200 protein-coding genes and 1 riboswitch (1 of these 201 running past the window's edge) are annotated in these 228,097 nt (G+C 63.2%); of the genes, 83 read left to right on the top strand and 117 right to left on the bottom strand.

From position 1 onward, the window contains the following. Nucleotides 1-83: 83 nt before the first annotated feature. From U5A65_RS05495 to U5A65_RS05460, 8 genes are all read left to right on the top strand, one after another. Entirely contained in the window at nucleotides 84-869 is a 786-nt protein-coding gene (locus U5A65_RS05495) for an enoyl-CoA hydratase/isomerase family protein (protein WP_321911206.1), read from the top strand. A 50-nt stretch (nucleotides 870-919) separates the two neighbouring features. Then, the gene (locus U5A65_RS05490) at nucleotides 920-2,161 is read left to right on the top strand and encodes a thiolase family protein (RefSeq protein ID WP_321945688.1); all 1,242 of its coding nucleotides are present in this window, start codon (nucleotides 920-922) and stop codon (nucleotides 2,159-2,161) included. Nucleotides 2,162-2,171: 10 nt separating this feature from the next. Beyond that, nucleotides 2,172-3,329 carry an acyl-CoA dehydrogenase family protein gene (locus U5A65_RS05485; protein ID WP_321945687.1) on the top strand — a complete coding sequence of 386 codons (1,158 nt, stop codon included), beginning with the start codon at nucleotides 2,172-2,174 and terminating at the stop codon, nucleotides 3,327-3,329. Between the two features lie 36 nt (nucleotides 3,330-3,365). Beyond that, the gene (locus U5A65_RS05480) at nucleotides 3,366-4,142 is read left to right on the top strand and encodes an SDR family NAD(P)-dependent oxidoreductase (protein ID WP_321945686.1); all 777 of its coding nucleotides are present in this window, start codon (nucleotides 3,366-3,368) and stop codon (nucleotides 4,140-4,142) included. Between the two features lie 73 nt (nucleotides 4,143-4,215). Then, complete coding sequence (locus U5A65_RS05475; RefSeq protein ID WP_321945685.1) at nucleotides 4,216-5,814, top strand: class I adenylate-forming enzyme family protein; 1,599 nt, start codon at nucleotides 4,216-4,218, stop codon at nucleotides 5,812-5,814. 82 nt (nucleotides 5,815-5,896) lie between these two features. Continuing rightward, nucleotides 5,897-6,280, top strand: a complete 384-nt coding sequence (locus tag U5A65_RS05470) for a BON domain-containing protein (protein WP_321911214.1) — start codon at nucleotides 5,897-5,899, stop codon at nucleotides 6,278-6,280. A gap of 144 nt (nucleotides 6,281-6,424) precedes the next feature. Further along, a complete protein-coding gene (locus tag U5A65_RS05465) occupies nucleotides 6,425-6,841 on the top strand; it encodes a hypothetical protein (RefSeq protein ID WP_321911216.1) in 417 nt (138 codons plus the stop codon). Between the two features lie 173 nt (nucleotides 6,842-7,014). After that, nucleotides 7,015-8,139 (top strand): porin, encoded by a 1,125-nt coding sequence (locus tag U5A65_RS05460; protein ID WP_321945684.1) that lies wholly within the window; start codon nucleotides 7,015-7,017, stop codon nucleotides 8,137-8,139. A gap of 396 nt (nucleotides 8,140-8,535) precedes the next feature. Here the strand turns inward: U5A65_RS05460 and U5A65_RS05455 are convergent, their stop codons facing one another. Next, entirely contained in the window at nucleotides 8,536-8,931 is a 396-nt protein-coding gene (locus U5A65_RS05455; RefSeq protein WP_321911220.1) for a BON domain-containing protein, read from the bottom strand. 213 nt (nucleotides 8,932-9,144) lie between these two features. Here U5A65_RS05455 and U5A65_RS05450 point away from each other — a divergent pair, with 213 nt between their 5' ends. Beyond that, nucleotides 9,145-9,660 (top strand): Rrf2 family transcriptional regulator, encoded by a 516-nt coding sequence (locus U5A65_RS05450; RefSeq protein ID WP_321911222.1) that lies wholly within the window; start codon nucleotides 9,145-9,147, stop codon nucleotides 9,658-9,660. Nucleotides 9,661-9,759: 99 nt separating this feature from the next. Here U5A65_RS05450 and U5A65_RS05445 read toward each other — a convergent pair whose 3' ends face one another. After that, nucleotides 9,760-10,965 (bottom strand): NAD(P)/FAD-dependent oxidoreductase, encoded by a 1,206-nt coding sequence (locus U5A65_RS05445; protein WP_321945683.1) that lies wholly within the window; start codon nucleotides 10,963-10,965, stop codon nucleotides 9,760-9,762. A 190-nt stretch (nucleotides 10,966-11,155) separates the two neighbouring features. After that, complete coding sequence (locus U5A65_RS05440) at nucleotides 11,156-12,238, bottom strand: NAD(P)/FAD-dependent oxidoreductase (protein ID WP_321945682.1); 1,083 nt, start codon at nucleotides 12,236-12,238, stop codon at nucleotides 11,156-11,158. Between U5A65_RS05440 and U5A65_RS05435 the strand changes: the two genes are divergently transcribed. After that, nucleotides 12,137-13,030 (top strand): TetR/AcrR family transcriptional regulator, encoded by an 894-nt coding sequence (locus U5A65_RS05435; RefSeq protein ID WP_321945681.1) that lies wholly within the window; start codon nucleotides 12,137-12,139, stop codon nucleotides 13,028-13,030. The two genes, U5A65_RS05440 and U5A65_RS05435, sit on opposite strands and share 102 nt — an antisense overlap. A gap of 3 nt (nucleotides 13,031-13,033) precedes the next feature. Here the strand turns inward: U5A65_RS05435 and U5A65_RS05430 are convergent, their stop codons facing one another. The 10 genes from U5A65_RS05430 to U5A65_RS05385 all read right to left on the bottom strand — a co-directional run bounded on the left by U5A65_RS05430 (nucleotide 13,034) and on the right by U5A65_RS05385 (nucleotide 26,937). Beyond that, entirely contained in the window at nucleotides 13,034-14,212 is a 1,179-nt protein-coding gene (locus U5A65_RS05430; protein ID WP_321945680.1) for a TIGR03118 family protein, read from the bottom strand. Nucleotides 14,213-14,359: 147 nt separating this feature from the next. After that, nucleotides 14,360-15,676: a tetratricopeptide repeat protein gene (locus U5A65_RS05425; protein WP_321945679.1), complete on the bottom strand. Its 1,317-nt coding sequence runs from the start codon at nucleotides 15,674-15,676 to the stop codon at nucleotides 14,360-14,362. A gap of 200 nt (nucleotides 15,677-15,876) precedes the next feature. Beyond that, nucleotides 15,877-18,606, bottom strand: coding sequence for an MGH1-like glycoside hydrolase domain-containing protein (locus tag U5A65_RS05420; protein WP_321945678.1), 2,730 nt, complete (start codon nucleotides 18,604-18,606; stop codon nucleotides 15,877-15,879). 133 nt (nucleotides 18,607-18,739) lie between these two features. Next, the gene (locus tag U5A65_RS05415) at nucleotides 18,740-20,701 is read right to left on the bottom strand and encodes an amylo-alpha-1,6-glucosidase (protein WP_321945677.1); all 1,962 of its coding nucleotides are present in this window, start codon (nucleotides 20,699-20,701) and stop codon (nucleotides 18,740-18,742) included. A gap of 69 nt (nucleotides 20,702-20,770) precedes the next feature. Further along, the gene (locus U5A65_RS05410) at nucleotides 20,771-21,802 is read right to left on the bottom strand and encodes a substrate-binding domain-containing protein (RefSeq protein WP_321911239.1); all 1,032 of its coding nucleotides are present in this window, start codon (nucleotides 21,800-21,802) and stop codon (nucleotides 20,771-20,773) included. 195 nt (nucleotides 21,803-21,997) lie between these two features. Continuing rightward, a complete protein-coding gene (gene rbsB, locus U5A65_RS05405) occupies nucleotides 21,998-22,969 on the bottom strand; it encodes a ribose ABC transporter substrate-binding protein RbsB (RefSeq protein WP_321911241.1) in 972 nt (323 codons plus the stop codon). Nucleotides 22,970-23,075: 106 nt separating this feature from the next. Next, nucleotides 23,076-24,035: an ABC transporter permease gene (locus U5A65_RS05400; protein ID WP_158762149.1), complete on the bottom strand. Its 960-nt coding sequence runs from the start codon at nucleotides 24,033-24,035 to the stop codon at nucleotides 23,076-23,078. A 43-nt stretch (nucleotides 24,036-24,078) separates the two neighbouring features. Continuing rightward, nucleotides 24,079-25,578: a sugar ABC transporter ATP-binding protein gene (locus U5A65_RS05395; RefSeq protein WP_321945676.1), complete on the bottom strand. Its 1,500-nt coding sequence runs from the start codon at nucleotides 25,576-25,578 to the stop codon at nucleotides 24,079-24,081. Nucleotides 25,579-25,597: 19 nt separating this feature from the next. Continuing rightward, a complete protein-coding gene (rbsD, locus tag U5A65_RS05390; protein WP_321911245.1) occupies nucleotides 25,598-25,996 on the bottom strand; it encodes a D-ribose pyranase in 399 nt (132 codons plus the stop codon). A gap of 8 nt (nucleotides 25,997-26,004) precedes the next feature. Continuing rightward, nucleotides 26,005-26,937 (bottom strand): ribokinase, encoded by a 933-nt coding sequence (locus U5A65_RS05385; RefSeq protein WP_321945675.1) that lies wholly within the window; start codon nucleotides 26,935-26,937, stop codon nucleotides 26,005-26,007. Between the two features lie 290 nt (nucleotides 26,938-27,227). Here U5A65_RS05385 and U5A65_RS05380 point away from each other — a divergent pair, with 290 nt between their 5' ends. Further along, a complete protein-coding gene (locus tag U5A65_RS05380; RefSeq protein WP_321945674.1) occupies nucleotides 27,228-27,737 on the top strand; it encodes a cache domain-containing protein in 510 nt (169 codons plus the stop codon). 61 nt (nucleotides 27,738-27,798) lie between these two features. Here U5A65_RS05380 and U5A65_RS05375 read toward each other — a convergent pair whose 3' ends face one another. The 3 genes from U5A65_RS05375 to U5A65_RS05365 all read right to left on the bottom strand — a co-directional run bounded on the left by U5A65_RS05375 (nucleotide 27,799) and on the right by U5A65_RS05365 (nucleotide 30,969). After that, nucleotides 27,799-28,491, bottom strand: coding sequence for an MgtC/SapB family protein (locus U5A65_RS05375; RefSeq protein WP_321911251.1), 693 nt, complete (start codon nucleotides 28,489-28,491; stop codon nucleotides 27,799-27,801). Nucleotides 28,492-28,788: 297 nt separating this feature from the next. After that, the gene (locus tag U5A65_RS05370; RefSeq protein ID WP_321911253.1) at nucleotides 28,789-29,238 is read right to left on the bottom strand and encodes a hypothetical protein; all 450 of its coding nucleotides are present in this window, start codon (nucleotides 29,236-29,238) and stop codon (nucleotides 28,789-28,791) included. Nucleotides 29,239-29,481: 243 nt separating this feature from the next. Continuing rightward, nucleotides 29,482-30,969 carry a sigma-54 interaction domain-containing protein gene (locus tag U5A65_RS05365; protein ID WP_321945673.1) on the bottom strand — a complete coding sequence of 496 codons (1,488 nt, stop codon included), beginning with the start codon at nucleotides 30,967-30,969 and terminating at the stop codon, nucleotides 29,482-29,484. 375 nt (nucleotides 30,970-31,344) lie between these two features. On the opposite strand from U5A65_RS05365, the gene U5A65_RS05360 reads away from it, so the two are divergent. Further along, nucleotides 31,345-32,745, top strand: a complete 1,401-nt coding sequence (locus tag U5A65_RS05360; protein WP_321911255.1) for a GntP family permease — start codon at nucleotides 31,345-31,347, stop codon at nucleotides 32,743-32,745. A 24-nt stretch (nucleotides 32,746-32,769) separates the two neighbouring features. Further along, nucleotides 32,770-33,561, top strand: a complete 792-nt coding sequence (locus U5A65_RS05355) for a 3-hydroxybutyrate dehydrogenase (protein WP_321945672.1) — start codon at nucleotides 32,770-32,772, stop codon at nucleotides 33,559-33,561. A 21-nt stretch (nucleotides 33,562-33,582) separates the two neighbouring features. Here the strand turns inward: U5A65_RS05355 and U5A65_RS05350 are convergent, their stop codons facing one another. From U5A65_RS05350 to U5A65_RS05290, 13 genes are all read right to left on the bottom strand, one after another. After that, nucleotides 33,583-34,362 carry a hypothetical protein gene (locus tag U5A65_RS05350; protein ID WP_321945671.1) on the bottom strand — a complete coding sequence of 260 codons (780 nt, stop codon included), beginning with the start codon at nucleotides 34,360-34,362 and terminating at the stop codon, nucleotides 33,583-33,585. Between the two features lie 196 nt (nucleotides 34,363-34,558). Next, the gene (locus U5A65_RS05345) at nucleotides 34,559-37,519 is read right to left on the bottom strand and encodes an EAL domain-containing protein (protein ID WP_321936019.1); all 2,961 of its coding nucleotides are present in this window, start codon (nucleotides 37,517-37,519) and stop codon (nucleotides 34,559-34,561) included. Then, a complete protein-coding gene (locus tag U5A65_RS05340) occupies nucleotides 37,516-38,760 on the bottom strand; it encodes an ABC transporter substrate-binding protein (protein ID WP_321936034.1) in 1,245 nt (414 codons plus the stop codon). Before U5A65_RS05340 ends, U5A65_RS05345 begins: the two co-directional genes overlap by 4 nt. Nucleotides 38,761-39,126: 366 nt before the next feature. After that, complete coding sequence (locus U5A65_RS05335; RefSeq protein ID WP_321911262.1) at nucleotides 39,127-40,362, bottom strand: MFS transporter; 1,236 nt, start codon at nucleotides 40,360-40,362, stop codon at nucleotides 39,127-39,129. Nucleotides 40,363-40,896: 534 nt separating this feature from the next. Continuing rightward, nucleotides 40,897-42,045: a GGDEF domain-containing protein gene (locus tag U5A65_RS05330; RefSeq protein ID WP_321911263.1), complete on the bottom strand. Its 1,149-nt coding sequence runs from the start codon at nucleotides 42,043-42,045 to the stop codon at nucleotides 40,897-40,899. A gap of 513 nt (nucleotides 42,046-42,558) precedes the next feature. Continuing rightward, the gene (locus U5A65_RS05325) at nucleotides 42,559-43,161 is read right to left on the bottom strand and encodes a hypothetical protein (protein WP_321911265.1); all 603 of its coding nucleotides are present in this window, start codon (nucleotides 43,159-43,161) and stop codon (nucleotides 42,559-42,561) included. 198 nt (nucleotides 43,162-43,359) lie between these two features. Beyond that, a complete protein-coding gene (locus U5A65_RS05320; protein ID WP_321945670.1) occupies nucleotides 43,360-44,244 on the bottom strand; it encodes an SMP-30/gluconolactonase/LRE family protein in 885 nt (294 codons plus the stop codon). After that, nucleotides 44,241-45,008: an SDR family oxidoreductase gene (locus U5A65_RS05315; protein ID WP_321945669.1), complete on the bottom strand. Its 768-nt coding sequence runs from the start codon at nucleotides 45,006-45,008 to the stop codon at nucleotides 44,241-44,243. Before U5A65_RS05315 ends, U5A65_RS05320 begins: the two co-directional genes overlap by 4 nt. A gap of 88 nt (nucleotides 45,009-45,096) precedes the next feature. After that, the gene (locus U5A65_RS05310; protein WP_321945668.1) at nucleotides 45,097-47,505 is read right to left on the bottom strand and encodes a glycoside hydrolase family 3 N-terminal domain-containing protein; all 2,409 of its coding nucleotides are present in this window, start codon (nucleotides 47,503-47,505) and stop codon (nucleotides 45,097-45,099) included. Nucleotides 47,506-47,611: 106 nt separating this feature from the next. Next, the gene (locus U5A65_RS05305; RefSeq protein WP_321911271.1) at nucleotides 47,612-48,742 is read right to left on the bottom strand and encodes a sn-glycerol-3-phosphate ABC transporter ATP-binding protein UgpC; all 1,131 of its coding nucleotides are present in this window, start codon (nucleotides 48,740-48,742) and stop codon (nucleotides 47,612-47,614) included. 34 nt (nucleotides 48,743-48,776) lie between these two features. Beyond that, nucleotides 48,777-49,607, bottom strand: coding sequence for a carbohydrate ABC transporter permease (locus U5A65_RS05300; protein ID WP_321911273.1), 831 nt, complete (start codon nucleotides 49,605-49,607; stop codon nucleotides 48,777-48,779). 3 nt (nucleotides 49,608-49,610) lie between these two features. After that, on the bottom strand, nucleotides 49,611-50,528 hold the full coding sequence (locus U5A65_RS05295) for a sugar ABC transporter permease (RefSeq protein WP_321945667.1): 918 nt from the start codon (nucleotides 50,526-50,528) through the stop codon (nucleotides 49,611-49,613). Between the two features lie 89 nt (nucleotides 50,529-50,617). Further along, nucleotides 50,618-51,913, bottom strand: coding sequence for an extracellular solute-binding protein (locus tag U5A65_RS05290; protein ID WP_321911276.1), 1,296 nt, complete (start codon nucleotides 51,911-51,913; stop codon nucleotides 50,618-50,620). Between the two features lie 286 nt (nucleotides 51,914-52,199). Between U5A65_RS05290 and U5A65_RS05285 the strand changes: the two genes are divergently transcribed. Next, entirely contained in the window at nucleotides 52,200-53,276 is a 1,077-nt protein-coding gene (locus tag U5A65_RS05285; protein WP_321945666.1) for a LacI family DNA-binding transcriptional regulator, read from the top strand. On the opposite strand, the gene U5A65_RS05280 is transcribed toward U5A65_RS05285, so the two are convergent. The 10 genes from U5A65_RS05280 to U5A65_RS05235 all read right to left on the bottom strand — a co-directional run bounded on the left by U5A65_RS05280 (nucleotide 53,255) and on the right by U5A65_RS05235 (nucleotide 63,328). After that, nucleotides 53,255-53,644, bottom strand: a complete 390-nt coding sequence (locus U5A65_RS05280; protein ID WP_042267575.1) for a type II toxin-antitoxin system VapC family toxin — start codon at nucleotides 53,642-53,644, stop codon at nucleotides 53,255-53,257. The genes U5A65_RS05285 and U5A65_RS05280 overlap by 22 nt on opposite strands. Then, nucleotides 53,644-53,874, bottom strand: a complete 231-nt coding sequence (locus tag U5A65_RS05275) for a type II toxin-antitoxin system Phd/YefM family antitoxin (RefSeq protein WP_069262207.1) — start codon at nucleotides 53,872-53,874, stop codon at nucleotides 53,644-53,646. The genes U5A65_RS05280 and U5A65_RS05275 overlap by 1 nt, the downstream gene beginning before the upstream one ends. A 692-nt stretch (nucleotides 53,875-54,566) precedes the next feature. After that, nucleotides 54,567-54,809: a hypothetical protein gene (locus U5A65_RS05270; RefSeq protein ID WP_321945665.1), complete on the bottom strand. Its 243-nt coding sequence runs from the start codon at nucleotides 54,807-54,809 to the stop codon at nucleotides 54,567-54,569. 35 nt (nucleotides 54,810-54,844) lie between these two features. After that, nucleotides 54,845-55,975, bottom strand: coding sequence for a sn-glycerol-3-phosphate ABC transporter ATP-binding protein UgpC (locus U5A65_RS05265; RefSeq protein WP_321911282.1), 1,131 nt, complete (start codon nucleotides 55,973-55,975; stop codon nucleotides 54,845-54,847). Between the two features lie 98 nt (nucleotides 55,976-56,073). Then, a complete protein-coding gene (locus U5A65_RS05260; RefSeq protein WP_321945664.1) occupies nucleotides 56,074-57,411 on the bottom strand; it encodes a GH1 family beta-glucosidase in 1,338 nt (445 codons plus the stop codon). 67 nt (nucleotides 57,412-57,478) lie between these two features. After that, the gene (locus U5A65_RS05255; protein ID WP_321911287.1) at nucleotides 57,479-58,309 is read right to left on the bottom strand and encodes a carbohydrate ABC transporter permease; all 831 of its coding nucleotides are present in this window, start codon (nucleotides 58,307-58,309) and stop codon (nucleotides 57,479-57,481) included. Continuing rightward, entirely contained in the window at nucleotides 58,306-59,331 is a 1,026-nt protein-coding gene (locus U5A65_RS05250) for a sugar ABC transporter permease (RefSeq protein ID WP_321911288.1), read from the bottom strand. The genes U5A65_RS05255 and U5A65_RS05250 overlap by 4 nt, the downstream gene beginning before the upstream one ends. A 104-nt stretch (nucleotides 59,332-59,435) precedes the next feature. After that, nucleotides 59,436-60,683, bottom strand: a complete 1,248-nt coding sequence (locus U5A65_RS05245) for an ABC transporter substrate-binding protein (protein ID WP_321911290.1) — start codon at nucleotides 60,681-60,683, stop codon at nucleotides 59,436-59,438. 186 nt (nucleotides 60,684-60,869) lie between these two features. Next, nucleotides 60,870-61,961 (bottom strand): LacI family DNA-binding transcriptional regulator, encoded by a 1,092-nt coding sequence (locus tag U5A65_RS05240; protein WP_321945663.1) that lies wholly within the window; start codon nucleotides 61,959-61,961, stop codon nucleotides 60,870-60,872. A gap of 215 nt (nucleotides 61,962-62,176) precedes the next feature. Next, nucleotides 62,177-63,328 carry a porin gene (locus tag U5A65_RS05235; RefSeq protein WP_321911294.1) on the bottom strand — a complete coding sequence of 384 codons (1,152 nt, stop codon included), beginning with the start codon at nucleotides 63,326-63,328 and terminating at the stop codon, nucleotides 62,177-62,179. An 825-nt stretch (nucleotides 63,329-64,153) separates the two neighbouring features. On the opposite strand from U5A65_RS05235, the gene U5A65_RS05230 reads away from it, so the two are divergent. Continuing rightward, entirely contained in the window at nucleotides 64,154-64,447 is a 294-nt protein-coding gene (locus U5A65_RS05230) for a BON domain-containing protein (protein WP_321945662.1), read from the top strand. Nucleotides 64,448-64,514: 67 nt separating this feature from the next. On the opposite strand, the gene U5A65_RS05225 is transcribed toward U5A65_RS05230, so the two are convergent. The 9 genes from U5A65_RS05225 to U5A65_RS05185 all read right to left on the bottom strand — a co-directional run bounded on the left by U5A65_RS05225 (nucleotide 64,515) and on the right by U5A65_RS05185 (nucleotide 73,828). Continuing rightward, nucleotides 64,515-65,789, bottom strand: a complete 1,275-nt coding sequence (locus tag U5A65_RS05225; protein WP_321945661.1) for an ABC transporter permease — start codon at nucleotides 65,787-65,789, stop codon at nucleotides 64,515-64,517. 35 nt (nucleotides 65,790-65,824) lie between these two features. Continuing rightward, entirely contained in the window at nucleotides 65,825-67,351 is a 1,527-nt protein-coding gene (locus U5A65_RS05220; protein WP_321945660.1) for a sugar ABC transporter ATP-binding protein, read from the bottom strand. After that, the gene (locus U5A65_RS05215; RefSeq protein ID WP_321911302.1) at nucleotides 67,352-68,326 is read right to left on the bottom strand and encodes a substrate-binding domain-containing protein; all 975 of its coding nucleotides are present in this window, start codon (nucleotides 68,324-68,326) and stop codon (nucleotides 67,352-67,354) included. 71 nt (nucleotides 68,327-68,397) lie between these two features. Beyond that, nucleotides 68,398-69,465 carry a LacI family DNA-binding transcriptional regulator gene (locus tag U5A65_RS05210; protein WP_321911303.1) on the bottom strand — a complete coding sequence of 356 codons (1,068 nt, stop codon included), beginning with the start codon at nucleotides 69,463-69,465 and terminating at the stop codon, nucleotides 68,398-68,400. A 127-nt stretch (nucleotides 69,466-69,592) separates the two neighbouring features. Next, the gene (locus U5A65_RS05205; protein ID WP_321911304.1) at nucleotides 69,593-69,826 is read right to left on the bottom strand and encodes a hypothetical protein; all 234 of its coding nucleotides are present in this window, start codon (nucleotides 69,824-69,826) and stop codon (nucleotides 69,593-69,595) included. 261 nt (nucleotides 69,827-70,087) lie between these two features. Further along, nucleotides 70,088-70,657: a hypothetical protein gene (locus tag U5A65_RS05200; protein WP_321911308.1), complete on the bottom strand. Its 570-nt coding sequence runs from the start codon at nucleotides 70,655-70,657 to the stop codon at nucleotides 70,088-70,090. Between the two features lie 213 nt (nucleotides 70,658-70,870). Then, nucleotides 70,871-71,530 (bottom strand): hypothetical protein, encoded by a 660-nt coding sequence (locus U5A65_RS05195; RefSeq protein WP_321945659.1) that lies wholly within the window; start codon nucleotides 71,528-71,530, stop codon nucleotides 70,871-70,873. Then, the gene (locus tag U5A65_RS05190) at nucleotides 71,527-71,886 is read right to left on the bottom strand and encodes a 2-oxoglutarate dehydrogenase (RefSeq protein ID WP_415764309.1); all 360 of its coding nucleotides are present in this window, start codon (nucleotides 71,884-71,886) and stop codon (nucleotides 71,527-71,529) included. Before U5A65_RS05190 ends, U5A65_RS05195 begins: the two co-directional genes overlap by 4 nt. A gap of 124 nt (nucleotides 71,887-72,010) precedes the next feature. Beyond that, nucleotides 72,011-73,828 (bottom strand): S10 family serine carboxypeptidase-like protein, encoded by a 1,818-nt coding sequence (locus U5A65_RS05185; protein ID WP_415764178.1) that lies wholly within the window; start codon nucleotides 73,826-73,828, stop codon nucleotides 72,011-72,013. A gap of 859 nt (nucleotides 73,829-74,687) precedes the next feature. On the opposite strand from U5A65_RS05185, the gene U5A65_RS05180 reads away from it, so the two are divergent. From U5A65_RS05180 to U5A65_RS05170, 3 genes are all read left to right on the top strand, one after another. Next, a complete protein-coding gene (locus tag U5A65_RS05180; protein WP_321945657.1) occupies nucleotides 74,688-75,902 on the top strand; it encodes a zinc ribbon domain-containing protein in 1,215 nt (404 codons plus the stop codon). 60 nt (nucleotides 75,903-75,962) lie between these two features. Next, complete coding sequence (locus U5A65_RS05175; RefSeq protein WP_321945656.1) at nucleotides 75,963-77,057, top strand: TAXI family TRAP transporter solute-binding subunit; 1,095 nt, start codon at nucleotides 75,963-75,965, stop codon at nucleotides 77,055-77,057. Nucleotides 77,058-77,303: 246 nt separating this feature from the next. Further along, the gene (locus U5A65_RS05170; protein ID WP_321945655.1) at nucleotides 77,304-79,430 is read left to right on the top strand and encodes a D-(-)-3-hydroxybutyrate oligomer hydrolase; all 2,127 of its coding nucleotides are present in this window, start codon (nucleotides 77,304-77,306) and stop codon (nucleotides 79,428-79,430) included. Between the two features lie 30 nt (nucleotides 79,431-79,460). Here U5A65_RS05170 and U5A65_RS05165 read toward each other — a convergent pair whose 3' ends face one another. Continuing rightward, the gene (locus tag U5A65_RS05165) at nucleotides 79,461-80,339 is read right to left on the bottom strand and encodes a LysR family transcriptional regulator (RefSeq protein WP_321911806.1); all 879 of its coding nucleotides are present in this window, start codon (nucleotides 80,337-80,339) and stop codon (nucleotides 79,461-79,463) included. 158 nt (nucleotides 80,340-80,497) lie between these two features. On the opposite strand from U5A65_RS05165, the gene U5A65_RS05160 reads away from it, so the two are divergent. Further along, complete coding sequence (locus U5A65_RS05160; RefSeq protein ID WP_321945654.1) at nucleotides 80,498-81,988, top strand: MFS transporter; 1,491 nt, start codon at nucleotides 80,498-80,500, stop codon at nucleotides 81,986-81,988. Between the two features lie 21 nt (nucleotides 81,989-82,009). Here the strand turns inward: U5A65_RS05160 and U5A65_RS05155 are convergent, their stop codons facing one another. The 4 genes from U5A65_RS05155 to U5A65_RS05140 form a co-directional block, all read right to left on the bottom strand. Next, a complete protein-coding gene (locus tag U5A65_RS05155; protein WP_321911809.1) occupies nucleotides 82,010-84,250 on the bottom strand; it encodes a TonB-dependent siderophore receptor in 2,241 nt (746 codons plus the stop codon). Between the two features lie 267 nt (nucleotides 84,251-84,517). Next, nucleotides 84,518-84,865 carry a BON domain-containing protein gene (locus U5A65_RS05150; RefSeq protein ID WP_321945653.1) on the bottom strand — a complete coding sequence of 116 codons (348 nt, stop codon included), beginning with the start codon at nucleotides 84,863-84,865 and terminating at the stop codon, nucleotides 84,518-84,520. A gap of 16 nt (nucleotides 84,866-84,881) precedes the next feature. Beyond that, nucleotides 84,882-86,090 (bottom strand): porin, encoded by a 1,209-nt coding sequence (locus U5A65_RS05145; protein ID WP_321945652.1) that lies wholly within the window; start codon nucleotides 86,088-86,090, stop codon nucleotides 84,882-84,884. A gap of 168 nt (nucleotides 86,091-86,258) precedes the next feature. Continuing rightward, nucleotides 86,259-87,362 carry a M14 family metallopeptidase gene (locus tag U5A65_RS05140; RefSeq protein WP_321911814.1) on the bottom strand — a complete coding sequence of 368 codons (1,104 nt, stop codon included), beginning with the start codon at nucleotides 87,360-87,362 and terminating at the stop codon, nucleotides 86,259-86,261. A 123-nt stretch (nucleotides 87,363-87,485) separates the two neighbouring features. Here U5A65_RS05140 and U5A65_RS05135 point away from each other — a divergent pair, with 123 nt between their 5' ends. Beyond that, on the top strand, nucleotides 87,486-88,382 hold the full coding sequence (locus U5A65_RS05135; RefSeq protein WP_321911816.1) for a LysR substrate-binding domain-containing protein: 897 nt from the start codon (nucleotides 87,486-87,488) through the stop codon (nucleotides 88,380-88,382). 42 nt (nucleotides 88,383-88,424) lie between these two features. Here the strand turns inward: U5A65_RS05135 and U5A65_RS05130 are convergent, their stop codons facing one another. Both U5A65_RS05130 and U5A65_RS05125 read right to left on the bottom strand, forming a co-directional pair. After that, nucleotides 88,425-88,646: a hypothetical protein gene (locus U5A65_RS05130; protein WP_321945651.1), complete on the bottom strand. Its 222-nt coding sequence runs from the start codon at nucleotides 88,644-88,646 to the stop codon at nucleotides 88,425-88,427. Nucleotides 88,647-88,910: 264 nt separating this feature from the next. Next, a complete protein-coding gene (locus U5A65_RS05125) occupies nucleotides 88,911-90,185 on the bottom strand; it encodes an NRAMP family divalent metal transporter (RefSeq protein WP_321934793.1) in 1,275 nt (424 codons plus the stop codon). 100 nt (nucleotides 90,186-90,285) lie between these two features. Here U5A65_RS05125 and U5A65_RS05120 point away from each other — a divergent pair, with 100 nt between their 5' ends. Further along, on the top strand, nucleotides 90,286-92,184 hold the full coding sequence (locus U5A65_RS05120; protein WP_321945650.1) for a potassium transporter Kup: 1,899 nt from the start codon (nucleotides 90,286-90,288) through the stop codon (nucleotides 92,182-92,184). Nucleotides 92,185-92,330: 146 nt separating this feature from the next. Here U5A65_RS05120 and U5A65_RS05115 read toward each other — a convergent pair whose 3' ends face one another. Further along, nucleotides 92,331-94,124, bottom strand: a complete 1,794-nt coding sequence (locus U5A65_RS05115) for a radical SAM protein (RefSeq protein WP_321945649.1) — start codon at nucleotides 94,122-94,124, stop codon at nucleotides 92,331-92,333. A 446-nt stretch (nucleotides 94,125-94,570) separates the two neighbouring features. On the opposite strand from U5A65_RS05115, the gene U5A65_RS05110 reads away from it, so the two are divergent. Continuing rightward, nucleotides 94,571-94,696 carry a hypothetical protein gene (locus U5A65_RS05110; RefSeq protein WP_321911823.1) on the top strand — a complete coding sequence of 42 codons (126 nt, stop codon included), beginning with the start codon at nucleotides 94,571-94,573 and terminating at the stop codon, nucleotides 94,694-94,696. A gap of 85 nt (nucleotides 94,697-94,781) precedes the next feature. Beyond that, nucleotides 94,782-96,155 carry an LLM class flavin-dependent oxidoreductase gene (locus U5A65_RS05105; protein ID WP_321934790.1) on the top strand — a complete coding sequence of 458 codons (1,374 nt, stop codon included), beginning with the start codon at nucleotides 94,782-94,784 and terminating at the stop codon, nucleotides 96,153-96,155. A gap of 82 nt (nucleotides 96,156-96,237) precedes the next feature. Here the strand turns inward: U5A65_RS05105 and U5A65_RS05100 are convergent, their stop codons facing one another. Beyond that, entirely contained in the window at nucleotides 96,238-97,239 is a 1,002-nt protein-coding gene (locus U5A65_RS05100) for an alpha/beta fold hydrolase (RefSeq protein ID WP_321934789.1), read from the bottom strand. A gap of 95 nt (nucleotides 97,240-97,334) precedes the next feature. Between U5A65_RS05100 and U5A65_RS05095 the strand changes: the two genes are divergently transcribed. Together U5A65_RS05095 and U5A65_RS05090 are read left to right on the top strand one after the other, a co-directional pair. After that, nucleotides 97,335-98,255, top strand: a complete 921-nt coding sequence (locus U5A65_RS05095) for a LysR substrate-binding domain-containing protein (protein ID WP_321945648.1) — start codon at nucleotides 97,335-97,337, stop codon at nucleotides 98,253-98,255. A gap of 112 nt (nucleotides 98,256-98,367) precedes the next feature. Continuing rightward, entirely contained in the window at nucleotides 98,368-99,597 is a 1,230-nt protein-coding gene (locus U5A65_RS05090; RefSeq protein WP_321934787.1) for an MFS transporter, read from the top strand. A 155-nt stretch (nucleotides 99,598-99,752) separates the two neighbouring features. On the opposite strand, the gene U5A65_RS05085 is transcribed toward U5A65_RS05090, so the two are convergent. Next, entirely contained in the window at nucleotides 99,753-100,283 is a 531-nt protein-coding gene (locus U5A65_RS05085) for an isochorismatase family protein (protein ID WP_321934786.1), read from the bottom strand. Between the two features lie 121 nt (nucleotides 100,284-100,404). Between U5A65_RS05085 and U5A65_RS05080 the strand changes: the two genes are divergently transcribed. Further along, on the top strand, nucleotides 100,405-100,671 hold the full coding sequence (locus U5A65_RS05080; RefSeq protein WP_321945647.1) for a hypothetical protein: 267 nt from the start codon (nucleotides 100,405-100,407) through the stop codon (nucleotides 100,669-100,671). Between the two features lie 238 nt (nucleotides 100,672-100,909). On the opposite strand, the gene U5A65_RS05075 is transcribed toward U5A65_RS05080, so the two are convergent. Beyond that, a complete protein-coding gene (locus U5A65_RS05075; RefSeq protein ID WP_321945646.1) occupies nucleotides 100,910-101,533 on the bottom strand; it encodes an ABC transporter ATP-binding protein in 624 nt (207 codons plus the stop codon). 11 nt (nucleotides 101,534-101,544) lie between these two features. Continuing rightward, nucleotides 101,545-102,762, bottom strand: a complete 1,218-nt coding sequence (locus tag U5A65_RS05070; protein WP_321945892.1) for a DUF6136 family protein — start codon at nucleotides 102,760-102,762, stop codon at nucleotides 101,545-101,547. 276 nt (nucleotides 102,763-103,038) lie between these two features. On the opposite strand from U5A65_RS05070, the gene U5A65_RS05065 reads away from it, so the two are divergent. The 6 genes from U5A65_RS05065 (at nucleotide 103,039) to U5A65_RS05045 (ending at nucleotide 108,311) form a co-directional block, all read left to right on the top strand. Beyond that, complete coding sequence (locus U5A65_RS05065; RefSeq protein ID WP_321911837.1) at nucleotides 103,039-103,848, top strand: AraC family transcriptional regulator; 810 nt, start codon at nucleotides 103,039-103,041, stop codon at nucleotides 103,846-103,848. Between the two features lie 126 nt (nucleotides 103,849-103,974). Beyond that, nucleotides 103,975-104,901, top strand: a complete 927-nt coding sequence (locus U5A65_RS05060) for a pyridoxal-phosphate dependent enzyme (RefSeq protein ID WP_321945645.1) — start codon at nucleotides 103,975-103,977, stop codon at nucleotides 104,899-104,901. A gap of 185 nt (nucleotides 104,902-105,086) precedes the next feature. Further along, nucleotides 105,087-105,803: a pentapeptide repeat-containing protein gene (locus U5A65_RS05055; protein WP_321945644.1), complete on the top strand. Its 717-nt coding sequence runs from the start codon at nucleotides 105,087-105,089 to the stop codon at nucleotides 105,801-105,803. Nucleotides 105,804-106,316: 513 nt separating this feature from the next. Continuing rightward, nucleotides 106,317-106,814: a hypothetical protein gene (locus tag U5A65_RS05050; RefSeq protein ID WP_321911840.1), complete on the top strand. Its 498-nt coding sequence runs from the start codon at nucleotides 106,317-106,319 to the stop codon at nucleotides 106,812-106,814. A 147-nt stretch (nucleotides 106,815-106,961) separates the two neighbouring features. Further along, nucleotides 106,962-107,363 carry a DUF1488 family protein gene (locus tag U5A65_RS40925; RefSeq protein ID WP_415764167.1) on the top strand — a complete coding sequence of 134 codons (402 nt, stop codon included), beginning with the start codon at nucleotides 106,962-106,964 and terminating at the stop codon, nucleotides 107,361-107,363. Between the two features lie 252 nt (nucleotides 107,364-107,615). Further along, entirely contained in the window at nucleotides 107,616-108,311 is a 696-nt protein-coding gene (locus tag U5A65_RS05045; protein WP_321912246.1) for a phosphatase PAP2 family protein, read from the top strand. 72 nt (nucleotides 108,312-108,383) lie between these two features. Here U5A65_RS05045 and U5A65_RS05040 read toward each other — a convergent pair whose 3' ends face one another. Next, complete coding sequence (locus U5A65_RS05040; protein WP_321934782.1) at nucleotides 108,384-110,501, bottom strand: serine/threonine protein kinase; 2,118 nt, start codon at nucleotides 110,499-110,501, stop codon at nucleotides 108,384-108,386. A 530-nt stretch (nucleotides 110,502-111,031) separates the two neighbouring features. Here U5A65_RS05040 and U5A65_RS05035 point away from each other — a divergent pair. The 3 genes from U5A65_RS05035 (at nucleotide 111,032) to U5A65_RS05025 (ending at nucleotide 112,020) form a co-directional block, all read left to right on the top strand. Then, nucleotides 111,032-111,307 carry a hypothetical protein gene (locus U5A65_RS05035; RefSeq protein WP_233887843.1) on the top strand — a complete coding sequence of 92 codons (276 nt, stop codon included), beginning with the start codon at nucleotides 111,032-111,034 and terminating at the stop codon, nucleotides 111,305-111,307. Nucleotides 111,308-111,403: 96 nt separating this feature from the next. Further along, nucleotides 111,404-111,673, top strand: a complete 270-nt coding sequence (locus U5A65_RS05030) for a hypothetical protein (RefSeq protein ID WP_321911846.1) — start codon at nucleotides 111,404-111,406, stop codon at nucleotides 111,671-111,673. 131 nt (nucleotides 111,674-111,804) lie between these two features. Next, nucleotides 111,805-112,020, top strand: coding sequence for a hypothetical protein (locus U5A65_RS05025; RefSeq protein WP_321911848.1), 216 nt, complete (start codon nucleotides 111,805-111,807; stop codon nucleotides 112,018-112,020). A 2-nt stretch (nucleotides 112,021-112,022) separates the two neighbouring features. Here the strand turns inward: U5A65_RS05025 and U5A65_RS05020 are convergent, their stop codons facing one another. Together U5A65_RS05020 and U5A65_RS05015 are read right to left on the bottom strand one after the other, a co-directional pair. Further along, nucleotides 112,023-112,265: a hypothetical protein gene (locus tag U5A65_RS05020; RefSeq protein WP_321911850.1), complete on the bottom strand. Its 243-nt coding sequence runs from the start codon at nucleotides 112,263-112,265 to the stop codon at nucleotides 112,023-112,025. Nucleotides 112,266-112,323: 58 nt separating this feature from the next. Continuing rightward, nucleotides 112,324-112,788, bottom strand: coding sequence for a lecithin retinol acyltransferase family protein (locus tag U5A65_RS05015; RefSeq protein WP_321911852.1), 465 nt, complete (start codon nucleotides 112,786-112,788; stop codon nucleotides 112,324-112,326). 477 nt (nucleotides 112,789-113,265) lie between these two features. On the opposite strand from U5A65_RS05015, the gene U5A65_RS05010 reads away from it, so the two are divergent. Together U5A65_RS05010 and U5A65_RS05005 are read left to right on the top strand one after the other, a co-directional pair. Further along, nucleotides 113,266-113,559 (top strand): hypothetical protein, encoded by a 294-nt coding sequence (locus tag U5A65_RS05010; protein ID WP_321911853.1) that lies wholly within the window; start codon nucleotides 113,266-113,268, stop codon nucleotides 113,557-113,559. A 17-nt stretch (nucleotides 113,560-113,576) separates the two neighbouring features. Continuing rightward, nucleotides 113,577-114,347: a PP2C family protein-serine/threonine phosphatase gene (locus tag U5A65_RS05005; protein ID WP_321945643.1), complete on the top strand. Its 771-nt coding sequence runs from the start codon at nucleotides 113,577-113,579 to the stop codon at nucleotides 114,345-114,347. A gap of 613 nt (nucleotides 114,348-114,960) precedes the next feature. On the opposite strand, the gene U5A65_RS05000 is transcribed toward U5A65_RS05005, so the two are convergent. From U5A65_RS05000 to U5A65_RS04960, 9 genes are all read right to left on the bottom strand, one after another. After that, nucleotides 114,961-116,280 carry a sigma-54 dependent transcriptional regulator gene (locus U5A65_RS05000; RefSeq protein ID WP_321934779.1) on the bottom strand — a complete coding sequence of 440 codons (1,320 nt, stop codon included), beginning with the start codon at nucleotides 116,278-116,280 and terminating at the stop codon, nucleotides 114,961-114,963. After that, complete coding sequence (locus U5A65_RS04995) at nucleotides 116,277-119,348, bottom strand: peptidase domain-containing ABC transporter (protein ID WP_321911858.1); 3,072 nt, start codon at nucleotides 119,346-119,348, stop codon at nucleotides 116,277-116,279. Before U5A65_RS04995 ends, U5A65_RS05000 begins: the two co-directional genes overlap by 4 nt. 18 nt (nucleotides 119,349-119,366) lie before the next feature. Next, nucleotides 119,367-120,119 (bottom strand): peptidylprolyl isomerase, encoded by a 753-nt coding sequence (locus U5A65_RS04990; protein WP_321945642.1) that lies wholly within the window; start codon nucleotides 120,117-120,119, stop codon nucleotides 119,367-119,369. Between the two features lie 48 nt (nucleotides 120,120-120,167). Next, the gene (locus tag U5A65_RS04985; protein ID WP_321934808.1) at nucleotides 120,168-121,553 is read right to left on the bottom strand and encodes an HlyD family efflux transporter periplasmic adaptor subunit; all 1,386 of its coding nucleotides are present in this window, start codon (nucleotides 121,551-121,553) and stop codon (nucleotides 120,168-120,170) included. A gap of 22 nt (nucleotides 121,554-121,575) precedes the next feature. Next, nucleotides 121,576-123,438, bottom strand: a complete 1,863-nt coding sequence (locus U5A65_RS04980; RefSeq protein ID WP_321945641.1) for an FHA domain-containing protein — start codon at nucleotides 123,436-123,438, stop codon at nucleotides 121,576-121,578. A gap of 177 nt (nucleotides 123,439-123,615) precedes the next feature. Further along, nucleotides 123,616-125,088, bottom strand: coding sequence for an efflux transporter outer membrane subunit (locus tag U5A65_RS04975; RefSeq protein ID WP_415764306.1), 1,473 nt, complete (start codon nucleotides 125,086-125,088; stop codon nucleotides 123,616-123,618). Between the two features lie 125 nt (nucleotides 125,089-125,213). Beyond that, entirely contained in the window at nucleotides 125,214-125,492 is a 279-nt protein-coding gene (locus U5A65_RS04970; protein WP_321911862.1) for a hypothetical protein, read from the bottom strand. A gap of 325 nt (nucleotides 125,493-125,817) precedes the next feature. Beyond that, nucleotides 125,818-126,243, bottom strand: coding sequence for a DUF4399 domain-containing protein (locus U5A65_RS04965; RefSeq protein WP_028204268.1), 426 nt, complete (start codon nucleotides 126,241-126,243; stop codon nucleotides 125,818-125,820). 51 nt (nucleotides 126,244-126,294) lie between these two features. Then, on the bottom strand, nucleotides 126,295-126,720 hold the full coding sequence (locus tag U5A65_RS04960; RefSeq protein ID WP_321945640.1) for a DUF4399 domain-containing protein: 426 nt from the start codon (nucleotides 126,718-126,720) through the stop codon (nucleotides 126,295-126,297). Between the two features lie 325 nt (nucleotides 126,721-127,045). Here U5A65_RS04960 and U5A65_RS04955 point away from each other — a divergent pair, with 325 nt between their 5' ends. From U5A65_RS04955 to U5A65_RS04935, 5 genes are all read left to right on the top strand, one after another. Continuing rightward, nucleotides 127,046-128,398: a formylglycine-generating enzyme family protein gene (locus U5A65_RS04955; protein ID WP_321911865.1), complete on the top strand. Its 1,353-nt coding sequence runs from the start codon at nucleotides 127,046-127,048 to the stop codon at nucleotides 128,396-128,398. 142 nt (nucleotides 128,399-128,540) lie between these two features. Further along, entirely contained in the window at nucleotides 128,541-131,321 is a 2,781-nt protein-coding gene (locus U5A65_RS04950) for a xanthine dehydrogenase family protein molybdopterin-binding subunit (RefSeq protein WP_321945639.1), read from the top strand. After that, a complete protein-coding gene (locus U5A65_RS04945) occupies nucleotides 131,318-131,839 on the top strand; it encodes a (2Fe-2S)-binding protein (RefSeq protein WP_321945638.1) in 522 nt (173 codons plus the stop codon). Before U5A65_RS04950 ends, U5A65_RS04945 begins: the two co-directional genes overlap by 4 nt. Next, nucleotides 131,767-132,864, top strand: coding sequence for a hypothetical protein (locus U5A65_RS04940; RefSeq protein ID WP_415764304.1), 1,098 nt, complete (start codon nucleotides 131,767-131,769; stop codon nucleotides 132,862-132,864). The genes U5A65_RS04945 and U5A65_RS04940 overlap by 73 nt, the downstream gene beginning before the upstream one ends. Nucleotides 132,865-132,884: 20 nt before the next feature. After that, a complete protein-coding gene (locus U5A65_RS04935; protein WP_321945636.1) occupies nucleotides 132,885-133,637 on the top strand; it encodes a hypothetical protein in 753 nt (250 codons plus the stop codon). Nucleotides 133,638-133,666: 29 nt separating this feature from the next. On the opposite strand, the gene U5A65_RS04930 is transcribed toward U5A65_RS04935, so the two are convergent. After that, nucleotides 133,667-134,497 (bottom strand): flagellar brake protein, encoded by an 831-nt coding sequence (locus U5A65_RS04930; protein WP_321945635.1) that lies wholly within the window; start codon nucleotides 134,495-134,497, stop codon nucleotides 133,667-133,669. A gap of 297 nt (nucleotides 134,498-134,794) precedes the next feature. Between U5A65_RS04930 and U5A65_RS04925 the strand changes: the two genes are divergently transcribed. The 4 genes from U5A65_RS04925 (at nucleotide 134,795) to U5A65_RS04910 (ending at nucleotide 139,236) form a co-directional block, all read left to right on the top strand. Continuing rightward, nucleotides 134,795-135,364, top strand: coding sequence for a sigma-70 family RNA polymerase sigma factor (locus tag U5A65_RS04925; RefSeq protein ID WP_321945634.1), 570 nt, complete (start codon nucleotides 134,795-134,797; stop codon nucleotides 135,362-135,364). Between the two features lie 16 nt (nucleotides 135,365-135,380). After that, nucleotides 135,381-135,671, top strand: a complete 291-nt coding sequence (locus U5A65_RS04920) for a hypothetical protein (RefSeq protein ID WP_321945633.1) — start codon at nucleotides 135,381-135,383, stop codon at nucleotides 135,669-135,671. A gap of 96 nt (nucleotides 135,672-135,767) precedes the next feature. Continuing rightward, nucleotides 135,768-137,546 (top strand): ABC transporter transmembrane domain-containing protein, encoded by a 1,779-nt coding sequence (locus U5A65_RS04915; RefSeq protein WP_321934770.1) that lies wholly within the window; start codon nucleotides 135,768-135,770, stop codon nucleotides 137,544-137,546. A 319-nt stretch (nucleotides 137,547-137,865) separates the two neighbouring features. Then, nucleotides 137,866-139,236 carry an MFS transporter gene (locus U5A65_RS04910; protein WP_321911881.1) on the top strand — a complete coding sequence of 457 codons (1,371 nt, stop codon included), beginning with the start codon at nucleotides 137,866-137,868 and terminating at the stop codon, nucleotides 139,234-139,236. A gap of 94 nt (nucleotides 139,237-139,330) precedes the next feature. Here the strand turns inward: U5A65_RS04910 and U5A65_RS04905 are convergent, their stop codons facing one another. From U5A65_RS04905 to sufB, 10 genes are all read right to left on the bottom strand, one after another. Further along, a complete protein-coding gene (locus tag U5A65_RS04905) occupies nucleotides 139,331-141,001 on the bottom strand; it encodes a phospholipase C (protein ID WP_415764158.1) in 1,671 nt (556 codons plus the stop codon). 313 nt (nucleotides 141,002-141,314) lie between these two features. Then, nucleotides 141,315-142,061: a 3-oxoacyl-ACP reductase family protein gene (locus U5A65_RS04900; protein WP_321945632.1), complete on the bottom strand. Its 747-nt coding sequence runs from the start codon at nucleotides 142,059-142,061 to the stop codon at nucleotides 141,315-141,317. 6 nt (nucleotides 142,062-142,067) lie between these two features. Beyond that, the gene (locus U5A65_RS04895) at nucleotides 142,068-142,283 is read right to left on the bottom strand and encodes a hypothetical protein (RefSeq protein WP_321911884.1); all 216 of its coding nucleotides are present in this window, start codon (nucleotides 142,281-142,283) and stop codon (nucleotides 142,068-142,070) included. Nucleotides 142,284-142,417: 134 nt separating this feature from the next. Beyond that, nucleotides 142,418-142,750, bottom strand: a complete 333-nt coding sequence (locus tag U5A65_RS04890) for a non-heme iron oxygenase ferredoxin subunit (protein ID WP_321911886.1) — start codon at nucleotides 142,748-142,750, stop codon at nucleotides 142,418-142,420. A 1-nt stretch (nucleotide 142,751) separates the two neighbouring features. After that, nucleotides 142,752-143,078 carry an SUF system Fe-S cluster assembly protein gene (locus tag U5A65_RS04885; protein ID WP_321911887.1) on the bottom strand — a complete coding sequence of 109 codons (327 nt, stop codon included), beginning with the start codon at nucleotides 143,076-143,078 and terminating at the stop codon, nucleotides 142,752-142,754. A 28-nt stretch (nucleotides 143,079-143,106) separates the two neighbouring features. After that, nucleotides 143,107-143,559, bottom strand: a complete 453-nt coding sequence (gene sufU, locus U5A65_RS04880; protein WP_321911889.1) for a Fe-S cluster assembly sulfur transfer protein SufU — start codon at nucleotides 143,557-143,559, stop codon at nucleotides 143,107-143,109. Beyond that, the gene (locus U5A65_RS04875; protein ID WP_321945631.1) at nucleotides 143,556-144,809 is read right to left on the bottom strand and encodes a cysteine desulfurase; all 1,254 of its coding nucleotides are present in this window, start codon (nucleotides 144,807-144,809) and stop codon (nucleotides 143,556-143,558) included. Before U5A65_RS04875 ends, sufU begins: the two co-directional genes overlap by 4 nt. Then, a complete protein-coding gene (gene sufD / locus U5A65_RS04870; RefSeq protein ID WP_321911892.1) occupies nucleotides 144,806-146,131 on the bottom strand; it encodes a Fe-S cluster assembly protein SufD in 1,326 nt (441 codons plus the stop codon). Before sufD ends, U5A65_RS04875 begins: the two co-directional genes overlap by 4 nt. Continuing rightward, complete coding sequence (sufC, locus tag U5A65_RS04865) at nucleotides 146,128-146,940, bottom strand: Fe-S cluster assembly ATPase SufC (protein ID WP_321911893.1); 813 nt, start codon at nucleotides 146,938-146,940, stop codon at nucleotides 146,128-146,130. Before sufC ends, sufD begins: the two co-directional genes overlap by 4 nt. A 13-nt stretch (nucleotides 146,941-146,953) precedes the next feature. Next, nucleotides 146,954-148,402, bottom strand: coding sequence for a Fe-S cluster assembly protein SufB (gene sufB, locus U5A65_RS04860; RefSeq protein WP_321911895.1), 1,449 nt, complete (start codon nucleotides 148,400-148,402; stop codon nucleotides 146,954-146,956). A 277-nt stretch (nucleotides 148,403-148,679) separates the two neighbouring features. Here sufB and U5A65_RS04855 point away from each other — a divergent pair, with 277 nt between their 5' ends. Further along, complete coding sequence (locus U5A65_RS04855) at nucleotides 148,680-148,940, top strand: DUF1488 domain-containing protein (protein ID WP_028204289.1); 261 nt, start codon at nucleotides 148,680-148,682, stop codon at nucleotides 148,938-148,940. 154 nt (nucleotides 148,941-149,094) lie between these two features. Here the strand turns inward: U5A65_RS04855 and hpnJ are convergent, their stop codons facing one another. After that, complete coding sequence (hpnJ, locus tag U5A65_RS04850; protein WP_321945630.1) at nucleotides 149,095-150,516, bottom strand: hopanoid biosynthesis associated radical SAM protein HpnJ; 1,422 nt, start codon at nucleotides 150,514-150,516, stop codon at nucleotides 149,095-149,097. 272 nt (nucleotides 150,517-150,788) lie between these two features. On the opposite strand from hpnJ, the gene U5A65_RS04845 reads away from it, so the two are divergent. Beyond that, a complete protein-coding gene (locus U5A65_RS04845) occupies nucleotides 150,789-151,145 on the top strand; it encodes a hypothetical protein (RefSeq protein WP_321934764.1) in 357 nt (118 codons plus the stop codon). 38 nt (nucleotides 151,146-151,183) lie between these two features. Here U5A65_RS04845 and U5A65_RS04840 read toward each other — a convergent pair whose 3' ends face one another. The 4 genes from U5A65_RS04840 to U5A65_RS04825 form a co-directional block, all read right to left on the bottom strand. After that, complete coding sequence (locus U5A65_RS04840; protein WP_321911905.1) at nucleotides 151,184-151,855, bottom strand: hypothetical protein; 672 nt, start codon at nucleotides 151,853-151,855, stop codon at nucleotides 151,184-151,186. An 86-nt stretch (nucleotides 151,856-151,941) separates the two neighbouring features. After that, nucleotides 151,942-152,910 carry an ROK family protein gene (locus tag U5A65_RS04835; protein ID WP_321945629.1) on the bottom strand — a complete coding sequence of 323 codons (969 nt, stop codon included), beginning with the start codon at nucleotides 152,908-152,910 and terminating at the stop codon, nucleotides 151,942-151,944. 44 nt (nucleotides 152,911-152,954) lie between these two features. After that, a complete protein-coding gene (locus U5A65_RS04830; protein ID WP_321945628.1) occupies nucleotides 152,955-153,182 on the bottom strand; it encodes a hypothetical protein in 228 nt (75 codons plus the stop codon). Between the two features lie 144 nt (nucleotides 153,183-153,326). Further along, nucleotides 153,327-153,430, bottom strand: a riboswitch (SAM-I-IV-variant riboswitch). A 106-nt stretch (nucleotides 153,431-153,536) separates the two neighbouring features. After that, nucleotides 153,537-155,291 (bottom strand): IlvD/Edd family dehydratase, encoded by a 1,755-nt coding sequence (locus U5A65_RS04825; protein ID WP_321945627.1) that lies wholly within the window; start codon nucleotides 155,289-155,291, stop codon nucleotides 153,537-153,539. A gap of 224 nt (nucleotides 155,292-155,515) precedes the next feature. Here U5A65_RS04825 and zwf point away from each other — a divergent pair, with 224 nt between their 5' ends. Together zwf and U5A65_RS04815 are read left to right on the top strand one after the other, a co-directional pair. Continuing rightward, the gene (gene zwf / locus U5A65_RS04820; RefSeq protein WP_321945626.1) at nucleotides 155,516-157,138 is read left to right on the top strand and encodes a glucose-6-phosphate dehydrogenase; all 1,623 of its coding nucleotides are present in this window, start codon (nucleotides 155,516-155,518) and stop codon (nucleotides 157,136-157,138) included. A 22-nt stretch (nucleotides 157,139-157,160) separates the two neighbouring features. Then, nucleotides 157,161-158,000 (top strand): ROK family protein, encoded by an 840-nt coding sequence (locus U5A65_RS04815; RefSeq protein WP_321945625.1) that lies wholly within the window; start codon nucleotides 157,161-157,163, stop codon nucleotides 157,998-158,000. A gap of 31 nt (nucleotides 158,001-158,031) precedes the next feature. On the opposite strand, the gene U5A65_RS04810 is transcribed toward U5A65_RS04815, so the two are convergent. Further along, nucleotides 158,032-158,955 carry a LysR family transcriptional regulator gene (locus U5A65_RS04810; protein WP_321945624.1) on the bottom strand — a complete coding sequence of 308 codons (924 nt, stop codon included), beginning with the start codon at nucleotides 158,953-158,955 and terminating at the stop codon, nucleotides 158,032-158,034. A gap of 138 nt (nucleotides 158,956-159,093) precedes the next feature. Here U5A65_RS04810 and U5A65_RS04805 point away from each other — a divergent pair, with 138 nt between their 5' ends. Together U5A65_RS04805 and U5A65_RS04800 are read left to right on the top strand one after the other, a co-directional pair. Continuing rightward, complete coding sequence (locus U5A65_RS04805) at nucleotides 159,094-160,311, top strand: FAD-dependent monooxygenase (protein WP_321945623.1); 1,218 nt, start codon at nucleotides 159,094-159,096, stop codon at nucleotides 160,309-160,311. 92 nt (nucleotides 160,312-160,403) lie between these two features. Continuing rightward, nucleotides 160,404-160,934 carry a cytochrome b gene (locus tag U5A65_RS04800; protein WP_321945622.1) on the top strand — a complete coding sequence of 177 codons (531 nt, stop codon included), beginning with the start codon at nucleotides 160,404-160,406 and terminating at the stop codon, nucleotides 160,932-160,934. A 14-nt stretch (nucleotides 160,935-160,948) separates the two neighbouring features. Here the strand turns inward: U5A65_RS04800 and U5A65_RS04795 are convergent, their stop codons facing one another. The 10 genes from U5A65_RS04795 to U5A65_RS04750 all read right to left on the bottom strand — a co-directional run bounded on the left by U5A65_RS04795 (nucleotide 160,949) and on the right by U5A65_RS04750 (nucleotide 170,810). After that, complete coding sequence (locus U5A65_RS04795) at nucleotides 160,949-161,374, bottom strand: biopolymer transporter ExbD (RefSeq protein ID WP_321934758.1); 426 nt, start codon at nucleotides 161,372-161,374, stop codon at nucleotides 160,949-160,951. After that, nucleotides 161,371-162,063 (bottom strand): MotA/TolQ/ExbB proton channel family protein, encoded by a 693-nt coding sequence (locus U5A65_RS04790; protein ID WP_321945621.1) that lies wholly within the window; start codon nucleotides 162,061-162,063, stop codon nucleotides 161,371-161,373. Before U5A65_RS04790 ends, U5A65_RS04795 begins: the two co-directional genes overlap by 4 nt. A gap of 13 nt (nucleotides 162,064-162,076) precedes the next feature. Next, on the bottom strand, nucleotides 162,077-162,427 hold the full coding sequence (locus U5A65_RS04785; RefSeq protein WP_321934756.1) for a TonB family protein: 351 nt from the start codon (nucleotides 162,425-162,427) through the stop codon (nucleotides 162,077-162,079). 418 nt (nucleotides 162,428-162,845) lie between these two features. Continuing rightward, the gene (pqqE, locus tag U5A65_RS04780) at nucleotides 162,846-163,964 is read right to left on the bottom strand and encodes a pyrroloquinoline quinone biosynthesis protein PqqE (protein ID WP_321945620.1); all 1,119 of its coding nucleotides are present in this window, start codon (nucleotides 163,962-163,964) and stop codon (nucleotides 162,846-162,848) included. Nucleotide 163,965: 1 nt separating this feature from the next. Continuing rightward, nucleotides 163,966-164,253, bottom strand: coding sequence for a pyrroloquinoline quinone biosynthesis peptide chaperone PqqD (gene pqqD, locus U5A65_RS04775; protein WP_321911932.1), 288 nt, complete (start codon nucleotides 164,251-164,253; stop codon nucleotides 163,966-163,968). Beyond that, nucleotides 164,250-164,969 (bottom strand): pyrroloquinoline-quinone synthase PqqC, encoded by a 720-nt coding sequence (pqqC, locus tag U5A65_RS04770; protein ID WP_321945619.1) that lies wholly within the window; start codon nucleotides 164,967-164,969, stop codon nucleotides 164,250-164,252. The genes pqqD and pqqC overlap by 4 nt, the downstream gene beginning before the upstream one ends. Before the next feature lie 2 nt (nucleotides 164,970-164,971). After that, nucleotides 164,972-165,895, bottom strand: coding sequence for a pyrroloquinoline quinone biosynthesis protein PqqB (gene pqqB / locus U5A65_RS04765; RefSeq protein ID WP_321945618.1), 924 nt, complete (start codon nucleotides 165,893-165,895; stop codon nucleotides 164,972-164,974). Between the two features lie 66 nt (nucleotides 165,896-165,961). Further along, complete coding sequence (gene pqqA / locus U5A65_RS04760) at nucleotides 165,962-166,036, bottom strand: pyrroloquinoline quinone precursor peptide PqqA (RefSeq protein ID WP_006410019.1); 75 nt, start codon at nucleotides 166,034-166,036, stop codon at nucleotides 165,962-165,964. Nucleotides 166,037-166,264: 228 nt separating this feature from the next. Beyond that, nucleotides 166,265-168,253 (bottom strand): sigma-54-dependent Fis family transcriptional regulator, encoded by a 1,989-nt coding sequence (locus U5A65_RS04755; RefSeq protein WP_321911938.1) that lies wholly within the window; start codon nucleotides 168,251-168,253, stop codon nucleotides 166,265-166,267. A gap of 277 nt (nucleotides 168,254-168,530) precedes the next feature. Beyond that, nucleotides 168,531-170,810 carry a TonB-dependent receptor gene (locus U5A65_RS04750; RefSeq protein WP_321945890.1) on the bottom strand — a complete coding sequence of 760 codons (2,280 nt, stop codon included), beginning with the start codon at nucleotides 170,808-170,810 and terminating at the stop codon, nucleotides 168,531-168,533. A 486-nt stretch (nucleotides 170,811-171,296) separates the two neighbouring features. Here U5A65_RS04750 and U5A65_RS04745 point away from each other — a divergent pair, with 486 nt between their 5' ends. The 3 genes from U5A65_RS04745 (at nucleotide 171,297) to U5A65_RS04735 (ending at nucleotide 174,668) form a co-directional block, all read left to right on the top strand. Then, complete coding sequence (locus tag U5A65_RS04745; protein WP_321945617.1) at nucleotides 171,297-173,024, top strand: methanol/ethanol family PQQ-dependent dehydrogenase; 1,728 nt, start codon at nucleotides 171,297-171,299, stop codon at nucleotides 173,022-173,024. An 89-nt stretch (nucleotides 173,025-173,113) separates the two neighbouring features. Then, nucleotides 173,114-174,334 (top strand): c-type cytochrome, encoded by a 1,221-nt coding sequence (locus U5A65_RS04740; protein ID WP_321934748.1) that lies wholly within the window; start codon nucleotides 173,114-173,116, stop codon nucleotides 174,332-174,334. Between the two features lie 19 nt (nucleotides 174,335-174,353). Next, the gene (locus U5A65_RS04735; protein ID WP_321945616.1) at nucleotides 174,354-174,668 is read left to right on the top strand and encodes a high-potential iron-sulfur protein; all 315 of its coding nucleotides are present in this window, start codon (nucleotides 174,354-174,356) and stop codon (nucleotides 174,666-174,668) included. Between the two features lie 29 nt (nucleotides 174,669-174,697). Here U5A65_RS04735 and U5A65_RS04730 read toward each other — a convergent pair whose 3' ends face one another. Next, complete coding sequence (locus tag U5A65_RS04730) at nucleotides 174,698-174,883, bottom strand: SDR family oxidoreductase (protein ID WP_415764301.1); 186 nt, start codon at nucleotides 174,881-174,883, stop codon at nucleotides 174,698-174,700. Nucleotides 174,884-174,970: 87 nt separating this feature from the next. On the opposite strand from U5A65_RS04730, the gene U5A65_RS04725 reads away from it, so the two are divergent. Continuing rightward, nucleotides 174,971-175,705: a metallophosphoesterase family protein gene (locus U5A65_RS04725; RefSeq protein ID WP_321911949.1), complete on the top strand. Its 735-nt coding sequence runs from the start codon at nucleotides 174,971-174,973 to the stop codon at nucleotides 175,703-175,705. Between the two features lie 33 nt (nucleotides 175,706-175,738). Here U5A65_RS04725 and U5A65_RS04720 read toward each other — a convergent pair whose 3' ends face one another. Together U5A65_RS04720 and U5A65_RS04715 are read right to left on the bottom strand one after the other, a co-directional pair. Beyond that, entirely contained in the window at nucleotides 175,739-176,728 is a 990-nt protein-coding gene (locus U5A65_RS04720; RefSeq protein WP_321945615.1) for a zinc-dependent alcohol dehydrogenase family protein, read from the bottom strand. A gap of 220 nt (nucleotides 176,729-176,948) precedes the next feature. Beyond that, the gene (locus U5A65_RS04715; protein ID WP_321945614.1) at nucleotides 176,949-177,830 is read right to left on the bottom strand and encodes a LysR family transcriptional regulator; all 882 of its coding nucleotides are present in this window, start codon (nucleotides 177,828-177,830) and stop codon (nucleotides 176,949-176,951) included. 205 nt (nucleotides 177,831-178,035) lie between these two features. Between U5A65_RS04715 and U5A65_RS04710 the strand changes: the two genes are divergently transcribed. The 4 genes from U5A65_RS04710 to U5A65_RS04695 all read left to right on the top strand — a co-directional run bounded on the left by U5A65_RS04710 (nucleotide 178,036) and on the right by U5A65_RS04695 (nucleotide 181,323). Continuing rightward, entirely contained in the window at nucleotides 178,036-178,782 is a 747-nt protein-coding gene (locus U5A65_RS04710) for a glucose 1-dehydrogenase (RefSeq protein ID WP_321945613.1), read from the top strand. Nucleotides 178,783-178,836: 54 nt separating this feature from the next. Then, complete coding sequence (locus U5A65_RS04705; RefSeq protein WP_321911956.1) at nucleotides 178,837-179,955, top strand: alkene reductase; 1,119 nt, start codon at nucleotides 178,837-178,839, stop codon at nucleotides 179,953-179,955. A 59-nt stretch (nucleotides 179,956-180,014) separates the two neighbouring features. Further along, nucleotides 180,015-180,764, top strand: a complete 750-nt coding sequence (locus U5A65_RS04700; protein ID WP_321945612.1) for a glucose 1-dehydrogenase — start codon at nucleotides 180,015-180,017, stop codon at nucleotides 180,762-180,764. Between the two features lie 64 nt (nucleotides 180,765-180,828). Continuing rightward, nucleotides 180,829-181,323 carry a DUF3237 domain-containing protein gene (locus U5A65_RS04695; protein WP_321911960.1) on the top strand — a complete coding sequence of 165 codons (495 nt, stop codon included), beginning with the start codon at nucleotides 180,829-180,831 and terminating at the stop codon, nucleotides 181,321-181,323. A 26-nt stretch (nucleotides 181,324-181,349) separates the two neighbouring features. Here the strand turns inward: U5A65_RS04695 and U5A65_RS04690 are convergent, their stop codons facing one another. Beyond that, on the bottom strand, nucleotides 181,350-183,074 hold the full coding sequence (locus U5A65_RS04690; RefSeq protein ID WP_321945611.1) for a dihydroxyacetone kinase family protein: 1,725 nt from the start codon (nucleotides 183,072-183,074) through the stop codon (nucleotides 181,350-181,352). Nucleotides 183,075-183,441: 367 nt separating this feature from the next. Between U5A65_RS04690 and U5A65_RS04685 the strand changes: the two genes are divergently transcribed. Both U5A65_RS04685 and U5A65_RS04680 read left to right on the top strand, forming a co-directional pair. Continuing rightward, the gene (locus U5A65_RS04685) at nucleotides 183,442-186,192 is read left to right on the top strand and encodes a putative bifunctional diguanylate cyclase/phosphodiesterase (RefSeq protein ID WP_321945610.1); all 2,751 of its coding nucleotides are present in this window, start codon (nucleotides 183,442-183,444) and stop codon (nucleotides 186,190-186,192) included. Continuing rightward, entirely contained in the window at nucleotides 186,167-187,666 is a 1,500-nt protein-coding gene (locus tag U5A65_RS04680) for a diguanylate cyclase (protein ID WP_321945609.1), read from the top strand. The genes U5A65_RS04685 and U5A65_RS04680 overlap by 26 nt, the downstream gene beginning before the upstream one ends. A 31-nt stretch (nucleotides 187,667-187,697) precedes the next feature. On the opposite strand, the gene U5A65_RS04675 is transcribed toward U5A65_RS04680, so the two are convergent. Genes U5A65_RS04675 through U5A65_RS04665 form a run of 3 tightly spaced genes read right to left on the bottom strand, consistent with a single transcriptional unit; the run spans nucleotide 187,698 to nucleotide 193,491 of the window. Beyond that, nucleotides 187,698-189,170 (bottom strand): efflux transporter outer membrane subunit, encoded by a 1,473-nt coding sequence (locus U5A65_RS04675; RefSeq protein WP_321945608.1) that lies wholly within the window; start codon nucleotides 189,168-189,170, stop codon nucleotides 187,698-187,700. After that, nucleotides 189,163-192,351: a multidrug efflux RND transporter permease subunit gene (locus tag U5A65_RS04670; protein WP_321945607.1), complete on the bottom strand. Its 3,189-nt coding sequence runs from the start codon at nucleotides 192,349-192,351 to the stop codon at nucleotides 189,163-189,165. Before U5A65_RS04670 ends, U5A65_RS04675 begins: the two co-directional genes overlap by 8 nt. A 12-nt stretch (nucleotides 192,352-192,363) precedes the next feature. Beyond that, on the bottom strand, nucleotides 192,364-193,491 hold the full coding sequence (locus U5A65_RS04665; protein ID WP_321945606.1) for an efflux RND transporter periplasmic adaptor subunit: 1,128 nt from the start codon (nucleotides 193,489-193,491) through the stop codon (nucleotides 192,364-192,366). 485 nt (nucleotides 193,492-193,976) lie between these two features. Between U5A65_RS04665 and U5A65_RS04660 the strand changes: the two genes are divergently transcribed. Further along, complete coding sequence (locus U5A65_RS04660) at nucleotides 193,977-194,300, top strand: RcnB family protein (protein WP_321911974.1); 324 nt, start codon at nucleotides 193,977-193,979, stop codon at nucleotides 194,298-194,300. Between the two features lie 88 nt (nucleotides 194,301-194,388). On the opposite strand, the gene U5A65_RS04655 is transcribed toward U5A65_RS04660, so the two are convergent. Together U5A65_RS04655 and U5A65_RS04650 are read right to left on the bottom strand one after the other, a co-directional pair. Next, nucleotides 194,389-194,769 carry a PLDc N-terminal domain-containing protein gene (locus tag U5A65_RS04655; RefSeq protein ID WP_158762316.1) on the bottom strand — a complete coding sequence of 127 codons (381 nt, stop codon included), beginning with the start codon at nucleotides 194,767-194,769 and terminating at the stop codon, nucleotides 194,389-194,391. Nucleotides 194,770-194,898: 129 nt separating this feature from the next. Then, a complete protein-coding gene (locus tag U5A65_RS04650; protein WP_321945605.1) occupies nucleotides 194,899-195,459 on the bottom strand; it encodes a DUF308 domain-containing protein in 561 nt (186 codons plus the stop codon). Between the two features lie 113 nt (nucleotides 195,460-195,572). Between U5A65_RS04650 and U5A65_RS04645 the strand changes: the two genes are divergently transcribed. Beyond that, a complete protein-coding gene (locus tag U5A65_RS04645; RefSeq protein ID WP_321945604.1) occupies nucleotides 195,573-197,402 on the top strand; it encodes a beta-galactosidase in 1,830 nt (609 codons plus the stop codon). Here the strand turns inward: U5A65_RS04645 and U5A65_RS04640 are convergent. After that, entirely contained in the window at nucleotides 197,399-199,321 is a 1,923-nt protein-coding gene (locus U5A65_RS04640; protein ID WP_321945603.1) for an enterotoxin, read from the bottom strand. The genes U5A65_RS04645 and U5A65_RS04640 overlap by 4 nt on opposite strands. Nucleotides 199,322-199,643: 322 nt before the next feature. On the opposite strand from U5A65_RS04640, the gene U5A65_RS04635 reads away from it, so the two are divergent. The 4 genes from U5A65_RS04635 (at nucleotide 199,644) to U5A65_RS04620 (ending at nucleotide 203,251) form a co-directional block, all read left to right on the top strand. Then, the gene (locus U5A65_RS04635) at nucleotides 199,644-199,943 is read left to right on the top strand and encodes a hypothetical protein (protein ID WP_321911983.1); all 300 of its coding nucleotides are present in this window, start codon (nucleotides 199,644-199,646) and stop codon (nucleotides 199,941-199,943) included. 339 nt (nucleotides 199,944-200,282) lie between these two features. Beyond that, entirely contained in the window at nucleotides 200,283-201,059 is a 777-nt protein-coding gene (locus tag U5A65_RS04630) for an ABC transporter substrate-binding protein (RefSeq protein ID WP_321911985.1), read from the top strand. Between the two features lie 94 nt (nucleotides 201,060-201,153). Beyond that, entirely contained in the window at nucleotides 201,154-202,269 is a 1,116-nt protein-coding gene (locus U5A65_RS04625; protein ID WP_321945602.1) for a succinylglutamate desuccinylase/aspartoacylase family protein, read from the top strand. Between the two features lie 286 nt (nucleotides 202,270-202,555). Next, nucleotides 202,556-203,251 (top strand): phosphatase PAP2 family protein, encoded by a 696-nt coding sequence (locus U5A65_RS04620; RefSeq protein WP_321945601.1) that lies wholly within the window; start codon nucleotides 202,556-202,558, stop codon nucleotides 203,249-203,251. Between the two features lie 43 nt (nucleotides 203,252-203,294). Here the strand turns inward: U5A65_RS04620 and U5A65_RS04615 are convergent, their stop codons facing one another. The 3 genes from U5A65_RS04615 to U5A65_RS04605 are packed head-to-tail and all read right to left on the bottom strand — an operon-like array spanning nucleotide 203,295 to nucleotide 207,750. Beyond that, nucleotides 203,295-204,737 (bottom strand): aldehyde dehydrogenase family protein, encoded by a 1,443-nt coding sequence (locus U5A65_RS04615; protein WP_321945600.1) that lies wholly within the window; start codon nucleotides 204,735-204,737, stop codon nucleotides 203,295-203,297. Nucleotides 204,738-204,760: 23 nt separating this feature from the next. Continuing rightward, nucleotides 204,761-205,939: a fumarylacetoacetate hydrolase family protein gene (locus U5A65_RS04610; protein ID WP_321934734.1), complete on the bottom strand. Its 1,179-nt coding sequence runs from the start codon at nucleotides 205,937-205,939 to the stop codon at nucleotides 204,761-204,763. Nucleotides 205,940-205,965: 26 nt separating this feature from the next. Continuing rightward, nucleotides 205,966-207,750: an IlvD/Edd family dehydratase gene (locus U5A65_RS04605; protein WP_321911996.1), complete on the bottom strand. Its 1,785-nt coding sequence runs from the start codon at nucleotides 207,748-207,750 to the stop codon at nucleotides 205,966-205,968. 354 nt (nucleotides 207,751-208,104) lie between these two features. On the opposite strand from U5A65_RS04605, the gene U5A65_RS04600 reads away from it, so the two are divergent. The 3 genes from U5A65_RS04600 to U5A65_RS04590 all read left to right on the top strand — a co-directional run bounded on the left by U5A65_RS04600 (nucleotide 208,105) and on the right by U5A65_RS04590 (nucleotide 213,295). Beyond that, nucleotides 208,105-209,457 (top strand): MFS transporter, encoded by a 1,353-nt coding sequence (locus U5A65_RS04600; RefSeq protein WP_321945599.1) that lies wholly within the window; start codon nucleotides 208,105-208,107, stop codon nucleotides 209,455-209,457. Nucleotides 209,458-209,753: 296 nt separating this feature from the next. Then, nucleotides 209,754-210,536 (top strand): substrate-binding periplasmic protein, encoded by a 783-nt coding sequence (locus U5A65_RS04595; RefSeq protein WP_321912001.1) that lies wholly within the window; start codon nucleotides 209,754-209,756, stop codon nucleotides 210,534-210,536. 8 nt (nucleotides 210,537-210,544) lie between these two features. Beyond that, nucleotides 210,545-213,295 (top strand): EAL domain-containing protein, encoded by a 2,751-nt coding sequence (locus U5A65_RS04590; protein ID WP_321945598.1) that lies wholly within the window; start codon nucleotides 210,545-210,547, stop codon nucleotides 213,293-213,295. 22 nt (nucleotides 213,296-213,317) lie between these two features. On the opposite strand, the gene U5A65_RS04585 is transcribed toward U5A65_RS04590, so the two are convergent. Together U5A65_RS04585 and U5A65_RS04580 are read right to left on the bottom strand one after the other, a co-directional pair. Then, nucleotides 213,318-214,223 (bottom strand): SDR family oxidoreductase, encoded by a 906-nt coding sequence (locus U5A65_RS04585; RefSeq protein WP_321945597.1) that lies wholly within the window; start codon nucleotides 214,221-214,223, stop codon nucleotides 213,318-213,320. A 40-nt stretch (nucleotides 214,224-214,263) separates the two neighbouring features. Continuing rightward, nucleotides 214,264-215,016, bottom strand: coding sequence for an SDR family oxidoreductase (locus tag U5A65_RS04580; protein WP_321934729.1), 753 nt, complete (start codon nucleotides 215,014-215,016; stop codon nucleotides 214,264-214,266). Nucleotides 215,017-215,141: 125 nt separating this feature from the next. Between U5A65_RS04580 and U5A65_RS04575 the strand changes: the two genes are divergently transcribed. Continuing rightward, complete coding sequence (locus U5A65_RS04575; protein ID WP_321945596.1) at nucleotides 215,142-216,056, top strand: LysR family transcriptional regulator; 915 nt, start codon at nucleotides 215,142-215,144, stop codon at nucleotides 216,054-216,056. Between the two features lie 13 nt (nucleotides 216,057-216,069). On the opposite strand, the gene U5A65_RS04570 is transcribed toward U5A65_RS04575, so the two are convergent. After that, nucleotides 216,070-216,993, bottom strand: coding sequence for a LysR substrate-binding domain-containing protein (locus U5A65_RS04570; RefSeq protein WP_321912012.1), 924 nt, complete (start codon nucleotides 216,991-216,993; stop codon nucleotides 216,070-216,072). A gap of 110 nt (nucleotides 216,994-217,103) precedes the next feature. On the opposite strand from U5A65_RS04570, the gene U5A65_RS04565 reads away from it, so the two are divergent. From U5A65_RS04565 to U5A65_RS04550, 4 genes are read left to right on the top strand one after another with little or no spacing between them, the layout of a single operon-like run. Beyond that, nucleotides 217,104-218,327: an MFS transporter gene (locus U5A65_RS04565; protein ID WP_321945595.1), complete on the top strand. Its 1,224-nt coding sequence runs from the start codon at nucleotides 217,104-217,106 to the stop codon at nucleotides 218,325-218,327. Between the two features lie 53 nt (nucleotides 218,328-218,380). After that, nucleotides 218,381-219,187, top strand: coding sequence for a 2,5-didehydrogluconate reductase DkgB (gene dkgB, locus U5A65_RS04560; RefSeq protein ID WP_321945594.1), 807 nt, complete (start codon nucleotides 218,381-218,383; stop codon nucleotides 219,185-219,187). Between the two features lie 43 nt (nucleotides 219,188-219,230). Then, nucleotides 219,231-220,229 (top strand): aldo/keto reductase, encoded by a 999-nt coding sequence (locus tag U5A65_RS04555; protein ID WP_321945593.1) that lies wholly within the window; start codon nucleotides 219,231-219,233, stop codon nucleotides 220,227-220,229. Nucleotides 220,230-220,247: 18 nt separating this feature from the next. Beyond that, the gene (locus U5A65_RS04550) at nucleotides 220,248-220,670 is read left to right on the top strand and encodes an SRPBCC family protein (RefSeq protein ID WP_321945592.1); all 423 of its coding nucleotides are present in this window, start codon (nucleotides 220,248-220,250) and stop codon (nucleotides 220,668-220,670) included. A 22-nt stretch (nucleotides 220,671-220,692) separates the two neighbouring features. Here U5A65_RS04550 and U5A65_RS04545 read toward each other — a convergent pair whose 3' ends face one another. Then, the gene (locus U5A65_RS04545; protein ID WP_321934724.1) at nucleotides 220,693-221,832 is read right to left on the bottom strand and encodes an iron-containing alcohol dehydrogenase; all 1,140 of its coding nucleotides are present in this window, start codon (nucleotides 221,830-221,832) and stop codon (nucleotides 220,693-220,695) included. Between the two features lie 174 nt (nucleotides 221,833-222,006). Here U5A65_RS04545 and U5A65_RS04540 point away from each other — a divergent pair, with 174 nt between their 5' ends. The 7 genes from U5A65_RS04540 (at nucleotide 222,007) to gspG (ending at nucleotide 227,979) form a co-directional block, all read left to right on the top strand. Further along, nucleotides 222,007-222,942, top strand: a complete 936-nt coding sequence (locus tag U5A65_RS04540) for a LysR family transcriptional regulator (RefSeq protein WP_321945591.1) — start codon at nucleotides 222,007-222,009, stop codon at nucleotides 222,940-222,942. A gap of 127 nt (nucleotides 222,943-223,069) precedes the next feature. Beyond that, nucleotides 223,070-223,591, top strand: coding sequence for a 2,4'-dihydroxyacetophenone dioxygenase family protein (locus U5A65_RS04535; protein WP_133181145.1), 522 nt, complete (start codon nucleotides 223,070-223,072; stop codon nucleotides 223,589-223,591). Next, nucleotides 223,588-224,325 carry an SDR family NAD(P)-dependent oxidoreductase gene (locus U5A65_RS04530; protein WP_321945590.1) on the top strand — a complete coding sequence of 246 codons (738 nt, stop codon included), beginning with the start codon at nucleotides 223,588-223,590 and terminating at the stop codon, nucleotides 224,323-224,325. The genes U5A65_RS04535 and U5A65_RS04530 overlap by 4 nt, the downstream gene beginning before the upstream one ends. 52 nt (nucleotides 224,326-224,377) lie before the next feature. Then, entirely contained in the window at nucleotides 224,378-225,679 is a 1,302-nt protein-coding gene (locus tag U5A65_RS04525; protein WP_321945589.1) for an MFS transporter, read from the top strand. A 27-nt stretch (nucleotides 225,680-225,706) separates the two neighbouring features. Next, entirely contained in the window at nucleotides 225,707-226,435 is a 729-nt protein-coding gene (locus U5A65_RS04520) for an SDR family NAD(P)-dependent oxidoreductase (protein WP_321912026.1), read from the top strand. A 54-nt stretch (nucleotides 226,436-226,489) separates the two neighbouring features. Beyond that, nucleotides 226,490-227,305, top strand: coding sequence for an IclR family transcriptional regulator (locus tag U5A65_RS04515; RefSeq protein ID WP_321912027.1), 816 nt, complete (start codon nucleotides 226,490-226,492; stop codon nucleotides 227,303-227,305). A gap of 209 nt (nucleotides 227,306-227,514) precedes the next feature. After that, nucleotides 227,515-227,979, top strand: coding sequence for a type II secretion system major pseudopilin GspG (gspG, locus tag U5A65_RS04510; RefSeq protein WP_321945588.1), 465 nt, complete (start codon nucleotides 227,515-227,517; stop codon nucleotides 227,977-227,979). A gap of 75 nt (nucleotides 227,980-228,054) precedes the next feature. On the opposite strand, the gene U5A65_RS04505 is transcribed toward gspG, so the two are convergent. After that, on the bottom strand, nucleotides 228,055-228,097 hold the end of the coding sequence (locus U5A65_RS04505) for an OsmC family protein (protein ID WP_321945587.1). The gene runs 530 nt beyond the window's last position; 43 of the gene's 573 nt are visible here — the last part of the coding sequence; the start codon falls outside the window, past its right edge — the gene reads right to left on this strand; the stop codon is at nucleotides 228,055-228,057.

The raw sequence follows: 228,097 nt of genomic DNA, 5'->3' as shown, positions 1-228,097 counted from the left end.
CCCCCTGCCTAATATCACTTCCTGCTGCGGACAGGTTTGTGCCTCGCCGCCACGACAACATTCATGCATCACCCGGAGACGTTATGACCGAAGAAACCTTGCTGTTTGAACCAACCGGTGCGGTTGCGCGTTTGACACTGAATCGCCCCAAGGCGATGAACGCGATGAATATGGCGCTGCTGGCCGAACTGGACCGCCGGCTGGCACAGATCGCCGCTGACGATGACATTCGCGTCCTGGTCTTGACCGGCGCTGGCCACGCATTCTGCGCCGGCGCAGATTTGAAGGAAGTGTTGGCCAGTCAGAACACAGAGGCCGGCGAAGCGGATTTCCTCGACCGTGCCGACGCAACGCTTGCGCGCCTGCGCAATTTCCCCAAGCCGGTGATCGCAGCACTCAACGGCATAACCATGGCCGGGGGGCTGGAGATGGCCATGTGCGCCGACATCGTCATCGCTGCGCAAAGCGCTGCCATCGGGGACGCTCATGCCAACTTTGGCGTCTATCCCGGCGCCGGCGGCGCAGCGGTTTTGCCGCGCCTCATTCCTCAGAACGTCGCCATGTATCTGCTGTTCACCGGCAAGACGCTTTCGGCAGCCGAGATGAAGGCTTACGGCTTCGTATCCGAAGTCCATCCCGATGGCGAACTGGCCGATGCAGCGATGAAACTCGCCGGGCAGATTGCCGGAAAGAGCCCTGTCGTGTTGCGGCGCATGAAGCAAGTCGCGCGCGTGTCCGCAGACAAGAGCCGGGACGACGCGTTGCTGCATGAGCAAGTCATGTTGCGTCGCCATCTGCGCAGCTTTGATCTGCAGGAGGGCTTGCAGGCATTCGCCGAAAAGCGCGCGCCGCAATTCCAGGGCCGTTGAGCCGCCCCACTCCTTCATCCTGCACTTCTCATCCCTCTTTCCGGAATGACATGAACGATATCTATGTTGCCGGTGTCGGCATGACCCCGTTCGGGCGCTTGCTCGAACGCAGCGTATACGACATGGTCGGTGAGGCCGTCACCCTGGCCTTGAAAGATGCCGGCGCAGAGGCTGCCGACATCGGCTCGGCATTCTATGCCACGCTGACCAACGGTCAGTTCCAGGGGCAGACCGCGATTCCTGGGCCCATCGCCATGCGCCGCATCGGCATCGAAGGCATTCCGGTGTTCACCGTTGAAAATGCCTGTGCCGCCGGCTCTTCCGCATTCAACCTGGCTGTTCAGGCGCTGCGGGCTGGAGCCTGCGACGTAGCCCTCGCCGTCGGCGCGGAAAAAATGCACATCGCCGACAAGGCCAGGATGTTTGCCGCGTTCGATGGCGGCTGGGACGTCTCGACTGTCGAGGACAACAAGAAGACGCTGATGGCATTGGGCGAAGGCGTGGAGCCCCCGCCCGGCACGATGTCCGATCGTCCATACAGCGTGTTCATGGACGTCTACGCCGCCATCTGCCGCAATCATATGAAGCGATACGGCACCACGCAGCAGCAGCTCGCCGCGGTCGCGGCCAAGAACCACCAGCACTCGGTGCATAACCCTCTGGCGCAATTCCAGCAGCCCATGACGATCGACGAGGTGCTGGCTTCGCCGCCGATCACCTACCCGCTGACCACGGCCATGTGCTCGCCGATCAGCGACGGCGCCGCCGCCGCTCTCCTGTGCACCGCCGCCGGCCTGAAGCGCCTGCGGGGCGCCTCCGGCCGCGCCGTGCGCGTGCTGGCCAGCGTGATTCAGACCGGCACGACGCGCAGTGTCGAGGAGCCGCAAAAAATCATCGCGCACCTCGCGGCGAAGAAGGCCTACGCACAGGCCGGCGTCGCGCCCGAGGACGTTGACGTTGCCGAAGTGCACGACGCCTCGGCGATTGGCGAAATCCTCAACGCCGAATCGCTGATGCTCGTGCCGTTCGGTGAAGGCGGCCCCGCGGCCGCACGTGGCGAATTCACAGTCGGAGGGCGCATCCCGGTCAATCCGTCCGGCGGGCTCGAATCGAAAGGCCATCCGATCGGCGCTACCGGTCTAGGCCAGATTCACGAACTGGTGACGCAGTTGCGCGGCGAAGCTGGACAGCGTCAGGTTCGAGACGCACGCATCGCCATTCAGGAAAACGGCGGCGGCCTGTATGGCATCGAAGAGGCCGTAGTCGGCGTCAACATACTGGCGAAACAATAAGGATACCAAAATGGGACACGTATTTCGCACTGGAGAGCAACAGGCTGCCATCGACGGACTGAGGCGCTTCCTCGACGCCGAGATCGATCCGATCTTCAGCAAGCAATACCGCGACAAGTTCGTGCCGCGCGACAAGATGGCCGAAATCATGCGTCGGTTGACGGAATTCGGGCTGGTGTCGGGCATCGCAAGCGAAGCCAACGGCGGCATGGGCCTGGATTGGCTGACTTCGCTGATGCTGTTCGAGGAGGTCGCTACCACTTCGGCGGACCTGTCGGTGCCGGTGCTGATCAATTCGTTTGGCGTAGTGCTGCTCGAGAAGGTTGCCCCACCGCATTTGCGTGAACGCTACCTGCCCGGCCTGTTGAGCGGAGACAGTTTCGTCTCGATGGGCATTTCGGAACCGGACGTCGGCTCGAACGTACTGGAGATCAGAACGCGGGCGCGCCGCGATGGCGATCATTTCATCATCAACGGCGAAAAGACCTGGATCAGCAATGGCGAGTACTCGGACTTCCTGATCTGCACTTGCCGCACTAGCGACGACCCGCGCAAGGGGCTCACCCACTTTCTGCTCGACCGCAAAGAACACCCCTACGAAGTCCGCGGCATCCATAAGATCGGCTTCAACAGCCAGTCCACCGCACAGATCTTCCTGACCGACGTGCGCGTGCCGGCCTCCAACATGATCGGCAATGAAGGCGAGGGACTGCGCAATACGCTCTCGCTGTTCGAACGGTCGCGCGTATTCGTCGCCGCCCAGGGGCTGGGCATCGGTCGCCGCGCGCTCGAAGAGGCGATTCGTTATGCGAAGGATCGCCGCCAGCACGGCAAGGTTATCGCGGGTCACCAGTTGATTGCGGCGATGCTGGCCGAAATGGCGACCAACGTCGACGCAGCGCGCCTGTTGACCTACCGCGCAGCGTCGATGATCGAAGCCGGCGTACCGGCCGAAATGGAAGCGGCAATGGCCAAGTATTTCGCCTGCGAGGCAGCCGTGAAAATCGCCCGCCAGGCCGTGCAGATCCACGGGGGTAACGGCGTCACGACCGAATTCCTCGTCGAGAAGCTCGCGCGCGAGGCGATCGTCGCACCGATTCCGGAAGGCACGACCCAGATTCAGCAACTCATCATCGGCCGCGCCTTGACTGGCGTGCCTGCGTTCTAAGGCGCTGAGGCGCATTCAAAATCCACAGGACATGTCATGCGTATTGAAGGAAAAGTCATTGTCATTACCGGCGGCGCTTCGGGCCTCGGCCTCGCCACGGCACGCTATCTGGTACAGGAAAAAGGCGCGCGCGTTGCCATCTTCGATCTGAACGCCGAGTCCGGCGCCAAGGCGCTCGAGGATGTCGGCACCGACCAGGCGATGTTCGTGCAAACCGACGTGGCCAGCGAGGAATCGGTCCAGAACGCGGTCGCCGCTGTGACTGCCCGCTTCGGCACGGTTCACGTCTGCATCAATTGCGCGGCGTTGCCCACACCGTGCAAGGTGCTCGGCAGGGACGGCAAGGCCACGCCGCTGGCGAAGTTCGCACAAGTGACGGCCGTCAACGTCAACGGCGTGTTCAACGTCATGTCGAAATGCGCCGAGCAGATGGTCACGAACGAAGCAGAGGCCGGCGAGGAACGTGGCGTGATCATCAACATCTCTTCGGGTGCCGCCTACGAGGCACAGATCGGACAAGTCGCCTATGCCGCCTCCAAGGCGGCGCTGCTCGGCATGAACATGCCGGCTGCGCGGGAACTCGGTGACGTTGGCATCCGTGTCAACGCCATTGCGCCCGGCCTGTTCCTGACACCCATGGTGCAGACATTCGATGAAAAGATCGTAGCCGCGCTGAAGACGCAGATCGAAGCCCCGAGGCGCCTGGGCGACATGCGCGAGTTCGCGCACTGCTGCGCTTTCATCATCGAAAACGCCTACCTCAACGCGCACACGATCCGCCTGGACGCAGCGTCACGCCTGCGCGCGCGCTAATCGCGCTGCACTAGCGACAGAGCTGCCCTTCCTCTAAAAAGAGGGAGGGCAAAAGAACCAAGGAGACAAGTCCATGAAGATGAACTTTTGCCGCATCATGCGACTGATGACGCTGCGCTTTCGCGACCGGCAAGCGATCGTCAATGTGGAGCGCGGCCGCAGCTACAGCTACCACGAATACCATCTGCTGACCAACCGCATAGCGGATGTGCTGCGCAACACGCTCGGGGTCGGCAAAGGCGACAAGTTTCTGCTCATCCTGGATAACGACAACCTGAGCCTGATGTTGTTGCCAACCGTCCTCAAGCAGGAAGGCACGGTGGTCATGACCAACCTGCGCGACGCGCCGCAAGAACATGCGCGTCAGATCGAACTGGTCAAGCCGAAGGTCGTATTCATCGAAACGCGCCTGCTCGATGGCTACTACGCCATGTTGCGCGCGGCTGGCTGCGAGATCGTCGTCATGGACGACCCGGCGCCGGAACAGGCCGCGCGCCCCGGCGTGCGTGCGTTCTGGAGCCTGGTCGACACGGCCTCCGAACTCGACGCCAACGTCGAACTGGACGACGACGAGCACATCTTCATGTTGCGCTTCACCGGCGGCACGACTGGCCAGGGCAAATGCGCGATGTACTCGATCGACAATCTGATGGCTTGCCGCGACGGCGGTTTCAGCAACCCGGATTTCGGCTTCGATTACCGCACACGCACGTTGCATGTGGCGCCGCTCTCGCATGGCACGTTGGTCGTTTTCTTACCGACTTTTTATGCCGGCGGCACCAACCTGACGCTCAATCAGCTCGATCTCGAGCAATGGCGGCAAACGGTCGAACAGCAGCGCGTGACACATTCGTTCCTGGTGCCGACCGTGCTATACCGTCTGCTCGAATTGCAGCACCACAACCCGCGCGATCTCTCATCGCTGAACACCCTGATCTACGGTGCAGCACCGATGAGTCCCACCCGGCTCGAAGACCTGATCAAGTGCTTCGGTCCCATCTTCGCGCAAGTCTACGCCGCCACCGAAGTCCCCATGTTTGTGTCGACGCTCGACAAGCACGAGCACGAGCACGAGACCGGACAGCAGACTGAGAGCGGCATCCAACGTCTATCCTCGGCTGGCCGGCCGACGCCAGGCGTCGAAATTTACGTGACCGATGAGCACGGCAACCCGCTGCCAACCGGCCAGTCAGGCGAAATCCACATCCGCAGCCGTGCCGTCATCAAGGGGTACTACAACAATTCGGAAACGACGGCCGCCGAGTTTGCCGACGGGGCGTGGAAGTCGGGCGACCTCGGCTACATCGACGAGGACGGCTACCTGTACATCGTCGATCGGTTGAAGGACATGATCATCAGCGGCGGCTTCAACGTCTACGCGATCGAAGTCGAAGCGGCACTGGCCTCCCATCCGGCCGTCATGATGTCCGCTGTGGTCGGCGTTCCCCATCCTGAGTGGGGAGAGGCTGTGCATGCGGAAGTGTTGCTGCGTCCCGGCGCCTCGGTCGAGGCCGCCGAACTGATCGCGCATGCGAAGGAAAAGCTCGGCAGCTACAAGGCGCCGAAGTCGCTGGTGTTCGTCGAGCAACTGCCGACCTCGGTGGTCGGCAAAGTACTGCGGCGCGCGGTCAAGGAAAAGTACTGGCAAAACTTGCAGCGCAAGGTCAGCTAGCCATTTCTGGAAATGGCACGCGTGCCTTGATCGGTATCCACCACGCCTGCTGATTCCGTCTGTCACAACAATAGGAGTATTGATGAAAAGTATTCAGGCACGCGCGTTGACGATTGCCGCATTGACGCTGGCCGCGTCCAGCAGCGCATGGTCGCAGCCAGGCCAGACGGCCAGTGTACCTGCGGGTCTGCCGGCTGCATCCGTTACGCAAAGCGCAGCGCCCCCCGTCAGCGCAAGGAAAGCCGATCGTGCGCTGCGCCGGCAGGTGTATGCCGCCATCGGCAAGCACAAGGCGATCAGCGCCGGCAATATCAGCATCGTCGCAAGAGGCGGCGCGGTGACGCTGAGCGGCACAGTCGCGGACGCTTCGCAGGTCAATGAGGTTGCGCAGATCGCGAAGGGCGTTGCGGGGGTGACCTCCGTGACCAACAAGCTGACCGTGCAGAAACCGTTTGGCGGTGCGTAAAACGCTCGCACAACGGGGGAAGTATGCGAGAGAGTTCGCAAATAGCCGGAGGCGCCTGCTGCACAGGAACAGTGTTTTGGCCGACGCCATGCATTGGCGGCATGCACCAACCGCTGCGTACGTGCACACCGTGAAGGATGGAACATGAATTTGCAGGTACTGCATGGCGTTGCCGTCGCCGCATGGCTTGTTGTTCTAGCGGTGAAAGCAGCTAACGAGGCGCAAGCGAGAGCACCCGATTCGCGCCCCATCGTCGCCGCCATGCGTGGAAGGATCGGTCTCTTTGTGGAGGCACCGCTGATCGCGACCACTATGGTCACGGGGGTGCTGCTGCTGATGCGCATGTGGCCGGCTCCAACGCTCGTTCTCGTCAAGGCTGCATTGGGACTCGCCGCCGTTGCGGCCAACACGTTCCGCGTTTTTCTGGTCGCGACGCGCGATTGCGTAGACCACGACATGAAGCGTGTTCAGCCGACACGCCGGATCACGTTAGCCCGAACGGCGATCCCGATTGGTGCCGTCGCCTGGATTATTGGGTACCTCTATTTGCACGGACAGTAGGCGCGGCAACTCTGCTTTTTTATTCATTTTTTATTTTTTTAGTATACCGAACCAATAAGAACGTAGCTAGAAAACCTTCGACGCGCGCAGTTGGCATGGAAGCGAAGCATCCAACGTGTTCAGCACGTACAGCAGTCGCAAGACTGTTTTAGAGCAAAAAAACCGGAGACGCAATGAAAGTGAAATGGATAGCCGCGGCCGCTTTAGCGGCAACAAGTGGTGCGGCACACGCACAATCGTCAGTGACGCTGTACGGTGTCGTCGATGCCGGGATGTTGTATCAAAGCACTTCGGCGGCCACGTTGAGCCCGACGGCGACCAACCTCGGCAAGGTCTTTCGCTACAAGGATGGCGGCATCTATGCAAGCTACTGGGGACTCAAGGGATCAGAGGACATCGGCGGCGGGTATCGCGTCAATTTCAGATTGCAAGGTGAGTTCGACAGCGGCACTGGCAAATTCAACCTGGGCGATACGCCGGGCGTGGCCGCACTGTTCAACCAGATCGCGACCGTAGGTGTATCGGGACCGTTCGGCACAGTGAACTTCGGTCGCCAGATCGTACCGATTACCTATGCAATGGCCGAGACCGACGTACGGGGGGCTCAGTATTTCGGCAGCATTCTGACTGCATGGCTCGGCATGAACCAGGCTGCGGGCTGGCAGGGCATCAGCACCAACGGGCCAATCGGCGCGTTGTACGACAGCAATGCAATTGTCTACGAATCGCCAAAGTTCGCCGGCCTGTCCGCCGCGCTCGAGTATGCACCCGGAGGCGTACCGGGCAGCTTCCAGGGGAACACGCGGGAGTCCGCCGTACTGAAATACTCGAACTATGGCCTTCGTTTTGCGGTTGGCTACTACCTTGGCCACGATACGAATCCCGGCCCGACAACGGTGCCTGCCGGACTCGCCAATAACCGCCTTTTCTACGTGGGAGCGCTCTATACGTTCCACGCATTCTCGGTTTCCGCATCATATTCGAACGGCAGGAATCCGGCGCAGTCTGAGCAGGTCAATCTCGATCTGTATTCGGGCGGCCTCGGCTACCAGTTCTCGCCTGCCTTCAAGGTTACCGGCGGCGTGTACTACCTGAAAGACCGCAACAACTCGGCCAACAAGTCGACCGCAGTGGCAGCCGGCGCGGAGTACAGCCTGTCGAAAGCTACGCTCGTCTACGGCCAGGTGGGGCACGTGAACAACCGGGGAACAATGACCCAGCCACTTACCTATGGCCAGCCCGTGGCGCCCGGCATGGCCACGACAGCGGTCATGCTGGGTATCCGTCACGTTTTCTAGCAACTGCGTCATCGTCATGTTCGACGAATGGGTACCGAATTCGTCCGTCAGGCAAGGGAATCGGCCTCGCCTGACAACTCAACCAGGCGGGAAATCTCCACTTCCGACCGGGACCCGGTCTGGTTCAGGGTCACCGGAGCCACACCTTCAGAAGGAGTCATCCCCCTATGCCTCATCCCATTTTCGCTTTGGGCGCGGGTCACACCATGGTCAGCCTGGGCCATTTCTCCTCGCATTCTTTCGCTCTGCTTACTCAAAACCGTCCTGAAGTACAAATTCCGCCATCACATCCCCGCGCATTCAATCGCCGAGGGCGCTTCACGACGGTTTGTTAACTAACGTACCGATCAAAGAGCGTGATTTCCAGGTACAGTTGCCAGGAAGCACTGCGAGACGCTACTCGCTGGCCGCCCCCTCTTTCTGTGCCTTCAATTGGTTCCTCACGGCCGTCACGCCCAGTACCGGTCTTGCCGCATTGGCGGCTCGGGAGATTTGCCAGGTCTCCGGCACCGAGCCCGTGAGCGTGACGACGCCATGGCTAACCCGAATGTGAATGTCCGAATCGTCGAGATCCGGCACGCGCCTGATGGCGCGGCGCACGTCACGCACGATCGAAGTATCGGGCCGGGTACCGGGCGTCGATGCCGAGACTCTTTGCACGGCCACACCTGGCGGGTCGTTCATGCCGGTTTGCGCGTACGCACTGCCAGCACTGGCAGCGCAGCTTGCGATGGCAACGAACGCTATCGCGCCGAGGGTGCCCAATGGGCCGCTCGCACCGTTTCTGTTCATGCTGCCTCCTTCGGGTCGTGTCTACCGAGGAAAAGCGCCACTTGCACGCATATGTTCGCACAGGATTTTGCGCGTCGCGTCCACGGTGGCCTGGAACCGCCACAATGCCCGCGCACAACCACCGCAGATGAAGTAACGGACGACGCAGGAGGTGACTTCGGCGCCGCACTACGCTACCCTAACAACTCCGATACACAAAGTCGTCGTATAACCATGTCACACATCAGCACGGGCGTCGAATACGGACTGCATTGCCTGCTTTATCTTGCCGGCACGTCTGCCGGCGTGCGCGAGGCGAGCGTGCGCGACCTCGCGGAAATGCAGGGGGTGCCGGTCGACTACGCCGCCAAGCTCTTCACGCGCCTTGCCAAGGCCGGCATCGTCGAGTCGACCGAAGGCATACGCGGCGGCTTCAGGCTCGCGAAACCCGCACGAAACATTTCGGTGCTGGACGTGGTCGACGCCATCGACGGCGAGAAGGCGCTCTTCGACTGCCGCGAGGTGCGCAGCCAATGTGCGGTGTTCAACGACGAGCCGCCCGCGTGGGCCACGCGCGGCACCTGCTCGATACACGCCGTGATGCAGGGCGCCGAGCGCGCCATGCGCGCGGAGCTCAAGCAACACTCGCTTGCCGATCTCGCCACCCGCGCGTATTCCAAGGCGCCTGCCAGCTATCACCATCACGTGGTGGACTGGTTCACGGAACGCGCCGCCAATCGTCGCGGATAGCCAGCGCCGCTTTGCGAACCCTTCTGGCGTGCAAGAAAAAACGCGAAAGCCTTCACCGAGGCTTCCGCGTTTGACCCAATCCGTCGCTTTCCTAACGGATCACGCAACCACGATGCGAAGCGGATCTGCTGCGGCGAGCGCCTGCTCACGGTCCGCACGCGGCGGATAGATCCACTCGGAGTTGATCTGGTGCTTGAGCTTCTTCGCCTCGGTGCCCTGCAACTTCACTTCGCGCTCCCACCCTTCCGTATAGACCGCGCCCCACGGGCCCAGATCGAGACACGTCACGTACTTCGGCTGACTATACGGAATTTGCTCGAGGCCGAGCAAATCGGCGGCGACGTTATGGCCTGCCGAGCGCCCCAGATTCATCGCGTGCTGGCACGACATCATCGTGTGATTGCCTTCGTCGTCGGTGGCCGCGCGAGCGACGTCGCCCGTTGCGTAGACACCGGGCACGCCCTCCACCGCGAGGTTGCGATCGACGTGAAGACGCCCCATGGCGTCGAGCTGGCCCGGAATCTGTGCGGTCAACGCGCTTGCGCGCAGGCCCGCGGTCCAGATCACCGTGTTCGATTCGATGCGCTCGCCGTCCGTTGTCGTGACGCCGCCGGCATCCACTGAAGCGACGCCCGCGCCGAGCTTCCAGGTCACGCCGAGCGAGCCCAATGCCTCTTCGATAACGGGGCGCGGGCCTGCGCCCAGGTCCGGACCGATCTCATTGTTACGCTCGACGATGACCACCTTCACGTTTGCGTGCTCGCCCAGCGCCGCGCGAAGGCGTGCCGGCATTTCCGCCGCGGTCTCGATGCCGGTGAATCCGCCGCCCGCCACCACTACCGTATTGCGCGCGAGCGTTTCCGGCTGGCTGGACAGACTGCTGATGTGCGCTTCCAGTTCGACCGCTTCGTCGGTCTGGTCCACGCTGAAGCTGTGTTCGGCGAGGCCCGGAATCGACGGGCGGAACAGCCGGCTGCCGGTCGCCAGCACGAGGCGGTCGTAGCCGAGCGTAGTGTGCTGGCCGTCTGCGCCGGTCAGATCCACTGCGCGACGCTCCACGTGAATGCGCTCGACCGTGCCCTGGATGAACTTGACGCCAGTCGCTTCGAAGATCTCTGTGAGCGGCGCCCTGAAATTCGCAGGACCTTCTTCGTACAGACGCGGACGGACATGCAGATGCGGGTCGGGTGCGACCAGCGTGATTTCCACGTCCGTGCGCCCCGCTTCATCGAGCAGCCGCGCTGCGCTGAGTGCGCTCCACATGCCGGCGAAGCCGGCCCCAATAACAAGAATACGCTTCGACATTTTTGCTTCTCCAATGCAGGGATACGTGAATTCGGGCGTGGCTCGCGCCGCTATCTCCGGTCGTGTGATCGGCGTCGCGCCTGCGCAACGCATAACTCGGATTCTATGAGTCGGAGTTTAAAGACGCAAGTGCCCTATTTGGGACACTCTGTTGACGAATCAGGCAACGAGGCCGCGAAGCGGCATGCGGCTACGGTTGATGGGACTTGAAGAAGTCGACCAGACTCCGCGGCGAATCGCCGCCGAGACAGACATCGAGCACCGCTTTTGCCGCCGCCGCTTCGCACGCACTGCGAGGGAAAAGCGCTGTCTCGTACGCAAGGAGCGCGGCTTCCACGTCGCCCCGATGCGCGGCAATGGCCTTTGCGAGTTCTGCACCGTCGAGCATGGCCAGGTTGGCCCCTTCGCCAGACGGGATCATCAGGTGCGCCGCATCGCCAAGCAATGTCGCGCCAGGCGTGCGCGGCCAGTTGTGCGCCACGGGGAGCGCATGAATCGGGCGAAACACGGGGGCCGTTTCGCCATCGGTGATGAGTGCAGTCAGCGCCGGCGCCCAGCCATCGAACGCATTCGCAACCGTGGCCAGAACGGCTGCCCGGTCGGACCGTTCAATGCTGTCGATCCAGTCTTGAGACTGGTTCAGCTGTACGTACGTGTGCAGCACGCCGCCCGGCTCGCGGTGTGCGACGATGCCTTTGCCCGGCGCGAGCGCAAACATGGAACCTTCGCCAACCGCTTCGGCACTCGCCTTGTGATGCGTGTCGCAGTTGAACAGATACGTCTCGATGAATGCCGTGCCGACATAGGCCGGTTTCGCGTCCGATAAAAGCAGGCGGACTTTCGACCACGCGCCATCGGCCCCCACCAGGAGATCGGTTGTCACTGTCGAGCCGTTAGCAAAGGTCAGAACGTGCCGGCCACCGCCGAGAGGAGACACCGTGTTGACTTTCTGTCCCCACCGCACCGCGCCGGCAGGCAGCGATTCGAGCAGAATCCGCCGCAGCTCTCCACGCGGGACTTCGGGTCGCCCGCCTGTTCCGTCGTCCGGCTGCTCATAAAGGACCCGGCCACCCTTGTCGAGAACCCGCGTCGCCTGCCCGCCGGGATGGATGATTTCGAGGAACCGGTCGAAGAGTCCGGCTGCCTTCAGCGCGAGCTGCCCATTGTTCTCGTGAATGTCGAGCATGCCGCCCTGCGCTCGCGCATTCGCCGAGGCTTCCGCCTCATAGATCGTCGAAGCAATACCGTGAACGTGGAGGACCCGAGCGAGCATGAGCCCGCCGAGTCCCGCGCCGATGATTGCAATCGATGTCTTCATCCTGCTCCTCTGGAACAATGTTCCATAGTAATATGGAACATTGTTCCAGAGACGTCAAGAGGATGCATGGTCAAGAAGGCGCGGAGCGTTCAACGGCGTGAGGACTCGCTCTCGCGCGAGCGGATCATCGAGGTGTCGATCGAGCTTCTGGATAGCAGCGGCGAAAGCGGCCTGACGTTTCGCGCGCTGGCCGAGCGGCTTGCCACCGGTCCCGGCGCGATTTACTGGCATGTCGAAAACAAGAGCGATCTGCTGAACGCCGCCTGCGACGCCATCGTGGCTCTCACAATGGACGCGCCATTGCCGGGCGCCACGCCACGAGAGGCAATGCGCGCCCTCGCGCTGGGTCTGTTCGACGCGATCGACGGCCACCCGTGGGTGGGTTCGGTGCTCGCGCGAAACCCGGCGCAATCGGCAATGGTTCGGATTCTTGAACGTTTGGGCCAGCAGATTCGCGCACTCGACGTGCCTGACGACGCGCAGTGGGCAACGGCGTCCGCATTGCTGAGCTATATCCTCGGCGTGAGCGGCCAGAACGCGGCGAATGCGCAGATCGCTCGCGCGCAAGATGCCAATCGAACCCACTTTCTGGACGAGGTCGCCTCGGTGTGGTCGCAGCTCGATCCCGAAGACTATCCGTTCACCCGCAGCGTGGCCAGACAGTTGCGCGAGCACGACGACCGTGCCGACTTTCTCGCTGGAATCGACCTCATCCTGCTTGGCATCGAGTCAGCGCACGGACGTTGAGCGCTACATGCCCATGCTGGTCCCTGCGCCCGTGCTCGTGCCGGTGCCCGTAGCCGTGCCTGTGCTCGGCGCTGCGTTCAGATCGATCCTTCCATACACACCATCGGCCTCGTCATTCGGCCCCGCCGCGAAAAACAGCGTATTGGAGGGCTGATTGCTCAGGTCGTTGCCGAACGCAATGCCCCACAGACCGGGCTCGACAATCGCGCTGCCGTTCGACGCAACGAGCGGCCCCATCGACTGGCCGCTCGCTGCATTGAACGCGTTGATCGTGCCATCGCCGAAATTGCCGATCAGTATCGCGCCACTCATCGTGCCGAAGTTCGAAGGCGCTTGCGCGATGCCCCAAGGCGCGTTCAACGCGCCGCCCGACGCGAAGCGTTGCTTCAGGTTGCCGGACGTGTCGTACACGTCGACCATGCCGAGCCCCGCGCCGGCGACATCGTCGTGTTTGGCCGCGTCCTGCTTCGCGTAGGTGACGAACAGATTCGAGCCGATCGCCCGAATGCCGAACGGCGCGAAGCCGGCCGGGATGAGCGGGTCCGTGAAGGCGCCGGGCGTCGTGACCTTGCTGAACGAGGTATTGAACACATCGATCTTGTTGTTGTGGAAGTCGGTCGCGTAGAGGAAGTTGGCGTTGTTCATCGTCGCGAGCGCGAGCCCCTTGTACACGGCGCCGCCCGTGCCATCGTCATACATGACGAACGCATTGGTGGGCCCGACTGCTGGCGCCCACGCGGTGATCGTGCCGCCTTCGCCCGCAAAGATGAACGCAGCGACGCCAGACTTGCCGTTTTCCGTGACCGTGAAGCTCTGCGTGCCGTTGAAGACGATGCCCGTGGGCGAAGCCGAACCGTTGTTGCCGGCGGGAATCGCGACCACCAGCGATTGCGGCACCCCGTTGCCGTCATACAGCGTCGCGACATTGGTACCGTTGTCCGCAACCCAGACAAAACCGTTCGGATTGAAGGCGACCCCCCAAGGGTTCTTCAAATTCGCGTCCGTGTGCGCGGCCGCCACTGCGCCATCCGAAACGAGGGCCGTCACTGCGAACGACGACTGGACCGGCGTGCTCGTACTGTTCGAGTTGCCGCTGGAACTGGAACCGCCGCCACACGACACGAGTGTCGCGATGGCCGCACCGCAAGCTACGACGCCGAATACGGCGAGTAGAGGCTTCATGACCGCACTCCTCTTTCAGTCCACGGGACTAACGGACAAAGAACGAGGAGGACGCGGCGTTTATTCCAGCGAAGAAATAGGGGAGATGTCGCGTGCGATCGCAATGACTGAACTAGCTAGCGAAAAGCGGGCGGCGGGCAACGCGCGCTACGCGTGAGCGCCCGACACCAGCACATTCGCCGATGCCGGCGGCTTGTGCGGCGCGCCCAGCAGCGCCAGTTGCTTCTCGTGCGGCGAGAGCGCGCCACTGTCACGCTTGTCGGCCTCGGCATACTTCTGAGCGGCGTGAGACAGGTCACCTTCGTTTTCGAGCGCTTGCCCCCAAAGTTCATACGAGGGCGCAAGATCGGGCCGCAGTTCGACCGCGCGGGACAGCCGGGCGATCGCCGCTTCGTTTTGTCCCGTGGCGACGAGCGCTTCGCCCCAATCGTGGAGGATATTCACATCATTCTCGTGCATGGTGTTTGCGCGGCGGAATGCGCTGAGGGCTTCGTCATACCGGTGCGCATGCAACAACACGTCGCCGAGCAAGCGCTCGTTCTCCGCCGTACTGAACTTTTCGCGGGCACCCAGCCGAAGCTCCCTGATCGCAGCGTCGATTCTCTTCTCCTGCTCGAGCGCAATGCCGAGGTTGGCCCGCAAGACGCCCGAGTGCGGGTACAGCAAGAGCGCGTCGCGTGTCAGTTGTTCCGCCTCCTCGGCGCGGTTTTGCCTGAGCAGCAGCCACCCTTTTCCCGCGAGGGCCCACAAGCGTTCCCGTGAGCCTGGCCGGCGCAGGAGGTCGTCATAGATCGCGTCGATCTCGCTATAGTCGCATTGGTCCAGCGAACACTGCGTGCCTTGCACCTTGGTGAAGAGATGGCTAGCGAGCGTACTCGGTTCGACGAGCCGCATGACCTTGCCCGCGATGTCCTCCATCGCCTTGTCGAAGTTATTGGCGCTGAACGCGACGTCGTCCTGCATGGCGTCGAATGGGCCATTTTCGATCTGAATATGCGCAACATAGGCATCCGCGCTGTCGCCACTATGCGTAATGCCGATATGGACGGTCACGTCCGGCTTGTCACGGAAAAACGTCGATTTCAGAAACCCGACAATCGAGGCATAGGACATGTCTTCGCCGGGAATCTTGATATCCGGACTGTCGTTGTCGGCCAGCGAGGCATCGTGCGGGATCGCGTCGCTTTCGCTGCTGATCCCGCGCATTGCAGCCAGAATTCGTTGTGCCAGGAATTCCGGGGTATAGCCTGTGTTGACGAATGCCTTCGGCGCCTCCACCGGCGGAACCAGAACGTGCTGTGTGCGCGCGCCGGATATAACTAGCAAGCAAAATGGAGCGGCCAGGACCAGGATGAACCAGGGGAGCACGAAAGGCCATAGCGCTCTTGGCGCGCGGGCGATCCACCCGATCAGAAACCACAACTGCGACAGACCACCCGGCCTGCGACCCGCAACGCTCGACATGATGCACCTCGACTCGGCTGGAGTTGGTGGAGCACAACTACCGCTCGGCGTGAACGCATCGAATGTGCCAGCATGCTCAAACGCTTCTCTGCAAGGCGTTTGCGCCATGTTTGCGAATTTTCGGCGTTCCGCGTGTCATCTCGCGACCAACGTCTACGGACAGCGAGTGCCGGGTAGAAGCAAACACATGCGAGCGGGGATCACTTCACCGCCTCCATATCTTCAACCTCGCCCGCGACCGGCACGTTGCCCGACGGACTCATCATGCGCGGCTGCAGCATCAGTGCGACGAGACCGGTCCAGCCGGTCTGGTGGGAAGCGCCGACGCCGCGCCCGTTGTCGCCGTGGAAATATTCGTGAAACAGCACGAGATCGCGGCAGCGCGGATCGGCCTGCAACAGCGGGTACGCGCCCATCACCGGGCGCTCGTTGTTGCGGTCGAGCAGAAAGAGCGTCGTAACGCGGCGCGCGAGTTCGTCGGCGATCTGTGCGAGCGAAAGCTTCTTGCCCGAGCCGGTTGGATACTCGACGCGAAATTCGTCGCCATAGTAGCGGTGGAATTCGTACAGCGACTCGATCAGCAGATAGTTGACCGGCATCCACACCGGACCGCGCCAGTTCGAATTACCGCCGAACACGCGCGAGTCCGATTCGGCGGGCAGGTATTTGACGCGGAAGTCGCAGCCGTTGTGGCGGTAAACGAAAGGTTCCTCGAGATGGCTGCGAGAAAGCGCGCGCACGCCGTGGGCCGAGAGAAATTCGGCTTCGTCGAGCATGCGCCGCAGCAGCGCCTTCATGCGGTGCCCGCGCAATAGCGAGAGCAGCAAGGAATTGCCCTTGCCCGGTTCGTTCCAGCGCGACACGAGGCTCGCAAGGTCGGGCCGATGCTGGAGGAACCAGACCAGCCGGTCGCGCAGCCCCGGCAAGCCGCCGTGCACCCGCTCCTCCAGCACGCGCACGGCGAAGAACGGAATCAGCCCGACGATCGAGCGCATGCGCAGCGGTACGTTGGTGCCGTCCGGCAGCCTCAGCTTGTCGTAGAAGAACTCGTCGACGCTGTCCCACAAGCCCGTGTCGCAGCCGTCGTCGCAACTCACCGCGCCCGCGATATACAAAAAGTGCTCGAAGAATTTCACGCCGATATCGACGAACACGTGGTTCGCAAACGCGAGTTCGAGCGCGATGCGCATGAGGTCGAGCGCGTAAGCCGCCATCCACGCCGTGCCGTCCGCCTGATCGAGGTGGCCGCCCGTCGGCAGCGGCGACGACCGGTCGAAAATGCCAACGTTGTCGAGTCCGAGGAAGCCGCCCTGGAAGATGTTGTGGCCGTCCGCGTCCTTGCGGTTCACCCACCACGAAAAGTTCAGCAGCAGCTTGTGGAAGATGAGTTCGAGAAACTCCCGGTCTGCCTTGCCGTTGATCGAACGATCGATCTCGTACACGCGCCACGCCGCCCACGCGTGCACGGGCGGGTTGGCGTCGCCGAACGCCCATTCGTATGCGGGTAATTGCCCGTTCGGATGCTGATAGCGGTCCTTCACGAGCAGCAGCATCTGCTTCTTTGCGAACATCGGATCGACCAGCGCGAACGCGACCGCCTGAAACGCGAGGTCCCACGATGCATACCACGGGTACTCCCACTTGTCGGGCATCGAGAGGATGTCCGCATTGCACAGATGCCGCCAGTCCGCATTGCGCCCGCGCAGGCGGCTTGCGGGCGGCGGCGGCTGCAGCGGGTCGCCTTCCATCCAGCGGTTCACGTCGTACTGGTAGTACTGCTTCGACCACAGCATGCCCGCCAGCGCCTGGCGCTGCACGAGCCTCGCGTCGGCGCTCTCGATGTCGCGCTGCAGCGCGCCGTAGAACGCGTCCGCTTCGGCAATGCGTTGCGCGAAGAGATGTTCGATGTCGAGCGCCACCTCTTCCTTCGCCTCGGACACTGGGCGCCAGCGCAACGTGACGACGGCACGGCCGTGCGCCGCGATCTCGAAGTGCACGCGCGCAGCCGCTTTCGTGCCGGTGTCGCGCCGGATCGCGCCATTGTTGCCGTGCACGACATAGTCGTCGAAGCCGTCCTTGAACGGGCCGGCGCCGTCCATGCCAAATAGCCGCTTGACGTTGGTCTCGTTCTCGCAAAACAGCCACTCGACGCGCGCGCCCTCTTGCGCGGCGGCCGTCACGATGAGCGGCTCGTGCGTGCCGCAGCGCGCGACAACGTGCTCACCCTCCGGCGACGACACGAGCGTGAGTGAAGGCTTGTCTCCCGCAGCCTTCCACGACCACGTGTTGCGCGCCCAGATCTGCGGCAGCACGTCGATCGATGCGTGCTGGCCGCCGCGGTTCTCGACGCTCACGCGCATCACGATGTCTTCCGGCGTGTGCTTTGCATATTCGATCTGCACATCGAAATAACACTCGTCGTCGAACGCACCCGTATCGAGGATTTCGTATTCGGGCAGACCGGCGCCGCGCCGTGCGTTTTCGTCGATCAGGTCCTGGTAGGGAAACGCCGAATGCGGGTATTTGTAGAGCATGCGCATATACGAATGCGTGGGCGTGCTGTCGAGGTAGAAGTACAACTCCTTCACGTCCTCGCCATGATTGCCTTGTTCATTCGTGAGGCCGAACAGACGTTCCTTCAAAATCGGATCGTGGCCGTTCCATAGCGCGATCGAGCAGCACCAGTTCAGCCGCTCGTCGGCGAAACCGGCCAGGCCGTCCTCGCCCCAACGATAGGCGCGCATGCGCGCGTGGTCGTGCGGGAAGTAATCCCACGCGGTTCCGTGCTCGCTGTAATCCTCGCGCACCGTGCCCCATTGGCGCTCGCTGAGGTACGGCCCCCAGCGTTGCCAGCGAGCGTAATCGGCCGAGTACAGGCGTTGGCCTTCGACCGTTTGGATGAGGCCGGCGGCGCGCTGCAGCATGGGCATCTCCTTGAATTGGGGCCGCCGGGTGGGGCCGCCAAGGTGAGACTTGGGACGGCGGGCGGCGCTTTGGCGCCGCGAGTCACCCATGCTAGCGCGGTTTGCCCGCCCAGCGTGCGGAGTGGGCCACGTGTGCGGGCTAGACGGCGTCGCCGAGCCGTTTGAGAACACGCAGCAGCTCGCCGAGCGACCATGCCTGGAACGGCGTGCCGCCGGGCCGGTGCGGCGCATCGCCATCGGCGACTTCGGAAATATGGTCGAGCCCGGCGCGCTCGAGATGCGCGAGCAGCGGCGCGACGAAGCGCTCGCGCGCGAACGCGCGTTGCGCCGCAGTATCGCCGTGCACGTGCAGCCAGGCATCCACGAAGGGACCGAGCAACCAGGGCCAGACAGTGCCCTGATGATAGGCGCCGTCGCGCTCCAGCACGCCGCCGCCGTATTGCCCGCGATAGGCGCGGTCCGACGGCGCGAGCGTACGCAACCCCATGGGTGTGAGCAAATGCGCTTGAACCTGCGCGACGACCGTGCGCGCCGCATCGCCTTGCAGCAGCGCGAACGGCAGACCGCCTGCCGCAAAGATCTGGTTCGGCCGAATCGAGCCGTCGGCTGTGCCCTCCACGTGATCGACGTCGACCACGTCGAACAACGCGCCCGTAGCCGGATCGACAAAGCGCGCGGCAAACGCGGCGCTGGCGCGCGCTTCGAGTTCCCGCCAGCGCGCATCCCATGCCGCGGCGATGCGCAGCGCGTTGATCCACAGCGCCTGGATTTCGACCGGCTTGCCGATGCGCGGCGTGACTACCCAGTCGCCCGCCTTCGCATCCATCCAGGTAAGCTGCACGCCCGGCACGCCCGCGCGCAGCAGGCCGTCACGCGGGTCGGCTGCGATCTGATAGCGCGTGCCGCGCGCGTAGCCTTCGAGAATCGCGTTCACGGCGCCTTGCAACACATGCCGTGCTTCGGTCGGCACGTTTTCAGCCGCGAAATAGTCGTGCACCGCCACGACGAACCACAGCGACGCGTCGACGGAGTTGTATTCGGGCGCGCCGCCCGCATCGGGAAAGCGGTTCGGCAGCATGCCTTCGGAAACCGTCGCCGCCCATTCGAGCAGGATGGCGCCGGCCTCCTCGAAGCGCCCTGTCGCGAGCAGCAGACCGCGCATGGCGATGAACGTGTCGCGGCCCCAGTCGGTGAACCACGGATAGCCTGCGACGATCGTGCGGCCGTCGCCGCGCGCGACGACATAGGCGTTGGCCGAACGCTGCAGGCGCGAGCCGAGCGACGCCCGGCGCACTTCCTCGAAACCCGCGAGCAGTTGTGTGCGGCTCGCCGCGTTTTCGTTGTCTTCCTGCGGGGCAGCGCTCACGTCGGATAATGGTTGTGCGCGCAACAGCAGCACGGCGTCGCCTTTGGCGAGATCGAAGATGAACACGCCCGGCGTCGCGAGATCCTCGATGTAGTCCAGACCGCGTTCCCGTTCACGCGTATAGCAGAAGTTGCGGTACCAGTCCGGTGCATGCGTATAGCTGCCGTTCGAGCGGGCGACAATCGCGGGCAGATCGCCGTACGGTTGCCAGCGCACGTGCTCGCCGTCGATCCGGGCATCGAAATTGAACGCGGTGTTCTCGTGGTGCAGCGCGTGGTAATCGCGGCCCGAAATCAGCGGACGGACTTTCAGCATCAGGCCGCCAGTTCCGGACGGCGCTTCGAGCCGCCAGCGCAGTACCGTCTCGCGGCTCGCCTTCGCAACGAACACCTCGGCCGTGAGCACGCCGCCGCCTTCCAGCCGGTAGCGCCACGTGGGCCACGGCGAGGTGTCGAAGCTTGCGATGCTTTTCGACGTGTCAGGAGAAAGCAGATCCGGCGCGTAGCGCTGCATGGTCAGCGCCGTTTTACGCTCTCCGTCCTCGAGCCAGGCTTCGATGCCGTTCACGAGCACCACGCGGTTCGTGGGCGGGTGCCTCGCCGTGAGCAGCAGCGCGTGATAGCGGCGCGTGCGCGCGGTCCCCACGGTGCAGGAGGCGAATCCGCCAGCGCCGTCTGCTTCGAGCCATTCGTCGTCGAAGCACTCCGCATCAATGGGGCTGTCAAGGCGCGTCATGGGGTGTCCTGCTCTCGTGGATCACCTGCGCAACGATACTCCCGTCGGCTTGCCCCTGCAGGAAAACGTCTACGTGCGAGCAGGCTGCCCGCGCCGCTGACGATAGTGAATCTGCGCGGGCACCTGAATCGACTCGGGCGCGCCATCGCCCTCGAGCAGCGAAAAGACGCAGCGCAGGCTATGTTCAGCGAGTTGGCCGCTGTCCTGTACGATAGCGTCGATGCGAAGCGGCAGACAGTCGAGCAGTTGATGATCGTCGAACGTCATCACGCGGCCCGGCGCCTGTGCGAGCTGGTGCGCTTCGTTCACGAACTCCAGCAAGCCTTCGAGCAGCGTAATGGAGCCGGCGAAAAGCGCCTCGGGATAGCGCCCGTGCGCCTCGAACCAGGCTTTCATCAGCGCATAGCCCGACTCGCGCTGATAGTCGCGTTGAAACACCCAGTCGTCCTGCTCCATCACGCCATGCCGCTCGAGCGCGAGCCGATAGCCCGCCAGGCGGTCGCGGCTCGGCGAGAGTTCCGGCTGGCCGCCGAAAAACACCACTTCACGCGCGCCTTGCTCGATCGTCTCACCGACCAGAGCGGCCACGGTTTCGGCGGCGTCGGTGATCACGTAGGGAATGGCGCTTGTCGCCACGCGGCGATCGGCGAACACGATCGGCAAGCGCTTGACCCATTTGTCGTAGCGCGGCGCGTCCGCCGTGCACGGCACGACCACCACGCCGTCCACCTGCTGCGCAACCAGATGCGCAATGCCCTCGGTCTCGCGCACCGGATCTTCGTCGCTCGTCACGATCACGAGTTGATACCGGTAGCGCTCGCGGCATTGCCACTCCATGGCCTGCGCGAGCGCGGCGTGCGCCGAGTTGGTCAGGTCGGGAATCACGAGGCCGATCGTGTTGCTGCGCCGCGAGCGCAGCGCGCGTGCCGATTGCGACGGCGTGAAGTGATGGTCCCGCGCCACCTGCAGCACGCGCTCGACCGTCGCCGCCGAAATGCGGTAGCGCTCCGCATTGCCGTTGAGCACCATGCTGGCCGTGGTGCGCGAGACCTCCGCGAGGCGGGCAATGTCGTCGATAGTCAGACGCTCGAACTGGGACACGCGGCGTTCCTGCTGGGTGTGGGTTGGGGATCGCGTGAACGCGAGAGCGAAGAGCCGGCGCTGCGGCCGTGAGGAAGGGGAACCCCAAACGAAGCGCCCCGTGTGGCACGGGGCGCCTGGTGCTTCCGAGGCGCGCGCAGACGCGAAACTCTTCGCGTCAGATGGTACTACGCGCGCGCGCGCCTGAAAATGCGCTTACTGCTTGTACAGATTCAACGGCACGGGGATGAACTTGTCGACCGGCTTGCCGTCGACGAGCTGCTTCGCGGTCTGCACGCCATACTGGCCGATCAGTTCGGGCTGCTGCTGCACGGTGGCGGCCATCTGGCCGGCCTTGACCGCGGCGATCGCGTCGTCGGTGGCGTCGAAGCCGACCACGGCCACGTCCTTCAAGCCTGCCGCCTGCAGCGCCTTCACCGCGCCCAGCGCCATTTCGTCGTTCTGCGCGAACACGCCCTGAATGTCCTTGTTGCTCTGAATGATGTTTTCCATCACCGAAAGGCCCTTGGCGCGATCGAAGTCTGCGGGCTGCTTCGTGGCGATCTTCACGCCGCCCTTCGCCGCGATTTCATCGTCGAAACCGGCGCCGCGTTCGTTGGCCGCCGACGAACCCGGAATGCCTTGCAGCTCGACGATGTTGCCCTTGCCGCCCAGCTTCTCGGCGAGGAAGTCGGCGGCCATCTTGCCGCCCGCCTTGTTGTCGGACGCAATATGCGAGCTGACTTCGGCGCCGTTCACGCTACGGTCGAGCGAGATCACCTTGATGCCCTTGCTCGTCGCTTCCTTCACGACGTTGGCCACCGCCGAAGAATCGGTCGGGTTGATGAGGATGACGTTGACCTTCTTTTCGATCAGGTCTTCCACACTCGCCTGCTGCTTCGCGGGGTCGTTCTGCGCGTCGACGGTGATGAGCGTCACGCCGTCCTTCTTCGCTTCGTCTTCGGCGCCCTTCTTGAGCGAAACGAAGAACGGATTATTGAGCGTCGAGATCGACAGGCCGACCGTGACCGCGCCGCCCGAAGCGGGCGCCGCCGCCGATGCGCCGCTTGCGCCCGCATCAGTGCTGCCCGGGCCTTCCTTCGAGCAGGCCGCGAGGCCCAGCGCGAGCGAACCGGCGACGAGCGCCGAAAGAAGCTTCGAGATCGACGGCGAGTTGTGCTTATGCATAGTCTTCCTCCTCGTTATATGTGGAGTGTGTGGAGTTAAAAATTAAGGATAGCTACTGATAAGACGTTGCCGCGTCGCGCAACCATTGCGCGACGCGGCCATTCAGTTACGACGACTTCTTGTTGCCGCGATCGATCAGCACGGCGAGCAGGATCACGATGCCCTTGATGACCTGCTGATAAAACGACGACACGTCGAGCAGGTTCAGGCCGTTGTTGAGCACGCCGATCAGGAGCGCGCCCACGAGCGTGCCGAAGATCCAGCCGCGGCCGCCAGTGAGGCTCGTGCCGCCCAGCACGACCGCCGCAATCGCGTCGAGCTCGTAGCCCGTGCCCGCGGTCGGCTGCGCGGAGTTCAGGCGCGAGGTCAGCACCACGCCGGCGAGCGCCGACATGACACCCGCGATCGTGTAGACCCACAACTGGATACGGTCGACCTTCACGCCGGAAAGCTTGGCCGATTCGGCGTTGCCGCCGGTTGCATAGATATGGCGGCCGAACACGGTCTTGCGCAGCAGCACCCAGAACACGCCGAACATCACGAGCATGAGCACGACGGGAATCGGCACGAGGCGCGCGACATAGCCGCCGCCGAGCAGCGAGAAGAAGTCGCTGTTGAAGCTGCTGATCGGGCTGCCGTTCGAGACAACGAGCGCGAGGCCGCGCAGCACCGTCATCGAACCGAGCGTGGCGATGAACGGCGCGACCTTGCCCTTGCTGATGACGAGACCGTTCGCAAAGCCCATCACGCCGCCCGCCACGAGACCGGCGAGCGTCGCGACGATAGCGGGCGTGCCGGAACTGAGCAGCGTGGCGATGATCACGGAGGAAAGCGCGAGCACCGAGCCCGCCGAAAGATCGATGCCGCCGAGCAGGATCACGAGCGTCATGCCGAACGCGATCAGCGCGTTGATCGACGCCTGGCGCATCACGTTGAGCAGATTGTCGACCGTGAGGAAATCGCGGCTCACGATCGAGAGCGCCACGGCAATGATCAGCAGTGCTACGAAGGGTCCGAGCTTTTGCAGCGTCGCCCGGCTGCCGGGGGTGAGGGTCACTTGCGACATGTCATGTCTCTCGAGATTGCAATGAATGGGTAAGCGCCAGCGCTCAAACGGCGACGGCGTGCGCCGCGCCCACCTGGCCGCCGGCCGCGGCCGTCATGATCAGTTCCTGGTTAGCCGTGGCCGCCTCGAAGATGCCGTTCTGGCGCCCCTGGTGCATGACGAGAATGCGGTCGCTCATGGCCAGCACTTCGGGCAGTTCGGACGACACCATGACAATGGCAACGCCCTGCTGCGCAAGCTGATTGATGATCGTGTAGATCTCGGCCTTGCCGCCCACGTCCACGCCGCGCGTGGGCTCGTCGAGCAGCAGCACTTTCGGCGGCTGCGCGAGCCACTTCGCGAACACGACCTTCTGCTGGTTGCCGCCCGAAAGCGCCTTGACGTCGAGTTCCGCGTCGCGCGTGCGCACGCGCAACTGCTTGATGAGGCCGTCGACAGCGCTGCGTTCCGCGCGCTCGTTCACGAAGCCTAGCGTGGCGTACTGGTCCAGATGCACGAGCGTCGCGTTTTCCCGCACCGACATGCCGAGCACGAGCCCCTGACGCTTGCGGTCTTCCGTGACGAAGCCGATACCCGCCGCGATCGCGCTGGACGCGTCGCGCACGTCGAGCGCCTTGCCGTCCAGCGTCACCGTGCCGGCGGTTTTGCGGTTCGCGCCGAACAGCGTGCGCAGAATCTCGCTGCGGCCCGCGCCCATGAGACCGGCGATACCGAGCACCTCGCCCGCGCGCACCTCGAACGTAATGCCTTCGATATGCCCTGCGTCGGCAAGACCGGCCACGCGCAAGCGCACCTCGCCCGGCGCATGGCTGCGTTTCGGGAAACGCTCGCCAATCTCGCGGCCCACCATGAGCCGCACGATCTCGTCGAAATCCGTCTCACGAATCGCGCGCTCGCCGACGAAATGCCCGTCGCGCAACACGCTGATCTTGTCGCACACGCGGAAGATCTCCTCCATGCGGTGCGAGACGTAGACGATCGCCACGCCGCTCGCCTTCAGCGACTGCATGATCTCGAACAGCGTTTCGATCTCGCGGTTCGTGAGCGCGGCGGTGGGCTCGTCCATCACGAGCACTTGTGCGTTCAGCGAAAGCGCCTTGGCAATTTCCACGAGCTGCTGCTGGCCGATCGAGAGGCGCCCCGCCTCCGTCTGCGGGTCGATACGCTGCGCGCCGACCTTGTCGAGCCACTTGCGCGCCTCTTTGCGCATGGTCGCGGTATCGACCATGCCGAAGCGGCTCGGCTCGCGGCCCAGGAACAGATTCTCCATCACCGTCAGTTGCGGGATGAGGTTCAATTCCTGGTGAATGATGGCAATGCCCGCGCGTTCGGCCTCGACCGTGCTGCGGATTTGCAGCGCGCGCCCATCGACGAGGATCTCGCCCGCGTCGGCCTGATGCACGCCGCTCAGAATCTTCATGAGCGTCGATTTGCCTGCGCCGTTCTCGCCCATCAGTGCGTGGATCTCGCCTGCCTCGATGCGGAAATCGACGCCTTCGAGCACCCGAACCGGACCGAACGCCTTGCCGATCCCCTGCATCATCACTTGCATCCTGGACCTCTCAGAAGATCACGCCCGAATGCAGGATCACATTCGCATAGGGGCTGCACTCGCCGGTGCGGATCACCGCTTTCGCCTCGCGGCAGCGGCGCTTGAACTCTTCGTGCGGCACGTTTTCCACGGCGATGTGCGCGGCCGCCATGTCGCGGCAGCGCGCCACCACGGCTGCGTTGTGCGTGTGCGCCTCGCTCGCGAACACGGCGCGCTCGGCCTTGAAGTCGGCGAGCACGCTGTCGAGCACGGCGAAGAAGTCGGGCACGCCAGCCGCGAGCGAGACGTCGATGCATTCCACGCCGTCGGGTACCGGCAGCCCGCAGTCGGCGATCACGAGGCTGTCCGTGTGGCCCATGCGGGCCAGCACGCGTGCGATGTCACGATTCAGATGTCCGTGTTTTTTCACTGCGTATCTCAGGCTTGCGTGTTCAGGAAGGCTTCGAGCTCAGCGAGCGTGGGCATGCCGCCTTGCGCACCGGCGCGCGTCACGGAAAGCGCGCCCGCAGCGTTTGCGCGCCGCACGGCCTCACCCATGCCGAGATGCCAGAACGCCGCCAGCGCGCCGTTGAAGGTGTCGCCCGCGCCAGTCGTATCGACAGCATCGACCGCGAAGCCCGGCTGATGCACGAGCGCGCCATTGGCGTCGGGGTTGGCGTCGGGGTTGGCGTCGGGGTTGGCGTCGGGGTTGGCGTAATACGCGCCATCTTTACCGTGCGTCATGGCAATGCGCACGGGCGAGCGCGCGATGACCTCGGCCCACGCGCCTTCCGGCGTTTGCAGCGCGGTCGCGAGTTCATGCTCGTTTGGCGTGAGCAGCGAGGTCAACTCGAGCAGTTCGCTGCTCAGTTCGACTGCGGGTGCGGGATTGAGAAAGAAGGCCTTGCCGTGTTCGCGGGCGCACCGCGCGGCGTGCAGCACCGTTGCGTACGGCACTTCGAGTTGCGCGAGCACGACGTCGGCCTGTGCAATCGCCGCGCTTGCGCGGTCGATGTCTTCGGGCGAAAGCTCGTGGTTCGCGCCGGGCACGACGATGATCGCGTTGTCGCCGCCCGAAAGCGTGATCGATGCAATGCCGGTCGCTTCGCGACCCGTGCTCACGTGGGCGATATCGACGCCTTCGCGCGCGAGCGTCGCTTTCATTTCGCCGCCGAAGGCGTCTGCGCCCACACAGCCGATCATCGTGACCTCGGCGCCCAGGCGCGCCGCCGCAACCGCCTGATTCGCGCCCTTGCCGCCCGGATGCGTCGAAAAATGCGTGCCGAACAGCGTTTCGCCGAGCCGGGGAAACGTGTCGGTCGTGACGACCATGTCCATGTTGATGCTGCCCACCACCACTACGCGCGCCATTGCACTCCCTTTCGACGGCTTCCCGCACCCGCGGTTTTTTGCCGTGCTAAAACGTAATCAGCTTGGGAGCGCAGTTATACCAGAGTCCTCCCGCGGGTGAAATAGACCCAGGGTATAACCGGATGCGCGGAAGACTATGTCCCTGATTATTAAGGGTCCAATGCCATAGGGAGAAGGATTCTCGGCGGGTGACCGCTGCCTGGACTAGTCTTTTGCATGCAGGTGGGTGCTTCTCGCCCACAGACACGCGCCGAGGCGGCACAGACCCAGCACTTCAGCGCGAGGAGAAAATGATGGTTAGAGATCGTGCGATGACTGGCAATGCCCTCTTCGTCGGCATCCTGCTACTGGCAGGATTGCTCTGCTCCACGTTACCTGCATATGCTCAGTCAGTTCCTCCGCCGTCCGAAGCAGCGAAACAAACTGAAGCGTTGGTCGACAAAGCCGCCGCGTTGATAGACCAAAAAGGCAAAGCCGCGTTTTCCGGGTTTAGAGTGAAAGGCAGTGAGTGGTTCCATGAGGATACCTATCTATTTGTCTATGATCTGAACGCGAATGTCTTGCTGAACCCCGCCTTCCCATCCCGTGAGGGGACGAACGTCCACGGCCAGAAAGACGCTAACGGCAAGCTGTTTCATGACGCCATGATCCGGACGGCTGAAACGACAGGGTCGGGCTGGGTCGACTACATGTTTCTACGGCCGGGGCAGACTCAGCCATCGCATAAGTGGACCTATGTGAAGGCAGTCAAGATTGACGGAGTGCCCGGTCTGGTAGGTTCGGGTTTCTATTCGGAGTAGGTTCTGGCGCGCCTGTGACCGACCGATGACCCGGGAGCGCGCCTCCAATGCGCGACTTTTATCATTGCGGCCCGTCGCTTACCGACCAGCTAACCGCCGAGACATAGGGCGCAAGCGCCAGTTCGCCGACCAGCACCTCCAGCTGGCTATCCTGTTGCCGGGACGCGAACACGACGGCGTTGACCTCGACCTGCCCGCCGGTCTTGAGTGCGTGGCTTTCCAGGCTCTGCAGCGAGAGTCCGTTGGCATCCAGACGCTGCAGCAACGTGGCCCGGATCAGGGCTTCCTGTTGCGACTGTGTGACCGCTTCGATGATGTAGTAGCGCTCGCTGCTGGGTTCAACAGGAGCATGACGGTAGATCAGGCGTGCGAGCGGTGGCAGCGCCAGGTTGCAGAGAATGATCAGCAAAGTGGCAATGAGAGCAGTGGCGAGAAATCCACTGCCGGCGATCACGCCCACTGCACCCGTGCCCCAGACTGTCGCTGCCGTGCTTAGTCCGCGCACGCTCAGACCGTCGCGTATGATGACGCCCCCTCCCAGGAAACCAATACCGGTCACGACCGGCGCGGCCATCCGCACCACTTGATCCTCGACGCCAAGGAGAAAAGGTAGCGTCGTGAACGTCGCTGCGCCCAGCGCCACAAGTGCGTGGGTGGCAATGCCTGTGAAACGTTGCCGCCACTGCCGCTCCAGGCCAATCAGCGCACCGAGGGCCAAGGCCGCAAGCAGATCAAGGGTGATTTCAACGTGCATGCCATTGCGCTCCATCTGACCTGAGCATTCACCTCGAAGGGCCGTATGCTCCATGAGAGACAGCGGTGTCATTGCGTGCAGGCCGTGTAGATGCCTCAAGGCGCACCGTCCACATGTCCCATCAATTCCACGGGTAGCGTAACACCTGATGAACGCAAGGCTGCGCTCGATGTCCGAGGGGATGCTCACGCGCGCGAGCTGGTGCCATGTCGGCAAGTGCGGCGATTCGTTGCGGACTCTCTGTTCGCCGTTAATTGTCCTGCGTGCTCACGTCAGGAAGAAACTAGATGCCGTGACTCACTGTACCTTGTCTGGCTGTGCCCGAAGCTTGTCTTTAATGGCAGTCAGGCAGTTCGTGAACTGGGTGCGAAGCCCCACCGAATTGCTGCTCGGTTCGGCAAGGCCGTCGGTTGTCACGACCCATCCGTCGGGCGTGCGAGAAACATCGAGTTCGAAGTACTCTGCCGATCCGCCATCCAGGACCACCGACTCGCGATAAGCGCCCCGTGGCGAATGAATGACCGCTTCGCAGCCCTGCTGGAGCCTGGCTGGACCATGAGAGGACAAACCGTTTGAGCCGTCGCGAACGGGGACTGCGCCGTACATGCGGAACGCCTCGAACTGCGTTGGCATCGCGGCCGTGACGAACTGGACGTCTGAGTCGGAAATGGCATTTCCGCATCCCGCGAGGACGCCGATTAAAGCGGCGAGCGTGATGCGAGCGCAATTGCCCCAAGAAGTGGACACAGAAGCGCCGCCTACCCGTAGTTTGTGCGCAAACGTTAGCGTTCTCATCTCCAACGGGTCCGCCTCGATGTAAGAATCAAGTATTACGGCGTGCGCATTGCATAAATTGATCGGGGTAAACCCTGATGATAACGGGCCAAAGAAGGTTATTCAGGACACTTGATTATCTGGCACGCGAACCGGAAGGCCCTGCGCAGCACGCGTTGCGCAGCTTGATTGCCACGTAAGTTTCGACGAACAGCATCAAACTTCGATACCGAGCGCACCAATACGCCGATACAGCGTGGCGCGCGCCATCCCGGTCTGTGCGGCGGCTTTCGCCACTTGACCGCCTGCCGCACGCAACGCATCGGTCAGAAAGCGGCGCTCGAAATCGCGCATCGCGTCGTCGTACTGCTGGCACGGCTGCGCACTGGTGTGGTCGGGCCGATCGCGCAAATCCGCCGCCGCGTCGCGCGCCTCGTTCCTGTCGCGCGCCTCGTTCCCGTCGCGCTGCCCGCGCCCGTCGCCGATGAAGCGCGCGAGCGAGCGCGCATCGATACGCTCGCTATCCGATAACAGCACCGCGCGCTCGAGCGTATTGCGCAATTCACGCACGTTGCCCGGCCAGCCATACGCGCACAGCACCGCCAGCGCATCGTTGTCGAGTTCGAGATGACCCGCGCCGCTTTCCACCGCCAGCTTGTCGAGAATCGAGTAGGCCATTGCCTCGATGTCCGCCAGGCGCTCGCGCAGCGGCGGCACGCGAATCATCAGCACGTTGAGCCGGTAATAAAGGTCCGCGCGAAAGCGGCCCTGCGCCACGAGCGCGGGCAAATCGGCCGACGTCGCCGCAATGATGCGCACGTCGGTGCGCACGATGCGATTCGACCCGAGCGGTTCGAACTCCTGCTCCTGCAAAACCCGCAGCAATTTCCCCTGCAGCGCGAGCGGCATGTCGCCGATCTCGTCGAGAAAGAGCGTGCCGCCCTGGGCCAGTTCGAACTTGCCGATACGCCCCTTGCGCTCCGCCCCCGTGTACGCGCCCGCCTCCGCGCCGAAGAACTCCAGTTCCAGCAGCGTGTCGGGAATCGCCGCGACGTTCACCGTCACAAGCGGCCCGTCCGCGCGTCCGGACGCGCCGTGTATGGCGTGCGCAAGCAGTTCCTTGCCCGTGCCCGTTTCGCCGAGCAGGAGCACCGGTGAGGCGAGACGCGCGGCCCGGCGTGCCTGACGCTTCACTTCGAGGCTTGCGGCGCTGGTGCCGATCAGGCTTGAAAAGCTGTACTTCGCGCGACGCACCTGCGCAAGCGACTGGCGCGTGCTGATCAGTTCGGCGCGCAGCCGCGCGTACTGGCTGAAAAGCGGCGACAGTCCCTTGAGTTCGTTGAACAGCACGAAGCCGACTGCGCCGATCGTTTCGCCGTTGTCGTCCTTGATCGGCAAACGCGTAACGACGATCGGATCTTTATCGGTTTCGAGAATGTCGAGCAGAATGGGCTCGCCCCCCTTCACGACGTCGCGCATCATGCTGTTCGGAATGACGCTTTCGCAATCGAGACCGATCACCGCCGCGGGATCGTCAAAGCCGAAGCGCGCCGCGTAGTGCCGGTTGATCCACACCACGCGCGCGTTGCGATCGACGATCACGGTGCCTTCGCTGAACTTGTCGAGCGATTGAAAGAGCGATTGCATCGCCAGTTTGCGCACGTGGTCGTAGTCGGCCAGCAGCGCGGTCGTTTCGATTTCCATTCGGTTCTTTTCTTCGGTCCTGGCCGCTTGTGGCCGCTGGTGGCCGCTGATGGTCCCTTGCGGCCCGTGGATTCTCATTTTCGGGACGCATTATCGCAGAACTGAGATTCTCGCGTGCGCTCCGACAATCCGGCGCTCTACGCGAGGGAGTGCGGGCGGCGGCGCGCTTCGCCGCCAAAGCCGTCTCAGTTTCGAGACACGTAGCCGTTGCAACCTTCTCCCCGCACATCCCGTACGTGTGCTGCCCCCTGACGCGCCGCTGCGCGCAAGGCTCCCCGGCCGCTGGCACATATCGTGCTCTATAGCGCGGTCGCGCCGGCTACGGTGCGCGCAAACAACAAACAGACCTGCACGAATAAACGAACTGGAGACAAGATGTCCTTTGTGATTGTGATCGCCGCTTTGGCGTTCCTGATGCTGGTCGCCTACCGCGGCTACAGCGTCATTCTCTTTGCGCCCATCGCCGCGCTAGGCGCCGTCCTGCTGATCGATCCCGCCGCCGTCGCACCGGTTTTCTCGGGCATCTTCATGGAAAAGCTGGTCGGCTTCGTCAAGCTCTACTTCCCTGTGTTCCTGCTCGGCGCGGTCTTTGGTAAGGTCATCGAACTATCCGGCTTCTCCGAAGCCATCGTGGCCGCCGCGATCCGCTACATTGGCCGTTCGCGCGCCAATGCGGTGATCGTCGCGGTCTGCGCGCTGCTCACGTATGGCGGCGTCTCGCTCTTCGTCGTGGTGTTCGCCGTGTATCCGTTCGCGGCCGAACTCTATCGCCAGAGCAACATTCCCAAGCGCCTGATGCCCGGCGCCATCGCGCTCGGCGCTTTCACGTTCACGATGGATTCACTGCCCGGTACGCCGCAGATCCAGAACATCATCCCCACCACGTTCTTCAAGACGACCGCGTGGGCCGCACCGTGGCTCGGCGTGATCGGCTCGGTCTTTATCATCGTGGTCGGTCTCACCTACCTCGAATGGCGCCGCCGCAGCGCCATGGCGAAGGGCGAAGGCTATGGCACGTCGCTCGTGAACGAACCGGAACGCGTCGAAACGGGCAATCTGCCGCATCCGGCGCTGGCCATTGCGCCGCTCGTGCTCGTTGGCGTCGCCAACTTCCTGCTGACGAAGTGGATTCCGCAGTGGTACGGCGACAGCTTCACCGTCGCGCCGGACGTGCTGCCCGGCATTCACGCACCCGTTACGGTGCCCGTTAAAAGCGTCGTGGCCATCTGGGCCGTTCAGGGCGCACTGCTGCTCGGCATTCTGCTCGTTATCGTCACGGCGTTTGGCCGCGTGAAGGAACGCTTCGCGAGCGGCACGAAAACCGCTGTGGGCGGCGCGCTGCTTGCCACGCTGAACACGGCGTCGGAGTACGGCTTCGGCGGCGTGATCTCGGCGTTGCCCGGTTTTATCGTGATCGGCAATGCGCTCAAAGCGATTCCGAATCCGCTCGTGAATGCGGCCGTGTCGGTTTCCGCGCTCGCGGGTATCACAGGCTCCGCCTCGGGCGGCATGAGCATTGCGCTCGCCGCCATGTCGGACACCTTCATCAAGACCGCTCAGGCCATGCATATTCCGATGGAAGTGCTCCACCGCGTGGTGGCCATGGCGAGCGGCGGCATGGATACGCTGCCGCACAACGGCGCGGTCATCACGCTGCTCGCGGTCACGGGCCTCACGCACCGCGAGTCGTATCGCGACATTTTCGCGGTGACCATCATCAAGACGCTCGCGGTGTTCTTCGTCATTGCCGTGTTCTATCTGACCGGCATCGTCTAACCGGCACTCATTCGAGGCTTCCTCATGCACCTCCCCGACACGCTCTCCCTCGCCGGAAAAACGGCCGTCGTCACCGGATCGACCAGCGGCATCGGTCTCGGCATTGCGACGGCGCTGGCCCGCGCTGGCGCCAATATCGTCCTGAACGGTTTCGGCGACCCCGCGCCCGCACTCGCGCAGATCGAAGCAACCGGCGTGCGCGCAGCACATCACCACGCGGACATGAGCCGCCCTGCCGAAATCGAAGCCCTCGTGGCTTTTGCGGCGAGCACGTTCGGCGGCCTCGATATTCTTGTCAACAACGCGGGCATTCAGTACGTCGAATCGATCGAGAACTTCCCGGTCGAGCGCTGGGATCAGATCATCGCGATCAATCTGAGCGCGACGTTTCACGCAACGCGTGCGGCGCTTCCCATCATGCGCGCGGCGGGTTGGGGACGCGTGATCAATATCGCTTCGGTACACGGGCTGGTGGGCTCAGTCGGCAAGTCGGCCTACGTCGCGGCCAAGCACGGCGTGATCGGGCTCACCAAGGTCGCCGCACTGGAGACGGCGCGCAGCGGCGTGACCGTCAATGCCATCTGTCCGGGCTGGGTGCTCACCCCGCTCGTGCAGAAGCAGATCGACGATCTGGCCCACCGCGAGGCAATTTCCCTCGAAGACGCCACGCTGAAACTGCTCGGCGAAAAGCAACCGTCTGGAAGCTTTGCGACGGTCGAGCAGATTGGCGGCGTAGCGGCGTTTCTGTGCTCGGCGGCGGCGAACGAGATGCGCGGCGCCGAACTCAAGGTGGACGGCGGCTGGCTCGCGCAGTAAAAGTGGCGGCGGCGCGCGAGGTCAATCGCGCGCCATGCGCCGCAGCTTCATGGCGTGCAGCCGGTGGCTGAGCCCTTTGAATACACTGCCTTCGTGCGGGTCGCCGAAGTGAAACAGCACTGTGCACCGAATGCTGGAGGGCGCGCAGGCCTGATTCGCGTGCAACGAGCGCAAACCCCAGATGAAGTAAAGATTACCCGGCTGCAACGTCACGACTTTCGCCGAAAGCCATTTCTGAACCCGCGGCAAGCGCCAGATTTTCTCAAGCAGCTTTTCCACGATTGCCTTCTCAACGATATTGGCGATCACAGAGCGCCGCGCATTGCGTAGATTCGGGAACATCACGAGGTGGCCTGCCCGCTCGCCGGGGTCATTCGGAATCAGAACCGGCAGCAAGATCGACACGGCATACGAGTCGTAGTGGAAATTGTTCGAGTGACGGATTCCTTGCTCTCCCGAAAGCACCCGCATGACCGGGAAAATCGCGTCGCTGGGCGGCGGCGTCCCCATCTTGCGCACATACAGCTGGCGCAATAACGCGTGCAGCCCCGCATCTTCGAAAAGCGGGGCAAGACAGGTGCCGCTTATCCATTGCGCTCCGTTAAAGCCGAAGTATCGGGCGCCGTTCTGCTCGACCAATTCGGTTACGCCATTGCGAAGCTTTGCGAGAATTGCGGGTGGCACGATGTCGTAGAGCACACCCACGCCGTCGTCGTCCATCAACTGGGCGAGCGCTTGCGCACCCTGCACGTCTACCTGCGCAAATTCATCAAGCTGCCGTTCATCGTTCAGCGCGTTCATTGGGGTCCCTCGCGCAGCCTGCTCGGTGTATACAGGCACACGTCAATGCAGACCGTAGACTGAGCGAAAAAACATTCGTGTTCCGTACGTCTTCGTACAGAACACCTGAACGCGTCGATTTATATGCCGGCTGGTTATTTCGGGTCGCTTACTTTTTATCTCGACATGCCAGAACCGAAGCTACCGCATACCTTCGTTAGCTATCGCTTCGCGCCTGCTCGCCAGGCGCCCCTTCCGCGACCACCGGCCAGACCAGCTGTTCGAACTGCTCTGGCGCGACAGGCCTGGAATACAAATAGCCCTGCGCGAAATCGCAGCCCATGGTCTTGAGAAAATCCCGTTGCTCGACCGTTTCCACGCCTTCGGCGATGACCTGAATGCCGAGTTTGTGTGCAAGCACCACCATCGCCTCGCATAGCACCTGGTTGTTTTCGTCCACGCTCAGGTTCTGGACAAACGAGCGATCGATTTTCAGGTAATCGATATCGAAGCGCTTGAGATAGGCAAGCGAGGAATAGCCGGTGCCGAAGTCGTCGATCGAAAGGCCGATGCCCGCAAGACGGAAATCCAGCAGCCGCTCGTCGATATTCGATTCAGCCTGCAGCAACAGACCCTCGGTAATTTCCACCACCACGCTTTGTCCCGGCACGCCCTCGCGATTGAGGTAGTCATGCCACCGCGCGCCAACCATGCTGTCCTGGCGGACCTGCACCGGCGACATGTTCACGCTGATCTGGAACGACGGATCATAGTGCTCGCGCCAGAGCCGCGCCTGTTGCACGGCTTGCCTGAACACCCAGTCGCCGATCGGAATGATGAGGCCGGTATCTTCCGCGAGCGGAATGAATTCCAGCGGGCTGATCATGCCCCGCTCGGGATGCAGCCAGCGTATCAGCGCCTCCGCTTTGCGCACTTGTCCCGTTGCAAGATCAACAACCGGCTGATAGAGCAGCCGAAGCTGATTGCGAGGAAGCGCGGCACGCAGGTCGCTGGTCAGGCGCAGGCGCGTTTGCGCCTCCAGTTGCATGTCGGGCGTGAAGTAGCTGAAGCGATTGCGTCCAGCGTTCTTGGCCGCATACATGGCCTGGTCGGCATTCTTGAACAGTGCATCGAGTTCGACGGTGTCGTCGGGGAAGACGGTCACGCCAATGCTCGCCGAAATGTAGACCTCGTCCGCGCCGAGCTTGAATGGCTCGGTCAGTTTGCGATTGATGCTGCGCACGGTCTGTTCGACCGCCTCCATGTCTTCCAGATCGGGCAGGATCACCGTGAACTCGTCGCCGCCCAGTCGCGCGACGGTGTCCAGATTGCGCACGCATGCGCTAATGCGGCGCCCGGCTTCGATCAGCAGCACGTCGCCGCGGTCGTGGCCCAGCGAGTCGTTCACTTCCTTGAAGCGATCGAGGTCGATCAGCATCAAGGCCACGCGCCTTCCCGAACGGCTCGCGAGCGCCGCCTCCTCGGTCAGACGGTCGTGAAAGAGCTGCCGGTTCGGAAGCCCCGTCAGTGCATCGAAATTGGCCTGTTTCCAGATGGTGGCCTCGAACGCCATCCGGTCGGAGAGGTCGCGCCCCACCGCGAGCACGGAACTGACATGCCCGGAACGGTCGATCTCAGGCGTAATGCGAATGTGGGTACATTGCTCCTGCCCGTCCTTTCCCGCCCACCTCAGTTCGAACTGCGCGCTTTTTCCCGTCGCGATGACATCGGCAATCTTCCGTTCGTAGACCAGCGCATTCGCGCCGCCGGGAAGCTCCGAAGGCCGCTTGCCGAGCACGCTGGCGAGATCGCATCCCGCCGAGGTGCAAAAGGCCGGATTGGCAAACGTGCGGCGCAGCTCGCGGTCATATCGCGTGATCGTATCGGGCGAGTTATCGATCAGCGTGCGCGCCTCCCGTTCGCGGGCGACGAGTTCCGCCGTTCGGTCGACGACCGTCTGCTCGAGCGTCGCATTGATTTCGTTGATCTTCTGAATCTTCTGCCTGATTGCCGCACGCATGCGCTCAAAGCGCTGCGCCAGCCGGGCCAGTTCGTCCGGCCCTCCGGCCGAAGCCGCCTCCTGCGCGCCTTCGTCCTCGACGGCGCCGGCATCCTCGCCCGTGTCGTGCATCCGGCGCACCAGGTCCTGCAACGGCGCCGAAATACTGATTGAAATAAACCAGGCAAGAAAAATGGAAAGCAGAAACCCGGAAATACCGACCACCACGATCTGGTTGCGTACGGCCTGCGCCTCCGCAGTGAGACTCTGTTCGGCAATCGTGCTGACCACGAACCAGCTCGTGCCGGGAATTCGGGCGTAAGCGGCAAGATAATGACCGCCGTGTTGCGCGGCGAAATTGACGAACCGGCTCGTTTCGCCCGATAGGCGATGGCGGACGATATCCGCGATCAGGCCGGGCTCGGGCGTGGCGCCCGGATTGGGCGACGCCGCATGATTCGGGACTACGATGATTTTGTTGTCGCTCGCGTCGAATACGTAGATCTCAGTCCCGCTGCCTGCCGCAACGTCGTTGAAGATCGTCGAAAAGTATTCGGGGCGAACGACCAGAACCAGACTGCCGATCTTCGTGTTGTCGCTCTTGTTGTAGATGGCGCGCACCATCCCCAGGTTTTGCTGCCCCACCCCATCGTCGTAGCTGCCCCAGTAGGTGCGTTCCTGCGACTCTTGCGCGAGGCCGACGAGCGCCGTCACTCCGGTAGTCAACTGCGCAAAAGCCTGGGTATCCAGAATCTGGTCTTTCTGGTCGAGCAAATACTTTTGATTGATGAAATCGACCGACCCGTAGTGCTCCAGCAGCAAACGCGTCATGTCCTCGCGCGCCTCGCTCTGCTCTCTGGCGCCGCCGCTTGCCGCTCTCGCCAGTGCGCCCTGAACGCGATCCGAAAGCACGAGAAGATTGCTTTCCGATTCGATCTGCTGCATGCGCAGCTCGACATTTCTGGAAACCTGCCGCACCACCTCTTTCGAAAAGATCTCCGCGTTTTCCTTGATCGCCGCAACCGACTTCACATAGGAAATGCAGCCCGAAATGATAATGGGCAACAGCGCCAACAGAATGAAAGCGGCAATCAGCCGATAGCGAATCTCGACGCGTCGAAGCAAATCCTGGCAGAGGTAATCGAAAGCGCGTCGCAGCGACGCGGAGATCGAATTCATTTGTAGTGCATCTTCGCTTCAGTCTTGACCGAGAGGTCCAGGCGCTGCGCAGCCTGCCTGGGCGTGATTTTCCTGAGCAGCACATCCTGCATCAATTTATGCACCAGCTCAATCGTGTTGGAAGGAAGCGACGAATAATAGGGGCTCGCCGTGACCGGATAGCGGCTGACCGCATTCGTGTACTCGACGATCTCCACGTCGCTGACCACGGTGCCCATGCCTTGCTGAAACGGCGAAACGTTGTGGCGTTTCCTCTGTAGAATCGGGAATCCCTTGCCGGCGATGAATTCCAGAAAACGCATGGCCGCAGCCTTGTTGGGCGTTTCGCAAACGGCAAAACCCGTTTCGCTGCCGAACACCGGCACAACGCGTTCACCGCGCGCGTTCCATGGCGGCACGAACACGCCCACGGAGAAATCGTTTCCATTGAGCATGAGGCCGGCGGCCCAGCTGCCCTGAAACGCCATCGCCACCTTGCCTTCCTTGAACAGGCGAATGCCCTCGTCGTAGCCCGTCGTCATGAACGACGGCTGCGCGTAACCGCGCTCGGGAATCAGGGCGATCCTCGCGAAGATATCGGCCACCTGCGGCGTGTCGAGGTTCAGCGTGCCGTCCGCCATCTTCTCTTTCCAATGCGGCTCGTGCGCGACCACATTGTTGGCGAAGCCAGATGCAAATGGCCCGTTGCCGAGCATGTTCGGAAAGCCGCCGCTCCACATCACCGGAATCATTCCCGCCTGCTTGAGCTTGGCGCATACCGCCAGGAACTCATCGAAATTCGCGGGCAGCGTATCGATACCGGCCTTGGCGAACATGGCGCGGTTGTAATAGATCATCGTCGTCGCCACACCGCCCGAAATGCCGAATCCCTTGCCGTCGCGGCTGGTCCAGTCGGACTTGAGCGGATCGAGCATGTGCTTCCATGCGGCGCTCTCGCGGACATCGGCGAGCACGCCCTGGTCGGCCAGCTCGGCCGCATAGGCGTTCGGATTAATGCTGACGAGGTCCGGCAGCGTGCCGGCCGCCACGCGTGGCTTGATGTTCTCCTCGACCGAATTGCCGACCATGAACTGCACGTTCACGTGCACGTCCGGATTGAGTTTGTCGAACTCGGCGGCGATCTGGAGCATTTCCTGCGGCCAGTCCGGCGCCCAGATCAATGCGGTGATGGTGGTCCGTGCCGGCGCGGCCTTGCTGCTCTGGGCGCTGTTCTGCTGATCGCAACCCAGGAGCAGGAGCATGCCGATCAAACCGGACAGCAGCCAGGCAAACTTGAATCCGTGCACGTAACGCTCGCTTTCAGTTCGGGAGTCGCAAACCAGGCACACAAACCCTTGACGCAGGGGAACCAGATTGCATATCGGCCAAAACCGGGCATCACTTGAGGAAACCTGTACTCGAGCGCGGCACGCGCTGACCGGCGAGCTGTTACGGACGAACGTTCATGTCCGTTAGCAAACGTTGGCGCAACGCACTGCGCTAACGTAGTTCAATAGCATTGGGTATTTTTTGCGCAGACATAGAACGGGCGTGCGCGCGTGGCGCGTCACTGCACCTCATGACGCGGCGAGCGCAATGGCTCGCCGCCTTCGCTCACTCGACTCGTTTCAGTCGAGGGACGGACTGCATTCGCGGTCGAGCGCTGCGACACGCGCGGGCCGCTCCATTGCCGCAAGCCGCTGCAACGTCACGAGGCCGAACACCGCGAGCGCGCAGCCGAGCACCAGATCGGCGCGTATGCCGGCACGGTCCACGATCGCGCCGCCCACCGACGAGCCAAGCGCGATCGCCACCTGGATCACGCTCACGAACATGGCCGACCCCGCTTCGGCCTGATCGGCTGTGCCGCGCTGAATCCACACGGAAAAGCACAGCGGAATCGCGCCGAACGCCACACCCCACATCAGCATCGCCGCGATTTCGCCAACGCGTACGTGGTCGAGCAGGATCATCGCCGAGAGCGCACACAACAGCAGCGCCGTCATCGTCGCCACGGCGAACTTCAAACGCGTGGCGACGAAAGCCGAAGTCAACGCGTTCGAGAAAAAGCCGATCACGCCGAATGCGAGCAGCAGCAGCGTGATCGCGCTCATCGTAAAGTCTTGCTGAAGCAGCGGCGCAATGAACGTGTACGTCGAAAAATGCGCGCCGAACACGAGCGCGACCATGAGCATGCTCAGGCGCACATGCGGGCGGCGCAACAGCATGACGAAATCGGCAAGACGCAATGCGGCAGCCGAAGGCAGCGACGGCACCAGCAATGCCTGAGCGATCAGCGCGAGCGCGACAAGACCGCCTGTCACGAAAAACGACATGCGCCACGAGGCAAGCCCGGCGATAAAGGTGCCGAGCGGCACGCCGATCACCGTTGCGCAGGTCACGCCGGTGAGGATGATGGCCGTTGCGCGCGCGGCGTCGCTCGTGTGCACGAGGCGCCCCGCTGCGGCCGTTGCGAGCGTCCAGAAGCCGCCGAGCGCCGCGCCGAGCATCGCGCGGCCCACGAGCATGAGCGCGAAATTCGTCGAAAGTGCGCAGACGATATCGGACGCGAGCAGCATGGCCGTGAGCAACAAAAATACGTGGCGCCGATCCATGCGCCCCGCAAACATCATGAGGCCCGGCGCGAAAATCGCGGCCATCACGCCCGGCGTGGTCACCATGAGGCCAGCGGTGCCCGGCGTCACGCCAAGCTCGCGGGCGATTTCGGTGAGCAAACCAACCGGCAGGAATTCGGACGTCACGAACGCGAATGCGCTGATTGCCACGGCAAAGACGGACAACCACTGGCGCAGTGTCGTCTCTTGAAGCGGCGCGGGCGCAAGATTGGGAGAACGGTCGTTCATGTTTCGATGACTGTTTTGAGTGCGGCAAATAATAAAAGCCATTGTTCGGCAATTTCGCACCAAAAGATGGGGAAAATCGCCGTTTAAATGGCCAATCGGGAATGGCGTTTAAATTAACATCAAAAAAAGAAACGCGTGCGGCCCGACAATTGGCGGGGTCGGCGAAAGGGTTATGAACGGAATGTGACGCGGCGTGCCGCCCACAGGCTTGCGGGGCGGAGATGATGTCATTTCAGTCCCGGAAAAATAAACGATATTTTTCCGGGGAAAAGTTAGGCGTCGATTAGTTTGAGTTTAGATCCGCGTTTGCACACCCACGCGCGCGATGAACTGATTCGGTCCACTCGATGTGCCATCGGGGTCGAGCACGGCGCTGTCATGATGCGAGCGCACGAAGCGAGCAAGACAAAAGGCGCTCAAGAAGCACGGGGTCGTGGCGGCCCCTGGGCGGCCAACGCCTGGCAGAGGGCTTCGAGCCGGGCGATATCGACGCCCTCGCCATCGCACCTCGCGAACCTGGCGCGAGCGACGCGTTCATGCGGGCCTTTCAACCGCCGGGACCGGTTCGCCCGGCGCCTTTTCGCGCTTGACGGCGTACATCGCAAGATCGGCGCGGCGCAGAACCAGATCGACGTCCAGCTCGTTCGCCGCGACCGTCGTGAAGCCGACGCTCGCCCCAACGCTCACCAGGAGCCCGGGCGCCAGTTCGAAGGGCCGCTCGATCGCTTCGGTCACGAGGCTCGCCCTTTCGCGCGGCGCCCGGTCCGCCTGAGGATCGACGATCACGAATTCGTCGCCGCCCATGCGGGCCACCCATGCGCCCGCGCTGGCCAGCATGCGCAGGCGGCTCGCGACCTGCACGAGCAGCATGTCGCCGGCCTTGTGGCCATGCGCGTCGTTGACCAGCTTGAAGCCGTCGAGATCGACGAAGAACACCGTCATGCCCGCCTTGAGGGGCGTCGCGCTCGCCGGTCCCGCCGCGCTGAAGAGGCCGTCGCGGTTCAGCAGCCCCGTGAGGGCATCGTGGCGCGCGCGATGGCTGTTTTCCCGTTCGGCCTTCATCGTCGAGATGAGCATGGCGTTCAGGTGCCGCGCGGCGGCGCTCATGGCGAACAGATAGAAGGGAATTTGCAGGAGCGAGAGCAGGAGCACCGGCTCGCCGCCCAGCAGCGCGCCGATGCAGCATGGGCCGAGCGAAAGGCAGATCATGACCGCCACGAGCCGCGGCGCCGCGAAATTGCGAAAGCAGATGCCGCCCACCATGGCGGCGGCGGAAAGGAAGGCGAGCGTGGCGGATACCCAGTCCCGGCTCATGGCGCTGACGAGCGCGCCGTAGCCCACGGTCGCGCCCCACAACGGCGCGAGGAGAATATAGACGTCGGTGGGCGTGCTCTTGCCCTCCCTCGCGCGGCGGCGCGAAAGGGTAAGAATGGCAAGCCGCACCATACAGACGACGATCTCGGCGATGAGCCAGAACTTGAACGGAAGCGTTCCATGGCGGCGTGCCAGGAGCCACGCCACGGCCACGGTATTGGACACGCCGCCGAAGAAGATCGGCAGGGTTCCGAACAAGGTGCCGACAAGGGCGACACGGATTTCGTGCGGCGTGTCCTGTCCGGGCTCGGTCAACCAACGGGCCAGCTTGCCACGCGGCAAAGAGTAGATTTCGTTGCGGGAGCTCACATGCGTCACCGTCGGTCGTACCGCGCGCCAGACGTTTTCGCCCCTCGCGCCCTGTCAAGTCCGCGTCGTACGGCCGTGCGAAAGCAACGGGCGCCGCCGCCCAACTGCGATAACGGCAGGCTGTAAGGAAAACTTTAGGAATGCGGTGGGTGAGGGGCTTTGGTTGAGCTAGCAACCAATGGGGGAAATTGGCGTGCGCATCATACGATTTACATCAGACCAGGCACGATGCGTTGAAGCAACGCGCTGCCAGAATTTTAGGGTCGGACTAGACCGCTCGCAAGGGCGCCCGGTCCAGTACATAGCGCGCAAAAAGACGCCGCCACCATGGCAAGACCCAATCCCCGGTTGCCTCCGGTAATCAGCACCGTTTGATTCTGCATCGTCTCCATCGCGCCCTCCTGTTCTCGCCGAAGCCGGTGCACACTGCAACCGGCATGCTAAAGACGGATGGGCAAACGAAAACGGATCGGTCCACTCGAAAAAAGTTATCGACTGCGCGCGACGATGCCGCTAACGGGCGACGGTGACGGTCATCTCGGATTCGTACGTGATCTTCACGTGGCTATGGTGCTTGAGGGTCTGCATCACCTCGACGAGATCGGGGCGGCTCACCCGAATGGAGCGCGCAGTGCCCGACTTGTCCACGATGGTCAGGAGGTTGAGCTTGCGGTCGACGGCTGTGACTTGCGCCACGCCGCTGAAGACGCGGAGCACCTGGAAGTTTTCGTTGTCGGCGCCGGAGGAGTGCTGCGTAATTTTTGCCGTGTGGTTCAGGCGCGTGATCGCCACGCCGTTGGCGGGCGTCAAACCGGTGACATACGGCTCCAGATAGTGGGTTGTAAGCTTGTCGCCGACCTTGACGACATCGAGCACGTCCGGATGCTCTTTCACACTGAAGCTCAGGTCGTCGCGCCCCGGCACGGTCACGACGATCAGCGCATTCTTCCGATCGATCAGACTGATCGTGCCGCTTTCCGTATCGACGGATGCCCCGGCTGGCATGGCTTCCGAAGCGGCGGAGGCCTGAGTGTCGGCGGCCAGGCAGATGGGTGCCGTGGCGGCATAAACGCCAATGGCCGCGACGCAGAGCGCAAGGCTGCGCGCGAACGACATGCACGTATTCGATCGATAGAGCATGGTAGTCCCCTTGAAACGATCAGGTGCCACGCTTGTTGCGCCGGTCCGGGACCATGGCGTGTGCTCTCGGAGCCTAACACTGCAGCACGCCCCGGGCATCGGACTTTAGTCTTATAGGGTCGATGCGATCGATACGGTCGATACGGTCGATACGGTCGATACGGTCAATACAGCTTAACGCGCGAAGGCCGCCGCGCAGCGTGCCTGAGCCTGGCCCGGCACCGGCGAGTGAAACGAGAACAAGCCACCCGCCTGCGGCTGCTTTTCGCGCTCGGCGGCCGTGAGCCCCTTCCACGCAGTCGTGGCGTACACGGTGCGCAGATCGTCCCCGCCGAACGCGAGCTTCGTGATGTTCGCGCAAGGAAACGCCACCTGCTCGACCAGTTCGCCTTCGGGAGAATAGCGGTCGATACGCCAGCCGCCGAATAGCGCGACCCACACGTAGCCCTCGGCGTCCACCGCCATGCCGTCCGGGTGGCCTTCGCCGCCAATCGCGGTGAAGATGCGCTTGCGCGACAGCGTGCCGTCAACGGCGACGTCGAACGCATAGACAACGCGGCGCATCGTGTCGTTGTGATAGAGCGTGCGGCCGTCCGGGCTCATGGCCGGGCCGTTGGTGATCACATAGCCGCTGTCCTGTGCGCTCATCGTGCCGCCTTCGTCCACGCGGTACAGCGTGCCGGTCGGCGCTTCTTCGGCGTCGTCCATCGAGCCGAACCACAAGCGTCCTTGCGCATCGGCGAAACCGTCGTTCAGACGATTGCCCGGCAAATGCGGCTCGACGTCCACCAGCTTGTCGAATTCCCCGCTCACCGCATCGAAGCGATACAGGCCGTCGGGCATGCCGCACACGAAAACCCGGTCGCCGAGCGGCGCGAGAAAGCCGACCTGGTCGGGCGCATACCACGTCGTGCGCACCCCGGTCGTGACCACGAGGCGATGAATCTGGCGGCCCTTGATATCGACGAAATAGATCGCGTCTTCCGCGGCCTGCCACAGCGGCCCTTCGGCAAGCTCCGCGCCGATGGGCCATACGCACACAGGAACCGGCATCGTCATTCTCCGTACCATCCACAGTCGACAAAGTAATCGCGGCCCGAGCAGCGCGAGGCGTCGTCGGAAGCGAGGAACAACGCCATGCGCGCGACATGCTCGGGCTCGATGCGCAGGGGCAGGCACTGCCCCGCCACCACCTTCGCCTCGCTCTCCGGCGTTTGCCACAGGTTCATCTGGCGCGGCGTTTTCACGGCGCCCGGGATGACGCAGTTCACGCGAATGCCCGCGCCGCCCAGATCGCGCGCGAGGCCGCGCGTGAGGCCCTCGATGCCGGCCTTCGCGGTCAGGTAAATCGGCAGGTTCGGCAATGCCACATGCCACGACACCGAACCGAAGTTCAGGATCACGCCGCGACCCGCCTCGCGCATGCCCCGCGCGGCGGCCTGCGCGCAGAAGAACTGGTGGCGCAGGTTCACGGCGATACGCTCGTCCCAGTACTGCCCCGTGAGTTCGCCGATATCGTGGCGGTCGTCGTTGCCCGCGTTGTTCACGAGCACGTCGATCGGGCCCGCCGCTTCGACAATCGAAGCGAACACGCTTTCGATCGCGTCGACGCTGCGCAGATCGCAACGCTTGAACAGCGGCGGATGCTTCGCATGCCGAAGCGTTTCCTGCAGGGCCAGCGAATCCTGTTCGGCCACGTCGAGGAAGAACACGCGAGCGCCCTGCTGCGCGAACGCCTCGACAACCGCAGCGCCGATACCGCTGCCGCCGCCGGTGATAACGACGGTTTTGTCCGCCAGGCTCGGATAGATTGCGTACGACATCAGATATTCCAGTTTTGACTTGTAGAACCCCAAACAGGGCGGCGAGCCATCAATAGCTCGCCACCCTGACCTGCTGCGTGTCCTGCCTTTACGATACGACTTCGACCGCGCTCAGCATGCGCCAGTCGCGCGGGAGTGTTCGCGCCGCGTTGCCCGCAACCGTGACCGTGCCGCGCAGATGAATGTCGCGGCTCGAACTGCCCACCATCAAATCGAAAGCGCCCGGCTCGACAATACGCTCGCCGCGTGCGTCGGTGAAATTGAGCATGTCGACGGGCAGCGTCACGCGCACGCGCGCCGAGGCGCCCGCCGCGAGCGGCACGCGCGCAAACGCCTTCAGCTCGCGCACCGGCCGGGCCACCGACGCGTGCTGATCGCGCACGTAGATCTGCACGATCTCCGTGCCTTCGCGCTCGCCGATGTTTTCAACCGTGAAGCTCAGTTCGACCGTGCCGTCTTCAAGCGCGACTTCGCTCTGCGCCACCGCGAGATCGCTGTAGCGGAACGGCGCGTAACCCAGGCCGAAACCGAACGGATAACGGCTTCCGAAGTGGTAGGCGATCGGCGTGCCCGCGCTCTTGAGGCGATGGTTGTACACATACGGCACGGCGCCTGCGCTCTTCGGCACCGAGAGCGGCATGCGGCCGCTGAAATTGGCGCGGCCCACCAGCAGATCGGCCAGCGCCTCGGCGCCGCGCTCGCCGGGTGCGAACGCCATGATCTGCGCGGCGATGCGATCTTCGAGACCACCGAGGTTGTACGGACGGCCGCCCGTCATCACGACGACGGTTGGCGTGCCGCTCTCGACCACGGCCGTGAGCAATTGCAGCTGCACGCCCGGCAGTTCGAGGCTGTCCGTGTCGGACCCTTCGCCCACCGTGCCGGACTGGAACAACCCCGCCAGATCGCCGACGAATACAATGGCCACGCCCGCCGCGCGCGCGGCTTCGACGGCGCCTGCAATGCCATCGGTCTCCTGGCTGATCAATTCGTCGCGGTTGGCGCTGCCGCTCAGGTCGAGCGACACATCGCCCGGGAAAACCGGCGCGCCCGCACGGCGCTCCTTGATGATGTCGCAGCCCTTGGCATGCAGCACGCGCGCCTCGCCGAGCAGCGCACGCAATGCGCCGAGCGGCGTGGCAATCGAAGCGACCGACTGCTCGCCCGAGTTGATGAGGTGCACCGGGAAGCTATAGCCCGCGAGCAGCGCGAGCGGGTCGTCGGCAGTCGGGCCGATCACGGCGATTTTCTGGGCGCCATCGGCACGCAACGGCAGCACGCCGCCTTCGTTGCGCAACAGGACCGCCGATTCGAGCGCGACCTGGTAGGCCGTATCGCCCGCCGCCGTGCCCTTCACATCCACGCGCTCGGGGTCCACGTACGGGTTCTCGAACAGGCCAAGCTGGAATTTCGTGCGCAGCACGCGCGAAACCGCGGTGTCGATCGTCGCTTCCGTGATCTCGCCGCGCTCGAGCGCTTCCTTCAAATGGACAGCGCACTCGTGCCCAGGCAGTTCGACGTCGAGCCCCGAATTGAACGCGAGCGCCGCCGCCGATGCGCTGTCGTGCGCCACGGCATGATGGCTGTAGAGCAGATCCACGGCAGCGTAGTCGGCAACGACGAGGCCTTCGAAGCCCCACTTTTCGCGCAGCGTATCGTGCAGCAGCGCGCGGTCGCCATGACAGGGCACGCCGTCGATATCGTGGTACGCCGGCATGATCGAGCCCGCGTGCGCGAGCTTGACCGCCATTTCGAACGGCAGCAGGAACACATCGTTCAGCTCGCGCGGGCCGACGTGCACGGGCGCGTGATTGCGCGCGCCTTCGCTCGCCGAGTGGCCGACGAAGTGCTTGAGCGTGGCGAGCACATCGCGCCGCTCGCCTTGCAGACCGTTCACGTAGTGACACGCGAGCACGCCGACCAGATACGGATCTTCGCCGAGCGTTTCCTCGGTGCGGCCCCAGCGCGGATCGCGCGAGACGTCGAGCACGGGCGCGAGCCCCTGATGGCAGCCAATCGAGCGCGCCTGCTCGCCGATAATGCGCCCCACTTCGCCCACGAGGCTCGGGTTCCACGTCGCCGCGTAGTTCAGCGGTGACGGAAACAGCGTGGCGTCCTTGATCATCAGGCCCACGAGGCACTCCTCATGCGACATGACGGGAATGCCCAGGCGCGTGTCTTCGACCATCTTGCGCTGCAGCTCGTTGAGCGCGCGCACGCCTTCCTTCGGATCGACCGTGTGCGTGCCGAGCGGGCGCGTGATCTGGCCAAGACCATGCGCCAGAATCTGGTCCACCGTGAGGCTGTTCGCACTTTGCGCGAAATCGATCGAGCGCGCCTTGTGGTCGCCGTCGGCGGACAGCTTCAGCCACGCGGCGTGAAGCTGGGCGATTTTTTCGTCGAGCGTCATGCGCGCGAGCAGATCGGCCACGCGTTGCTCGGTCGGCGCATCGGCGCGGCGATAAACCGCAACCTCAGTGGTGTGTTCAAGCGACATCGATTGACTCCCTGGTATTGCACCAGACGGTTTTTTTCTCACCGTCTGCTTAGTTGTGCTTTTGAAATTGGCGTTGCGCAGCCGCGCGGCAAAAGCCGCGCTCCGCTCAGATCAGACGTCGCAGCGCCATGTCGTGATCGTCGAAAACGTGGCAAGCCTCGGGGGGCAGCGCCAGGTTGACCGCTTCATCGTGCGTCAACGGGCTGTCACCGGGCACCTTGGCGATCAGCGTCACCGCAGCCGGGCCCGTTTGCGTCGCGTGGATATAGCTGTGCTCGCCCATGTGCTCAACCAGCTTCACGCGGCTCGCCAACGTTTGTTCATTGCGCGGATCAACAGCCACGCGCAAGTGTTCCGGGCGCACGCCGAGCGTCACCTTCATGCCGGCGCGCGCACGCGAGCCGTCCACGCGCGCACGCACGCGCTCACCGCTTTCCAGGTCGATGACCACGCCGCCGTCGTCGCCGCCCACCACGGTGCCGGCGAAGAAGTTCATCTTCGGCGAGCCGATGAAGCCCGCGACAAAGCGGCTCTTCGGATGGTGATACAGATCGAGCGGCGCGCCCACCTGTGCCACGCTGCCGTTGCGCTCCATATGCGTACCCGCCTGCATGAGCACGATACGATCGGCCAGCGCCATCGCTTCGACCTGGTCGTGCGTCACGTACACGGCGCTCGCTTCGCTGAACTCGCGGTGCAGACGCGCGATTTCGGTACGCGTTTGCACGCGCAGCGCGGCGTCGAGGTTCGACAGCGGTTCGTCGAACAGGAACACGCCCGGCTCGCGCACAATGGCACGCCCGATCGCCACGCGCTGGCGCTGGCCGCCGGAGAGCGCTGCGGGGCGGCGTTCGAGATAGGTATCGAGTTGCAGCGCCGCTGCGGCGCTGCGCACTTTCTTGTCGATCACGGCCTTGTCGATTTTCGCCTGACGCAGACCGAATGCCATGTTCTCGTACACGCTCATATGGGGATAGAGCGCGTAGTTCTGGAATACCATCGCGACCTTGCGCTTCGCGGGTTCGACCTCGTTCATCCGTTGACCGTCGATGCGCAACTCGCCGTCGGTGATCGATTCGAGCCCGGCGATCATGCGCAGCAGCGTGGACTTGCCGCAGCCCGACGGGCCGAGGAACACGCAGAACTCGTTCTTGCCGACCTCGAGGTTGGCGTCGCGAATCACCGCGTTGCCGCTCGCGTAAGCTTTCTGTACGTTATTGAGGGAAATGCTTGCCATATCGTTTTATGCGAAGTTCGGTGTGCGATGCAAATCAGCCCTTGAGCGAGCCGGCCATCATCCCCTTGATCACGCGCTCCTGACCGAATGCGTAGGCAACGATCAGCGGCAACGACGTGAGCACGAGAACGGACAGCATCGAAGGTATGTTCGACGCGTATTGCCCCATGAAGTCCCAGATCGCGAGCGGCAGCGTGCGGTGCTCGGCCGTCGACGTGAGCATGTACGCGAAGATGAACTCGTTCCAGAGACCAATGCCGTTGAAGATCGCCACAGTGGCGAGCCCCGGCCCCGAGAGCGGGAAGAAAATACGCCAGAAAATGCGGAACGGGCTGCAACCGTCGAGCTGCGCGGCCTCTTCCAGCTCACGCGGAATCTGGCGCATGAACTCGGTCAGGATGAAGATCGACACCGGCAGACTGAGGGCCACATACGGGCCGAGCAGCGCGAACGGCGTGTCGTAGAGACCGAGGTTACGCGTGAGCAGATAGATCGGCACGAGCGTGGCATGCAGCGGCACGATCATGCCCGCGACCACGAGACCGAAGAGCAACTTGTTCAGCTTGAAGCGCATGCGCGCAAACACATAGGCGGCCATCGCGCTGATGATGACGATCAGCGCCACCGAAACGCCCACCGTGAACACGCTGTTGCGGAAATACGTGAAGAACGGCCCCTGCAGCACTGCCGCGTAGTTGCCGAAGAACACGTGCCCCGGCGGCGCCCACACGTTCGTCGAGAAGGTCTCTTCCTGACTCTTGAAGCTCGACACGACCATGAAAATGAAGGGGATCGTCGTGACAGCCAGCCAGATCAGCGCGAGCAGTGGAATTCCCACGCGCGGAAAGCGGAATTTCTTCTTCATGGTTCAAACCTCGGTTGCGTAGCGACGAGTGAAGTACATCGACACCGCCGCCACCGCGATAACGATCAGGAACATCGCCGAGCCGATGGTGCTGCCGTAGCCGAGCTGGAACGAACTGAACACCGTGCGATACATGTACGTGGCCATCACCTCGGACGAGCCTTCGGGGCCGCCGCCGGTCATGACAAAGACGAGATCGAAGTAACGCAGCGAGCCGAGCACGGAGAGAATCACCGCCGTGCGCACCGTGCCTTGCAGGTGCGGCAGCTTGATGCGCCAGAAAATGGTCCACTCGGAAGCGCCGTCGAGCAGCGCGGCTTCGTTGACTTCGGCCGGCATCGACGAGAGGCCGGCGAGAAACAGGATCATGTAGAACGGCGCGTTCTGCCAGATGATCACGGCGATCGTCGCACCCAGCGAGAAATGCGGGTCGCCCAGCCAGTCTTTCGCGAGACCATCCAGGCCGAAGGCCTGCAGCGCGACGTTCAGCGGTCCGAAATTCGGATCGTAGATCTGCTTGAACAGCACGCCGATCGCCACGCTCGACATGAGCAGCGGCAGGAAATAGAGCACCTTGAGCACGCGCGAGCCACGGCCGGCTTTTTCCAGCAGCACGGCGAGCGCGAGCGCCACAGGAAGCTGGATCACGATCGAGGCGGCCGCGAGAATCACGTTGTTCTTGAGCGATTGCCAGAACACCGTGTCGTGGGCAAGCCGCACCCAGTTCGCGAGCCCGGTATAGCGGGCGGTATTGCCAAGGCCATTCCAGTGGAGCAGCGACAGCCGCAGGCTGGAAACGAGCGGATAAAGCAGGAACACGGCCAGCAGCAGCAGCGACGGCGCGAGAAACACGACCGTGACGAGCGTTTGCGACGATAGCTTCAGCCGGCGTTCAGGTGTAGCGGAAAGTGCGATATTCACGAGCTTGTCTGCCGGCCGGCGCCTCGCGGCGCCAGCCGGACTTTTCTTGAGTGTTAGGGCCTGTTCACATTGATAACAGGCCCTAAAGATCAGCCGCCCTTCTTCGAAGCGGCTTCCATTTGCTGCGCAGCCGCCTCAGGCGTGACCGACAGACCGAACAGCGCCTGCGTCGTGTCCTTGTGCAGCTCGCCCAGCGCAGGCGGCAGTGCCTGGTCGTACCAGAGCTGCACGCTCGGCGCGGCGGCCAGCAGCTGCTGCAAACGCTGCGTGAACGGATCGTCGATCTTGACGTTGTTGACCGGCGGGAGCTTGTGGTCATCCGAGGCGCGTGCCTGCATTGCCTGGTCGTCGGTCAGCGCCTGGATCAGCTTGAAGGCGGCGTCCGGCGTCTTGCACTCGGCCGAGATGCTCAGGAAGCCGTCGCCCACCGTGCCGATCAGGTCGCGCGGATCGCCCTTGCCGCCCGGCACGCTCGGGAACGGGAAGAAGTCGAGATCCTTCGAGAACGCCGGATTCTCGTTCGCGATCGTCGAAGCTTCCCAGGCGCCCATCAGTTCCATCGCAGCCTTGCCCGTATACAGCAAGCGGCGCGAAGCACCCGAGTCATAGTCGAGACCGTTGATGCCCGGCGCGAACGCGCCGGCCTTCACGAGCTCCTGAATGCGCTTGCCGGCTTCGACGAACGCCGGATCTTCGAAGCCCTTGCCCTTGCCCGCAATTGCGTCGCTCACGACTTGCGGACCGCCGATACGGTCGACGAGGTACATGTAGTACATCGAGCCGGTCCACTTGTTCTTGTTCGCCAGCGAGAACGCGGCCACGTTGTGCTGCTTCAGCACATCGACGACGTGCATCAGCTCATCCCACGTCTTCGGCGGCGTGATGCCGTACTTCTTGAACACTTCCTTGTTGTAGAAGATCACGGCGGCCGCCGCGTTTTCGGCTGCCACACCGTAGGTCTTGCCGCCGAACGTCGTGACGTTCCACGACGACTGCATGAAGCGGCTGCGGAACGCCGGGTCCTTGTTCAGGTACGGCGTGAGATCGACGATCTGGCCGGACTTCACATACTCCTGCAGGCCGCCGCCACCCCAGTTCTCGAACACGCACGGCGGCTGGTTCGCGCCGAATGCGACCTTCAGCTTCGTCTTGTAGGCCTCGTTCAGGACGTGCGAATTTTCGACCTTGTAGCCCGGGTCCGACTTTTCGAAGCGATCCGACGCGTCACGAATAATCTTGCTCGACGACGCATTGGTCTGCTGATCCCATACCGTGATGGTTTTGGAATCCGCCGCAACGGCGTTCGAAACGACTGCAGACAACGAGAACAGCAGTGCCGTGGCGCCGGCTACCGCCCGCGCCTTGGAGAAACCTGGGTACGCCATGTTTGTGTCCCCTCTTATGGAATTTTGAGAGCTACCTGTGTTACCTGAGGATTTAACGTTAGCCTTAACGTTAGTGGATGTTAAGCCGAGACGTGAACTCCGGCTATGCGGGATTTTCCTGGTGAGCCCCCGGCGTGAGCTTGCGCCCCGCGCAAGGTTTGCGTACACGTGGACATTTGAAAAACTGCGCATCTGATAGAATAGCCAGCACATAAACGGTATCGCTAACGTGACCAGCGCCTAACCCGCGGAGTAACCAGCGAGTCACGAGCGAGTCTTCGCAGACATGACCTCTCGTAAGCCCACACCACGCATGGCAAGGCAAACTCCCACGCTTGAGCACGTCGCCAAGCTGGCCGGGGTGTCGCAGATGACCGCGTCGCGCGCGCTCAACGGACGCCCGGGCGTGTCGCGCGAAACGCGCGACGAAGTGCTGAGAATCGCTTCCGATATCGGCTATGTCGTGAACCGGACCGCGCAGAAACTCTCCGGCGGGCGCAACGGCATCATCGGCATCATCACACCCACGCTCGACACGCAGTTCTCGAGCGAACTGGTGCTCGGCGCGGGCCGCGCGGCACGCGGCGCGGGCATGGAAATGCTCGTGTACACCGTGTTCGACGAAGACCGCCATACGCATCACGACCTGCTTGGGTTGATTCAACAGTTTTCGGACGGCATTCTCGCCATCCTGCCGCGCGAATCGCTCTGCCTCGAAGCGCTCGCCACGGCCAAAGTGCCAGTGGTGGTGGTCGATCAGCGCGGCACGCTCACGGGCTTTCCTTCGGTCTCCGTCGACAACTACGGCGGCGCCTGTCTCGCGGTCGAACATCTCGCGGAACTCGGTCACAAGCGCATTGCCTTCCTTGCCGGCGACGAAACCATCGAGGGTGTGCGCGACCGTCAACGCGGCTATCGCGACACGCTCGCCAAGCTCGGCTTGCCGCGCGAAGACGCGCTGGTTGCCGCAGGCGATCTCTCGCAAATGATGGCGTTCGACGTCACCTTCGACCTGCTCAATCTTTCCGATCCGCCCACCGCGATCTTCACGGCCAACGACCAGAGCGCGTTCGGCGTGATCGCCGCGGTCAGGGAAGCGGGCCTGCGCGTGCCCGACGATATTTCCGTGATCGGCTTCGACGACATTCCCATGTCCGAGCAGTTTCATCCCGCACTCACTACGATTCGCCAGCCGTTCCAGCAAATGGCGCGCTCGGCGGTCAATACGCTGCTCGCGCAGATCGCCGGCATCGACGCCGCTTCGCAGCGCATCACGCTGCCCGCGGAGCTGGTGGTGCGCGACTCGACCGGCCCGGCCAGGACGCGGCACCGCCGCTCGCGTCACCAGATCGTTTCGACGTAAGTCGACGCACGCACCTTCGCATCGGAGGTCACGAGCGCGCCGCCATGCGTGCGCGCGGTCGCGACGATCAGCCTCTGATGCGAAGTCAGTGCGGGCGGCAGCGTCGCCGCGCGGAACGCAATTTCGGAATCGACCGGAATCAGGCGCACGCCATCCAGCTTCAGAAACGTGGAGAGCCAACTCCGGGCGTCCATCGTGAGCCCAAGGCTGCCGGCCTTCACGAACTCCGCAATTTCGAGCGCGCTGATTGCCGAGATGAGAATCTCGCCGCCCGCGAGTTCACGGTCGATCGCATCGTGCGCGGCCTGGCTCAACGCTTTCTGCCTGCCGAGCCAGCACACGAGCGCAAGCGTGTCGAGCGTGATCATTACTCTTCCTGCTCGGCGGGAACCGGTGCTAACGCGTGCTTGAGGTTGAAATGCGTGATCGACGCACGCAGCAGTTCGAGCGGATTCTCCGTCTTGCTGCGATAGGGCCGGATTTCAATGGTAGGTTGTCCCCGGTCCGTCACGACGACGGTTTCGCCCAGCGTTTCGACCTGGCGGAACAGCTCGCAGGCCCGGGACTTGAAAATGGCTTTCGATACTCGCTTTTCCATGACGTTCTCCACCCATCAAAATTCAATCGGATTGTTATTGCATCGGGTTGTTGCGCGCGCAATCGAATACCTGCGCTTCGTTCCCCAATGGCTCTTTATCGGCCTTGCACTTCGGTTGACTGCCTGAACTACGCCCTGGCGCCGGCGCACCCCGCACAGACGAACTGCGGGTTTTTACCGGTAACATCTTTTGCACGAATACGCCCCGGCAGCCCTTGCGCTTTCATATAATCGATATGTCTGTGAGTACCCGTCAGGCAGCCCGAGTTGTGATCGAGCGACCCGCGAGGCAAGACAACACGGTGTGTTGCTTGCCGGCGGCCAGGTGCGAATGGCGGTGTACGCCTCGCCTGGCCGTACGGACGCTGCCGCAGGGAAGCGGAGCGTTGGGGGAGAGGATTGCCCTTGTTGCAGACCGTCGATTAAGCAGAAACATAATAACGTTACCCTTAACGTTAATCGATGTTAAATCCACCGTTCTGGCACCGCCATGCGTGGTTTACCTGGGCTCGGTGAAATACGGCAGCGTGCGCGTAAACCCCGCCAGATCCCGGCCCAGCAAGGGAAAAGCGCCTGGCGAGTTCGCCAAAGCGTACTGCAAAAAAGTACCGTTCCGGCTAACGTTAAATGGGCGGTAATAAAAGTCGTAACGCCCATTCGCGACACTCGTAATCATCCCTGTCCCGATATCGTCATGTTGGCTGGTCCGGATAATCCGGCCGCGGCGGCTTCGACGAAGGCTCCGCATCGAAATGGACGATGAACGCATGCAGCGGTTCGCGCCTTTTCTCCGCGCGCTCCGGCGGGTCCGGGCGCTCGCGCGGCGGCTCGCGTTCCCGGTCCGTCGCCTCGGGCGCATCGGCAGGCGGCGCAACTGGGCCGGCCGGCGCTCTCGCAACCGACTCGAAATCGCCCTTCGACCCTTTGTTCGCCATTGCACTCGTCTCCATCGCGTTCGCCATCGCGCACATCAAACGACGGCTTGAACGTTCTCTCCCACTTCGGGGCGCTCGAACGCCACCGCCGCGCCGCTCGCGTCGAACAGCGTGACCGCGGACGACGCCACCTTGATGCCCACGCGGGCGCCCGGCTCGTACTGCGCGTCCTTCTTGTCGAGCTTGAGCGCAATGGCGTGCGCCATGCCGTCCAGACGCGCGTGCAGGATCGACACGTCGCCCAGATGCTCGACCAGCTCGACGCGGGCGGCGATGCCTTCGTCCGCGAGGCCGATGCTCAGGTGTTCGGCACGCACGCCCAAGGTCAATTCGCCATTGAGCGCACGGTCCGGCCGACCCGACAGCGCGATGCGATGGCTCGCACCCGCGAGCGCGAGGACGGTTTGCACGCCGTTTTGCGACACCACCGTGGCGTTCAGCATGTTCATTTGCGGCGAGCCGATAAAGCCGCCGACAAAGCGGTTCGCGGGCCGGTCATACAGATCGAGCGGCGCGCCCGTCTGTTCGATGTTGCCCTTGTTGAACACCACGATCTGCTCGCCGAGCGTCATCGCCTCGACCTGATCGTGCGTCACGTAGATCATCGTCGTGCCCAACTCACGGTGCAGCTTCGCCAGTTCGATGCGCATCTGCACGCGCAGCGCCGCATCGAGATTCGACAGCGGTTCGTCGAACAGAAACACGCGCGGCTTGCGCACGATCGCGCGGCCAATCGCAACGCGCTGCCGCTGGCCGCCCGAGAGCGCCTTGGGCTTGCGATCGAGCAGGTGCGTGATCTGCAGGATTTCCGCGGCACGGCCCACGACTTCGCGCACTTCGCGCTTCGATTTGCCCGAGAGCTTGAGCGAAAATCCCATGTTCTCCGCCACCGTCATATGCGGATAGAGCGCATAGCTCTGAAACACCATCGACACGCCGCGGTCCACCGGCTGCAGATCGTTCACACGCACGCCGTCGATCAGAATGTCGCCGCCGCTCACTTCCTCGAGCCCGGCGATCATGCGCAGCATGGTCGACTTCCCGCAACCCGAAGGTCCGACGAATACCGTGAACTGCCCGTCCGGAATATGCAGATCGATGCCCTGAATGATCTGCGGACCTTCACCGTACGTCTTCACGACGTTGCGCAATACGAGTTCGCCCATTGTTACGTCCTCCTTAGTGCTCTTGCCTTGCCGTCCCGCGCGATATCGGCGTCTCGTCCTCTGTCGCGCGGGTTACGGTGCTGTTCTCTGGGCCCGCGTTAGCGGGCTGCCTCGGCGGCCGCATGCTCCGCGATGGCCTCGCTATACCAGTGCGCGCTGTCCTTCAACGTGCGCTTCTGGGTCTCGTAGTCGACATACACCATGCCGAAGCGCTTGTCGTAGCCGCACGCCCATTCGAAGTTGTCCAGCATGCTCCATGCGAAATAGCCGGCCACGTCCACGCCTTGTTGCGCGGCATCGGACAGCGCAGCCAGGTGCAGATCGAGGAAACGGATGCGCTCGGTGTCCTGAACGCGGCCGTTTTCGAGCACGTCTTTCGCCGCGCAGCCGTTCTCGGTGATGAAAATCGGCGGCAGCTTGTACTCGGCATTGAGCTTCGTGAGCAGCTCGGTCAGACCTTCCGGATAGACTTCCCAGTCCATGTCCGTGAAACCGTGCACGCCCGGCGGACGCTTGTCGCCCGAAGCGCTCGCGAAAATACGCGTGTAATAGTTGATGCCGAGGAAGTCGAGCGGCGCGCCGATGATGTCGAAATCGCCTTCGCGAATGACCTCCTGCGGGCCGTTTGCGCCATACCAGTTCAACGCTTCGGCCGGATATTCGCCCTTGAAGATCGGGTCCATGTACCAGCGCACGAACTTCGCGTATTCGAGTGATGCGGCGGCAATATCTTCTGGCGCGTCGGTCGCGCCGTGTGCCGGCGACTGGTTGAGCACGATGCCAAGCGGCGCCTTCACGCCGTCGGCACGCATGGCCTGAACCGCCAGGCCGTGCGAAAGCAGCAGATGATGCGCCACGTGAGCCGCTTTCTTCAGGTCGGCGTTGCCCGGTGCGAAGTAGCCCGTTGCATTGCCGAGCCATGCGGTACACCACGGCTCGTTGTGCGTGGCGATCGAAGCAACCCGGTCGCCCAGCACGCTGCCGATCTTGCGTGCGTAGTCGGCAAAACGATACGCCGTGTCGCGGCTTTCCCAGCCGTTCTGCGCCGTCTGCAGCGCTTGCGGCAAGTCCCAATGATAGAGCGTGGCGAACGGTTGAATTCCGCGCTCGAGCAAACCGTCGACCAGACGCTCGTAGAACGCGAGGCCCTTGTCGTTGTACGCGCCGCGGCCGTCCGGCTGCACACGCGGCCATGCAATCGAAAAACGGTAAGCATTGACGCCCATTTGCGCCATCAGATCGAGGTCTTCTTCGAAACGATGGTAGTGATCGCAGGCCACGTCGCCGCTTTCGCCTTTCACGACCTTGCCGGGCACGCGGCAGAACGTGTCCCAGATCGACTCGCCACGGCCGTCTTCACGCGCTGCGCCTTCGATCTGATACGAGCTGGTGGCCACGCCCCAAACGAAGTCTTCCTTGAATCGAAACGTCGACATAACGATAGTTATCCTGATTAGTCGTGTTCGCTTTTCGGCGAACTTGCTTGAAATGAAAGTGTGAAACTCAGGCTTTGACCGCGCCGGTCGTCAAACCGTCGATCAAACGCCGCGAGGTGAAGGCGAACAGCACGAGCAACGGCACCACCGCCACCGCGGACCCCGCCATGACCGCGCCCCAGTCCGAGTTGGTCGGGCTTTGCAGAATGCGCAGCGCGAGGGGCAGCGTGTACATCGAAGGCGAACGCAGCACGACCAGTGCCGAGAGAAAGTTATTCCACGCCTGAATGAAGCTGATGAGCCCGAGCGTGCCCAGTGCGGGCCCGAGCAGCGGCAGCACGATGCTCCAGTAAATGCGGAACTCGCCGCAGCCGTCGATGCGCGCCGCCTCGATCAGGTCGGACGGAATCGCCGACGCGATGTACTGGCGCATGAGGAACACGCCGAGCGCGGCGGCAGCGCCTGGCACATACAGCGCGCGCGGCTGATTGATCCAGCCGAGCAGGTTCATCGTCATGAAGGTCGGAATCATGCTGAGAAACGGCGGCACCAGCATGGCCGTGAGCGCAACGGCAAAGAGCGTCTTCTTGAAGCGGAACTCGTACATCGCGAACGCGTAACCGGCCATCGACGTGACGAGCAACGTCAGCAAGGTCTGAATCGTGGCCGTGTAGAAGCTCCAGCCCAGATTGCGCCAGAACGGAATGTGCCGCATGAGCGAGGCCATGTTGTCGAGAAACGCATTGCCGAACCAGAGCGGCGGCGGCATCGAGAAAATCTCGGAGCTCGTGTGCGTGGCGAAGACGAACATGAACCAGAACGGCGAGAACATCAGCACCGCGCCCGCCAGCACGACGGCATAACCGGTGTAACGTGCCTTGTTGTTGGACAGTTTCATCGCTGTGCCTCCTCTTTCATGCCGCTGCGGTGGAAAATGCGCGTGTTGAGCCACATCAGCGCGGAGATCGTGATAAAGAGCAGCCACGCAATCGAACTGGCCGTGCCGAAGTCGCCGTCGTGGAATGCCGTGCGATACATGTAGACCGCCGTGGTCAGGCCGGACTGGCTCGTCCCCATGCCGTCATTCGGGAGCAGGATGAACGGCTCTTCGAACAGTTGCAGCCCGCCGATGATCGAAAGCGTGACCGCAAAGAAAATCATCGGCTTCAGAAGCGGGATCGTGATGCGCGTGAACTGTTGCCAGCCGTTCGCGCCGTCAATGCGCGCCGCTTCGTAAATGTCCTTCGGAATGGTCTGCAGTGCAGACAGATACAGCACCGTATTCCAGCCCACATAGCGCCAGAACACGACAACGGAGACCGCCGGTTTCACATTGGCCGGGTTGTACAGCCACTCGATCGGTTTCGAAGGCACGATCCAGTGCAGCCCCGGGATCTTGCCGATTTCGGCAATGGCGAGGTTGATCATGCCGAAGTCGGTCGAATACAGCGACGAGAAAATCAGCGCGATCGCCACGCTCGACGTGATGAAGGGCAGAAAGTACAGCCCAACCACGAAATTGCGCCAGCGGCGGAACGCGGTTTGCAGAAAGAACGCCAGCGGCAGCGCAATGAGGTGCTGCGGCGCGCCGGACATGACCGCCATCGAGGCCGTGTTGTAGAGCGATTTCCAGTACCACGGGTCAGTCAGCGTGAACGTGAAGTTCGACAGGCCCACCCACTTCATGCTCGCCAGTCCCGCCGTCGCGTCCCAGCTCTGGAACGAGAGATACAGCGAAAACAGCAGCGGAAAGGCCAGGAACACCGCAAACAGCACGAAAAACGGCGCGAGAAACAGGTACGGCGCAATCTTGACCGGATTGAGCCGCAGCTTTGCGCGAGCGTGGGTGAGCGGCGCGAGCGTGTCGCGCGCGAGCCCTTCGCGGGAAACCTGTTCAGTTGTGGGCAGAGGAGAGTTCATCAATAGTTCCGTCCATTCGGGCGTGGCCGGCCCAGGTGGGCGGCCACGCTGTTGCAGCGGGCTTCAGAGCGCGGTGTAGCGCCGCGCCGTTTAATCAAAACCGCTTAACGGCGGACACGATGCGTGATATCAGCCTGTGCTTCCTGCAGTGCCTGGTGGATGTCCTCGTTGCTGTCGACCACTTTGTCGAGCGCCGAGTGGACCGCCTCTTCGGCAACCTGGTCATACTTGCTGCGCTGGATCGCCGGGATATGCGCGGCGGCATCACGCCAGATCAGGCGAGCTTGCTCGTTGCCGAGGAACGCCACGGGCTGCGCGAAGAAGTCGTCGTGCTGAGCGGAAAGCAGCGCCGGAAAGGCGTCGATCGAGCGGAACGAAGCGAGCTGCTCGTCCGTGCGCGTCGTCAGGAACTTGATGAATTCCCACGACAGTTGCTTTTGCGTGGCCTTCACCGGGATCGACCAGAACGTGCCGCCAAATGATGCATAAGCGCCGCCAGGCAGATTCGTCGCGCGCCAGAGACCCTTCGTGTCCGGTGCGATCCACGACGAGAGGTGGCCGCCAAGCCATGCGCCCATCATTTGCGTCGCCACCGTGCCGCGCTTGAAGCTTTCGGCCCATTCGTTCGACCACGGCGTGATCTTCGCGTCGAGGCCGAGATCGCGCGCCTTCTTCGCAAGCTCGAACGCCTTCACGAAACGCGGCGACGTCACGACCGGATTGCCGGCCTTGTCGAAGTACACGCCGTCGCCTTCCTTCAGGTCGGCGCGAATATAGATGTCTTCGATATCGCGCGACGACGCCATCAGGTACGCGCCCGTCGCCTTCTTGATCTTCTGGCCGGCCGCGAGATACGAGTCCCACGACTTCGTCAGGTCGGCTTCGGTCACACCCGCCTTGTCGAGAATGTCCTTGCGGTAGAACAGCGTGCCCGGGCCGATATCGCCCGGCATGCCGACAATCTGGCCGTCCTGCGTGGTGGCCTGCGCGAACGTGTAGTTGATGAACTGGCTCTTGTACTGGCCCGCGCTATAAGGCGGCTTGGCCAGATCTTCGAGACCGCCGCCCGCAGCGAACCGGCCGATGAAGCCGACTTCCACGGCCATCACGTCGGGCAGGTCCGAGCTGGTCGCAAGCGCGGTTGTCATGGCGTTGTGGTGGTCGCCGATCGCGAGCGACGACACCTTGATGTCGACGTCCGGATGCAGTTTCTTCCACGCAGGAATCGCGTCCTTGATTTCCTGGTCGAGCTTCGGAAACACCGCGACAGTCAGCGTGGTGTTGGCATGCGCGGCCACGGTAGCGAGGCTCAGCAAAACGGCGGCGGCAGTGCCTGAAAAACGGAAATTCATTACATGTCTCCTGATGAAACGTTTGTGAGTGACGTTCAAATGCTCCCCTGCTGCTACGAACTACTTCCCCTGTTGTATTGATTCGTCATGCTTAACGACATGCTTGCCGCGCTCTGATGTTTGAAAGCGCTTTCACGGCAAAACTAAAAAAACGGCCCACCAAGGACTCACACGTGGGCACAGCCTTCACGCACGTGCATCTCCCCCGCTCAACGAAGGTCCGATCCGACGCGTCGTTTCGCGCGTGACCAGCGTGAGCGGAATCGGGCTCAGTGCCACCGGCTGCTTGCGGATCATCTGCACGATGCCTTGCGCCGCGAGCCGGCCGATTTCATAGGTCGGCTGCCTGACCGTCGTCAAAGGCGGCGTCATATATGAGGAGGTCGGCAAATCGTCGAAGCCGACCAGCGATACGTCCTCGGGCACGCGCACGCCGCGGCGAAACATCGTCAGACGCGCGCCATACGCGGTCTGGTCGTTCGCACAGAACACCGCACTCAGCGAAGGCCGGCGCGTCAGCAGCCGCTCCATCGCCGCGACACCGCCGGTTTCGAGGTAATCGCCCTGCTCGACCAGATCGGCGTCGAAACCGATGCCCGCTTCTTCCAGCGCGCTGCGGTAGCCGTCGAGACGCTCGATCGCGTCCTCGTGATTGCTCGGGCCGGCAATGAATGCGATTTCGCGGTGGCCCTGCTCGATCAAATGCCGCGTCGCGTCGCGCGCGCCCTGCAGGTTGTCGATCGGCAGGCCTGCCAGCGCCAGGCCGTTTTGCACCGAGCGCCCCAGCACGAGCATGGGTGCGTAGCGCGAATATTCGGTGAGCGTTGGCTCGTCGAGTTGTGCGTGCAGCAGAATGATGCCGTCCACGCGGCGCGCGATGAATTCTTCGAGGCGCGCCTTTTCGTCGACGACATTCCAGCGGCTGCTCACGAAAATCGGCGTGAAGCCCGGTTCGGCAAGCGCCTCTTCAATTCCGCGCAGCCACTCGGCGTAGAACGGACTCGACACGGCCTGCGTCAATACGCCGATGGTTTCGGTCCGGCCGCTCGCAAGACTGCGCGCCAGCACGTTTGGCCGATAGTTGAACCGCGCGATGGCCTCTTCCACGGCTCGCTGCTTTTCGGGAAGCACGCGTGCGGTACCGTTCAGGATGCGCGACACCGTGCTCGGAGACACGCCGGCTGCGCGCGCAATTTCTTCCAGCGTCACGTTCGGGCCCGAAGTTGGACCACCAGGGACACTGGGCGCGCCGGGTGTTTCGTTGGTGCCGTCGGTCATGAGCTCCGCCTGAACATTTCCATGAAAGCGCTTTCAAATACTGAAAAAGCGATTCCCGATACGAATTCGAATTGACTAAGTGAAACGACAAACCACAGAAAAAGCAGCCGGTGCGACCAGGGTGGAGGAGAGATCGCACCGGCCTCTCTAGAGAGAGAATTAAGCAATACCTGACACAAAGAGATCACAACAACTACAGGTCAAACAAACTCAAATCAGAACATGTGCATGATGCCCGCGAACACACCGGTCTGGCTGTGACCGTAGTTCGGGTTGTCGTTCGACGACGTGCCCGTCGCCGCGTCGAAGTTGTTGTTGCCGTACGGACCGTTGCCGAGGTTGATGTTCGACGTCGAGCTGTTGTGCACGTAGCCGGCTTCCGCGTACAGGAACGTGCGCTTCGACAGGTTGTACGTCGTGCCGAGCGTGAACAGCGTGGCGTTGCCGTTGCCGTTGTTCGCGTTCGCGTGGAACACGGCAGCCGTGATCGCCGAAGCGTCGTTCACCTGCCAGCCAGCGCCGATCCACTCGTGATTCACCGCCGTCGGTGCGCTCACGCCAGCCGGCTGCGTGCCGGTCACGCCCATGCTTGCGTCGGTGGCGTCCGGTGCGCTCAAGTGCTGGTAGCCCGCATACAGCTTGACAGGACCAAGCACATACGTGCCGCCAACGAGAATCGAGCGCGAAGCCGAATACACGTTGTTGAACGAGCCGTTTGCACCGCGGACTTCGTCATAGATCACGCGGAAGTCGCCGCTGCCCCACGTGTAGATGCCTTCAACCGCGTTCGTACGGCCCTGGCCGGTCGGCACACCTTGCGCGTTGACAGGCGCCGAGTTCCAGCTCGTGTTGTTGGTCAGCGAATACTGGCCCTTGAACACGAGGCCGCCGAACAGCGTAGGCGAGTCATATTCCGCGCCGTTGCTCGTGCTCGCCCAGTTACGACCGCGCACCAGCGTCGAGATGGCGTAACGCTGCATCAACTGCGGGTCAGCGCCCCAGCTGTCCTGCGAGAGTTCGCCGGCGCCGAGGTTACCGATCTTGAACAGACCGAAGCGGTCGTTGGTCAAGCCCACCGTGGCATGACGGCCAAACAGGTTGCCCGCCGAAGCGCCCGTCATCGTATTGAGCTGGCCTTCCAGCTGGAAGACCGTCTTCGTGCCGCCGCCGAGATCTTCCGAACCGAGCAGGCCGAACCAGGAGCAACCCCAGTCGCCGCTCTGCGCCGAGAACTTGTTACCGCCCGGCAGGCCGGTCTCATACTGCACGCCGTTGTCGATACGGCCATACAGGGTGACGCTGCTCTGCGCGTGCGCCATCGTCGTTGCAGCTGCCATCACCGACAAAGCAATAAGCTTCTTTTTCATTAGGTATCCTATATATATTTTGGCGTCTCCAAACCGCGCAGGTCGCGTGCGCTCTACACGTTACCTACCAGGCTGCCTCACTGAAATGTCCCGAATCACATTTCGAGGCGATTATAGGGACGCCCCTGCTCCGTGTATCGAACCGGCAGGTTAGGGAAAACGCTGTTACCGATAACAGTTGCACGCCGCCAGGTCCCGGAGTAGGCCCCTGCTTTATGACCATTCCGTTATGGTCACAAGCCTCCCAAATCCGTTTGTGGTCGTGAGGGAAAATATGCGCGGCGTGGGAAATGTTCCGAACACCCGTGCTACAGCGGCCAAATTGCGCTTGACAGCGCTTTCAAACGCCGCGCTTCGATGTTGTGAAGTTGCAACGACGAAACGAAAATTCTTGCCCGTTGCGCCTTCAGCTTTCCGGTTGGGGGTTGACAGCGCTGTCACCAGCACGCGTGGGCGATAGCGACTATGATCAAGGTATACCCTGCCGGGCAACGAGTTGAGATTCGCCGGTAAGCACGCTCAGCGCGGGACTGCGTATGAATCCCGCGGGCTTTCCGGTTTCACACGATCGCGCCACGCAACACCCTGCGCCTCGACTCCCGCTGTTCCCCGCCACGTCGCGCGCGCGACGTCCCGTCCGAACGCAATGCACCAGCACGCACCAGCGTCACTTTCGCCGGGCAAGGCCCTCGACGCGCCGTTGCGGCTTCCACCGTGCTGCGCGAGGCGGCTTGCCCTCTGACTTCCGCGGCCCTGCGTTGAAGCGGGCCGGAAGGCTTGCTGCCGGAATTGACCGGCACTTCTGCCACACTGCAAGGAGGTATCGTGAAAGCCATCATCACTTCCACGCTCGCATTACTGATTTCCAGCGCCATCGTGCCAGCCGTTCAGGCTCAAGCCGATTCCGGAGCAAGCAACCCGCAACTCGCACACGACGTCCGGGTCAGTCTCGCGCGCAACGGCGTGAGCAATTCTCATGTATTTGTTTTTGCCAGAGGCAATACGGTCACGCTGCTCGGATTTGTGCCGGAACACGAACAGGTCGCGCTGGCCGAACGCACTGCGGCGGCCGTCCCCGGTGTGCAATCGGTGGACAGTTGGCTTGCGCGCGGACGCTGAAGCCGGTGAGAGTGAATGGAACGCCGCGCGCTGACGCGAGCCGTATCGTCCGCGCACGGCGTTTTATTTATTGATCGTGCCGCGTAACACCGCGTTTGATCCGCTTGAACCAGCCGCCGCGCCCATAGTCGGTCTGCTGCAGAAACACGGCAATCACGATGATCAGGCCTTTGAGGACCAGCTGGGTATTGCTGTCGATATCGTTGAGCAACAGAATATTGCCAAGAAAGCCGAATATGAGCACGCCGGCCACCGTGCCCGATATGCGTCCAACGCCGCCGGAAAGACTCGTCCCGCCAATCACCACGGCCGCAATCGCATCGAGTTCCCAGCCGGTCCCGGCATCGGCCTTCCCCTGACGGTACTGCGCCGCATAGAGCACGCCAACCAGCGCCGAGAGCAGGCCGGAAATGGCGTAGGCCATCATCTTGTAGCGCTTGACATCGAGCCCTGAAACCACGGCGCATTTTTCGTTTCCGCCGATTGCGTACAGATATTTTCCGAACACGGTGCGATTCATCACGAAACCGAAAACCAACGCGATCACGAGAAAGAAAAGCGCCGGTACCGGAATCAGATTAAACAGCAGCGCTCGCAGGTTCTCGATATCCGCCGTGGCATTCGTTCCGCTGTAAATCGAATAAACGGCAGTGTCCTGTCCGGCGATCAGCCGCGCGGCCCCAAGTACGCCGACCATGGCCGCCAGCGTGACGATGAACGGCTGCATGCGCCCGCGCGTGATGATCCATCCGTTGATGCTGCCCACCGTGAAGCCCGCAAGCGGCACGATCCAGAGCACGCCTGCAAGCGGCATGCGGTGCGCCGCGTGCAACGCGATATACAGGCACGCCAGCGCCGCGCACAGCAGCGCAACGCCGCCGCGCACCGCGCGTGCGGCTCCGGTATGCGCGCCTGCTACGCGTTGCCGCCTGCGCCATGCACCCAGCACGATCCATACGATCGAAAACACGGCAATGGCGTTGAGCACGAGCGACGCGTAAGTCGCGCGGCTCCATCCTTGCGTGGTGAGGAGCATCGCGGTCAGCACGCTGCCGAGTCCCATGATCGCCCCGACGGAAAGGTCGATGCCCGCGGTGATGATCACGAGCGTCATGCCGATCGACATCACGCCGACGTTCGCGACCTCGCGAAACACATCGGAGATGTTCGCGCTGGAAAGAAAGATGTTGCTGCCATCGCTCGAGTGAGGCGAGGTGAATGCGCCCACCACGAGCAGCAAGATCAGCCCCAGGTAGTACTTCAGGTGCGTCATGAGCGTGCTCAGTTGACGCCTGCGCGTTGGCGCATCCGGCTCGGTGACATGGTCCTGCACGTGCTGCATGGTCAGCCTCCAGTCAGGAGCAATTCAGGCGCAATTCAGGGCGAAGCGAGATCGATCAGCAGGTCGCCGGAAAAATCGCTGCGCGGCACGATCTGCTTGGCACGCCCTTCGCACAGCACGAGAATGCGGTCGCACAGCAAGGTCAATTCGTCGATTTCCGAACTCGCGATCAGCACGGTCACGCCCGAGCGCGCCGCGTCGAGTATCTGCCGGTAAATCTCCGCTTTGGCGGCGACGTCCACGCCGCGTGTCGGCTCGTCGAGCAGCAGGATGCGCGGCTTCGTCATCAGCCACTTGCCGATGATGAGCTTTTGCTGATTGCCGCCCGAAAGGCTATTGGCGCTCTGCGCGAGGCTGCGATGCTTGACCCGCGACGCGCGAGCCTGTTCGGCGGCCCAGTTGCACAGCCTGCGCCGCCTGTAGAACGGAAAGCCGGGCACACGCGGCAACGACGGCAGCACGAGATTCGCTTCGAGCGACTGGTCGAGCACGAGTCCATCCTTCTTTCGGTCTTCGGTCACGAACGCAAGACCCGATTGTGCAGCTTCGTCTGGAGACCTGAATGACTGGCGCCGCCCCGCGATGGCAATGGCGCCCTCCTGCCGGTAGGCCGAGATCCCGTAGATGGCTTCGAGCACTTCGGTCTTGCCCGCGCCGAGCAAACCCGAGAGGCCGAACACTTCGCCCTCGCGCACCGAAAACGAAACATCGCGCACCATCGCGCGCGCGGGCCCCCACAGCGAAAGATCGCGCACCTCCACACTCGTGGCGCGAGCGCGCGGCGCCTCGTCCGCGCCGCGCTCGGGCGGCGCGAAGTCCTTGCCGATCATCATCGAAACGAGCGCCGTCGAGGACTCCACCTGCGCGACCGGCAGCGTCGAGATGCGCCGGCCGTCGCGCAGCACGGTCACGCGGTCGGCCACGGCGAAGACTTCCCCCAGCCGGTGGCTGATCAGCACGATGCCCATACCGCGCTCGCGCAGTTGCCGCGTGAGTGTGAGGAGCGCGTGTGTCTCCGCGTCGGAGAGCGCCGAGGTCGGCTCGTCCATGATCAGCACCCGCGCTTCGGCCAGAAGCGACTTGGCGATTTCCACCAGTTGCTTTTCGCCCACCCGCAGCGCGCCGACCAGCGTGTCGGGGCTCGCGCGAAAGCCCAGTTGACCCAGTACGTCGCGCGCAGCCGCGCGCATGGCGCGCCGGTCCGGAAAGCCCCAGCGCGTGCGCGGTTCCTTGCCAAGAAAAATATTGTCGACAGCCGAAAGCGTATCGACGAGATTCAGCTCCTGATGAATGATCGCGATTCCGGCATCGATCGCGTCGTTCACGCTCGCAAGGCGTGTAGGCACGCCTTGTACGCGTATGGTGCCGCTGTCCGGCGTATAGAGCCCGCCCAGCATCTTCATGAGGCTCGATTTGCCCGCGCCGTTCTCGCCGACGAGCGCATGCACCTCGCCCGCCACGACATCGAAGTCGACGCTCGACAACACAGCGCTGCCGTTGAACGATATCGACAGGCCTATCGCTTCGATCAGCGCAGCGTTGGCAGTGGCAGTGGCATTCATTCAGGAGTGGCTAGCAATATACGCCTTGGCGTTGTCGGCAAAAATGCCCTGCGTCGGCAAGGTGACCTTCTTCGGGATCTTTTCGCCACCAAGCAGCTTGAGCGCCTGGCGTATGCCTTCGGCGCCGGGCGTGGGGTACATGAACGTGCCGGCAAGCAGCCCTTGCGCCACCCAGGTGGCGCCCTCCTGCGGCAAGCCGTCGATGCCCACGAACTTGATGCTCTTGTCGCGCCCGGCATCCTTGGCCGCAAGATAGGCACCGTAGGCCATCGGATCGTTGTGCCCGTAGACAACATCGATCTTCGGATTCACGCGCAACACCGTCTTCATGTACTCGTAGGCCTTGTCCTGCTTCCAGTCGCAGTCCACGCGCTCGCCCACGAGCTTGATGCCGGGCTCTTTGCCGGTCACGCTCACCGCGCCGTCGTGGCGATCGTGCGCGGGCTGCGCGCCGAAGCCGCCCCACACTTCCACGAGATTGCCCTGTGCGTGTCCCGGCCCGCCCATCAGCTTGACGATGAACGAGCCGGCTTCGCGGCCGATCTGCACGTTGTCGCCGCCAATGAACTGCGTAAAGGATTCGCCGTTCACCTCGCGATCGAGCACGAACACGGGAATCCCTGCTTTATAGGCTTTTTCCACCACGCCGGTCAGCCCCGCCGACTCCTTGGGCGAAATGAAGATCGCATCCATCTTCTGGGCGATGAAATTCTCCATGTCGGCATTCTGCTTGTCGGTGCGATCGCCTGCATCGGCAATGATCAGATCGACCTGTGGATGCTTCGCGGCCTCGGCTTTCATGTCCTTGTTGAACTGCACACGCCAAGGCTCGACCGTGGTCACCTGCGAGAAGCCGAAGCGATACTTCTTCTGCTGCCCGAACGCGGGCGCGCTGAGCGTCCCGAGAAGGCCCGCTGCACCGGCAAGCGGTACGGCGACCAGACCCGCAATCAGAATGCGTCGTTGACTGTCCATTGCCCTGTCTCCTTTGTTGTCTGAACCGGGCGGCGCGTACGGCCTGCCTCGGGTGCTACGAAAATAAAACGTTATAGCGGCGGCGCGGCGGACACGCTCGCCGCTTCGCCCCATTCGTCATACCGCATCGGGCCCGTGCTCTCACGCACGCGAAGGTCGGCGCGCATGCGCAAATGCACGATCTCCGGGTTCTCGCCCTGCAGTTGTTTGTGCAGGAGGTGCCAGATGCCGCGGGCGATCGCCTCGGCGGGTTGGCGAATGGAACTGATGCCGGGACGCAGCACCGACATCCACGGCGCGTCGTCGAATGAAAGCAGCGAGATGTCGTCGGGCAGGCGCAAGCCCGCGTCGCGTATCGCCCGCAGCGCGCCGAGCGTCGCGACGTTGGCGCCAGTGAAAAGCGCTGTGGGACGCGCGCGCGCGGCGATCACGCCGAGCGTCGTCGCATGGCTTTCGGTATCGCTCATGCCGCACACCACGACGTTGGCGTATTGTGCGAGCCCGGCGCGCCGCATCGCGTCCTGATAGCCCTGGGCGCGCTCGCGGCTGTTCACGAGGTCGAGCGCATTGACGATGAACGTGATGCGGCGGTGACCGAGCGCGATGAGATGCCCGGTGCCGTCCATGGCCGCGCGATGGCTGTCGGTCGTGACGGTATTGGCGGGAAAGCTGCTGTCCACGCGATCGGCCATCACGAGCGGCACGTCGCATTCGCGCAGTTCGCTGATCGCGTGCTCGTAACCGTGGCATGGAATGATGATCATGCCCGCCACCTGGCGCGAAAGGACGAAGCGGATGCGCTCCGCTTCGCGTTCCGGGTCCTCCTGCGCGTGCGCGAGGATCAGCCGGTAGCCGGATTCGAGTGCGTGATCTTCGAGTGCGCAGACCAGCTCGATGAAGAACGAATTGGTCAGGTCGGGCACGACAAACCCAATGGACGTGGAGCGGCAACTGCGCAATTCGGCGGCCAGGCTGTTGCGGCGGTAGCCGAGCTTGCGGGCGGCCTCCCAAACCTGCCGCTGCCGCGCTTCGCTCACATTCGCGGCCCCTGCGAGTACCTTCGATGCCGTGCCCAGCGAAACACCCGCCGCGTTCGCAACGTCCTTGAGTGTACTGGCACTTTTCTTGCGGTCGTCCATGCTGGTCTGTCCGCCCGAAGTGGTCCGCCTGTTGCTATCCGTCTGAACTGAAACGTTTCATAGAGTAGGAAATGGATTTTCAGGCTTCAAGGGAGGGTTTACCGGGGCGCGGAAGAAAGAGCAACAACTAGCGGTAATTCACGAAGTTGATGATGTCGTTGAGGAACCACGGAAGAATCAGTTGCGTGTCGGGGTCGCTTACGCCCACGGTGAGTCTCGGCGGCTTCGAGCCGGGCGCGCCGGGCTTCGCGGAATCGGGCGTGTGCAGCATGTAGGTGTCCGTGTCGGCAGCGGGCGGCGGCGATGAAGCACAACCGGCAAGCAGGAACGCGATGAACGCTGCGCAGCACAAACGCTTCATGATCGGCAATCTCCTGCCACGTGACATTGAGAAGCCCAAGCGTACCATCGGCCCTGCCGCGGCCGTGCGCAGATGTGCATGCGCCGGAAATGCAGAGCTAATTCGGCGCGAACACTTTGGCGCTTATTCAGCACGCAATTCCACGTCTGAAATTCGCCATCTATACAGGATTGGGAAAAACGAATAATCGCGATTTTGAAAGGCACACGCTGCACAACGCCAATACGTGCAACGTGGCCTTTTCGAAAACGTGTGATGCGCTTAGCGGAATCCGTAAACGAGAACTTTCTTCCCCTCGAATTGCTCTTGCACACCTTGATCGCAATTCGGCGGACACGTCGTGCCGTCGGCGGCGGGACCGGACGACGGCGAGTATGCTTTATTGACAACGGATTCGATGAGCGTGCCGTCGTCGGAAATCACGATTTGCAGGTCGGTTTCCACGCCTGCCGGTACAGGGCCGCCACTGCCGTAAACCACTTTCATCGTGCCTGTGCAATCGGAATTCACCGTGTAGGTGCCGCTCTGGTACGGATTGAACGTAGTCTGCCCGCCTTTGGGCAACCCATTGATCATGCCGAAGTCGGTGCGCGTGAATTTACCTGAACCGTCGAACGTCACGATGGCAACATCATCGAGCGTAGACGGTGAGGAAAATGGGTGCAGCTTGTTATTGCCGTCCAGCAAGCCGAGAATTTCGCCATGGCCGTGAAATCCGTAAGGTCCACTTAGCATTGCACGCGAGCACAGGCCTCCGGCCTGCGCGACGCTGCTGAGCGAGAGAAGTGCGAAGGCTGCTACCGGCATAATTCGTGAATGCTTGATCTTCATGGTCATCTCCTTGTCACCGTGTCAGGCGCCGGGCTCCATAACGCGCAGCGGGCCAACCCACTCGTTAGCAAAGGCCCCGGCAAGTGCCGGTGCGCGCTGCGCTTCCTAAGCCTATGGAACCGTGCACGCTCGCGCCTCCATCAATTGATGGAGAGATCGAGCGAGAGGGAGATTTCGTGCGCGGACAAATGACAGGAGTACGGTGCAACGGTATTAGGGCTTCACCGCGTATTGCACCAGTTCGATCTCGTTCGTCGCGGGCGCGCCCCTGCCGGCCAAACGGCCTTGAAACGCTTCACGCACCACACGCTTGACGCTCGGCGCATACCAGAGCGTTTCCTCCATCGGGCCGCCGCCCGCACCATACTGCGGCTGCCAGACACCGCTCATCGTGATCTTGATCGCGGAGAAAGCGCCCGCCTTCGTCTTGACCGTCTCCACGCCGTCCACTTCACATTGGGCACGGCGCTGCACCCTCATGCCGGAAGGGGCAGTGGCCACGCAGTCCGCCTCGTAGCGCTCGCCGGCGCGCAGCGGAAAATGCAGGACAATCCCGCACGCGCGCGCGTCGGCGCCATTGGGAATGACGTTGGCTTCGGAGGTGAGTTCCAGACGTGCGCCGCCTGGCCCGATCAGCAGCGACGCGCTGCCGTCTGCGTGGACGGACGTCACGGTTTGCGTGAAGGTTCGACTCTTGCCGGACAGCGGGTCGGACCGCTCGAAGGTCCAGTTGTCTCCCACTTTGTAGTGGGGCGCATCCTGAGGCAGCACAACGGCAGCGGTGTCGAGCGCGAAACTGGACGGGGCGAGCGGCCCCGCCCCCAGCACGCACACGACGCCGATCGCCGCGGCGCGACGCGCACGTGGCCTCATTGGCCCTGCTTCTGCAGATATTGCTGCACGTCGCTCATCGACACACGGCCCGTATGCGCCGTATCGATCTGATCGAAATGCTGCGCGATATACCCGAGCCCACTGCTTTGCGCCTGAGCTTTCGTGATCGATGCACCGTTGCTCAATGCGGAATTCGCGCCCAGTCGCGCCGCCACGCGCTGTTGCGCCTGCTGCTGCAATTGCGTACCCGTGGAGGGCGTGAGCGGCACTGGCCGGTTCGACGGGAAAAATGGGCCGTCCACACCGTGGCCGCCCTTCGGGAGTTGAACGGGCGCCACGGCCTGCGTTGCGGCCTGAGCGTTGGCCAGTGTGACCACGCCAACCGCGCACGCCATGAGCGGCGTAATGCACCACAGCTTGTTGAATATAGACATGATCGCTCGCCTTCAATGAGTAAGGACCGAGGCCCGCAATCGAATCACGAATATCGATGCGCGACGCAAGCCCCGGCCTGTAACGTTATTGACCCGCTGCTGCGACTGCCGTTGAAGTCGGCGTGCCCGCCGGACTCTCGTCGGGCCACGGCTGCGGAAGCGTCCAGAGCGAAAGCGCCAATGGTATGGGTTGACCACCATAGTAGCTCACGAGGTCGGCCTTCATTTTCGGGCGCGCAACGTCGTCCAGATAAATCATATGACCGCCCTGGAAGAAGTTCACCTGCAGATTCGGGTTCAAACCGGCCACCGTTTGCAGGCGCGCAAGCTGCTTTTCGGTGTTGAAGAACGGCGTGGCGAGATCGTGATAGCCGTTCTCCGCCAGCACCTTGAGTTTCGGATTGAGCTGGATCGCGCCGAGCAGGTCGGGCAGCGTATCGGGCAGCGGCTGGCCGTCGTGCGAGAAGTCCCAGACCTCGATGATATTGTCGTTCAGCGGCATATACGTCGCACGCGGCGCCTTGTAGCCGAGATAATCCGGCATCTGCGTGGCCAGCGCTGTCGTGAACGGCTGCGAGATGAGGATGTCCGATGGGTCGCCGTCGCTCTGCAGGCGCGGATCCGAATTGGGCAACGACACGCGCCCGTCGTAACGACCGATCGTGGTGCCCGGGATCAGTTCGTTACTGAAGGGATTCACGTTGAAGTAGCCATTAAGCGCCTGCAAGGTGAGACTCGAAGGCCAGCGCCACGAATCCAGCGTTTTCTCGGGCGGAAAGACCGGCTTGCCTAGCGCGTCGGGAATGCCGAGTTGACTCAGCACCCACGATTGCGCGTATTTCCGGAAATGCTGGTACTGGCCTGTCGCGAAGATCTCCGACTGCAGCGCAAAGAGACCTTGATCGATCATTGGCGGCGAAACCAGATTGAAGTAGGCGGCCACCTCGGCATAGCCCGGGTAATAGCCCGCGAGCGTATCGGTGTCGAGCTGCAAGCCTGCGGTTGATTCCGTGATCGCCGTCGCCTCGATCGCATCGGCAAAGTAGTTGAGGATGGACGACTGCAGCACGATGCCGGTCAGTTGCACGCCCGCCGCTTCGAGCGCGAGCGCAAGCATGTCGGTGCGCGGCGTGCCATACGATTCGCCGTACAGATAAATCGGCGAGCTGCCGCGATTGTTCACCGCCAGATAGCGCTTGATGAAATCGCGCATCACGTCCACGTCTGAATCGCAGCCCCAGAACTTCTGGTTCGTGTTCGGCAGGATGGCCTCGGAAAGCCCCGTGCCCGGCGGGTCGATGAACACCATGTCCGTGGTGTCGATCAGACTCTCTGCATTGTTGACGAGCGGAAAGTTCGGCCAGTTGGTGAGCAGCGGATCGGGAGTAGCGACACGCGTGGGCGCAAACGAGCCGAGACGCAGCCAGATCGACGACGAGCCCGGGCCACCGTTATAGATGAACGTGACCGGCCGCGGCGAACCGTTCGTGCTCGGCGCGGTATAGGCAACATACGACATCGTCGCTTCCGGATTTCCGCTTGAATCGGAAGCGGTCAAATGGCCGGTTGTCGTCGTGTAGTTGATGGTCGTTTTGCCCGAGGTCCACTGGTAATGCATGACCGCGGCCTTTTCTGCGACCTGCGACACCGCAAGACCATCGGTGGCGTTCGGCGAATAGGCAATCGGGTCCGTGTAAGGCTGGTTTGATGAATTCGGTGTTTGCGCAGCGGCCTTCGCGCTTGCCGCAACCTGGTTCATCGCAGTTGCGGCAGACGAAGACGGACTGCCGTCCCCACCGCCGCAACCCGCAAGCATCAGCACGCCTATCGCGATTGCGCCCGTATGACGCAACGGGTTCCGACTACGGCTACAACCCACGCTGGATGTACTCTCCGGATGCATTGTTATACCCCTTCGAATGATGACGTCACACTACGCGGGGGCCGCACTCGCCGGAAATGAGGCCTTGAAAAAGGCATCGAAATTCAAATGCAATTGCCGGCATACGGCGGCTGACATTTCACTTTCCATTCCTGACAAAGTCGATTCATTTCAGGCGTTATCTATTTATTCCGGATAACTAAATAACTCATAGTGCATCGAGCGAAAACATCGAGTTTCGCTGACATGATTTCGCTGGAAATATTTGGTAATGGAGGATGGCAGAGGAAAAATAGGAGTCGCCACAGCACTTTGTCAAGGGATACTTTTGGAACCTATGCGTGCTGATTCGTTGCGTACGCAGCAATTCCATCCAGCAAGAAACGGCCACGCGCACACCTGCCGGCAATGCAAGATCTCGTTGCAACGCGACCGTGAGCGAGCGCCGAATGGCAGGCTCGACAATGCCCCACGCGGGGGTTTCAAGATGATTGCAATCCGTGGTTTGAGATCGAAAGCCTGTGTGTTCCCAATTGGGGACACACTTCCCGTTCGATGCGGGACGCTAAAGAAGCACGTTCGGTCGTTTAGCTATTTTGATAAATAAAAGCCGCTTGTCCGCGAAACACGCTTACACGGTAAAAAATTCCGCAACTCAATCTTCACCAGAATAAAGTCAAGACGCATATGTGCGCCAGGTAACAACGGCGATTGACGCGCTGTGGGAAATCAACCATATTTTCCTCACGCGGCTGTGCTCGGTCCGGCCACGCCGCTTTCCTGTGCATGCAGATCGTGAGTTCCGCGAGGCGTCGCGCTTCGCTTCAACGACGATTCTGAGCATGCCGAAATGGCATCGCCATAACGGTGGGACGACATCATGTCCGCTCAGATTGGTCGCGACCATAACTTCCCCACGGCGTGCAAGCGCTGCGGCGGCCTGTTGTACGAGAACTTCGAATTCTGCCCTTACTGCGGCACGGATCTCCCGCTCGACAAAGTTTCACTCGGCACCCATCCGAAAGCCACGCTGACACCGCTCGAAGCGACAGCGGCGACGCCCCCTGCCCCCGCGGCCGCGAAGATGGCGCCGGCGGGCATGCCCGCGTCCGATGTGCCATCGCTGAACCCAGGCTACCCGCAGGCCGCGCAGAGCGGCGCACAGCATGCCACGCAGCACGCCATGCCACTTGCACACAGTGTGCAGTTTTCACAGATGAGGCAGTGGATCTTTCCCAGGGGCCTGTTCGTCGTCGCATTGATTCTCGTGTTCGCGTACGGCACGTATTTGCTGCTCGGTACGAACCGCCAGCGGGAGAGCACGGCCAGCGAAGAGACGCTGCACTCTTCGGGTGGCTCGGTTTCGACCAATGCGCCTCGGCAACAGTCGGACGAAACGCCCGCTGCTGCGGGAACAGAGACCCACGCCGCGCCCCAATCACCCCCGCCGGATGCGCACGCCACGCCGCAATTGACCGATGTGGCCGACGGCCTGCGTGTCGCGCGTAACAGCCTTGCGCAGAACAACCTGTTCGACGCGAGGGCCGCGGCCAATGCCGTGCTCGCACGCGACACGGACAACGAGGAGGCGCACGCGCTACAAAGCGAGATCTCGGCGCGCGAGCAACGGCGCGATAGCGCGTTGCAAAGCGCCGACCGCTGCGCCGCGCAGGGTGCCTGGGCCTGTGTGCAACAACAGGCTTCGGAGGCGCTGGCGATCGACTCGAGCAGCCAGGCCGCGCAATCGCTGATGCAGCGCGCCATCGTATCGACCGCCTGGAAACCGCTGAACTCATCCAATGGCGCCGCGCAAGCGAACACGGCGGCACCCGTGCCGCACGCCGCGAACACCGTGCGGCTGCCGTCGTCGCAGGATTGGAACACCAGCGCTTCGCCGCCGCCACTGCCCGCTGCAACGACCGCGACGAATGCAACGAATGCAACGAATGCAACAACAGCGACCAATGCGACAAACACGACGAACGCGGCGACAGCCTCCAGTCCCGCCAGCAACGACAACAGCGTCGAAGCACGGGAGCGCGCAATCTTGCAGAATGGCTGGACGCGCGCCGCGCCACCAGGCGCTTCGCATTGAGAAGGAATACAGAACATATCGAAGTCAGCCGTACATCACAAACAGGGCGGGAGAGAGACCATGTTGAAAACGACTCTAGCGGGAGTGGCGACGCTGATCGCCCTGCTTTTCTCGGCGCTCGCCGTCGCAGCAGACGCGAACTACAAGATCGTGACCGGCCCAGAGCGCGGTACGTACATTCAGATCGGCCAGGATCTGTCGAAATGGGTGGCGCCGCAGGCGGGCATCGACCTCGAGGTGATTCCATCGAAAGGCTCGGCGGAAAACGTGCAGCGCATGCGTTTCGAGCCCGGTGTGAAGCTCGCACTCGTGCAGTCCGACGTCTATCAGGCCTACGTCGATATGGCCAACTCCGGCAACGAAGAGGCCGGCACACTGATACGGCCGCTGCGGCTCATCATGCCACTCTATGACGAGGAGATTTACTTCGTCGTGCGTAACGACTCGCCGATGAAGAACATCAACGAGATCAAGGACAAGGTGATGAGCGTGGGCCTGATCGGCAGCGGCACCGCGCAGTCGGCAACGACGCTCTACCGCCTCATGTTCGGCCAGCCCATTCCCGAACAGAACGCGCAGCACCTGAGCAATGAAGACGCGCTTGCGGCGCTCATCGTCAAGAAGATCGATGTGGCGATCATCGTCGCCGGGCAACCCGCCAAGCTCTTTACCGACATGAACCCCGAACTGCTGCAGCAGATCCGCTTCCTGCGCGTCGACCCCAACGCCCCGGAAACGGCGCGCGCGAAGCAAACCTACTATCCGGCAACCATTCACGTGTCGAGCTACCCGAACTGGCTGAAGGAGGACGTGCCGACCTGGACAGTCAAGGCCTTTCTCGTCACCTACGACTACAACCTGCGCGATACGGTCGGCAACCTGAAGCGCTTTGCCGATTCGCTCTGCACGAACTTCGACAACCTGCAGGAGCACGGCCATCCGAAGTGGAAGCAGGTGAAGCTTGAACTACCCAGCCTCGGCAAAGGCTGGCAATACTATCAACCCGTCGAGCGGCGACTGAAGGCGTGTTTCGCGCATCGCGCCGCAATGCAGACCTCAAAAGGCCCGGCCACGGCACAAGGCGGCACACCCGCTCCAAGAGCCGACGGGCGGCCATGCTCGGATCAGGAGCGCTTGCTCCTGCTTTGCAAGTAAGCCCGCGAGTCAGCCGCCAGGCCATCCGGCTCGCGAACGCGATCCCCAAAGCGCGTAATCGGCGCGCCAGTCCGGCCTTCCAACGCCAGTGCGGCGTGGAGGCCGGTCCCCTTGCGCGCGCATGCAATCTCTCCTGGTATCTGCTTTCAGGATGTCCTAATGTCGATGGGTGCCGCGATGCCGGCACGTCGAAACGGCCGTCCCGATGCAGTGCGTCCTACCCTAACAACAAACAAGGAACCACCCATGAGAGATACCCCGTTCGCAATCCGGCGTAAAACGGCGCGGCTCAGTGCCGCGGTCGCCCTGGCAGGCGCGGCGCTTTTGCCGGGCGCACACGCTAGCGGAAACAACAGCGGCCACACAGCATTCAACAGACTGCCGCCGTTCGTCGTGGCAAGCAGTCTGCAAACCACCACCTATGACGGCGTCAGCGACGATCTGCTGACCGCCGGCCTCGGCAAAAGCGGGCTTGCCGGCGCGCAACCGGCCATCGCGAATCCCGCGGCTCCGACGGCAGCGGAATTGCGCAGGCTCGCGATCTGGGCGAACTATCGCGCGCTCGTCGACATCAGTGCGAACGGCGGCTATGGCCGCTTCTGGGGGCCTAACGTCGATCTCTACGGCAACGACACGCTGGGCGAAGGCAAGATCGCCGGCACCGAATACCTCGCGTTTGCCGACGACGGCAGCGGCCGCCAGAACGTCAGCCTGCTCGTGCAGGTGCCAACCAGTTTCGATCCGGCGAACCCGTGCATCGTGACAGCCACGTCGTCGGGCTCGCGCGGCGTGTACGGCGCGATCTCGGCGGCCGGCGAGTGGGGACTCAAGCGCGGCTGCGCGGTGGCCTATACCGACAAAGGCACGGGCAACGGCGCGGAAGAACTGATGAGCGGCCTCGTTACGCTGATCGATGGCCGCACGACCGATGCCGCAGCGGCAGGACGCACGAGCATTTTCACCGCGAGCGTGCCCGCGGGAGCGCTCGCCGCGTACAACCAGAAGTTTCCGAACCGCTATGCGTTCAAGCATGCGCATTCCCAGTTGAATCCCGAAGCGGACTGGGGCAAGGACACCCTCGAGGCCGTCCAGTTCGCATACTGGGTGCTCAACCAGCAGTTCGGGCCGCGCGTCGACGCATCGAATCACGGCGTGCGCTACGCACCCGGCGACATCACGACGATCGCGGCTTCCGTGAGCAACGGCGGCGGCGCGTCGCTCGCGGCAGCCGAAGAGGACACGGGCAAGTGGATCACGGCGGTCGTCGTCGGGGAACCGCAGATCAATGTGCGCATGCCCGGCGACGCGCAAGTCAGGGAAGGCGGTCAGCGTATTGCCGCAGCCGGCAAGCCGCTCGCCGACTATATGACGCTCGCAAACCTGCTGCAACCGTGCGCCGCACTCGCCGACGCCGCCGCTGGCGCGCCTTATCTCACGGCGCTGCCCGTGGCGACCACCACCGCGATTCGTCAGGCGCGCTGCACGTCGCTCGCGGCGGCAGGCTACATACACGGCGGCGATACGCAGGCGCAGGCAAACGACGCGCTCGCCCGCCTGCACGAAGCCGGCTACGAAGCGGACTCCGATCTGCTGCACGCGCCGATGTGGGATTCGCAGGCCGTGCCGGCCGTAGCGGTGACCTACGCCGATGCCTACACGCGCTCAAGCGTGCTGGACAACCTGTGCGGCTTCAACTTCGGCACGACGAACGCCGCGACGGGCGCGGCCGGCGTTGCACCGGCCGTCTCGCCCTTGCTCACGATCTTCGGCGTGGGTAACGGCGTGCCGCCGACCAATGGCGTCAATCTCGTCTACAACGTCACGCCGCCGGGCGGCGCCGACCATCGGCTCGCCACGCCCGACGCGAGCTTCGCGGGCGCGGCCTGTGTGCGCGCGTTGTGGACGAAGGGCGATCCGCGCATGCGCCAAAGCGTTCAGGCGATCAGCGTCAATGCGAACCTGCACGGCAAGCCTGCGATCATCGTGCAAGGCCGCAGCGACGCGCTCGTGCCGATCAACCATGCTTCGCGCGCGTATCTCGCGGCAAACAGCGAACGAGAAGGCTCGCGCAGCCACCTGTCGCTTTACGAGGTGATGAACGGGCAGCACTTCGATGCCTTCCTCGCCGTGCCGGGCTTCGATACGCACTTCGTGCCGGTCCACTACTACAACATCGCCGCGCTCAATCTGATGTGGAGTCACCTGAAGAACGGCACGCCGCTGCCGCCGTCGCAGGTCATCCGCACGATTGCGCGCGGCGGCAGTCCGGGCGCCGCACCGCCGCTGGGACTCGCTAACCTGCCGGCCATCGTGGAGAACCCGGGCAGCAATGCGATTCGCGCGAACGATGGCGTCGTGAACGTGCCGCATTGAGGCACGAAGAAGGTTGGCGCGGCGCCCGCATCACACCAGCAGTTGCCGCGCCAGCACTTCCCGCGCCTGGGTCACGGTGTCCCCTTCGCCGGGATGAGGCGGCATGAGCGAGAACACGGCGTCGGGCAAGGTGGGCAACCGGTGCTTCGGGCCGAGACGCACGAGGCCCTCGCCGATCGCGGACGCGCACAGGCACCCGACGCCGAGGCCGGCTGCGAGCATGGACTGCAGCCCCGCCACGCCCGACGCGCTGTGGACGAGCACGTAGGGTAGGTCGTTTTCTTCGAGAGAGCGCACCGCGACCTGGTGCATCATGCAGTCGCCCGGCAGCAGCACGAGCGGCAGCGCTTGCGGCAACTGCTCGGCGAGCATGGGCGACGCGACCCAGTGGAGCGGCTCGCGCATCAACTCCCAGCGCGTGTCCGCGTCGTCGGCGGCTGGCCGGAACGGGCCGCTCGACAGGTGCATGACCACGCCGAGATCGATCTGCCGCTTCGCGTAGGCCACCTCGATGTCGGCGCTCTTCATCGCGCTCACGTGCAAGCTCAGTTGCGGATAGCAGTCGCGCAGCCGCACGAGCAAACCCGCCACCTCGTTGGTGCGGAAGTACTCGGTAATCGCAACGCGCAGCTCGCCCTTGATCGCCTGGCCGCGCACCTCGTCGAACGCGGCTTCGTTGAGCGCCACGAGGCGCCGCGCGTGCTCGAGCAGCCGCGTGCCCGCGGGCGTAAGCTCGACGCCGCGCTTGCTGCGCACGAACAGCGGCACGCCCGCGCGCACCTCGAGCTTGCGCACCTGCTCGCTGATCGTCGATTGCGAAAGATGCAGCAGCGGCACCGCCGCCGAAAGGCTGCCCACGTTCGCCACCGCCGCGAACGTCTTCAACTGGTCGAATTCGAAACCGCGCATGGCATTTCACATCCATCGAATAACTCGATAGATGGTACCACTTATTTCCGCTTTTCCGTTTCTTCGAGTGCCGTCAGAATGTCGATTCGATAGCCAGGCGGCGCGCCCATGGCGCTGCAGCCTGAGCGCAATCCAGCCCTTTATTGCTGAGCACACTCATGTCTGACAATACGTACGCGGCCTGCGCCGCGGCGCCCCGCGCGGCTGCCGAAGCCGGCCACAGCCATCACGGCTGGGCGCTGGTCGTTTTGCTGGTGGGCGCGATCCTGCCGCCGCTCGACTACTTCATCGTCAACCTGGCGCTGCCCGCGATCCGCGACGGACTCGGGGCGAACGCGTCCGAACTCCAGCTGGTCGTCTCGGCCTACGCGTGCGCGAACGCCGTCATGCTGATCACCGGCGGGCGGCTCGGCGACCTGTACGGCCGCAAGCGCATCTTCATGATCGGCATGGCGGGCTTCGTCGTCGCCTCCACGTTCTGCGGCCTCGCCACCAGCGGCGCGGCGCTCGTGGCCAGCCGCATCCTGCAAGGCCTGTTTGCGGCGACCCTCGCGCCGCAGGTGCTCGCCACCATCCGCAGCGTCTTCACGCCGCAGGAGCAGGTGCGCGTGATGAGCCTCTATGCATTCGTGTTCGGCGTGGCGGCGGTGATCGGCCAGCTTGGCGGCGGCGCGCTCATCAGCCTGCACCCGTTCGGTCTGGGCTGGCGCGCGATCTTTCTCGTCAACCTGCCTATCGGCGTGTTCGCGCTCATCGGCAGCTGGCGCTTCATTCCGGAAAGCCGGCCGCCGCGCGGCAAGCGCATCGACGTGCCGGGCACCGTGCTGCTTTCGCTGTTTCTGCTGATGCTCGTTTATCCGCTCACGCGCGGGCGCGAGTCCGGCTGGCCGTTGTGGATGCTCGCCTGCCTCATCGGTTCGCTCCCCGTGCTGGGCCTGCTGCTGCGCGTGGAGTGGCGCAGCCTCGCGGGCGGCCGGGATCCCCTGCTCGACGTGCGGCTCTTCCGCAATCCGGTCATCGCGCTCGGCCTCGTGCTGGCGTTCCTGTTCTATACGATGAGCGCGTTTTTCCTGACCTATGGCATCTATCTGCAAGGCGGCCTGCACTGGACGCCGCTCGCATCGGGACTCGCGATCCTGCCGTTCGGCCTCGGGTTTCTTTCGAGCCCGCTGCTGATGCCGCGCCTCGTGCACCGGTTTGGCGGCTATCGCGTGCTCACGCTGGGCTTCGTACTGCTCGCGCTTGGGCTCACCGTTGCGGCTGCGCTCGCGGGCGTGGCGCAGCCCGGCGCTGGCTTCTATCTGGGCCTCGCCGCAATCGGCATCGGCCAGGGGCTCGTTCTGCCCTCCGTCGTGCGCATCGTGCTTGCCGAAGTGGCGCCCGAGCACGCGGGCATTGCCTCGGGCATGGTCACGGCAACGCTGCAGATTGGCGCCGCCGTTGGCGCGGCCACGCTAGGCGGCCTGTTCTTCTCGAAGCTCGGCGCGGCGCCCGGCATGCTCGACTACGCGCATGCGTTCAGGACGACGATGTTTTCGCTCGTCGCGATTCTGCTGCCTTGCGCGCTGCTTTCTACCGCGCTCGGACCGCTGCATCGGCGCATGCATGTCACGCATGTCACCGAGGCAAGCGGTCCGGTCACACGGTAATTTGCTCTGGAGTCCTCGCGATCAGAAGTCGATCTGCGCGGAGAGCAGCACGGTGCGCGGCGCGGACGTCGTGAGGTAGGAGCCCTGCTGGATCCAGTAGCGGCTGCCGAACAGGTTCTCCAGGTTCGCCCGGAACACCACGCTCTTTTGGGCAATTCGCGTGCTGTATCGGGCGCCGATGTCGTAGCGCGTCCACGACGGCAAGCGCAGCGTGTTGGCGGCGTCGTAGTACTGCGCGCCCGTGTGGATGATGCGGCCGTTGACGCTCAAGCCCTGCACCCACGGCAAGTCATAATCCGCACCAAGGTTGAACGCGAAGTTCGGCACGCCCACCGGCTCGTTGCCGTCGGTCGCTCCGCCAGCGGTGTTGCGCAGCTTCGCGTCGTAGAACGTCGCGCTCGCCATCAACCGCAGATGGCGAAACGCCTCGCCGTACGCGGCCAGTTCGAGGCCGCGCACGCGCGTCGTGCCATCGTAGCCATAGACGTTCGTCACCGGGTTCGTCACGCCATTGGGCTGCGAAAGCTGGAACACCGAGACCGTGGTCATCACGCGGCCCCAGTCGGCTTTTACGCCTGCCTCGTACTGGTTCGACTTGTACGGCGCGAACGCCTGGCCCGCGTTCGCGGTGCCGATCGGCGCCGTGCTGCCGTTAGTGAGACCCGACGTGAAGTTGCCGTAGACAGAGATGTTCGACCACGGCTTGAAGACGATGCCGGCGAGCGGCGAGATCGCCTGCTTCACATACGTATCGGTGCGCGCGCCTGTCGTCGTGTCGTAATCGTCCACGCCGATGACCTGACGCCGGAAGCCGCCCGTCAGCAGCAGGCGATCGTTCCAGAACGACATCGTGTCGATCAGCTGCTGGCTGTCGAGGCGCGTGTGGTTCGAGCGCTGGGCGTCGCCGCGCGCGGTCGTCATGGCCGGAAGCGGCGTGGGATTGTAGAGATTCGAGGCCACCGACGAATCGGAGAGCGCATAGAAATAGCCCTGCTCCTCGTTTAACGACGTTGCGCCCGCAACCAGTGTGTGCTTCACGCCGAACGTGTCGAAGTGCAGACGCACGCCCGCGTCGACGGTGCGCGTGCGGTTGTACGCGTCGTAGTACCCGTTCATCACATTGAAGTCGCCCGCGGCGGTCATGCCGCTCGCCCACGGGAAATTCTGCTGCGACGTGCCGTAATGCTCGCCTGCCGCGCCATACACGGTCAGGTATTGGTTGACGTCGTACTCGAGCCGCGTGGTGACCGCCGAATCGCGCAGCCTGAGCTTCGAGCCGGGATAAAAGTTGGTCCACGACGACGGCGCCGCCGGCACCGCCGTAGCCGTGCCGAGGCCGATCTGTGGGCGGAATTCGTCGGTATTCTCGGAGATGTTGTACGCATCGAACGACCAGCGCAGCTTCTCGCCGCGGTAGTCGAGCGCAACGGCGCCATTGCCCTGGCTCTGGTTGCCGTGCGCGATGCCCGTCTGCCCGTCCTTGTACTGGCCGTTCACGCGGATGCCCCACTGGCCATCGCTGCCGAAGCGGCGGCCCACGTCCGCCTGCACGCCGAACTGCCCCTTCGACTGGTACAGCGCCGTGAGGCGCGTGAGCGGCTCGTCGTCGGCGCGCTTGGTGACGATATTGATCGCGCCGCCAATGCTCCCCGAAGGCCCCATGCCGTACATGAGCGAACCCGGACCCTGAAGCACTTCGACGCGCTCCATGAGGTTGACCGGCATGCGGCTCGCCGAGACCATGCCGTAAAGCCCGTTGAGCGCCACGTCCGTTGCCTGAACGTCGAAGCCGCGAATCTGGAACACGTCGCCAAAGCCGCCGCTGCTCTGCTCGGCGCGCACCGAGGCGTTGTTCACCACGACGTCGGCGAGCGTGCGCGCCTGCGTGTCCAGCATCATCTGCTCGGTGTAGTTCGTGGTGCTGAACGGCTGATCCATCACGTTCGCCGTACCGAGCACGCCGATGCTGCCGCCCCGCGCCACCTGCCCGCCCGCGTAAGCGGCCGGCAGCTCGCCCGGCATGGCCGTGGCCTTGACGGACACCGCAGGCAGAACGCTGCCTTGCTGCTTCGTGTCGGCCGCCTTCGTGTCGGTCGTCGTATTGGCGGCCTGGCTGGCGTCGGCTGGTGTGGCCGGCGCACTCTGTGCGCACGCAACCGATGGCGCGATGGCGGTGGCCAGCAATCCCATCAGCAGTCGTTCGACCGTCCAGGAGATGGCGGTGCGCCGGAATGGCCTTGGTGTGTTTTCCCGTTCAAGCATATGGCTGTCGTTGTTGTTCGAAGAGGTGCTGCCTGCGGCGGCATTGATAATGATATTGCGAATCATTATCAATTGTAATGTAAACCTTTGCTTAAACAAAACGAAATCGCGGATTTTTCTGGGGACGTTGCGTGGACAACGGCTAACGGGGTTGCCTGCCGCTTTTCAGGACGTGGGCCACAAAGCATCGAGGCCGCTTCCCTGCGGAAGCGGCCTCGATGTACGGGGGAACGGGAACGCCGGCGACGAGGCGGCTACTCCGCCGTCCTAATGGGCGACGGCCTTTACGGTCAACGCGTTGTTCACCGACAACACGCCGGCCACGCCTTGTGCGGCCTGCGCGGCGGCGTCCACCTGGCCCTGCTCGGGCACCGAGCCAAGCAACGTCACCACGCCGTTGCGCGCGCGGACGGTCAGGTTGGTCACGTCCACCGCCTTGTCCTTGCCGAGCGCCTTGCGCACAGCCTTTTCAAGCATGTGGTCCGCCTTGCGGGCGGCTTTGGCCGATGATGCGGCGGCCACTGGAACCGAGGAATCGGCGGGCTGGGCCTGCGCATTGAACGCGGCCAACGCCGTCATCGTGACGACAATGATGGCGAATTTTTTCAATGCCATGGTTGCGTTGCTCCGATCAGAAGGTCGTTCGAATGCCGACGTTCGCGCCGACCGTCGTGCCTGGCGGCAGGCCGAGGCCTTCGGCGGCCAATCCGAGACCTTGCAGCCCCCCCACTCCGCTGCCGCCGCTCTCCACCGTCAGCCCCGAACCGAGGCAAACACCGTTGTGCGCGCAAGTGTTGTTCACAAGGCCGACCTGCGCATACAGCGACGTGCGCTTCGAAAGGAAGAATTGCGAACCGATCGCGCCCATCACCGAATGACCGCCGGCGTTCACGCGGTCCTGCTGGTAGTACACGCCGGCGTTCAGATCGAGATACGGCAGCGGGAAATAGTCGAAGCCGCCGCTATAGATGTTCACACTGGTATTGGTCGAATACATCAGCGACGGATTCACCGAAACCGGCACGTTATTCGCCTTGAAGTTGGCGAACGCAGCCTTGGCAATCAGGCCGCCGAATTTGTAGCTCATCCCCGCGGTATAGGCGCGGACGTTGATGGGATAGAGTTCGCCAACGCTCGCGAGCGCACTGTCAGCCGCGTTGTTGGTGCTGATGTACGCCGCCGCGGCGAGGAATGTGCCGTTGGTGTAGCGCGCGCTGACCGACCATGCTCGGCCGGTCTGGAAGGAACCGGCGACGCCGCCGAGCGCGTACAGCCCGGCCGCCTGGAACCCGCCGATGTCGGGCGACGTATACGACACCGCATTCGGCATGAAGACCGCGGCGATCAGACTGTTATCGCTGACGGGCGTGAGAATGCTGCCGAATTCACCGGCGCCGCGCGGATCGAGAGCGTAAATGATGTTGAAGAATGGCGAAATCTGCAGGCCGGCCTTGACCGTGCCGAAACCGCCCGACAATCCGACCTCGGCGATACGATTGAACAGCCCGTTGTTGCCGCCCGGGTTATCGAAGCCCCCATTGGCAAGATTGATACCGCTTTCGAGCTTGAATTCCGCCTTGAGGCCGCCGCCCAGATCTTCCTTGCCGCTCAAACCAAACAGCGAAGGCGAATAGCCCGCGTTCGTGAGCTGGAACACGTGGCCCGTGCCCGTGCTGCTGCCGTTGAATTCCGGTGTCGAATGACTTAGATACATCACGCCGACATCGGCGATACCGTACAGCGTCACACTCCCGTCCGCGTTCGCCGCGCTCGCCGCACAGAGCGCCGCGGCGGCCGCATATGTCTTGAGCAGCCATTTCCGTTGCTTCGCCATCTTCATGAGTCTCCTGTCTTTAGAGATGGTTTTTAAAATAGTTATGCGTTGTCTTGCTGACGATTCTTCCGTTCAATTCATTTCGGATTGCAAATCATTTGGCATTCAAGTCGCGATGAAACCCCTGTGCTTTCCATCGCCGCTACGCCGCTTGAATGAAAGCGTGCTTCGTCTCTAGCCGGTCACGTCCGAATTGCTTTCGCAAAGCCCGGCAACGGCCTGCGAGGCAACCACGCGCATCTGCCCGAAAATCAGCCCCTTCCATTCGTCGTTGTCGCAGTAGAAGGCGTCCTTCAGGTTTTGCCGGATCTGCGCGGCGCTGGCCGCCTCGCAGTCCGGATGACGATGCAGCCAGTGATCGGCGCGCAGCGCCTGCAATACGTGCAGGGGTTCGTAAGTGCCGAATTCGAGACCCAGGGTCGTCTTTTCGACGCCCGGGAATTCGTCGTACGAAAACGTGATGATCGGGCCTTGCACATCGGCCGAAATCGAACCGGGTTCATGGATCGGCTTCACGTCGTTGCCCCACCAGCGGCGCGCTCTTTCCAGTTCGGCGCGATCTGTGCTCATGAAGATCTTTTCGCCGTGGCCATACGGGCCCAGCCCCGTGTGAAGATCGATCCACGCAAGGCGACGATAGCCGCTCGCGTGCGCGCGCAGGATCGAGTGGACGGCCCGCGTGCTCCAGCTCGTTTGCGCTCCGCCGTAGAACATCCCGTCTGGTACCGCGTACTGCCCCTTCGACACCGTCTCGCGCAACGCCGCTTCGCCGTGCGCCTGGATGTAGGCCCCGAGAGCGGCCTGATTGGCCGCGTCAGGCGGCCAAACCTCCGGCAGCAGCAAAGGATCGAGCGTGACGTATCCGGGATTCGAACCGGCCAGCGCCGCATGGTCCGCGCTATTGCGATTCAGATCGACGTTGTTTTCGTTCACCCGGCGCAGATGCGCGAAACCATACGGGTTGACGCCGTGAATCATCAACAGCGCGACGCCGCGCCGCTTCGCTTCGGCAAGGAAGGCCGCGTCGTCGAGCAGTCCGACCTGACAACCCGATCCGCAGAAACCCTCAACCCCATGCGTGCCCGACGTGATGATGAGCAACGCACGTGCGCCGGCAGGCGCGTGAATCGCGAGGTCGATCGACAAGCTCCCTCCATCGGGGCCGACAGCCGTGGGGTGCGCGACCTGCCTCAGTTCGAACCCGCCAGCACGCGCCGCTTGCGTGAATCGCTCGCGTGCCTGCGCATAGGAAGCGGAGAAATATTTTTTTATTACCATGCAGTGACCCCGATGAGATGCACGCGAGGCGTGCGTTCGGCCACAATGATCATGACTAACGCACCGGTGCACAAGGCAATAAAAAAACGGCCTTGATAACGCTTTTTTATCCCCTGGAGCAGAATGAAACTTCGTCAATTGCGGGTATTCCTCAGTGTCGCCGAGCAAGGCAGCTTGCATGGCGCCGCGCGCGCACTGCGTTTGACGCAACCCGCCGTCACAGTGACGATCCGCGAACTGGAAAGAACGCTGGGCGTGCCGCTTGTCGTGCGTTCGGTCAACGGCATTGCGCTCACCGAATACGGCGTCGTGTTTCAGCGCCGCGCACGCATGCTGGTCAACGACGTGCGGCACATTCATGAAGAACTGTCGACCATGCTCAATGGCGCGGGCGGAGAGGTCGCCGTGTCGGTGTCATCGGCCGTGGCGTGTGCTTTGCTGCCCCAGGCGTTTGGGCAGTTTCGCACGCAAAATCCCGATACCTCAGTAACCGTACGCGAACTGGCGCTGCCCACCGCGCTCAACGCACTGCGCGACGGCGACACCGATTTCGCGGTCATCACGGCGGTCGCAGACACGCAATGGCCCGATTTCGTCGAGCAGCGAAAGATCATGTCCATGCCGTTGCTGGTCGTGGCGCGCCAGGGCCATCCACTCGCGCATGCCCGCTCGATGTCGATGCTGCACGCAGCGGAATGGCTCGTGCCTTGCGAGCCCGGCGATCAGATCGACAAGGGGTTCAGCGCCTATTTCCACTCGCTGGGTCTGTCCGCGCCGAGCCGGATCATGCGCTGTCAGGCATTGGCGCCGTCCGTCGCCTTGATCGCGAAGACCGATGTGATTTGCGTGGCCACGCTGCCGACGTTCGAACTCGAGATGAAGCGCCGCAGGATCCGCGAAGTGAAGATCCACGAGCAGTTTCCCGACATGGACGTCTACGTCGTACAAAGGCGGGAGCGGCCGCTCACCACGGCGGCCGCGCGCTTTCTCGCCTGCGTCGAGCAAGCCGCCATGCAGTGAAGCGTTTGCCGTTACATCGGATACCTAACGATATCTCGCGAATCACCGCACCTCATCGCCCATGGGAGGAAACACATTCCAGTAGCCGTCGTCGTGCTGAAAGAAGAACAGCGCGTGAAATCCCGTTGTCTGGCGCGTCTCCACGCACACATAGCGCGCCCTGCCTGAAGGGGTATGGCCAAACGCGGTGACGTGCACCGGCGTGGTAGGTGCGAGCCATTTTTCGACCTGATAACGCAGTGACTGCGTCTTCGTGCGTCTCATCTGGTCCTCCCAGACATCGGTTGGTTTTGCTGCCTTCTCGCCGGATTCGGCGACAACACCCTGCGCAAACCGGACGCTCCTGGTGCATGGCGCAATGCTTACCGCGCCGCATCAAGCGCTTGAGAAAGCACTTTAACTATAGCCAGAAAAGTCTTTCGCAAACTCGATTTCAGCAAGATAGCAACAAAACAACGGAAACCCGGAAGCATACACAGGGCCGCATCAGGCAGCGTTAGCTGGTGCACTGCACCAAACTGTGGCTCATTAACGGATTTGTAAGCCTGGTATTGCAGGTGAAAGACGCAGCCCCTGCGCCGCGCCCCACGCACCCGCGGCACACACAACCGCCCCCACGAAAACAACGAGCCACAAATAAACTCCGCGAGGCCGATAGCGTTGCGGCAACACGGTGACGCTGAGTGCGACGAGCAACCCGAGGACGAGCGGCAACATCAACGTATTGATCACCTGCGCCGCGACGTTCAGGGAAACGAGATCGGGCGCGAGCCAGACCGCCCACGCACTGCCGGCAACGGCCAGCGCATACGCGCCATAAAACCAGGGCGCACGGTCGGGACGGTCCTCCAGCGACGCCCTGTACCCGAACACATCGCCAAGCCCCCATGCCAGCGCGAGAGAACTCACGATGGCCGCCACCAGCGCCGCGCCGAGCACGCCCACGCCAAACAGCAGGCGGCCTGCCAACGGCCCCGTAACGGCAACGAGCGCATTGCTGATTTCGCCAATGCTGTCGAGCGAGCGCGGCTCACCATGGGCCGACAACGTTGCGGCCGCAGCGACGAGCACCGCTGCCGTGAGCCATTGCGTGAGGACGGCACCGACTGCCGTCTCGACCCGCGCCGACGTGAAGTCCTTTTCCGTGAGGCTGTCCGCGACCGCCGCCTGCTGATAGAACACCATCCATGGATTGAACGTCGCGCCAATGAGCGCCGCGGCGAGATAACCGGCTTGCCGGCCGCCGGCTGCCAGGTGAGTCATCTGCGGGACCATGACCTGAAGCTGGTGGCGCGCACTCCATGCGACGGCGAAAAACGTGAGATCGAATGCGCCAATGGCAATGGCGATCCGGTCTACGCGCTTGTGCGAGCCCGTGAGCACAATGCCAGTCAACAGGATCACGGCGAGCGGCAGCGTGACGGAACGCGATACTCCATACATCTCCCCCACACCAGCGACGCCAGTAAACTCCGTGACGAGCGACCCCAGCACGGCGACGACCAGACCCGCTGCGGCCAGCGACGCCCAAACCGGGCCGAAGCGCGAGCGGATGAGTTCGCCATATCCGCGCCCGGTGAAAATGCCGAGACGTACGGTCAGTTCCTGGACCATGTAGAGCAACGGGACGAGCGCGAGCAGCACGGGCAAGAGCCGCAGCCCCGTTTGCGCGCCCGCCTGTGCGGCGGTCACGACGTTACCGGCGTCGCAGTCGGCCAGCATCACGAGAAGCCCAGGGCCCCATAGGGCGAGCCGGCGCAGTCCTCGCGAAACGGTTTCCTTGAGCGTCGGGAGACGGGTCATGCGTTCTGAAAGGATGCGCCTGTAGTATCTGTCGAGCGATTGTAGCGTGCGAGTCAAGACGCGCTGTCCCGAGGGACGTTGAATTTCATTTTCCTTACCTATGGCCTTTATATCAGCGCGTTCCGCCAATCACACGACAGACGTTCCGCCCGCCCTCATCCTCGGCGCCATAGGCGTGGTGTTCGGCGACATTGGAACCAGCCCGCTCTACACATTGCGCGAATGCCTGAAAGCCGCCGGCGGAATAAGCCAGGCCAACGTATTCGGTATCGTGTCGCTGATCCTCTGGTCGATCATCATCGTCGTGACGCTCAAGTACGTGAGCTTCGTGATGCGTGCGGACAATGACGGCGAAGGCGGCATTCTGGCGCTTACGGCGTTAGCCGCTCGCGTGGCGCCCGTGCGGCTGCGCACCGTGCTCCTGACACTCGGCGTTTTCGGCGCCGCGATGTTTTACGGCGACTCGATGATCACACCGGCGATTTCGGTCATCTCGGCAGTGGAAGGCGTCGAACTCGTGGACCCTCATTTGGCCACGTGGATCGTGCCCATTGCACTCGTTATCCTGACCGGCCTGTTCAAGCTCCAAAAGCACGGCACAGCCACGGTCGGAAAAGTTTTCGGACCGGTCATGATCGTATGGTTCTTGACCCTTGCCGTACTCGGTGTTTTTCATATCGCACACAACCCCGGCATATTGCGCGGCGCATTGCCCTCTTATGCATTGAGCTTCGTTGCGCACGCACCTGGTACGGCGTTCGTCGTACTCGGCTCCGTGTTCCTCGCCTTGACGGGTGGCGAAGCGCTCTATGCGGACATGGGGCACTTCGGCAAGACACCCATCCGGCTCGCGTGGCTGCTGCTCGTGCTGCCAAGCCTCATTCTCAACTACTTCGGCCAGGCCGCGCTCGTGCTCGCGACGCCTTCCGCGCTCACGCAGCCGTTCTTTTCCCTCGCGCCGGGCTGGGCACTGCTTCCGCTGGTGCTGCTGGCAACGGCGGCGACGATCATCGCGTCGCAGGCCGTCATTTCCGGCGCGTTTTCCATGACGAAGCAGGCCGTCCAGCTGGGCCTGCTGCCACGCATTCCGGTCATACATACGTCGACGCACGAAGTGGGTCAGGTCTACGTCCCGTTCATCAACATATCGCTCTATGCGGCGGTCGTATTCCTCGTGGTGTTCTTCCGGTCATCGGACAATCTCGCGGCCGCTTATGGCATTGCCGTTGCCTCGACGATGCTGCTGACAACGCTGCTCATGTACTTCATTACCCACTGCCTGTGGAACTGGAAGCCGGCCGCAACGGTGGCTGTGATCGGGCCGCTGGCCGTTGTGGATGCGGTATTCGTTGCGAGCAACGCGAGCAAGGTCCTCGATGGCGGATGGTTTCCGCTGCTGGCAGGCGGCGTGCTGTTCACCGTCATGACGACATGGCATCGCGGGCGGGAGTTGGTCGTCGAGCGTGTGAAAAGCGACAACCTGCCCTTACCGGCATTCATCCAGTCGCTGTGCGCGGGATCGCACCCGCCTCCCCGCGTGAACGGAACGGCTGTGTTTCCCGGCGGAGTGCCCGGCATGACGCCGAGCGCGTTCATGCACAATCTCAAGCATAACGGCGTGATGCACGACACCAATATCTTTCTGGCCGGCACGACCGAGAACGTTCCGCATGTGCCCGAAAGCGAGAAAGTCTCAGTGAGCGATCTCGGGCACGGATGCTACGCGGTTGCGGCGCGCCATGGCTTCATGGAAATGCCCAACGTCCCCGCACTCCTTCTGCTCGTGCAAAAACAGATACCTGCATGGCAGTACGAACCCGCGGCCACATCGTTCTTCCTCGCCCGCGACACGATCCTCGCAACCGCACAGAGCAAAGGCATGTCGTTATGGCGTGAAAAGCTGTTCGCGTTCATGGCGCGCAACGCGGCGCAAGCGGCCGAGTATTACAGCCTGCCCGCGAACCGGGTGGTCGAGATGGGCGGACAGATCAACCTATAAGGCACGTGATCGGGCGCATCGCTGGAGAAAGACAACGCATGACGAATGACGCCTGTCGGTGGCCATCCGGCGCGCGTCATTCGTTCGATTGCGTCATAGCCGCGCGCCGCTCTGTTCGAGCCGCGCTGTTGACGTCACTGTTGACGTCACGCAGCAGACGGGCCCGATGACCGGATGGCAATACGCCGGTGGTGGACGGCGAGCGCCGCCTCGCCGCCGCTCGTGGCGTGAAAGAGTCCAAGCTGTTCGAACTCCTCTTCCTGCAGCGGAGTGATGGCGATATCCGTGTAGGCGTAGCGATCCGGCGCCTTCATGACCTTCCTGAGGGTAGCCTCTGTCCTGAGGTAGAAGCGCAGATATCTTGTCAGCTTGACAGCGGTCTCACTCCAGTAGCGCGGATAGAAGCGCAACGGCGATTCGACCGGCAGCCCCCAACGGCGGTCACGGCGGTGTTTCATGCGCAGAGCGCCCCCTTCGAGCGGATGCACACCCTCGTGTTCGATCATCAGTCTGAACCAGGCGATGGTGCGCATGATCGTCTTCGGCCGGCCGTTCGGGATCTGCGCTGCCCGCTTGACGATCGTGCGGATGTGCTCGTACGAATAGAACGCACTCCACGCGCACCGATACGCTTCTTCCCATTCAGCGTCCGACATTTTCGGGTGGTGCGTGACCCGGTGGTTGGTGTCGTATTTGTTGATGTCCGGGTCCATCCACTCGCCGTTGCGAACCATCGTTTGATGATCTTCGGAGCCCGGAAGCGGAGTCAGCATGAAGAATTCGAGAATGTCGATTGGCAATTCACGCTTGATGATTTCGATGTCACGCAAGATCGATTCTTTCGTGTCCGCAGGGAATCCGATGATATAGCCGGCGTAAGTAATCGCGCCGTGGACGCGCCACTGCTGCAGCATGGCGCGGTATTCGGTGATCTTGTTCTGCCGCTTCTTCGCCGCGATCAGATTCTCGGGATTGATATTCTCCAGCCCGATGAACACGCGACGCACACCCGCGCGCGTTGCTTTCTCGATGAAACCTGGAATCTTGTGACAGAGCGTGTCGACCTGGATCGTGAAGCCGCAGTGAATGCCTTCCTTTTCCCGAAGTTCGATGACGCGGTCGAGAAGGATTTCCCAGTCGTGGTTGCGGGCGAAATTATCATCCGTGACGAAGAACCGGTCGATGCCCTGCTTCGCGTTCTCGCGGATGATCTTCTCGAGATCGTCAGGGGTGCGAAAGCGGCTCTTGTGGCCTTGCACGTTGATGATCGTACAAAACGAGCACTGATACGGGCAACCACGACCGAGGTCCACCGAGGTATAGGTCCCCGCCGTGCGTTCGATATGCTTGCGCGGCAAGAAGGGCTGGGGAGCGCCTTCGAGCGACGGTAAGTCGTTCATGAAATTATACAAAGGCTTCATTGCATCATTCCACGCGTCGAGAAGGACCTCGTCGAAACGCCGCTCCTCGGCCTCTCCAGCGAAGAGCGCCACGCCCATTGCTTGCGCTTGCGTAAGCTCAGCGGGCATGTCGGGCAGCATGGAGATGCAGCCAGAAACGTGGAAACCACCGATCGCAACCGGCAAGCCTGCATCACGGAACTGGCGGGCGAGGTCGAGTGCTCGCGGGTACTGGTTCGACTGGACACCGACCAGACCAATCAACGATCTCCCGCCTTTTGCCTTCAGGTCACGAATGATGCGCGCCGGCCACACCCGCTGGTTGGTTTCGTCGCATGTCTCGATGTCGAAATGGACGCCAGGGCCCAGCAGCGCTCGGTTTCGCGCGTCATCAGCAAGCGCATACATACACGCGAGTGTATTGGAAGGCATGACCGAGCGGAGCCACTGGATCGGGTAGCCGTCGTCGTCGTAATGGGTCGGCTTGATGAGGACAAGGGTGAATCGGCAGCTGTCAGAAGTCGAGTAGATCGCGTCCATGGTCTGCTCTGTAGCCCTGTCTGGAAGTCACAAAACCGTGAAGGTCGTCCGTCTTCAGAAAATCTGAGTCGGATCGCAAACTGGCAAACAGCACAACAACCCGCATCCTACCTGTCTGGCCGCCCTTTGTGTTTACAATTCCGCAGACGCGGGATTACGAGGATTGCGATCCTGTTGGGGCCGACAAGAACGACGACACGGCCGGCTACGCCATCAGCCCGCGCATGCACAAATGCATCGAGCATGTCTTCGGCTGGAGCACGACGCCGCCCGACATCCATTCGACACGAACCAAACCGACGCGGCGACTCTCTGGAAAGAGCGTGCCGCGCATCGCCTGGCCGCGCGAACACACTCGCGCAACTATGAATAGCTCAATTGCTTGTTTGTGGTGAGAGAACCGATCGGCAAGAATGCTCCTGCCAAATTTTGGTCAGGATCACGATATGTCGAACGCGCCCAGCCTTCAACCCGATTGCGCCACGCTCGTCGAAGCATACGACCGGCCTGGCATTCGCCAGTTTCATACGGTCTGCAACGGCTCGACGCGGTTTGCGGCACGGGCCGCCTGACCGAATCCGCGGCAGAGCGCGTGGGCGCATTGAACCCTTGCAGCCCATTCCGTAGCGAATGCCAACCACGATTCGAGGAGCACACATGAGCGCAGCACCGCGACGCCCTGGGCAATTGAGCCTCGGCGCCTTCCTGATGGAAACGGGCCACCATATCGCCGCGTGGCGCCATCCCGACGCACACGCAGCCGGCGGCCTCGATTTCGCGCACTACGCCGAACTGGCGCAAACGGCCGAGCGCGCCAAATTCGATGCGATCTTTTTCGCCGATAGCGTGAGCGTGCGCGACACCCATGTACCCTCGCTCTCGCGCACCGCGCGCGCCGATCATTTCGAGCCGATCACGCTGCTTTCCGCGCTTTCGGTCGTGACGAAACACATCGGGCTCATCGCCACGGTGTCGACTTCGTTCAACGAGCCCTACAACGTGGCCCGCAAATTCGCCTCGCTCGACTATCTGAGCGGCGGACGCTCGGGCTGGAATCTCGTGACTTCGAGCACCGAAACCGAAGCGCACAACTTCAGCCTCGACAAGCATCTCGATCACGCCGTGCGCTACGAGCGCGCGAAAGAGTTCTACGACGTGGTCTCCGGCCTTTGGGACAGTTGGGAAGACGACGCCTTTATCCGCGACAAGGCGAGCGGCATCTACTTCGACCCGCAGAAACTGCACACGCTCGACTATCGCGGCAAGCATTTCAAGGTGCGCGGACCGCTGAACGTCGCGCGTTCGCCGCAAGGCTGGCCGGTTGTGGTGCAAGCGGGCGCTTCCGAAGCCGGCAGGGAACTCGCGGCGCAGACCGCCGAAGTGATCTTCGTTGCGCATCAAACGCTAGATGAGGCGAAGCAGTTTTATCGCGACGTGAAGGGGCGGCTCGCGCGTTATGGGCGCCGCCCCGAACATCTCAAGATCATGCCGGGCATTTTCCCCGTGATCGGCCGCACGCAGGAAGAAGCGCAGGAGAAGTTCGATGCATTGCAGGCGCTCATCCATCCGAGCGTGGGACTTCAACTGCTCTCGAACATGTCGGGCGGTCTCGACCTCTCGCAGTACCCCGTGGATGGTCCCGTGCCCGACCTGCCGGAAACCAACGGCGGCAAGAGCCGTCAACGCTTGCTGCTCGACCTCGCGCGGCGTGACAACCTCACCATCCGCGATCTTTATCTGCGCATTGCGGGGGCGCGCGGGCATCAACAGGTGATCGGCACGCCACAAAGCATTGCCGATCAGCTTCAGCAATGGTACGAGGAGGAAGGCGCCGACGGCTTCAATATCATGTCGCCGTGGCTGCCGGGCGGCCTGAATGAATTCGCGCAGTACGTGGTGCCCGAATTGCAGCGGCGCGGACTCTTTCGCACCGAATATACGGGGCGCACCTTGCGCGAGCATCTTGGCTTGCCGCGCCCCGTTAACCGCTTCGCCACGCAACAGGAAGACGCGTTGCGCGTGGCGTCCTGATTGTGCTCATCGAAGCGCAGCGCCTGGGCGTTGCGCTTCGTGCAGCGTTCTTCTGAAACGCACTTTAGCTCTTTGCACAAGCCTATTTGCGCGTGCCAATCGGCCTGGCGACAGGCATGACATGACTCGGACTCGTGTGCGTTGTCGCTGGAGCCGCCGCAATCACTTTGCCATCGGTCAGCCAATGCCGCGCGACGGGCCACAGGCTGCGTTCGAATCGCGAGTGAAAAAATGCGAAGTGCCCGATGCTGCGCTCGCCAACTGAAGCGGGCGTGATGCGTAGATGCGTCGAGTCGCTATGCGTGAAGTATCGCAGCGTGCGTTCGATCGCCCGGACCGTGCCGAACGGGTCATCCGGGAAACTGACGGCAAGAATGGGCGCATGCAGACCGCCAAAACGGGCGACGATTTCGGCGCGCTCTTGCGACGTGCGCTCGAGCGATCCCTTACGAAGCGTATCTTCAAAGCGTGCGCGGCCCCGGCTCCAGATGTTCACAACGCCGCGCGGCGTGTCCTCCATCCATCCGAACCACGATGCGGGGAAATAGCCCTTCAGGCAGGTCAAAGCGGGCATGACGACGTGCCATTTCCAGAGCATTAGCGGCATGCTGCGCGGCGCGTAGTCGCGCCAATACGCGTATTGCGTGCCGACGGTGAAGACACGGCGCACAAGGTGATTCGAGGGCGCAAGCCCGATCAGGAAGCCGCCTATGCTATGGCCCACGACATCGACTGGCTGCCCGGGGAACGTGCTGCGCACGTAACGCAGCACCGCTTCGCAATCGCGTTCGCCCCACTCCAGCCAGCTTGCATCGAGCGTTGCGAGCGCAACGGGCTGTGAAGCACCAATGCCGCGGTAGTCGTAGACCAGCACGTCGAAGCCCTGCTGGTGCAGCCACGCACCGAAGCGGAAATAGTAATGGCAGCGCACCGACGTGGCCGAATTGACGATGACGACGGGACGCGACTCGTCGGCGCTCAGCCGCGCGTGGCGTCGCCACACATAAGCGCGGAGCACAAAGCCATCTGCGGCGGTGATGGCGACAGCGAGAGGACGTGTCTCGCCCGGATCGGCTGAATGCATGAACGTGCTCCATGAAGTAAGCGGAGCATCGATTTCACTTGACCTTGCGCGCCGGCTCAATCAATCTTTCAGCAGCTTTCGCATGAGGAATACGCATGTCAGTGCCGCTCGTGAAACTCCCTCCCCTCGACCTCATTCGCGGTTTCGTGGCGGTCGGCCGGCGCATGAGCATCACGCTCGCCGCCGACGACCTGTGCGTGACGCAATCCGCCGTGAGCCGCCAGATCGCTGCGCTCGAAGCAGCGCTGGGCGTGCGCCTCTTCAACCGTGGGTATCGTTCGATCTCGCTCACGCCGGAGGGCGAGCGCCTGCTGCGCGTTTCGGACAGCGCGGTACAGCAGATGCAGGAGATCGTCGGCGCGCTCGCCACGCCGCAAACACGCCAGCCGGTGACGATCACCGCCAGCATCGGGATTGCCGGCCTTTGGCTGCTACCGCGTATCGGCGAGTTGCAACGCCTGCTTCCCGAGATCGATCTGCGCATCGCGACGTCCGAGAAGGTGCTCGATCTGCGCGCCGAAGGCATCGATCTCGCGTTGCGCTACGCACCCGCGCGCATCGCGCCCGAGGCGTCGAGTCGCGCGGTGCATCTGTACGACGAATACGTGCTGCCGGTCGCGCATCCGTCGTTGAACGTCAAGAAGCTCGACGCGGCCACGCTCGCGCGCCACGTGCTGCTCGAGTTCGAAGGGGCGCGCCGCCCGATGCTTCGCTGGACGGACCACCTCGCCGCGCGCGGCCTCGACAGCGCACCGCTACGCGGCGTGCTGCGTTTCAACCAGTACGATCAGGTCATTCAGGCCGCCATTGCCGCCCGGGGCATCGCGCTCGGGCGGCTCGCGCTCGTTCAGCCGCTGCTTGCCGACGGCAGGCTCGCCGCCATCGGCAATGCGCGCGCCGTGGGCCCGACCGGCTACGCCTACTGGCTGCATCAGGCCGACGAAACCCCGCGCGACGACGTGCGCGCCGTCATCGACTGGATCGTCGAACAGGCTCGCCAAAGCCACATCGCATGAGTGCGCCGCATGCGAAGCGTGCGAAAAACTTGCTTGAGCCGGCTCGCCTTCCCGCGCTCTACTAGGCGCAACGCTGCGCAACAGCGAAGCGCCCAGTGCGAGGAGGCGAACGATGACCGGAATAAACGATGCATGGCGCCGCCGCTGGCTGCTCGTGATTGCAGGTGGCGTGGTGATGGGCGCGGCGCTGGGCGTGCGCAACGTGCAAGGGCTTTTTCTGATGCCCGTCACGCTAGATCGCGGCTGGTCGCGTGAGACGTTCGGCCTCGCGCTAGCGCTGCAAAACTTGCTGTGGGGCATTGCGCAGCCGCTCACCGGCATGATCTCCGACCGCTTCGGCTCCGCGCGTGTGATTTTCGCGGGCGCCCTGCTCTACGCGCTCGGCCTTGCGATGATGGCGCTGAGCGCAACGCCGGGCGTCTATACGTTCGGCGTGGGCGTGGTGCTCGGCGTTGCGTTGTCCGGAACGGCGTTCGGCGCGGTCTACGGCGCGCTTTCCCGGCTTTTCGCAGCCGATCAGCGCAGTTGGGCGCTGAGCGTAGCGGGCATGTTCGGCGGCCTTGGCCAGTTCTGCGTCGTGCCGCTCACACAAGGGATGATCGGCAGATTCGGCTGGGTCACGGCCATTCTCGTGCTTGCCGCCGTAATGCTCGCAAGCGCACCGCTCGCAGCATGGCTGCGCGATCGGCCGATGGCGCGCAGCGGCGCCGCCGATTCGCACGACACGCTGCGCCGCGCGATGAGAGAGGCGTTTGCGCACCGCGGTTTCTGGCTGCTCAATCTGGGCTTCTTGTCGTGTGGCTTCCAGCTCGCGTTCATCGGCGCGCACCTCCCCGCTTATTTGCTGGACAAAGGCATGAGCGCACGCGAAGCGAGCCTCGCGCTCGCACTGATCGCGCTCGCCAACACGGCGGGCACGTTTCTATGCGGCTACGCAGGCGGCTTTCTGCGCCGCAAATATCTGCTCTCGGGAATCTACTTCGCGCGCGCGGCTGTGATGGTGCTGTTCCTCGCCTTGCCACTCTCGCCTCTCACGCTTTATGTGTTTGCGTTCGCGATGGGCTTCATGTGGCTTGGCACCGTACCGCTGACGAGCGGGATCGTTTCGCAGATGTTCGGCGTGCGCTACATCTCGACGCTCTTCGGCTTCGTGTTTCTCGGGCATCAGATCGGCAGTTTCTTCGGCGTCTGGCTCGGCGGCGTGGTATTCGACGCGACACACAGCTACGACCTGCTTTGGCAAGGCTCGATTGCGCTCGGCATCCTGGCCGGCGTCATGCACTTGCCGATCGACGACGAGCGGGTCGTGCCTCGCGTCATGATCGCGGGTCAACCTTCGTGAGCGGCAGGTTGGTCATGCGCGCCATGGAGGTCATGCTGGCCGTTCCATTCGTAGCGCTAATTATCTGGTCGCTGGTCGAATATCTGTCACCTGAGACGATGCTTGCCTTGCTCACTGGCGCCACATTTTGCCGATGACGGGCGGCGGCGCGCGCATTACTTGATCATCTGAAGTATGTCGCGGAATCGCGGGTGCTGGCTCGAGCGCAACCACTCGAACGCGACCATCTCGACCGTCGCCACGTCCGCGCCCGCTTTATTCAGCCGTGTAATTGCCGCCTCTTTATCCACGATTTTGCGCGACCCCATCGCATCGATAGCGAGCGTGACCGATAGCCCGCCTTGCAGCAGACCAATCGCCGTTTGCAGCACACAGACATGCGCTTCGCATCCCGCAACGATGATTCGGGTTCGTCCTTTTGGTAATGCGTTTATCAATCCATCAGCTGTCGCGTCAAAATGGTGCTTTGCAACAGTCATTGTGCAAAGGTCCTTTATTTCCTTCGCATTCTCGCCGAGTGAGTCTGGATTTTGCTCTGTCCCGATAACGGGAACATCCAGCTCGCGGGCTATGCGACCGAGGCGAACGGCTTGAGCGACAACGGATGCGCTTTCGTGAATCGCTGGCATCAGTCTCGTTTGCAAGTCGATCAGAACTACGATCGATTCGGAATGGCTATGCAGCATTGCAAATCATTCTGGAAAATTGCGCTCCGCACAATGGCAGCTGTCAGGGATATTACTAAGTATGCGACAAATGGTCGCCGTGCGACTCTATATCCCAATGCCATTCCCTATGGAGCCAGGCATGCAAGCAGAGACGCTAAAGAAAGCAAGAGCCGCCACTTTTCTCACCCGGTCGGCGCTGTGTCTGATGCTGTTGCCAGTTGCCAGTCTTGTCTGGGCGCTCCAGGCGTATCCGCCACAAGAAGCGTGTTGGCTTTGCTTCTCGCTGGCAATCTATATCTGGCCTTTCGCCGGAGTCCTCTTTGTGATTTCAGCAGGATTCCATGTTGGCACTCACGGTCGCCAACTCGAAAAGGACGCCGGATTCCGCGAGGCGCATGGGCACTAACTAGCCCGCGCGCCGTCCCGCCGGACGGTTCGCTGTCGATGCTCGAATAGAAGCCCGCTGGAAACAGTGGGCTTTCGAGTTGCGGCTGCGCGTTTTTCCGGGACGGCGCGAACTCGCCATATTTCGGAATCCGGATCAGTTTCGGAGCGCCGGGTGGCGAGGCCAACGACCTGATTGCGTTGACTCAGAGCGCTTCGACGTTCTGACACTCGCGATCGCGCGCCGAGTGCGTTCGCGCTCACACAGCCATACCCAGGTCGGCAAAACTGGTGACGGTCGCCTCGCACGCTCGCGCAAGCCGCAAATCGTGGCTCGAAAAGAAGACTGCGCTCTTCCTGGCCAGATCCTTGAATAGATCGATGAGAACCGCGCGCGCGGCGGCGTCGAGCCCGTTGCCCGGTTCGTCCGCGATAACGACAGCGGGTTCGCCCAGTGTCGTCGCTGTCAGGAAGAACTTTTTGCGCGTGCCGAGCGACATCTGCTCGAAGCGCTTCTCCAGGTGCGGCGTGAGGCCAAAGCGGTCCGCGAGATCGAGCGTGCGCGCGTCGACGGCTGTCTTCTTAGTCGACGCCACGAGTTCCAGAAACGCGCGGCCGGTTTGAAACGGATACGCCATGCAGTCGTCGGGCACGTACGCCAGGGCGGATTTCGCCTCGAGCGGCGCGCTACGCAGCGAATGGCCGCCCAGCCAGACCTCCCCTTCGTCGGCGTCGATCACGCCGGCAAGGATGCCGAGCAAGGTGGACTTGCCGCTACCGTTTTCATCGCATAGCGCCACGCATCCCGCGCTGGAATCGTGATGCAGCCCCTGGAAGATAACGCGCTCGCCAAAGCGTTTGCTGAGGTTTTCGAATCGAAGCATGGTGGAATCAATCAAATAAGCGAATGCCAGACGCGCCAGGCACGCCAGACGGCAGCGACCCACATCGCGGCCAGCATGGTGCCGAGCAAAACGGATTGCCGGGCGGCGTAGCGTTGCGGGAAATACAGCAGGGCAAGCAGCGGCGCCGTCAACCCCAGGAGAGCCGCCGCAGGCCACAGCGGCAAAACACCGTGCGCGACCAGCAGCAGCGGCACCATGCATGCTAATGGCAGCGCCAGCGCGGCGACGGTCAGCATATCGGCACGCAGCCGCGCCGCTGCTGCAATAGGCAACGATCGTGTGAAGTGCTCTGCACGAAGGTGAGCCGCTCGCAAATCGCGATAGGTCGTCGCAGCGACCAGCGCAATCGCGGCCTGTGAAATCACTGTCAGGGGTACCGCGCGGGCGTCGAAATTCCAGAGTCGAAGCAGGAAGCAGGTGGAGGCCGTAACCGCACCCATCACCAGATAGCGCGCGAAGACACCTGCGCCGCGATCCCAAACAATACCGGCTTGCAGCCTGGTCACGGGCGAAAGCCGCTGGCCGAGATTGACGCGTACGCAACTCATGACGCGTCGAGAGAGCGCGCAAGACCACATGGGCCACGGAGTCGAAGCAGCCGGCGTACGGACGATCACGAACGCCGCGAGCAGCAAGGGCAAGACCAGCAGCGCCTGCTTTGTCGTTTCGCCCGCCTCCAACGCGCCGACGAGGATGATATTGGCGACGACCAACAGCGCCGCGTGACGAGCGCTGCGCGAGAGCACCGTCAGTTGCCATCCCAGCGTAATTAGAAGCAGATCGAGAACGAACAGGTAGTTCGCGGCCTTCTGCGGCAGAAAGGCCAGCGCGACCGTGGCGCCGAGCACGGGCAGAAGCAGCGGCGTACTCGCGACGAGCACGACGGCGATGTCGACGGCGCGGCGGTGGAAATTGGGTGTGGGCAACGAAGCGAAGAAAGTGGCGAACGTCCCGCCTGTGATGGCGGCACGTTGCGCAAGCACCCACAACATACCCGCCGCTTCGAGCATGTGCACCCAGACGAACCGCCATTCCATGCCATGCGAGGGCGCGAGAGCCGCGAGTACCGGCGCGCCCAGAATCTGGCTCTGGGCAAACACGGGCATTGCCGGCAGCAACAACAGGACTGAGAGCGACAGCGCCTGCCAATGTCTGCGCAACATGCGCGATGTCGCGAGGGCATACCACCGCAGTCGGCAAGACAACATCATGTTTCCAACGTCCCTTTTTCGACTTCCCTTAATTCTCTTGATTCCGTTAATTCCATTAGGGCAGTCGCGAAACCGTGAACTGGACAGACCCGTTATCGTGCCACGTCGGCTGCGATGCAACAACCGCGCCAACGCTTAACTTTCATTTTTATTTCATTGCCAGAATGGCCTCGGCGCTGACATATACTCGTCGTGCCGCACCAGCAAGCGCCTCGACGCATTGAGTCTGGTGCGCCCCTTCAATCTGGCGCAATAGTGATTTTGTGATCTGCAATGAGCGATGGTGTGGAGTACAAGCGGCTCGCCGGCCTTCCGGGACTCGTTCTCGGCGCTGGGCGTTTCAAGGCGTTCCGTTTCGACCGGCACTATCACCTTGACTATCACGTCGGGCTCGTAACCGAAGGGATTCAGCGCCAATGCGTGAACGCAGGCGCGGTCTTGCTCGGGCCAGGTCGCATTTCCTTGATGCCACCCGGCGAGGTCCATGATGGCGCCGGGGAATGCGGCAACGCTTATACGCTGAAGACATTCAGACTGTCCCGAGACCTGCTGCAAGGTGTCGCGACCGAGCTGACGGACTCGGCTCGCGAGCCCGAGCTGAAAAGCATGATGATCGAGGATCCGACGCTGGCCGCGCAATTACTGCAGCTTCACGATGCGATGCAGTTGTCGCCCGACGCTTCGTCGCTGTCTTTACAGTCGGAATGGCTTTCACTGCTGTATTGCCTGTTCAACCGGTCCGGCGCGATCGGGCCGACGGCCGCTAAAGGGACGCTCTCTCCAATGCATTGGCAGCGGCTCAATGACTATTGCCTGTCCCATCTGGCCGAGAAGATCACCCTCGACGAATTGGCCGCCTTGTGTGGTCTGGGGCGTTTTCATTTTTTGCGGCGATTCAAGCAGACCGTAGGCATGACGCCTCATGCGTGGCTGCTTCGTTTGCGCCTGGAACAGGCTTGCGCCTTGTTGGCAGCGGGCAAACGAACCATTGCCGAAGTCGCCCACGGCGTCGGGTTTTACGACCAAAGCCATTTCAACAGGGCGTTCCGGCAAGCCTTTGGCGTGGCCCCGTCCGCTTACTGAGTCGACGCGCGAGTGCTCACTCTGCGCGTCAATTTTTTACAAGCCAGTCTCGCCCTGCCTCTATAGCATCAGCAGAAGTCCGTTCGGCATCTGGTGTTCCGAACGCAAACCTGGAAGCCCGCCACAATGAAACTGCACTTCGAGACCCCTTTGATGGAATCGCGCGCCTTGAGCGTTCCCGGTGAACAATCCGTGTGGCTCAAGCTCGACGCGTTGCAACCGTGTGGATCATTCAAGATCCGGGGCATCGGCCACGCGTGCGCCGTTCATCGAAGCCGTGGCGCGCAGCGTTTCGTTTCGTCCTCCGGGGGCAATGCGGGTCTTGCCGTTGCTTATGCGGGTCGACGTCTGGGCATTCCTGTTGCCGTAGTGGTACCGCAAACGACAACGGAGCGCGCGAAGGAACTGCTCCGCCTGGAGGGCGCCGAGGTCGTGGTGCACGGCAGTTCCTGGCAAGAGGCGAACCAGTTTGCACAGACGCTGCTCGGAGCAACCGACGCGTTCCTGCATCCCTTCGACGATCCGCTGTTATGGCACGGCCATGCCTCGATGATCGATGAGGTTGCCCAAGCCCGCTTCAAGCCGGACGCCGTGTTGCTTTCCGTGGGCGGCGGCGGGCTGCTTTCCGGCGTCGTAGAGGGCCTGCAGCGCAATCATTGGCACGATGTGCCCGTGTTGGCTGTCGAAACCGAAGGCGCCGCTTCGTTCCATGCCGCGCTCGAAGCCGGACATACGGTGGAGCTACCGTGTATCTCGAGCATTGCCACGTCGCTCGGCGCCAAGCGGGTGTGCGAACAGGCGTTACATTGCGCACGCGTGCACCCTGTACACAGCCTCGTCGTGTCGGACTTCAGCGCACTCGCTGCGTGCGAGCGCTTTCTTGCTGATCACCGCATTCTGGTCGAGCCGGCTTGCGGCGCGGCACTCTCCGTCGCTTACGACAGGCATCCGGCGTTGGCCAGTTACAAGAAGATTCTGGTTGTCGTATGCGGCGGCGCGACGGCTACCATCGATCAGATTCGTGCATGGGCAGGCAAGGCAGAGCGCCGATGACCTTGTGCATGTAACGGCGGAAACGATAAAATCCTGTCCGCCGAAAATAGAGTCGCAGGTTGGTATCTCCTGCGCCCAGTGATTGGGTTCTAGATATGCCGCGGCGTCAACCTTACTTTCATCAAGTTGAGGGGACGCGCTGAGGAGAAGACGCTGCGCCCCCTCCAGACGAGGAGTCTGCCCAGATGCGCAGCAACACCAATGAGCCGTCAAACGTGGAAGGAGCGCTGTTCAGCGGATTGACCTTCGACCGCGAAGCGCTGACCCGCCTGCTTCGAGAATGCGGCGACGGTCCGACGTTCGAGCACTGCAATTTCAGCGGCGAAGATCTTTCCAGTCTTGATCTGCGAGCCGCCCGCTTCTCTCAGTGCAACTTCGAGCACGCCCTCATGGAGCACTGCGAACTCACAAGAACCCGCTGGCTGGCGTGCAAGTGCGCTGCCGCAAGGTTTCGCTACGCGAATGTGAGTGACGCGCGCTTTTGCCGGAGCGATCTCAACAATACCGACTGGACAGGCTCGAAACTCGCGTCGGCGGCGTTCACTGAGGTCAAGCTCACAGGCGCCCGCTTTGTCGACGCCCGTACACTGGGGCTCAGCCTCCACGATTCCCTGCTCGTTGGCGCAGATCTGCGGGGGCTCTCGTTTCGCAAGCAAACACTCGAGGCGTTGAATTTCTCCGATGCGGATCTGTCCGACTGCGACTTTCGCGACACTGTTTTCGAAGGCGGCAGCTTGCGCAACGCGCAACTGCGAAACAGCCGCTTCGACGGCGCGGATCTACGCTCTGTAGACCTAAGTGGTTTGCGTCTCTCCGACGTGCTGCAACATCTTAAAGGCACGATCCTCTCCGTCGATCAAGCCGTCATGCTGATCGGCGACTGCGGAGTGCGGGTGATGTAAGGCAGCGAAGGCCGGCACCCGCCGGCCGTTTATCACCAGTGCCAGTGCAACGCCTGGCAGGCACCTCCATTGCGCCGAAAGCAAGCGTGCCAGCCAGTGCGCAACTCGCGGCATCACCATTCGCATTTTGATTTCGATTCAAGAAAAGTGACGCGCCGCACACTATTTCTACACAGATTTCTCGTAGATATGTCAACGCCAATTTCGTCATTTCATCTGCGTTTTGCGCTGCAGATTAGTTCATATGGTTGATTTGTAATCGAAATGTAACGCAATAATTTCTTACCATACACGCCACTGTAGAGGCGCGCCGCGCGCCTATAGTTGGATGTAACTTCGTTTGCGGCCTGAGACCCAAGCGTAGCGCTATACATCAAACGAATAACGTCCCCGCGTTTGCACGAGGCATGCAGATTTTCCACGCACTCCAGAGGGTACAGCGCTTGCATCACAAACGAAGCGCGTTGTCGTGAACGCCGATTGCCAGACATTTGCATGAGCGGGGGCTCTTCTATGTCGAACCGACACGAGACGTCTCCTGCCGAGACGGGCGAGGCCCTGGTGCTGGTGGGCGCTGCTTTCGCCGTGCTTGGCGGCTGGCTCGTCGCAATGGGTTCCACGCCCTACTACGTCGTCACCGGACTCGCACTGATCGGCTCGGGCACCCTGATGGTCCGAAGCCGATCGGCGGGACTCTGGAGCCTCTTCTTTACGCTTGTCGCCGCACTCGTGTGGTCTATCATCGAAGTCGGGCACGACGGCTGGAAGCCCATGCCGCGTCTGCTATTGCTCGCATTGCTCGGCATCTGGTTCTACCTCAACATCGTCGTTGGCCATTCGGCAGTCGCACGACCCGTGCGCGTTGTGGCCGGCGTCGCCGCGATCGTCTACGCGCTCACGATCGCGGGCATGTTCTCGCCCAAAGTCCCCATTTCGGTGGCGCAGCATCTTCGCTACGGACCGCTGTCCCCTCCCCACAGCAGCGGCGCGTCATCCGATCAGAACAACTAGCGCGGCCCCATCAATCGATGCAAACGATTTGAGAATTGATTTCGATTCAACCTGCGCACGCATGATGCAAATTCACCGGCTTCGTCAGAAGAGTGCGGAACACCGGTTGCTTGAACGCAGGCTCGGAATTCAGTGAGGTAAGCCATCGTGCTCATACAATTTCCAGATGAAGATGCCTACTACTATGCGAGCGGCACGGTCCGGTATCGCGCCCTCGTCGACGGCGCAATAGTCACGTGTGAAATATCTCCGGAGGCGCTTGAAGAATATTTTCGTGCGCGCTCGGGTCGCGCCGGCCTGCTGGCTGCCTTCGCAACATATAGAAAGGAGATCGAATCAATCACAAGACAAATTCTTCCGCATCGTCTGTCTGCTGGACGCTGCCAGCTGTTCCTGCGCGACTGCCTCCAAAAGCCGGGAATGACCGAAGTAGACATCAGCCGCAACAGGGGTATCGTAGAAACTGTCCGACACGACGATACGCCAGGCACACGCGCGCGCATGCCCGCGGTCAGGTACGTTCGCGAAGCGGGAGGTGCGCCAAGGTAAGAGCGCGCTTCACAACGAAAGGTCAGTGACCGCGAAAGCCGCTGAATCCTTGACGCACTGCAGTGCGATCGAAGGTGCGCAACACGGACGGTTGAAGCTGCATCGCAGCAACTCACTGCTACGAACTGCCTTCACCGCGTGCTGGCCAGAAAAATACAACGAAGAACGCCTTGCGTATGTGGCGCGGAGGCGGTTGAGGATTCTGTTCGAGACCGCCTTTCTCACGAATTCATCTGCGGGATGGCCACAATAATGAACAGCTTCGATACCGTCATTCTGGGAGCCCTCACCCAACTCCAGTTTTCTCCCCAGGTCAATCATGCAATCGTCGTCATTGCCGACCTCTATACCTTCAAGGGTTACCTGCTGATTCCGCTGCTGTGGTGGATCTGGGTCCAGCCGAACGAGCGGCGCGGCTGGCGCCGTGAGATCGTGCTCGCCACGTTGGCGAGCGCCCTGATCGCACTCGCGGCGGGACGCCTGCTGGCGCGCTGCCTGCCGTTCAGGGAGCGGCCGCTATTCACGCCGGAGCTCCATCTGCATTTCGCCTCGTCGCCGGTGCAGTTCGCCGGGCTGATGAACTGGAGTTCCTTTCCGAGCGATCACGCCATGCTCTGGATGGCGGTAGCCACGGGCATCTTCATCGTGTGGCGGGGCATTGGCATGCTGGCGTTTTTGGCCGTCGCGGTATTCGTGTGCTTTCCGCGCGCGTATCTGGGTTATCACTACCCGACTGATCTGATCGCCGGCGCCCTGATCGGCATCGTCATTACCTGGATCATGACGCGCAGAGCCGTGCGCAGGCGCACGGTCAAACCCGCGATGCGCTACATCATGCGTTATCCCGGTCCTGCTGTGGCGCTCGGATTTATGCTTTGTTTCGAGCTGGTCACGCAGTTCGACGATCTTCTGCGGCTTGCCCATTCGGTACTTCATACCGCGAGCTGACGGATTCAGGCTTTGTTCGGACTGCCATGTTCTTAATACAAATCGGACGAGGGAAGATCACACACTCGCACATCAATCATTTCGCGCGTGCGTTGTGATCTGTACAAAATCAGCAGCGATATGCCCCGCGCCATAACGCGCTTCCATCTTCTTGAGCTGCTGCTCAACCGCCGCAAGGTAGGCCGAGCGAGACTCGGAAGCAGGACGCAGCCCGTCGAACAACGGCGCGGGCGTGATCAACAAAACGATCATCTCCGTGCCGAATGGCTTGTCCACGAGCCAGTACCCCGACCCACCGACCTTGGCCGAGAACCCGGGCGGTGCCTGGTTGTCGCGCTCGACATTGCTGGGAACCAGATGCACGACACTGCCGTCGAGCGCGAAGTAATCCACGTTGACGTATGAGTCGTAATGCGGCGTGGTGATATCGACGATGAGCGGCATGCCCTGCGTAAGGTGCGCGTCGAGCGGCTGGGTATGGATCGACGCCCCGCCGCCGGCCAGATGATTGGCGCGCCAATACGGCGCGAATGCGCTCACGACTTCGCAGTTGTGGTTCTCCACCGCGGTCACATCGAGTTTCGCAGCCTGCCCGCCTGGCGTTTGCGCGAGCGCGTCATGCAGGTGCGCCATGTTCTCGCCGGCATTGGCAAAGCCACGCACCTGGATCGCTTGCCCGGGCAGCGACGCAGCAAGCGCGGAGCACGGAATGCGTGCAAGCGTCGCGTTCAACGCGGCGACCGAAGCGGCGTCGGCCACCGGGGCGCTCGACGCGGGAGAGGCAGCGGCTGCAACCGCGCTCACGGCAGGCACGCTAGCGGCCACAGCCGCAGGCGCGGCAGCAAGCACCGGCGAGGCAGCCGCTTCCGCAACCGGCTTTGTTGCGCTAGCGGGAGTGCTGGTGACGCTGGTGGAGATAGCGGCCACGGAGGATTTGGCACCCGTTTGCTCGTGTCCGGAAAGCACGCGGTACCCGGCCCACAACCCCGCAGCGACCACGATGGCCCCCACGCCAACGGCGCCAGCCCGGGCGGCGGGGAACGCGTGCGCATGCGCGAGCACGCCCATGCCCTCGAGAAACTGATTGACGCTCGCGGTGCGTGACGCGCGGTCAAACGAAAGCGCTGCGCTCAGCGTGCGCCATTGACCGCGATCGAGCGCCGGCGGCCGCTCGGCGCGCATCTTCTCGCTGCGTGCCTGGGTAGCCGATTTCCGGTTGAATGGATGCTTGCCCGTCAACAGTTCATAGGTCACGCAGGCGAGCGCATAGATATCGTCGCGCGGGTCGGGCTCGCGATGCTCGAACATTTCCGGGCTCGCATAGGCGGGCGTGATGCCGCCAAGCGTCGCGGGATCGAATACGGTAACGTCGGGATCTTCTTCGGGACGCTGGAATACGCGCGCAATGCCGAAGTCGATCACTTTGACATCGCCGCCATCGGTGAGGAAAACGTTGGCGGGCTTGAAGTCGCAATGCACGAAGCCGCGCTCATGCGCATAAGCGAGCGCCTGCCCCATGCCGGCAATGATCGGCCGCGCCTTATCGAACGACATGCCCGCGAAACCCGGCGCGCGCAACAGCTTGCTGAGCGGCTTGCCGGACAGATATTCCATCGTGAGGTACACGAGCGGACCGTCACGGTCGAAGTCGTACACCGTGACGATATTGCGGTGCGCGAGCGTCTGCGCCTTGCGGGCCTCGCGTTGCAGTGCGATCAGCGAAGTCGGCTGGCCGCGAAACTGCACGTTCAGCACCTTGATCGCGATATAAGGTTTGCGGTCCGAAGCTTCGAGCTTGCGTAAATCGAGCGCCTTGTAGACGGTGCCCATGCCGCCCACGCCCAGGCACTCTTCGAGCACGAAGCGCCCGTTGAGCGTGTCGCCAATGCCCTTCACGTGCTCGGAGTCGTCGCCCGTCGTGGCAGAACGCGCAGCAGCGAGGGCTTCGTGAATGCGCGTGGAGTCGTCCACCGGCCCGGTGTTTTCCTGGCGATGTTCGATGCGGCGCAGGACCTCGGCATACACGGCGTCGGGCAGCGGATGGACGGTCTGCGTCGCGTCCACCGCTTCGCGCAGACGAGCACAATTGGCCGCGTCGACCGCGAGCACGTGGTCGATCTCGGCGAAGAACGCGTCGCGTGAAAGCGCCCCGCTCTGGAATGTCTGGATCAGCTGCGCAAGGCTCATCATTCGTATGCCTTCAACTCAGCTTCAGGATGGCCGAGGCGCTTTTCGTCACCGGTTCGCGGCGCACGATTGCGCCGCATCCGGCTGCATGCCCCGATCTCGTTCGAGCCCGCTGCAACGTGGTCTCGTCATCCTTAAAGCATACAGAGTCGCCGCCAATTCTGCGCTCACTGTGATCTCAGAAGGCGCGCGCCCGTCACCCTACAACAAGGTCTGATGAAAGATTAGTCTGCTGCCGCACGCAGTGCAATCGGTGCCTGAACCAGGCCTTGGGCTCACGCGTGTTGCTCCGAATCCAACGGCCTCGCCGCGCGCTGTTGGGCGCGCGCCATCAGCGTTTTCGCGCGTGAGCGCCGCGGCAGGCCCCGCATACGCGCGGCAGCCAGGCGCCGAGCCCCGCCACACAAGGGGTTGAGCAGCAAATGCGTTGGCGGCGACGTCGCTGGCACAGCCTGTGCATTAAGAGGAGCGAGCCCGCAAGATACTGCAGCTCAATCGCCAACTACCCTGTTTAGCCCTTCTGGAGAACTATCATGAGCAAGCTGATGATCGCCGACCTGAGCGTCGCGCAAGAACTCGACCGCAGCGAAATGAGCGCCGTGCGCGGCGGTGGCGGCCTGAGCCTCTGGCCCGGTTACTACCCGTCGATGCCGACCTTCAAGTATGACTCGACCAACTTCACCGCCGAACAGGTCATCGGTCAGACGAACAGCATCGTGAACAACGTGGGCAACGACGTCGCCTTCGCGTCGAACATCCACGCGACGGTCAACCCGGTGCAGAACGCGCACAACACGATCAACTTCTGATCGTCCTGGCAGCGGCGCGGCCACACCCTGCTGCACTTCGTGTGTCGCGCCCGCCTCGATGCGTCCGCCCCACTCATCGTCAACTGGAGGCTCATCATGACTTCTCTCGTTATCCGCGAGCTGGCTCCCGGCACGGAACTCGACCGCCGCGCCATGACAGCCGTACGCGGCGGCAACAGCGCGTTCGGCAGCTATGGCCCGATCGCCAATATCAACGTGTCGCCCAACATCGTGCAGAACATCTCGCAGGTTCAGGTGGTCGACGTCGCTGCGCTCAACAACATCGGATACATCGGCGCGGGTTTCGGGCCGCTGAATCTGAAGGTCAATCCTGCGCAATACGCGAGCACCGGCGTGCTGTTTTGACCGTTGCCGCGAAGCGAAAAGGCAGACGGCGCCGCGAGGCGCCGCCTGCTTGTTTACGTGCGTGCGCCGCGCACCACCGCCTATACTCAAACGAAACCCATCAAACCCAAGTCGATCTCGTGGAGCGGACCGTGAGCACTATCGTCATCAAGGACCTTCCGGAAAGCGTGGAACTGGACAGGCAGGCAATGGCTGCGATCATGGGCGGCGCGCGCGCCGCCTCGCAGCGCACGCTACTCGTGCCACGACCGTTCATCGGCGTGCGTGTGGAGATCGAGGGCTCACCCGCGCAGCGCGCGCAGACAACCGTCGCCACGGCGCGGCCGCGCCCCACATTGCTGCGTTGAAATCACGCAGCGTGCGCGGACATGGCCGGACGCGCGCTGGCAGGCGGAAATACGCACCACGTGCCATCGTCGTGACGGAAGAAGAAGATTGCAATCGTGCGCGCAGGGTGCACCGCTTCTACGCAGACATAGCGCAGCCGTTGCTCCTGTGTGCGGCTAAAGCGCACGACGCGGGCCGGAACACGCGCACTGGGTGCGAGCCACTTGTCGACGAGGGTGCGCAGCGAGGTGTCGGCGGAATTCATGATGGTCTCCGAAGCAAGTGGCGAAGCGCGGCGTTTCAGCGTCGGCGGGAAATGGTGTTCACGCCGCCTGCGCGGCGTATGTGCCGTGGGCTTGCAGGCGGCGTGCGTGAACCAGCGCGCGAACCACGCGCAAGCCGGCAAGCGGATGAGCAATGCAGGTGCGGACCTGTTCGCTGCGGCCCTTACCGTCCACGCACCAGGTGCAGAAGTGTTCGCAGTTGTTGCTGAGCAGGCGGTAGCGGTCTTCGCCCAAACGCGAGCGCGCACGCGCCACGGCTTCACGGCCCACGAAGGCCGCGCACGGATGCGCGACGATGGCGACTTCGCAGCCAGCCGCGAAACGCTCGAGCGAGACCTCTTCGATCGGACCGCGATGCAGCGATACGCACAACCCGGCGTAGTGGACAACGCGCCCAGCGCCGACGTAGATGCCGTGGTGCGTGTAGCCCGCGCGGCGCGACACGAGATGCGCGCCGAGCGGCGGTTCCTCGGTGTGCGACGTCGTTTGAAGTTCGGGGTTCATGGCTGCATCCGTCTGGCTGGTTGCTGGCTTTCCGCGCTGTTCAACGGTCTGCCGGTTGCCAACTATCCTGCATCAGACATGCCAGGCGAGCGATCACGGTTCTATCAGGCCTGGCGGGAAGGCGTGCGTGACGGGTGCCCCGGTGTGTCGGCAACACACCAACTTGAGCGCATCGATTGTGTCGGCGCCGAACCATCAGCTTGCTGCCAGATTGGCTCACTCAGAGCGATTGCTTATGTGTCGGTGTCCTGATGACAACGGGAAACCTGCGTGTTGGCGCACGCACGACCATTGCCGCGCAAACCGACAAGGCAACGGTGCGCGTAATACGCGCCGCGCTAGCGCAACGTCATATGGGACAAGCTTCAGCGGACCTGGGCGCGCGAGCGCCGCGTTTCGCCAAAAAATGGCATGCTGCTTGCGAGGTATGGCCGGAACGCCGCGTGCCTGCGGCCATCATCTTGACGGAGACTTGTCATGACCTCGCTCGCCATCACCGACCTTCACCTGCAATGCGATCTCGACCGCAAGGCGATGTCGTTCATCCGGGGTGCAGGCGCACCGTGGGTGTTCGGCTGGATCCAGCCCTACGAGCCCGCGCAGCCCTCCCAGCTCGGATCGATCATCAATCTGTACCAGACCAACAACACGTTCTACGCGAATCAGGTCATCAATCAGTACCAGACGCTCGACGTGACCAATTCCGCGTCCAATTCGAACGTGACGGTAGGCGTGGGCCAGAACGGCAAGAATAACGGACTCGTCGTGTAGCCTATGGAGGCTCGATCGTGGCAGGCGCATTGTTATGGAGCTCGGCATCGCGCACAGACGTAGGACGTGTGCGGGCGCTCAACGAGGATGCATGTCTCGATCTGCCCCAGAAGGGGCTTTGGGCGGTGGCCGACGGCATGGGCGGGCACACGGCCGGAGACTTTGCCAGCGGCATGATCGTGCGCTCGCTCGGCGGCCTGGCTGTCCCCAACACGCTCACGAGCTTCATGGCCACCGCGCGCGGCACGCTGCAGACGGTGAACCACCAGCTGCGCGAAGAGGCGGCGCGGCGCGCGGTTCGCATGATCGGCAGCACGGTTGCCGTGCTGATGGCGAGGGGGCGCGAATTCGGCTGGCTATGGGCGGGCGACAGCCGCATCTATCTGTACCGCGATGCGCAGCTCGAACCGCTCACGACTGACCATAGTTACGTGGCGGAGCTTCAGGCGCAGGGGCATTTGAGCGCCGAAGCAGCGCGCCACCATCCATCGCAGCATCTGATAACACGGGCCGTCGGTGCGGCAGACTGGCTCGATCTGGACGAAGGCCGCATCGTCGTGCGCGACGGAGACCTCTTTTTGCTATGCAGCGACGGGCTGAGCAATGAAGTTCAGGGCCCTGAGCTGGTGCGTGCGCTCGAGGGCGGCGACTGCCAGCAGGCAACTGAAATGCTCGTGGAGATGGCCTTGCAGGCCGGCGGGCGCGATAACATCAGCGCGGTCGTCGTGAGGGTGGAGGATCCGGTTGGGTCGGATCGCACGCTCGTGAATCCTGCTGTGGGGCGCTGAGTGCGTGGGTGTTGTTGTTTCTGGTTTCTTTGGCGTTTCCTTGTGTTCGTGTCGGTGTGCCAGCGTTGCCCCTGTGCGGGGCGGCACCTACTTTTCTTTGCAGCGGCAAAGAAAAGTAGGCAAAAGAAAGCCGCTCAAACCGCCAATGCCTGCCACCGTTCACATCGCGCCACGACAGGTGAATGGCTCCGGAGCGTCTGTCACCTCGCACCATTCCCGTTAGTGACAAAGGGCTCATTCATCCCGCTGCTCGCTACGCGCGCAGCGGTCGGGTCTGCAAGGGAAACCGCGGGGCAGTGTCATGCCTTGGCGAAAACTCACGCGCCCCAACGGTGTCTGGTTATGCCCTTCGGGGCGCATAGCGCCACCGGAAGGATGAGCGCCTTGTCACTCAGTTCGGTGGTGCGAGGTGACAGACGCTCCGGAGCCATTCACCTGTCGTGGCGCGATGTGAACTGTGGCAGGCGCTGGCGGTTTGAGCGGCTTTCTTTTGCCTACTTTTCTTTGCCGCTGCAAAGAAAAGTAGGTGCCGCCCCGCACAGGGGCAACGCTGGCATACCGACGCGAAACCAAGGAAAGGCCAAAGAAACCAGAAACAACAACAAACACAACCTCAAGACTCCTTCCCGTGATTCACCTTCTCGGCATGCCGAAAATCTTTCGAATGAATACCATGCTTCTTAAGCAGCATCTGCAAATGCGACCGGTTCATATCACAGCGCCGAGCAAGCTCGGCCACCGTACCACCAGTCTCCTGCAATCCGCGCTCGAGAAACGCGCGCTCAGCCTCATCACTCGCGGCACGCTTCGCATCGCTAAGCGAGAGTGGCACGCCAGCCGCCTCGGCTTCCACCGCACGTAACGCCAGCGCCGCAGGCTTAGGCCGAATATCATCGGGCAAGTGCTCGATATCAGCCGTATCGCCGGCCAGACACGACAACCGATACACGAGATTACGCAACTCGCGAATATTCCCCGGATACGCATAAGTCAGCAGAAAGTCCCGCAACTTGGGCGTGAGCTTCACAGGCCGGCGCTTAAGCTGCCCGGCAGCCTCGTCGCCAAAGTAAGCAATGAGCAGCGGAATTTCATCGTTGCGTTCGCGCAGCGCAGGCAGCGTGACATGAATCACGCTCAACCGGTAAAAGAGATCCTCGCGAAACTGCCCTTGCGCGGCAAGTTCTCGCAGGTTGCGGTTGGTCGCAGCAACAATGCGCGTGTCCACGCCAATGGGCTCATCGGAACCCACCCGCTGAATTTCGTGCGATTCGAGCACACGCAGCAGTTTCACCTGCCCCTGCAGCGGCAACTCACCAATCTCGTCCAGAAAGATTGTCCCCGTATGCGCGCTTTCGAATTTCCCCTTGCGATCGCTCGATGCGCCCGTGAACGCCCCTCTGCGATGCCCAAACAACTCCGACTCGAGCAGGTTCTCAGGTATCGCGCCACAGTTGACTGAGATATACGGGCGGTCGGCACGCGCTCCGTTGGCGTGGATCACCTTCGCCATCAGCTCCTTGCCCGTACCGCTCTCGCCGTCGATCAACACGGGCAGGTCGGTAGGCGCCGCCTTTTCCGCAATCTCCAGCGCGGCCAGCAGCTTCGCGTTGTCGCCGAATATGCCTTCGAATATGAAGCTGCGCTCGATGAGCGCCTCGCGCCGCCGGTGCGCGGAAGGCGCGAGCGCATCCGGCCTTTCCAGCGCATCGAGCGCCTCGGGCGCCTCGGCCGCCGCTTCGACAAAGCGCTCCTTGCGCGAGAGTTGCATGACTTCGTCGCGCAGCGCGTTCGACTGGTTCAAAAGCTTTTCGATATCGGTGCGCTCGAGCCGCGGTGCCCAGCGCAGCGTGGAGCGCAGGATTTCGATCTTTTCGAGCAGCCCCGCATAAGACACCACGGAGCTGCCGAATCCATGCGGGTCGAAGAGTTTCATGATGCCCCCAGCTGCTTTTGAACAAGCTGGTAATACATGCCCTTGCGCTCGACAAGCTCTTCATGCCGGCCCTGCTCCACGATAGCGCCTTCGTAGAGCACGAGAATCTTGTCCGCCCGCATGATGGTGCTCAGCCGGTGCGCGATGATGAGCGCCGTGCGACCCTCCAGGATGTCGTGCATGTTCGAGAGAATGTTGCTTTCCGACTGCGTGTCGAGCGACGAGGTCGCTTCGTCGAACACGAGCAGGCGCGGGTCGTGATAAAGCGCACGCGCAATGCAAAGGCGCTGGATCTGCCCGCCCGAAAGACCCATGCCGCGCTCGCCCACCACCTGCTCGTAGCCAAGCGGCAACTTGCTGATGAACGCGTGCGCGTCGGCCATGCGCGCCACTTCCTCCATGCGCCGCCAGTCCGGCGTTGCATCGCCGCAGGCGATGTTCTCGGCAATCGTGCCGGAAAAGACGAGGTTCGTCTGCATCACGTAGCCCACCTGGGCGCGAAAGTACGCATGATCGATCGCGCTCATGTCGTAGCCGTCCACGTTGATCTTGCCTTCGGTCGGTGCGTAGAAGCCCACCAGCAGCTTGGCGAGCGTCGTCTTGCCGGAGCCGCTGCGCCCCACGATCGCCACCATCTGGCCGCGTGCCACCGAAAAGCTGATGTTCTCCAGCACGTAAGGCGTTTCGTTGCCGCCATAGCGGAAATACACGCCGTCGAATTCAATATCGCCCTGCAGGTCCGGCAGCAGCACGCGCGAGCCGAGGTCAGCCGGCTTCTGCTCGGGCTCGATGTCGAGCACGTCGCCTAGCCGCTCCATCGCGACCGCCGCATCGTTCATGAGGCTCCACAGCCCGACCAGACCCATGAGCGGCGCAAGCACGCTGCCCATGAATGCGTTGAACGCGATGAGCTGCCCGATGCTCAACTCCTGATCGAGCACCAGCGTGGCGCCCGCCCACAGAATCACGATCGTGGTCGCCGCGTTGAGCAACTGACTGCCTAGCCCCACCAGAATGTGGAATGCCTGCGCGCGGTACTGCACTTCGAGTGACTTCGCGTACTTGCGCTCCCACTTCAGGCGCACCGCTCTTTCTATGCCCATGCCCTTCACGGTTTCAACGCCGCCGAGCGTTTCCATCAGCATGGAGCGCGAATCCGTGGACGCTGCAAAGACGTCGCGCGCATACCGTTTAATGCGCGGCGTGGCAATGGCCGTGAGCGCCATGATGGGAATCACGAACGCGATGAGCAGCAGCGTCAGCTTCACGTTGTAGAGAAACATGATCGTGAAGTAGATGAAGATCATCAGCAGGTTGAGCGCCGTGGTCACCGTCGATTCGGTGAGAAACGCGCGTATCGTCTGGTTTTCCTGAAAGCGCGCAAAGATGTCGCCCGTTTTACGGCGCGCGAAGAACGAGAACGGCAGCGACATCGTGTGCTTGAAGAACTGCGACATCATCGCGAAGTCGAGACTGCGCACCATGAAATTCGACAGATGCGCGCGTATCGTCGTCATGAGCTGCGTGAATACGTGCGAAATAATGAGCCCCACGATCAGGAGATGCAGCAGGCTCACGTTCTGATGGACGATCACGCTGTCGAGAATGGTCTGGATGATGAGCGGCGGCACGACACCGAGCAGCTGGATCACGAAGGTCGCGAGAAAGAGGTGAGCGAGTATTTTCCGGTACGGCAGCAAGTAACCGATGAAACGCACCCACGGCGAGCGCGTCGCCGCCTGCGCGCCGGTCGTGTCGCCAGCGGTGAACAACAGGCACGTGCCGTTCCAGCCGCGCTCGAATGCTTCGACGCTCAGCTTGCGAAAGCCGAGCGCCGGGTCGGCCACCCTCACCCACTGCTTCGACACGCCGTACACGACGATATAGTGGTAGCCCTCCCAGTGCGCGATAAAGGGCAGCTCGAAGCCTTGCAGCGCTTCGTATGTGCACTGCACGCCGCGCGTGGTAAAGCCAAGCGCCTCGCCGGTGCGTGCGAGACTCTCGAGCGTCGCGCCCTGCGTCGTCACGTTCGCGAGGTCGCGCAGCTTGCCGAGCGTCATCGGAATGCCGTAGTGACGGCAGATCATCGCGAGGCACGCCGCGCCGCAGTCCATCTCCTCGGCCTGCTCGACCAGCACGAAGCGCTTGATCACGCGCTCGCTGAATTTCGCGTCCGCGCCGCTGTCCACGGCAACCGGCCGGCTGCGGCGCTCCGCGAGCTTCTTTTGCCGCTGCAATTCGCGCTCGTTGAAGCGCACGCGCTCTTCCAGCACCTCGCGCAACTTGGGGTTGCGCTCCAGCATGAAGTGCACGGTCTTTTCGGGAATCACCAGCAGCCGTACATCGGTGAGCGCCGTGACGCTCGCGGGCTGATCCTGGCGAAGCAGGCAGGCGCGTTCACCGAAGATCTCACCCGCGCCGAGTTTCGCGATCTGATAGACGGTGCCTTCTTCCTCGCGCGCGATGCTGACCTCGCCCTGACGCACGACATACAGGCGCATGTCGCCACCCGCGCCCTGATGGATGATCTCCTTGCCGGCGCTCACGCGCTTGACGCCCACGCTCGACACATATTCTTCCAGCTCGGCGCGCGAAAGCTTGCCGCGCAGGTCGAAAAGCCGCGTGACGAAGCCGCCTGCCGAGCTGATCGCCACATAGCTCGTCACGAAAGACTGCGCGGCCGGATTCGCGGCGAGCAGCGGCTCGAGCGCGGCGCGCGGAATGCACAGCACCTCGGTTTTCGCCGAGGCGCGCACCGACACTTCGTGCCAGTAGTCGCGCAGCATGGCGATCTCGCCGAACACCTCGCGTTCCTTGCGCACGCCGAGGCTCATTTCCTTGCCGCGCTCTTCGGCAATCAGGCGCACGGAGCCCGAGCGGATCACATAGAGGCCGGCAGCGGGCTCGCCGCGCTTGCAGAGCGTGTCGCCGAATGCGTAGGTGTGCGTTTCGACCTGCGCGGCGAGACGGTCGAGTTCTTCGCGCGAAAAGAGCGAAAGCGGTTCGACCGATGCGAGAAAATCCGCCAGCGAAGGTGCGCTGGCCGGTGCGGGCGCCTGGGTGTCCATCTGCTGGGCTCTGCGCGCTCAGTGCGCGTCGATGATATGTTCTTGCGCGCGCTCCGCGAGCCACTCTTCGCGCAAGAGCCGCCGCACCTCGGAAGCCACGTCCGCTTCGAGCGACGCCGGATGCTTCGCCGTCACGCAGAAAATCTCGAAGAACGAGTCATCCGGCGCGGGAAATGGCCCGAGCAGGTCGCCAACCTGCGCATTGAACACCTTGGCCTCGATGTCCGTTTTCAGGGACCCGCGCAGCACCTTGCCGATCACGCCGCCGCGCTCGCTCGTGTCCGCGATCGAATGCTCGCGCGCCATTTCGCCGAATGCCTGCGGCTCGTCCTCGAGAATCGACATGATTTCACGCGCCTTGCCTTCCGAGTCCACCACGATGTGGCTCACTTCGATGCTGTCGAATTTCGGCGAATTGAGCTTGAAATAGCTGTCGACCGCCTCTTCGTTGCAGATCAGGTTAAATGTCTTCTCCTGGTAGAGCGTGTCGGTAATGAAGTGCTCGAATTCGTCGAGGCTGATACCGAACACATCGAGGTAGCGGTTCATGTCCGCCGCGCGGTGCAGCCCCCGCACGCGGCGAAACTGGTCGGCGCGCTGCTGGATTTCGTCGGGCCCGACCTGCACGCCCATTTTCTTCGCGGCGATGACCGTAAGCCGGTCGCGCACCTGCTGTTCGACCAGGCTTTCGAACTGCCCCGTGAGTTTCAGCACGCGAATGAAATCTTCCGTGCCGATCGCTTCATCGTCGATCCGTACGATTGTCGTCATTGCTTTCCCCTGAGTTCTGATACCCGAATTCTGGGCGGGTTGGCGCCTTCAACCCGCAATTTGCCGGAACGGGTCCAGCGCGAAATCGATCAGGCGCCGCTCGCGCACCACGATTTCGGCGGTCGCCGTCATGCCGTAGCGCAGCGGATACGTCGCGCCGCCAATCGAAAAATGGTCGCGCGCGAGCCGCACGCGCCCTTCGTACACCGGCTCCTTGGTCTGCGCCTGCGGCTTCGTGGTCGGCGAAATATATTCGAGCGTGCCGTCCACCACGCCATAGCGCTGATACGGAAACGCGTTGAACTTCAGCTTGACCGGCAAGCCCTCGCGCAGGAACGCGCGGTCCTGCTCCGGTATCGCGACCTTCACGACCGGGCGCGCATTGGCTGGCGCAATGCCCCCGAGCGGCGTGTTCGCCTGGATCTTGTCGCCGGGCTGCGTCGTCGTCACGTCCGTAATCACACCCGAGACCGGCGCGAGCACGAGCAGGAAGTTGTCCTTGTCGATGTTCTCGAAGCGGATGCGCGCCGCGGCGTCGGCGGCAAGGCGCGCGGTTTGCACCTGCAGGCGCAGCTTGTCCTCGGTATTGGCGATTTCGCGCTCGGTCGCGTCGTATTCGATGCGCAGCGACGTGAGCTGCCCGGCGCTGCCTTCGAGTTGCGCCTTCGCCTGCGCGAAGTCGTGGCTCGTTTGCGCCTGCAATTCGGTGAGCCGCGCTTGCGCGATGCGGTAATTATTGTCCGCCTGAACGAACGCGCTGCGCTTTTCCTCGACCTGGCTTTGCGACACGCCGCCGCCGCCCGGCAGCGCGAACAGGCGCTCGTACTTGTTCTCGTCTTCCTTCGCGAGGTCGCGCACGTGGCGCGCGTTGTCGATATTGCCGCGCGCCTCGTCGAGCTGGGCGTTCTCGGCCTGCTGGAGCTTGCTCGTGCCTTCCGCAACGCGCGTTTGATGCATATGCTCTTCAACGTCCATCTGCGCCTTGAGCGCCTCGGCCTTGCGCTCCATCAGCGCCTTTTTCTCGGGGAACTCCTTCCAGTCGCGTTCGGCGTCGTCGAGCTTCAGGCGCGCATCGAGCGCGTTAGTCGCCGCCTGAATCGCTCCACGCGCGTTGATGCGTCCGATCACGTCGTCCTTCTCCACGGGCTGCCCTTCGGCGATATAGATATCCACAAGCTCGCCGTCCACGGGTGCATAGATACGGCGCACTTCGGACTCCGGAGCAAGCGCGCCTTGTGCGCTGACGATCACATCGGCGCGCCCGACAAACGACCATAAGAGCGCGCACACCACGAGCGCAACCATCGTGATGATCGTGGCTTCAATGAGACGCCACGGGCGCGCGGTGAGAATCGCCACGCCCTCCTCGCTATGGTCGCCCAACGCCTCGCCAAGCGGTCGCGGCGGTTCGGGCGCGGCATGCGAACCGTACATGCCGAACGCCTTGCGCAAGCGCTCAATGAGCAGGGACGGATTCACCGTGCCCTCCCGCTAGCGCAAGCTTTTCGAGCGCGCCCGCATGGGCTGCGAACGGCGGCGTGGTGAAGTGGGCTGCGGCCAGACGGTCGTGCACGGCCTGCACGTGGCCCGCATGCGCCTCGCTATCGATCTGCTGATACTGCTCCATGTCGGCGCGCACGGCGTCGAGCCCCGCAAGGCGCGGATAGCGCTGCGCATAGTCGCTCAGCATCGTATTGAGCGCGTCGAAGCGGTCGCTCGCCAGCGCGCTGTCGATCGCCTCGTGGATGCGATCGAGCGCAGCCACATAGACCGAGTCGTCGCTCTGCAGCTTGCGCAAGTGGCTGAGCGAGTCCGCGTACACGGTGGCAAACGCCGGCACGTAGGCCGAGATGCGGTCGAATGCACGCTGATGCTCGCCAGGGTCGTCGTTCCAGCGGCTCGTCAACGTGTGGATCGGCGCCTCGTCGCGGTAGATGCGAATCGGCGCTTGCGGGCCTTCGCGCCCCTGCACGAACGACTGAAGCGCGCCGATCCAGTCGATGTTTTCCACGAGCGGCGCGGCGTCCGGATTGTGGCGCGCGAGCGTGCGCATGTCTTCGACGATGGCGCGCGCGCGATCGAACGCACGCGCGTTGATCGCGGCAACCCAGTCGGGTACGTTGGCCTTGATGAGCGCTTCTGTCCCCATCGCGCGCCACGTGGTGTCGTTCGGGTGGCGCGTGAGGTATTGGTCGGCCACGCGCGCCGCGCTTTCGAACTGGCCGCTCGTGAGCAGGGCCTGCATGTCGCGCTGCGGGGCGCCCTGGAAATACGTGAGCGCAACGAGCGCGACGATCACGGCGAGCCCGCCGCCGCCCCACCGCACGAACGCGCCCATGTTGATCTTGCCGCTGCCGCCTAGTGCTTCGCTCAACTCGCTGAGGAAGACTTCGATGCGGCCGCGCCGGCGTTTCGCATCGTGGCCCGGTTCTGGCGCCTGCTCAGGCGCATCGGGATTGATCTCGTCGTCCTGTGCGGGCGCGGGGGGCGTGCAAAAGATGTCGAGAAACGAGTGCGCGCTGCCAATAAAGGTCGTGCGGTCGGCGTCTTCCGCCAGCACGCTGGCGCGGCGCTCGCGCGTCGCCGTCACGGTGGCGTCGCTCGCACTCGTGCTTTCGAGGCTTACGCGGTAGACGAAGTGCTCGCCGCCGAATGCGATGCGCTGGCCGTCTTCGAGCCTGACTGCGTGGTCGTCGAGCCGCTGTCCGTCGAGGAACGTGCCGTTGGTGCTGCCGAGGTCTTCGACATACATCGCGTCGTCCTCGGCATAGATGTGCGCGTGACGTCGCGACAAATAATTTACCTGGTGCGGATAGGCGTCGTGGTACTGCGAGAACGTCTCGTCGGCCTTGCTGACGAGGAACGGAAAACTGGTGACGACGATCTGCTGCAAGCCAAGATCGGCGCGCTCTGGCGTGAGCGTCACCACCGTTGCGCGTACGGCCGCGCGCGCCGCACGCGGCGCAAAACTCACGCGAAACGCGAGCGCGCCGGCGAAGCTGAGTTCGTCGCCGTCGTTGAGCACGTGGGGCTTCTGGGTGACTTCGATCCCGTTGACCGCCGTGCCGTTCTTGCTGCCCAGGTCGGCCACGTAGGCCGACGCGCCCTCGCGGAAGATGCGCGCGTGACGGCGCGAGACATCCACGACGACCTCGGGCCGCGCCTCGGCAAAAGGCGGCTGTGTCCGCCCAACTGCGAACAGATCCTTGTCGATGCGGATCTCGCCCAGCTCCGCATGCGATATCGGCCGCAGCACGATATCGAACGTCCGCTCGAGCGATGTCTGGTTCTCGGCAAGGGAAGCGGCGTCAGGCACCATGATTCCGCCAGCGATCAGCAATTGTCAGCCAGGCCGCGCGTGGCGCAAGCGCCGCGTGCGCACTGACTCTCCGTGAGAAGCCGCGCGCCTTGCACATGGCGATCGGGGTGTTAGAAAAGTGTAGGCGACTGTTGGCTGGAGTCAAACATCTGGCGTAGCCCGCCGCAACGAGCGCGCTCACTTGACCGGCGCTGCCGACACAGCGGAATTCGAGGCCACGTTGGCCACATCGACGTTGGGCCAGCCGCCGCCGATCGCCTTATAGAGCGTGACAGTGTCGGCCAGGATCTGCTCATGGTTGGCCAGAAGCGACTGTTCCGCGGAAGCAAGCGAACGTTCGGACTCCAATACTTCGAGCTGCGATACGAGCCCTTCTTTGAGCTGCGCCTCGACCTGCGCCGCGACGGTGCGCAGACGCTCGTTTTGCTGCAGCAGCTCGACGCGTTGCTTTTTATGCGCGTCGAGATTCACGAGCGCGTTCTCGACTTCTTCGAACGCCGTGAACACGACCTGGCGATACTGCTCCTCGGCGACCTTGCTCTCGGCTTCGGTCGTCTTGATGTGGGCGTGCACGCCCGGGTCGAACATCGGGAAGTTGATGCTCGGCATGAAGCTCAGCGTGAACACCTTGAAGAGATCGGAAAGCGAGAACGCAGCCGTGCCGGCGCGGCCCGTGAGACTGAGGGTCGGCAGTTGCGCGAGGCGTGCGGAGCCGACTTGATCATACGATTCGAGAATGCGGTACTGCGCGGCCACCACATCGGGGCGGCGCCCCAGCAACTGCGCGGGCAGGCCCATGGGCACGCTCGGCAGCTTCACGCGCTCGCGCAACTGGCCCGCCGGCATCTTGAACTCGCCCGCAGGCACGCCGACCAGCGTGCAAAGCGCATTTTCGGCGGTATCGCGCTCGCGGTGCAGTTCCAGCAGTTCGTTCGCCACGCCGTTGACTTCGGCGCCCTGACGCAGCACTTCGGTTTTGGGCGCCAGACCGTTTGCGTACATCTGCTGGTAAATGGTGAGGATCTGCTTGTTCCTTCTGAGCGTGTCTTCCTCGTCGCGGATCTGGTCGTCGAACTGCAGGATCTGGAAATAAGTGCTCGCCACATTCGCAACGAGCGTCAAATAGCCTGCGCGCCAATCCGCTTCGGTAGCGTGATACTCGGCCTTTTGGGCCTGCACGCTTTTCTCGACTTTGCCCCAGATATCGATGTCCCAATTCACCTGAGTCGCGACGTTGTAGGTCTTCGAGAGCGCTAGCCCCGTGCTCTTCTCATAGTCGATCCCCGCGCCCGCGTCGACCGTGGGCAGTGCACCGGCCTGCACTTCCCCGATCTGCGCGCCGGCCACGCCAATGCGCGCCGCCAGCACCCGGATATCGACATTGCCCGCAATCGCCTTCTCGATGAGTGTATTCAGGTAGGGATCGTCGAACTCTTTCCACCACTGCGGATTGACCGTATCGGCCGCGGAAAACGTGCGGTTCGTATGCGCCCAGGCGTCCTTCTCAGGCATGTCGGGACGCCGATACGCAGGCGTACTCAGATCCGTGCAGCCGCACAGTGCCACGGCACACAACCCGGCCGCACCGACGAAACGGGTCAGCCAACGCGACGCGCCGCCTGATACGTGTGCGGCGGACGGCGAGAGCAGTGTGTTCACGATCGACTCCTTAAGCGGAAGGCGGCGACGAGTGTGGCGATAAGCGCGGTGTGCAACGGATGCGGTGGTGGGCGGCGCCGTGGAGGCGGGGTAAGCCTCCACGGCTGGCAGCACGATCAGAAGTTGATCGTGTTGTGCGCCGTTTGCATCGGGTTGGTCGACGAGGCGATGCCCGTCACGAATGCCACGTCGTTGCCCGTGTTGCTCATGATGCTGTTGGTCTGGCCGATCACTTGCTCGGCGGTGAAGTTGGTGCTGCTGACCTTCACGCTCGGCATGCTCGGGTAGTAGATCGGCAGCGGGCCAAAGCCCAGGCCGCCGCCGCGCACGGCGCTCATTTCACGGCTGTCGAGTTCTTGTGCGCCGCTCAGGTCTGCAATCATCAGCTTGCTCATGGCAGTTCTCCAGATAAGGAATGCAACAGTGTTTGGGTTTTGAGCTGCAAGGTTGCGGGCTCGGGTCCAACAAGGCATGAGCCGTGCCAGGTGCGCGCGCGAGCGGGTGCACGGCGGCGCATTGCCCGCTGCATAAGGATTGCTCTGGAATTTCCGGTGTCTCACGCGCAGCGACTGGCGCTCGCCTGGCGTGCGGTGTGATGGGTGCGCGCCAACGCGTTGCGCGACTTATGTTGGCATGCTGCGAACACGGGTGAACTGCGTGACGTTAAAGCGTCGCAAACGTTCGCACGTCACGTTCGCGTGTGTGACAGATTCGTATGGATCACTTAACGTAAATGGTGATCTTCTTCGAGTACACAGGCGGGTTGTGCGGCACGTGGTGCGCGTCGCCCATCAGCAGCTGCAGCGTATGTTTGCCCGGCGGCAACTGAAGCGTGGTTTCGGTCTGACCGGCGCCGAAGTGCAGGTGGTTGCGATCGGATGGAATGGGCTGATCCATCGGCGGCAGGTCCGTATCGACGAGCAAGTGGTGGTGGCCCGTGTTGGGAAACTCGACCTCCGCGGGCGCCACGCCCATGTTGCGCAGGCCGAACCACACGCGAAATGGCCGCCCGGCCGGCATCACCTGGCCGTCGTTCGGCCAGCCTATATAGACGTGCGCGTTCGGGTCGGCCGGCGTCGTGCCTGCATGCGCCGCACCGCCCGCGAGCAGCACGAGGCTGGCAGCAAAAACGAGGAACCTGTTCATGGCATGCACTCCCGCTTCTTTTGCGCTGCGGCTAAAGACCGATGTCCTTCGCTATTTCACCGTGACCGTGATCTTCTTCGAGTAGATCGGCGGATCGTGCGGCACGTGCTTGTAATCGCCCATCAGCAACTGCAGCGTGTGCTTGCCCGGCGGCAGCTCGATCCGCGCTTCGGTTTCGCCCGCGCCGAAATGAAGATGGTTGCGATCCGACGGGATAGGCTGATCGAGCGGCGGAAGGTCCGTGTCGATCAGTACGTGATGATGGCCGGTATTCGCCTTGTTGATCCCCTTGGGGCACACGCCCATGTTGCGCAGCCCCATGCGAATCCAGAACTTGCCGTTCGGAATCGTCGCGCCGTCCGGCGGCCAGATGATGTAGACCTCTGCGCCCGGCGGGGAAGGCGTGCGCTCGGCGAACGCGAGACGCGGCATCAGAACGGCCGCTGCCAGGGCCAACAGGGTTGCTCTTCGTTGCATCTTCGTGCTCCTTGTTCGGCAGACGGCGCACGGCTTTGGAGTTCGGTGCGTGTTCTACAGCTTAGGTCGGATTCAAGCGGATGGAGAATAATCGGCGCGGCGCGCGCTTGCCACCGAGTTACTGCATCGCCCGGCGTGCGTGCTATTTTGTAGTTGTGCGCAGGCAGTGCCTGTTCCGGCGGCGGCCCGCGTCTCACGCGAGCGCGGCGGGCGACTGCAGCGGGGTAGCGCACCGTCGGCATTGAAAGGCGATGATGCCTGGGGTTGCCACCTGGGCTGGCAATTCGGCTGGCAACTCGGCTGGCACCTGATAGGGAGAACGAACATGAGGCGGCTAGTGTTGCCTGTGTGCCTGTTGATCTCGCTCGGCCTGACCTCGACACTGCGTTCAGCCGCGCCGGCTGCGCATGCGCGCTCGGCACCGGTTCACGTGCAGCCGCGTTTCGAGCCGCAAAACCCTGGTGGGTACACAACCACCCTCGGCACACATGAGCGGGTCACCACGGCCAGCAGTGCGCGGCAGCGCTACGGCGTCGCGATCGTGCGCGTGGGCCTGATGCCGAAAGACACCTCCCAGGAATACGAAATCACGTTCTGGAATTCGATCAAGGACAGTCAATACCCGAGCGACTATGAGGCGTACCTCAAGGCCTATCCGAACGGTCGTTTCGCACCGCTCGCGCAGGCCCGCCTGGCACGTTTGCATGCGGAAGCATCGAAACCGGCTGGGGCGTCCGCTGCGAGCACAACGTCCACCATGCACCCGGCTAGCAGTCCCGCCGCCGCCGCTCCCGCGCCCGCACCGGCGCCAGCACCTCAGGCCAAGACGCCGCCGCCCCCAGCCGCCCCGCCAGCCGCGCAGACCAAGGCGGCGCCCGCCTCGGCCCCGCCCGCAGCGGCCGCGGCAACGGCCGCAGCCGCCGTGGCTGCGAAGGGCAACCCTGCCATTTCAAAACCCGGTCCTCACGACATTCAGGACTGCCCATCTTGCCCGGTGCTCATCGCGGTAACACCCGGCGCCTTCACCATGGGCATCGACAACGACGACGCATCGGAGCGGCCCGCGCACCGCGTCACGATCAGCCACAGCTATGCGCTCGCGAAGTATGCGGTCACGGTGGCGCAGTGGGACGCGTGCGTCGCCGCCAGCGCCTGCCCGCGCCTGTCGAACGAGAATAACGTCTCGCCGAATGCACCCGTGCGCGATCTGAGCTGGGACGACGCGCAGCAATACGTGAAATGGCTTTCGAAGATCAGCGGCAAGCCCTACCGCTTGCCGACGGAGGCGGAATGGGAATATGCGGCGCGCGCCGGCACCGAAACGCGCTACTGGTGGGGCAACGACATGCGCAAGGGCACGGCGAACTGCAAGGACTGCGGGCCGCCGTGGCACGTCGAAGCGCCCAACGACGTCGGCTCGTTTTCGGCCAACGCGTTCGGCTTCTATGACATGGCCGGAGGCGTTTGGGAATGGGTCAGCGACTGCTGGCACACCTCGTACAAGAACGCTCCGAGCGACGGCCACTCGTGGGACGAGCCCAATTGCCAGACGCGCGTGATTCGCGGCGGCTCGTGGCGTGACGGCGCCGGCTATATGCTCGCTGCCACGCGCTTCAAATACGACAGCAGCGTGCGCTACGAAGCCAATGGTTTTCGCGTCGCGCGCGACATGAAATAGCGCGGCAAACGTTGCAGGTCTCGCAGGCAAGCGCAGCGCCGCTGCCTTGAATTTGCCTGGTGCAGTTCATAGACTATGGGCAGCCGCTCGAAACCTGTGAGCACACGCGTAAGGTTCTGACTACCGTACGTGGAGGCACAACATGGCTTGCGATGTTCCGATCACCCGCCGGACATTCCTCAAAGCCATGGGGAGTGGCGCATTCACGATCTCGGTCAGCTCCGTTACCGCTTTCACGGGCGCCTGTTCCTCGCAGCGCCCGGCCGCTGGCCACACCGCAAATACCCCGAATACCGCGACAAGCGCCCACGCCACCCCGCAGGCACCGAATGGCGCGCCCGACTGGGCGCCGGAGCCAGGCAAGGCGCGCTGGCGAATCGAGGGTGTACCCAAGGTCACAGGCGCGAAGATCTATGCGCGCGATTTCAAGGCGCGCGACTTCGACGGCTGGCCGAAAGAAGAAAACTGGTTATACGCGCTCAGATGCAATTGCGTCGACAAGAATTTCGAAGACTTCGACCTGAGCGTATTACCGCATGATCTTCGCCCGATTGCCGTGGTATCCAACCAGACGCTGAATGACAATCGTATCTATCTGGCTTCTGAGCCGGATCCGTTACAGCACGAGGATATCTTCCTCTTTGCACAAAAGGGGCAACCCGCCAATTGCTATGGCCAGCCCGTCGCCCTGTTGATCTTCGAAAACTTCGACACGTATCGCCACGCAAAGAAGCTGCTCGATTTCAACGATTCGGTGATCCGCTATGGCGCAACGGTATCGAAGCGCGCCGCGCCGACCGACTGGTATGCCTCCGCGAACAAGATCTATGTGCGCGACGACGACACGTCGTTTTCGAACCTCCTGATGGACGTGGACACCAAGGGACGTCCGAGTCAGGCATTCATCGAGACGTGCAAGAAGAAAAGAAGCGACATGCTGAATCGGGTCGCAACGAGAGTGGACAGCAACGCCTGGCGCGCGTTCAAAGGCTCTTTTACGACGCCCGCAATCGATCCGATGTTCATGGAGCCGGAGTCGGGACTGGCCTGGTTTCAGACGGACACCGGTTGCCTGCATCTGGTTCTCGGCACGCAATCGCCGCGTGGCGACGGCATCGCCGCAGGCGACGTGTTTTACAAGAGCAATATCGACGTCAAGCAGGTGCATGTGATCAGCTGCTACCCGGGCGGCGGATTCGGCGGCCGCGACAGTTCGAATTTTCCCGTTTATCTCGCCCTCGCCGCGCCCTTCGCCAAGGGAGCGCTGCGCTGGCAACAGTCTCGCTACGAGCAGTTTCAGGTTGGGTTGAAGCGTTCGGCCACCGCGTTCACAGAGACAATCTGGCTCGACCGTCACGGCAAGCTCCAGGCGCTCGACAGTTCGTTCACCTTCAATGGCGGCGGCAAGCAGAACCTCTCGGGTGCCGTTGGCGACCTCGCGGCCATGAGCGCCATGAGTTGCTACAACATTCCGCGCGCGAGTGCGCAAAGCGCCGTGAGCTATACGCCCGATCTGTTCGGCGGCTCGCAGCGCGGCTTCGGCGGCCCCCAGGCTTACCTCGCTATCGAAACGCTCATGGACGAAGCCGCGCAGGCGCTGCACAAGAGTCCGTTCGAGATCCGGCGCAACAACCTGCTTGCCAAGGGCCGCGGCAAAACGCTCACTGGCGCGCCCATCCTGTTCGACCTTCAACTCGAAGCCCTGCTGAACGGCCTGGAAGCGCACGAGTTATGGCGCAGCAGGGAAAGCGTGCGCGCGCAACGGCGCGCGCACGGCTTGCGATACGGCGTCGGACTGGCCATGTCGAACCAGGCGTATGGCACCGCGAAGGACCCCGTATTCGCGATGGTCCAGATTCAACCGAATGCGGGCCTGCACGTGCTCACGCACTACACGGACATGGGCAATGGCGCAGCGACGACGCTGGCGCTCGCGCCCGCCGCGTGCCTCGGGCAGAACGCGCAGGCCATCACCATGAACGAGGTCGATGCCTTTCAAATACCGGATTTCAATTACAAAGTTCTGGGCAAATGGTGCGACAGCCGCAGCTACCCCATTTCGAGCCCGTTCGGCTCTTCGAGCGCGTGCCTCGGTGCATTCCAGCACTTTCAGGCCGTGGACCGCGCCGCCATGGTGTTGCTGCTGCAAAGCGTGCTGCCCGCCGCGCGCAAAATCTGGCATAACCCGCACGTCGATCGGCAAGACCTCAAGTGGGTGAATGGCAAGCTGAGCGCCCCCGGGCGCGAGGCGATCGGCTGGCCAGCGCTGCTCGACGAGATCAATCGCCAGCACTTGCCTACCGTGGCCGCCGCGCATATTACCTACGCGGGTGGATTCTGGCGCAGCCAGTACACGTTCGAGTCGGGTCCGGCCGAGATGGACTGCGACTACATCGCCGTTGGCACCGATACGCACCACCTCGAGAGCCTGCCTCACGGCGAGTTGCTGGAACCGCCGAACGGGGTCGGCTTCGGGCGCTCGAGCTATGCGCCTTCGGCTGCGCTTGTTGCGGTATCCGTGAGCCCCGAGAGCGGGCGCGTGAAGGTTGAGCATGTCGTCACGGCGCTCAGCGCCGGCCGCCTGATATGTCCTGAGATCGTGCAAGGCCAGTCGCAAGGCGCGGTCGCCATGGCGATGAGCAATGTGCTGAGCGAATCGTGTCCGCTCGACAATCACGGTCCCGGCAACGGCACGTGGAATCTCGACCGCTACCTCATCACGCGTATGGCAGACGTTCCGCGCCAGGAACTCATCGCGCTCGCGCCGCCCGCGGGCAAAGAGCATCACAGCGCGCGCGGCATCGGCGAGGCCGTGATGTGTCCCATCGCACCGGCGCTGCTGAACGCACTGGCCATGGCAACCGGGCATCGTTTCAGGGACACCCCCGTCACACCCGACAAGATACGCGAGGCCCTGAAGTGAGCGAAGGCGACGTCAAGATTCACGTGAATGGACACGCGGTCACGGTGCCGGCCGCCGATACCGATATGAGCCTCGCTGAATTCCTTCACGAGCGCCTCGACCTGACCGGGACCAAGGTGTGTTGTGGCATTGGCGCGTGCCGTGCGTGCACCGTAGGCATGCGCAGCAGCCAGGACGCGCTGATGGAAAAGACCCTGGCGTGCGTCACGCCCATGAGCGCGGTGGCGAATCAATACATCTATACGGTGGAGAGCCTCGCGCACGGCAACAGGCTCTCGCTGCTGCAGCAGGCCTTCCTTGAATCTTTCGCGTTTCAGTGCGGCTACTGCACGCCTGGCTTTCTGATGGCGGCGACCGCCATGCTCGAACACTTGAAGGCGTACCGTATCAGCGCAGATCAGCTCGACACGGAAATCGATACCTGGGTGGGGGGAAACCTGTGCCGATGCACAGGCTATGTGAAATACCGGGAAGCGATTCGCAAAGTCGCACAAATGCAGATGAAGAGCGGAGGATGACCATGGGCTTCCGGATCCGCTTGTGCGCGCTGTGGTTCCTGTTCACCGTGCCGCCTGCTGCCTATACGCACGAGCAGACATTGCTCGAATACGCCGATCAATGCGTAAGGGAAATTGGCGAGATCCCGCCGTTCAATTGCAATAACGGTACCGACATACCCATTACGATCGACGGGAAACCTCCCGGGCCACATGAGTCTCCCACGCAATGCGACAAGCCTTCATTGCTGAGCCCGATCTACGAAGCCAAAGGTCAGTGCATCCCGTTTTCGAAGATCCTCAATCTCTCGCGCGGCAACACGCAAATTTCAGCGTATTGCCGCCGGGACGTACTGCGCGATGACAAGGATCCGCACTATGACGGCGTAGTCGTCGTGATGCATCACTCCGGCAACGGCAAGACCTGCTGGTTTGCGTCGAAGCCGCCGCCGTCGAAATCACAAGCCGATGCGCACGCGAGTGGCGGGATCATCGCGACTCGCGTGCCGCCGCCAAACGAGAGAAGGCCGCCTTCGGGGCAACTCTCCGCAGTCGAATTCTGGGAGACACCCACCGTGGTTGCCGCCAGCACGCCGCGCAACCCCACCTGCCTCAAATGCCACGACGCGGGGCCCTTTATCTTCAGCCCGTATATCGGGCAAGTGTGGGACAAGGTGCCCACCGACCCGTGGGGAAAGTATTCGAGCATCGGGCAGGCTTTTGCGTCGTATCACCTCATGACGATGAGCACGCCTGGCAACACCTGCATTGGCTGTCACCGCATCGGCAGCGACCAGAGCTGCACCGCCTTTATCGGGCTCTCGACGGGCAATCAGAAAGCGCCAGGAAACGACCGGCTCGCCAACAGCTATCCACATGACCACTGGATGCCCACCGACAACGCCATGAGCGCGGCGCAGTGGGACAAGGCCAACGTCGCGTCGGTCAATGCCCTGCTGGCCTGCTGCAAAGACGCGGCACACAGAGACCCGAATTGCACATTCACGCCCATGCCATCGAGTTCGAATACCCGGTCATTGCATTGACCTGCACGAGGAGACCTGAAATGGCTGAAACCGTTAGTGCGAGCAACGTCATATCGGATGTGACGCAAACCCTGCAGACCTTCGATCTGCTCGACCTCCAGCAATACACGCGCGAGAAGAGCTACTCGAACACCGCCAGCAAGGACTTCCATCTCTTCTACGTGGGACGCGACGACGTTCACAGCATCCTGAAGTACATCCTTTCGCGCGCCAGTGTTTCGCTTTACATGAACATGTTCGGATTCGACGACGATGAACTCAACGCCATCCTCATGCAGCAAGCGCTCGATCCGACCATCACCATGATGATCACGCTCGACAGGAGCCAGACGAACATCGCACATGAAAAGCAGCTGCTCAATGCCGACATTGTGCAGAACCCGGCCAAATTCAACACGTTCTTCGTGATCGGCGAATCGGCGACCCATCAGATCAGTCATACGAAGGGATTCGTGGCCGACGGCAAAGTGGGCGGCGAGGGATCGGTGAACTGGTCGGCTTCCGGCGAGGGCACGTTCGTGAACAACGGCGCGCCGGGGGGCCCGCATTACAAGGCGCAGAACAACACGCAGACCATCTTTACGGACCCCGACACGATCAACCGGTTTCAGACCGAACTGATCGCCGAACACATGATAGCGAAGGCCCAGGGCTTTACGCTCGCTACCGCCGCGCCCGCCGCTGCGCCGGCCAAAAAAACCGCCGCGAAAACCACGGCTGCCGCTGCCGCCAAAAAAACCGCGCCGGCGGCGAAGCGCAGCAAGCGCAATTAGGTTCAACCAGGCGCGACCGGATCAACCAGTCAGGTCGGCATGCCAGCCCAGTAAGACACGGCGTCCTGCCGATCGAACACGAAGGTCTTGAGGGCGACGAGGCTCTCGGGAGCAAGCGCGTCGAATTCGAGCCCGTGCAAGGTCAGCCCTTCTGCCGGCGTATCGGCGCGCAGATTGCGGATCACGGCGACGGCCTGGAACGTCGCCCCCACATTGCCCGCCTCGATTGGAAACACCACGCAAATCCGCTCGCCCACCTCGCCGATCTTGCACCCGGCGGCAAGCGACATGCCCAGCACGCTGATATCGCAGCCAATGCCGAGCCGGTCCAGATCCGCGCCCGTCAAATCGACGCCATAGCGCACCGCGAGCTGCGTGCGCACGCGCACGGCGCGGCGTTCGCGCAGCCGTCGTATCGTGCCGGGCTCCGAGAGCACGAGATAGCGGAACGGATGCGCGCAAACGGCCTCGACCGTGCAGACGAGCCAGAACACGGCTTGTGTTGCGATCGCAACGATCTCGACCTGCTCGCCCTGGAACGGCTCCCATGCGGGCTTCGCCGCAGCGGGAGGCGTCACGAACATCGCGCCGCCTTGCCGGAAACCGATCAGCCGGCACGGCAGCATCTCGCGCCCCGTGCCCGCCTGGCTGCGTATGCCTAGCAGCGCGCCAATGGCCAGGTTCATGTCGTCCAGCGTCAACGGACCTTTTCCACGATCCGCACGATCTGCACGATCATGCAGGCCGTCTTGTGCACTCGCGAGATTCGCCTCTTCCGCCGTGTTGCGATAAGGCTGAAAGTGCGCGAAGAGGAAGTCGCGCTGCTCGCTGTTCAGCACCCCGCCTCGCGGCAGCAGCATGGTTCCGTCATGGTGAAACACGGCCAATGGCAGCGGTGTTGCCAGGGGCAATTGCCCAGGGTCCGCGAGGCGTTCCAGAGTTTTTGACGCAGTACCGCTGCCAGGCTCGTGAATGTGCATGACCGATAGCGTGTGAATTGTTGATTTTTTTCGTTAGCAGCATTGTGACCGAAATATAGTGACCGATGTCAATAAAAGTGCCGTGATTCTCGGGCCTTGTTTAACGAAATATTCATGCCACATAAAGCCGGAGATTACGCGCCACAATATTTCTTTTTCTGAATCGTCTACACGGGTATGGAAACGCCGCCCACCCTGAGCCCGCTCGCCACGCAGGAGCGCGAAATCGCCGACACCGTCGCCCGCGAGCGCCCGAGGCTGCGCAATTTCATCCGCCGCCGGGTGATCGACCAGGACGAAGCCGAGGACATTCTTCAGGACGTATTCGAAGAACTGGTTCAAGCATGGCGGCTGCCGGAGCCCATCGAGCAGGTTGGCGCGTGGCTCTTTCGCGTGGCGCGAAATCGCATCGTCGACCGGTTTCGCAAACGCAAGGAAGTGCCGCTCACCGAGCCAGAGGGCGACGAGAGCGAGTATCGGCTCGACCTCGCGCTGCCCTCGCCCGACGCCGGCCCCGAGGCCGCCTACGAACGCGCGGCGATGCTCGAGGCCCTGCGCGCCGCGCTCGACGAATTGCCGGCGAGCCAGCGCGAGGTGTTCGTCGCGCACGAACTGGACGGGCGCAGCTTCAAGGAAATGGCCGCCGCGAGCGGCGTTGGCGTGAACACGCTGCTGGCGCGCAAACGGTATGCGGTGCTGCATCTGCGCGAACGTTTGCGCGCGTCATGGGACGGCTTCGAAATTTGAAACGAAGGAGAATGAAATGAAGTTTCGCCGCAAAATATTCGCCAAGGCGCTGCTGATGGTGGCCGTTATCGCGTTGCTGGGCGCCATCGTCATGGGCCTGTGGAACTGGATCGCCCCGGCGATCGTGGCGGGTGCGCATGCCATCGACTATCCACGTGCGATTGGCCTGCTGGTGCTGTGCCGGATTCTGTTCGGCGGATTCCGCGGGCATGGCGGCTGCAGCAGGCGCATGCACCGGCACCAGTGGCAACAATGGCAAAACATGACGCCGCAAGAGCGCGAACAATTCCGCAATGGCGCAACCTAGGGGGCGACGCCCCCTTCGCCGTAACGCACCGCTCGCCAGCCTCGCCGCGCGGCGGGCTGGCACAATTGACCTATCGCCGATCCGCCAGGAAGCTCCATGCCAGATGTCGCCGCCCGACCGTCACGCGTCGCGCCCCTCTTTTCCCTTCTGCCCTTTCTGCGCCCCTATGCGGGGCGCTGGGCGCTCGCATTCCTCGCGCTTCTGACCTCGGCGGGCGCCACGCTCGCGCTGCCGGTGGCGTTCAAGTACCTGATCGACCGTGGCTTCGCGAGCGGCGATCGCACGCATATCGATCGCTATTTCATTGCACTCTTCGTCGTTTCGCTGATCCTGGCCGCCGCCACGGCCCTGCGCTTCTACTGGGTCTCGTGGCTCGGCGAGCGGGTGACGGCCGACATGCGCCGCGCCGTATACGACCACGTAATACGCATGAGCCCGCAGTTCTTCGAGACCACGCAATCGGGCGAAGTGCTCTCGCGGCTCACCACCGACACAACGCTGATCCAGACCGTAGTGGGCACCAGTCTCTCGCTGGGCTTGCGCAATTTATTGCTCACGGTCGGCGGCGTGGCAATGCTCGTCGCGACGAGCCCCGTGCTGTCCGGCTATATCATCGCGACACTGGTCGTTGTGGTCGCACCGATCATCCTCTTCGGGCGGCGTGTGCGGCGGCTGTCGCGCGCGAGCCAGGACAAGGTTGCGAACGCAAGCGCATTGGCAGGCGAAGTGCTCAATGCGATGCCCACCGTGCAGTCGTATGCGCAGGAGGCGTTCGAGGCGAAACGCTTTGGCGGCGCCGTGGAAACGGCCTTTGAAACGGCGCTCAAACGCATCCGGGCGCGCGCCGGATTGACGGCCGTGGTGATCGTCTTCGTGTTCGCCGCGATTGTGTTCGTACTGTGGCTCGGCGCGCAGGCGGTACTCGCGGGGCAGATGAGCGCGGGCCAGCTCTCCCAGTTCATTCTGTACGCGGTGTTCACGGCTGGCGCGGTGGGCGCCGTGGCCGAAGTGTGGGGCGATCTGCAACGGGCCGCGGGCGCGACCGAACGGCTGCTGCAACTGCTCGCCGCGCGCTCGCCTGTCGCGCAGGCGGCGGCAACCGTGCCGCTGCCGGTTCACGGCTCGGGTATACGGTTCGACAAGGTTGGCTTCTCCTACCCTTCGCGCCCCGGCATTGCCGCGCTCGACGACTTCTCGCTCGACGTGCGCCCGGGTGAACATGTCGCGCTCGTCGGTCCCTCAGGCGCGGGCAAAACCACGCTCTTTCAGCTGCTGCTGCGCTTTTACGATCCGCAGTCGGGCACCCTCAGCATCAACGGTGTACCGACCCAACAGGTGTCGCTCGCGGCGTTGCGCCAGGCGATCGGCGTGGTGCTGCAGGAATCCGTGATCTTTTCGGGCAGCGTGCTCGACAACATTCGTTATGGCTCGCCCGACGCCACGCTCGAAGCCGTCCAGCACGCCGCCGAAATGGCCGCGGCGGCCGGCTTTATCGAGCAACTGCCGCAGGGCTACGACACTTTTCTCGGTGAACGCGGCGTGCGCCTTTCCGGCGGTCAACGTCAGCGCATTGCCATCGCGCGCGCGATCCTCAAGAACCCGCCCATTCTGCTGCTCGACGAGGCCACCAGCGCGCTCGACGCCGCGAGCGAGCGCCTCGTGCAAACGGCGCTGGACAACGCCGCGCAAAACCGCACGACGCTCGTCATCGCTCACCGTCTCGCCACCGTGCAGCAAGCCGACCGCATTGTCGTCATGGAACAAGGCCGTATCGTGGCGCAAGGCCGGCACGCGGAACTGCTGCAGAGTTCGCCGCTTTATGCGCAGCTCGCGGCGCTGCAGTTCGGCGCGCAGCACGTGAACACCGTGACGTAAAAATCAACCGGGACGCCCGGCGCGATCGGGACATAGTCGGAAGGGCTGAGCGCCTGCGAGGATAGATAATGCGCCACTGCCACATGACAGCTTCATTCAAATCACGCGCACCGCATCACAACGTGATATACCATCGACTCGTATAACAACGTCTCAACCCATGCCAGGCAGGATGGAGCGGTAGCAAGGGACGTATCACGTCCACCTGACCCGGCAACGTCATGATCCCGGCGAATCAGGGCACATTTTTTGCGCACCACCGGGAGCCCTGGCCATGCGTTTCGCATGGGCCAAATCGCGCTTGCCTTGGGGGTGCGAAATGAATGCCGATCAACCAGGAGCCACGCTCCTTTCGGAGGAAGACGCTCATCGCCAGTTGCGCCGCGCTGTGATTGCCAGCACCATCGGCACGACGATCGAATGGTACGACTTCTTTCTCTACAGTACAGTCACCGGGCTGATCTTCGCGAAGCTGTACTTTCCTGAATCCGACCCGCTCGTTGGCACCCTGCAGGCCTTTCTCATCTATGCCGTGGGCTTCGTCGCCCGGCCGGTAGGCGCCGCGATATTCGGGCACTACGGCGATCGCGTCGGCCGCAAGGCCACGCTGATCGTCACCTTGCTGCTCATGGGCGTCGCCACGTTCGCCGTGGCGTTTGTGCCGACCTATGCGTCGATCGGCATCTGGGGCGCCATTTTGCTCACGGTGCTGCGCTTTATCCAGGGCGTCGGCGTGGGCGGCGAATGGGGCGGTTCGGTCCTGATGTCGATGGAATGGACCCGCACCAATGCGCACCGCGGCTTCGTCGCCTCCTGGCCGCAATTCGGCGTGCCGGCGGGGCTCTTTATCGCCAATCTCGTGGTGCTCGTCGTCAGCCGCTTTTCCGGAGACAGTTTCATGACATGGGGATGGCGGGTGCCGTTCCTGCTGAGCATCGTGCTTGTCGCGATCGGCCTGTATATTCGGCTGAACATTCTTGAAACGCCGATCTTCGCGAAGCTCCTCGCCGAGAACAGAATCGAGAAAACGCCAATGGTCGAAGTCATTCGCCGCCAGCCCAAGGACATTCTCCTTTCGGCGTTGGCGCGCATGGCCGAACAGGCGCCGTTCTATATCTACACAGCCTTCGTCTTTACTTATGGCGTGAAGACGCTGCACGTTTCGCGCGACCTCATGCTCAGCGCGGTATTGGCGGCTGCGGTGCTGCAGTTCGTGACCATTCCGTTCTTTGGGCACATGTCCGACCTGATCGGACGCAAGCGCATGTACATGATCGGCGCGGTGGCCGTAGGCATTTTCGGCTTTATCTACTTCGGAATGGTGGATACGAAAAACCCGGCGTGGATTTTCGTGGCCGTCGTGCTTTCGCTCGTGCCGCACGCCATGCTTTATGGTCCGCAGGCTGCGTTCATCGCTGAATCGTTCACGGGGCGGTTGCGCTACAGCGGCGCCTCGCTCGGTTATCAGCTGGCTTCCGTGATTGCGGGCGGCCCGGCGCCGCTGATCGCCACAGCGCTTTTCGCGTATTACCAAACGGGTTACGCGATTGCGATCTATATCGCCGTGTGCGCGGTAATTAGTCTGCTTGCCGCCTGGCGCATGGGCGACTACACCAACAAAGATATTTCACGCGAATACGACGACAAGCACGGACTTGGCGATCACGGGCACGCTTCCCACCCCGCCTGATCAACCGCTGAAAAATCGAGCGCGCCCCTGCAAGACGAATCTCGCAGGGGCGCGCTTCTTCTTTCATACCTTAACGATCAGCCATCCTAAGCTGTCAAGCCTTCGGCGCCTTGTCGAGCACCACGCCCGTCGCCGGGTCGAGGAACACCCTGCGGTCTTCGTGGCCACGGCCACGGCGGTCGAAGTCGAACATGCCCATGATGCTGCCCGCCGTGGCGTCGAACGACCCGCCGCCGATGCGCTGACCATCAAGCCAGTTGTCTTCGATGAAGCGCACCACAGAAGACTGGTCGATCAACGTGTGGTCGACGTAGTTCTCACGGGCCCACGGCGAGATCACGACGAACGGGATGCGCGTGCCCGGACCGCAGCGGCCGTTCACGGGCTTGCCGTTCAAGCCGGCCGGCGCCGAACCGGTGCCGCAAATGCCGGCCGCGGTCAACTGGTCGGCCACGCTATCGTACGAAGCACTGTTGGGCTGCGCGTACGCATGGTCGTACCAGCCGTCCGAGTCGTCCCAGGCCACGATAACGGCCGTATCTTCCCAGTCGTGCTGCTCCTGCAGGAAGTTCACGACCTTCGCGACGAAAGCCTGCTCGTCGAGCGGGTCAGAGTAGCCCGCGTGGCCATCCTGGTAGGCCGGAGCCTTGAGGAAGCTCACCGACGGGAAATTGCCCGCCTTCACGGCATTGAAGAAGTCGTCGGTATCGTACTGGTGATTCGCCGGGTCGGGGTTCCCGTTCTTGCCCACGCTGTGCCCGATCGCGGCGAGCGAGCTCGGACGCAGATGCTGCGGGTTCGACGTCGATGCGTAGTACTGGAACCAGTTATGGTGCGGAATATAGTCGGACGTGGACGCGCCGACCACCGGCGAAAGCGTGCTGCGCTTGCAGCCGGTCGTGCCATTGCTGTTCGTCGTCGAGAGGTTGAAGCCGCCCATGAAGCCGCCCCACGAGACACTGCGCGCGTTCAGCAGGTCGCCGATATTCTTGCCCGTCATCTGCGCCGTGTCGGTCGTGCTCGAGCAGAGGTCGTTGGCCGGATCGACGTCATTGATCATCGTGAAGCCGCCCTGCCCGTCGTTCACATAGTACGAACCCGCGGTCGAAGGCTTTTTCGTTGTTAGCACAACCTTCATGCCGTTGGTCTGGCCCGAGACCACTTCGAGCGCGCCGGGCGTGGAAGGACCGTAGGTCGACGTATACGCGTTATCGCTCATCGCGAAGTGCTGCGCGTAGTTCCACAGCGCCGTGACGGTGTTGCCGTCGTAATAGCCCATCACCTGGCCCTTCGTGCCAAATGCGCCGGCGCCACCGCTCGTGCCATTACCCGTGTACTCCGGGAAGAGGTCGGCCCGGCCGTTGTCGTACGCCTGCTGCTCGGCCGTATAGGCGTGGTTCTGGTCAGCCGTGGCCGCCTGCGTGCGATCCAGACGGAACGGATTGGCCGCGCCCGCGCCATTGCCCGCATTCGTGAAGTTCGGGTTTTGGGACAGCAGCGTGCCGGTCAGACCGTTCACTTCGGGCGTGCCGGGTTGCGCCTTGAATGCAGGCTCGCCGGACGGGTTGGTCGCATGCGGATAAGTCGCGAAGTAGTGGTCGAACGAAACGTTCTCGCCATAAATCACGACGAGGTGTTTGATCGGGGTAGCAGTGTGACCGTGTTCCGGATGATTCTTGTCGTGATCGTCACCAGCACTCCACGCAACTGTCGATGCGAATGCTGCGGCTGTGAGCGAACCAACTGCGACGTGACGCCATTGCATATTCGGCTCCTGGTTGGTTTCGTATTGTCGGGGTCACCGTGAAGCCGCAGAAAAGGCGTTATGCAGCCCGCATCGTCGCGCTCATGCCAGCGGAATGCGGAGGCTACACGGCATGAGGATTAAAGCATCGGGGTATGAATGCTCAGCGTCAGAGTCCTTACGAAATATTTTCGATTGGTAAGTTTGAAGCTGGCTCGGCGTGCAATTGGCGCCGAATTGGCGAAATCGGCCTTGAATTCAGGTATGAAGATTGCGCGGCGCTCGCACGCCGGTTTGCAAACAAGGTGAACTAAACGAAGCGCACAGCGTCGTGCTAGATGAAACTGACGCCGCCGTTCACGGGAATGGTCTGCCCGGTGACGAAGCCATTGCCGACCACCATCAGCACGACCTGGGCGACCTCGCTGGCTTCACCGAGGCGGCCAATGGGCAGCCGTTCCGCAACGTTCGCCGCTTTCAGCGGCGCCGCCATCTCGGTGTCGATGAGCCCGGGCGCCACGGCGTTCACAGTGACGCCTTCGCGGGCCACGCGTGCGGCGTAGCCGCGCGTCAAGCCTTCGAGGCCGGCTTTCGAAGCGTTGTAGTGAACGCCGACGAGGCCACCGCCGCGCGCGGCTGCCGAAGAAAGATTGACGATGCGCCCCCAGCGGCGCGCGCGCATACCGGGCAACACCGCTTGCGTGCAGAGAAACGCCGACTTGAGATTGACGGCGAGCGTGCGGTCGAATTCGGCTTCGGTCAGCGACTCGATGTCGGTAATGGTGCCCGTGCCCGCGTTGTTCACGAGTATGTCGACCGCGCCGAGGCCGCGCTCGATCTCGCCGATCATGGCGGCGACCTCGCTTGCCGACGACACGTCGGCGCGCAAGGCGAGCGCGCGGCCACCGGCGCTTTCGATCTGCGTGACGACCTGCCGGGCTTCGTCGGCACGTTGCCGGTAATTCACTGCAACCGCCGCGCCGGCCGAAGCGAGCGTAACGGCAATGGCGCGGCCGATTCCGCGCGAGCCGCCCGTCACGAGCGCAACGCGGTTATTCAGGTCCGGGAAAAGTGCGGGCATCGGGGCTCACGGCGCGGTGCCAATGCCGCCGCCCGGGCCCGCCAGTTCGCCGTCCACGCCGAGTGAATCTGCATGACCGTGAGCGCTCACGCGGCCGCGACGTCGCGAAAACGGCGTGGTGCGCAACTTCGCGCGGCGCCGCGGGCCGGAAATCGGGTCCAGGTAGAACATGACGAGCGTGCCTGCCGCGGCCGCCGCTGCAAGATGGAACAGAGCCTTCATGGATGCCTCTCGATAGTTGCAACGCATGCAGAGCGCGAAGATCGGCGCGCGCGGTACGACACACCCGTGCACCAATGCGCGCATCCATTATGCCGCTGACCACTGCGCGTGAGGCGCCTGGGTGGCATGCGCGTTCAGGAAAAGCCCTCGTCCCAGCGTGCATCCCGCACCTGCACCATGCCCGCTTCCACACGCACCGCGAACACCGCGACGTCCTCATACGCGGGCGGCGCGAGCACTTTTCCCGTCTTGATGCAAAAGCGCGCGCCATGCCGCGGGCAGATCACCTCGTCGCCTTCCACATCGCCGCCCGTGAGCACGCCGCCATCGTGCGGACAGGTGTCCTCGATCGCATAACAGGTTCCTTCGAGATTGAATACCGCGACCGGCGTGCCGTCCACGTCGACGCTGCGCACGGAACCCGGTTGAAATTCGCTGTATGGCGTCACGTCCACCCAATCGGCCATGTCAAAGCATCCCCAGTTGCAGGAGCGCCGCTTCGGACATGCGCGCTCTTGTCCACGGCGGCTCCCAGACCAGTTCCACATGCGTCTCGCTCACGCCTTCTACGTCGTTCACGCAATCTTCGACCGTGCCCGGGAAGGTTTGCGCCACCGGGCAACCGGGCGCGGTCAGCGTCATGTGTATCGTCACGCGGCCCGCTTCGGCGTCCACGTCAAGTTGATAAACGAGCCCCAGATCGTAGATGTTGACCGGTATCTCCGGATCGAACACCGAGCGCAGCGCGTCGATCACGCGTTCGCGCAGGTCGTCGCTCGTTGTTTGCGTATTCATCGTCATTGGCCTCCGGGCGCGCACTGCCTCACTCGGTTGAAACGGTGCCACGTTCGTCACGCAACGCGGCGTGCAGCGTGTGCCACGCGAGCGTCGCGCATTTGATTCGCGCCGGAAATTCGCGCACGCCCGCGAGTACGGCGAGCTTACCGAGCCCTTCGATCGAGACCGGCCGGTCCGAAGGCGCCGTCGCCATCGTGTGAAAGCGTTCGAACAGTGCTTCGACCTCCGCTTGCGTGCGGCCCTTGAGCGCCTCCGTCATCAACGAAGCCGAAGCCGTTGCGATCGCGCACCCCGCACCCTCGAAGCCCGCGTCCTTGACGACTCCGTCCTCGATACGCAAATACAACGTCACGCGGTCGCCGCACAACGGGTTATACCCCTCGGCGCGATGCGTCGCACCGGTCACGGCGTGACAGTTCCGCGGCCGCCTGTAGTGGTCAAAGATCGTTTCCTGGTACAGGTCGCGCAGGTCGCTCATAACGGAAATACCTCTTCTACGCGCGCGAGGCCGTGCAGCAGCGCGTCGACTTCGGAGCGCGTGTTGTACAGCGCAAACGAAGCGCGCACCGTGGCCGGCACGCCATAGCGCTCCATCACCGGCATCGCACAATGATGCCCGGTACGCACCGCCACGCCACAATGATCGAGTATCGTGCCGACGTCGTGGGCATGCGCGTTCTCCATCACGAATGAGAGGATGCCCAGCTTTTCCTTCGCAGTTCCAATCATTCTCACGTTGGGCATATTACGCAAAACAGCGTCTGCATAAGCGAGCAGATCAGCCTCGTGCCGCTGCGCCACTTCCAGGCCAATCGCGCTCACGTAGTCGAGCGCCGCCGCCAGCCCGATCGCGCCGGCGATATTCGGCGTGCCCGCTTCAAAGCGCCACGGAATCACGTTGTACTCGGTCTTCTCGAACGTCACGGAGCGGATCATGTCGCCACCGCCCTGCCATGGCGGCATGACCTCGAGCAACGCCGATTTTGCATACAGCGCGCCAATGCCCGTGGGGCCATAGATCTTGTGCCCCGAGAATGCATAGAAGTCGCAACCGAGCGCGGCCACGTCCACGGGAAGGTGCGCGATCGCCTGCGCGCCATCGACCAGCACCGGGACGCCGCGCGCATGCGCAAGCTCGATCATCCGCGCAACCGGATTCACGGTTCCCAACGCGTTGGACGCGTGCGCGACGGCCACCATGCGCGTGCGTGCGCCGAGCAGGCGTTCGTAAGCGTCGAGGTCGAGCGTGCCGTCGTCGTCGATCGGCGCCACCTTCAGCAGCGCGCCCGTTTGCGCACAGACGAGTTGCCACGGCACGATGTTCGAGTGATGCTCCATCGCGGTGATGAGCACTTCGTCACCGGGCTGAAGTCGCGGCCGCGCGTAGCTTTGCGCCACCAGATTGATCGCTTCCGTCGTGCCCCGCGTGTATACGATCTCGTTCTCGTGCGCCGCATGCAGGAAATGCGCAATGCGCGCGCGAGCGCCCTCATAGGCGTCGGTTGCACGCTGCGACAGCGCATGCACGCCGCGATGCACGTTGGCGTTGTCATGTTCGTAATAGGCCTGCTCGGCGGCGATCACGCTCGCGGGCTTCTGCGTGGTCGCGGCGTTGTCGAGATACACGAGCGGCTTGCCATGCACGCTTTCGCGCAGAATCGGAAAGTCGCGACGCCAACCCATGACCGTTTCGGCGTCGGGAATACTCACCGGTTCGAGTAGATTCATGACAGTCCCCGCAGATATTCGCCACCGGGCAAGCGCGCGAGCAGTTGCTGCGTGAGCCGGCTGCGCAGCGCAGCGCTTTCCACGCGATCCACGCTCACGCGCGCGAACGACCACACGAGCAGCGCACGCGCCATGCGCTCGTCAATGCCGCGCGAGCGCAGGTAGAAGAGCGGGTTCTCGTCGAGTTGGCCGACGGTCGCGCCGTGCGTACACTTCACGTCGTCGGCGTGAATCTCCAGTTGCGGCTTCGTGTCGATCTCGGCGTTGCGCGAGAGCAGCAGGTTGTCGTTTCCCTGGTGTGCGTTGGTCTGCTGCGCGTCCTGATGCACGATCACGCGGCCGTCGAACACGGCATGCGAAGCGCCGTCGAGCACGCCGCGATAGTATTCGCGGCTCGTGCCGCGCGGCATCTCATGGTCGATGCGCGTGTGATGATCCACGTGCTGCCTGGCGCTCACGAAATACAGGCCGTTCAGATCGACCTGGGCGTCTTCCGCGTCGAGGCGAGTATCGATCTGTGTGCGCGACAACGCCCCGCCGAACGCGAACGAGTGCGAGGTGAAGTGGCTGGCGCGCCGCTGCGAAACGCCGACGTGTGCGATGTGAAACGCTGTGCGCGCCTCCTGCTGGATACGGCAATGCTGAATGTCAGCCTCTTCGTCGGCGACGATCTCCGTGGCGGTGTTGACGAAATACGCTTCGTCGGTAATGCCAGCGAACTGCTCGACAATCGAACATCGCGCGCCGCGCGCCGCAACCACGGCGTTGAATGGATGCATGGCGAGCGCGGCTTCGCTGCTGAAGAACAACACGTGCAGCGGCCAGTCCAGCACGCAGCCTGGCGGCAGCACGACCACATAGCCGTCGCTTCGAAATGCGCCGTTGAGCGCCGCGAAGCCGTCCTCCGGCGCGCGGCGCGCCATGATCGACTCGATCCGATCAGGAATCCTTCGTATTGCCTGGGCGAGCGTGCCAACGAATGCGCCTTCCGGCAAAGGCGGCAGGTACGAGAGCTTCGGCGCGTGGCGGCCGTTCACGAACACGATACGGCCGCCAGCATCGGCGGGCACGAGGTCGTCAATCAGGCGCGCATAATCCGTTTGCTCACCGTCCGAAGGCATGAAATGCCAATGCGGCTTCGCAATGGACATGACATTGGTGTACTTCCACGCTTCGAGCTGCGTGCCGGGAAAGCCCAGGATTTCGAACCGGTCGAACGCGTGCCGCCTTGCCTTGCGCAGCCAGGGCAGCTCGACGCCCGCCAGCGTTCCCGCCATCGTGCGGAAAGCGTCGCGGTAATGCTCGCGCGTTGATTCGCTCATCGTTGCTCCCTGGCGGCAGCCGTGTGTTGCGGGCCGGCGCCCGGCCCACCTGCCGGTTCGTCGCTATCCGGCTCGCCGAGCCAGCCGTAGCCCTTGCGCTCCAGTTCGAGTGCAAGCTCATGCGAACCCGATCGCACGATACGGCCCTGCGCAAGCACGTGCACGTGGTCCGGCACGATGTAGTCGAGCAGGCGCTGGTAGTGCGTCACCAGCACAATCGCCCGCTCCGCGCTGCGCATCTGGTTCACACCGCGCGCGACGAGTTGCAGCGCGTCGATATCGAGGCCGGAGTCGGTCTCGTCGAGAATGGCGAGGCGCGGCTCCAGCACCGTCATTTGCAGCACCTCATTGCGCTTTTTCTCGCCGCCCGAAAACCCTTCGTTCACGCCCCTGTACAAAAGCGCTTCCTTCATCTCCATCGCCGCCATCTTTTCTTTCACCAGCGCGAGAAAGTCCATGGCGTCGAGTTCCGCTTCGCCCCGTTGTTTGCGCTGCGCGTTGAGCGCGGCCTTGAGCAGATAGATATTGCTCACGCCCGGTATCTCCACCGGATACTGGAACGCGAGAAAGAGCCCGCGCCGCGCACGTTCGTCGGGCGCGAGCGCGAGCAGGTCGCAGCCGTCGTACTGCACGCTGCCCCCCGTGACCACGTATTGCTCGCGCCCCGCCAGCACGTGGGCGAGCGTGCTTTTGCCGGAGCCGTTCGGCCCCATGATCGCGTGAACCTCGCCCGCGTTCACGCGCAAATCCACACCACGCAAAATCGGCTTGCTTTCGACTTCGACATTCAGATTGCGAACTTCCAGCATACTGCTCTCCCTCTCAACCTACGCTGCCTTCCAGACTCACGCCCAGAAGCTTTTGCGCTTCCACCGCGAATTCCATCGGCAATTCCTTGAGAACGTCCCTGCAAAAACCGTTGACGATCATCGACACCGCGTCCTCCTCGGTGAGCCCGCGCTGCCGGCAATAGAACAGCTGGTCTTCGCCAATGCGCGACGTCGAGGCTTCGTGTTCGACCTTCGCGCTCGGGTTTTTCACCTCGATATACGGAAACGTGAACGCGCTGCATCGATCGCCGAGCAGGAGCGAATCGCACTGGGTGTAATTGCGGGCGTTCTCGGCCGAGCGCGCCATTTTCACGAGCCCGCGATACGCGTTCTTGCCGCGGCCAGCCGAAATCCCCTTCGAGAGAATCGTGCTGCGCGTATTGCGCCCGATATGAACCATCTTCGTGCCGGTATCGGCCTGCTGATAGTGGTTGGTGAGCGCCGCCGAATAGAATTCGCCAATCGAGTTGTCGCCCTGCAAAATGACGCTCGGATATTTCCACGTAATGGCGGACCCCGTTTCGACTTGCGTCCACGAAATCCTCGCGTTGGCCTCGCGGCAGTCGCCGCGTTTCGTCACGAAGTTGTAGATGCCGCCGCGTCCCTGCGCGTCGCCCGGATACCAGTTCTGCACCGTCGAATAGCGGATTTGCGCGCCCTCCAGGGCAACGAGTTCCACCACGGCGGCGTGCAGCTGGTTTTCGTCGCGCATCGGCGCCGTGCAGCCTTCCAGGTAGCTCACATAAGCGCCCTTGTCGGCCACGATGAGCGTGCGCTCGAACTGGCCCGTGTTGCGTGCGTTGATGCGGAAGTACGTGGACAACTCCATCGGGCAGCGCACGCCCGGCGGGATATAGCAAAACGAACCGTCGCTGAATACCGCGGAGTTGAGCGTTGCAAAGAAATTGTCGGTGTACGGCACGACCGAACCGAGATACTGGCGCACGAGGTCCGGATGCTCGCGCACCGCTTCCGAGAACGAGCAGAACACGATGCCAAGCTCGCCCAGCTGCCGGCGAAACGTCGTGGCAACGGACACGCTGTCGAAAACCGCGTCCACGGCCACGCCCGCGAGCATCTCGCGCTCCTGGAGCGGCACGCCGAGCTTTTCGTAGGTGCGAAGGAGTTCCGGATCGACTTCGTCGAGGCTCTTCGGCCGGTTTGCCTGCGTGAGCGGCGCCGAATAGTAGGCGATGTCCTGGAAGTCGATCGGCGGGTGTTCGATGCTCGCCCAATGCGGCTCGGTCATCGTGAGCCAATGCCGGTAGGCAGCGAGCCGCCATTCGAGCATGAAGTCCGGCTCCTGCTTGCGCGCCGAGATAAGGCGGATCACGTCCTCGGACAAACCGCGCGGCAACGTATCCGACTGCACGTCCGAAACGAACCCATGCCGATATTCCCGCCGCAGCAATTCCTCGAACGTTTTCGCTTGTGTATCCATGACGTTATTACGGTCTCCTGTACACTCATGACCTCATTCTAGAACCGCTGTCAAAACCCTGGCATGGCCGGGGTTTAACCGCGGCGCAGCGAGAGCGAAGCCGGCACGCCCGATGCGAAAGACCCTGCTGGCAAGAGTGAAATGACGATGTATCTACCCGTCCCGCCGATGGTGAAGCCGCCCGCCAGCGGCGCTCAAACGAAATAGCCGCAAAAAGAACTCAACATTGGCCGCGCCAGGTTCTACCCTGTAACAGTGAAACTCACGGAGGACCAGGATGAGAATCGAATTCACGAGTCGCCGTCACGCCGTGGCTGCCGCACGCGTCGCGTTCGAAGCCAACGTGGACAATCGCCCGGTATGGTGCAGCGTGTCGCTCGACGCGCTGAACGATCGCTTTGGCAATACCGGAACATCGGCGCATGCACTATTGAGCGCGTTCGAAGCGAACCGCCCGAGCATCGAACTGGCCGCGCGACACGCGCTGGAGAAAAACGGGGGCCAGTCCGTGGAGCTGGAAACGCGCGATCTGGAGTAATCGCGCTGGTGCAAGTGGAATCGCAACAGGGTGCGAATCATCAGCCCAATCAGCCTGCTTCCCGCAGGCCTCGATACCTCCCCAAATGCAACCCTGAAAGGTCAGCGATAAAAAAACGCCCGGAATTCCGGGCGTTTTTTTAATCGTGGCTTCCTCAGACCTTGCGCGCCCGGAGATACCGGAAGAACTCCGCGCCTTCCTGCAGGCGCCGCTTCATCATCTCCCAGCTCACCAGCATCTCGCGGACGATTTCCCAGATCTTCGATGGCCGGAAATAGAAGCGCTTGTAGAACTCCTCGACGCCAAGATAGATCTCTTCGCGCGAAAGGTGCGGATAGCCGATCGTCGAAGCTTGCGTACCCGCCGAATTGATGAGCGTGATGACCTTGGTATCGTTCAGCCACCCATTTTCAACGGCCTGCTTGTGAAGCACCGTGCCCGGGTACGGCGCGGCGAGCGACACCTGAATGGTATGGGGATTGATCTCTTTTGCATACTGAATGGTCTTCTGGATCGTCTCGTGCGTCTCGCCCGGCAGACCGAGGATGAACGTTCCGTGGATCTTGATACCGAGCTTGCGGCAATCCTCGCTGAACTGGCGCGCCATATCGGTACGCAAGCCTTTTTTGACGTTCACGAGAATCTTGTCGTCGCCGGATTCGTAGCCCACGAGCAGGAGCCGCAACCCGTTGTCCTTCATCACCTTCAGCGTCGAGTACGGCACGTTCGCCTTGGCGTTGCACGACCACGTCACGCCTAGCTTGCCAAGCCCGCGCGCAATCTCCTCGGCGCGCGGCCGCAGATCCGTGAACGTGTCGTCGTCGAACATGATCTCCTTGATTTCGGGCATGTTGTCGCGAATCCACTTCACTTCTTCCAGCACGTGCTCGACCGAACGCGTGCGATAGCGGTGCCCTCCGACCGTATGCGGCCAGAGGCAGAACGTGCAACGGGATTTGCAGCCGCGCCCCGTGTAGAGCGACAGATACGGATGCTTGAGATAGCCGCTGAAATAGTGCTCGGGCGTGAGGTCGCGCTTGTAGATTGGCGAGACGAATGGAAGCTGGTCCATGTCTTCGAGTATCGGCCGGGCTTCGTTGTGCGTGATCCCGCCGTCGGGCAGGCGATAGCTGAGGCCCAGAATCGATTCGAACGGAAGACCCTGTGCAATTTCGCGGCACGTGAAGTCGAATTCCTCCCGGCAGACGAAATCGAGCGCATCACTCGCGGTAAGCGAACCCTGGGGATCGACCGCCACTTTCGCGCCGATCATGCCAATGAGAATCGTGCTCTTGCGCCGCTTCAAGTGCTCGGCAAACTGCACGTCGCTCTGGAACGAAGGCGAACTCGTGTGAATGATAACCAGTTCGTATTCCTGAGCGATATCCAGGGTCGTTTCCAGTGAAAGCTCGTCTGCGGGGGCATCGACCACGCGGCTGCCTTCGACGAGCGCGGCCGGCTGAACCAGCCACGTTGGATACCAGAACGACCGGATCTCGCGCTTTGTTTGGAAACGTGAGCCAGCGCCGCCATCGAAGCCTTCATACGAAGGTGCCTGCAGAAACAGCGTTTTCATGAATGTCCTCGGAGAAAAATCGTGAATTTGTCTCGAAGCCTACAAAAGCATGACACTTGCTGGATAGCTGCTTTGCCCGGGTCAAGAATACTACGACTTACCTTCGCGGCATGGCGAAAAAAAGCCCGTACCTGCTTATCGAAATACCCAGTTGAAAAAAGTTTGGCGCCAGGTGAACGCCGCATTCGTCGGCATGAGCGATGCTTTCTGTACTATATTTTTTTGGGGCATCCGCAGCAGCATTCACAGCACTCCAAAGCGGGAGGCAATGTATGTCGCGATATCACGACATGACAGAAGGCGTGCCGGTTGGCAACGGCCACCATATCAGCCCGGCCGAATTCCTGCTGATGGCGGGCTTTCTCGCATACCGCGCCCCGCTCGCTTCAAGCGAAGCCCGGGCAGCAGCCCGGCGTGTTCTGGATGCGGTTCTCAGTGCGGCGGCAGCACACGGGTTCGTGCATGCCGACGCACTCGAAGCCATGATGGCGAGCGCCGAAAAGTCGGCGAACGTACGCAGTCTCGCCGAGCAGGCCAGTGCTGCCGTGGGCGACACGTTCACGTACCTGCAGGTGATTCGCGGCGCGGGCGTCACGCTGGAAGCAGACCCTTATACGCTTGTTACTTGAGGACTGGCGCGCCACGCGTTGGGATGCCGTTTCGCCATTCAACTGTCCGGTGGACGCGCGGGGACCTGCTGCCAGCCGCCGGCGCAGGTTCGCACGTACGGGTAATAAGTCTGCGACGCCACGCAGTAGTACCAGACGCCATACGGGGCCTCGTCACCCTGCCCGCCCTGGCCGCCGCCTTGCCCATACTGCTCGTTTTGATCGTACATAGCGGCACCGCCGTACTGAGGCTCCTGCGGCACCTGCCCCTGCCCCTGTTCGATCCACTGCGTGGGCTGCGAGAAGTCGCCTGAAACGTAGGGGTAATAGACGCTGCTTATGTACGTCGGGTAGTAGTACGGATAGAACGGATAACCGTAGATGAAACCGGGGCCGAAGTAGAAGCCGACGCTCACCGACCCGCAGCAGCCATACCAGCCGTGATAGTAGCCGCCGTGATACCAGCCGTAGCCGTGGCGATAGCCGCCATGGTAATAACCGCCGTGATTCCACCCGCCGCCGCTATAGCCGCCGTGATAGCCGCCGCTCCAGCCGCTGCCGTGATTCATGCCGCCGTTGCCGCCCCAGCCGCCACCGCCACCGCCACCACCGCCGCCCCAGCCACCGCCGCCGTGGTACCACCCGCCGCCGCCTCTACCCGCGCTCGCCCCAGCGCTGATGCATAGCGCCACGAGCACGAGCAGGAGTCTGCACAATTCACGCCCTTTCATGATGCTCACCCCGAAAGCCGTTCGGCTTCATAGATCAGTTTAGGCGTCGGGAGCCCATTTTTCCTGTGTGTGCGTTTCCCGGCGCATTACCGCTCGCGAAGGTCGTCCTGCCTCGCGATGATGGCCGCGCCAATCAGGCCGCCGTCGTGCCGGAACGCGCCGGGCACGACCACGCGCTCGCGGAACTCCCGCAGCGTGCGCTTGCGCACTGCGGCGTCCAGCGCGTCGATGAGTGGGGACACATTGGAAAGTCCGCCGCAAGCCGGCACGATCGAAGCGCCGGTAATGTTGATGACAGCTGCGAGCGGTTCCGATACCAGGGCGAGCCAGGCCGATACCGTGCGCTGCGCGCGATCGCCGCCTTGCTGCCAGTCGTCGAGAATGGTGTGGCTGTCTTTCTGTTCTTTGTTCAGGAGCGCGTTGAGCCGTTCCATGCCGCGTGCCCCGCCGATGGTGTCGACGCAGCCCATGCGGCCGCAACCGCAACGCAAAGCACTCACTGGCTCCGCGTGGCCGGTGCCGTCGAAGTCGACGTGCGTGCTCACAGGCAGCCCGTGGCCCCACTCGCCCGATATGCCGCTCGCGCGGCCGACTACGCGGGCGCCCACCACGAGCGCGCCGCCGACGCCGGAGCCGAGGACCACGCAAAACACGACATCGTGGCCCGCCCCCGCACCCTCGACGGCCTCCGCCAATGCGAGGCAGTGAGCGTCGTTGGCAATGCGTACGCGCCGCTGAAGCCGGGAGGTCAACTCCGCGCCGAGCACGCGACCCGAAACGCATGGGACGTTGGACGAGCAGATCACCCCGCTTGCGGGATCGATCGCGCCGGCCATCGAGATCACGAGTGGCGAGCGGTTCTCGCCAATATGACGGTCTGCGAGAGATCGAAGCGTCGCGCCAAACGCCTCCCAGCTGTCGACGGGCGTTGGCACGCTTTCGAGCAGGCGCACGCTGCCCGGGCTCTCCGATACACCGAGCCTGACGTAAGAACCGCCGATGTCCGCGACGAAGACGCCTGAGTTTTGCTTTTGTTCTGCGCTGGTGTCTGGCACCCCTGGCTCCTCTATGCGTGCCTATGCGACGCCAGCCTGATGGTTCAGCGGGCGCGCACGAAATGATGCTCTATCTTGGCACGCAATACGCCGTCGACGGCCGCGAGTTGTTCGCGCAGCCGCACCGCGCGCCTTTCGGTCATGTCGCCAAATACGATTTTCTGCTCGAGCACGTCGCCGCAGCGGGTCACCGCCCAACGGTCGACGACCACCTGTTCGCCGTCGAGCACGCCTGCGGCTGTCGAAACGACGCCGAGATCCAGACCGGACACGAGATGAACGGTATGCGTGAGCGTGAAGCCAGGAAGACAGTGCGAAAAGTCCTCACAGACCGAGGACGAAGAAGACGAAGCGGCGGGGATATCTTGACGCATAGTGACTCCGGATGAAGGTTGATCGAACCGGTGCCAGCTACGCTGCTCCCGCTTCGTTGCCGTTAATCGGCCGCATCGCCTCGAGGGCTTCCACCTTGCCCGGGAGGGCAGGTTGGCGTCGGTCACTCCGACTCTGGATGCTTTGCTTCTTGTGTTCGATATTCCGAACGAGCTTTCATTATACCGGAAATAAGGTTCCGGGCAAGAAGCGCACCTCGAGCGCCCTCCTGCCCGGCTTTCCGGCCCCGCATGCTATCTCCTTGGGACGGCGCCTCGCGACTCGGTCGCCCTGAGGAAATCGAAGTCGGCGCCCTTGTCCGCCTGGGTCACGGTGTCGAGAAACAGCTTGTGATAACCGCGGGCCGCCGTGGGCACGGCAACCGCATTCGCCTGCGCCCGGCGCCGCAGTTCTTCGTCGTCCACGAGCAAGGCGATCTCGCGGTTGGCCACGCTCAAGCGGATGCGGTCGCCGTTACGCACATGCGCAAGCGGGCCGCCGATGGCGGCTTCCGGCGTAACGTGCAGCACGATCGTCCCGAATGCCGTGCCGCTCATCCGTCCGTCCGAAATCCGCACCATGTCTTTCACCCCGGCGCGCGCGAGTTTCTTCGGGATCGGAATATAGCCGGCCTCGGGCATGCCCGGCGCGCCTTTCGGACCAATCCGCTTGAGGACGATGATGTCGTCGGCGTGCACGTCGAGGTCGTCGGCGTCGATGCGGTCCGCCATGTCGCCGGCGTCTTCGAACACGACCGCGCGGCCCTCGTGCTCCATCAGCGCCGCCGAAGCCGCCGATTGTTTGATGATCGCGCCACCCGGGGCAAGGTTGCCGCGCAGGACGGCAAGCCCGCCTTGCGGATAAATGGGCGCGCTGAGTGGCTTCACCACGTCTTGCGCGAAACGCGGCCCGGCGCGCTCCATTTCCTCGCCCAGCGTACGGCCCGTCACGGTCATGGCGTCGAGATGCAGCAAGGGCTTCAGTTCATGAAGCAGTGTGGCCATGCCGCCAGCGCGATGAAAATCTTCCATGTAATGCTCGCCGGAAGGCTTCAGGTTCAGCAGCACCGGCGTTTCGCGGCCCATACGGTCCACCGCATCCAGATCGATGTCGAAGCCGAGACGTCCGGCAATGGCGGCAAGATGCACAATGCCGTTCGTCGAACCGCCAATGGCCAGCAGCACCCGCAAGCCGTTCTCGATCGACTCGGCACTGAGCACCTGATCGATCGAGAGCCGCCGCCTCGCCATCTCCACGGCCTGTGCGCCGGTCTGCTCGGCCACGCGCATGCGGTCCGACGTGACGGCCGGAGGTGAAGCGCCGCCCGGCATCGTCATGCCCATGGCTTCCGCCACGCAGGCCATCGTGCTGGCCGTGCCCATGACAGCACAGGTGCCGACGCTCGGCACGAGGCGGTCATTCACCTCGGCGATCTCCTCCGCCGTGACTTCGCCCGCGCGAAACTTGCCCCAATAGCGGCGGCAATCCGTGCACGCGCCAACGCGTTCGCCGCGATGCGCGCCCGTCACCATCGACCCGGTAATGAGCTGAATGGCGGGAATGCCCGCCGATACGGCGCCCATCAGTTGCGCGGGCACCGTCTTGTCGCAGCCGCCGATGAGCACGACCGCGTCCATGGGCTGCGCGCGAATCATCTCCTCCGTATCCATCGACATGAGGTTTCGCATGAACATGCTCGTTGGCTGCGAAAAGCTCTCGTGGATAGAGATGGTCGGGAATTCCATCGGCAAGCCGCCCGCCAGCAGAATGCCGCGCTTGAGCGCCTCGAGCAGCTGAGGCACGTTGCCATGGCAAGGGTTGTACGCGCTGCCCGTATTGGTGATGCCGATGACAGGACGCTGCAGCGCGTCGTCGGTATATCCGGCGCCCTTGATGAAAGCCTTGCGCAGGAATAGCGAGAAGCCCGTGTCGCCGTAGTGGGTCAGTCCGCCGCGCATGCCCTCGGGATCAGCGGAATCCTTTTCATTCGGTGAGTTCTTTTCGGACATAGCCACGAGCCTCGGGTCGGTTCAGATGGGTCAAAACGCGGGCAAAGCGCCGTCGCCGGTAAGCGTACTGCGAATCGTGCAACGCGCAAGGCGCGCAGTGCGCCCTTCGCGCACGATATTACAAATCACCTTCCATAGCAGATTGAACCGAATGCGCGCACACTCGGTCAGTCGAGGTACCGGATTTGCTTGCTGTGATCCTTTCGGCCCATTGAAGCGAAATCATGTCGACGAAACAGACCCAACCCGATCCTTCCAGCGAGCCTTCCCGCACGGCTCCCAGCGCGAAAGTGCCCGCGCATGCGCAGGGCGCACCGGTGGCCCCCGCCTCGCCTGCCGGCAAGCATCCTGCGCCGCCCTGCACGCTCGTGATCTTCGGCGCGGGCGGCGATCTGACCCAGCGCCTGTTGATGCCGGCGCTTTACAACCTCGCCGTCGACCGGCTGCTCGACGACGGCATGAAGATCATCGGCGTGAATCACGGCGAGCGCGAAACCCAGGCGTGGTCCGACGATCTGCACGCCGCGCTGCAAAAATTCGCCGCCGACAAGGCGAGCACCTTCCACGCCGGCAAGCTCGACGACAAGGCGTGGGACTGGGTCGCGCAGCGCCTCACCTATATGGCGGGCGAATTCGAGGACGACAGCGCGTATCAGCGGCTCGCGCAGCAACTGAACGGTAAGTCTCACGGCAACGCCGTGTTCTATCTCGCGGTGGGCGCGCGCTTCTTCAAGCCGATTATCGAGCGCCTCGGCAAGGCCGGTTTGCTCGACGAGGGCAACGACAGCAACGGCGCGTTCCGCCGCGTCGTGATCGAAAAGCCCTTCGGCGCCGATCTCGCTTCGGCGCGCGACCTGAACCAGCACGTGCTGAATTTCGCGCAAGAATCGCAGGTCTATCGCATCGACCATTTCCTCGGCAAGGACACGGTGCAGAGCATACTCGCGCTGCGTTTCGCCAATGCCATGTTCGAGCCCGTGTGGCGGCGCGAGTACATCGACAGCGTGCAGATCACGGCTTCGGAAGTGATCGGCGTGGAAGGCCGCGGCAAGTTCTACGAGCAGACCGGTGCGTTTCGCGACATGGTGCCCAATCACCTCTTTCAGCTGCTCGGCATGGTCGCCATGGAGCCGCCCAATTCGTTCGACGCCGAAGCGGTGCGCAACAAGAAAGCCGAGATCTTCGAAGCGCTCAAGCCGCTCACACCCGACGACGTGGTGTTCGGACAATACGCAAAAGGCCCGGCGGGCGTGGGTTACCGCGACGAGCCGAACGTGGCGAAAGACAGCCGCACGGAAACCTATGCGGCCGCGCGCGTGCAGATCGACAATTGGCGCTGGGCGGGCGTGCCGTTTTATCTGCGTACCGGCAAACGGCTGGCCGCGCGACGCACGGAGATTTCCGTGCAGCTAAAGAGCGTGCCGTTTCTGCTCTTTCGCGACACACCGGTCGATGCGCTCACGCCCAACGTGCTGACACTGCGTATCGATCCGTCGCATGGCACGAGCTTCGACTTCAACGTGAAAACGCCGGGGCCGGTCGTACAGATCGGCCCGGTGCATTCGTCGTTCGATTACGACGACTTCTTCGCGGAGCACGCCAACGTCGGCTACGAAACGCTGCTTTACGATTGCATGCTCGGCGACCAGACGCTCTTTCAACGCGCCGACGCCATCGAAGCGGCATGGTCGGCGGTGGATGGCGTGTTGCATCCGGAACTCGACGCCGCGCTTCCCGTGTATGACTACGCGGCGGGCAGCGAGGGCCCGGCGCAAGCCGATGCGCTGCTCGCGCGCGACGGCCGCGCATGGCGCGCGCTCGAGCAGCCGCAAACAAAGAAGAAGTGAACCAGAAAACTAAGGAGAACGTATGGCCAAAATCGAAAAAGCGGTCAAGAAAAGCGCGGTAAAAAGCACGGCAAGCGCGAAGCGCGCCTCGCAGAAAATCGAAAACATTCTCGCCATCGACATAGGCGGAACGGGCCTGAAGGCCGCGATCGTCGACGCAAACGGCACCATGCGCACGGAGCGCGTGCGCGTGGCGACGCCGCATCCGTGCCCGCCCGCCCTGCTGGTCGAAACGCTTGCGACGCTCGTCGACCCGCTCATCAAGCACTATCCCTCAACGCGCGTTTCGATCGGCTTTCCTGGTTTCGTGCGCAACAATCATGTGATTACGGCGCCGCATCTCGGGCTCGATGACTGGAACGACGTGCCGCTCGCGCAGATGCTGGGCGAGCGGCTCGGCATCGCTTCGGTGCGCATGATCAACGACGCGGAAATGCAGGGCCTTGCCGCCATCGAAGGGCACGGCCTCGAATTCGTGATGACGCTCGGCACCGGCGTGGGCACGGCCATGTTCCGCGACGGCGAATTGATGCCGCACCTCGAACTCGCGCATCACCCGGTCAGCAAGAAGCGCGCGTACGACGAGTACATCGGCGACGCCGCACGCAAGAAGGCCGGCAACAAGCGCTGGAACGCGCGCGTCGAGAAGATCATCGGCATTCTCGACTCGCTCGTGCACTACGACAAGCTGTGGATAGGCGGCGGCAACGCGGCTCGCCTCACGTTTGACCTGCCGCCGAACGTGGCGACCGTACCGAACGACCGGGGCATCGAGGGCGGCGCACGGCTGTGGCACCCGCGTTCGGTGCGCGAAACACAGCCGCTGCCCGCGGCTACACAGCGCGCGGGCAAAGCCAGGTAACCCGCTCACACCGGGCCAGGCGCGCGCCGCTTCATTTGCGAGCGCGCCCGCCCCCATCGGCGAAGAGTTCGATCACGAGTTCGCGCAGCCAGCGGTTGCCTTCGTCGTGCTGCACGCGCGCGTGCCAGAGCAGATGAATGGGCGCCGCGGGCAGCTTCATGGGCAGCGCGCTCAGGCTCAATGAAAACGGCTTGGCGAGTTGCAGCGCAAGCCGCTCCGGCACCGTGGCGATCAGGTCGGTGCGTTCGAGGATATAGCCCACGCTCATGAAGTGCGGCACGGAAAGCCGCACCTGGCGCTTCACGCCGCGCCGTTTCAGCCATTCATCGACCTGACCGTGCCCCGTGCCGGCCGAGACCACCACCAGATGCTCGGCCTCGCGCCATGCCGCGAGCGTGAGCGGCGCGTTCTCCAAAGGATGACCGCGCCTGAAAAGGCACACATAGCGCTGATCGAACAGGCGCCGCTGGTAGAAGCCGCCCTTGAGCTGCGGCAGCAAGCCAATGGCGAGATCGACGCGGCCTTCAGCCATTTCGTCGCTGAGATTGACGCCGGTATTGCGCACGGTATTGAGCGCGACGCCCGGCGCCGCACGCGAGAGGCGCTCCAGCAGCGCAGGCAGAAACACGACCTCGCCGATATCGGTCATGCCGATCGTCATGGTGCGCGTGGCGCGCAGCGGATCGAAGCCGGTCACGGGATTGAGCGCGCCATGCAGCGTGGCGAGCGCCTGCGCGACCGGGTCCGCAAGACGCAGCGCGAACGGCGTGGGCACCACGCCGCCCGGCCCGCGCACGAAGAGCGGATCGCCCAGCAGGCGGCGCAGCTTCGCGAGCGCGTTGCTCACGCCGGGCTGGCTCATGTTCATCTGCTCGGCCACGCTCGCCACGCGCCGCTCGCGCATGAGCCGGTGAAAGAGCAGCAGCAGGTTGAGGTCGATATCGCCGAGTTCCATTCATTCAATCCAGTGATGAAGCAGATTCACTCCATTTTATTGTGCAATGAGTTGCCGCTGCTGAGAATACGGACACGGTGTGCACGTGAAGAAGCCGCGCTAGCCGACCCCATAAATCTGAATATCGGAGACACAGTCATGAAACAGCGTGATCTGAAGATTGCGATTGTCGGCGCCGGCATTGGCGGCCTCACGCTTGCGCTCGCGCTGCGCGAGCACGGCATCGACGCACAACTTTTCGAGCAGACCGACGAACTGCGCGAAGTCGGCGCGGCCGTCGCGCTTTCGGCCAACGCCACGCGCTTTTACGAGCGCATGGGCCTGCGCCCGGCCTTCGAAAAAGTATGCGCGGAAGTGCCGGGACTCGTGTATCGCGACGGACGCAGCGGCGATGTGATCGGCCACCATCGCGGCGCGCCCGACTATCGCGGGCAATTCGGCGGCTCGTACTGGGGCGTGCATCGCGCCGACCTGCAGGCGGTGCTGTCGAGTGCGGTCGGGCTCGAGCACATCAAGCTCAGCCATCGGCTCGTCGATCTCGTGCAGCATGCCGATCGCGTGAGCCTGACGTTCGCGAACGGTGAGCGCGTGGACGCCGATCTCGTGATCGGCGCCGATGGCGCGCGCTCGATCACGCGGCGCTGGATGCTGGGCTACGACGATGCGCTGTATTCGGGCTGCTCGGGCTTTCGCGGCGTGGTGCCGGCCGGTCGCATGGACCTGCTGCCCGATCCCGAGACCATCCAGTTCTGGGTCGGGCCGGGCGGCCATCTGCTGCACTATCCGATTGGCGACAAAGGCGATCAGAACTTCCTGCTCGTGGAGCGCCACCCTTCGCCGTGGCCGTCGCGCGAGTGGGTCATGCCCGCCGAGGAAGGCGAGCAATTGCGCCTTTTCAAGGACTGGCACCCCGCCGTCGTGCAGATGATCACCGCCGTGCCGATCAGCCAGCGCTGGGGCCTCTTTCACCGTCCGCCGCTTGGCCGCTGGAGCAAGGGCCGCATCACGCTGATCGGCGACGCCGCGCATGCGCTCGTGCCGCACCACGGCCAGGGCGCGAACCAGTCGATCGAAGACGCCGTGGTATTGGCCGACCAGTTGGCGAAGGCAGGGCCCGGCAACTGGCGCGAGGCGCAGGAGGCCTACGAGCGCCTGCGCCGGGGCCGCACGCGCAAGGTGCAGTACGCTTCGATCACCACGGCGGACGTGCTGCATCTGCCCGATGGTCCCGCCGCCGAGGCGCGCAACGCCAGGCTCGGCTCGCGTGCAGGCGTGCTGAATCATCTGGACTGGATCCATGATTTCGACGCGCTGGCGCAGGAGCCGAACGACCGGCAGGGCGGCACCTGGCTTTGAGGCGGTGCGCAAGCTGCGCAGTTAATGATCCGTTAATCTCGGCGCACTAGAATCGCCGGTTTAAACTGACCATTTCCGCCCAAGGAGCGCCCATGCAACTCACCGCCGACTCGCGCTACGACCTCGTCGCGCGTCTCTTGCACTGGCTCGTCGTCGCACTCGTGGCGGCGCAGTTCGTGATCGGCTGGACCATGCCCGACGTGCACCGCGACACGCGCCCCGTTGGCGAGATCGCGTGGCATCTGGGCGTCGGCACGGTGCTCCTTGCCGCGATGGCCTGCCGTCTGGTCTGGCGCGCGACCCATCGTCCGCCGCCCGACGACCAGACGCCGTTCATGCGCGCCGTGGCGGCCCTCACCCATCTCGGCCTTTACGCCCTGCTGATTGCGGTGCCCGTGCTCGGTTGGATCAACGCGTCGTCGCGCGCGTGGGAAGTCACGCTGTTCGGCGCCATCCCCCTGCCTGCGCTCTCCACTGCGGGTTCGTCGTTCGGGCACGCCATGGGCGACGTTCACAGCGTGCTCGCATGGGTGCTGTTCGGGCTCATCTGCCTGCATGTGGCCGCGGCGCTCTTCCATCGTTTCGTGCTCAACGATCGCGTGCTGCAGCGCATGAAGCTTTAGCCCTGATTGGCCGTTCAGTGATGCCGCGGCGCATCCGGCTCGGTCACGAAGCCAACCTTCGCGAGTCCTGCGGCGCTTACGGCCGAGAGCAGCTTCGCGACTCGCTCATACGGCGTGGCGCGATCGGCCGAGAGCCGGATTTCCGGCTGCGGCGTGAGCCGCGCCGCGGCAGCGAGCCGCGCAGACAGCCCTGACTCCTCGACTGGCTGCGCGTTCCAGCTCATGTGGCCGAGCGCATCCACGACGATATCGACGTGCGGCGCGGCCAGATTCTCGCGCTGACTGCTCGCGTGCGGCAAAGCCAGCTTCGTGGCATGGTGCAGAACCGGCAATGTCACCATGAAGATGACGAGCAGCACGAGCATCACGTCGATCAGCGGCGTCATGTTGATGTCAGCCCCTGGCAGCGCTTCGTCGTCCAGGTCGCGGTCGTCGTTCATACCCGCTCCTTCAATGTTGCCGTCGGCATGGGCGCGCTACCCGTGAGCAACAGCGCGTGCAAGCCGTAAGCGAAGCGGTTGAGCTGCGCGGCGATATCGCGCGACACACGCGCGAGCGTGTGATAGCCAAGCACGGCCGGAATCGCCACGCACAGACCGAACGCCGTCATGACGAGCGCCTCGCCAACGGGCCCCGCGACATGTTCGAGACTGGCGTCGCCATTCGCGCCGAGTGCCAGCAGCGCATGGTAGATGCCCCACACCGTGCCCAGCAGGCCGACAAACGGCGCCGTGCTGCCAATCGATGCAAGCAGACCGAGTCCGCGCTGAAGACGCGCGGAACTGTCGCTCACAGAAGCCCTGAGACTGCGCAGCAGCCAGTCGCTCAAGTCGACGCGCCCCCGGTGTGCGGCGCCGCTCGCCTCGTGATGCGCCAGCGCGCGCTGGCCCGCGCTAGCCAACTCGAAGAACGGCGTGCCGGGGCGGCCCTCGATCCCATCGCCGGCCGAGCCGCTTTCCCAGACGCTTCTTTGCGCGGCGCCTGCGTGGCGGCGCAGACGCGCGAACTCGAACGCCTTCAGTACGATCACCGACCATGACACGACCGACATCGCCGCGAGCAGCGCCGCGACGAAGCGCGTCATCGGATCGCCCTGAGCCCACAGGTGCGTGATTCCATAAGCTGGCATGAGGTCCTCCGTTTCATTCGCTGAGGGTGAACGCAAACGGCACGTCGGCGCGTGCCGGCGCCGGTTTGCCGTCCTCCACATACGGCTGGCAGCGGCTCGCGAGCGCCGCGGCGCGCGCCGCTTCGTCAAGCCTCGCGAAGCCGCTGGTCGTCGCTATGCGCGCGGCGACTACGTGGCCGTCCGCAGCGGTATCGAGTTCGATGACGGCGGTCCCCGCCTCTGCTCGGCGCAAGGACTGCGCGGGATAGTCGGGTTTCGTGAGCGCGCAATCGAGGTGGGCGACGTGGCGGGGCGCGTCGGCGACGGGCGCCTGGGCGGCCGGCGTGGGTTGCGGTTGCGGCGCGGCTATACGATCCGTTGGCATCGCGGCTTCGGGTGCGGTGTGTATCTCCGGTCGTACCGCTGGCGCTGGCGTCGTGCGGCTGACCTCTTGCGCATGCACTCGCGTCGCTACACGCGTTCGAGCAGGTGGCACAGCGACATTTCGGATTGCTTCATGAATTGACGGGCTCGGGAATGGCGTTGGCGCAGGCGCTTCGCTCTTTTGCGGCAACGACGGCATCGGCGCGATCAGCACCGCGTCTACGACCCTCATGCGCGCCCGCACGTCATGTGACACCGGCGCCTCCCACCGCACTATCGCAATCAGCACGGCATGCAGCGCAAGCACAGCCGCGACCACGCCCGCGATCGCGGCGCGCCGCCCAAACGTCGGGTGGGCGAACGCCATACTCTCGCCACGATCGAAGCGTGCAACGACCGACGTCATGTCGATTCTCCACTCAAAGCGCGAGCGAGTTCTGCTTGCTGCGGAACACGATTGGCCGCTCGTCGTCGCGCGTTGGCCGTCTTGCGATTTGCACGGCTTGCACGATGCGCTCGTGATGCGGCGACTTCGCACACACCGGGTCGGCCGCGGCGGCATCGCCAGTCAGCATGTAAGCCTGACAGCGGCAGCCGCCATGATCGGCGTGACGCTCGTCGCAACTGCGGCAGGGTTCGCGCATCCAGCCGTCGCCACGAAACGCGTTGAACGCTTCGCTCTCGTACCATATTTTTCGCAAATGCACGTCGCGCACGTTCGGCAATACGAGGCCCGGCAGCGAACGCGCCGCGTGACAAGGCAAGGCTGCGCCGTCTGGCGCCACGCCGAGAAACACGCGCCCCCAGCCGCTCATGCATGCTTTTGGCCGTTGCTCGAAGTAGTCGGGCACAACGAACAGAATGCGACACCGCTCGCCGACGCGTGCGCGATACCGGTTCACGGTCTCCTCGGCTTCGCGAAGCTGCTCGGCGGTGGGCATCAGTTGATCGCGGTTCAGCATGGCCCAGCCGTAATACTGCGTGTTCGCAAGTTCCAGATAATCGGCGCCCAGTTCGAGCGCCATGTCGATGATCTGCGCGATATGCGGCAGGTTGAAACGATGCAGCACGCAGTTGAGCACCATGGGATAGCCATGCGCCTTCACGAGCCGCGCGACGTTGCGCTTGAGTTCGAACGTGCGCGTGTTCGTCAGAAAGTCGTTGAGTTCGCGCGTGGAATCCTGCATCGACACCTGAATATGATCGAGCCCGGCCGCCTTGAGCCGTTCGATGCGCTCGACGTTCAGGCCGATGCCGGACGTAATCAGGTTCGTATAGAAGCCAAGCTGCCGTGCATGCCCGACGAGCGTTTCCAGATCGTCGCGCAACAGCGGCTCGCCGCCGGAAAAGCCAATTTGTGCCGCGCCCAGTTCGCGCGCGGCGCTGATGGTCGCGCGCCATGCTTCGGTGTCGAGTTCTTCGCCATGCCGCGCGAAGTCCACCGGGTTGTAGCAGAACGCGCAATGCAACGGGCAGCGATAGGTCAACTCGGCGAGCAGCCAGAGCGGCCTGGGCAGGAGAGCGGTATCGGTCGTCATGTCAGTCGAGCCAGCCGCGCAGCCGCGCGTGATCGAGAAAGCGATAGACGTCCGGCGCCAGCTCGGAGGTGCTGAACAGGCGCTCCAGCTCGCCAATGATCTCGTCGAGTTCGTGCGCGCCGTCACAACGCACGAGTATTTCACCCGCGCTCGAATTGAGCTGCACCATCCCTTCGGGATAGAGCAGCACATACGCGTCCTGGGCCGCCTCCCATTGCAAGCGGTACATGCCGCGCAAACGCGGGCGCAGCGGCACGCCGCTGCCTGCATCGGGCATTATCGGGTTCATAGGGGCCATGCCTTTTCGACCGCATCGAGGATCGACCAGAGAATATCGAGCTTGAACTGCAGGATCCCGACGGCACGCTGCTGTTCGGCGGCCGAGCGGAAATGGCTCAGCGTCACTTCGAGCCCGTGTTCGACATCGCGTTGCGCGAGCGGCACGCGGCTGCGGAAATACTGAAGGCCTTGCGGCTCGATCCACGGGTAATGCGACGGCCAGCCCGCGAGCCGGTCGAGGTGAATTTGCGGCGCGAACATCTCCGTGAGCGACGAGCACACCGCTTCCTGCCATGGCGCGCGCCGCGCGAAATTCACATACGCGTCGACTGCGAAGCGCACGCCTGGCAACACAAGCCGTTGCGACCACATCGTTTCGCGATCGACGCCAACGGCTTCGCCCAAGCGCACCCAGGCTTCAATGCCGCCTTCGTTCTCGCCTTGCCCGTCGTGGTCGATGAGACGCTGGATCCAGCGGCGACGCGTTGCGCGGTCGCCGCAGTTCGAAAGGATCGCCGCGTCCTTGAGCGGAATGTTGATCTGGTAATAAAAGCGGTTCGCGACCCACCCGCGAATTTGCGCGGGAGAGCAGCGCCCGCCGTTGAGCATGCGGTTGAATGGATGATGAATGTGATAGCGTGATTCGAGTGCACGCAGGCGCGCTTCGAATTCATTCGTAGTCCATGGTATTTCGCGCGTGTCCGGTAACATGAGAGGTGCGTTCATCGTCATACCTCAAATTGCATGCCGTCGTGGGCCACGTCGATACCGTGTGCACGCAGTTGCGCGTGTTCGACGGAATGCGGGTCGAGAATCGGGTTCGTGTTGTTGATATGCGTAAGCACTTTGCGCGTGGCGCGCGGTAAGGTGTCGAGCCAGTCGATCATGCCAGGCCGGCCGCCGGCGCCGCGCTGCGCGAGATGACCCATGTCCGCAGCGTATTTCGTCGAGAAACCGAGGTCGATCATCTCGGTGGTGGTCCAGAACGTGCCGTCTACGAGCACAAGGTCGGCGCGGCGCATGGTGCCGAGTACATCGGTATTCACCTGTGCGAGACCCGGCGCGTAGAACGCCCGCGTGCCCGCTTCGATGTCCTCGATCAGGAGGGCCACGTTATCCCCCGGCGCGGATGCCTCGCGGCGAGGCGAATAAGGCGGCGGTTTGCTCTCCACGGGCAGCGCGGTAAAGCGTAGCCCGGCGCAAGCAGCCATGGTGAACGGCTCGCCTGGCGCGACCGTATGCGCCTCTACGCCGCAGTAATGCCCAAGCAACGGCACGAGCGGCAAGCCGCTCGACAGATCGTCGAGCACGGGCGCACACGCATAGAGTGGCAACGGCGACGTGCGTTCACGCAGCATCAGCAGGCCCGTGACATGGTCGATCTGCGCGTCGGTCAACACAACGGCCGCGATCGCGCTATCGCGCATTGCGCGCGCGGGTTGCAGGTCGGGATGCGCGCGCAACTGCGCGAGCAGATCCGGCGACGCGTTGACGAGCACCCAGTCCACGCCGTTGCCGCTCACCGTAATCGACGACTGCGTGCGCGGCAGCAGGTCTGCACCAGATTGCCTCGCACGGCGGCAGTTCGCGCAGTTGCAGTTCCATTGCGGCAGGCCGCCGCCCGCGCCTGAACCCAGTATTCTGATCTTCATGATCGTTCTCGCTGCATGCCGCCCACTCGGCCTTCATGGCTGAGCGGACGGCACACTGCCGTGCGCTCAGCGGTTGGCGATATACATCGTGATTTCGAAGCCGAAACGCAGGTCGGTATAAGCGGGGGTCGTCCACTGCATGACATGTCTCCTTGTTTGAGATTGAGTCGCAATACCGCATCGAATGTGCGGCCAGTCTCTTCAAAGCAAGGGACATGCCGGTGCGAGCCAGCGCTCGTCCGATGCAGCCAATGCTGCACGCGTGGCGAAGGGTGTTGCGTTTCGGAACACGGGTGCTACAGGATGCAACACCCGTGGGACAGAGGACGAGAAAGGCAGTGACCTGGCGGCGCGCCGCGAATTGGCGCTTCAGGCGTCGCCCGACCCGCGGCCTGGATCGGCGCAAGGCATCTTGCGATAGATGGTGTTGCGCGACACGCCCAACGCCCGCGCCGCAGCCGAAACGTTGCCGCCATGGCGCGCCAGCGTGGCCGCAATGGTCGAAGCCGTCACGTCTTCTAGGCGTGCGTCCTCCAGCACCGAAACGTCCGCAAACGCGGGCGCCGCGGCCAAAGCGTGCGGCTCGCCGCGGCAGCGCAAATCGTCGAAGAAGTCATCGGGCAGATGCTCGCGGCGAATCTGGCCGTCGTCGTCGACCATGGCGGCGGCGGTACGCAGCAGGTTGCCGAGTTGCCGGAAGTTGCCCGGCCACGCACAGCGCTCGAACAGCGCCATTACGTCCGGCGCGACGCTGAGCGGCAGCCGGTTCGTACGTCCGTGCGATTCGCGGTGCAGGAGCTTCTGGATCACGACTGCGAGATCCGTGCGGTCGCGCAGCGGCGGCAAGCGGACCACGAGGCCATTAAGCCGGTAATACAGGTCCTCGCGAAAGCGGTTCTGCGCGATCATCTCGCGCAAATCGCGGTGCGTGGCGCAAATGATCGCGACATCAACGGGAATGGTCTTCGTCGAGCCGAGCGGATTGACCATGCGCTCCTGCAGCACGCGCAAGAGGCGCACTTGCAGTGGGTACGGCATGTCGCCGATCTCGTCGAGAAACAGCGTGCCGCCATTTGCCTGCAACAGCTTGCCCGCCGAACCCTTGCGCCGCGCGCCGGTAAACGCGCCCTCCTCGTAGCCGAACAGCTCCGATTCGATCAGCGATTCCGGAATCGACGCACAATTCACGGCCACGAACGGCCGGTCGCGGCGAGGCGAGTCGTTGTGAATGGCCTGCGCGAGCAACTCCTTGCCCGTGCCGGTTTCGCCGGTGACGAGAACCGGAATGTCCTTGCCGATCACCTTGCGCACCTTCGCGATCACGAGCGCCACCTGCGGGTCGCCCGTGTCGAGGTAGCTCAGGCGCGAGAGCCCCATGGAAGGCGGCTGCGCCATCGCGCAGGCAGATGGCTGCGAAAGCGCGTCGTGCACCACGACAGGCCGGGCGCCTTCGGCCAGCGTTGCGCGCCTGAACTGCACGCGCGCGCAAACCACCGCCCCGTTGACCAGATTGAGCATGAGGTGCGACTCCAGGCCCGAGCGCATCCGGTCGATGAGTTGCGCGCTCGTGGTCTGGAACAGCGACGACAGCGTATGGGCCCGCAGTGCGGCGAGCGAGAGGCCGAGCTGGAACTGCGCGCTGCGGTTGGCCGAAAGAAAACGCCCGTCGCTCGTGAACGCGATGATGCCCTCCATGAGCGTGCCGAGAAATTCCGGGCGGCCATGAAACGAGACCTGCAGCGTCTCCTGAAAAGTCGTCGCAAATAAGTGATTCTCAATCATCTGCACGGACATGCGCGCAAGCGCCATGGTGTGCTGGTGATAGCTGCGATGGTCACCCGTTACGTCGAGCACGCCGATCACGTCGCCGTACGGGTCGAAGATCGGCACGCTCGAGCAGGTGAGGAAACGGTTCGCCGCGAGGTAATGCTGATCGCCATGCACGACCATGGCACAGCGCTCGGCGAGCGCGGTGCCGATTGCGTTGGTGCCCTGGCGGTCCTCGGCCCAGTTGGCGCCGGGCCGCAGCGCGACCTTCTCGGCGCGCTGGAGAAAATCGTCGTCGCCGATCGAATGCAGGATCAGGCCTTCTGCATTGGTCAGCACGATCATGCTTTGCGTGTTGACGATCTGCTCGTGCAGCGTTTCCATTACGGGCGTGGCGTGCATGCACAGCACGCGGTTCTGCTCGCGCTTCAACTCGAGCCCCGCGCCTGAAAGCACGTCGTAATCGGGTCTCGCCGTTGCGCGCAGACCGAATGTCTCCGACCGTTCGTGCGCCTTCTGAATCGATGGCGCGGGCCAGCCATTGCACACCGGGACCGCTTGCCCCGCGGCCATATGAACGTCGTCGCGCATACTCTCCTCCACGATTGGCCGGTGCCTTGCCGGACACTTCAGTATTTCTCGGTGTCCTCTATTAGCAAGCTCCGGGCCATCCGGCCATCGAATCGAGCTGGCCGGTTTGCGCCGAACGCGCACGCGACGCGCAACACGCTGTGTAAGCGAACCGTATGCAAAGCTGCCTGCGTCGATCAAAACGCGTGGTGCAGCGATTCGCCATCCTGTGTATTACCGCAAATGGTCCGCGTGGAGGAATGCGGACTCACCCCGATGCGCGCTTCGGTCGCGGCGTTCAATCCCAGGCGTAATGAAGGCCCACCCAAAAACCGCGCGGTGCGCCTGGTCCGACGAATTGCTCGTTCACGGGGTTCGCGCCATCGAACGTGTGGCCGGAGCCGTTGAAGAAGTTCTGACCCAGTACGCCGAAGCTCGCGTAGCGCTTGTCGAACAGATTCGTCACGCTCGCGTAGATCTCCAGCCGTTTTGTGACGCGATAGCGCGTGTCGAGATCCACGAGCAGATAACCCGCGATTTTTCCATTGGAATCCTGATTGTTTTCGTCGCCTTGCGCATACACGCCGCTGCGCCACGTGATGTTGGTGCCGATGTTCCATTGTGCCGTGGCCGCGTAGTCGAGCCGCAGCTTGACGGCATGCGCCGGAATGCCTGGCACATGGTCGCCAGGCCGCACCGTCACGACGCCGTTCGCATCCGCCGACGAGTTCGCGGGACTTTGCTCGGTCCATGTCGAGCGGTAGGTCGCATCCACATAGCTGTAGTTCAGACCGATGCCAACGGGGCCGAACGTCGTGTGCCCCGCCAGTTCGACACCCTGGCGGCGGGTTTTGCCGACGTTCTGAAAATAGCCCTGCGTGCTGCCTGCTGCGCTCACGAACTCGATGTCGTTGGAAAGCGTGGTGCTGAATGCGGCGGCGCTCCACGTGGTCTGCGCACCGATACGACCGCGCGCACCTGCCTCGAACGTCTTCGATACCACGGGCTGCAGCGCCGGATCGGCCACGAAGTCGTTCGGCAACGAGCACGGCGCGGCGGGGTCCGCGCATGCAAGCTCGATTGCGGTGGGTGCGCGCATGCCTTCGTTATAGGTCGCGTAGAAGGTAACGGTGGGCAGCGGATTCCAGTTGAGCCCCACGGCCGGATTGAAGCGCGAGAACGTGTGGTAACCGTCGAGCAGCGGTTGCACGCCGCTTTCGTCGGCAATGCGCGCGCTCGCCCAGTCGTAGCGTCCTGAAAGCGTGAGCGTCCATTGCGGCGTGAACGTGAGCGTCTCATTCAGATAGACGCCATAGTTCGCGTTGCGCGTTTTCGCATCGGTCTGCTGAACGAAATTGCCGATGCCGACTGTCGCGCGGTCGGGGGTGAAGGAGGCGTCCTGCGAAGACGAGACGTAATGCGAGTTCGCGAAATCCGCCGCTACGCCGGCAACGAGCTGGCTTCCCATGCCGCCCAGCTTGCCGAGCAGCGTGAGCTGCAGGCTCGCGCCGAAGCTGTCGGTCGTGACAACGGAGTCGACGTTCGTGCCCTCCAGCGTGTCGACGTTTCCGTCCTGGTCGATCGAGCCGTAGTCGGTGTTGTTGTTGCTGCTCACGTTCTCGTTGCGCAGATGCCGATAGTAAGCATTGCCACTCAGTTCCACATTGTCGTTGAAGAAGTGCTCGCCCGAGAGCGTGAGGTAGCCCACGCTGTTGCGGTTCAGGTCCGGAAATGTATAGGCCTGCTTCGGGTTGTCGAGAAACGAGCGCGGAATGGTCTGGCTGCCGTACAACTGGTTGTCCGCGCCGCCGCCCGACATCGACAGCGTCGTATCGTCATCGGTGTAACGCAACTTGCCGAATGCCTGGCGCACGCGGCTCGCATTATGCTCGGCCCAGCCATTGTCGTTCGTTACATTCGCGTTCGCATAGTAGTCGATGTGCTGCCCGAGCGTGCCGCCCTGCTCGAACTGCGCGCTCTTGCGCCCCCATGAGCCGCCCGAGAAGTCGATGTCGCCGCCGGGACTCGTGCGCCCGTTCTTCGTCGTAATCGCTATCGCTCCACCCAGCGTGTTCAGACCGTAGACAGGATTCGAGCCTGGAATGAGCTGGATCTTGTCGATCGCGCCGGTCGGTATCAGGTCCCAGTTCACGACGTCGCCAAACGGCTCGTTCACGCGCACGCCGTCGACGAACACCGACAATCCCTGAGGGGTGCCGAGCACCGGCGAAGCCGTGAAGCCGCGATAGGTCAGGTTCATCTGGAAGGGATTGCCCTGGGCATCGGTCACGCTCACACCTGGCAGATTCGCGGCGAGAAAGTCGGTCAGCGTTTCGCGGTGCTGTACCGCGATGTCCTGCGCACTCACGGTCTGCACATTGGCCGGCACCTTTGCGAGCGGCGTGCCGATGCCGAGCAGCGGCGTTGTGCCGACCACCACGACCGCGGGCAGCAGGGTCGGGCTCGACGTTACGCTCGCCGCGTTTTCATCCGCGCTTATATTCCCTGCGTTCTGCGCTTGCGCGCCGGCAAGCCCAGGCGTACCGAGTGCGACGCTCAACCCAAGCGCCGCATACATGCGCCTCGCGCTGCCTCGGCTCACGCCCGCCACCTTCTCTGGGATCAACTTTCGTCTCCATCTGTTTTCTGCGCTCAGACCCGCTCAACGCCGAAGCGCCGGGTACAGACCGATGCGCACACAACCGTCTCCTCTTTGCCGGAATCTAGCCAGGAACGTGCCAGCCCGGTTGCAGGCAGCCTTCTCCGTGCTGCGCTTGTGCCTCGGCACGCGCGCTACCGTGCAGCGCCCGCTGCCGCGAATGCCCCACTGTCACGTTCGCCAACACTTTTCGCCTCGGCCTGTACCGGAATGCAACACATCGGCCCCATGCGGGGCACCTCGCCGGCGCGCCGGTCAACGGGCTGGATCGCCTTGTGCGCAACGCTTCGCGGCGAATGGCATACGACTTGCAAGAACGGCTGCGCACCCGGACCGGCCTCATCCCTCGCTCATCCAGCCTGACCGCTTCCCGGCCGTGCATCGACAAATATTCAGGAGACGAAGATGAAGAGACGCTCGGCTGCGGCAAGCCGGCTTGCGACCTGCGCAATGGCCATCGCGGCGGCGATGTCCCTGAACGCGGGCCCAGTGGACGCCGCCTCGGACTATCCGCCCGTGACCTATGACCGCCTGACCCGCGCGCAAAGCGATCCAGGCTGGCTCACGTACTACCGCAGCTACAACGGCCAGTCGCATTCGCCGCTCAAGCAAATCGACGCGTCGAACGTCGGCGAGTTGAAACAGGCGTGGAGCTACCAGTTTCCCGCCGAGTTGAAGCAGGGCTTCGAGGCGACGCCGATCATCAATGGCGACTATCTATTCGTCAGCACGCCGAAAGATAACGTCTACGCATTCGACGCGAAGACAGGCACGCAAATCTGGAAATACGAGCCGAAGCTGGGCGCCGAATCGTTCAAGACGGCGTGCTGCGACGTGGTGAACCGCGGCGTGGCGCTCTACGGGAAGAACGTCTATATCGCCATGCTAAGCGGCGAAATCGCCGCGCTCGACGCGAAGACCGGCAATGTGGTCTGGAAAAAGCAGATGTTCGAACCGGGCCTTGGCTACGCGTTCTCGCTCGCGCCGCTCGCACTCGACGGCTCGATTGTCGTAGGCACCTCGGGCGGCGAGTACGGCATACGCGGCTACATCGCTGCGTTGAACCCCGACGACGGCGCGATCGTGTGGAAGCGCTACACCATTCCGGACTCCGGCGAAAAAGGCTCGGAGACCTGGCCCGACGGCATGCAGGCGCACGGCGGCGGCGCCGCGTGGCTCACCGGCACCTACGACGCCGCGAGCCGCACGCTCTACTGGGGCGTGGGCAACCCCGGCCCGTGGCTCGCCGCGCTGCGCCCCGGCGATAATCTGTACTCCGATTCGCTTCTCGCGCTCGACCCGAAGAACGGCAAGCTCAAATGGCATTACCAGTACACGAGCAACGACACGTGGGACTATGACGGCGTCAATACGCCGATCCTCGCGAACATCCAGTACAAGGGCAAGGATTACGACGCCATCATTCACGCAGACCGCAACGGCTTCTTCCACGCAATCGACCGGCAAACGGGCAAGCTGATCTACGCGGAGCCGTTCGTCAAGGCGACCTCGGTAACAGGCTACACGGACGAAGGCAGGCCGGTACAGGACCCGTCGAAGTATCCGAAAGCCGGCACGACCATCGACACTTGCCCGAGCTTTCTGGGCGGCAAGAACTGGTGGTCGGTGTCCTACGATCCGGATCGGCACATTGCCGTGGTGCCCGCGCTGCATGCGTGCATGAGCCTCTCGGGCAAATCCGTGAGCTACATGGAAGGCTTGCCCTATCTCGGCGAAGGCTTCGAAATCAAGCCCGAACCGGGCAGTGAAGGTTATGGCGAGTTGCAGGCCATCGACGTGAACACCGGCAAGAAGCTCTGGGGCCACTGGAGCAAGATGCCCTGGAACGGCGGCGTGGCGACGACGGCGAGCGGTCTCGCGTTCAGCGGCTCGCTCGACGGCCATCTCTACGCGTTCGACGTCGCCACCGGCAAGGTGCTCTGGGAAAGCCCGCAACTTGCGAGCGGCATCATTGCGCAGCCTTCCGTGTTCGAAGTCGACGGCAAGGAATACGTAGCCGTGCTCGCCGGCTACGGCGGCGCCAATCCGATCTGGGGCGGCCCGATGGCCGATGTGGCGAAAGATGTCCCGCGCGGCGGCACGCTCTACGTGTTCGCACTCGAGCGCGGCTGACCCGACGCGGAACTACGCTCCCGCTTTTCGCCGCACGCGCAAGCCACCCGCGCGTGCGTGCGGCCCCGACTTCACTGGAACGCACGATCATGAACATCCGGATCACCTATCTCGCCGTGGCCGCCGCGCTCGCGGCAGGCGGCGCGCACACCGGCGCGCATGCGGCGGCGAACGCTGTGCGTGTTTGCACGCTGCCGGGCAGCCCCACCGCTGCGCTCGACCAGGCCGTCGCGCGCGCCGTGCTGAAAACCGCCGGCGTGACCGCAACGTTCGTCACGCGCGGCATCGACGACGACGGCGGCGACGACGGCATCTCGGCACATGAGCTAGCCAGCGCGCTGGGCCGCGACTGCGACCTCGTTGCCGGTTTCCCGCGCTCGAGCGTCGCCGACGCATCGGGCTCGCAGATGATCTTTTCGCAAGGCTATCTGCGCTCGGGCTATGTGAGCGTCACGTTACGCCACCCGCCCGCCGCAGCGGCGGCTGCCGACAGCAAGGAGACGGTCGCCGCGACCTGGTCCAGCCCGTCGCAGCTCATCGCCGTGCAGCAGAAGAACGCGCGCTTCGACCTGGAAAATACCTCCGAACTGACGGTCGATGCGGTCGCAAAAGGACGCGCACAGCGCGCAATCGTCTGGTATCCGGCAGTCGTGGCTTACGAGCATGCGCATCCGCAGCAGCAATTCGCGGTTGCGGCGACAGCCTCGCCGTACGCCGACTGGCATCTCGTGTTCGCATCGGGCTCCGGCATGCGAGCGCTGCAAACACGCATAGACGATGCGCTCGCGCGCATGAACGGCGACGGCCGCCTCGCCGCACTCACGCGCGGCTGGACACTGCCGGAAGGCGCTGCTAGCGAGGCGCATTCGAATGCGGCCTCGCTCGACGGCACGAAGGCGTCGTATCGGCGTGCCGCCATGCACACGGCTGGCGCTTTCATCAAGGTCTCGGCAACCACTGGCGGCAACGCGCCCGAATTCGACCACGAGCAGGTCGAGCACGGCCAACATATTTATTCGGAATCCTGTGCAAAGTGTCACGGCGCGCAACTCGAAGGCATTACCGCGCCCGCGCTGAGCGGCCCGGCCTTCGCCCCGACGGCGAATTCGCATCTGACGATAGGCGGCATTTACCAATACATGTCGACCAACATGCCAGCCGACCGCCCGGGCAAGATGACCGATCAGGAATACGCAGATTTGATGGCCTACCTGCTCTACACGAACGGCTACGACGCAGGCAACACGAAGCTCACCTCCGAAACCGCGCAATCGTCGACCACCCCGCTCAACGCCGGCCCGCGCCACTAACCCCACTCAGGAAACTAGCATGATTACCCGTAATCGCAGACTCTTCATCCTTCACGCCGCCGGTCTTTGCGCAGCGCTCGCGACGGCCGGGCGCGCACTCGCCGCACCGGTACTCGTCGACGAGAACGACACCACCGCGAAGTCGCTAGGCTATCGCGCGAAGGCCAGCAGCGTCGACGCCGGCAAGTTCCCGAAGTACGCTGCGGGCCAGCGCTGCGCGAGTTGCCGCTTCTACTCGGGCGCGGCGGGCGATGCCGCAGGCGCGTGCCCGATGTTCCCCGGCAAGGCGGTGGCCGCCGATGGCTGGTGCAACGTCTACGCCCAGCGCGCCTGAGTGCGCCTGAGTGCGCCCGCTACGTGCCCTCACAGCGTCATGCCGCCATCGATCGTGAAGGTCGATCCCGTCATGTAGCCGGGCTCCTTGCGCGCAAGCCACGCAACGAGTCCGGCGATCTCGTCCGGGTCCGCCGCGCGCTTGAGCGCAATGGGCGGCTTGATTGCCTCGATGTGCCCGGCGGTCATGTCCGTGACCGTGGGGCCCGTCTGAATTTAACGACAATCGGCCGTGGACACCGGCCAACGAATCGTCCAGAATCGCCCAATTCACGACTTTCGCGGCCAGCCTCCGTTCGCACCATGAAAATCGCGGCGCTTTCCGACATTCACGGCAATCTGCCCGCTCTCGAAGCGGTGCTCGACGATATCGAGCGGCAACGGGCAGATGTCATCGTCAATCTTGGCGATATTCTTTCTGGCCCACTTTATCCATCGCAAACGGCGGACCGGTTGATGCAGCTTGGCTTGCCCACGATTCGCGGCAACCATGAAAGACAGTTGCTCGACCCGGATTGCACGCGCATGGGGCCTTCGGACCGTTTCGCGCGCGAGGCGCTTAGTGAAGCACACCTGGCGTGGGTCGGCGCATTACCTGCCACGCTATGGCTCGAAAGCGACGTGCTGCTCGTGCACGGCACACCGCAGGACGACCTCTCCTATTTCCTCGAAACCGTCACGGCAGACGGATGCCGAACCGCAACGCATGGCGAAGTCAGACGCCGCGCAGCCGAAGTCGAGGCAACGTTGATTCTGTGTGGCCATACGCACCTCGCCCGCTCGATGCAACTCGCGGACGGCCGCTTCATCGTGAACCCGGGCAGCGTGGGCCTACCCGCGTACGAGGACAGACACCCCTTCCCGCATCGCATGGAAACGGGTACGCCGCATGCCCGCTACGCGAGCGTCACGAGAGGCCCGCGCGGCTGGGAGGTGGAGTTTCGCGCCGTGGAATACGACTGGCACGCGGCCGCCGAACTCGCTGCCGCCAACGGACGACCCGACTGGGAAACGGCGCTGCGCACCGGCTATTGCTGATAGCGCCCGTGCGCAGCGCCGCGTATCGGCGTGCTACACCGTCACCACGATCTTGCCGAACTGCCCGTTGGTTTCGAGGTAGCGGTGCGCATCCACCATGTCTTCGAACGTAAAGGTACGGTCGATCACGGGCTTGAGCGCGCCGCTCTCAAGTCCCTTGAGCACGTATTCCACCGCGGCCTTGCGGCGCTCGGCGTCGCCGCTCGTGAGCCAGATGTTGTGGGCCTTCACGCTAATGACCTTCGCGATCATCTCCAGCACGGGTAGCGTCGTGGCGCGTTCATCGAGCGCGCCGTAGAGATACGCGATCCCTTGAAATGACAGCGCCGAGATGAGCTTCGCGAAGTTCGGACCACCAACCGGATCGAACGCGACGCGCGCCCCTTTTCCGCCGGTGATGCGCATAATCTCGTCAACCAGGTCCGTCTCGTCGGTCACGACCACGTGCGCCGCGCCCGCATCGAGCAATTGCTGTTTCTTGCTCGCGCTGCGTGTGAGCGCAATCGAAGTCGCGCCCGCGTAGTTGGCCATCTGGATCGCCGCGAGTCCGACACTGCTCGACGCAGCAGGCACGACAACATAGTCGCCCGCGCCCACCTTCGCGTCTTCGATCAGCGCGCCGTAGGCGGTGACATACATCATCCATACCGACGCGGCCTGCGCGAACGAAAGCGATTCAGGATGCCTGACGACCGCATAGTCCGGCACGACGATGCTTTCTCCGTACGTGTGATACTGATTCATCGAGAACGACGGGATCACATTGACCTTGTCTCCCGATGCAAAGCCTGCTACGCCTTCGCCCACGGCGTCGACCATGCCGGCCGCTTCGTACCCGAGTCCTGCCGGAAAGCGCACAGGTTCGATGTACTGATCGTTTCGCCACATCGATTCCGCGCGATTCAGACCGATGGCCTTCACCGTGATGCGAACCTCGCCAGGGCCGGGGGCGCGCACCGATTCGTCCACGAATTGCAGCACTTCCGGGCCGCCTGCTTCTGCAAACCTGATAGTCCGTGACATGATCAACTCCTGCTTCGATAGATGATGGAGCAATGAACGTCTCACAAGGCCGCTGCGGCCTGCGAGTTCGACTGATGAACGGGGCTCTTTTCGTCGCCGTGTGATCGACAATTTAGCGAGCCGCGACGCAAAGTAAAAAGACTTTCTGGGAAGGGGGGCATGCCTTGCGGGCATGGCAGGGAGGCTCGCGCGTGCCGTGGCGGCTTGCGCGGCCTGTGGATCAAGGAAGGATGAGTTCGTCGAGCCGTGAAAGAAATAGCCGCAACGTGGGCGAAGCGTTGGCGCGACTGTACCCCACCACGAGGTCGACCGTCGGCGCCTCGCCCTCCAGCGGACGGCTCACAACAGACCATGGCAGCAGGTTGTTTGCATACTCCGGCATGAGCGCCAGGCCGCGCGTGGAAGCCACGAGCGACATGGCCATGGCGAGGTTGTCCACGCGGTGCTCGGTGGCCACCTCCACGCCCTGCGCCTGCAGATAGCCCACGATCACCTCGTGCAGCACACGCGCCTTGTTGGACGCCATGACGAACGGCTCGCCCGCAATGTCCTGCGCACAGATGGCGGATTTCGCCGTGAGCGAGTGATCGCTCGGCATCAGCACGACGAGCCGCTCGCGGTTCACCACGCGGTATTCGAGGTCGTAGCCGGGCTCCGCGCGCAGAAAGCCAAGATCGAGCTTGCCGCGCGCGAGCGCGTCGGCGACGTCCGGCGAGTAGTAACTCGAGACGGTCACGTCGATATTGGGCAGCTCGTCGCGCAGCACGCTCATCGCGCGCGGCAGCCAGGTCATTTCCTGGCCTGTGAGGAAGCCCAGCGCGAACACCTTGCGCTCGGGCAGCGCCGCGCGGCGCGCAGCCTCGGCAGCAGCGTCCACCTGCGCCAGCGCGAGCCGTGCATGGTCGAGAAAGGCCTTGCCAGCGGCGGTTAGCTCCACGCCCCGCGCGCTGCGGATGAACAGCGCCACGCCGACCTGGTCCTCCAGATCGCGAATCTGCCGGCTCAGCGACGGCTGCGACGTGAATAACCGCTGCTCCGCGGCCACGGTCAGGCTGCCGGTTTCGGCCACGGCCACGAAGTACCGCAGATGCCGCAGTTCCATCGCTCTCTCCAGTCTGGCCCATGCCTCGCAGGTATGCCGGCAAGCCTACAAAGTCTTTTTCCGCCGCGCAAGCACCCTCTAGAGTTCCGCACATGGCTGCACGCACGGCGGGCATCGAGCAAGACTCGCCGCGCGCTCACAGTCTCGGCCGCCCGAAAGCCATCGCTCGCGGGTATGGCTTCAACCGTCGATCAGGAAATACGCCATGTCTCAGCTCACCGGCAAGACCGCGCTCGTTACGGGCGCCTCGCGCGGCATCGGCCGCGCCATCGCACTCTCGCTCGCCAGCGCAGGCGCGCAGGTGCTCGTGCACTACGGCTGCGCCGAGGATGCCGCCGACGCAGTCGTCGCCGAAATTCGCGCAGCGGGCGGCAAGGCCCAGAAGGTGGGCGCGAACCTGCGCGACGCCGACGGTCCGCATCAACTGGCCAAGCGCGTGCGGGCAATCGTCGGCGACCGGCTCGATATTCTCGTTGCCAACGCCGGCATCTCGAAGTCGGCGCCGCTCGAAGGCACGACTGTCGAAGAGTTCGACGACCTGTTCGCCGTGAACGTGCGCGCGCCGTACTTTCTGGTTCAGCAACTCCTGCCCACCATGTGCAAGGGCAGCAGCATCGTGCTGCTTTCTTCGCTCGCCGCGCGCGCGGCCGTTGGCGCGATTTCCGCCTACGCGGCGAGCAAGGGCGCGGTGGATACGCTCGTCGCCCACTTCGCCTCGGCGCTCGGGCCGCGCGGCATCCGCGTGAACGCCGTCGCGCCGGGCGTGGTGGCCACCGACATGTCGACCTTCACGAAAACCGAAGCGGGCCGCGCGACGGCGCTGGGTATGCAAGCGTTCAAGCGCATCGCGCAGCCGGAGGACATTGCCGAAGCCGTCACGTTCCTCGCCTCCGACGCGGCCCGCTGGATCACCGGCGACACGCTGCGCGTGGACGGCGGATCGAAGCTTTGAAACGTCGCTCGAACTTGAGCGCACCCAACAACACGAAACAATAAGGCATCCAAAATGAATGCGAACAACCTCAAACTGTTCTCACCTGCGAAAGTGGGCCCGGTGGAACTCGATCACCGCGTCGTACTGGCACCGATGACGCGCCTACGCGCCGAACCCGACCACACCCCGAGCGCGATGATGGTGGACTACTACCGCCAGCGCGCCTCGGCGGGCGGCTTGCTGATCACGGAAAGCGCGCATCCATCCTACGACAGCCGCGGCTATATCGGCGCGCCTGGCATCTATACCGATGCGCACGTCGAAGCCTGGCGGAGAATCACGCGAGCCGTGCATGCCGAAGGCGGCAGCATCTTCATGCAGATCGCCCACGACGGCCGCCAGTCGCACGTGGACCTGAGCTGGGGCAACGCGCCGGTCGCGCCTTCCGTGGTCCCGTACGAGACCACGGTGCTCACCCAGAACGGATGGGTGCCGAACTCGCCGCACCGCGCGCTTGCGCTCGCCGAAATTCCCGCGTTGGTCGAGTCGTTCCGCCGCGCCGCCGTGCGCGCGAAAGAAGCCGGGTTCGACGGCGTCGAACTGCACAACGCGAACGGCTATCTCGCCGACACCTTCCTCCAGGACGGCACCAACAAGCGCAGCGACGCCTACGGCGGCACCGTCGAAAAGCGCGCCCGCTTCTCGCTGGAGGTGGTCGATGCGTTCGCCTCCGTGTGGGGCGCTGACCGCGTAGGCGTGCGCGTGTCGCCGAGCGGCCGCTGGGGCGCGATAACGGACAGCGATCCGCAAGCCACGTTTGGCTACTTTGCCGACCGTCTCGACGCTTATGGGCTAGCCTACCTGCACGTGATCGAGCCGCGCGTCATGGGTACCGAAACGCTGGTGGAAGGAGAAGCGCCCGTGGCTTCGGCGTTCCTGCGCCAGCACTTTTCCGGCCCGATCATCGCCGCGGGCGGCTTCGACCGGGCAGGCGCCGAACAGATCCTGCAACGCGGCGACGCCGACCTCGTGGCTTTCGGCCGCTGGTTTTCCTCGAATCCCGACCTGCCTGAACGCCTTCGCCACGGCCACCCGCTCACGCCGTACCGCCGTGATGCGTTCTGGGGCGGCACCGAACGCGACTACAGCGACTTCGGGACGTACGAAGAAGCGCACACCGCAGCTGACTGAATTCGCTGAGCACTCGCAGAACCCCCGCCTTACCCGCATACATTCACTGGAGCACTACCATGAGCACCCAACCTGTCGTTTTGATTACCGGCGCGTTGAGCGGTATCGGCCGCGCCACCGCTCTCGCTTACGCGCGCGACAAGGCGAGCGTAGTCGTTGCCGGCCGCCGCGACGAGCCTGGCCGCGCACTGGCGGAGGAACTTCGCGAACTCGGTGCGCAAGCGGAATACGTCCACGCCGACGTCAGCAAGGAAGATGACGTGCGCGCGCTGGTCGAGCGCACGATCGAACGTTTCGGGCGCATCGATATTGCGGTCAACTCAGCGGGCGTGGAAGGCGAGGCGGGTCCCGTCACCGAGCAAACGCCCGAGCGCTACGCGGCCGTGTTCGATGCGAACGTGCTCGGCACGCTGCTCGCAATGAAACACGAACTGCGCGCCATGACGGCGCAGGGCGGCGGCAGCATCGTCAACGTTTCGTCGACCATGGGCTCGCGTGGCGCGCCCAATGCGGCGCTGTACGTGGCGAGCAAGCATGCGGTGGAGGGCCTCACAAAGTCGGCTGCACTCGAAGCGGCGCCGTTCGGCGTGCGCGTGAACGCCGTGGCGCCCGGCCCCGTGCAGACCGCCATGCTCGACCGCTTCATGCCCGACCCGGCGCGCAAAGCGGCCGCGCTCGCGGGCGTGCCGCTCAAGCGCGCGGGCAACCCCGAGGAGATTGCCGACGCGATCCGCTTTGTCGGCTCCGACGAGGCCAGCTTCATGACGGGCGAAATCCTGCGCGTGAACGGCGGCCGGACCGCGGCGTGATTTTCATTGCGCCGCCGCGCTCAACCTCCTCGCTATCAACGTGAACGCCCCTAAGGTGATTGCCATGTCCACGCCTCGTTTCGATGAACTTCCCCCCGCACTCAGAACCGTGCAAACCCGCCCGCTCTTCGTGATGCGGCTCGACGTCAAGCCGATAGAGATCATCGGCCAGACCGGGGGCGCGCTGCGCCGTGTCGGCATCGTGCCGTCCGGTACGTTTGCAGGCGAACGCCTTTCGGGCGTCGTGCTCGATGGCGGCAGCGACTGGCAGACCGTGCGCGGTGACGGCAGCACGACGCTCGATGTGCGGCTGCTCCTGCGCACCGACGACGGTACGAAGCTGCTGATGTCGTATCGCGGCGTGCGTCATGGCGAGCCGGAAGTCTTGCAGCGGTTGGATCGGGGGGAAGCCGTTGACCCTGCCAGCTATTACTTTCGGACCAATCCTGTTTTCGAAGCGCCCGCAGGTCAGTACGAGTGGCTCAATCGCGTCATTGCTGTTGGCACGGGGCACCGTTTTCCGGGGGGGCCGGTTTATAGCGTTTTCGAGGTGCTTTGAGTTTTGTGCTTCGCCGGGACCCCGCCTTACGGGACCGCGCCGATATGCGGCTGCAGCGCCTTGAGCCAGCACGCCACCACCACCGCCCCGCCATCGGGTGTGCCGATCGCGCGCGCGCCCAGATAGCTCGCCCGGCCCGCGCGCGGCGTCATTCGCTCGGTGCCTTTCGCGCCCGTCTCCGCGGCGCTCACCGCCTGCGCCCACGCTTCGGCCACCGGGCACGCCGAATTCAGGGCGTTTTCCAGCGCATCGGCAGCGGGCACGAGTGCATCGAGCATCGTGCGGTCGCCCGGCTTCGCGCCGCCCAGTTCGCTGATCGCCTCGGCCGCGCCGCGCATGGCGGCGGCCCAATCCAGCGCACCGGGCTGTACTGTCTCGCCAAGCGTGCGCGAAGCGCGCAGTAGCGCTGTTGCATAGAACGGCCCGGAACTGCCCGCTATTGCGCGGCGCAATGCCGTGCTGAGCGCGGCGAGCGCGCTGCCCGGCGAACCAAGCGCGCCTTGCGGCACAGCGAGCACGGCCTGCGCGGCACGATGCATGCTCGCGCCCAGATCGCCGTCGCCGGCGCGGGAATCGAGGTCCGTGAACAGCGCTTCGTTCTCGATCAATGCGTGCGCAACGGCATCGAGCGCCGGTTTGAGACGCTGCGCCCATGCTTCGCTGGCGGCATCGGCGGGCGTTGCGCCCGACTCTGCGCGCGCTTGCGCTGCTGAAAACGCAGGCTCGATACGGATCAGCCGATTCACCGCGCCGACGCCGGGCCACGCGTGTGCTTCGGTGTCGGCGTCGAGCAATGCGAGTCTGGCGTCGTCGAGTCGCAGCACGGATATCGAACAGCCCGGCATATTGAGCGCCGAGAGAAACGTGCCGGTCCATGCGCGTTCGACCACCACATCACGTCGATTCAGGCTATCGAATGCATCGCGCATGATGATCGCCAGTTCCATCTCCGGGGTAGCGCCCAGCCCGTTCACGAGCAGCGCCACGCGCTCGCCGCTTTTCAACGCCAGGTCTTCGACGATGTTGGCGAGCAGCGTCTCCGTCAATTCGCCCGCTGTCATCGGCGTCGTGCGTTCCACGCCCTTCTCGCCGTGAATGCCCATGCCGAGTTCGATCTCGTCGTCGCCCAGCAGAAAGCCGGCTTTCTCGGCGCCAGGCAGCGTGCAGCCATCGAGCGCCACGCCCATCGTGCCGAGATTGGCGGCCGCGCTGCGGGCAATCGCGGCCACGAGTTCCAGCGCGTCGCCGCGCGCGGCCGCTGCGCCCGCGATCTTGTGCACTAGCACAGTCCCCGCAATGCCGCGCCGCTGATTGCGCTCCGTATGTCCGCGCAACGACACGTCGTCCGCCACGATGACGATTTCGACCGGAATGCCCTCGGCGCGCGCCAGTTCCGCCGCCAGACCGAAATTGAGCCGGTCGCCCGTGTAGTTCTTCACGACGAGCAGCGCGCCGTTCGGGCCAGCGCTCGCGCGGATCGCGGCGAGCACGGCGTCGGTCGAGGGCGATGTGAAGACTTCGCCGCACACCGCGGCGCTCAGCATGCCTTGCCCCACGTAGCCGCCATGCGCGGGCTCGTGGCCGCTACCGCCACCCGAGATCACCGCAACCTGGCGCGCAAGCGGGCCCGGCAGCGGATTGCGAACGAGGACGTTTTCGTCGCCAAGCACGGCGACATGCGGCGCAGTGCGCGCAATGCCTTCGAGCATCTCGCGCACCACAAACAACGGGTCGTTGACGAGCTTCTTCATGTGAGTCCCTCGAAAGAGTAACAGGGGCAGAAACAGCGCACCGCGCGATCCCTTCACGCCATGGGCGTATTGAAGCACGGGCGTCAAAACGCGCTCCGGATGTGTGCCCCGCCCGTCGTAAAAAATCCCGGCATGGCCCAGGCCGCCTAGGTAAAAACACCAATCAAAGCGGCACATCGAACACCCGTTATTCAGGCAGTAGCGTCCGATCACGGACTTGCCCGTGCCGTCGCCGTCTGCATGCCTGGAACGCCATGGCCCCTCTGCCCGCCTCCCGCGCTGATGCCGGTGCCTTCACCCGTAACCTGCCCATTCCCGCCGAGCAACGCGGCGCAAGGGGCGATGTGCCGAATCGCGTTGCATAGCGATGAACGTAGCTGAACTATCCGCATCCATACCACAGGCCCCCTCCCGCGCGCCCGGCAAAGGCGTCGCCGCTGCGCTGGCCGTTGCGCTGATCGTATGCGTGGCAATTGGCGCGACGCTGAGCGCGAACCTTTCGCGTGGAACGGCCGACTCGCGGCTGCGTCAGGAACTGAACATCACGTCGGAACTCGAAGCCCTCCTCACGCTGCATATCGCGGCGAATACCGACTTCCTCAAAGGCGTGGGCACGGCGGGCTACACGTCGCGCGCATGGCCGATCAAGCGGGCCGCCGTGGTGGCCGGCATTTACGACCGGCTCGAGCACGACTTTGCCGGCGCGCCGCGCAATGCGCGCACGATCCGCCAGTTGCGCCAGTTGAGCGCCGTCTGGCCCGAGCAGCTCGACGCGGCCGCGCGCAATATCGCGCTCGCCGACGCGGGGGCAAAGCTCGAGCCCGCCCTGATGCAGCGCGCGAACGAAACGCTCAGCTCCATCATGTCGCTCCTCACCGAGCTGCGCTCCGGGCAACGCGAGCAAATCAGGGTGGTGCAGTTCGGCGCGCAGGCACAGCTCGCGCGGCAAAAAATCTCGCTGATCGGCACCGCGACAGCCGGCGCGCTGCTGCTGCTCTTCACGCTATTCACGAGCCACCGCGCTGCGCTTTCCCGCAGCGCAGCGAAAATCGTGGCGTTCGAATCCGAACGGCGGTTTCGTGAGTACTTCGAACAGCATCCGGTCGCGATGCTCATTTTCGACGTCCGCTCCTATACGATCCTCACCGCGAACGCAGCGGCCCAGCGTCAATACGGCGCGAGCCTGCAGCAGCTCAAGGGCATGTCGATCGAGCAGCTTCGTCCGCCTGCCGAAACCGAAGCGTTCCGCCGCGACCTGCACGGCTATGTCAATTCCGGCGCCCAAAGCGGCGCAGGCGGCGTGCGCCGGCATGTGCGCGTTGGCGGAGAGGTGATCCACGTCGATATCGCGTGGCACATGCTGGACTATGCGGGCCACGATGCGTGTTTCATCACGGCGCACGACGTCACAGCGCACGAGCAGGCGCGAGAGCATTTGCGCATTCGCAGCCGGGCGCTGGAGGCTTCGAGAAACGCCGTCATCATTTCGCAGAAGGCCGAGGGCGAGAGTATCGTCACCTACGCCAATGCTGCATTCGAGCGCATTACCGGCCGCGCCGTGGAGGAGGCGAAACGCGCCGAGCATTGGAGCATGCTCGATTGCGACGTATCGTCCCCCGATGCCGATACCATTCGGAGTGCCATGCAATCCGAGCGCGAAGCCGAAGGGCTGCTCAAGTGCTACAGGCCCGATGGCTCGCCCTACTGGATCGAGCTGCATGTCGCGCCCGTGCTCGACGAGCGCAATCGCCCCACCCATTGCGTGAGCGTGTTCAACGACGTTTCCGAGCGCATCCGCTATCAGGAGCAGTTGCGCCTGCAAGCCAACGAAGACTCGCTCACGCATCTGCCGAACCGGCTCGGCCTCAAGGCGCGTTTGCATGAGCTGGTCAGGACAGCGCTGCACGAGCAGCAGAAGTTTGCGCTGGTGTTCATCGACCTCGACAACTTCAAGGAGGTCAACGACTCGCTCGGCCATACCGCGGGCGACGAAGTGCTGTGCGAAGTGGCGCGCCGCCTGTCCGCCAATATTGCGCACGGCGAGATCGTCTCGCGATACGCAGGCGACGAGTTCGTCGCCGTGCTGTATGGGCGAGGCAACGCCGAGAACTTCGTCGCCGCCGCGTCGAGCATGCAGGAATCCTTGACACATGGCCTGCTCATCGGCAACAAGGTCATCGTGCCCCTGGCCTGTGTCGGCCTCGCCGTGTTCCCCGATCATTCAAGCGACCCGGACTCCCTGCTCAAGTACGCCGACTCCGCCATGTATCGCGCCAAGTCGATAGGGCCCGGCAGCATGCAGGTGTTCGACATGACCATCGCCAGGCAGAACCTGGAGCGGGCGAGCCTCGCGCAGGCGTTGCGCCTCGCCGTGGCGTCGCGCGCGTTTGCCGTTGCATGGCAGGCGAGAGTCAACCCGACGTCGGGCGAAACGATGGGTTTCGAGGCGCTCGTTCGCTGGCACGATCCGGAGCGCGGCCAGGTCGGCCCCGCGTTGTTCATCCCGCTTGCCGAAGAAAACGGCCTGATCGTGCAGATCGGCGAGTTCGTTTTCGACGAGGCGTGCCGCCAGGCCCGCGAGTGGGCGCGCCAGTACCCCGACATCGTTGTTTCGGTAAACGTATCGCCAGTCCAGTTCATGCGAGCGGACTTGCCCGCCATGATGGCGGAAACGCTCGCGCGCACAGGCGTGAGCCCGCGCAATATCGAACTGGAAATTACGGAGGGCGTGCTCATGGCGCCCCGCTCGCTCGCCACGCTGCGCGCGCTTCGCGAGATGGGGCTCTCGGTCGCGATCGACGACTTCGGTTCGGGTTATTCCAGTCTTGGGTACATTCGCAGCTTCATGCCCGATCGCCTCAAGCTCGACATGTCGTTCGTGAGAGGGATTGGCCACTCGCGCGCGGACGAGGTCATCGTGAAAGCGGTGCTCACCCTCGGCCATACGCTCGGCATGCGTGTAGTGGCCGAGGGCGTGGAGACGCCGCGGCAACTGGAATTCCTGATCGAAAACGGCTGCAACGAGGCGCAGGGCTACTTGTTTTCACGCCCGGTCGATGCCGCGAGCGCGCAGACCTACCTGGAAGCGAGCCATGCGGCCAGCGTTCACCCGCGCTAACCTGCTCAGGTGGCTCACGGGGCCGCGCGCCATTTTCCATGGCAGCCTCGCGGTCGCCTTCATCATGGCGTCGCTGTGCGCGACGGTGCTCTACGAGAGCCGCCACGACGCCCTCGAGCGCGCCCGGGAGAACTCGCGCAACGTCGCGCTCGTCGCCGAACGCGACATCGAGCGCAATTTCGAGCTTTACGCGCTTTCGCTGCAGGCCGTGGTCGACGGCATCGGCCGGCCCGACGTCATGGCGTTGCCCGCGCACCTGCGCAGCCAGCTGCTGTTCGATCACGCCATTACCGCGGAATATCTGGGCTCGATACTGGTGCTCGACGAAGCGGGCAACGTCGTCATGAATTCGGCCACCGACACGCCGTCGAAGGCCAATTTCGCCGACCGCGACTACTTCACGGTTCAGCGCGAAAATCCCTATGCTGGCCTGTACGTGAGCGCGCCATACCGTTCGCGCCTGCGCAACGGCGCGCCGAGCATTGCGCTGAGCCGAAGGCTGTCGCATCCCGACGGATCGTTCGCCGGCATCGTCATGATCGCGATAAACCTCGAGTATTTTCACCAGCTGTTCGCCGGGCTCTCGCTCGGCCCGCACGGGGCGATTTCGCTGATCGCGCAAGACGGCACCATGATCATGCGCCAGCCCTACGACCCGGCCGTGGTGGGGCGCAACATCCGCAACGCCAGTACGTTTCGCCACTTTGTGAGCGCGAAAGAAGGCAGTTTCTCGGACACGTCGTCGATCGACGGCACACGCCGCCTGTATTTTTTCCGCAATTTCCCGCGCCAGCCGCTCATCATCATGGTGGCGGAAGCCGAGCCCGATATCTACGCTGCGTGGCGGCGGCGTGCGCTGACCATCGGCACGCTCATGGGCACTTTCGCCATTGGCTTCGTCGCGCTTTCATTCGTGCTCGCCACGCAATTGCGGCGCAGAATGCTCGCCGAGTCCGAACTGCAGTTGCTCGCGCGCACGGACAGCCTCACGGGCCTGAACAATCGCCGCACGCTCGGCGAAATCCTCGAACAGGAGTGGCGGCGCGCAAAACGCGCGCGCAGCGTGTTCTCGCTGCTCTTCGTCGATATCGACCGGTTCAAGGACTATAACGACCAGTACGGTCACCAGGCCGGCGACGACGCACTCGCCGCCGTGGCACGCTGCATTGGCGAAAACATCCGCCGGCCCGCGGACACCGCCGCCCGTTACGGCGGCGAAGAGTTCATCGTCGTGTTGCCCGATACGCTGCTGGAAGGCGCCTGTGCGATCGCCGAGAAAATCCGCCATGCGATCAGCGAACTGGCCATCGAGCATGCGGGCAGCGAGTATGGTCGCGTCACGGCCAGCATTGGCTCGGCAAGCTGGTCGCCCGACCACGATGTCGATGTCACGCAGATCATCAAGGCGGCCGATCAGGCGTTGTACGACGCCAAGGCGCGCGGCCGCAATCGCGTTGCCATGTGTGGTGCCTGAGTGCCGCGTGCGCCGTGCTCAAGCCGCGCGGCTAGGGGCTGGCAACCCCGCTGGCCGCGTCCGCATGCGCTGGGCGCGGCGCATCTTGCCCTCCCCCAAGCGCGACATAGAGCGAAGCGCCGTTTTGTAGCGCCGCCGCGCGTAGCTGGATCAATTGCTGTTGGGCTGCGAACAGGCTGCGCTTCGCATCGACCACTTCCAGGTAGATGGAAATGCCGTTCTGGTAGCGCAGTTCGGCGGCTTCTGCCAGGCGCGCCTCCGAGTCCACCGCGCGCGCTTGTGCCGCGATCTGCTCCTGCAAGCGCTGGCGCGCGATCAGCGCGTCGGAGACTTCCCGGAACGCTACCTGAACGGCCTTCTGGTAGTTCGCCACGAGTTCCGTTTGACGCGCTTCGGACAGCCGCACCTGCGCGCTGCGGCGGCCCGCGTCGAAGATCGGCAGCGAGACGAATCCGGATATGAGCCACGCCTGCTTGCCGGGCACGAACAAATCGCTCAACTCCGGAGACACATAGCCGAAATTGCCCGTGAGCGAAATACGCGGAAAGTAGTCGGCGCGAGCGGCGCCGATGTCGGCGTCGGCGGCCCGCAACGACTGCTCGGCTGCGCGGATATCGGGGCGCAACGCGAGCAGCGCGGAAGGCAAGCCCGCATCGAGCGTGCCGAACTGGTCGGCGTCGGCCAGCGCATGGCGCTGCATCATGTCCACGGTGTCGGGCAGCGGGCCACCGATCAGGACCGCCAACTGATCGCGCTGCTGGCCCGTCGTTCTTTGCAGCTCGGCAAGCTGCGTCTGCGCCTGCGTGACGAGAATGCGCGCCTGCTGGTAATCCACGAGCGATGTCGCGCCCGCTTCGAGGCGCAGCCGCGCGACTTCGAGCGCATATTGACGCGTTTCGAGCGTGTGCTGCGCCAGGTCGATGCCCTCGTTGCCCGAGAGAATGGCGTAGTACGTCGCCGCCACGTTGCTGATGAGCGAAAGACGAAACGCTTCGTTGGCCTCCACCGTCGCCAGATAATTGCGGCGTGCGGACTCGCTCAGGTTCGCCACGCGCCCCCAGAAGTCGAGTTCGAACGACGTGACGGCCACCTGCACGCTGTACTGATTGAAGTGAATCGAGGTGTTGTTGTTGGGAAGCTCGGGCTCGATGGAGTTGAGCGGCGTTTTGGTGCGCGTGGCGTCGGCGCCCACGGCCACTTGCGGAAACTGCGCGGAGCGCTGCACGCGGTAAAGCGCCTGCGCCTGCTCGATGCGCGCCACCGACGCCGCCAGATCGCGGTTATGCGCGAGCGCCGTGGCAATGAGCTGTTTGAGCGCCGGGTCGCGGAAAAACGTCTCCCAGTTCAATTCCGAAGCGAGACGCTCGCCGCCGGGCGCAGCGATATCCGCACTCTCGTAGGTGCTGGCCACCGGCGATTCAGGCTGCTGGTAGCGCGGGGCGAAATTGCACGAAGCGAGCACGAGGCACGCGGCGATCGCCATCCACCTGGCAGTCTTAAACATCGCTCGCTCCTGCGGGCCGCGCGTCTTCTTCGTCATCGCCTGGCGCGCGCTTGCGGCTCAGCCATCTGCGCGCCACCACATAGAACACGGGCGTAAAGAAGATGCCGAACAGCGTGGCCGTGAGCATGCTGCCCATGATCCCGGTGCCTACCGCCTGGCGGCCCGCCGCACCCGCGCCCGTGGCGACCACGAGCGGCAGCATGCCGAGCACGAAGGTCACGCTCGTCATCAGAATCGGGCGCAGGCGCTGGCGCGCGCCGTTCACCGCGGCACTCACGGTATCGCTGCCCGCAGCCTCTTCCTTGATGGCGAATTCCACGATCAGAATGGCGTTCTTGGCCGCGAGACCGATGATCGTCACGAGGCCGATGTTGAAGTAGACATCGGCGGAAAAGCCGCGCGCCATGGTAAGGAGAACCGCGCCTAGCACGCCCAGCGGAATGATGAGCAGCACGGCAACGGGAATCGCCCAGCTCTCGTAGAGCGCGGCGAGCAGCAAGAACACCACGACGAGGGAAAGCAGCAGCAGCGCGCCGATCTGCCCGGCCGCCTGCTGTTCCTCGAAGGCCGTGCCGGTCCATTCGTAGCTCAGGCTGCCGGAAAGCACGTGGTCCGCAATACGCTCCATCTCCGCGAGCGCCGCGCCGCTGGAGCGGCCAGGCGCCGCCTGCCCCGAGATCGTGGCCGAGGGAAAACCGTTATAGCGTTCGACCTGCTGTGGCCCAGCGGTCCAGTGCACGCTCGTGAACGCCGAAAACGGCACCATCTCCCCCACGTTGTTGCGCAGGCGCAGCGCGCCGATGTCCTCGGGCCGCATGCGCTGGTCGGCGTCGGCCTGCATGAGCACGCGCAGCACGTTCCCCTCGTAGACAAAATCGTTCACGTAGTTCCCGCCGAATGCGAGCGCGAGCGCGCTGTTCACCTGGCCGATCTGCAACCCCAGCGCGCGCGCCTTCACGCGATCGATATCGACATAGAGTTGCGGCGCGGGCGGCAAGCCGTCAGGCCGCACGCCCACCAGCAAGGGGCTGCGCGCGGCCTCGGCTAGCATGCGCGCGCTCGCCTGCTGCAATGCCGCGCCGCCTACGCCGCTGCGGTCCAGGATCTTCATCGTGAAGCCGCTCGCGTTGCCAAGCGAGGGAATGGCGGGCGGGTCGAGTGCGAAGACGAGCGCTTGAGGGATATTGCGGAATGCCGCGTTCGCACGCCCAACGAGCGCTCCTGCCGAATTCGCCGCACCCGGCCGGTCCGACCAGGGCTTCAGGTCGACGAACGACATGGCTGCCGACTGCCCCTGGCCGAAGAAGCTGAATCCCGTGACCGACGCGATATTGCGTACCTGAGGCTGCTGCCTGAGAAAGGCCTCGACCTGATCGACGACCTGTTGCGTGCGCTGCGCCGTGGCGCCGGGCGCCGCCGTATACGCGACGAAAATGTGCCCCTGGTCCTCGCCCGGTATGAAGCCGCGCGGCAACTGGGTAAAGAGGAACCCGGTCGCCCCGCAGACCACGACGAATACGAAGAGCCAGCGCACCGGCTTGCGCAGCATGGCCTCCACAGCCAGCACGTAGCGCTCGGTGGCCGTTTCCATGCCGCGGTTGAATGCGTCGAAAACGCGCTGCTGGATGCGCGCTGGCCAATGCCGGGCAGCGGGTTTGCCTGTACCGTCATCGGTCTTCGTCTTGCTGCCGAGCAGCGTCGCCGACATGGCCACGCCCAGCGTCAGCGCGAGCAAGGTGGACAGGAAGATCGAGACAGTGAGCGTGACCGAGAACTGGCGATAAATCGCGCCAGTGGAGCCCGGAAAGAACGCCATGGGAACGAACACCGCTATGAGCACGAGCGTACTCGCGATGGCGGCGCCCGCAATTTGCCCGATGGCCTTCACAGTCGCACGCCGCGCGCTGAGCCCCTCGTCCTGGATCACGCGCTCGACGCTTTCCACCACCACGATCGCGTCGTCATTGAGCACGCCGATCGCCACGACCATGGCGAACAATGAAAGCAGATTAATGGAGAGTCCGAACAAATAAATGCCGACGCAAGTGCCGACGAGCGCGATCGGCACGACCAGCGTGGGAATGAGCGTCGCGCGCCACTTCTGCAGGAACAGGAACACGATGACTGTCACGAGCAGCAGCGCTTCGACCATCGTGCGCAACACGCCGCTCAACGAGGTCGTGATGAACGGTGTGGTATCGAACGGCACGACCCATGTCACGCCCTTCGGGAAAGTCGGCTGCAGCTGCGTGAGACGCTGCCGCACGGCGTTCGCCACGGCCAGCGCGTTCGCACCGCTCGCGAGCTGGATGGCGATCCCGGCCGACTCCTTGCCGTTCACGCGAAAGCGAAAGCCATAGCTGTCGTTGCCCAGCTCCACGCGCGCCACGTCGCCCACGCGCACGGTCGACCCATCCGGGTTCGAGCGCACGATGATCTCGCGAAACTGCTCGGGCGTCGAAAAGCGGCCTCGCGTAACGATCTGCGCATTGAGTTCGGCGCCCGGCGCAAGCGGTTGGTCGCCGAGGCTCCCGCCCGCGGTCTGGCTGTTCTGCTCCTGGATGGCCGTCATCACTTCGTTGGCCGAAAGACCGAAGCTGCTCAGTTTTTCCGGATCGATCCATATCCGCATGGCATAGGAGGAACCGAACAGCTGCGCGTCGCCCACGCCGGGAATGCGGCGCAATTCGTTGACGATGTTATTGGCGGCGAAGTTGCCCAGTTCGACCGCCGGTATCGACGCATCGGCGGATTGCAGCGCAATGAGCATCAGAAAGCCCGACGACGCCTTCGTGACGGTCACCCCTACCTGCCTCACCTCCAGCGGCAAGCGCGGCTCCACGCGGCTCAAGCGGTCCTGGACCTGCGAGAGCGCGACGTCGAGATTCGTGCCGGGCCTGAGCGTGACGGTGATCTGCGCCGTGCCGTTCGAGCGGCTTTGCGACGACATGTAGAGGAAGTTCTCGACGCCGTTCATTTCGTCTTCGATGATCGACGTGACCGTGCGGTCCAGCGTTTGCGCGTCCGCGCCGCTGTATGCCGCCGATATCGTGAGCGAGGGGGGCGCGACGTCGGGGTACTGCTCGACGGGCAGCAGCATGAGCGCGAGGCCGCCAAAGAGCGCAATGAAGAGCGCAACCACCCACGCGAAGACCGGCCGGTAGACGAAGAATCGGTTCATGGCGCGCGCCGCTCAGGAGTGGCTCGGAGCGGCGAAGGGATGGGCGTCCACGCGCTGCCCCGGCTGCACCCTCTGCCAGCCGTCGACGATCACACGCTCGCCGGGCTCGAGCCCATCCTTCACGACCCATTGCCCCGCTTCCTGCGGCCCGAGAACGACATTGCGCCGCACGACGGTGCCATCGTCGGCCACGAGCGAGAGGCTCGCCCCGTTGTTGTCGAACTGCACGGCGCGCGCGGGGACAATCAGGCCGTTCGGTATCGTGCCGATCACGATGTGCCCGCGCACGAACTGCCCCGGCAACAAAATGCGCGACGCATTGTTGAAGCGCGCGCGCAGCACCTGCGTGCCGGTGGACGGATCGACGACGAGATCGGTAAAGTCGAGCACGCCCGGCTCGCTATAGTCGACGCCGTTCGCAAGCGTCAGCCGCACTTGCGCGCGGTCTGCGGCCGGCGCGGCGAGCGAGCCCGACGCGATCTGTTTGCGTACTTCCAGCAACGAGATATTCGACTGCGTGAACACGGCGTTCACGGGCGAGAGCTGATTGACCTGCGTGAGCAAGGTCGCGCCAGCCGCACTGACGAGCGCGCCTTCGGTCACGAGCGCGCGGCCGACACGGCCCGCAATGGGCGCGCGAACCGTGCATCGATCGAGGCGAAGCTGCGCGAGCGTCACGGCGGCGCGTGCGTCCGCAACATTCGCGTCGGCCTGCTGCAGTGCGGCCGTCGCGGCCTCGAATTCCTGGGCGCTCACCACCTGGCGCGCCACCAGCGGCTTGAAGCGCGCCACTTCCGAAGCCGCATTGCCCTGCACGGCCCGGGCCCGGTTGAGCGCCGCCTGGGCCTGCTGCAATGCAGCCTGGTAGTCGCGCGAATCGATGAGAAAGAGCGGCGCGCCAGCGCGCACGTCGGTGCCTTCCTCGAACAGACGCCGCTCGACTATGCCGTCTACGCGCGCCCGCACCTCCGCCGAGCGGATCGCTTCGATGCGCCCCGGCAATTCGATCACGCGAGGAATGGATTGCGCCGCAACCGTTTCGACCAGCACGCTCGGCGGCGGCGCTGCGCCGCCCTGGGCTTGGCGGTCGCGACATCCGAAGGCCGCCAGCAACAACGTTGCCGCAACGACGATCAACAACGGTCGACAGCGTCTGGGTTCGCAGTTTGACACGCGAGGCTCCACCGAAAAATAGAGTCGGTACACGCGCGCCCGAACGGCTCGTTGCGCATGTTTTCGAACGGCTCACTGCGATGTTCTCTCAAACTGCGATTTGCGGCCCCCGATGTGTGCAGTCCGCAAGCGCGGACGCGTGGGAAAAGCACACCGCATTTCGATCGTTATCTAACAGATAACGCTTTCATGCATTCACAGGATTTACGCAAAACGGCCACAAAATCAACCATTCGCAAAGTTCTTGAAGTCGGAATTCCGTTTACTACTATGGATAGACGCTTCACACCCTTATTCACACCGCTGGATTTCTCCGTATTCCAGCCATTGCCCATACGCTTTTAAGGGCACGTTCGTACAGTCGGACATCACGGCTTTCAGGTTGTTCTATAACCGAATAAGCCATACGTCATGGCGACGTCAATCATCTTCTTGCCTCAGGAGATCGAATCATGAAAAGCCAACTCGTCCTCTCAGTCATCGCTGCGCTCGTCGTCGGTGTCTCCTCGTCAGCAATTGCACAAGGCTCCGGCGGCGATCAAAGCCAGGGGACAGGCCGCCAGCAGGTCATGCCGACCATGCCACATCGCGACTGGCACGAGGGCGATCAGGTCCCCTCGAAATACCGGCATTACAACTATCAGATGAAGGACTGGAAATCGCATAACCTGGACGCACCGAAGCGCGGGCAGCAGTGGCTCGGCGTGAACGGCGACTACGTGCTGGTGTCGAGAAGCAACTGGAAGATCGCGAAGATCGTTCCGGGTACTGAATAAGCGGGATCACACAACGGGCTACGTGTGCGTAGCCCGCGCGATTGCTGCCTGATTCATGCCGGGGCGGTTGCCGTGCCGGCCGCCCCGCTTAATCGACGAGCCGCGAGCGAAGGCGCTTGTACTCGTCGTCTGAAATCGACCCTGTCGTTCTGAGCTTGTCCAGCTTCTCGATTTCGTCTGCGACACTGTAGCCCACAATGTGGCGCAGTTCTTCGCGTGCCTTCTGCGCCCGCTCCTGGTTGCGATGCGCCATGTCCCTGCCTTGCGTGAGCACATAGGCGAATATGCCGATATACGGCAAAACAATCAGAAATATCACCCAGACGATCTTCATGAATCCCGATATATCGGTTCGGCGAAACAGGTCGCTCGTGATCGTGATGAACAACCAGAACCACAGAATGAACATGAATATCGAAAACGCATCGATAATGAAGTTCGAAAACGTAAAGCCATTTGCGAAGATCATGAATCGCCTCCGTCGGTTTTGCGTGTGGAAAACGGTAACTGTGCGCTGACACGAACATCGAAGGCTACACTGAGCGCGCGAAACGTGATGCACGGACGTGACGCGGCAGCCAGCTTCGCTTTCATCAGGTCAGACCAGGCTGCGCCTGCGCTCCCGGCCGGCTAACGGCACCACACCCATGGAAATGAGATCCAGCCCGAGGAACAGTCCAAGCAAGGGCAACGGCACGCTCGGGAAATTGGCGGCCAGAAATATGGCGAGCAGGAAAGACAGCGCCGCGCTGACAATGCCGATATTGTTGAGCTTCACGTCTTGCCCGACCGACGCAATGATCTTGAAGAAGCCGTCGAGCACGAAGAAGATCATCAGCATCACGGTAAGACCGCGCGCCCGCGCGCTGTCGTTGACCAGAATGAGAATGCCGATGAGAACGGGCACGATGACTGGCGGAATGCGCCTGATGGCGAGCTTCCAGTCTTTCGTCGTGAAGAGATTCAAGGCATGCACGAAGCCGCAGAACAGCAGCATCCTTGCGATGAAAAGCGTTCCGATCATTGACCTTGTCGTGAGCGACAAGACGATGCAGATAATTCCCGCCGCGACGAGAAGGGTTGAACTGGCAATTGGAAAAATAGCACGCTTTGGCATATTCGAATGTAACTGCGTCAATACGGTTACATAGCTCGGCATTCTGACTTGCGCGTATTCTTGCCGAATTATAGGCTTAAGCGAAATTAAGCGTTCTACGATCAGCCGTGGAAGTATAGTGCTTGAGTCCGCAAATACAAGGGCGCGATTGCACTGTGAACCTCGAACGCAGCCACACCTTCTCGTTCAGCCCCGACGGCCAGCAGTTCCTGCTCGACGGCGAGCCCTTCCAGATTCGCAGCGGCGAGATGCATCCCGCGCGCATTCCACGCGAGTACTGGCTGCATCGTATCCGCATGGCCAAAGCGATGGGCATGAACTGCATCGCGTTGTACATCATGTGGAATTACCACGAGCCGCGCAAAGGCGTGTTCGACTTCGAGAGCGGCAACCGCGATATCGAAGCGTTCATCCGTCTGTGTCAGGAAGAAGCGCTCTGGGTGCTGTTGCGGCCAGGGCCGTATGTTTGCGCCGAGTGGGACCTGGGAGGCCTGCCCTCTTATCTGCTGAGCGACCCGGACATTCAACTGCGCACCGACTCGGCCACCGACGCGCGTTACATGGCGGCGGTTGCGCGCTACATCGGCGAGCTGGTTCCGCGTATCAAGCCGTTGATGCTCGAAGCAGGCGGGCCGATCCTCATGATCCAGATCGAGAATGAGTTCGGATCGTACGCCAGCAATCCCGCTTATCTGGAAGAACTCAGTCAGCTTTGGCTACGAGGCGGCATAACAGGGCCGTTCTATACCGAAGACGGCCTTGCGCAACTCGAACGCAATCGCAGCACCGTGAAAGGCGGTGCGATTGCGTTGAGCAACGGCAACGCGCAGCAAATCGCAACGGTGCGCCGCGCCTTTCCCGCGGTGCCCGCGATGGCGGGCGAGGTCTACCCCGGCTGGCTCACGCATTGGGGCGAGCCGGTATTCGCTGGGCTCGATTACGACCTTTCCGCCGTCTTGACGGAATTCATGCGCTCGCAATTGTCGTTCAACCTCTATGTCATTCATGGCGGCACGAGCTTTGCCTTTTCTGCCGGCGCGAACGTGGACGAGTCAGGCAACTATCAACCCGACATCACGAGCTACGACTATGGCGCGCCGATCAATGAACAAGGAGCGGCCACGGCGAAATACGTGAAGTACCGCGACATCATTGCGAGCTACCTGAGCGAGCCTTTGCCGGACATTCCCGATGCCATCGCCACACTATCGGGCCTCGCGCTCGCGCCAACCCTCTACGCTTCGGTCTGGGACAATCTGCCGTTGCCCCTCACACGCGAGTCAAGCGCCGATCCGCATTCCTTCGAACACTACGGCCTGACATCGGGCTTCATGCTGTATCGCAGAACGTTGCCCGCGCAACCCGCCAGCGCGCTGGATATCAGCGGCGTTCATGACTATGCGGCGGTTTTCGTCGGCGAGCATTACGTGGGTGGCGTCTCGCGCGCACAGATTCCGCACGGCTATGCACAAGCGTTGCGCGTGACGCATCGCGCGCCGCTCGCGCTGCCCGCCACCTCGACTGCCGCGCCGAGTGCGCTGGAAATCCTCGTAGAGGGCATGGGGCGCGTCAATTTCGGGCCTGCGATAGTCGACCGCAAAGGCCTGCTGGAACCCGTGAAGCTGCAATACGCCGACGGGTCCATCTCGTCGCTCAAGGACTGGGAAGCCTTTTTGCTGCCGATGGATGAAGCGTTCATCGCCGGGTTGAAGGAGCGCTGCACGAATCCGCTGAAACCCGGGCTCTTTTTCAAGGCGCGTCTGGACTTGAATGAGGTCGGCGACACATGGCTCGATATGAGCCATTGGACCAAAGGCGTGGTGTGGGTCAACGGGCACAATCTCGGGCGCTACTGGAGTATCGGCCCGCAACAGCGCTTGTATTGCCCCGCTCCGTGGCTCGCGCAGGGCGGGAACGACGTGCTGATCTTCGACCTGCACCAGACCGAGGCGAAGCCGGTGCACCTGGTCAATTCGTTGTACTAGCAACCATATGCCGGCAGCAGTTCCAGCGTGAGCACTTCGAATGGGGCGAGCGATATTTCAAGCGGTGCGTCGGCGTCCAGTATCGCTGGAATGCTGGCCACATTCGCACGCCAGACACTGCGCGCGTGAAACCGCCCCGCTGCCGCTATCGGCAGTTCCAGTTGATGCCGCAGCGTCAGTACAAAGCGCTGCGCCTCGTCGTGCGGATTGCGCAGCGTCACAATCGCCTTATGCGGCGCCCACGCCGCCCAGCCGTAGATGGCCGCTTCGTCGGGCGCGCCGCCAATCCAATGACTGTCGCGCAAGACGTCGCCGTTCGCTCGCGCCCATCGGGCAGCTTGCGCGAGTGCGTTCCAGTCGTCTTCGCCCAGCAGCGAAGGCGTGACGTATAGCTCCTGCAATTGTGTTCCGCTTGCGAAGAACGACCAGACTTCGTGAGCGAATGCGCCCCCTTCCGGCGTATTCAGACGCGGATTGCACTGTGCAAGGACGATACCGTGCAGCATGAGCGAATTGAGCGGAAAGAACGGGCTGCGCTGCACGACGTTGTGATAAGTCTGCGCATCGCGGTAGGTAATCCAGCGTTCGCGGTTCGTGCCGCTGCCCGCTTGACCGTCGTCGTTGCCACCGCGCCAGATTGCATCGACGTGGCGCAGCCAGAACGGCGATGCATGCGTGCCGGTCGAGAGATTGATAAAGGTTTCGGGTTTGGCCGCGCGAATGTCGCCGATGAGCTGGATCGCCGCGTCCCAGTCACTATCGAAAAGGCTGCCAGGAAACACACTGTCTGCGTTGCCCGTCCCGTCGAACTTGAACTGGTTCACGCCGTCTCTCGCAAGCAGGTTCATCACGACTTCGTGAAAACGCGCGTAGTACCGCGGCCCCGATAACGCAAAGCCGTTGTCGATGACTTCATAACCAGCAGCACGGCCCCGCATGACCCGCTGCTCCTTTGGCGCGCAATATCCCCCCCAGGGAGACAGCCATACGCCCGGCGCGGCGCCAAATCGTGCTGCGGCGTCGCGCAGCGGCACGAAGCCCTGTGGAAATGCGCGGCTGAAATGCCAGCCGCCGCCAAGGTCGTCCCAGCCATCGTCGAAAAGAAACGAGTCGATCTGTACGCCGCGTACGCCATGCAATTCGCGGCCGATCGTTTCGATACGCTCCAGCGCCTGCTCCTGCGTATAAGGTGTGAGGTACCCGATATCCCACCAGCTGTTGTAGTGCAGAAACGGGCGATAGGGGCGGGCGCGCTCCTGTTCGAGGTATGCGGCGAAATCGCGACGTAATTGACCTTCGCGAGCCACGCCGGCCACTGCGGAGTAAGTCAGCGTCCGGTGCTTTTCGAGCGGCAGCGCGCGTTGCAGCGTAAAGCTCACGCTTGCCCCTTCCACGTGGCTGGTTGCAAGCGGCAGCTCGAAGCCCAGATAAAAGCTGCCCGCCACGACCGGCGTGCCCTTGCGTTCGCTGCCAGCCTGCGCGCCCGCAGCCCGAGTCTGCAGCAGCGAAACCACGGCGATGGCTTCGTCCTGGCGCCGTGCGGTCAGGTCCAGCGTCATACGCAAATATCGCGCGCCGTCACGCTGCTCCACGCTCCATTGCGCACGCACGCGTCCTTGGGCGTCTTCCAGCGCAACGCTTACGCGGCGGCCCGCCAGGCGCTCGGCCAATCGCGAGGCTCGAGGGTAGGCGGCGAGCGCCTGTTCCCGTACCGGCGCAACGACGCGCATGTCGCTCGGGCCGAGAGTGGCGCCGTCCGCGAGGGTCAACGCAAAGGGCGCGACGATCGGCAACGCGTGTTCCCCTGCGCAATCGACGAGTGAGAAGCGGGTGAGGTGTTCATCCGCGAGTGCCCAGTGCAATGCGATGACATCGTTCCCGAACGAACAGGCGTCGCCCTGCTTCCGGAATTCGGGCATGCAGGCTTGCGTAGAGGGTCGATCGTCGGCACGCATCGGGCAACCTGTCGTGGGCGCAAACAGTTCTCATAGGGTAATGGCAACCGGCACGCGCATTCAACCCGCACCGCGCACATGCGTGTAATGACCCTAAAGCGGCATACCCAAACGAATGCCGACTCCGCGCCCCAAAATATTCTTATGAGAACCTTAAGGGAGCGCGCTTTCCCGTTGCTTTACCACCGGTTACACGATTGACAATTCCGCGCATTCCTTCCGTAAGCTCAGCGACTAGAATCCGCTTCCATTGCAACCGCGTCCGTTCAATGGAATAGAGATCATCATGAATCGCCTGACGTTTTATCTACTCGCAGGGCTCGCAGGGACGTGTGTCAGCAGCGCGGCATCCGCCCATGCCGATATCGGTGTCTATCTCGGCGTTCCCGGTCCGGTTTATGCCGCGCCCGAGCCGGTGTACGAGGCGCCGCCGCCCGTCGTTTATGCAGCGCCCCCCGCAACGGTCTACGAAGCGGCCCCGGCTTACGGCTACTACCGCTACGACCACGACGAGGACGAGCGCCACTGGCATGACCATGGGCGCCATCGCGGCTGGGGACATCATCACGGCGACGACGACGATTGACCGGCAAGCGCTTCCCAGATAGTTGCGCGCGCAACCTGATGCGCGCGCCTGCCCCCGTACTCGCGCCACTCGCGCGATAGCAGTTCTCGCTGGCTAGCCGCTTCTAGTTGTCTAGCCAATAACTGCTTACAACGCTCTCCGCCCCCCGAAGCCTCCCTTCCAACTTGTAACGCTTATATGTCAAAGCGTTGACACCTCCCGCCAGCAAAAACCCTACTTGCCTCAATATGTGAGATTCCTTATCTTGTCTATACAACATGGCTGACGTGATGGCCCGCTGTTGACCAAGCCGCCATCCGTCAAGGCGGCGTTGAAAGACATATTGGAGACTCCACGTCAATGAAGAAGTTTGCCCTGTGCATGGCGATGCTCGCCGTCGCAACCTCCGTCTGTGCGAAGGACTGGACCACCGTCCGCTTCGGCGTGGATGCAAGCTATCCCCCGTTCGAATCGAAAAGCACGGACGGCAAGCTCGTCGGCTTCGACATCGACGTCGGCAATGAAATCTGCAAGCGCATCAACGCGAAGTGCGTTTGGGTGGAAAGCGAATTCGACGGCATGATTCCGGCGCTCAAGGCGAAGAAGTTCGACGCCGTGCTCTCTTCGATGTCGAAGACGCCGCAGCGTGAAGCGCAAATCGCGTTCTCGTCGAAGGTCTTCCACACGCCCAGCCGTCTCGTCGCGAAGAAAGGCTCGACCCTGCAGCCCACGGCCGATTCGTTGAAGGGCAAGACGGTTGGCGTCGAGCAGGGAACGACTCAGGAAACCTATGCCAAAGCGAATTGGGCGCCCAACGGCGTGAAGATCGTGCCTTACCAGGATCAGGACCAGGTCTACGCGGACCTGCTCTCCGGCCGCCTCGACGCTGCGCTGCAAGACGCGGTGCAGGCCGACCTGAGCTTCCTGAAGACCCCGCGCGGCGCAGGTTACGCGTTCACGAGCGGCGAGCTGAGCGATCCGGGCGGCATCCTCGGCAACGGCGCCGCTATCGGCCTGCGCAAGGACGACACCGACCTGAAGGTCAAGATCGACAAAGCGCTCGCAGACATGATCCAGGACGGCACGTACAAGAAGATCGAATCGCGATACTTCGCATTCGACGTGTACGGTTCGTAAGCCCAGGCACGCTACACACGACGAAGGCGCGGGACATTCCCGCGCCTTTTTCCCTGTTTCAGCCGCTGGACGTTCACCTCGCGCTCACGCCATCATGCAAACGCAAACCCATCCGCTCATTTCGCCGGCGCTCGGCACCGCGCGGCACCTCACGAGCTTCCACTACGGTCCAACCGGCGCACAGAAGATCTACATCCAGTCTTCGCTGCATGCCGACGAACTGCCCGGCATGCTGGTCGCCTGGGCGCTGCGCAAACGCCTGGCCATGCTCGAAGCCGCAGGAAAACTGCGCGGCGAGGTCGTCGTGGTGCCCGTGCCGAATCCGATTGGCCTCAATCAGCGCCTGCTCGGCCAACTGCTTGGCCGCTTCGAAAGCGGCACCGCCGCCAATTTCAACCGCCATTTCCACGATCTCGGCGAACTCGTGCTTCCGCGTGTCGGCCCTCGACTAACCGGCGACGCGCAGCAGAATCTGCTCACCGTGCGCGCGGCGATGCGAGAAGCGCTTGACGAACAGGCGCCGACCACCGAACTCGGCTCGCAGCGTCTCGCGCTCCAGCGCCTTTCATACGACGCCGATGTCGTGCTCGACCTGCATTGCGACTTCGAAGGCGCGATGCATCTCTATACGAACCCCGACCTGTGGGCCGATGTGGAACCGCTCGCTCGCTATCTCGACGCGAAAGCATCGCTCTTCGCGCTCAATTCGAACGGCAATCCCTTCGATGAGATTCACAGCTTCTGCTGGTCCGCGCTACGCGAGCGCTATGGCGAGCGATACCCCATTCCCAACGGCGCGGTTTCCGTGACGATCGAGCTGCGCGGCCAGGCGGATGTGAGCTACGACTTCGCCGAGCGCGATGCGAACGCCATCATCGACTACCTCATGCATCGCGGCGTGATCGAGGGCACACCTGCGCCACTGCCCCGGCTCGAATACGCGCCTACGCCGCTGGCGGGCGCCGAATCGCTCATCGCGCCGGCCTCCGGCGTGCTCGTGTTCCGCACGCCGGTTGGCGTCAAGGTCGAACCTGGCCAGCCGATAGCCGATGTGGTGGATCCGCTGACCGATCGCGTCGTCACGATCGCGAGTTCCGTGACCGGCATGCTGTACGCACGTCAACGCACACGCTTCGCCACGGCAGGGATGGAAGTGGCGTGGGTAGCAGGCGCCACGCCGCTGCGCAGCGGGTCGCTGCTGCCCGATTAACTTATGTGGGGTCACAGTTCGCCAGCAATGAATCTGTGACGAGGCGTAACAGCACGGGAACAACACGCCTGCAGGCATATCGCAAAGGACATTGCCTGCCTTTGCGGCGCAGTGAGCACGCACGCAAGCGCCATTTACACTTGCTTGCGATTCTTTACCTATGCGCGCCGGGTTGAAACTTACGATTGCCAACGCCTAACGCATTGGGCGCCAGGGCGGCCGGGGACTTCCGTTTCCGGCCGCCTTTCTCATTCGTAAATAAAGTCAGCAGAATGGCCCACAATAAATGAACAGTTTCGATACCGTCATTCTGGGAGCGCTCACCCGAATCGATCTGCCGCCCCTGCTCAATCACGCGATCCGGGTGATGGCGGGGCTCTACACGTTCAAAGGTTATGTCCTCATCCCGCTCATCGCGTGGATCGGGTTCCAGCCGAACGAGCGTCGCGAGTGGCGGCGCGAGATGATGTTCGCCACGGTGGCCAGCGGCCTGATCGCGCTGGCCGTGGGACGCCTCCTCGCGCGCTTTCTACCGTTCCGGCAACGGCCAATTTTCAATCCCGATCTGCATCTGCATTTCGCCTCGTCGTCCTTGCGGGCGGCTGGACTGACTGACTTCAGCTCGTTTCCAAGCGATCACGCGATGCTGTGGGTGGCGATTGCGGTGGGGATCTTTCTTGTGTGGCGGTTCGTCGGCGCGCTGGCGATTTTATATGTGCTACTGATTATCTGCTTGCCGCGTGCCTATCTCGGCTATCACTATCCCACCGATCTGATCGCGGGCGGCGTAATCGGTGTCGCGATCACCTGGCTGATGACGCGCGACGCCATCAGGAAGCGAACCGCCGGGCCCGCGCTGCGCTTGATGACGCGCTTTCCCGGCCCGGCCGCCGCAATGGCATTTCTCGTATGTTTCGAACTGGTCACGCAGTTCGACGATCTGCTGCGACTCACCCACTCCGTGTTGCACGCAATGAGCTGAAATCTGGCGCGGGCGACGCTTTTGGCGCGCCGCCCGCGCGGCATCACACTGCGCCCGGATTGACGTACGCCGTCTTGACGGTGGTGTAGAACTCGCGCGCGTAGCTGCCTTGCTCGCGCGGGCCGTAGCTCGAACCCTTGCGGCCGCCAAACGGAACGTGATAGTCCACGCCCGCCGTCGCGGTGTTCACCATGACCATGCCGGCCTGCACGTGGCGGCGGAAATGGTTGGCATGATTGAGCGACGTCGTGCAGATACCCGCCGACAAACCAAACTCCGTGTCGTTCGCCACGGCCAGCGCCTCGTGATAGTCCTTGACCTTGATGACCGAGGCAACCGGGCCAAACACCTCTTCGCGGTTGATGCGCATTGCCGAAGTCGTGCCGGTGACGAGCGCGGGGGCAAGAAAATAGCCGCGCGTGGCGCCTTCAACACGCTCGCCGCCGTACACCTCGCCACCCTCTTCGCGCGCAATCGCGATGTAGCGCTCGTCCTGCTGAAGCTGCTTGTCGTCGACAACCGGCCCGATATGCGTGCCGTCCGCGAGCGCGTCGCCGGTCTTCAGCGTCTTCATGCGCGCCTTCATCGCTTCGACGAAACGGTCGTGAATGCCTTCGGTCACGATGAGTCGGCTCGACGCCGTGCAACGCTGCCCCGTGGAGAAGAATGCGCCGTTGATGCAGGCTTCGACGGCCACGTCGAGATTGGCGTCGTCGAGCACGACCATCGGGTTCTTGCCGCCCATCTCCAGCTGGAACTTCTTGCCCGTTGCAAAACACTTCGCACCAATCGCGCGGCCCGTCGCGACCGAGCCGGTGAAGCTCACGGCGTCGACATCAGGAGAGCTGACGATTGCCTCGCCCACCACCGAGCCGCGCCCCATCACGAGGTTGATGACACCGGCCGGCGCACCCGCTTCCGCGATGATCTTCACGAGTTCCCACGTGCTCGCCGGCACGAGATCGGCAGGCTTGATGACGACCGTGTTGCCGTAGGCCAGCGCGGGCGCGATCTTCCAGGCGGGAATGGCGATCGGGAAGTTCCAGGGCGTAATGAGCCCGATCACGCCGATCGGCTCGCGCGTGACCTCGACGGTCATGCCCGGCCGCACCGAGGGCACGATCTCGCCGCCAAGGCGCAGCGCTTCGCCGGCGAAGAACTTGAAGATTTGCGCGGCGCGGCCCACTTCGCCAATGGCCTCGGGCAGCGTCTTGCCCTCTTCACGCGCGAGCAGGCGGCCCAACTCGGCCTTGCGCGCGAGAATGACGCTGCCCACCTGGTCGAGCAGGTCGAAGCGCTGCTGTGGCGTAGAAAGCGACCACTGCGCGAAGGCTTTGCGCGCGGCGGCAATGGCGTCGCGCGTCTGCGCGTCGTCTGCCTGCGCGAATTCGCCGATCGCGTCGTCGAGATTGGACGGATTGACGTTGGTGGAGGCCGTGGCGCCGCGCACCCATTGGCCGCCAATGTAATTGTCGAACTGGTTCATGTTGCGTTTCCTGATTCAGTGGCTCACAGCAATCCGCGCGAAGCCAGATTGCGATAAAGCGCGCGCACGCCGAAGGTCCACGGCGCGAGCGCCGTGCTCAGTTGCACGGTGTTGACCAGCGCGCCGAGTTCGGGCGCGGAGATAGTGACCTTGTCGCCGAGATGGTGCGTAAAGCCGCCGCCCGCCGTATCGCGGTCCTTGATCGGCGAGAACATGGTGCCGAGAAAGAGCATGAAGCCATCGGGATACTGGTGATGCGGGCCCCACGTTTGCGACACGAGGTCGGCCGGGTCGCGGCTGATTTCGCTCATGTGGCTGATGCCCTCCAGAACGAAGTCATCGTCCGTGCCTTCGACGCGCAATGCGACGCTCGTCTTGCGCACGGTGTCGAGCGTGAACGACGCGTCGAACAGGCGCACGAACGGGCCAATCGCGCACGAGGCATTGTTGTCCTTGCACTTGCCGAGCAATAGCGCCGAGCGTCCTTCGATATCGCGCAGATTCACGTCGTTGCCGAGCGTCGCGCCGACGATCTCGCCGCGGCTGTTCACAGCCAGCACGATTTCCGGCTCGGGGTTGTTCCAGACCGAGGCCGCCAGCAAGCCGACATCGTCGCCAAAGCCCACTGCCGACATGGGCTGCGACTTCGAAAAAACTTCCGCGTCGGGCCCGATGCCCACTTCCATGTACTGGGACCACGCGCCACGGCGCTCGAGTTCCGCCTTGAGCTTCATCGCTTCTGCCGAACCCGGCTTGATCTTCGAGAGATCGGTGCCGATCGTGGCCGCGATGGTTTCGCGAACTTCCTGCGCCTTCGCGGGGTCGCCGCCGGCCTGCTCCTCGATCACGCGCTCGATCAGGCTCACAGCGAACGTCACGCCGCATGCCTTGATGGCCTGAACGTCGTTCGGCGCGAGCAGACGCAGCGCCGGCGCCACGCTGCCGGGCAGATTCGCTTCGATCAGCTTCTCCACCGGGCCGAGCGATTCGCCGCTCACCGTGCGTGCAAATTGCGCAACGTCTTCACGGTCGAAAAGGTCCGCGGTGGTCGGCGCGCTCGCCGTGATATCGATGACTTCGCCGTTGCGAACGAGCACGACGCAGGGGCCTTCGTGCTCGCCTGCACGACGCCACACGCGGCCAACGAGCAATGCCTGCCCGACGTCGCGAGGAAGCCAGTTTGATGAGGTGTTCGAGGTCATGCTGCCTCCAGTTTAATGTCCGTTATTTAGTGTGAATGGCGCGGGTTGCCGCGCTCGGCAATGACTTTCAGATAAAGCGTGGCGGGTTCGAGGCAGCCGCCCGTGGACAGTTGCCCCACCGTCTTGCGATACAGCTCCTGCCAGGGCGTTTGTGCAGGCGGAACCTCGAAGTGCGCGGTTTCGCGGCGGCGCGCAAGCTCGGCCTCGTCGACGAGCACGTTCACGCTGCGCGCGTTCAGGTCGACGCGAATGCGGTCGCCCGTTTGCAGCAGCGCGAGGCCGCCGCCCACCGCCGCCTCGGGCGACATGTTCAAGATGGACGGGCTGGCCGACGTGCCGCTCTGGCGGCCGTCGCCCAGCGTTGGGAGCGACGTGATGCCCTGGCGCACCAGTTCCGCCGGCGGCGCCATGTTCACCACTTCGGCGCTGCCCGGATAGCCCACCGTGCCCGTGCCGCGAATCACGAGAATGCAGTGCTGGTCGATTTCGAGCGACGGGTCGTTGATGCGCGCGTGGTAGTCCTCCGGACCGTCGAACACGATCGCGCGCGCCTCGAACGTATTCTCCGCGCCCGGCTCGCTCAAATAGGTCTGACGGAAGGCGTCGCCAACCACGGACATCTTCATGATCGCACTGTCGAAGAAGTTGCCCGAGAGCACCATGAAGCCGGCGCCATGCTTGAGCGGATCTTCAGTTGTCTTGATGACTTCGCGATCGGGCTCGGGCGTGCTGTCGGCAATCGCGCCAATGGTTCGGCCCGACACCGTGAGGCAGTCGCGGTGCACGAGGCCCGCGCGGTCGAGTTCGCGCAGCACGCCGGGCACGCCGCCCGCGCGGTGAAAGCTTTCGCCGAGAAATTCGCCCGCCGGCATGCAGTTCACGATGAGCGGCACCTGCTCGCCCACGCGCTGCCAGTCTTCAAGGCTCAGCTCGATACCCATGTGCCGCGCGATGGCGATGAGGTGCGGCGGACAATTGGTCGAGGCGCCCAGCGCGGAGGCCACGACGATGGCGTTCTCGAACGCCTCTTTCGTCATGATGCGCGAAGGCCGCATGTCGTAGCGCACGAGGTCGACAATGCGCTTGCCCGTTGCGTACGCCATCTGGCCGCGCTCGCGGTAGGCCGCCGGAATGCTGGCGCAACCGGGCAGCGACATGCCCAGCGCTTCGGCGAGGCTGTTCATCGACAACGCCGTGCCCATGGTGTTGCAATGGCCGATGGAAGGCGACGAAGCCGTCGTCAGTTCCATGAAGCCCTCATAGTCGATTTCACCGGCCGCCAGCAGGTTGCGCGCATGCCAGATCACGGTGCCCGAGCCGACGCGCTGGCCGTTATGCCAGCCGTCGAGCATCGGGCCGCCCGACAGCACGATGGCGGGCATATCGACGGTTGCCGCGGCCATCAGGCACGCGGGCGTGGTCTTGTCGCAGCCCGTGGTCAGCACGACGCCGTCGAGCGGGAAACCGTGAAGAATCTCGACGAGACCGAGATACGCCAGATTGCGGTCGAGCGCCGCCGTGGGCCGGCGGCTCTGCTCGGCGAGCGGATGCACCGGAAATTCCATCGGGATGCCGCCCGCGTCGCGAATGCCCGCCTTCGTGCGGGCAGCAAGCTCGATATGGTGGCGATTGCAGGGAGCGAGATCGCTCCCCGTTTGTGCGATGCCGATGATGGGGCGGCCCGATTGCAGTTCTTCGCGGGTCAGACCGTAGTTCATGAAACGCTCGACATAAAGCGCGGTCATGTCCGCATGGGCCGGATCGTCGAACCATTCCTGGCTGCGCAGGCGCCGTGCGTTGGGCTGGGTCATATCACTCACTCCGTTATTCCTTGTCTCGACGATGTCGCGGGCGCATAGATGCGTTCGCGCCGATTTGTTATCGGTAACATTTCTGGATCTTAGCACTTTGTGGTCGCGCTGTGCACCAGGACAGACCACGCGTTTTCCCGGTTGCGGCAACGCGCCGGAGGCCCTCAGCGCACTCGCCCGACTTGCCCTGGCACCCGCAGCCGTGCTAATTTAGCGCCCGCAGTGTTACCGATAACAAATAGCGTGCTGTTCACTGCCAGCACAGAGATCCAGCAAACACACCACGAACGACGTGGAAATAGCCTCCCCTGCTGCGGGACCGTTCAAAGGCATATGTGAAAGGAGACACATCCCATGCCAACCCTGACCCAGATTGCGGACTCGCCGTCCGCCGTCAATGAAGCCGAAGACCTCTTGTACCGCAAGGTATTGAAGCGCATCTTGCCGCTTTTGCTTCTGTGCTACGTCGTCGCCTACCTGGACCGCGTGAACGTCGGCTTTGCCAAGCTGCAGATGCTGGATTCGCTGGGCCTGAGCGACAGCGTGTACGCCGTGGGCGCGAGCATTTTCTTCTGGGGATACTTCCTCTTCGAAATGCCGAGCAACCTGCTGCTGCACCGCTATGGCGCGCGTTTCTGGATCGCGCGCATCATGGTGACGTGGGGCATCGTTTCTTCGTCGCTCGCCTTTATCGCGCCGCTCGCGAGCGTCTTTCACGTGCAAACCTCGACGATGTTCTACATCCTGCGGTTTCTGCTCGGCGTGTGCGAAGCGGGCTTTTTCCCCGGCATCATTCTGTACCTGAACTACTGGTTCCCGGCGCGCCGCCAGAGCGTCGCGATGTCGGGATTCCTGATCGCCATTCCGGTGAGCCTCACGCTTGGCGGGATCGTCTCGGGGTGGCTCATGGAAAACACGCATGGCCTGTTCGGCCTGGGCGGCTGGCAATGGATGCTGTTGCTCGAAGGCATTCCTTCGATCCTCGTCGCCTTCGTAGTGCTGGCGCGCATGGGCGACGGCATTCAGTCGGCGAAATGGCTGAGCGCCGCCGAAAAAGCCGTTCTGCAAAAGAATCTCGAACAGGAAAGCGGGAAGAAAACGCACAGCGCCGTAGCAGCGCTGAAAAGCCCGCGCGTCTGGCTGTTGACGTTCATTCTTCTCACCTTCAATACCGGCTTCTATGGCCTGGCATTCTGGCTGCCTTCGATCATCAAGGCTTCCGGCGTGAAGAGCACGTTCAATATTGGCTTGCTGACCGCCATTCCCTATCTCAGCGCAGTGGTCGCCATGATCTGGAATGCATCGCACTCCCGCAAGACGGGCGAGCGCCGGCTGCATGCGGCCATTCCGGCTTGTATTGGCGGCGTCGGCCTGATTCTGAGCGCACTGTTCGCGCACAACGTGGCGCTTTCGATCGTATTCCTGACGATTGCCACCTGCGCGATCCTTGGGCTCATGCCGATCTACTGGACGTTCCCGGGGCAGATTCTCTCGGGCACCGCAGCGGCGGCCGGTATTGCGCTCATCAACTCGGTCGGCAATCTGTCGGGCTTCACGGGCTCCATGATCACCAGTGTGGCGAAGGACCTGACCGGCGACATCAATAACGGCACCTATGCGCTGGGCGCCTGCTTGCTCGTGAGCTGCGTGCTCATTCTGTCGATTCCGAAGAGCATGCTGAACCGCGATCCGGTGGAGGAGAACTGAGCCTTATGCAATTCAGCTAGATCGTCCGTTGCGAAGGCCACCATCTGGCTGCGCCTTCCTTACACGATCCCTTTTTTGCAAATTGCGCCGGCCTTGTGCCGGCGCTTTTTTTGCGCCTCCGCGGCCCGGCCAATACGAGCGATTGCCCGCGTGACCATCCCAGCGCTTGCACAAAAAACGTCAAAAATAAACAATGCGAAGTGCCTAAAGAATTTCAGCACGCTGCCGTTAAGCCGTGAAGACTGCTTTCCGCCCGATACACCACGATCGGGCCACCATCAAGCCATGGAGACGCTGTGATTCGACACTGCCTTGGGGGCCTGCTGCTGGCGCTCGGTTGTCTTGGCACCGCGGTTGCCGCGGGCCCCGACTGCTCGCGCTCATTTACGCTCGCCTTACACGATCACGGGCTGCTCTACTCGGTCGACACGGACACGGGCATCGACAAGGACTTCGCCGACGCATTGGCGCGGCGCAGCGGCTGCCAGATCCGCGTGAGCCTGATGTCGCGCGCGCGCATCTGGAAACTCATCGAGTCGGGTGCGCTCGATTTCAGTCTTTCGGGTATTGCGAACGAAGAGCGCAATCAATACGCCGATTTTGCCTGGTACTTCAGCAACAAGTACTATCTGCTGGTTCGCAAGGATTCGGGCATCCACCAACTGGCCGATTTCGAGCACAACGACAAGTTCCAGCTCGGTGTGATTCGCAGTTTCCGCTACAGCGCGTCGGCCAATCGCCTCGTCGACTCGCTCTCCGCCGAAAACCGCGTGAGTCAGGCCGGGGGCCTCGAGCCGCTTTACCAGGCGCTGATTCTCGGGCGCATTCAGGGAATGATCATCGAGCCGTTCGATTATCCGGCTATCGATGAAGCGAAGATCCGGAGCGTGACCAATATCGTGGAGTTCGACGATCCACCCATTCCGCATGGACTCATCATGTCGAAGAAGGCACTCTCGCCCGAAGAGCGGGACAAGTGGCGCGCCCTCGTCAACGAAATGATCGCCGACGGCACGGTGCGACGCATCTTCACGAAATACTTCAAGCCCGACCTCGCCGACTCGATGGTCCCCTTCTAGACGCCACCATGACCCGGACGCGCCTCGTTCTGCTCCCGCTACTGGTTCTCTGCGCCGCCCTCGGCGTGACATGGGCGCTCTGGAACCACGAGCGTGAAGCGGCCCGCCACGAACTGCTTACGCAGTTCGACTTTTCGCTCGGCGACGTCGTGAGCCGCATCGAACAGCGCATGGGCACGTACGAGCTTTTGCTGCGCGGCGTGCAGAGCCTCTTTGCCGCGAGCGGCGAAGTCGACCGCGACGCATTCCGGGCTTACGTCAACACACTCAATCTCGACGCCAACTTTTCCGGCATCCAGGCGATCGGCATCATCGCGTGGGTGCCGCAAACGCAAAAGGCGGCGCATATCGCGGCCATGCAACAGCGCGGCCTGCCCGGCTACGCGATCGAGCCCGATGGCGCACGCGAAAACTACGCCCCCATCATTCAGCGCGAGCCGTACATCGGCGCCAATCGCGCGGCGCCCGGTTTCGACGCATGGGCCGACCCGGTGCGCCGGCGCGCCATGGAGCAGGCGCGCGACACCGGCATGGCAACCATTTCCGGCAAGGTGCGCCTTTCGGTGGACACCGATCCTGGCGCCGACCCCGGCTTCGTGATGTACATGCCGGTCTATGCACGCGGCCAGCAGGCGCCGGAAAACGCCACCGACCGCCAGGCGCAGCTCGTTGGCTGGGTGTACGCGTCCTTTCGCATGCACGACGTCATTGCCAGTCTTTACGGCGAGGAGCCGCCCGGCCTCTCGGTTTCGATCTACGACGGCGTGGAATCGTCGCCGGACGCGCTGCTCTACAAAACGTCCGGCGCTACCCCTCATCACGTGCCCGGCGAGCTCTCGGCGACCGAATATCTCGTCGTTTGCGGACACGACTGGATGCTCAAGCTGATGGCGCGCGACGGTTTCAAGGCGCGCTTCGGCCGCGACGCGGCCACGCTCATCGCCATCACCGGCACGGGCCTAAGCCTGCTGCTCGCGCTGCTCACGCGCCTCATGATGACGGGCCGCAGCCGCGCGCTGCGGCTGGCCTCGTCGATGACGAAGGAACTGCGCGAAAGCGAGGAAAAATTCCGTGCCATTGCCGACTGCACCGTCAACTGGGAAATCTGGTGGTCGCCGGAAGGCAAGCCGCGCTGGATCAACTCGGCGGTGGAGCAGTACATCGGCTATACCGTCGAAGAATGCATGGCCATGAGCGATTTTGCCTGCACGGTGATCTATCCGGACGACGCCTCCTACGTCGCCCCCGAGTTTCGCGGCGCGCAACTGGGCTCGCGCGGCGACAACCTGGAGTTTCGTTGCGTGCGCAAGGATGGCTCGCTCATGTGGCTCTCCGCTTCGTGGGTGCCGATTACCGACTCCAAGGGCGATTTCATCGGTTTCCGCACGAGCGGGCGCGACATCACCGAGCGCAAGATCGCCGACCAGCGCATCAAGGAACTGGCCTTTTACGACGCGCTTACCGGCCTGCCCAATCGCACGCTGCTGCTTGACAACCTGAAGGACGCCATTACCGAGAGCGCGAGGAACGGCACGAGCGGCGCCCTGCTGTTCATCGATCTGGACCACTTCAAGACGCTCAACGACACGCTGGGCCACGACAAGGGCGACCTGCTGCTGCAGGAAGTGGCCAAACGCCTCGCGGCGAGCATCCCGGCAGGCGACACCGTGGCGCGCGTGGGCGGCGACGAGTTCGTCGTCGTGGTGGGCAATCTGAATCCCGTTCCCTGTGAAGCGGCCCGCCAGACCGAGGCCCTGGGAGCGCGAATTCTCTCAGTGCTCGGCAATCCTTATCGACTCGACGATATCGACTACCGCAGCACGGCCAGTATTGGTGCGACGGTATTCAAGGGCTTCCAGGCATCGACGGACGACCTCATGAAGCAGGCCGATCTCGCCATGTACAAGTCCAAGGAACGCGGACGCAACGCGGTGCGCCTCTTCGACCCCGACATGCAAACCGTCGTGGTGGAGCGTGCCGCGCTCGAGGCGGCGCTGCGCGAAGCGATCGAAAACGAACAGTTCGTGCTGCACTACCAGATGCAGATCGACCGCGACCGCGTAACCGGCGTCGAGGCGCTGGTGCGCTGGCGTCATCCCGCACGCGGGCTCGTGTACCCGGCCGATTTCATTCCGGTGGCCGAAGAAACCGGGCTCATTGCCGAGTTGGGCAGTTGGGTTCTGCGCGCAGCCTGCACCCAACTGGCGCGCTGGGCCGCGCAGCCCGACACCGAGCATCTCACGATCGCGGTCAACGTCAGCGTGCAGCAGCTTCACCAACCGGACTTCGTGGAAAGCGTGCGAGCCACGCTCGAACAAACCGGCGCGCGAGCAGACCGGCTCAAGCTCGAGTTGACGGAAAGCGTGCTGGTCGACAACGTGCAGGAGATCATCGAGAAAATGGAAGCGCTGAAGACGGACGGCATCGTCTTTGCGCTCGACGACTTCGGCACCGGCTATTCGTCGCTCGCGTATTTGAAGCGCCTGCCGCTCGACCAGCTGAAAATCGACCGCTCATTCGTGCGCGATGTCCTCATCGACCCGAACGACGCCGTGATCGCGCGAACCATCGTAGCGCTCGCGCACAGCCTGGGCCTCGGCGTGATCGCCGAAGGCGTGGAAACCGAGGAGCAACGCGCCTTCCTCGCCTCGGCCGGATGTTACGCGTATCAGGGCTATCTCTTCTGCCGCCCGGTTCCTGTCGAAGCGTTCGAAACGGCGTTGCGCGGACTCGAAGCGCCGCAGTGCGTCACGGAGTAGACGCGCCACGCCGCTTTTCATCTTAGGTTGTGCCACGCTGGCGCGGCACGAGCAGATCGGACATGCCCACGCGGTGCAACATCTCCGCTCTCACGCGGTCCAGTACCGCGAAGCCGACGTCCGCACCGTCCTGGGTCGGATCGACATGCACGCGGAACGGCCGCTTCCCAAAGGGCGCATCGACCGCTTCGACAATCGCCTCGGCCACGAGGCCCGCGTCGGCCTCCCGCGGCACGATGGCGGCGAACGCTTTCTGGATCTGCTCGCCGAACCCGGCATAAGGGCCCGCTTCATACGCCGCGACCACGCCCTTGTCGTCCGGACTGCCCGCATGCGAAAAGTGATTCGTGCCCGAGGTAAAGGCGCCCGGCACGATGATCGACGTTTCAATGCCCCAGCGCGAAAGCTCTCGCGCATACTGAACGGCAATCGCGTCCATGGCGGCCTTCGCTGCAAAATACGGCGCGAGGTAAGGCGGCGTGCCGCCTGCGGAACTGCTGCTCGACACCCACACCACGAGACCCTCGCGCCGCTCGCGCATGTGCGGCAGCACCGCGCGGTTCACCCGCTGCGTACCTAGCACGTTGATATCGTACAAGTGCGCATACTGCTCCGGACTGAACGCTTCGGCCGGCCCGAAGGCCATGTGACCCGCGTTGTGGACGATGACGTCGATATGCCCGCTTTCGGCGATCACGCGGGCGATGCCCTCGTCCACGGACGGCTGCGACTGCACGTCGAGTTCGACGGTGCGCAGATCCACGCCGTTGTGCCGCGAGAATACCGCCATCTGCTCGACGACCGGGGCGTTGCGCCCGGTCGTCGCGCGCATGGACGCGTAGACGGTATGACCCGCGTGGGCGAGTGCTTCGGCGGCAAGGCGGCCAAACCCGCTGGATGCGCCGGTAACGACAATGACTTTCTTCATGATGGGCTCCTTGTTCATCGTGAAAATTATGATCAGGACATCAAACAATGCCGCCGTTCACGCGTATCGTTTGACCGTCGATCCAGCTTGCGCCGCTGCCAACGAGAAACGAGACCACCTCCGCGATGTCGTCCGCCTGGCCGAGCCGCTCGAGCGGCGGCATCTTCGCAAGGCGCTCGATCTGCTCGGGCGTCTTGTCCTTCAGGAACAATTCGGTCGCGGTCGGTCCGGGGGCCACCGCGTTCACGGTGATATTGCGGCCGCGCAGTTCCTTGGCGAAGATGTTCGTCATCGTCTCCACGGCGGCCTTGGTGGCGGCGTAGACCGAGTAGCCCGGCAGCGCGAGCGCCTGGATGCTGCTCGAAAAGTTGACGATGCGGCCGTCCTGGCGCAGCTTCTTCGCGGCAATGCGCAGCGTATTGAAGGTGCCCTTGAGGTTGATCGCGACGAGCCGGTCGAACAGCGCGTCGTCGGTATCGGCCAGATTGACGAGGCCCGGCTGCATGACGCCCGCGTTGTTCACGAGGATATCCACGCCGCCAAAGAGCGTAATGGCCTGGTCGAACATCGCGGCCACCTGGGCAGGCACGGCCACGTCTGCCTGAATCGCCGCGGCGCGGCCGCCGGCTGCCTTGATTTCCTCCACGACCGCGTTGGCGTCCGCCGCGCGGCCGGCGTAGTTGACGACGACTGCGATGCCCTCGCTCGCGAGGCGTTTGGCGATGGATGCGCCGATACCGCGAGAAGCGCCGGTAACGATTGCGACTTTGGGGGTGTTGGCTTGCGTGCTCATGGTGATGCTCCGTTTCGGTTGGGCGGGATGTAACGCGGTGCAACGTGATGCGATGGGTGCATCTTCCCGCCAGGCAGCATTCCACGGTAGCCGCATAGCCAGCATATCGGTTATGCTTCCAGCGTATGACCATCTTCAACGACCTCAGTCTGCTGCAGGCGTTCGTTTCCATCGTGGAAAGCGGCAGCATCTCCGCAGCGGCGCGCAAGCTGAACCTGAGCCAGCCCACGCTGAGCCGCCAGTTGCGTTCGCTCGAAGATCAGTGCGGCGCGGCGCTGCTGCGGCGCGACACACACCGCATGAGCCTCACGGAAACGGGCCACCAGTTCCTCGCCGACGCGCAGGCGCTGCTCGCGCTAGCCGAGGAGTCCGAGCAGCGCATGCGACGCGACCAGAGCGCGCTGAGCGGCAATATCCGCGTGTTCTCCACGATCGACTTCGGCCAGTCCGTGGTGAGCCGCATGATCAGCAGTTTTATCCAGGCGCACCCGGCGGTGAGAATGGAGTTGGCGTACTCGAACCGACCGCTGCACATGATCGAAGAGGGCTGCGACGCCGGTATCGTCGCGGGCGCGCTCACCGACGATCGCGTCGTTGCGCGCACGCTCGGCGAGATCCGGCGCTATCCGGTTGCCTCGCCTGCCTTCCTGAAGGATCACAAGCTCGCCAGCAAGCCGGAAAGTCTCCAGGCCTTACCGTGGATCGCACTTTCGAGGCGGCAATTCGGCGGTTCGAGAGATGTCACGCTGTATTCGGGGGCCGCCACGCATACGCTGCAGATCGAGCCCGTGATGATTTCGGAAGGGGTGACGAGCATGCGCGAGGCCGCACGCATGGGGCTGGGCCTCGCCGTGTTGCCGGAATGGCTGATCGAGGAGGATCTGATCTCAGGCCGCCTCGTGCGGGTATTGCCGAAATGGCAGGCGAAACCGCTCGCCGCGCAAATCGTCTATCCGCTGCAAAGGCGGCTGCCGTTGCGCGTGCAGGCGTTGATCGAATTCGCGACGGAATATATGACGACGGTTCTGAAACCGCGCTAACGCCTGAATTCCTTTATGCGCCCCGGCGCGGCGCCGGGCCGCCGAACTCCGTAGCGCGCACGGCCTCGACCAGATAATCGACGAACGACACAATGCGCGCCGAGATCGCCGTGTTGCGGTAATACACGGCGTGAATAGGCTGCCGCACGTCCTGTGTCTGGCGCGCGAGCACCTGCACGAGGCTGCCGTTCGCGCGGTCCTGCGCCGTCATGAAGTCCGAAAGGCACACGATACCCACGCCCGCGAGCGCGAGTTGCCGCAAGGTCTCGCCGCTCGACGACCACACATCGGGCTCGATGCGCAGCGGCTCGCCATCGGCGCCCGTGAGCGGCCAGACGTTGAGCGCTTCGGGCTGAGTGAAGCCGAGCAGCGTGTGCCTGCTCAAGTCCTCCACACGCGCGGGCCGCCCGTGTGCCGCCAGATACTGCGGGCTCGCGAGCACCCGTATGCGGCTATTGCCGACCAGGCGGCTATGTAGCGTGGAGTCCTTGAGCCGCCCAATGCGGATCGCCACATCGGTGCGCCGCTCCAGCAAATCGATAATGCCCTCATTGCTGTTCAACTCCAGTTCCACCTGCGCATAGCGCTCGCGATAGCCCTGCACGAGCGGCACGATCACATGGAGCATGAAAGGCGACGCCGCATCCACGCGCAATCGCCCCGCCGGCATCTCGCGCCGCGCAAGCATCTGCTCCTCGGCGCCCTCCACCTGCGCGATGATGGCTCGCGCGTTGTGCAGAAAGGCCTTGCCCTCTTCCGTTAGCTCGAGCCGCCGCGTGGTTCTGCGCAACAAGGTCGTCTTGAGCTTTTCTTCGAGCCGCGCGAGCGTCCGGCTCGTGGCGGACACCGTGAGATCCAGTTGTTGTGCCGCCGCCGTGATGGAGCCGCTGTCCACCACCGTGGCAAAGGCCTGCAGTTCATCCAGAGTGATCTTCATTCTTGATTTGAAATCAAAACACTTTGGTTTATAGACCAGTTTTTCGTCAAAAGTAAAACCCGCACAATGCAGCGATCCCAACTTGCCATTGCCCATCAAGGCACGACGTCATGCTCGAACGCGACCTCAGTCTACCCGCCACGGCCCGCCCTCAGCGCGCCGCCAACCCGCCTGCGCGCAGCGGCGCGGCGCTGCCGCTTCTGGCCCTTGCCGTTGGCGCGTTTGGCATCGGCACGACCGAATTCTCGCCGATGGGCCTGTTGCCCGTAATCGCCGAAGGCGTGCATGTGTCGATCCCCAGCGCGGGCATGCTGATCAGCGCCTATGCGATCGGCGTGATGGTGGGCGCGCCGCTCATGACGCTCGCGCTCGCCCGCTGGCCGCGGCGCACCGCGCTCATGGCGCTGATGGGCATCTTCACGCTCGGCAACCTGCTTTCCGCCATCGCCCCCGACTACACCACGCTGCTGCTCGCGCGGCTCGTCACGAGCCTGAATCACGGCGCGTTCTTTGGCATTGGCTCGGTGGTGGCCGCGAGTTTCGTGCCGCGCGAGCGCCAGGCAAGCGCCGTTGCGACGATGTTCATGGGCCTCACCATCGCGAACATCGGCGGTGTGCCGGCGGCCACGTGGCTCGGCGAGACCATTGGCTGGCGCATGTCGTTCGCCGCGACCGCCGGGCTCGGCGCGCTCGCCATTGCAGGCTTGTGGGCCGCGCTACCCAAAGGCGAAGCGGGCGACATGCCCAACCTGCGCGCCGAACTCGCCGTGCTCACGCGCCCGGTGGTGCTCGGCGCGCTCGCGACCACGGTGCTCGGCGCAGGCGCGATGTTCACGCTCTACACCTATGTCACGCCCACGCTCACGCATCTCACGGGCGCGACGCCCGGCTTCGTGACCGCCATGCTCGTGCTGATCGGCGTGGGCTTTTCGATCGGCAACGCGGCGGGCGGGCGTCTCGCCGACCGCTCGCTCGACGGCACGCTGCTCGGTTTTCTCGCGCTGTTGATCGTCGTGATGCTGGCGTTTCCGGCGCTCGCCGCTACGCATGTGGGCGCGGCTGCGGCACTGCTCGTCTGGGGTGTCGCGACCTTCGCGGTCGTGCCGCCGCTGCAAATGCGCGTGATGCGCGCCGCTCACGATGCGCCGGGGCTCGCCTCCTCCGTCAACGTCGGCGCGTTCAATCTCGGCAACGCGCTGGGCGCCGCAGCGGGCAGTGCTGCGCTGTCCGCTGGTTTCGGCTACGGCGCGGTGCCGATCGTGGGGGCGCTCATCGCACTGGGCGGCGTTGCGCTCGTCGTCGTGCAGATCGTCGTGAAACGGCGCGCACGTTAATTCATTGTTAGTGCTCAGGTAACCCAATTAGTCACTTTTTTAAGGAAAGCATCATGAGCCAGATTCCCGGATTCGGTCTTGGCACGTTCCGCCTGCAAGGGCAAGTTGTCATCGACTCCGTGCGCAACGGCCTCGAAGTCGGCTACCGCGCCATCGACACCGCGCAGATCTATGGCAACGAAGCCGAAGTGGGCGAAGCGATCGCCGCTTCCGGCATCGCGCGCGACGAACTCTTTCTCACGACCAAGATCTGGGTCGACAATTACTCGCGTGACAAGCTGGTTCCGAGCCTGAAGGAAAGCCTGAAGAAGCTGCGCACCAATGAAGTCGATCTCACGCTGATTCACTGGCCCGCGCCCAACAACGGCGTGTCGCTGGAAGAATTCATGAGCGCACTGGCCGAAGCGAAATCACAAGGGTTGACGAAACAGATCGGTATTTCCAACTTCAATATCGAACTCACGAAGCAGGCCATTGCCGTGGCCGGCAAGGAAAACATCGCGACCAACCAGATCGAGTTGAGCCCGTATCTGCAGAATCGCAAGCTCGTTGGCTTCCTCCAGCAAGAAGGCATTCACGTGACCTCCTATATGACCCTCGCCTACGGCAAGGTGCTCGGCGACCCCGTGATCCGCGCGATTGCCGACCGACGCCACGCCACGCCCGCGCAAGTGGCGCTCGCCTGGGCGCTGCGCCTTGGCTACTCGGTCATTCCCTCTTCGACGAAGCGCGAAAACCTCGCCAGCAACCTGCTCGCGCAAACGCTGGAACTCACGAACGAAGACATGGCGCAGATCGCCGCGCTCGAACGCAACGGCCGGGAAGTGAGCCCCGAAGGCCTCGCTGCACAGTGGGATTGAAGCGGGATTGAAACAACACGTTTTGCAATACGAAGGAACACCCATGCGTATCACCATTCCCTCGCGGATCGGCTTTGGCACGGCTCCGCTCGGCAACATGTACCGCGAGATTCCCGAAGAGGAAGCGCTCGCCACCGTTGAGGCCGCCTGGCAAAACGGCATTCGCTATTTCGACGCAGCCCCGCTCTATGGCGCAGGGCTCGCAGAACTGCGCCTCGGTGAGGCACTCGCGCGCCACCCGCGCAATGAGTATGTGCTGGGCACCAAGGTAGGCCGTCTCATTCTGGACGAAGTGGAGTCCACCACGGCGCGCGACCTCGGCGAAAAAGGCGGGCTGTTCGAGCACGGCCTGCCGAACCGCATCGTCTACGACTACACCGAAGCCGGCACGCTGCGCTCGATCGAAGACAGTCTCAAGCGTTTGCGCACCGACCATCTCGACTACGTCTGGATTCACGATCCGGCAGTCGATTTCCACGGCGAAGCATGGCGCGACGTATTCGACATCGCGATGTCGGGCGCGGCGAAGGCGCTCACGCGCCTGCGCGAAGAGGGCGTGATCAAGGCGTGGGGACTCGGCGTGAACCGCGTCGAGCCATGCGAACTGGCGATCGAGCGCGCCGACCCCGACGGCTTCCTGCTCGCCGGCCGTTACACGCTGCTCGATCATGCCGGCGCGCTCGAAAAGCTGATGCCCGCGGCTCAGGCGCGCGGACTCGGCATTATCGTTGGCGGTCCTTATAATTCCGGCCTGCTCGCGGGCGGCACGCATTACGAATATCAGAAAGCGCCGCAAGCGATGATCGATCGCGTCGAGCAGATCAAGGCAATGTGTTTGCGTTACGGCGTGGATATTCGCGCGGTTGCGCTAGCGTTCTCGCTTGCTCACCCTGCGGTGGCAGGCGTGATTCCCGGTGCGAGCCGCCCCGAGCGTATTGCGGAAAATCGCGCGCTCGCAAATTGCACGATTCCCGCCGCGCTTTGGGACGAACTCAAATCGGCAGGCGTGATCAGCGCGAACGCGCCGACCCCGCAGAACTAACGCATGGAGCTGCCAACCATGGCCAACGTTAGCGTATCTATCGAAATCGGCGCACCCGTCGAATCGGTCTGGGCGATGCTCGGCGATTTCAACGGTCTCCCCGCGTGGCTCGAGTTCGTGCGTTCGTCGCGGCTTTCGGACGGCGGCCGCATTCGCCACCTCGAAGCCATGGGCGGCGCGATCATCGTCGAAGCCCTGCTCGAGCACAGCGCAACGGAAAGGTTCTATCGCTACGCGATCGTCGAAGGCCCCGATCCGGTTTCGGATTATGTGGCGACGCTTTGCGCACGGCGAATCGATGCGGACACAACGGCCGTCACCTGGGCGAGCCGGTTCGAGCCGCGCGATGCGCACCAGGCCGCGTCGCTCGTCGGGCACTACGAGGTGCTGTACCGTGCTGGACTCGATCGCCTCAAGACGCTAGCCGAGGCGCGCGCCTGAGCGCGACCAAAGGCGCGCCGCGTTACATCGACGATTCGAGCATGGCGCGGTAATCGGCTTCCGAGGCCTCGCGCGGATTGGTCTTGTGGCTGTGATCCTTGAGCGCGCCCTTGATGATCTCGGGGAACATCCCAGCATGCACGCCAAGCTGCGCGAGGCCGGTCGGCAAACCGAGCCGTTCGGTCATCGTGCGTACCGCGTTCGCCACTTCGGCGCCGCTGCCCAACCCCATCGCCGTCGCCAGACGGTCGAGCTTGCCTTCGTCGCGCACCGAAGGCGCTGGCTCGTTGAACCGCAGCACCGCCGGCAGAAAGATGGCGTTCAGCGTGCCATGATGCAAGCGCGGATTGATGCCGCCGAGCGAGTGACTCAGACTGTGCACGCACCCCAGGCCCTTCTGGAACGCCAGCGCGCCCTGCATCGAGGCGCTCATCATGTTCAGGCGCGCGACGCGGTCGCCGCCGTCGCGCGTTGCTCGCTCGATATGGCGCCACGCGCGCCACAATCCGTCTAGCGCAATGCCGTCAGCGGGCGGATTGAAGGCGGGCGCGAGAAAGGTCTCCATGCAATGGGCAATGGCGTCCATGCCCGTCGCCGCCGTCAAGACCGGCGGCAAACCCAGCGTGAGTTCGGGATCGCAAATCGCCACACGCGGCACGACATAAGGCGAGATTACGCCGACCTTGCGGCCATCGTCGAGAATCAGGATCGCGCCGCGCCCCACTTCGCTACCGGTGCCCGCTGTCGTCGGCACCGCGATAACCGGGGCGGTCTTCGACGTGATATTCGCCGCTCCGCCTTCAATCACCGCGAAGCGCTGCAATGGCCCTTCGTGCGTTGCGCAAACGGCCACGCCTTTTGCGAGGTCGATTGCCGAGCCGCCGCCAACGGCGACAATGCCGTCGCACTCGCCGGCGCGGTAGGCCGCTACGGCCTCACGCACCGCCGCCTCATTCGGATTGGACGGTGTGCCGTCATAGATCGTTGCGCTCGCAACGCCTTCCAGTGCACCAAGGACGCTATCGATGATCCCCGCTGCGCGCACGCCCTTGTCCGTGACGATCAACGGCCGGCTGATGCCCACGCGTGCGCATTCGTCCTTGAGCAGACGGATGGCGCCAAATTCGAACTGGATCTGCGTGACGTAGTTGATGAGGGACATAGGATTGAGCTTCAGTTATAGTGAATTCAGCCATTGCGGCAGCAAGCTCTCGAGACTGCAATTTGATTACCGCATTTCGGCCGCATAGTGCTATTGTTTCGGGCCAGTATAGGGAGACGCCCATTACGCGGTAATTGAGAAGATTTGATATAGCTATAACTTTTCCTCAACCCCATGACCCCGTCGCTCAATTCGATCATCTCCCGCCTTCATGTGAAGCAGCTCCGTCTCCTGATCGCGTTGGGCGATCACGGCTCGCTGCTGAAAGCGGCGCAGCAGGTCGCACTCACCCAGCCAGGTGCGAGCAAAGCGCTGCAGGAGATCGAAACCACGTTTGGCACGCCGCTTTTCAACCGCACCAATCGTGGGCTCGAGCCCACCGAAGCCGGACACTGCGCGATCCGCTATGCACGCCTGATCCATACCGACCTCACTCATTTGCGCGAGGAACTGGTCGGACTTTCGCGCGGGCGTGGCGGGCGTGTGGCGGTTGGCGTCATCATGGGCGCGGTGCCGCTGCTCACCGAGGCGATTTCCACGCTGATTGCGGCGCATCCGGAAATGTCGGTTGAAATAGTCGAAGACACGAGCGCGGCGCTCCTCAGCCAGATCGACGCAGGCAGGCTCGACCTGGCGATCTGCCGCACCACGGTCAGCCAGACGCCGCGGCACTACGAGAGCGTCAAGCTTCAGGACGAAACGCTCGCGGTGATCGCCAACGTGCGGCATCCGTTGCGCCGCGCGAAGAAGCTCGCGCTCAAGGACATGGAGAAGTACCGCTGGGTGGTCTACCGCGCGAACATGCCAATGCGGCTATTGCTCGAACGCGAGTTTCGCGAGGCCGAAATCCGCTTTCCCATGCACCTGCTCGAAACAACCTCCGCGTTCGCCACGCTCGCGTTGCTACAGGGCAATCCGTCGTTCGTCGCGCTGGTGTCCATCGACGTCGCGCAGTTCTTCGCCAGCCAGGAGATGGCCTGCATCCTCCCGCTGCGCCTCGCTTCGCGCAGCGAACCCTATGAACTCGTCACGCGCAAAGGCGCGCCGCTCTCGCCCACGGCACGGCTGCTCATCGAGACGCTGTGCGACAAGCAGGGCATCGAATTCTGAGCGCGCTTCTGAGTGCGCGACGACCGAACCCGGGGAAACCCTGGCATTGACCTAAATCAAATCCCTCCCGCACAATGAACCATATCGTGGACTTAACGTCCATATTGTGGACATACAAGGGCAACTGATGACGGACAAAACCTATTCCCCCATGACGCCGTATCAGCTTCCGTTCCCCAAGGAAGCGCAGCAGGAAATCGTCATTCCCCACGCCATTCCCACCGACGAGCGCGTGTGGGTGCCCCAGGCCGAGAACGTATGGTTCCGCCCGTTGTGCCTGAACACGGCACAGGGCTACTGGATGAACTTGCTGCGCGTGCGTAAGTCAGGTGTCCTGAGCAGGCACCGGCATCCGCAGGCCGTTCACGGCATGGTGCTCAAGGGGCGCTGGCGCTATCTGGAGCACGACTGGGAAGCGACCGAAGGCAGCTACGTGTTCGAGCCGCCCGGCGAAACGCACACGCTCTACGTGCCGGAAGACGTCGAGGAAATGATCACCTACTTCCAGGTGAACGGCGTGATGTTCTATTGCGATCCGTGGGGCAACTACACGGGTTACGAAGACGTGTTCACGAAGATCGACATGTGCCGCAAGCATTACGCGGCTGTGGGTCTTGGCGAGGACTACGTGGACCAGTTCATTCGATGAGCCGCGCCCAGTATGATTTCACGGGACGCGTGGCCGTCGTGACCGGCGCGGCGGGCGGCATCGGCCGCGCGATCTGCAATGCGTTCGCGCGCGGCGGCGCGCGCACGGTCAACTGGGACCGCGTGCCCGGCTCGCTCGATGCGCAAGATGCGCCGCGTCATATCGAAGCCGACGTCACGCGCCCGGAGACGATCGAAGCGGCGCTCGCCGCCACACTCGCTGAATTCGGGCGCATCGACTATCTCGTGAACAACGCGGGCTTCGCCGGCTCGACCGTGCCCCTCGACGCCTACGATCCCGCCGAATGGCAACGCATTGTCGACGTGAATCTGGTGGGCACCTATCACGTTTGCCGATACGTCGTTCCCGCCATGCGCCGCGCGGGTTCGGGGCGGATCGTCAATGTCGCCTCGCTTGCCGGCAAGGAAGGCACGCCGAACGCGTCCGCGTACAGCGCGGCGAAGGCCGGCGTGATCGCACTCACCAAATCGCTCGGCAAGGAACTCGCGCAAACGGGCATTCTTGTGAATGGCATTGCGCCCGCTGCCGTGGAAACGCCGTTGCTCGCGCAGATGTCGCCCGCCCACGTGCAGACGATGATCGACAAAAGCCCGCTCGGGCGCCTCGGAACCGTCGACGAGGTTGCCGATCTCGCGCTCTGGCTTTGTTCGGATTCCTGTACGTTCAGCACCGGTGCGACATTCGATCTTTCCGGCGGCCGTGCAACGTACTAGCGTACGAGCCGCCCCCCCCACACACACGATAACAGCCAAAAGGAGACACGCCATGATCAAAAAATCGCAACGGCTTAAACGCACACAGACGATAGCCATCGCCTTTCTGACGATAGCGGGCATCGTGAATTATCTGGACCGCAGCACGCTTTCCATCGCCAATCATTCGGTGGCGGAGGAACTGCATCTGAACGCTTCGCAAATGGGCTTGCTGCTTTCGGCATTCTCGCTCGCCTATGCGTTCGCGCAATTGCCGGTGGGCGCTATGCTCGACCGTTTCGGCTCGCGCGTGATGCTCGGGCTCGGCATGCTGGTGTGGTCGCTGGCGCAGGTCACGGGCGGGTTCATCCAGACGATCAATCACTTTCTCGCGGCGCGCGTAGTGCTGGGCATTGCCGAAGCGCCGCTCTTTCCGGCGGGCGCCAAGGTCATACACGAATGGTTTGCCGTGCGCGAACGCGGCGCGCCAACCGGTACGTTCGTATCTTCCTCGACCATCGCGCCGATGATCGCGCCGCCACTCCTCACCGTGCTGATGCTCACGTTCGGCTGGCGTCCGATGTTCATCATCATGGGCGTGCTGGGCGTGCTCGTCGCGATCGGCTGGTATGTGGTCTATCGCAACCGCGACCAGGTCACGCTCACAGCCGAAGAAACCGCCTGGCTCGAAGACGGCGCCACCGAAGCGCCGAAAAAGAGTGCGCTGAGTTTCGCCGAGTGGGGCATGCTGCTCAAGCAGCGCAATACGTGGGGCATGATCTTCGGCTTCATGGGCGTGATCTACATGGTGTGGCTCTATCTCACCTGGCTGCCGGGTTATCTGGAGAAGGAGCGTCACATTTCCATCGCGCATACGGGCTGGCTCGTCGCCATTCCCTATGTGTTCGGCACGATCGGCATGGCGAGCAGCGGCTTTATTTCCGACTACCTGCTCAAGCGCGGCATGGCGCCCATCCGCAGCCGCAAGTGGCCGCTGTGTGTCGGCCTGATCGGCGCGGCGGCCTTCACCGTCCCCGCCGCCTACACGCCGAGCACCGCGCTCGCCATTACCTATGTTTCCGTTGCGATGTTCTTCGTGAACATGTCGAGCGGCGCGGCCTGGGCGCTCGTGAGCGTGGCGGCCCCCCGCCATCTCGTGGCGTCGCTTGGCAGCATGCAGAACTTTGGCGGCTATTTCGGCGGCTCGTTTGCGCCGGTCATCACCGGCATCGTGGTGGACCAGACGCATTCGTTCGTGAACGCCCTGCTCATCAGCGCAGCCGTCGCGTTTGCCGCCGCGTTCGTCTATCTCTTCGTCGTCAGGGAAGTCGCCTCCGAAGGCGAGCGCCAGGCGGCCGCTACCCAACTCACCTGATTCACTCATTCATTCGCACTACGCATCATGACATTCAAGGACAACTTTCTCGCGGGCAAGGTCGCGCTCGTGACCGGCGGCCACTCCGGCATCGGCGCGGCCATTGCCAACCGGCTCGCCCAACTCGGCGCGCGCACGACGGCCGCGGGCCTGCCGCCTCCCGCCGGCACGCCCGACGCGCTCGATGCCGGCGTGCAGCGCGCCGCGCTCGACGTGCGTTCGACGGAAGACGTCACGCGGCTGATTGGCGGTTTCGAGCGGCTCGATATCGTCGTGAACTGCGCGGGCGTGATCAGCCGCGGCGAAGAGCACCAGATCGAGGCGTTCGAGCGCGTGCTCGACATCAATCTCAACGGCACCATGCGCGTGTGCGCGAGCGCGCGCGAATTGCTCAAGGCGTCGTCTGGCTGCATCGTCAATACGGCCTCCATGCTGAGCTTTTTCGGTGGCGGGCTCGTGCCGGCCTATAGCGCCAGCAAGGGCGGCGTGGCGCAGCTCACGCGCTCGCTCGCCATCGCCTATGCGCCCGACAACATCCGCGTGAACGCGGTTGCGCCCGGCTGGATCGCCACGCCGCTCACCCAGGCGCTGCAAGACGACGGCGGCCGCTCGCAGGGCATACTCGAGCGCACGCCGATGAAGCGCTGGGGCCAGCCCGAGGAAGTCGCGAACGTCGCCGCGTTTCTGTGCTCGCCCGCCGCTTCGTTCATGACGGGCGCGATCGTGCCCGTGGACGGCGGCTATCTGTGCGCCTGATCGCCTGAAATTGCGGGCATAATGGCGCCACACATGGTGCCCGCAAGCTTTCCGATGTCGACCACAGATTCTCCCGCCTCCTCCCAACCCGGCGACGCCAAGGGCGTTGCCGGCACGGCTGCCTTTTCGAAATTCATCGCCGTGCTTCAGCTCATTGCCGACGCCAGCACGCCGCCGAACATCGCGAAGCTAGTGGCCGCGAGCGGCTATCCGCGCCCGACCGTGCATCGCATCGTCGCAGCGCTGCAGGCCGAAGGGCTCGTCGCAGCCGTGGGCGGCGGCAATACCTTCGCGCTCGGGCCGCGTCTCGTGAATCTCGCAAGCCGCAGCTGGGAGCGCTCCGACCTGCGCATCGCCGCCGTCGACGCCCTCATGGAGCTGCGCAACACCACCTCGGAAACGGTGCATCTCGCCGTGCCCAGCGACGGCGCGATGGTGTACATCGAAAAGCTCGAAAGTCCGCACGCCGTGCGCATGGCCTCGCGTATCGGCACGCGCGTGGCGATCACGTCGAGTTCGGTTGGCAAAGCGTGGCTCGCCACGCTCACGCCTGCCGAGCGCGAGCCGCTGCTTGCGCAGGCGCCGCGCGTGCGCTTCACCGAACATACGATGACGGACCTCGACGCGATTCGCGACGAGATCGAACTCACGGCGCAACGCGGCTATGCCGAAGACCGCGAAGAAAACGAGCAATCGATCTGGTGTTACGGCGCGGCGATTCTCGGCGCCGATGGCCAGGCCGTGGGCTGCGTGAGCGTCAGCATGCCGATGTTTCGCCGCCAGGAAGACGCGCAACGCAGCTACATCGAACCGCTGCTCGCCGCGTGCCGCACGATTGCCGCGCGGCTTGGCCCCATTGCCACGCGTTAGTGCATTAGTCGCCGGGCTCGCCTGCTTCGCCTCTTGCACACGCCGCTCGTCGGCATTGCCTGAATATTTTGCCTGCCCGAAGCGTGTGGGCCGGGTACGTGTTCCCGCGGTCGTCGGCTATGCCATTACAATGAGCGTCTGGGGTGACCAGAGCTGTCTGCACACTCATATCGCGCCCGAACAATCCATTTGAACAGGCTTAGCAAGATATGCAAGCAGAAAACGAAAGACGCTCGGGAATCGCAACTCAGCAAAGCCGCTCCCGACGAGGGACCACGCTAGTCCGGATCGCGGTCGCGGTTACGCTTCCAGTGCTGTTAACCGTGCTGTTCGTCTCAAAGACCATGACGAGGCCGGAGGAAGCGAGGCATACACTCGCGAAACAGGACATTGCCACCATCATGCAAGCCCTGGATAGCTATCGTCGCGACAACGGCCGCTATCCGACCCAGGCGCAAGGCCTGCGTGCGCTGATTGAAAAGTCCAACACCGATCCCACGCCAGGCGTCTGGAAGGAAGGCGGCTATCTTGCGCGCTTACCAGACGATCCCTGGGGCAATCCCTATCAGTATCTCAATCCGGGCGTGCATGGTGAGATCGATGTGTTCAGCTACGGTCAGGACGCCAGGCAAGGCGGCGAAGGCGACGACACCGACGTGGGCTCATGGGAATAGTTGCGTCGTCAGCTTCGGGCAAGCACTGGCGAGAAGCTGACGTTCCTCCGGAGGGCACGCGTTAGGTGTTTCTATTCACTCGACCACGAGCGTCGATTTCAAGCCAACCGCATTCGCG

Source organism: Paraburkholderia sp. J10-1, assembly GCF_905220165.1.
GTDB lineage: Bacteria > Pseudomonadota > Gammaproteobacteria > Burkholderiales > Burkholderiaceae > Paraburkholderia.
This window is presented reverse-complemented; position numbering and strand designations above follow the sequence as displayed.

What these genes read in the sequence shown, in the direction of transcription:
- U5A65_RS05495 (WP_321911206.1), top strand. Translation starts at nt 84, where the DNA reads ATGACCGAAGAAACCTTGCTGTTTGAACCAACCGGTGCGGTTGCGCGT.
- U5A65_RS05490 (WP_321945688.1), top strand. Translation starts at nt 920, where the DNA reads ATGAACGATATCTATGTTGCCGGTGTCGGCATGACCCCGTTCGGGCGC.
- U5A65_RS05485 (WP_321945687.1), top strand. Translation starts at nt 2,172, where the DNA reads ATGGGACACGTATTTCGCACTGGAGAGCAACAGGCTGCCATCGACGGA.
- U5A65_RS05480 (WP_321945686.1), top strand. Translation starts at nt 3,366, where the DNA reads ATGCGTATTGAAGGAAAAGTCATTGTCATTACCGGCGGCGCTTCGGGC.
- U5A65_RS05475 (WP_321945685.1), top strand. Translation starts at nt 4,216, where the DNA reads ATGAAGATGAACTTTTGCCGCATCATGCGACTGATGACGCTGCGCTTT.
- U5A65_RS05470 (WP_321911214.1), top strand. Translation starts at nt 5,897, where the DNA reads ATGAAAAGTATTCAGGCACGCGCGTTGACGATTGCCGCATTGACGCTG.
- U5A65_RS05465 (WP_321911216.1), top strand. Translation starts at nt 6,425, where the DNA reads ATGAATTTGCAGGTACTGCATGGCGTTGCCGTCGCCGCATGGCTTGTT.
- U5A65_RS05460 (WP_321945684.1), top strand. Translation starts at nt 7,015, where the DNA reads ATGAAAGTGAAATGGATAGCCGCGGCCGCTTTAGCGGCAACAAGTGGT.
- U5A65_RS05455 (WP_321911220.1), bottom strand. Translation starts at nt 8,931, where the DNA reads ATGAACAGAAACGGTGCGAGCGGCCCATTGGGCACCCTCGGCGCGATA.
- U5A65_RS05450 (WP_321911222.1), top strand. Translation starts at nt 9,145, where the DNA reads ATGTCACACATCAGCACGGGCGTCGAATACGGACTGCATTGCCTGCTT.
- U5A65_RS05445 (WP_321945683.1), bottom strand. Translation starts at nt 10,965, where the DNA reads ATGTCGAAGCGTATTCTTGTTATTGGGGCCGGCTTCGCCGGCATGTGG.
- U5A65_RS05440 (WP_321945682.1), bottom strand. Translation starts at nt 12,238, where the DNA reads ATGCTCGCTCGGGTCCTCCACGTTCACGGTATTGCTTCGACGATCTAT.
- U5A65_RS05430 (WP_321945680.1), bottom strand. Translation starts at nt 14,212, where the DNA reads ATGAAGCCTCTACTCGCCGTATTCGGCGTCGTAGCTTGCGGTGCGGCC.
- U5A65_RS05425 (WP_321945679.1), bottom strand. Translation starts at nt 15,676, where the DNA reads ATGTCGAGCGTTGCGGGTCGCAGGCCGGGTGGTCTGTCGCAGTTGTGG.
- U5A65_RS05420 (WP_321945678.1), bottom strand. Translation starts at nt 18,606, where the DNA reads ATGCCCATGCTGCAGCGCGCCGCCGGCCTCATCCAAACGGTCGAAGGC.
- U5A65_RS05415 (WP_321945677.1), bottom strand. Translation starts at nt 20,701, where the DNA reads ATGACGCGCCTTGACAGCCCCATTGATGCGGAGTGCTTCGACGACGAA.
- rbsB (WP_321911241.1), bottom strand. Translation starts at nt 22,969, where the DNA reads ATGCATAAGCACAACTCGCCGTCGATCTCGAAGCTTCTTTCGGCGCTC.
- U5A65_RS05400 (WP_158762149.1), bottom strand. Translation starts at nt 24,035, where the DNA reads ATGTCGCAAGTGACCCTCACCCCCGGCAGCCGGGCGACGCTGCAAAAG.
- U5A65_RS05395 (WP_321945676.1), bottom strand. Translation starts at nt 25,578, where the DNA reads ATGATGCAGGGGATCGGCAAGGCGTTCGGTCCGGTTCGGGTGCTCGAA.
- U5A65_RS05385 (WP_321945675.1), bottom strand. Translation starts at nt 26,937, where the DNA reads ATGGCGCGCGTAGTGGTGGTGGGCAGCATCAACATGGACATGGTCGTC.
- U5A65_RS05380 (WP_321945674.1), top strand. Translation starts at nt 27,228, where the DNA reads ATGATGGTTAGAGATCGTGCGATGACTGGCAATGCCCTCTTCGTCGGC.
- U5A65_RS05375 (WP_321911251.1), bottom strand. Translation starts at nt 28,491, where the DNA reads ATGCACGTTGAAATCACCCTTGATCTGCTTGCGGCCTTGGCCCTCGGT.
- U5A65_RS05365 (WP_321945673.1), bottom strand. Translation starts at nt 30,969, where the DNA reads ATGGAAATCGAAACGACCGCGCTGCTGGCCGACTACGACCACGTGCGC.
- U5A65_RS05360 (WP_321911255.1), top strand. Translation starts at nt 31,345, where the DNA reads ATGTCCTTTGTGATTGTGATCGCCGCTTTGGCGTTCCTGATGCTGGTC.
- U5A65_RS05355 (WP_321945672.1), top strand. Translation starts at nt 32,770, where the DNA reads ATGCACCTCCCCGACACGCTCTCCCTCGCCGGAAAAACGGCCGTCGTC.
- U5A65_RS05350 (WP_321945671.1), bottom strand. Translation starts at nt 34,362, where the DNA reads ATGAACGCGCTGAACGATGAACGGCAGCTTGATGAATTTGCGCAGGTA.
- U5A65_RS05345 (WP_321936019.1), bottom strand. Translation starts at nt 37,519, where the DNA reads ATGAATTCGATCTCCGCGTCGCTGCGACGCGCTTTCGATTACCTCTGC.
- U5A65_RS05340 (WP_321936034.1), bottom strand. Translation starts at nt 38,760, where the DNA reads ATGCTCCTGCTCCTGGGTTGCGATCAGCAGAACAGCGCCCAGAGCAGC.
- U5A65_RS05335 (WP_321911262.1), bottom strand. Translation starts at nt 40,362, where the DNA reads ATGAACGACCGTTCTCCCAATCTTGCGCCCGCGCCGCTTCAAGAGACG.
- U5A65_RS05325 (WP_321911265.1), bottom strand. Translation starts at nt 43,161, where the DNA reads ATGTCGTTCGCGCGCAGCCTTGCGCTCTGCGTCGCGGCCATTGGCGTT.
- U5A65_RS05320 (WP_321945670.1), bottom strand. Translation starts at nt 44,244, where the DNA reads ATGACGATGCCGGTTCCTGTGTGCGTATGGCCCATCGGCGCGGAGCTT.
- U5A65_RS05315 (WP_321945669.1), bottom strand. Translation starts at nt 45,008, where the DNA reads ATGTCGTACGCAATCTATCCGAGCCTGGCGGACAAAACCGTCGTTATC.
- U5A65_RS05310 (WP_321945668.1), bottom strand. Translation starts at nt 47,505, where the DNA reads ATGTCGCTTGAACACACCACTGAGGTTGCGGTTTATCGCCGCGCCGAT.
- U5A65_RS05305 (WP_321911271.1), bottom strand. Translation starts at nt 48,742, where the DNA reads ATGGCAAGCATTTCCCTCAATAACGTACAGAAAGCTTACGCGAGCGGC.
- U5A65_RS05300 (WP_321911273.1), bottom strand. Translation starts at nt 49,607, where the DNA reads ATGAAGAAGAAATTCCGCTTTCCGCGCGTGGGAATTCCACTGCTCGCG.
- U5A65_RS05290 (WP_321911276.1), bottom strand. Translation starts at nt 51,913, where the DNA reads ATGGCGTACCCAGGTTTCTCCAAGGCGCGGGCGGTAGCCGGCGCCACG.
- U5A65_RS05285 (WP_321945666.1), top strand. Translation starts at nt 52,200, where the DNA reads ATGACCTCTCGTAAGCCCACACCACGCATGGCAAGGCAAACTCCCACG.
- U5A65_RS05280 (WP_042267575.1), bottom strand. Translation starts at nt 53,644, where the DNA reads ATGATCACGCTCGACACGCTTGCGCTCGTGTGCTGGCTCGGCAGGCAG.
- U5A65_RS05275 (WP_069262207.1), bottom strand. Translation starts at nt 53,874, where the DNA reads ATGGAAAAGCGAGTATCGAAAGCCATTTTCAAGTCCCGGGCCTGCGAG.
- U5A65_RS05270 (WP_321945665.1), bottom strand. Translation starts at nt 54,809, where the DNA reads ATGGCGAACAAAGGGTCGAAGGGCGATTTCGAGTCGGTTGCGAGAGCG.
- U5A65_RS05265 (WP_321911282.1), bottom strand. Translation starts at nt 55,975, where the DNA reads ATGGGCGAACTCGTATTGCGCAACGTCGTGAAGACGTACGGTGAAGGT.
- U5A65_RS05260 (WP_321945664.1), bottom strand. Translation starts at nt 57,411, where the DNA reads ATGTCGACGTTTCGATTCAAGGAAGACTTCGTTTGGGGCGTGGCCACC.
- U5A65_RS05255 (WP_321911287.1), bottom strand. Translation starts at nt 58,309, where the DNA reads ATGAAACTGTCCAACAACAAGGCACGTTACACCGGTTATGCCGTCGTG.
- U5A65_RS05250 (WP_321911288.1), bottom strand. Translation starts at nt 59,331, where the DNA reads ATGAACTCTCCTCTGCCCACAACTGAACAGGTTTCCCGCGAAGGGCTC.
- U5A65_RS05245 (WP_321911290.1), bottom strand. Translation starts at nt 60,683, where the DNA reads ATGAATTTCCGTTTTTCAGGCACTGCCGCCGCCGTTTTGCTGAGCCTC.
- U5A65_RS05240 (WP_321945663.1), bottom strand. Translation starts at nt 61,961, where the DNA reads ATGACCGACGGCACCAACGAAACACCCGGCGCGCCCAGTGTCCCTGGT.
- U5A65_RS05235 (WP_321911294.1), bottom strand. Translation starts at nt 63,328, where the DNA reads ATGAAAAAGAAGCTTATTGCTTTGTCGGTGATGGCAGCTGCAACGACG.
- U5A65_RS05225 (WP_321945661.1), bottom strand. Translation starts at nt 65,789, where the DNA reads ATGCAGCACGTGCAGGACCATGTCACCGAGCCGGATGCGCCAACGCGC.
- U5A65_RS05220 (WP_321945660.1), bottom strand. Translation starts at nt 67,351, where the DNA reads ATGAATGCCACTGCCACTGCCAACGCTGCGCTGATCGAAGCGATAGGC.
- U5A65_RS05215 (WP_321911302.1), bottom strand. Translation starts at nt 68,326, where the DNA reads ATGGACAGTCAACGACGCATTCTGATTGCGGGTCTGGTCGCCGTACCG.
- U5A65_RS05210 (WP_321911303.1), bottom strand. Translation starts at nt 69,465, where the DNA reads ATGGACGACCGCAAGAAAAGTGCCAGTACACTCAAGGACGTTGCGAAC.
- U5A65_RS05205 (WP_321911304.1), bottom strand. Translation starts at nt 69,826, where the DNA reads ATGAAGCGTTTGTGCTGCGCAGCGTTCATCGCGTTCCTGCTTGCCGGT.
- U5A65_RS05200 (WP_321911308.1), bottom strand. Translation starts at nt 70,657, where the DNA reads ATGAAGATCAAGCATTCACGAATTATGCCGGTAGCAGCCTTCGCACTT.
- U5A65_RS05195 (WP_321945659.1), bottom strand. Translation starts at nt 71,530, where the DNA reads ATGAGGCCACGTGCGCGTCGCGCCGCGGCGATCGGCGTCGTGTGCGTG.
- U5A65_RS05190 (WP_415764309.1), bottom strand. Translation starts at nt 71,886, where the DNA reads ATGGCGTGCGCGGTTGGCGTGGTCACACTGGCCAACGCTCAGGCCGCA.
- U5A65_RS05185 (WP_415764178.1), bottom strand. Translation starts at nt 73,828, where the DNA reads ATGCATCCGGAGAGTACATCCAGCGTGGGTTGTAGCCGTAGTCGGAAC.
- U5A65_RS05180 (WP_321945657.1), top strand. Translation starts at nt 74,688, where the DNA reads ATGTCCGCTCAGATTGGTCGCGACCATAACTTCCCCACGGCGTGCAAG.
- U5A65_RS05175 (WP_321945656.1), top strand. Translation starts at nt 75,963, where the DNA reads ATGTTGAAAACGACTCTAGCGGGAGTGGCGACGCTGATCGCCCTGCTT.
- U5A65_RS05170 (WP_321945655.1), top strand. Translation starts at nt 77,304, where the DNA reads ATGAGAGATACCCCGTTCGCAATCCGGCGTAAAACGGCGCGGCTCAGT.
- U5A65_RS05165 (WP_321911806.1), bottom strand. Translation starts at nt 80,339, where the DNA reads ATGCGCGGTTTCGAATTCGACCAGTTGAAGACGTTCGCGGCGGTGGCG.
- U5A65_RS05160 (WP_321945654.1), top strand. Translation starts at nt 80,498, where the DNA reads ATGTCTGACAATACGTACGCGGCCTGCGCCGCGGCGCCCCGCGCGGCT.
- U5A65_RS05155 (WP_321911809.1), bottom strand. Translation starts at nt 84,250, where the DNA reads ATGCTTGAACGGGAAAACACACCAAGGCCATTCCGGCGCACCGCCATC.
- U5A65_RS05150 (WP_321945653.1), bottom strand. Translation starts at nt 84,865, where the DNA reads ATGGCATTGAAAAAATTCGCCATCATTGTCGTCACGATGACGGCGTTG.
- U5A65_RS05145 (WP_321945652.1), bottom strand. Translation starts at nt 86,090, where the DNA reads ATGAAGATGGCGAAGCAACGGAAATGGCTGCTCAAGACATATGCGGCC.
- U5A65_RS05140 (WP_321911814.1), bottom strand. Translation starts at nt 87,362, where the DNA reads ATGGTAATAAAAAAATATTTCTCCGCTTCCTATGCGCAGGCACGCGAG.
- U5A65_RS05135 (WP_321911816.1), top strand. Translation starts at nt 87,486, where the DNA reads ATGAAACTTCGTCAATTGCGGGTATTCCTCAGTGTCGCCGAGCAAGGC.
- U5A65_RS05130 (WP_321945651.1), bottom strand. Translation starts at nt 88,646, where the DNA reads ATGAGACGCACGAAGACGCAGTCACTGCGTTATCAGGTCGAAAAATGG.
- U5A65_RS05125 (WP_321934793.1), bottom strand. Translation starts at nt 90,185, where the DNA reads ATGACCCGTCTCCCGACGCTCAAGGAAACCGTTTCGCGAGGACTGCGC.
- U5A65_RS05120 (WP_321945650.1), top strand. Translation starts at nt 90,286, where the DNA reads ATGGCCTTTATATCAGCGCGTTCCGCCAATCACACGACAGACGTTCCG.
- U5A65_RS05115 (WP_321945649.1), bottom strand. Translation starts at nt 94,124, where the DNA reads ATGGACGCGATCTACTCGACTTCTGACAGCTGCCGATTCACCCTTGTC.
- U5A65_RS05110 (WP_321911823.1), top strand. Translation starts at nt 94,571, where the DNA reads ATGTCGAACGCGCCCAGCCTTCAACCCGATTGCGCCACGCTCGTCGAA.
- U5A65_RS05105 (WP_321934790.1), top strand. Translation starts at nt 94,782, where the DNA reads ATGAGCGCAGCACCGCGACGCCCTGGGCAATTGAGCCTCGGCGCCTTC.
- U5A65_RS05100 (WP_321934789.1), bottom strand. Translation starts at nt 97,239, where the DNA reads ATGCATTCAGCCGATCCGGGCGAGACACGTCCTCTCGCTGTCGCCATC.
- U5A65_RS05095 (WP_321945648.1), top strand. Translation starts at nt 97,335, where the DNA reads ATGTCAGTGCCGCTCGTGAAACTCCCTCCCCTCGACCTCATTCGCGGT.
- U5A65_RS05090 (WP_321934787.1), top strand. Translation starts at nt 98,368, where the DNA reads ATGACCGGAATAAACGATGCATGGCGCCGCCGCTGGCTGCTCGTGATT.
- U5A65_RS05085 (WP_321934786.1), bottom strand. Translation starts at nt 100,283, where the DNA reads ATGCTGCATAGCCATTCCGAATCGATCGTAGTTCTGATCGACTTGCAA.
- U5A65_RS05080 (WP_321945647.1), top strand. Translation starts at nt 100,405, where the DNA reads ATGCAAGCAGAGACGCTAAAGAAAGCAAGAGCCGCCACTTTTCTCACC.
- U5A65_RS05075 (WP_321945646.1), bottom strand. Translation starts at nt 101,533, where the DNA reads ATGCTTCGATTCGAAAACCTCAGCAAACGCTTTGGCGAGCGCGTTATC.
- U5A65_RS05070 (WP_321945892.1), bottom strand. Translation starts at nt 102,762, where the DNA reads ATGTTGTCTTGCCGACTGCGGTGGTATGCCCTCGCGACATCGCGCATG.
- U5A65_RS05065 (WP_321911837.1), top strand. Translation starts at nt 103,039, where the DNA reads ATGAGCGATGGTGTGGAGTACAAGCGGCTCGCCGGCCTTCCGGGACTC.
- U5A65_RS05060 (WP_321945645.1), top strand. Translation starts at nt 103,975, where the DNA reads ATGAAACTGCACTTCGAGACCCCTTTGATGGAATCGCGCGCCTTGAGC.
- U5A65_RS05055 (WP_321945644.1), top strand. Translation starts at nt 105,087, where the DNA reads ATGCGCAGCAACACCAATGAGCCGTCAAACGTGGAAGGAGCGCTGTTC.
- U5A65_RS05050 (WP_321911840.1), top strand. Translation starts at nt 106,317, where the DNA reads ATGTCGAACCGACACGAGACGTCTCCTGCCGAGACGGGCGAGGCCCTG.
- U5A65_RS05045 (WP_321912246.1), top strand. Translation starts at nt 107,616, where the DNA reads ATGAACAGCTTCGATACCGTCATTCTGGGAGCCCTCACCCAACTCCAG.
- U5A65_RS05040 (WP_321934782.1), bottom strand. Translation starts at nt 110,501, where the DNA reads ATGATGAGCCTTGCGCAGCTGATCCAGACATTCCAGAGCGGGGCGCTT.
- U5A65_RS05035 (WP_233887843.1), top strand. Translation starts at nt 111,032, where the DNA reads ATGAGCAAGCTGATGATCGCCGACCTGAGCGTCGCGCAAGAACTCGAC.
- U5A65_RS05030 (WP_321911846.1), top strand. Translation starts at nt 111,404, where the DNA reads ATGACTTCTCTCGTTATCCGCGAGCTGGCTCCCGGCACGGAACTCGAC.
- U5A65_RS05020 (WP_321911850.1), bottom strand. Translation starts at nt 112,265, where the DNA reads ATGAATTCCGCCGACACCTCGCTGCGCACCCTCGTCGACAAGTGGCTC.
- U5A65_RS05015 (WP_321911852.1), bottom strand. Translation starts at nt 112,788, where the DNA reads ATGAACCCCGAACTTCAAACGACGTCGCACACCGAGGAACCGCCGCTC.
- U5A65_RS05010 (WP_321911853.1), top strand. Translation starts at nt 113,266, where the DNA reads ATGACCTCGCTCGCCATCACCGACCTTCACCTGCAATGCGATCTCGAC.
- U5A65_RS05000 (WP_321934779.1), bottom strand. Translation starts at nt 116,280, where the DNA reads ATGAAACTCTTCGACCCGCATGGATTCGGCAGCTCCGTGGTGTCTTAT.
- U5A65_RS04995 (WP_321911858.1), bottom strand. Translation starts at nt 119,348, where the DNA reads ATGGACACCCAGGCGCCCGCACCGGCCAGCGCACCTTCGCTGGCGGAT.
- U5A65_RS04990 (WP_321945642.1), bottom strand. Translation starts at nt 120,119, where the DNA reads ATGACGACAATCGTACGGATCGACGATGAAGCGATCGGCACGGAAGAT.
- U5A65_RS04985 (WP_321934808.1), bottom strand. Translation starts at nt 121,553, where the DNA reads ATGTACGGTTCGCATGCCGCGCCCGAACCGCCGCGACCGCTTGGCGAG.
- U5A65_RS04980 (WP_321945641.1), bottom strand. Translation starts at nt 123,438, where the DNA reads ATGGTGCCTGACGCCGCTTCCCTTGCCGAGAACCAGACATCGCTCGAG.
- U5A65_RS04970 (WP_321911862.1), bottom strand. Translation starts at nt 125,492, where the DNA reads ATGAGCAAGCTGATGATTGCAGACCTGAGCGGCGCACAAGAACTCGAC.
- U5A65_RS04965 (WP_028204268.1), bottom strand. Translation starts at nt 126,243, where the DNA reads ATGAACAGGTTCCTCGTTTTTGCTGCCAGCCTCGTGCTGCTCGCGGGC.
- U5A65_RS04960 (WP_321945640.1), bottom strand. Translation starts at nt 126,720, where the DNA reads ATGCAACGAAGAGCAACCCTGTTGGCCCTGGCAGCGGCCGTTCTGATG.
- U5A65_RS04955 (WP_321911865.1), top strand. Translation starts at nt 127,046, where the DNA reads ATGAGGCGGCTAGTGTTGCCTGTGTGCCTGTTGATCTCGCTCGGCCTG.
- U5A65_RS04950 (WP_321945639.1), top strand. Translation starts at nt 128,541, where the DNA reads ATGGCTTGCGATGTTCCGATCACCCGCCGGACATTCCTCAAAGCCATG.
- U5A65_RS04940 (WP_415764304.1), top strand. Translation starts at nt 131,767, where the DNA reads ATGCACAGGCTATGTGAAATACCGGGAAGCGATTCGCAAAGTCGCACA.
- U5A65_RS04935 (WP_321945636.1), top strand. Translation starts at nt 132,885, where the DNA reads ATGGCTGAAACCGTTAGTGCGAGCAACGTCATATCGGATGTGACGCAA.
- U5A65_RS04930 (WP_321945635.1), bottom strand. Translation starts at nt 134,497, where the DNA reads ATGCTGCTGCCGCGAGGCGGGGTGCTGAACAGCGAGCAGCGCGACTTC.
- U5A65_RS04925 (WP_321945634.1), top strand. Translation starts at nt 134,795, where the DNA reads ATGGAAACGCCGCCCACCCTGAGCCCGCTCGCCACGCAGGAGCGCGAA.
- U5A65_RS04920 (WP_321945633.1), top strand. Translation starts at nt 135,381, where the DNA reads ATGAAGTTTCGCCGCAAAATATTCGCCAAGGCGCTGCTGATGGTGGCC.
- U5A65_RS04915 (WP_321934770.1), top strand. Translation starts at nt 135,768, where the DNA reads ATGCCAGATGTCGCCGCCCGACCGTCACGCGTCGCGCCCCTCTTTTCC.
- U5A65_RS04910 (WP_321911881.1), top strand. Translation starts at nt 137,866, where the DNA reads ATGAATGCCGATCAACCAGGAGCCACGCTCCTTTCGGAGGAAGACGCT.
- U5A65_RS04905 (WP_415764158.1), bottom strand. Translation starts at nt 141,001, where the DNA reads ATGCAATGGCGTCACGTCGCAGTTGGTTCGCTCACAGCCGCAGCATTC.
- U5A65_RS04900 (WP_321945632.1), bottom strand. Translation starts at nt 142,061, where the DNA reads ATGCCCGCACTTTTCCCGGACCTGAATAACCGCGTTGCGCTCGTGACG.
- U5A65_RS04895 (WP_321911884.1), bottom strand. Translation starts at nt 142,283, where the DNA reads ATGAAGGCTCTGTTCCATCTTGCAGCGGCGGCCGCGGCAGGCACGCTC.
- U5A65_RS04890 (WP_321911886.1), bottom strand. Translation starts at nt 142,750, where the DNA reads ATGGCCGATTGGGTGGACGTGACGCCATACAGCGAATTTCAACCGGGT.
- U5A65_RS04885 (WP_321911887.1), bottom strand. Translation starts at nt 143,078, where the DNA reads ATGAATACGCAAACAACGAGCGACGACCTGCGCGAACGCGTGATCGAC.
- sufU (WP_321911889.1), bottom strand. Translation starts at nt 143,559, where the DNA reads ATGAGCGACCTGCGCGACCTGTACCAGGAAACGATCTTTGACCACTAC.
- U5A65_RS04875 (WP_321945631.1), bottom strand. Translation starts at nt 144,809, where the DNA reads ATGAATCTACTCGAACCGGTGAGTATTCCCGACGCCGAAACGGTCATG.
- sufD (WP_321911892.1), bottom strand. Translation starts at nt 146,131, where the DNA reads ATGAGCGAATCAACGCGCGAGCATTACCGCGACGCTTTCCGCACGATG.
- sufC (WP_321911893.1), bottom strand. Translation starts at nt 146,940, where the DNA reads ATGCTGGAAGTTCGCAATCTGAATGTCGAAGTCGAAAGCAAGCCGATT.
- sufB (WP_321911895.1), bottom strand. Translation starts at nt 148,402, where the DNA reads ATGGATACACAAGCGAAAACGTTCGAGGAATTGCTGCGGCGGGAATAT.
- U5A65_RS04855 (WP_028204289.1), top strand. Translation starts at nt 148,680, where the DNA reads ATGAGAATCGAATTCACGAGTCGCCGTCACGCCGTGGCTGCCGCACGC.
- hpnJ (WP_321945630.1), bottom strand. Translation starts at nt 150,516, where the DNA reads ATGAAAACGCTGTTTCTGCAGGCACCTTCGTATGAAGGCTTCGATGGC.
- U5A65_RS04845 (WP_321934764.1), top strand. Translation starts at nt 150,789, where the DNA reads ATGTCGCGATATCACGACATGACAGAAGGCGTGCCGGTTGGCAACGGC.
- U5A65_RS04840 (WP_321911905.1), bottom strand. Translation starts at nt 151,855, where the DNA reads ATGAAAGGGCGTGAATTGTGCAGACTCCTGCTCGTGCTCGTGGCGCTA.
- U5A65_RS04825 (WP_321945627.1), bottom strand. Translation starts at nt 155,291, where the DNA reads ATGTCCGAAAAGAACTCACCGAATGAAAAGGATTCCGCTGATCCCGAG.
- zwf (WP_321945626.1), top strand. Translation starts at nt 155,516, where the DNA reads ATGTCGACGAAACAGACCCAACCCGATCCTTCCAGCGAGCCTTCCCGC.
- U5A65_RS04815 (WP_321945625.1), top strand. Translation starts at nt 157,161, where the DNA reads ATGGCCAAAATCGAAAAAGCGGTCAAGAAAAGCGCGGTAAAAAGCACG.
- U5A65_RS04810 (WP_321945624.1), bottom strand. Translation starts at nt 158,955, where the DNA reads ATGGAACTCGGCGATATCGACCTCAACCTGCTGCTGCTCTTTCACCGG.
- U5A65_RS04805 (WP_321945623.1), top strand. Translation starts at nt 159,094, where the DNA reads ATGAAACAGCGTGATCTGAAGATTGCGATTGTCGGCGCCGGCATTGGC.
- U5A65_RS04800 (WP_321945622.1), top strand. Translation starts at nt 160,404, where the DNA reads ATGCAACTCACCGCCGACTCGCGCTACGACCTCGTCGCGCGTCTCTTG.
- U5A65_RS04795 (WP_321934758.1), bottom strand. Translation starts at nt 161,374, where the DNA reads ATGAACGACGACCGCGACCTGGACGACGAAGCGCTGCCAGGGGCTGAC.
- U5A65_RS04790 (WP_321945621.1), bottom strand. Translation starts at nt 162,063, where the DNA reads ATGCCAGCTTATGGAATCACGCACCTGTGGGCTCAGGGCGATCCGATG.
- U5A65_RS04785 (WP_321934756.1), bottom strand. Translation starts at nt 162,427, where the DNA reads ATGCCAACGGATCGTATAGCCGCGCCGCAACCGCAACCCACGCCGGCC.
- pqqE (WP_321945620.1), bottom strand. Translation starts at nt 163,964, where the DNA reads ATGACGACCGATACCGCTCTCCTGCCCAGGCCGCTCTGGCTGCTCGCC.
- pqqD (WP_321911932.1), bottom strand. Translation starts at nt 164,253, where the DNA reads ATGAACCCGATAATGCCCGATGCAGGCAGCGGCGTGCCGCTGCGCCCG.
- pqqC (WP_321945619.1), bottom strand. Translation starts at nt 164,969, where the DNA reads ATGAACGCACCTCTCATGTTACCGGACACGCGCGAAATACCATGGACT.
- pqqB (WP_321945618.1), bottom strand. Translation starts at nt 165,895, where the DNA reads ATGAAGATCAGAATACTGGGTTCAGGCGCGGGCGGCGGCCTGCCGCAA.
- U5A65_RS04755 (WP_321911938.1), bottom strand. Translation starts at nt 168,253, where the DNA reads ATGCGCGACGACGTTCATATGGCCGCGGGGCAAGCGGTCCCGGTGTGC.
- U5A65_RS04750 (WP_321945890.1), bottom strand. Translation starts at nt 170,810, where the DNA reads ATGTATGCGGCGCTTGGGTTGAGCGTCGCACTCGGTACGCCTGGGCTT.
- U5A65_RS04745 (WP_321945617.1), top strand. Translation starts at nt 171,297, where the DNA reads ATGAAGAGACGCTCGGCTGCGGCAAGCCGGCTTGCGACCTGCGCAATG.
- U5A65_RS04740 (WP_321934748.1), top strand. Translation starts at nt 173,114, where the DNA reads ATGAACATCCGGATCACCTATCTCGCCGTGGCCGCCGCGCTCGCGGCA.
- U5A65_RS04735 (WP_321945616.1), top strand. Translation starts at nt 174,354, where the DNA reads ATGATTACCCGTAATCGCAGACTCTTCATCCTTCACGCCGCCGGTCTT.
- U5A65_RS04725 (WP_321911949.1), top strand. Translation starts at nt 174,971, where the DNA reads ATGAAAATCGCGGCGCTTTCCGACATTCACGGCAATCTGCCCGCTCTC.
- U5A65_RS04720 (WP_321945615.1), bottom strand. Translation starts at nt 176,728, where the DNA reads ATGTCACGGACTATCAGGTTTGCAGAAGCAGGCGGCCCGGAAGTGCTG.
- U5A65_RS04715 (WP_321945614.1), bottom strand. Translation starts at nt 177,830, where the DNA reads ATGGAACTGCGGCATCTGCGGTACTTCGTGGCCGTGGCCGAAACCGGC.
- U5A65_RS04710 (WP_321945613.1), top strand. Translation starts at nt 178,036, where the DNA reads ATGTCTCAGCTCACCGGCAAGACCGCGCTCGTTACGGGCGCCTCGCGC.
- U5A65_RS04705 (WP_321911956.1), top strand. Translation starts at nt 178,837, where the DNA reads ATGAATGCGAACAACCTCAAACTGTTCTCACCTGCGAAAGTGGGCCCG.
- U5A65_RS04700 (WP_321945612.1), top strand. Translation starts at nt 180,015, where the DNA reads ATGAGCACCCAACCTGTCGTTTTGATTACCGGCGCGTTGAGCGGTATC.
- U5A65_RS04695 (WP_321911960.1), top strand. Translation starts at nt 180,829, where the DNA reads ATGTCCACGCCTCGTTTCGATGAACTTCCCCCCGCACTCAGAACCGTG.
- U5A65_RS04690 (WP_321945611.1), bottom strand. Translation starts at nt 183,074, where the DNA reads ATGAAGAAGCTCGTCAACGACCCGTTGTTTGTGGTGCGCGAGATGCTC.
- U5A65_RS04685 (WP_321945610.1), top strand. Translation starts at nt 183,442, where the DNA reads ATGAACGTAGCTGAACTATCCGCATCCATACCACAGGCCCCCTCCCGC.
- U5A65_RS04680 (WP_321945609.1), top strand. Translation starts at nt 186,167, where the DNA reads ATGCGGCCAGCGTTCACCCGCGCTAACCTGCTCAGGTGGCTCACGGGG.
- U5A65_RS04675 (WP_321945608.1), bottom strand. Translation starts at nt 189,170, where the DNA reads ATGTTTAAGACTGCCAGGTGGATGGCGATCGCCGCGTGCCTCGTGCTC.
- U5A65_RS04670 (WP_321945607.1), bottom strand. Translation starts at nt 192,351, where the DNA reads ATGAACCGATTCTTCGTCTACCGGCCGGTCTTCGCGTGGGTGGTTGCG.
- U5A65_RS04660 (WP_321911974.1), top strand. Translation starts at nt 193,977, where the DNA reads ATGAAAAGCCAACTCGTCCTCTCAGTCATCGCTGCGCTCGTCGTCGGT.
- U5A65_RS04655 (WP_158762316.1), bottom strand. Translation starts at nt 194,769, where the DNA reads ATGATCTTCGCAAATGGCTTTACGTTTTCGAACTTCATTATCGATGCG.
- U5A65_RS04650 (WP_321945605.1), bottom strand. Translation starts at nt 195,459, where the DNA reads ATGCCGAGCTATGTAACCGTATTGACGCAGTTACATTCGAATATGCCA.
- U5A65_RS04640 (WP_321945603.1), bottom strand. Translation starts at nt 199,321, where the DNA reads ATGCCCGAATTCCGGAAGCAGGGCGACGCCTGTTCGTTCGGGAACGAT.
- U5A65_RS04635 (WP_321911983.1), top strand. Translation starts at nt 199,644, where the DNA reads ATGAATCGCCTGACGTTTTATCTACTCGCAGGGCTCGCAGGGACGTGT.
- U5A65_RS04630 (WP_321911985.1), top strand. Translation starts at nt 200,283, where the DNA reads ATGAAGAAGTTTGCCCTGTGCATGGCGATGCTCGCCGTCGCAACCTCC.
- U5A65_RS04625 (WP_321945602.1), top strand. Translation starts at nt 201,154, where the DNA reads ATGCAAACGCAAACCCATCCGCTCATTTCGCCGGCGCTCGGCACCGCG.
- U5A65_RS04620 (WP_321945601.1), top strand. Translation starts at nt 202,556, where the DNA reads ATGAACAGTTTCGATACCGTCATTCTGGGAGCGCTCACCCGAATCGAT.
- U5A65_RS04615 (WP_321945600.1), bottom strand. Translation starts at nt 204,737, where the DNA reads ATGAACCAGTTCGACAATTACATTGGCGGCCAATGGGTGCGCGGCGCC.
- U5A65_RS04610 (WP_321934734.1), bottom strand. Translation starts at nt 205,939, where the DNA reads ATGACCTCGAACACCTCATCAAACTGGCTTCCTCGCGACGTCGGGCAG.
- U5A65_RS04605 (WP_321911996.1), bottom strand. Translation starts at nt 207,750, where the DNA reads ATGACCCAGCCCAACGCACGGCGCCTGCGCAGCCAGGAATGGTTCGAC.
- U5A65_RS04600 (WP_321945599.1), top strand. Translation starts at nt 208,105, where the DNA reads ATGCCAACCCTGACCCAGATTGCGGACTCGCCGTCCGCCGTCAATGAA.
- U5A65_RS04590 (WP_321945598.1), top strand. Translation starts at nt 210,545, where the DNA reads ATGACCCGGACGCGCCTCGTTCTGCTCCCGCTACTGGTTCTCTGCGCC.
- U5A65_RS04585 (WP_321945597.1), bottom strand. Translation starts at nt 214,223, where the DNA reads ATGAAGAAAGTCATTGTCGTTACCGGCGCATCCAGCGGGTTTGGCCGC.
- U5A65_RS04580 (WP_321934729.1), bottom strand. Translation starts at nt 215,016, where the DNA reads ATGAGCACGCAAGCCAACACCCCCAAAGTCGCAATCGTTACCGGCGCT.
- U5A65_RS04575 (WP_321945596.1), top strand. Translation starts at nt 215,142, where the DNA reads ATGACCATCTTCAACGACCTCAGTCTGCTGCAGGCGTTCGTTTCCATC.
- U5A65_RS04570 (WP_321912012.1), bottom strand. Translation starts at nt 216,993, where the DNA reads ATGAAGATCACTCTGGATGAACTGCAGGCCTTTGCCACGGTGGTGGAC.
- U5A65_RS04565 (WP_321945595.1), top strand. Translation starts at nt 217,104, where the DNA reads ATGCTCGAACGCGACCTCAGTCTACCCGCCACGGCCCGCCCTCAGCGC.
- dkgB (WP_321945594.1), top strand. Translation starts at nt 218,381, where the DNA reads ATGAGCCAGATTCCCGGATTCGGTCTTGGCACGTTCCGCCTGCAAGGG.
- U5A65_RS04555 (WP_321945593.1), top strand. Translation starts at nt 219,231, where the DNA reads ATGCGTATCACCATTCCCTCGCGGATCGGCTTTGGCACGGCTCCGCTC.
- U5A65_RS04550 (WP_321945592.1), top strand. Translation starts at nt 220,248, where the DNA reads ATGGCCAACGTTAGCGTATCTATCGAAATCGGCGCACCCGTCGAATCG.
- U5A65_RS04545 (WP_321934724.1), bottom strand. Translation starts at nt 221,832, where the DNA reads ATGTCCCTCATCAACTACGTCACGCAGATCCAGTTCGAATTTGGCGCC.
- U5A65_RS04540 (WP_321945591.1), top strand. Translation starts at nt 222,007, where the DNA reads ATGACCCCGTCGCTCAATTCGATCATCTCCCGCCTTCATGTGAAGCAG.
- U5A65_RS04535 (WP_133181145.1), top strand. Translation starts at nt 223,070, where the DNA reads ATGACGGACAAAACCTATTCCCCCATGACGCCGTATCAGCTTCCGTTC.
- U5A65_RS04530 (WP_321945590.1), top strand. Translation starts at nt 223,588, where the DNA reads ATGAGCCGCGCCCAGTATGATTTCACGGGACGCGTGGCCGTCGTGACC.
- U5A65_RS04525 (WP_321945589.1), top strand. Translation starts at nt 224,378, where the DNA reads ATGATCAAAAAATCGCAACGGCTTAAACGCACACAGACGATAGCCATC.
- U5A65_RS04520 (WP_321912026.1), top strand. Translation starts at nt 225,707, where the DNA reads ATGACATTCAAGGACAACTTTCTCGCGGGCAAGGTCGCGCTCGTGACC.
- U5A65_RS04515 (WP_321912027.1), top strand. Translation starts at nt 226,490, where the DNA reads ATGTCGACCACAGATTCTCCCGCCTCCTCCCAACCCGGCGACGCCAAG.
- gspG (WP_321945588.1), top strand. Translation starts at nt 227,515, where the DNA reads ATGCAAGCAGAAAACGAAAGACGCTCGGGAATCGCAACTCAGCAAAGC.